The organism is Kribbella sp. C-35 (assembly GCF_046549195.1).
Classification (GTDB): domain Bacteria; phylum Actinomycetota; class Actinomycetes; order Propionibacteriales; family Kribbellaceae; genus Kribbella.
The window spans coordinates 170,770-397,434 of record NZ_JAJPWG010000005.1 but is presented as its reverse complement, the minus strand read 5'-3'; the positions used below and the strand labels follow the sequence as shown (position 1 = coordinate 397,434).

Annotated in this window: 215 protein-coding genes (2 of these 215 cut by a window edge); 121 read left to right on the top strand and 94 right to left on the bottom strand. The window is 68.0% G+C overall.

Features of this window, described 5'->3' with window-relative positions; all coding sequences use genetic code 11:
• Window positions 1-578: the 3' portion of an MFS transporter gene (locus ACLJOO_RS32280; RefSeq protein ID WP_410791380.1), read on the top strand. The gene continues 547 nt to the left of window position 1, outside the view; the window shows 578 of its 1,125 coding nt (coding positions 548-1,125); its start codon lies off the left edge, out of view; its stop codon occupies window positions 576-578.
• On the opposite strand, the gene ACLJOO_RS32275 is transcribed toward ACLJOO_RS32280, so the two are convergent.
• Window positions 544-1,131, bottom strand: coding sequence for a TetR/AcrR family transcriptional regulator (locus ACLJOO_RS32275; RefSeq protein ID WP_410791378.1), 588 nt, complete (start codon window positions 1,129-1,131; stop codon window positions 544-546). The genes ACLJOO_RS32280 and ACLJOO_RS32275 overlap by 35 nt on opposite strands.
• A 71-nt stretch (window positions 1,132-1,202) precedes the next feature.
• On the opposite strand from ACLJOO_RS32275, the gene ACLJOO_RS32270 reads away from it, so the two are divergent.
• A complete protein-coding gene (locus ACLJOO_RS32270; protein WP_410791376.1) occupies window positions 1,203-2,309 on the top strand; it encodes a serine hydrolase domain-containing protein in 1,107 nt (368 codons plus the stop codon).
• Here the strand turns inward: ACLJOO_RS32270 and ACLJOO_RS32265 are convergent.
• Window positions 2,278-3,717: an alkaline phosphatase PhoX gene (locus tag ACLJOO_RS32265; RefSeq protein WP_410791374.1), complete on the bottom strand. Its 1,440-nt coding sequence runs from the start codon at window positions 3,715-3,717 to the stop codon at window positions 2,278-2,280. The two genes, ACLJOO_RS32270 and ACLJOO_RS32265, sit on opposite strands and share 32 nt — an antisense overlap.
• A 299-nt stretch (window positions 3,718-4,016) precedes the next feature.
• Here ACLJOO_RS32265 and ACLJOO_RS32260 point away from each other — a divergent pair, with 299 nt between their 5' ends.
• Window positions 4,017-4,271 (top strand): hypothetical protein, encoded by a 255-nt coding sequence (locus ACLJOO_RS32260; RefSeq protein ID WP_410791372.1) that lies wholly within the window; start codon window positions 4,017-4,019, stop codon window positions 4,269-4,271.
• 180 nt (window positions 4,272-4,451) lie between these two features.
• On the opposite strand, the gene ACLJOO_RS32255 is transcribed toward ACLJOO_RS32260, so the two are convergent.
• Window positions 4,452-5,726, bottom strand: a complete 1,275-nt coding sequence (locus ACLJOO_RS32255; RefSeq protein WP_410791370.1) for a S8 family peptidase — start codon at window positions 5,724-5,726, stop codon at window positions 4,452-4,454.
• Between the two features lie 102 nt (window positions 5,727-5,828).
• Here ACLJOO_RS32255 and ACLJOO_RS32250 point away from each other — a divergent pair, with 102 nt between their 5' ends.
• From ACLJOO_RS32250 to ACLJOO_RS32240, 3 genes are all read left to right on the top strand, one after another.
• On the top strand, window positions 5,829-8,363 hold the full coding sequence (locus ACLJOO_RS32250; RefSeq protein WP_410791368.1) for a CHAT domain-containing protein: 2,535 nt from the start codon (window positions 5,829-5,831) through the stop codon (window positions 8,361-8,363).
• A 78-nt stretch (window positions 8,364-8,441) separates the two neighbouring features.
• A complete protein-coding gene (locus ACLJOO_RS32245; RefSeq protein ID WP_410791366.1) occupies window positions 8,442-9,026 on the top strand; it encodes an RNA polymerase sigma factor in 585 nt (194 codons plus the stop codon).
• 7 nt (window positions 9,027-9,033) lie between these two features.
• Window positions 9,034-9,489, top strand: coding sequence for a hypothetical protein (locus ACLJOO_RS32240; RefSeq protein ID WP_410791364.1), 456 nt, complete (start codon window positions 9,034-9,036; stop codon window positions 9,487-9,489).
• A 9-nt stretch (window positions 9,490-9,498) separates the two neighbouring features.
• On the opposite strand, the gene ACLJOO_RS32235 is transcribed toward ACLJOO_RS32240, so the two are convergent.
• Genes ACLJOO_RS32235 through ACLJOO_RS32225 form a run of 3 tightly spaced genes read right to left on the bottom strand, consistent with a single transcriptional unit; the run spans window position 9,499 to window position 12,231 of the window.
• On the bottom strand, window positions 9,499-9,930 hold the full coding sequence (locus tag ACLJOO_RS32235) for a VOC family protein (protein ID WP_410791362.1): 432 nt from the start codon (window positions 9,928-9,930) through the stop codon (window positions 9,499-9,501).
• 8 nt (window positions 9,931-9,938) lie between these two features.
• A complete protein-coding gene (locus ACLJOO_RS32230) occupies window positions 9,939-10,760 on the bottom strand; it encodes an IclR family transcriptional regulator C-terminal domain-containing protein (protein WP_410791361.1) in 822 nt (273 codons plus the stop codon).
• Window positions 10,761-10,782: 22 nt separating this feature from the next.
• On the bottom strand, window positions 10,783-12,231 hold the full coding sequence (locus ACLJOO_RS32225) for an amidohydrolase family protein (protein ID WP_410791359.1): 1,449 nt from the start codon (window positions 12,229-12,231) through the stop codon (window positions 10,783-10,785).
• A 191-nt stretch (window positions 12,232-12,422) separates the two neighbouring features.
• On the opposite strand from ACLJOO_RS32225, the gene ACLJOO_RS32220 reads away from it, so the two are divergent.
• From ACLJOO_RS32220 to ACLJOO_RS32200, 5 genes are read left to right on the top strand one after another with little or no spacing between them, the layout of a single operon-like run.
• The gene (locus tag ACLJOO_RS32220; RefSeq protein ID WP_410791357.1) at window positions 12,423-13,550 is read left to right on the top strand and encodes a CaiB/BaiF CoA transferase family protein; all 1,128 of its coding nucleotides are present in this window, start codon (window positions 12,423-12,425) and stop codon (window positions 13,548-13,550) included.
• Window positions 13,547-14,329, top strand: coding sequence for a citryl-CoA lyase (locus ACLJOO_RS32215; RefSeq protein ID WP_410791355.1), 783 nt, complete (start codon window positions 13,547-13,549; stop codon window positions 14,327-14,329). The genes ACLJOO_RS32220 and ACLJOO_RS32215 overlap by 4 nt, the downstream gene beginning before the upstream one ends.
• Before the next feature lie 11 nt (window positions 14,330-14,340).
• Window positions 14,341-15,204 carry a hypothetical protein gene (locus tag ACLJOO_RS32210; protein WP_410791353.1) on the top strand — a complete coding sequence of 288 codons (864 nt, stop codon included), beginning with the start codon at window positions 14,341-14,343 and terminating at the stop codon, window positions 15,202-15,204.
• Complete coding sequence (locus tag ACLJOO_RS32205; protein ID WP_410791352.1) at window positions 15,201-15,560, top strand: hypothetical protein; 360 nt, start codon at window positions 15,201-15,203, stop codon at window positions 15,558-15,560. The genes ACLJOO_RS32210 and ACLJOO_RS32205 overlap by 4 nt, the downstream gene beginning before the upstream one ends.
• A 9-nt stretch (window positions 15,561-15,569) precedes the next feature.
• On the top strand, window positions 15,570-16,535 hold the full coding sequence (locus tag ACLJOO_RS32200; protein WP_410791351.1) for a quinone oxidoreductase family protein: 966 nt from the start codon (window positions 15,570-15,572) through the stop codon (window positions 16,533-16,535).
• Between the two features lie 30 nt (window positions 16,536-16,565).
• Here ACLJOO_RS32200 and ACLJOO_RS32195 read toward each other — a convergent pair whose 3' ends face one another.
• Both ACLJOO_RS32195 and ACLJOO_RS32190 read right to left on the bottom strand, forming a co-directional pair.
• A complete protein-coding gene (locus ACLJOO_RS32195; RefSeq protein WP_410791350.1) occupies window positions 16,566-17,147 on the bottom strand; it encodes a ClpP family protease in 582 nt (193 codons plus the stop codon).
• Window positions 17,148-17,317: 170 nt separating this feature from the next.
• Complete coding sequence (locus ACLJOO_RS32190) at window positions 17,318-18,253, bottom strand: nucleoside hydrolase (protein WP_410791349.1); 936 nt, start codon at window positions 18,251-18,253, stop codon at window positions 17,318-17,320.
• 207 nt (window positions 18,254-18,460) lie between these two features.
• Here ACLJOO_RS32190 and ftsH point away from each other — a divergent pair, with 207 nt between their 5' ends.
• The 4 genes from ftsH (at window position 18,461) to ACLJOO_RS32170 (ending at window position 26,982) form a co-directional block, all read left to right on the top strand.
• Window positions 18,461-20,506 carry an ATP-dependent zinc metalloprotease FtsH gene (gene ftsH, locus ACLJOO_RS32185; protein WP_410791347.1) on the top strand — a complete coding sequence of 682 codons (2,046 nt, stop codon included), beginning with the start codon at window positions 18,461-18,463 and terminating at the stop codon, window positions 20,504-20,506.
• Window positions 20,507-20,769: 263 nt separating this feature from the next.
• Entirely contained in the window at window positions 20,770-21,423 is a 654-nt protein-coding gene (locus ACLJOO_RS32180) for a hypothetical protein (RefSeq protein ID WP_410791346.1), read from the top strand.
• Window positions 21,420-22,169 (top strand): cobalt transporter, encoded by a 750-nt coding sequence (locus tag ACLJOO_RS32175; protein ID WP_410791345.1) that lies wholly within the window; start codon window positions 21,420-21,422, stop codon window positions 22,167-22,169. The genes ACLJOO_RS32180 and ACLJOO_RS32175 overlap by 4 nt, the downstream gene beginning before the upstream one ends.
• 28 nt (window positions 22,170-22,197) lie before the next feature.
• Entirely contained in the window at window positions 22,198-26,982 is a 4,785-nt protein-coding gene (locus tag ACLJOO_RS32170) for an Ig-like domain repeat protein (protein WP_410791343.1), read from the top strand.
• On the opposite strand, the gene ACLJOO_RS32165 is transcribed toward ACLJOO_RS32170, so the two are convergent.
• The 3 genes from ACLJOO_RS32165 to ACLJOO_RS32155 form a co-directional block, all read right to left on the bottom strand.
• On the bottom strand, window positions 26,972-28,375 hold the full coding sequence (locus tag ACLJOO_RS32165; RefSeq protein WP_410791342.1) for a DUF4832 domain-containing protein: 1,404 nt from the start codon (window positions 28,373-28,375) through the stop codon (window positions 26,972-26,974). The genes ACLJOO_RS32170 and ACLJOO_RS32165 overlap by 11 nt on opposite strands.
• A gap of 9 nt (window positions 28,376-28,384) precedes the next feature.
• Window positions 28,385-30,112: a DUF4832 domain-containing protein gene (locus ACLJOO_RS32160; RefSeq protein WP_410791341.1), complete on the bottom strand. Its 1,728-nt coding sequence runs from the start codon at window positions 30,110-30,112 to the stop codon at window positions 28,385-28,387.
• 62 nt (window positions 30,113-30,174) lie between these two features.
• Entirely contained in the window at window positions 30,175-31,320 is a 1,146-nt protein-coding gene (locus ACLJOO_RS32155; protein WP_410791339.1) for an ROK family protein, read from the bottom strand.
• Between the two features lie 180 nt (window positions 31,321-31,500).
• Between ACLJOO_RS32155 and ACLJOO_RS32150 the strand changes: the two genes are divergently transcribed.
• Together ACLJOO_RS32150 and ACLJOO_RS32145 are read left to right on the top strand one after the other, a co-directional pair.
• Window positions 31,501-32,481, top strand: coding sequence for a Gfo/Idh/MocA family protein (locus ACLJOO_RS32150; RefSeq protein ID WP_410791338.1), 981 nt, complete (start codon window positions 31,501-31,503; stop codon window positions 32,479-32,481).
• A gap of 12 nt (window positions 32,482-32,493) precedes the next feature.
• Window positions 32,494-33,486: a Gfo/Idh/MocA family protein gene (locus ACLJOO_RS32145; RefSeq protein WP_410791337.1), complete on the top strand. Its 993-nt coding sequence runs from the start codon at window positions 32,494-32,496 to the stop codon at window positions 33,484-33,486.
• Here ACLJOO_RS32145 and ACLJOO_RS32140 read toward each other — a convergent pair.
• Window positions 33,483-34,385: an SDR family oxidoreductase gene (locus ACLJOO_RS32140; RefSeq protein WP_410791336.1), complete on the bottom strand. Its 903-nt coding sequence runs from the start codon at window positions 34,383-34,385 to the stop codon at window positions 33,483-33,485. The two genes, ACLJOO_RS32145 and ACLJOO_RS32140, sit on opposite strands and share 4 nt — an antisense overlap.
• A gap of 87 nt (window positions 34,386-34,472) precedes the next feature.
• Between ACLJOO_RS32140 and ACLJOO_RS32135 the strand changes: the two genes are divergently transcribed.
• The 7 genes from ACLJOO_RS32135 (at window position 34,473) to ACLJOO_RS32105 (ending at window position 39,089) form a co-directional block, all read left to right on the top strand.
• A complete protein-coding gene (locus tag ACLJOO_RS32135) occupies window positions 34,473-35,036 on the top strand; it encodes a TetR/AcrR family transcriptional regulator (RefSeq protein ID WP_410791335.1) in 564 nt (187 codons plus the stop codon).
• 68 nt (window positions 35,037-35,104) lie between these two features.
• Entirely contained in the window at window positions 35,105-35,860 is a 756-nt protein-coding gene (locus tag ACLJOO_RS32130) for an SDR family oxidoreductase (RefSeq protein ID WP_410791334.1), read from the top strand.
• Window positions 35,857-36,081, top strand: a complete 225-nt coding sequence (locus ACLJOO_RS32125; RefSeq protein WP_410791332.1) for a hypothetical protein — start codon at window positions 35,857-35,859, stop codon at window positions 36,079-36,081. Before ACLJOO_RS32130 ends, ACLJOO_RS32125 begins: the two co-directional genes overlap by 4 nt.
• Entirely contained in the window at window positions 36,074-36,943 is an 870-nt protein-coding gene (locus ACLJOO_RS32120) for an RNA polymerase sigma-70 factor (RefSeq protein WP_410791331.1), read from the top strand. The genes ACLJOO_RS32125 and ACLJOO_RS32120 overlap by 8 nt, the downstream gene beginning before the upstream one ends.
• Window positions 36,940-37,323, top strand: coding sequence for a hypothetical protein (locus ACLJOO_RS32115; protein ID WP_410791330.1), 384 nt, complete (start codon window positions 36,940-36,942; stop codon window positions 37,321-37,323). Before ACLJOO_RS32120 ends, ACLJOO_RS32115 begins: the two co-directional genes overlap by 4 nt.
• Window positions 37,324-37,368: 45 nt before the next feature.
• Window positions 37,369-38,430, top strand: coding sequence for an LLM class flavin-dependent oxidoreductase (locus tag ACLJOO_RS32110; protein ID WP_410791328.1), 1,062 nt, complete (start codon window positions 37,369-37,371; stop codon window positions 38,428-38,430).
• On the top strand, window positions 38,427-39,089 hold the full coding sequence (locus ACLJOO_RS32105) for an NADPH-dependent F420 reductase (protein ID WP_410791327.1): 663 nt from the start codon (window positions 38,427-38,429) through the stop codon (window positions 39,087-39,089). The genes ACLJOO_RS32110 and ACLJOO_RS32105 overlap by 4 nt, the downstream gene beginning before the upstream one ends.
• Here ACLJOO_RS32105 and ACLJOO_RS32100 read toward each other — a convergent pair.
• Window positions 39,018-39,923 carry an EamA family transporter gene (locus ACLJOO_RS32100; protein ID WP_410791325.1) on the bottom strand — a complete coding sequence of 302 codons (906 nt, stop codon included), beginning with the start codon at window positions 39,921-39,923 and terminating at the stop codon, window positions 39,018-39,020. The genes ACLJOO_RS32105 and ACLJOO_RS32100 overlap by 72 nt on opposite strands.
• 72 nt (window positions 39,924-39,995) lie before the next feature.
• Between ACLJOO_RS32100 and ACLJOO_RS32095 the strand changes: the two genes are divergently transcribed.
• From ACLJOO_RS32095 to ACLJOO_RS32070, 6 genes are all read left to right on the top strand, one after another.
• Entirely contained in the window at window positions 39,996-40,904 is a 909-nt protein-coding gene (locus tag ACLJOO_RS32095; protein ID WP_410791324.1) for a LysR family transcriptional regulator, read from the top strand.
• Between the two features lie 108 nt (window positions 40,905-41,012).
• Window positions 41,013-41,360, top strand: coding sequence for a hypothetical protein (locus tag ACLJOO_RS32090; protein ID WP_410791323.1), 348 nt, complete (start codon window positions 41,013-41,015; stop codon window positions 41,358-41,360).
• 14 nt (window positions 41,361-41,374) lie between these two features.
• Entirely contained in the window at window positions 41,375-41,761 is a 387-nt protein-coding gene (locus ACLJOO_RS32085; protein ID WP_410791322.1) for a hypothetical protein, read from the top strand.
• A gap of 62 nt (window positions 41,762-41,823) precedes the next feature.
• On the top strand, window positions 41,824-43,551 hold the full coding sequence (locus ACLJOO_RS32080) for a hypothetical protein (RefSeq protein WP_410791321.1): 1,728 nt from the start codon (window positions 41,824-41,826) through the stop codon (window positions 43,549-43,551).
• A 9-nt stretch (window positions 43,552-43,560) separates the two neighbouring features.
• Window positions 43,561-44,658, top strand: coding sequence for a hypothetical protein (locus ACLJOO_RS32075; RefSeq protein ID WP_410791320.1), 1,098 nt, complete (start codon window positions 43,561-43,563; stop codon window positions 44,656-44,658).
• A gap of 36 nt (window positions 44,659-44,694) precedes the next feature.
• A complete protein-coding gene (locus tag ACLJOO_RS32070) occupies window positions 44,695-45,438 on the top strand; it encodes a hypothetical protein (protein ID WP_410791319.1) in 744 nt (247 codons plus the stop codon).
• 32 nt (window positions 45,439-45,470) lie between these two features.
• Here ACLJOO_RS32070 and ACLJOO_RS32065 read toward each other — a convergent pair whose 3' ends face one another.
• On the bottom strand, window positions 45,471-47,201 hold the full coding sequence (locus ACLJOO_RS32065) for an L-aspartate oxidase (protein ID WP_410791317.1): 1,731 nt from the start codon (window positions 47,199-47,201) through the stop codon (window positions 45,471-45,473).
• A gap of 178 nt (window positions 47,202-47,379) precedes the next feature.
• Here ACLJOO_RS32065 and ACLJOO_RS32060 point away from each other — a divergent pair, with 178 nt between their 5' ends.
• Entirely contained in the window at window positions 47,380-48,729 is a 1,350-nt protein-coding gene (locus ACLJOO_RS32060; protein ID WP_410791316.1) for an NAD(P)/FAD-dependent oxidoreductase, read from the top strand.
• Here ACLJOO_RS32060 and ACLJOO_RS32055 read toward each other — a convergent pair.
• Window positions 48,722-50,710 carry a heparinase II/III family protein gene (locus ACLJOO_RS32055; protein ID WP_410791315.1) on the bottom strand — a complete coding sequence of 663 codons (1,989 nt, stop codon included), beginning with the start codon at window positions 50,708-50,710 and terminating at the stop codon, window positions 48,722-48,724. The two genes, ACLJOO_RS32060 and ACLJOO_RS32055, sit on opposite strands and share 8 nt — an antisense overlap.
• Window positions 50,711-50,838: 128 nt before the next feature.
• Between ACLJOO_RS32055 and ACLJOO_RS32050 the strand changes: the two genes are divergently transcribed.
• Window positions 50,839-51,498: a class I SAM-dependent methyltransferase gene (locus ACLJOO_RS32050; RefSeq protein ID WP_410791314.1), complete on the top strand. Its 660-nt coding sequence runs from the start codon at window positions 50,839-50,841 to the stop codon at window positions 51,496-51,498.
• On the opposite strand, the gene ACLJOO_RS32045 is transcribed toward ACLJOO_RS32050, so the two are convergent.
• Both ACLJOO_RS32045 and ACLJOO_RS32040 read right to left on the bottom strand, forming a co-directional pair.
• Window positions 51,452-52,129: a helix-turn-helix domain-containing protein gene (locus tag ACLJOO_RS32045; protein ID WP_410791313.1), complete on the bottom strand. Its 678-nt coding sequence runs from the start codon at window positions 52,127-52,129 to the stop codon at window positions 51,452-51,454. The two genes, ACLJOO_RS32050 and ACLJOO_RS32045, sit on opposite strands and share 47 nt — an antisense overlap.
• On the bottom strand, window positions 52,117-53,490 hold the full coding sequence (locus ACLJOO_RS32040) for an MFS transporter (RefSeq protein ID WP_410791312.1): 1,374 nt from the start codon (window positions 53,488-53,490) through the stop codon (window positions 52,117-52,119). Before ACLJOO_RS32040 ends, ACLJOO_RS32045 begins: the two co-directional genes overlap by 13 nt.
• Before the next feature lie 134 nt (window positions 53,491-53,624).
• Between ACLJOO_RS32040 and ACLJOO_RS32035 the strand changes: the two genes are divergently transcribed.
• Entirely contained in the window at window positions 53,625-57,254 is a 3,630-nt protein-coding gene (locus ACLJOO_RS32035; RefSeq protein ID WP_410791311.1) for a GH116 family glycosyl hydrolase, read from the top strand.
• Between the two features lie 354 nt (window positions 57,255-57,608).
• On the opposite strand, the gene ACLJOO_RS32030 is transcribed toward ACLJOO_RS32035, so the two are convergent.
• The 12 genes from ACLJOO_RS32030 to ACLJOO_RS31975 form a co-directional block, all read right to left on the bottom strand.
• Complete coding sequence (locus ACLJOO_RS32030) at window positions 57,609-59,372, bottom strand: DUF222 domain-containing protein (protein WP_410791309.1); 1,764 nt, start codon at window positions 59,370-59,372, stop codon at window positions 57,609-57,611.
• A 111-nt stretch (window positions 59,373-59,483) separates the two neighbouring features.
• Window positions 59,484-62,069, bottom strand: a complete 2,586-nt coding sequence (locus ACLJOO_RS32025; RefSeq protein ID WP_410791307.1) for a CHAT domain-containing protein — start codon at window positions 62,067-62,069, stop codon at window positions 59,484-59,486.
• A complete protein-coding gene (locus ACLJOO_RS32020; protein WP_410791306.1) occupies window positions 62,066-62,536 on the bottom strand; it encodes a hypothetical protein in 471 nt (156 codons plus the stop codon). Before ACLJOO_RS32020 ends, ACLJOO_RS32025 begins: the two co-directional genes overlap by 4 nt.
• The gene (locus ACLJOO_RS32015; protein WP_410791305.1) at window positions 62,533-63,120 is read right to left on the bottom strand and encodes an RNA polymerase sigma factor; all 588 of its coding nucleotides are present in this window, start codon (window positions 63,118-63,120) and stop codon (window positions 62,533-62,535) included. The genes ACLJOO_RS32020 and ACLJOO_RS32015 overlap by 4 nt, the downstream gene beginning before the upstream one ends.
• 48 nt (window positions 63,121-63,168) lie before the next feature.
• The gene (locus ACLJOO_RS32010) at window positions 63,169-64,293 is read right to left on the bottom strand and encodes a S8 family peptidase (protein ID WP_410791304.1); all 1,125 of its coding nucleotides are present in this window, start codon (window positions 64,291-64,293) and stop codon (window positions 63,169-63,171) included.
• Window positions 64,294-64,393: 100 nt separating this feature from the next.
• Window positions 64,394-64,963: a hypothetical protein gene (locus ACLJOO_RS32005; RefSeq protein ID WP_410791303.1), complete on the bottom strand. Its 570-nt coding sequence runs from the start codon at window positions 64,961-64,963 to the stop codon at window positions 64,394-64,396.
• Between the two features lie 116 nt (window positions 64,964-65,079).
• Window positions 65,080-66,105, bottom strand: a complete 1,026-nt coding sequence (locus ACLJOO_RS32000; protein WP_410791302.1) for an ABC transporter ATP-binding protein — start codon at window positions 66,103-66,105, stop codon at window positions 65,080-65,082.
• Entirely contained in the window at window positions 66,102-67,088 is a 987-nt protein-coding gene (locus tag ACLJOO_RS31995; RefSeq protein ID WP_410791301.1) for an ABC transporter ATP-binding protein, read from the bottom strand. The genes ACLJOO_RS32000 and ACLJOO_RS31995 overlap by 4 nt, the downstream gene beginning before the upstream one ends.
• Window positions 67,075-68,001, bottom strand: a complete 927-nt coding sequence (locus ACLJOO_RS31990) for an ABC transporter permease (RefSeq protein WP_410791300.1) — start codon at window positions 67,999-68,001, stop codon at window positions 67,075-67,077. Before ACLJOO_RS31990 ends, ACLJOO_RS31995 begins: the two co-directional genes overlap by 14 nt.
• Before the next feature lie 3 nt (window positions 68,002-68,004).
• The gene (locus tag ACLJOO_RS31985; RefSeq protein ID WP_410791299.1) at window positions 68,005-69,009 is read right to left on the bottom strand and encodes an ABC transporter permease; all 1,005 of its coding nucleotides are present in this window, start codon (window positions 69,007-69,009) and stop codon (window positions 68,005-68,007) included.
• A gap of 30 nt (window positions 69,010-69,039) precedes the next feature.
• Window positions 69,040-70,752, bottom strand: coding sequence for an ABC transporter substrate-binding protein (locus ACLJOO_RS31980; protein ID WP_410791298.1), 1,713 nt, complete (start codon window positions 70,750-70,752; stop codon window positions 69,040-69,042).
• 31 nt (window positions 70,753-70,783) lie between these two features.
• On the bottom strand, window positions 70,784-71,716 hold the full coding sequence (locus ACLJOO_RS31975; protein WP_410791296.1) for an ROK family protein: 933 nt from the start codon (window positions 71,714-71,716) through the stop codon (window positions 70,784-70,786).
• Between the two features lie 132 nt (window positions 71,717-71,848).
• On the opposite strand from ACLJOO_RS31975, the gene ACLJOO_RS31970 reads away from it, so the two are divergent.
• Genes ACLJOO_RS31970 through ACLJOO_RS31960 form a run of 3 tightly spaced genes read left to right on the top strand, consistent with a single transcriptional unit; the run spans window position 71,849 to window position 73,871 of the window.
• Window positions 71,849-73,039, top strand: a complete 1,191-nt coding sequence (locus ACLJOO_RS31970) for an ROK family transcriptional regulator (protein ID WP_410791294.1) — start codon at window positions 71,849-71,851, stop codon at window positions 73,037-73,039.
• Between the two features lie 41 nt (window positions 73,040-73,080).
• Window positions 73,081-73,440 (top strand): VOC family protein, encoded by a 360-nt coding sequence (locus tag ACLJOO_RS31965; protein WP_410791293.1) that lies wholly within the window; start codon window positions 73,081-73,083, stop codon window positions 73,438-73,440.
• A 26-nt stretch (window positions 73,441-73,466) separates the two neighbouring features.
• Entirely contained in the window at window positions 73,467-73,871 is a 405-nt protein-coding gene (locus ACLJOO_RS31960) for a hypothetical protein (protein WP_410791291.1), read from the top strand.
• Here ACLJOO_RS31960 and ACLJOO_RS31955 read toward each other — a convergent pair.
• Complete coding sequence (locus ACLJOO_RS31955) at window positions 73,848-74,354, bottom strand: winged helix-turn-helix transcriptional regulator (protein WP_410791290.1); 507 nt, start codon at window positions 74,352-74,354, stop codon at window positions 73,848-73,850. The genes ACLJOO_RS31960 and ACLJOO_RS31955 overlap by 24 nt on opposite strands.
• Before the next feature lie 54 nt (window positions 74,355-74,408).
• On the opposite strand from ACLJOO_RS31955, the gene ACLJOO_RS31950 reads away from it, so the two are divergent.
• The 16 genes from ACLJOO_RS31950 (at window position 74,409) to ACLJOO_RS31875 (ending at window position 96,635) form a co-directional block, all read left to right on the top strand.
• Entirely contained in the window at window positions 74,409-74,867 is a 459-nt protein-coding gene (locus ACLJOO_RS31950) for a nuclear transport factor 2 family protein (protein WP_410791289.1), read from the top strand.
• A 139-nt stretch (window positions 74,868-75,006) separates the two neighbouring features.
• Entirely contained in the window at window positions 75,007-76,758 is a 1,752-nt protein-coding gene (locus ACLJOO_RS31945) for an ABC transporter ATP-binding protein (protein WP_410791288.1), read from the top strand.
• Entirely contained in the window at window positions 76,751-78,532 is a 1,782-nt protein-coding gene (locus tag ACLJOO_RS31940; protein ID WP_410791287.1) for an ABC transporter ATP-binding protein, read from the top strand. The genes ACLJOO_RS31945 and ACLJOO_RS31940 overlap by 8 nt, the downstream gene beginning before the upstream one ends.
• A 37-nt stretch (window positions 78,533-78,569) precedes the next feature.
• Window positions 78,570-79,586 carry a ferritin-like domain-containing protein gene (locus ACLJOO_RS31935; RefSeq protein WP_410791286.1) on the top strand — a complete coding sequence of 339 codons (1,017 nt, stop codon included), beginning with the start codon at window positions 78,570-78,572 and terminating at the stop codon, window positions 79,584-79,586.
• Between the two features lie 100 nt (window positions 79,587-79,686).
• The gene (locus tag ACLJOO_RS31930; protein WP_410791285.1) at window positions 79,687-80,619 is read left to right on the top strand and encodes an ABC transporter ATP-binding protein; all 933 of its coding nucleotides are present in this window, start codon (window positions 79,687-79,689) and stop codon (window positions 80,617-80,619) included.
• Window positions 80,619-81,968: an ABC transporter permease gene (locus ACLJOO_RS31925; protein WP_410791284.1), complete on the top strand. Its 1,350-nt coding sequence runs from the start codon at window positions 80,619-80,621 to the stop codon at window positions 81,966-81,968. The genes ACLJOO_RS31930 and ACLJOO_RS31925 overlap by 1 nt, the downstream gene beginning before the upstream one ends.
• Window positions 81,969-82,063: 95 nt before the next feature.
• Window positions 82,064-84,733 carry an alkaline phosphatase family protein gene (locus ACLJOO_RS31920; protein ID WP_410791282.1) on the top strand — a complete coding sequence of 890 codons (2,670 nt, stop codon included), beginning with the start codon at window positions 82,064-82,066 and terminating at the stop codon, window positions 84,731-84,733.
• A gap of 47 nt (window positions 84,734-84,780) precedes the next feature.
• Entirely contained in the window at window positions 84,781-85,434 is a 654-nt protein-coding gene (locus ACLJOO_RS31915; RefSeq protein WP_410791281.1) for a DNA/RNA non-specific endonuclease, read from the top strand.
• Window positions 85,431-85,823, top strand: a complete 393-nt coding sequence (locus ACLJOO_RS31910) for a hypothetical protein (protein ID WP_410791279.1) — start codon at window positions 85,431-85,433, stop codon at window positions 85,821-85,823. The genes ACLJOO_RS31915 and ACLJOO_RS31910 overlap by 4 nt, the downstream gene beginning before the upstream one ends.
• Before the next feature lie 119 nt (window positions 85,824-85,942).
• A complete protein-coding gene (locus ACLJOO_RS31905; protein ID WP_410791278.1) occupies window positions 85,943-87,964 on the top strand; it encodes a HelD family protein in 2,022 nt (673 codons plus the stop codon).
• 54 nt (window positions 87,965-88,018) lie between these two features.
• Window positions 88,019-89,287, top strand: coding sequence for a hypothetical protein (locus tag ACLJOO_RS31900; protein ID WP_410791277.1), 1,269 nt, complete (start codon window positions 88,019-88,021; stop codon window positions 89,285-89,287).
• A gap of 37 nt (window positions 89,288-89,324) precedes the next feature.
• Window positions 89,325-90,710 (top strand): glucose-6-phosphate dehydrogenase, encoded by a 1,386-nt coding sequence (locus tag ACLJOO_RS31895; protein WP_410791275.1) that lies wholly within the window; start codon window positions 89,325-89,327, stop codon window positions 90,708-90,710.
• Between the two features lie 54 nt (window positions 90,711-90,764).
• Window positions 90,765-92,423, top strand: coding sequence for a carboxylesterase/lipase family protein (locus ACLJOO_RS31890; RefSeq protein ID WP_410791274.1), 1,659 nt, complete (start codon window positions 90,765-90,767; stop codon window positions 92,421-92,423).
• A gap of 61 nt (window positions 92,424-92,484) precedes the next feature.
• Window positions 92,485-94,947, top strand: a complete 2,463-nt coding sequence (locus ACLJOO_RS31885; RefSeq protein ID WP_410791273.1) for a X2-like carbohydrate binding domain-containing protein — start codon at window positions 92,485-92,487, stop codon at window positions 94,945-94,947.
• A gap of 159 nt (window positions 94,948-95,106) precedes the next feature.
• Window positions 95,107-96,039 carry a GTP-binding protein LepA gene (locus tag ACLJOO_RS31880; protein WP_410791271.1) on the top strand — a complete coding sequence of 311 codons (933 nt, stop codon included), beginning with the start codon at window positions 95,107-95,109 and terminating at the stop codon, window positions 96,037-96,039.
• On the top strand, window positions 96,036-96,635 hold the full coding sequence (locus ACLJOO_RS31875) for a TetR/AcrR family transcriptional regulator (RefSeq protein ID WP_410791270.1): 600 nt from the start codon (window positions 96,036-96,038) through the stop codon (window positions 96,633-96,635). The genes ACLJOO_RS31880 and ACLJOO_RS31875 overlap by 4 nt, the downstream gene beginning before the upstream one ends.
• Before the next feature lie 22 nt (window positions 96,636-96,657).
• Here the strand turns inward: ACLJOO_RS31875 and ACLJOO_RS31870 are convergent, their stop codons facing one another.
• Complete coding sequence (locus tag ACLJOO_RS31870; protein WP_410791269.1) at window positions 96,658-97,458, bottom strand: NPP1 family protein; 801 nt, start codon at window positions 97,456-97,458, stop codon at window positions 96,658-96,660.
• 226 nt (window positions 97,459-97,684) lie between these two features.
• Between ACLJOO_RS31870 and ACLJOO_RS31865 the strand changes: the two genes are divergently transcribed.
• Complete coding sequence (locus ACLJOO_RS31865) at window positions 97,685-97,966, top strand: hypothetical protein (RefSeq protein WP_410791267.1); 282 nt, start codon at window positions 97,685-97,687, stop codon at window positions 97,964-97,966.
• 4 nt (window positions 97,967-97,970) lie between these two features.
• Here ACLJOO_RS31865 and ACLJOO_RS31860 read toward each other — a convergent pair whose 3' ends face one another.
• Window positions 97,971-99,185, bottom strand: coding sequence for an MFS transporter (locus ACLJOO_RS31860; protein ID WP_410791266.1), 1,215 nt, complete (start codon window positions 99,183-99,185; stop codon window positions 97,971-97,973).
• Window positions 99,186-99,294: 109 nt separating this feature from the next.
• On the opposite strand from ACLJOO_RS31860, the gene ACLJOO_RS31855 reads away from it, so the two are divergent.
• Entirely contained in the window at window positions 99,295-99,864 is a 570-nt protein-coding gene (locus tag ACLJOO_RS31855; RefSeq protein WP_410791264.1) for a putative glycolipid-binding domain-containing protein, read from the top strand.
• A gap of 6 nt (window positions 99,865-99,870) precedes the next feature.
• On the opposite strand, the gene crcB is transcribed toward ACLJOO_RS31855, so the two are convergent.
• The 4 genes from crcB to ACLJOO_RS31835 form a co-directional block, all read right to left on the bottom strand.
• Window positions 99,871-100,242 (bottom strand): fluoride efflux transporter CrcB, encoded by a 372-nt coding sequence (gene crcB / locus ACLJOO_RS31850; RefSeq protein WP_410791262.1) that lies wholly within the window; start codon window positions 100,240-100,242, stop codon window positions 99,871-99,873.
• Entirely contained in the window at window positions 100,239-100,757 is a 519-nt protein-coding gene (locus ACLJOO_RS31845; RefSeq protein ID WP_410791261.1) for a fluoride efflux transporter FluC, read from the bottom strand. The genes crcB and ACLJOO_RS31845 overlap by 4 nt, the downstream gene beginning before the upstream one ends.
• Window positions 100,758-100,911: 154 nt before the next feature.
• Window positions 100,912-103,299 carry a GH92 family glycosyl hydrolase gene (locus ACLJOO_RS31840; protein WP_410791260.1) on the bottom strand — a complete coding sequence of 796 codons (2,388 nt, stop codon included), beginning with the start codon at window positions 103,297-103,299 and terminating at the stop codon, window positions 100,912-100,914.
• Window positions 103,300-103,433: 134 nt separating this feature from the next.
• Entirely contained in the window at window positions 103,434-104,363 is a 930-nt protein-coding gene (locus ACLJOO_RS31835; protein WP_410791259.1) for a hypothetical protein, read from the bottom strand.
• Window positions 104,364-104,517: 154 nt separating this feature from the next.
• On the opposite strand from ACLJOO_RS31835, the gene ACLJOO_RS31830 reads away from it, so the two are divergent.
• The 3 genes from ACLJOO_RS31830 (at window position 104,518) to ACLJOO_RS31820 (ending at window position 106,038) form a co-directional block, all read left to right on the top strand.
• Entirely contained in the window at window positions 104,518-104,946 is a 429-nt protein-coding gene (locus tag ACLJOO_RS31830) for a MarR family winged helix-turn-helix transcriptional regulator (protein ID WP_410791257.1), read from the top strand.
• 103 nt (window positions 104,947-105,049) lie between these two features.
• A complete protein-coding gene (locus ACLJOO_RS31825; protein WP_410791256.1) occupies window positions 105,050-105,475 on the top strand; it encodes a DUF6069 family protein in 426 nt (141 codons plus the stop codon).
• Between the two features lie 146 nt (window positions 105,476-105,621).
• The gene (locus ACLJOO_RS31820) at window positions 105,622-106,038 is read left to right on the top strand and encodes a hypothetical protein (protein WP_410791255.1); all 417 of its coding nucleotides are present in this window, start codon (window positions 105,622-105,624) and stop codon (window positions 106,036-106,038) included.
• Here ACLJOO_RS31820 and ACLJOO_RS31815 read toward each other — a convergent pair.
• Window positions 106,035-107,000 (bottom strand): zinc-binding dehydrogenase, encoded by a 966-nt coding sequence (locus ACLJOO_RS31815; RefSeq protein ID WP_410791254.1) that lies wholly within the window; start codon window positions 106,998-107,000, stop codon window positions 106,035-106,037. The two genes, ACLJOO_RS31820 and ACLJOO_RS31815, sit on opposite strands and share 4 nt — an antisense overlap.
• 68 nt (window positions 107,001-107,068) lie before the next feature.
• Between ACLJOO_RS31815 and ACLJOO_RS31810 the strand changes: the two genes are divergently transcribed.
• Window positions 107,069-107,638, top strand: a complete 570-nt coding sequence (locus tag ACLJOO_RS31810) for a TetR/AcrR family transcriptional regulator (protein ID WP_410791253.1) — start codon at window positions 107,069-107,071, stop codon at window positions 107,636-107,638.
• A gap of 56 nt (window positions 107,639-107,694) precedes the next feature.
• Here ACLJOO_RS31810 and ACLJOO_RS31805 read toward each other — a convergent pair whose 3' ends face one another.
• Entirely contained in the window at window positions 107,695-107,931 is a 237-nt protein-coding gene (locus tag ACLJOO_RS31805) for an antitoxin (RefSeq protein WP_131338883.1), read from the bottom strand.
• 206 nt (window positions 107,932-108,137) lie between these two features.
• Window positions 108,138-108,713, bottom strand: a complete 576-nt coding sequence (locus tag ACLJOO_RS31800; RefSeq protein ID WP_410791252.1) for a sigma-70 family RNA polymerase sigma factor — start codon at window positions 108,711-108,713, stop codon at window positions 108,138-108,140.
• Window positions 108,714-108,895: 182 nt separating this feature from the next.
• Between ACLJOO_RS31800 and ACLJOO_RS31795 the strand changes: the two genes are divergently transcribed.
• The gene (locus tag ACLJOO_RS31795; protein ID WP_410791251.1) at window positions 108,896-109,342 is read left to right on the top strand and encodes a GNAT family N-acetyltransferase; all 447 of its coding nucleotides are present in this window, start codon (window positions 108,896-108,898) and stop codon (window positions 109,340-109,342) included.
• Between the two features lie 56 nt (window positions 109,343-109,398).
• Window positions 109,399-109,896 carry a DUF2505 domain-containing protein gene (locus ACLJOO_RS31790; protein ID WP_410791249.1) on the top strand — a complete coding sequence of 166 codons (498 nt, stop codon included), beginning with the start codon at window positions 109,399-109,401 and terminating at the stop codon, window positions 109,894-109,896.
• Here ACLJOO_RS31790 and ACLJOO_RS31785 read toward each other — a convergent pair whose 3' ends face one another.
• Window positions 109,897-110,775, bottom strand: a complete 879-nt coding sequence (locus ACLJOO_RS31785) for a LysR family transcriptional regulator (RefSeq protein WP_410791248.1) — start codon at window positions 110,773-110,775, stop codon at window positions 109,897-109,899.
• A gap of 72 nt (window positions 110,776-110,847) precedes the next feature.
• On the opposite strand from ACLJOO_RS31785, the gene ACLJOO_RS31780 reads away from it, so the two are divergent.
• Together ACLJOO_RS31780 and ACLJOO_RS31775 are read left to right on the top strand one after the other, a co-directional pair.
• The gene (locus tag ACLJOO_RS31780; RefSeq protein ID WP_410791246.1) at window positions 110,848-111,228 is read left to right on the top strand and encodes a hypothetical protein; all 381 of its coding nucleotides are present in this window, start codon (window positions 110,848-110,850) and stop codon (window positions 111,226-111,228) included.
• On the top strand, window positions 111,221-112,777 hold the full coding sequence (locus tag ACLJOO_RS31775) for a multicopper oxidase family protein (protein ID WP_410791245.1): 1,557 nt from the start codon (window positions 111,221-111,223) through the stop codon (window positions 112,775-112,777). The genes ACLJOO_RS31780 and ACLJOO_RS31775 overlap by 8 nt, the downstream gene beginning before the upstream one ends.
• Before the next feature lie 10 nt (window positions 112,778-112,787).
• Here ACLJOO_RS31775 and ACLJOO_RS31770 read toward each other — a convergent pair whose 3' ends face one another.
• Window positions 112,788-114,341, bottom strand: coding sequence for a DUF4139 domain-containing protein (locus tag ACLJOO_RS31770; RefSeq protein WP_410791243.1), 1,554 nt, complete (start codon window positions 114,339-114,341; stop codon window positions 112,788-112,790).
• A 311-nt stretch (window positions 114,342-114,652) separates the two neighbouring features.
• On the opposite strand from ACLJOO_RS31770, the gene ACLJOO_RS31765 reads away from it, so the two are divergent.
• The 3 genes from ACLJOO_RS31765 to ACLJOO_RS31755 all read left to right on the top strand — a co-directional run bounded on the left by ACLJOO_RS31765 (window position 114,653) and on the right by ACLJOO_RS31755 (window position 121,454).
• Complete coding sequence (locus tag ACLJOO_RS31765) at window positions 114,653-116,629, top strand: DUF222 domain-containing protein (protein WP_410791242.1); 1,977 nt, start codon at window positions 114,653-114,655, stop codon at window positions 116,627-116,629.
• 359 nt (window positions 116,630-116,988) lie between these two features.
• The gene (locus ACLJOO_RS31760) at window positions 116,989-118,059 is read left to right on the top strand and encodes a LacI family DNA-binding transcriptional regulator (protein WP_410791241.1); all 1,071 of its coding nucleotides are present in this window, start codon (window positions 116,989-116,991) and stop codon (window positions 118,057-118,059) included.
• Window positions 118,060-118,070: 11 nt separating this feature from the next.
• A complete protein-coding gene (locus ACLJOO_RS31755) occupies window positions 118,071-121,454 on the top strand; it encodes a sugar-binding protein (protein WP_410791240.1) in 3,384 nt (1,127 codons plus the stop codon).
• 46 nt (window positions 121,455-121,500) lie between these two features.
• Here the strand turns inward: ACLJOO_RS31755 and ACLJOO_RS31750 are convergent, their stop codons facing one another.
• From ACLJOO_RS31750 to ligA, 4 genes are all read right to left on the bottom strand, one after another.
• The gene (locus ACLJOO_RS31750; protein ID WP_410791238.1) at window positions 121,501-123,594 is read right to left on the bottom strand and encodes a hypothetical protein; all 2,094 of its coding nucleotides are present in this window, start codon (window positions 123,592-123,594) and stop codon (window positions 121,501-121,503) included.
• Window positions 123,595-123,638: 44 nt separating this feature from the next.
• The gene (locus tag ACLJOO_RS31745; RefSeq protein ID WP_410791237.1) at window positions 123,639-124,757 is read right to left on the bottom strand and encodes an epoxide hydrolase family protein; all 1,119 of its coding nucleotides are present in this window, start codon (window positions 124,755-124,757) and stop codon (window positions 123,639-123,641) included.
• Window positions 124,754-125,584, bottom strand: coding sequence for an alpha/beta fold hydrolase (locus tag ACLJOO_RS31740; RefSeq protein WP_410791236.1), 831 nt, complete (start codon window positions 125,582-125,584; stop codon window positions 124,754-124,756). Before ACLJOO_RS31740 ends, ACLJOO_RS31745 begins: the two co-directional genes overlap by 4 nt.
• Window positions 125,585-125,658: 74 nt before the next feature.
• The gene (ligA, locus tag ACLJOO_RS31735) at window positions 125,659-127,647 is read right to left on the bottom strand and encodes an NAD-dependent DNA ligase LigA (RefSeq protein ID WP_410791235.1); all 1,989 of its coding nucleotides are present in this window, start codon (window positions 127,645-127,647) and stop codon (window positions 125,659-125,661) included.
• Window positions 127,648-127,706: 59 nt separating this feature from the next.
• Between ligA and ACLJOO_RS31730 the strand changes: the two genes are divergently transcribed.
• On the top strand, window positions 127,707-128,282 hold the full coding sequence (locus ACLJOO_RS31730) for a GNAT family N-acetyltransferase (protein WP_410791234.1): 576 nt from the start codon (window positions 127,707-127,709) through the stop codon (window positions 128,280-128,282).
• Between the two features lie 4 nt (window positions 128,283-128,286).
• On the opposite strand, the gene ACLJOO_RS31725 is transcribed toward ACLJOO_RS31730, so the two are convergent.
• Window positions 128,287-129,870, bottom strand: a complete 1,584-nt coding sequence (locus ACLJOO_RS31725; protein ID WP_410791233.1) for a DHA2 family efflux MFS transporter permease subunit — start codon at window positions 129,868-129,870, stop codon at window positions 128,287-128,289.
• 319 nt (window positions 129,871-130,189) lie between these two features.
• On the opposite strand from ACLJOO_RS31725, the gene ACLJOO_RS31720 reads away from it, so the two are divergent.
• Together ACLJOO_RS31720 and ACLJOO_RS31715 are read left to right on the top strand one after the other, a co-directional pair.
• Complete coding sequence (locus ACLJOO_RS31720; protein ID WP_410791232.1) at window positions 130,190-131,008, top strand: nitroreductase family protein; 819 nt, start codon at window positions 130,190-130,192, stop codon at window positions 131,006-131,008.
• Window positions 131,009-131,035: 27 nt separating this feature from the next.
• Window positions 131,036-134,293, top strand: coding sequence for a BTAD domain-containing putative transcriptional regulator (locus tag ACLJOO_RS31715; protein WP_410791230.1), 3,258 nt, complete (start codon window positions 131,036-131,038; stop codon window positions 134,291-134,293).
• Here the strand turns inward: ACLJOO_RS31715 and ACLJOO_RS31710 are convergent.
• The gene (locus tag ACLJOO_RS31710; RefSeq protein WP_410791229.1) at window positions 134,252-134,716 is read right to left on the bottom strand and encodes a DUF6328 family protein; all 465 of its coding nucleotides are present in this window, start codon (window positions 134,714-134,716) and stop codon (window positions 134,252-134,254) included. The genes ACLJOO_RS31715 and ACLJOO_RS31710 overlap by 42 nt on opposite strands.
• 185 nt (window positions 134,717-134,901) lie before the next feature.
• Here ACLJOO_RS31710 and ACLJOO_RS31705 point away from each other — a divergent pair, with 185 nt between their 5' ends.
• Window positions 134,902-136,008 (top strand): MFS transporter, encoded by a 1,107-nt coding sequence (locus ACLJOO_RS31705; RefSeq protein ID WP_410791228.1) that lies wholly within the window; start codon window positions 134,902-134,904, stop codon window positions 136,006-136,008.
• Here ACLJOO_RS31705 and ACLJOO_RS31700 read toward each other — a convergent pair.
• Window positions 135,918-136,787: a helix-turn-helix domain-containing protein gene (locus ACLJOO_RS31700; RefSeq protein ID WP_410791227.1), complete on the bottom strand. Its 870-nt coding sequence runs from the start codon at window positions 136,785-136,787 to the stop codon at window positions 135,918-135,920. The two genes, ACLJOO_RS31705 and ACLJOO_RS31700, sit on opposite strands and share 91 nt — an antisense overlap.
• Before the next feature lie 135 nt (window positions 136,788-136,922).
• Here ACLJOO_RS31700 and ACLJOO_RS31695 point away from each other — a divergent pair, with 135 nt between their 5' ends.
• Window positions 136,923-137,933: a hypothetical protein gene (locus ACLJOO_RS31695; RefSeq protein ID WP_410791226.1), complete on the top strand. Its 1,011-nt coding sequence runs from the start codon at window positions 136,923-136,925 to the stop codon at window positions 137,931-137,933.
• Here ACLJOO_RS31695 and ACLJOO_RS31690 read toward each other — a convergent pair.
• From ACLJOO_RS31690 to ACLJOO_RS31680, 3 genes are all read right to left on the bottom strand, one after another.
• Window positions 137,927-139,726 carry a pseudouridine-5'-phosphate glycosidase gene (locus ACLJOO_RS31690; protein ID WP_410791224.1) on the bottom strand — a complete coding sequence of 600 codons (1,800 nt, stop codon included), beginning with the start codon at window positions 139,724-139,726 and terminating at the stop codon, window positions 137,927-137,929. The two genes, ACLJOO_RS31695 and ACLJOO_RS31690, sit on opposite strands and share 7 nt — an antisense overlap.
• The gene (locus ACLJOO_RS31685; RefSeq protein ID WP_410791223.1) at window positions 139,719-139,946 is read right to left on the bottom strand and encodes a hypothetical protein; all 228 of its coding nucleotides are present in this window, start codon (window positions 139,944-139,946) and stop codon (window positions 139,719-139,721) included. The genes ACLJOO_RS31690 and ACLJOO_RS31685 overlap by 8 nt, the downstream gene beginning before the upstream one ends.
• A gap of 637 nt (window positions 139,947-140,583) precedes the next feature.
• The gene (locus ACLJOO_RS31680; protein ID WP_410791222.1) at window positions 140,584-141,144 is read right to left on the bottom strand and encodes an RBBP9/YdeN family alpha/beta hydrolase; all 561 of its coding nucleotides are present in this window, start codon (window positions 141,142-141,144) and stop codon (window positions 140,584-140,586) included.
• Window positions 141,145-141,268: 124 nt separating this feature from the next.
• Here ACLJOO_RS31680 and ACLJOO_RS31675 point away from each other — a divergent pair, with 124 nt between their 5' ends.
• Both ACLJOO_RS31675 and ACLJOO_RS31670 read left to right on the top strand, forming a co-directional pair.
• Window positions 141,269-141,715 carry an Lrp/AsnC family transcriptional regulator gene (locus ACLJOO_RS31675; RefSeq protein WP_410791221.1) on the top strand — a complete coding sequence of 149 codons (447 nt, stop codon included), beginning with the start codon at window positions 141,269-141,271 and terminating at the stop codon, window positions 141,713-141,715.
• A 108-nt stretch (window positions 141,716-141,823) separates the two neighbouring features.
• Window positions 141,824-143,476, top strand: a complete 1,653-nt coding sequence (locus tag ACLJOO_RS31670) for a DUF4091 domain-containing protein (protein WP_410791220.1) — start codon at window positions 141,824-141,826, stop codon at window positions 143,474-143,476.
• On the opposite strand, the gene ACLJOO_RS31665 is transcribed toward ACLJOO_RS31670, so the two are convergent.
• The 3 genes from ACLJOO_RS31665 to ACLJOO_RS31655 form a co-directional block, all read right to left on the bottom strand.
• The gene (locus ACLJOO_RS31665) at window positions 143,473-144,054 is read right to left on the bottom strand and encodes a carboxymuconolactone decarboxylase family protein (protein WP_410791218.1); all 582 of its coding nucleotides are present in this window, start codon (window positions 144,052-144,054) and stop codon (window positions 143,473-143,475) included. The two genes, ACLJOO_RS31670 and ACLJOO_RS31665, sit on opposite strands and share 4 nt — an antisense overlap.
• Window positions 144,044-144,370, bottom strand: coding sequence for a hypothetical protein (locus tag ACLJOO_RS31660; protein WP_410791217.1), 327 nt, complete (start codon window positions 144,368-144,370; stop codon window positions 144,044-144,046). The genes ACLJOO_RS31665 and ACLJOO_RS31660 overlap by 11 nt, the downstream gene beginning before the upstream one ends.
• A gap of 82 nt (window positions 144,371-144,452) precedes the next feature.
• Window positions 144,453-145,379, bottom strand: a complete 927-nt coding sequence (locus tag ACLJOO_RS31655; RefSeq protein WP_410791216.1) for a proline dehydrogenase family protein — start codon at window positions 145,377-145,379, stop codon at window positions 144,453-144,455.
• 118 nt (window positions 145,380-145,497) lie between these two features.
• Here ACLJOO_RS31655 and ACLJOO_RS31650 point away from each other — a divergent pair, with 118 nt between their 5' ends.
• From ACLJOO_RS31650 to ACLJOO_RS31640, 3 genes are read left to right on the top strand one after another with little or no spacing between them, the layout of a single operon-like run.
• A complete protein-coding gene (locus ACLJOO_RS31650; RefSeq protein WP_410791215.1) occupies window positions 145,498-146,676 on the top strand; it encodes a PucR family transcriptional regulator in 1,179 nt (392 codons plus the stop codon).
• On the top strand, window positions 146,663-147,886 hold the full coding sequence (locus ACLJOO_RS31645) for an amidohydrolase family protein (RefSeq protein ID WP_410791214.1): 1,224 nt from the start codon (window positions 146,663-146,665) through the stop codon (window positions 147,884-147,886). The genes ACLJOO_RS31650 and ACLJOO_RS31645 overlap by 14 nt, the downstream gene beginning before the upstream one ends.
• Before the next feature lie 7 nt (window positions 147,887-147,893).
• Window positions 147,894-148,832: an ornithine cyclodeaminase family protein gene (locus tag ACLJOO_RS31640; RefSeq protein WP_410791213.1), complete on the top strand. Its 939-nt coding sequence runs from the start codon at window positions 147,894-147,896 to the stop codon at window positions 148,830-148,832.
• Here the strand turns inward: ACLJOO_RS31640 and ACLJOO_RS31635 are convergent.
• Window positions 148,815-149,813, bottom strand: coding sequence for a hypothetical protein (locus ACLJOO_RS31635; protein ID WP_410791212.1), 999 nt, complete (start codon window positions 149,811-149,813; stop codon window positions 148,815-148,817). The two genes, ACLJOO_RS31640 and ACLJOO_RS31635, sit on opposite strands and share 18 nt — an antisense overlap.
• A gap of 196 nt (window positions 149,814-150,009) precedes the next feature.
• Here ACLJOO_RS31635 and aqpZ point away from each other — a divergent pair, with 196 nt between their 5' ends.
• The 3 genes from aqpZ (at window position 150,010) to ACLJOO_RS31620 (ending at window position 151,602) form a co-directional block, all read left to right on the top strand.
• Window positions 150,010-150,804 carry an aquaporin Z gene (aqpZ, locus tag ACLJOO_RS31630; protein WP_410791211.1) on the top strand — a complete coding sequence of 265 codons (795 nt, stop codon included), beginning with the start codon at window positions 150,010-150,012 and terminating at the stop codon, window positions 150,802-150,804.
• 96 nt (window positions 150,805-150,900) lie between these two features.
• Window positions 150,901-151,044 (top strand): GPGG-motif small membrane protein, encoded by a 144-nt coding sequence (locus ACLJOO_RS31625; RefSeq protein WP_410791210.1) that lies wholly within the window; start codon window positions 150,901-150,903, stop codon window positions 151,042-151,044.
• An 87-nt stretch (window positions 151,045-151,131) separates the two neighbouring features.
• Entirely contained in the window at window positions 151,132-151,602 is a 471-nt protein-coding gene (locus tag ACLJOO_RS31620; RefSeq protein WP_410791209.1) for a ribonuclease H, read from the top strand.
• Here the strand turns inward: ACLJOO_RS31620 and ACLJOO_RS31615 are convergent.
• The 3 genes from ACLJOO_RS31615 to ACLJOO_RS31605 are packed head-to-tail and all read right to left on the bottom strand — an operon-like array spanning window position 151,576 to window position 153,514.
• The gene (locus ACLJOO_RS31615; protein ID WP_410791207.1) at window positions 151,576-152,043 is read right to left on the bottom strand and encodes a hypothetical protein; all 468 of its coding nucleotides are present in this window, start codon (window positions 152,041-152,043) and stop codon (window positions 151,576-151,578) included. The genes ACLJOO_RS31620 and ACLJOO_RS31615 overlap by 27 nt on opposite strands.
• Window positions 152,040-152,795 (bottom strand): ABC transporter permease, encoded by a 756-nt coding sequence (locus ACLJOO_RS31610; protein ID WP_410791206.1) that lies wholly within the window; start codon window positions 152,793-152,795, stop codon window positions 152,040-152,042. Before ACLJOO_RS31610 ends, ACLJOO_RS31615 begins: the two co-directional genes overlap by 4 nt.
• A complete protein-coding gene (locus ACLJOO_RS31605) occupies window positions 152,792-153,514 on the bottom strand; it encodes an ABC transporter ATP-binding protein (protein WP_410791205.1) in 723 nt (240 codons plus the stop codon). Before ACLJOO_RS31605 ends, ACLJOO_RS31610 begins: the two co-directional genes overlap by 4 nt.
• Window positions 153,515-153,609: 95 nt before the next feature.
• Here ACLJOO_RS31605 and ACLJOO_RS31600 point away from each other — a divergent pair, with 95 nt between their 5' ends.
• Window positions 153,610-154,284 (top strand): response regulator transcription factor, encoded by a 675-nt coding sequence (locus ACLJOO_RS31600; RefSeq protein WP_410791204.1) that lies wholly within the window; start codon window positions 153,610-153,612, stop codon window positions 154,282-154,284.
• A 13-nt stretch (window positions 154,285-154,297) separates the two neighbouring features.
• The gene (locus ACLJOO_RS31595) at window positions 154,298-155,569 is read left to right on the top strand and encodes a sensor histidine kinase (RefSeq protein WP_410791203.1); all 1,272 of its coding nucleotides are present in this window, start codon (window positions 154,298-154,300) and stop codon (window positions 155,567-155,569) included.
• Here ACLJOO_RS31595 and ACLJOO_RS31590 read toward each other — a convergent pair.
• Complete coding sequence (locus tag ACLJOO_RS31590) at window positions 155,566-156,042, bottom strand: LuxR C-terminal-related transcriptional regulator (RefSeq protein WP_410791202.1); 477 nt, start codon at window positions 156,040-156,042, stop codon at window positions 155,566-155,568. The two genes, ACLJOO_RS31595 and ACLJOO_RS31590, sit on opposite strands and share 4 nt — an antisense overlap.
• Window positions 156,043-156,044: 2 nt before the next feature.
• On the opposite strand from ACLJOO_RS31590, the gene ACLJOO_RS31585 reads away from it, so the two are divergent.
• Together ACLJOO_RS31585 and ACLJOO_RS31580 are read left to right on the top strand one after the other, a co-directional pair.
• Window positions 156,045-156,605, top strand: coding sequence for an AAA family ATPase (locus ACLJOO_RS31585; protein WP_410791201.1), 561 nt, complete (start codon window positions 156,045-156,047; stop codon window positions 156,603-156,605).
• Entirely contained in the window at window positions 156,602-157,393 is a 792-nt protein-coding gene (locus tag ACLJOO_RS31580; protein ID WP_410791200.1) for an ABC transporter permease, read from the top strand. Before ACLJOO_RS31585 ends, ACLJOO_RS31580 begins: the two co-directional genes overlap by 4 nt.
• An 85-nt stretch (window positions 157,394-157,478) precedes the next feature.
• Here ACLJOO_RS31580 and ACLJOO_RS31575 read toward each other — a convergent pair whose 3' ends face one another.
• From ACLJOO_RS31575 to ACLJOO_RS31565, 3 genes are read right to left on the bottom strand one after another with little or no spacing between them, the layout of a single operon-like run.
• Window positions 157,479-157,667 carry a hypothetical protein gene (locus ACLJOO_RS31575; RefSeq protein ID WP_410791199.1) on the bottom strand — a complete coding sequence of 63 codons (189 nt, stop codon included), beginning with the start codon at window positions 157,665-157,667 and terminating at the stop codon, window positions 157,479-157,481.
• A 39-nt stretch (window positions 157,668-157,706) separates the two neighbouring features.
• Window positions 157,707-158,279 carry a hypothetical protein gene (locus ACLJOO_RS31570; protein ID WP_410791198.1) on the bottom strand — a complete coding sequence of 191 codons (573 nt, stop codon included), beginning with the start codon at window positions 158,277-158,279 and terminating at the stop codon, window positions 157,707-157,709.
• A gap of 7 nt (window positions 158,280-158,286) precedes the next feature.
• Window positions 158,287-158,886 carry a hypothetical protein gene (locus ACLJOO_RS31565; RefSeq protein ID WP_410791196.1) on the bottom strand — a complete coding sequence of 200 codons (600 nt, stop codon included), beginning with the start codon at window positions 158,884-158,886 and terminating at the stop codon, window positions 158,287-158,289.
• Window positions 158,887-159,003: 117 nt separating this feature from the next.
• On the opposite strand from ACLJOO_RS31565, the gene ACLJOO_RS31560 reads away from it, so the two are divergent.
• Together ACLJOO_RS31560 and ACLJOO_RS31555 are read left to right on the top strand one after the other, a co-directional pair.
• The gene (locus ACLJOO_RS31560) at window positions 159,004-161,943 is read left to right on the top strand and encodes a helix-turn-helix transcriptional regulator (RefSeq protein WP_410791195.1); all 2,940 of its coding nucleotides are present in this window, start codon (window positions 159,004-159,006) and stop codon (window positions 161,941-161,943) included.
• Entirely contained in the window at window positions 161,940-162,389 is a 450-nt protein-coding gene (locus ACLJOO_RS31555) for a hypothetical protein (RefSeq protein ID WP_410791194.1), read from the top strand. The genes ACLJOO_RS31560 and ACLJOO_RS31555 overlap by 4 nt, the downstream gene beginning before the upstream one ends.
• Before the next feature lie 36 nt (window positions 162,390-162,425).
• On the opposite strand, the gene ACLJOO_RS31550 is transcribed toward ACLJOO_RS31555, so the two are convergent.
• The 5 genes from ACLJOO_RS31550 to ACLJOO_RS31530 form a co-directional block, all read right to left on the bottom strand.
• Window positions 162,426-163,028 carry a TetR/AcrR family transcriptional regulator gene (locus ACLJOO_RS31550; RefSeq protein ID WP_410791193.1) on the bottom strand — a complete coding sequence of 201 codons (603 nt, stop codon included), beginning with the start codon at window positions 163,026-163,028 and terminating at the stop codon, window positions 162,426-162,428.
• A gap of 45 nt (window positions 163,029-163,073) precedes the next feature.
• Window positions 163,074-163,769 carry a hypothetical protein gene (locus ACLJOO_RS31545; RefSeq protein ID WP_410791192.1) on the bottom strand — a complete coding sequence of 232 codons (696 nt, stop codon included), beginning with the start codon at window positions 163,767-163,769 and terminating at the stop codon, window positions 163,074-163,076.
• Between the two features lie 92 nt (window positions 163,770-163,861).
• Window positions 163,862-164,707 (bottom strand): alpha/beta fold hydrolase, encoded by an 846-nt coding sequence (locus ACLJOO_RS31540; RefSeq protein WP_410791191.1) that lies wholly within the window; start codon window positions 164,705-164,707, stop codon window positions 163,862-163,864.
• A 26-nt stretch (window positions 164,708-164,733) separates the two neighbouring features.
• Window positions 164,734-165,729: an NADP-dependent oxidoreductase gene (locus ACLJOO_RS31535; RefSeq protein ID WP_410791190.1), complete on the bottom strand. Its 996-nt coding sequence runs from the start codon at window positions 165,727-165,729 to the stop codon at window positions 164,734-164,736.
• A gap of 149 nt (window positions 165,730-165,878) precedes the next feature.
• Window positions 165,879-166,871 (bottom strand): calcium-binding protein, encoded by a 993-nt coding sequence (locus tag ACLJOO_RS31530; protein ID WP_410791188.1) that lies wholly within the window; start codon window positions 166,869-166,871, stop codon window positions 165,879-165,881.
• Between the two features lie 213 nt (window positions 166,872-167,084).
• On the opposite strand from ACLJOO_RS31530, the gene ACLJOO_RS31525 reads away from it, so the two are divergent.
• From ACLJOO_RS31525 to ACLJOO_RS31510, 4 genes are all read left to right on the top strand, one after another.
• Complete coding sequence (locus tag ACLJOO_RS31525; protein WP_410791187.1) at window positions 167,085-167,897, top strand: aldo/keto reductase; 813 nt, start codon at window positions 167,085-167,087, stop codon at window positions 167,895-167,897.
• On the top strand, window positions 167,894-168,022 hold the full coding sequence (locus tag ACLJOO_RS31520) for an Lrp/AsnC ligand binding domain-containing protein (RefSeq protein WP_410791186.1): 129 nt from the start codon (window positions 167,894-167,896) through the stop codon (window positions 168,020-168,022). Before ACLJOO_RS31525 ends, ACLJOO_RS31520 begins: the two co-directional genes overlap by 4 nt.
• A 100-nt stretch (window positions 168,023-168,122) precedes the next feature.
• Entirely contained in the window at window positions 168,123-168,884 is a 762-nt protein-coding gene (locus tag ACLJOO_RS31515; RefSeq protein WP_410791184.1) for a polysaccharide deacetylase family protein, read from the top strand.
• Between the two features lie 39 nt (window positions 168,885-168,923).
• Window positions 168,924-169,562, top strand: a complete 639-nt coding sequence (locus tag ACLJOO_RS31510) for a hypothetical protein (protein ID WP_410791182.1) — start codon at window positions 168,924-168,926, stop codon at window positions 169,560-169,562.
• Between the two features lie 201 nt (window positions 169,563-169,763).
• Here the strand turns inward: ACLJOO_RS31510 and ACLJOO_RS31505 are convergent, their stop codons facing one another.
• Window positions 169,764-169,949, bottom strand: coding sequence for a hypothetical protein (locus tag ACLJOO_RS31505; protein WP_410791181.1), 186 nt, complete (start codon window positions 169,947-169,949; stop codon window positions 169,764-169,766).
• A 90-nt stretch (window positions 169,950-170,039) separates the two neighbouring features.
• Between ACLJOO_RS31505 and ACLJOO_RS31500 the strand changes: the two genes are divergently transcribed.
• Together ACLJOO_RS31500 and ACLJOO_RS31495 are read left to right on the top strand one after the other, a co-directional pair.
• Window positions 170,040-170,402: an ArsR/SmtB family transcription factor gene (locus tag ACLJOO_RS31500; RefSeq protein WP_410791179.1), complete on the top strand. Its 363-nt coding sequence runs from the start codon at window positions 170,040-170,042 to the stop codon at window positions 170,400-170,402.
• A gap of 32 nt (window positions 170,403-170,434) precedes the next feature.
• Complete coding sequence (locus tag ACLJOO_RS31495) at window positions 170,435-170,698, top strand: hypothetical protein (RefSeq protein ID WP_410791178.1); 264 nt, start codon at window positions 170,435-170,437, stop codon at window positions 170,696-170,698.
• 83 nt (window positions 170,699-170,781) lie between these two features.
• Here ACLJOO_RS31495 and ACLJOO_RS31490 read toward each other — a convergent pair whose 3' ends face one another.
• From ACLJOO_RS31490 to ACLJOO_RS31465, 6 genes are all read right to left on the bottom strand, one after another.
• Window positions 170,782-171,228 carry a SidA/IucD/PvdA family monooxygenase gene (locus ACLJOO_RS31490; RefSeq protein WP_410791177.1) on the bottom strand — a complete coding sequence of 149 codons (447 nt, stop codon included), beginning with the start codon at window positions 171,226-171,228 and terminating at the stop codon, window positions 170,782-170,784.
• 86 nt (window positions 171,229-171,314) lie between these two features.
• Window positions 171,315-171,929 carry an SIMPL domain-containing protein gene (locus ACLJOO_RS31485; protein ID WP_410791176.1) on the bottom strand — a complete coding sequence of 205 codons (615 nt, stop codon included), beginning with the start codon at window positions 171,927-171,929 and terminating at the stop codon, window positions 171,315-171,317.
• A 48-nt stretch (window positions 171,930-171,977) separates the two neighbouring features.
• Complete coding sequence (locus ACLJOO_RS31480) at window positions 171,978-172,253, bottom strand: DUF167 domain-containing protein (protein ID WP_410791175.1); 276 nt, start codon at window positions 172,251-172,253, stop codon at window positions 171,978-171,980.
• A gap of 32 nt (window positions 172,254-172,285) precedes the next feature.
• A complete protein-coding gene (locus ACLJOO_RS31475) occupies window positions 172,286-172,444 on the bottom strand; it encodes a hypothetical protein (protein ID WP_410791174.1) in 159 nt (52 codons plus the stop codon).
• Between the two features lie 363 nt (window positions 172,445-172,807).
• Complete coding sequence (locus tag ACLJOO_RS31470) at window positions 172,808-175,444, bottom strand: hypothetical protein (protein WP_410791172.1); 2,637 nt, start codon at window positions 175,442-175,444, stop codon at window positions 172,808-172,810.
• Window positions 175,445-175,541: 97 nt separating this feature from the next.
• Window positions 175,542-176,555, bottom strand: coding sequence for an aldo/keto reductase (locus ACLJOO_RS31465; protein WP_410791171.1), 1,014 nt, complete (start codon window positions 176,553-176,555; stop codon window positions 175,542-175,544).
• A gap of 119 nt (window positions 176,556-176,674) precedes the next feature.
• Between ACLJOO_RS31465 and ACLJOO_RS31460 the strand changes: the two genes are divergently transcribed.
• The 8 genes from ACLJOO_RS31460 to ACLJOO_RS31425 all read left to right on the top strand — a co-directional run bounded on the left by ACLJOO_RS31460 (window position 176,675) and on the right by ACLJOO_RS31425 (window position 184,170).
• A complete protein-coding gene (locus ACLJOO_RS31460) occupies window positions 176,675-177,694 on the top strand; it encodes a zinc-dependent alcohol dehydrogenase (RefSeq protein ID WP_410791170.1) in 1,020 nt (339 codons plus the stop codon).
• Window positions 177,691-178,452 carry an SDR family oxidoreductase gene (locus tag ACLJOO_RS31455; protein ID WP_410791169.1) on the top strand — a complete coding sequence of 254 codons (762 nt, stop codon included), beginning with the start codon at window positions 177,691-177,693 and terminating at the stop codon, window positions 178,450-178,452. Before ACLJOO_RS31460 ends, ACLJOO_RS31455 begins: the two co-directional genes overlap by 4 nt.
• Window positions 178,453-178,570: 118 nt before the next feature.
• A complete protein-coding gene (locus tag ACLJOO_RS31450) occupies window positions 178,571-179,944 on the top strand; it encodes an ABC transporter substrate-binding protein (RefSeq protein WP_410791168.1) in 1,374 nt (457 codons plus the stop codon).
• A 1-nt stretch (window position 179,945) separates the two neighbouring features.
• Window positions 179,946-180,887 (top strand): carbohydrate ABC transporter permease, encoded by a 942-nt coding sequence (locus ACLJOO_RS31445; RefSeq protein ID WP_410791167.1) that lies wholly within the window; start codon window positions 179,946-179,948, stop codon window positions 180,885-180,887.
• A 2-nt stretch (window positions 180,888-180,889) separates the two neighbouring features.
• Window positions 180,890-181,792 carry a carbohydrate ABC transporter permease gene (locus tag ACLJOO_RS31440; protein WP_410791166.1) on the top strand — a complete coding sequence of 301 codons (903 nt, stop codon included), beginning with the start codon at window positions 180,890-180,892 and terminating at the stop codon, window positions 181,790-181,792.
• 28 nt (window positions 181,793-181,820) lie between these two features.
• Window positions 181,821-183,002, top strand: coding sequence for a mandelate racemase/muconate lactonizing enzyme family protein (locus ACLJOO_RS31435; RefSeq protein WP_410791165.1), 1,182 nt, complete (start codon window positions 181,821-181,823; stop codon window positions 183,000-183,002).
• Window positions 182,999-183,337 (top strand): L-rhamnose mutarotase, encoded by a 339-nt coding sequence (locus ACLJOO_RS31430; RefSeq protein WP_410791164.1) that lies wholly within the window; start codon window positions 182,999-183,001, stop codon window positions 183,335-183,337. The genes ACLJOO_RS31435 and ACLJOO_RS31430 overlap by 4 nt, the downstream gene beginning before the upstream one ends.
• Window positions 183,334-184,170: an amidohydrolase family protein gene (locus ACLJOO_RS31425; protein WP_410791162.1), complete on the top strand. Its 837-nt coding sequence runs from the start codon at window positions 183,334-183,336 to the stop codon at window positions 184,168-184,170. The genes ACLJOO_RS31430 and ACLJOO_RS31425 overlap by 4 nt, the downstream gene beginning before the upstream one ends.
• Here ACLJOO_RS31425 and ACLJOO_RS31420 read toward each other — a convergent pair.
• Window positions 184,155-184,937 (bottom strand): FadR/GntR family transcriptional regulator, encoded by a 783-nt coding sequence (locus ACLJOO_RS31420; RefSeq protein ID WP_410791161.1) that lies wholly within the window; start codon window positions 184,935-184,937, stop codon window positions 184,155-184,157. The genes ACLJOO_RS31425 and ACLJOO_RS31420 overlap by 16 nt on opposite strands.
• 10 nt (window positions 184,938-184,947) lie before the next feature.
• Window positions 184,948-185,328: a winged helix-turn-helix transcriptional regulator gene (locus tag ACLJOO_RS31415; RefSeq protein ID WP_410791160.1), complete on the bottom strand. Its 381-nt coding sequence runs from the start codon at window positions 185,326-185,328 to the stop codon at window positions 184,948-184,950.
• A gap of 80 nt (window positions 185,329-185,408) precedes the next feature.
• On the opposite strand from ACLJOO_RS31415, the gene ACLJOO_RS31410 reads away from it, so the two are divergent.
• Window positions 185,409-186,113: an SDR family oxidoreductase gene (locus ACLJOO_RS31410; RefSeq protein WP_410791159.1), complete on the top strand. Its 705-nt coding sequence runs from the start codon at window positions 185,409-185,411 to the stop codon at window positions 186,111-186,113.
• Here ACLJOO_RS31410 and ACLJOO_RS31405 read toward each other — a convergent pair whose 3' ends face one another.
• Both ACLJOO_RS31405 and ACLJOO_RS31400 read right to left on the bottom strand, forming a co-directional pair.
• Window positions 186,114-186,884, bottom strand: coding sequence for a hypothetical protein (locus tag ACLJOO_RS31405; RefSeq protein WP_410791158.1), 771 nt, complete (start codon window positions 186,882-186,884; stop codon window positions 186,114-186,116).
• Window positions 186,881-187,417: an RNA polymerase sigma factor gene (locus ACLJOO_RS31400; protein ID WP_410791156.1), complete on the bottom strand. Its 537-nt coding sequence runs from the start codon at window positions 187,415-187,417 to the stop codon at window positions 186,881-186,883. Before ACLJOO_RS31400 ends, ACLJOO_RS31405 begins: the two co-directional genes overlap by 4 nt.
• Before the next feature lie 157 nt (window positions 187,418-187,574).
• Between ACLJOO_RS31400 and ACLJOO_RS31395 the strand changes: the two genes are divergently transcribed.
• Window positions 187,575-187,952, top strand: a complete 378-nt coding sequence (locus tag ACLJOO_RS31395; protein ID WP_410791155.1) for a hypothetical protein — start codon at window positions 187,575-187,577, stop codon at window positions 187,950-187,952.
• A 1-nt stretch (window position 187,953) separates the two neighbouring features.
• On the opposite strand, the gene ACLJOO_RS31390 is transcribed toward ACLJOO_RS31395, so the two are convergent.
• A complete protein-coding gene (locus ACLJOO_RS31390; protein WP_410791154.1) occupies window positions 187,954-188,730 on the bottom strand; it encodes a hypothetical protein in 777 nt (258 codons plus the stop codon).
• Between the two features lie 188 nt (window positions 188,731-188,918).
• Between ACLJOO_RS31390 and ACLJOO_RS31385 the strand changes: the two genes are divergently transcribed.
• The gene (locus ACLJOO_RS31385; RefSeq protein ID WP_410791883.1) at window positions 188,919-190,859 is read left to right on the top strand and encodes a glycoside hydrolase family 15 protein; all 1,941 of its coding nucleotides are present in this window, start codon (window positions 188,919-188,921) and stop codon (window positions 190,857-190,859) included.
• Here ACLJOO_RS31385 and ACLJOO_RS31380 read toward each other — a convergent pair whose 3' ends face one another.
• Window positions 190,860-191,600 carry an orotate phosphoribosyltransferase gene (locus tag ACLJOO_RS31380; RefSeq protein ID WP_410791153.1) on the bottom strand — a complete coding sequence of 247 codons (741 nt, stop codon included), beginning with the start codon at window positions 191,598-191,600 and terminating at the stop codon, window positions 190,860-190,862.
• Window positions 191,601-191,751: 151 nt separating this feature from the next.
• Here ACLJOO_RS31380 and ACLJOO_RS31375 point away from each other — a divergent pair, with 151 nt between their 5' ends.
• Entirely contained in the window at window positions 191,752-191,949 is a 198-nt protein-coding gene (locus ACLJOO_RS31375) for a three-helix bundle dimerization domain-containing protein (protein WP_410791152.1), read from the top strand.
• 58 nt (window positions 191,950-192,007) lie between these two features.
• Window positions 192,008-193,303, top strand: coding sequence for a helix-turn-helix transcriptional regulator (locus tag ACLJOO_RS31370; RefSeq protein ID WP_410791151.1), 1,296 nt, complete (start codon window positions 192,008-192,010; stop codon window positions 193,301-193,303).
• On the opposite strand, the gene ACLJOO_RS31365 is transcribed toward ACLJOO_RS31370, so the two are convergent.
• Window positions 193,300-194,085, bottom strand: coding sequence for an isocitrate lyase/phosphoenolpyruvate mutase family protein (locus ACLJOO_RS31365; protein ID WP_410791150.1), 786 nt, complete (start codon window positions 194,083-194,085; stop codon window positions 193,300-193,302). The two genes, ACLJOO_RS31370 and ACLJOO_RS31365, sit on opposite strands and share 4 nt — an antisense overlap.
• A gap of 145 nt (window positions 194,086-194,230) precedes the next feature.
• Here ACLJOO_RS31365 and ACLJOO_RS31360 point away from each other — a divergent pair, with 145 nt between their 5' ends.
• Both ACLJOO_RS31360 and ACLJOO_RS31355 read left to right on the top strand, forming a co-directional pair.
• Window positions 194,231-195,058, top strand: a complete 828-nt coding sequence (locus tag ACLJOO_RS31360; protein ID WP_410791149.1) for an alpha/beta fold hydrolase — start codon at window positions 194,231-194,233, stop codon at window positions 195,056-195,058.
• Window positions 195,059-195,068: 10 nt separating this feature from the next.
• Window positions 195,069-195,932: an alpha/beta hydrolase gene (locus ACLJOO_RS31355; protein WP_410791148.1), complete on the top strand. Its 864-nt coding sequence runs from the start codon at window positions 195,069-195,071 to the stop codon at window positions 195,930-195,932.
• 1 nt (window position 195,933) lies between these two features.
• Here the strand turns inward: ACLJOO_RS31355 and ACLJOO_RS31350 are convergent, their stop codons facing one another.
• The 5 genes from ACLJOO_RS31350 to ACLJOO_RS31330 all read right to left on the bottom strand — a co-directional run bounded on the left by ACLJOO_RS31350 (window position 195,934) and on the right by ACLJOO_RS31330 (window position 200,382).
• A complete protein-coding gene (locus tag ACLJOO_RS31350) occupies window positions 195,934-196,560 on the bottom strand; it encodes a sigma-70 family RNA polymerase sigma factor (protein WP_410791147.1) in 627 nt (208 codons plus the stop codon).
• Between the two features lie 168 nt (window positions 196,561-196,728).
• Entirely contained in the window at window positions 196,729-197,679 is a 951-nt protein-coding gene (locus ACLJOO_RS31345; protein ID WP_410791146.1) for an alpha/beta hydrolase, read from the bottom strand.
• A gap of 127 nt (window positions 197,680-197,806) precedes the next feature.
• Complete coding sequence (locus tag ACLJOO_RS31340; protein ID WP_410791145.1) at window positions 197,807-198,679, bottom strand: SDR family NAD(P)-dependent oxidoreductase; 873 nt, start codon at window positions 198,677-198,679, stop codon at window positions 197,807-197,809.
• 53 nt (window positions 198,680-198,732) lie between these two features.
• Complete coding sequence (locus ACLJOO_RS31335) at window positions 198,733-199,872, bottom strand: hypothetical protein (RefSeq protein ID WP_410791144.1); 1,140 nt, start codon at window positions 199,870-199,872, stop codon at window positions 198,733-198,735.
• Window positions 199,873-199,986: 114 nt separating this feature from the next.
• Window positions 199,987-200,382, bottom strand: coding sequence for a nuclear transport factor 2 family protein (locus ACLJOO_RS31330; RefSeq protein WP_410791143.1), 396 nt, complete (start codon window positions 200,380-200,382; stop codon window positions 199,987-199,989).
• 355 nt (window positions 200,383-200,737) lie between these two features.
• Between ACLJOO_RS31330 and ACLJOO_RS31325 the strand changes: the two genes are divergently transcribed.
• From ACLJOO_RS31325 to ACLJOO_RS31300, 6 genes are read left to right on the top strand one after another with little or no spacing between them, the layout of a single operon-like run.
• Complete coding sequence (locus tag ACLJOO_RS31325) at window positions 200,738-202,132, top strand: ABC transporter substrate-binding protein (RefSeq protein WP_410791142.1); 1,395 nt, start codon at window positions 200,738-200,740, stop codon at window positions 202,130-202,132.
• Window positions 202,129-203,064: a carbohydrate ABC transporter permease gene (locus ACLJOO_RS31320; protein WP_410791140.1), complete on the top strand. Its 936-nt coding sequence runs from the start codon at window positions 202,129-202,131 to the stop codon at window positions 203,062-203,064. The genes ACLJOO_RS31325 and ACLJOO_RS31320 overlap by 4 nt, the downstream gene beginning before the upstream one ends.
• 9 nt (window positions 203,065-203,073) lie before the next feature.
• Window positions 203,074-203,988 carry a carbohydrate ABC transporter permease gene (locus tag ACLJOO_RS31315; protein WP_410791139.1) on the top strand — a complete coding sequence of 305 codons (915 nt, stop codon included), beginning with the start codon at window positions 203,074-203,076 and terminating at the stop codon, window positions 203,986-203,988.
• A 23-nt stretch (window positions 203,989-204,011) separates the two neighbouring features.
• On the top strand, window positions 204,012-204,758 hold the full coding sequence (locus ACLJOO_RS31310) for a ThuA domain-containing protein (RefSeq protein ID WP_410791138.1): 747 nt from the start codon (window positions 204,012-204,014) through the stop codon (window positions 204,756-204,758).
• Window positions 204,755-205,768 (top strand): Gfo/Idh/MocA family protein, encoded by a 1,014-nt coding sequence (locus tag ACLJOO_RS31305; protein WP_410791136.1) that lies wholly within the window; start codon window positions 204,755-204,757, stop codon window positions 205,766-205,768. Before ACLJOO_RS31310 ends, ACLJOO_RS31305 begins: the two co-directional genes overlap by 4 nt.
• Window position 205,769: 1 nt before the next feature.
• Window positions 205,770-207,539, top strand: coding sequence for a glycoside hydrolase family 97 catalytic domain-containing protein (locus ACLJOO_RS31300; RefSeq protein ID WP_410791135.1), 1,770 nt, complete (start codon window positions 205,770-205,772; stop codon window positions 207,537-207,539).
• Here ACLJOO_RS31300 and ACLJOO_RS31295 read toward each other — a convergent pair.
• Together ACLJOO_RS31295 and ACLJOO_RS31290 are read right to left on the bottom strand one after the other, a co-directional pair.
• Window positions 207,529-208,638: an ROK family protein gene (locus tag ACLJOO_RS31295; RefSeq protein WP_410791134.1), complete on the bottom strand. Its 1,110-nt coding sequence runs from the start codon at window positions 208,636-208,638 to the stop codon at window positions 207,529-207,531. The two genes, ACLJOO_RS31300 and ACLJOO_RS31295, sit on opposite strands and share 11 nt — an antisense overlap.
• Window positions 208,639-208,783: 145 nt before the next feature.
• Window positions 208,784-209,293, bottom strand: coding sequence for an AAA family ATPase (locus ACLJOO_RS31290; RefSeq protein WP_410791133.1), 510 nt, complete (start codon window positions 209,291-209,293; stop codon window positions 208,784-208,786).
• A gap of 85 nt (window positions 209,294-209,378) precedes the next feature.
• Here ACLJOO_RS31290 and ACLJOO_RS31285 point away from each other — a divergent pair, with 85 nt between their 5' ends.
• Together ACLJOO_RS31285 and hrpB are read left to right on the top strand one after the other, a co-directional pair.
• A complete protein-coding gene (locus ACLJOO_RS31285; protein WP_410791132.1) occupies window positions 209,379-209,972 on the top strand; it encodes a TetR/AcrR family transcriptional regulator in 594 nt (197 codons plus the stop codon).
• Window positions 209,973-210,023: 51 nt separating this feature from the next.
• Window positions 210,024-212,576 carry an ATP-dependent helicase HrpB gene (gene hrpB, locus ACLJOO_RS31280; protein WP_410791131.1) on the top strand — a complete coding sequence of 851 codons (2,553 nt, stop codon included), beginning with the start codon at window positions 210,024-210,026 and terminating at the stop codon, window positions 212,574-212,576.
• 21 nt (window positions 212,577-212,597) lie between these two features.
• Here hrpB and ACLJOO_RS31275 read toward each other — a convergent pair whose 3' ends face one another.
• Complete coding sequence (locus tag ACLJOO_RS31275; RefSeq protein ID WP_410791129.1) at window positions 212,598-213,329, bottom strand: dienelactone hydrolase family protein; 732 nt, start codon at window positions 213,327-213,329, stop codon at window positions 212,598-212,600.
• Window positions 213,330-213,513: 184 nt separating this feature from the next.
• On the opposite strand from ACLJOO_RS31275, the gene ACLJOO_RS31270 reads away from it, so the two are divergent.
• The 3 genes from ACLJOO_RS31270 to ACLJOO_RS31260 all read left to right on the top strand — a co-directional run bounded on the left by ACLJOO_RS31270 (window position 213,514) and on the right by ACLJOO_RS31260 (window position 215,680).
• On the top strand, window positions 213,514-213,702 hold the full coding sequence (locus ACLJOO_RS31270; protein WP_410791128.1) for a hypothetical protein: 189 nt from the start codon (window positions 213,514-213,516) through the stop codon (window positions 213,700-213,702).
• Between the two features lie 187 nt (window positions 213,703-213,889).
• The gene (locus ACLJOO_RS31265) at window positions 213,890-214,090 is read left to right on the top strand and encodes a hypothetical protein (RefSeq protein ID WP_410791127.1); all 201 of its coding nucleotides are present in this window, start codon (window positions 213,890-213,892) and stop codon (window positions 214,088-214,090) included.
• Window positions 214,091-214,261: 171 nt separating this feature from the next.
• Window positions 214,262-215,680 carry a hypothetical protein gene (locus ACLJOO_RS31260; protein ID WP_410791126.1) on the top strand — a complete coding sequence of 473 codons (1,419 nt, stop codon included), beginning with the start codon at window positions 214,262-214,264 and terminating at the stop codon, window positions 215,678-215,680.
• 69 nt (window positions 215,681-215,749) lie between these two features.
• Here ACLJOO_RS31260 and ACLJOO_RS31255 read toward each other — a convergent pair whose 3' ends face one another.
• The 3 genes from ACLJOO_RS31255 to ACLJOO_RS31245 are packed head-to-tail and all read right to left on the bottom strand — an operon-like array spanning window position 215,750 to window position 219,019.
• On the bottom strand, window positions 215,750-217,621 hold the full coding sequence (locus tag ACLJOO_RS31255) for a ricin-type beta-trefoil lectin domain protein (protein ID WP_410791124.1): 1,872 nt from the start codon (window positions 217,619-217,621) through the stop codon (window positions 215,750-215,752).
• The gene (locus ACLJOO_RS31250; RefSeq protein ID WP_410791123.1) at window positions 217,618-218,829 is read right to left on the bottom strand and encodes a NosD domain-containing protein; all 1,212 of its coding nucleotides are present in this window, start codon (window positions 218,827-218,829) and stop codon (window positions 217,618-217,620) included. Before ACLJOO_RS31250 ends, ACLJOO_RS31255 begins: the two co-directional genes overlap by 4 nt.
• Window positions 218,830-218,854: 25 nt before the next feature.
• Window positions 218,855-219,019 (bottom strand): hypothetical protein, encoded by a 165-nt coding sequence (locus ACLJOO_RS31245; protein ID WP_410791122.1) that lies wholly within the window; start codon window positions 219,017-219,019, stop codon window positions 218,855-218,857.
• A 220-nt stretch (window positions 219,020-219,239) separates the two neighbouring features.
• Between ACLJOO_RS31245 and ACLJOO_RS31240 the strand changes: the two genes are divergently transcribed.
• From ACLJOO_RS31240 to ACLJOO_RS31220, 5 genes are read left to right on the top strand one after another with little or no spacing between them, the layout of a single operon-like run.
• Window positions 219,240-220,550, top strand: coding sequence for an ABC transporter substrate-binding protein (locus ACLJOO_RS31240; protein ID WP_410791121.1), 1,311 nt, complete (start codon window positions 219,240-219,242; stop codon window positions 220,548-220,550).
• Between the two features lie 10 nt (window positions 220,551-220,560).
• On the top strand, window positions 220,561-221,451 hold the full coding sequence (locus ACLJOO_RS31235) for a carbohydrate ABC transporter permease (RefSeq protein WP_410791120.1): 891 nt from the start codon (window positions 220,561-220,563) through the stop codon (window positions 221,449-221,451).
• On the top strand, window positions 221,448-222,287 hold the full coding sequence (locus ACLJOO_RS31230; RefSeq protein WP_410791118.1) for a carbohydrate ABC transporter permease: 840 nt from the start codon (window positions 221,448-221,450) through the stop codon (window positions 222,285-222,287). The genes ACLJOO_RS31235 and ACLJOO_RS31230 overlap by 4 nt, the downstream gene beginning before the upstream one ends.
• A gap of 26 nt (window positions 222,288-222,313) precedes the next feature.
• Window positions 222,314-223,435, top strand: a complete 1,122-nt coding sequence (locus tag ACLJOO_RS31225; protein WP_410791116.1) for a glycoside hydrolase family 172 protein — start codon at window positions 222,314-222,316, stop codon at window positions 223,433-223,435.
• A complete protein-coding gene (locus tag ACLJOO_RS31220; RefSeq protein ID WP_410791115.1) occupies window positions 223,435-224,493 on the top strand; it encodes a LacI family DNA-binding transcriptional regulator in 1,059 nt (352 codons plus the stop codon). Before ACLJOO_RS31225 ends, ACLJOO_RS31220 begins: the two co-directional genes overlap by 1 nt.
• Before the next feature lie 34 nt (window positions 224,494-224,527).
• On the opposite strand, the gene ACLJOO_RS31215 is transcribed toward ACLJOO_RS31220, so the two are convergent.
• Together ACLJOO_RS31215 and ACLJOO_RS31210 are read right to left on the bottom strand one after the other, a co-directional pair.
• On the bottom strand, window positions 224,528-226,453 hold the full coding sequence (locus ACLJOO_RS31215; protein ID WP_410791114.1) for a S41 family peptidase: 1,926 nt from the start codon (window positions 226,451-226,453) through the stop codon (window positions 224,528-224,530).
• Window positions 226,454-226,555: 102 nt separating this feature from the next.
• Window positions 226,556-226,665, bottom strand: the 3' end of a protein-coding gene (locus tag ACLJOO_RS31210; protein ID WP_410791113.1) for a uracil-DNA glycosylase family protein. The gene runs 697 nt beyond the window's last position; the window shows 110 of its 807 coding nt (coding positions 698-807); its start codon lies beyond the right edge, outside the window — the gene reads right to left on this strand; its stop codon occupies window positions 226,556-226,558.

Below are 226,665 nucleotides of genomic sequence, written 5' to 3'. Positions count from 1 at the left end.
CGCGGATCCGGGGGATCCGGGATCTGGTGCCGCAGGGAGTCCCGTTGCCGGGGGCAATTATCGGGCTGGCGGCGTACTGCTACGGGACGGTGGCGGCGCTGCTTGTGCTGCGGCTCCGGGCCGGTGGGATCGGTGTCGACGACGTCGCGTTGGCAGTCTTCGCGGCGACCTTCTTGGTGGTGCGGTTTGCCGGTAGTCCATTGGTCGATCGGTACGGCGGTCGCGTGGTCGCGGCCTCGACCGTCGCCGTGGAGATCGTCGCGCTGGTCGGGATCGCCCAAGCGAACGGGCCGGTCGGCGCAACGATCTCCATCGCGCTGGCCGGGCTCGGGCTCGCGTTGGTCTACCCGGCCTGTGTCTCGATGACCTTGGACCGGGTGCGGGGTTTGCGTCCCGGGGTGTCGATGGGCGTGATGACGTCGTTCTGGGATCTCGGCGTGATGGCGGCCGGTCCGCTCGGTGGCTTCGTCGCCGAGCAGGCCGGGTTCCGCGCGGCGTTCCTGGTGGCCGCCGGCGCGGGACTCGCGTGCGTCGTCGTACTGCTCAGAATGCCGCGTCGAGCAGTGTCTCCACGATGACCCGCGCCTCCGCGCCCAGACCGGGGTCCTGATCCACCGCGCTGATCAGCGTCGCACCCTCCAGTACGACGACCAACTGCCGCGCGGATGCTTTCGGATCGCGTGCCCCGGCCTCGCTCAACAGTCGCTCGAAAAGCGAGCGGTAGAAGGCGAGATGGTCCTGCGCGAGCCGCCGAGGTGCGCCCTCGTGCCCGCGGTCCTCGGTGGCCGCGTTCATCATCGCGCAGCCGCGGAACCCGGCTTCGGCGTACCAGCTCGCGACCAGGTCGAAGACGACGAGAATGCGCTCTTTCGCGTTCCCGCCGGCTTGCTCGACGGCCTCGTTGTGCCACGCCCGGACCCGCTGCGTGCGGTCGGTGAGCACCGCCTCGACCAGCCCCTCTTTGGAGCCGAAGTTCTTGTAGATGGTGAGTTTCGACGCACCGGCCGCCTCGACGACCTCGTTGATCCCGGCCGCATGGATCCCGCGCCGGCCGAACACGTCCGCCGCCGCCTTCAGGATCCGGGCCTTCGTCGCCTCGGGATCCAGCCGTTCCCCCGCCTTGACCGGCATCGGGTCACCACCTCCACGCCCCACCATACCGAGCTGGACCTAGTTAAGAACGATCGGTACTATCATCTCTTATGTGGACAGCAGCGGGATACGAGGACGTCGCCGAGGCGTTCCAGCGGAACTTCACCGAGCGCGGCGAGCTGGGCGCGGCGTTCGCGGCGTACCACCGGGGCGAGCTGGTGGTCGACCTGTGGGGCGGTACGGCGGACCCGGACACCGGCCGGGCGTGGGATCGCGACACCGTGCACCTGATGTTCTCCGGGACGAAGGGCCTCACGAGCGCGTGCATCCTGCTGCTGGTGCAGCGCGGCCAACTCCAGCTGGACGATCCGGTCAGCCGCTACTGGCCCGAGTTCGGTGCCGAGGGCAAGGAACGTATGACGATCGCGCAGGTGCTGTCCCACCAGGCCCGGCTCGCGTGGGTCGAGGCCGGGTACGCCGATATGTTCGAGCACGACGCGATGGCGGCGCATCTGGCTGCGCAGGCGCCGGCGTCCGACCCGCGCGCCGGGTTCATGTACCACGCGGTGACCTGGGGCTGGCTGCTGGACGAGCTGGTACGACGAGTGGACGGGCGCACCGTGGGGCAGTTCTTTGGGGACGAGTTCGCCAAACCGCTGAGGCTCGAGGTGTGGATCGGCCTGCCGGAGGAACTGCACTGGCGGGCGGCCACGATGGTCGCGCCGGACGGCGTACTCGTCGACGGGCCGTGGAGCGAGCTCAACCGGCCGAATCCGCTGTGGATCCCGGGCTCGGAGAAGATCTGGAACAGCGGCGAGTACCGCACCGCCGGGCTGGCCGCGGTCGGCGGGTACGCGACGGCTCGCGGGATGGCGCGGTTCTACGCGTCGATGCTCGGCGAGGTGGACGGCGTCCGCGTTCTGGCGCCGGAGACTGTCGCGCTGGGCCGCCGCGAGATTCGACGGGGAACCGAACCGACGTGGGGGAGTGAGCTGAGGTACGGAGCCGGCTACGAGCTGCAGACCGGCGACGGGCGGATGGGCGACCAGCCCGACGCCTTCGGTCACGCTGGAGCGGGCGGCTCGCGACACGGCGCCTGGCCGGGTCGCGAGACCGCCTTCTCCTATCTGATGAACGAGGTGCGCATGGGTCCTGACGACCGATCGCTCACGCTCTTGGGAGCACTCAGCCGAGGTAGTCGCGCCACGGTCCGGTGATGGCCAGCGTGATACCCGGCGTCTGGATGTTGACGAAGAGCACCTTGCCGTCCGCGGAGAACGTCGGGCCGGTGAACTCCGAGTCGTTCAGCATGTTCCGGGCGATGGCGTACGTCGGTCCGCCCGGCGTCGCGCTCAGCACGTGGCTTGCGGCCTGACCGTCCTCGGCGAGGATCAGCGAGCCCCACGGCGTCACGGTGACGTTGTCCGGGCCGTCGAAGTTGAGGTCCTGGAACTTCGACTCGAGGGAGTCGGCGGCGGTGTTCTCCGGGAAGTACGTGACCAGCTGGATGGTCTTGGCGTCGTAGTTGTAGAACCAGACCATGCCGTCGTGCGGGACCGCGTCGGCGGGCAGGTCGGCGGTGCCGGACTCGGCGTACGAGTTCACGACGTACACGCCCTGCTTGGTGCCGTAGACGCCCTCGAACTTCTTGCCGCGGGTGATCTGGCCGTCGGTGAACTGCTTGCGCACCGACGTCGTGGCGCCGTCGCGGTCCGGCACCGGAACCCACGCAACCCGGAACGGGCGGAGCAGCTGGGCCGACGTCAGGTACGCGACGTCCGGGATCGGCTTGCCGTCGTCACCGAGGATGGCCAGCGCCTCGAGGGTGCCGAAGTCCTTGTTCTGCAGGTCCTGCCAGCTGCGCGAGCTGAGCCGGTAGCCGCGCGGCGCCGACCAGCGGTAGAAGGTGCCGTTCGGGCCGGAGGCGTCCTCGGACAGGTAGATGTGCGTGCGGTCCTCGTCGATCGCGAGCGCCTCGTGGGCGTACCGGCCGAGCGCCTTCAGCGGCACCGGGTGCGCGGTCTTCCCGTCGCCCCAGACCTCGAAGACGTACCCGTGGTCCTTCAGCCGGGTGGTGCCGTTGGCCTTGTTCTCGGTCTCCTCGCAGGTCATCCAGGTGCCCCACGGCGTCGGGCCGCCGGCGCAGTTCGTCAGGGTGCCGGAGATGCCGACCCATTCGCCGAGGTTGGTGCCGTCCCGGTCGACGTCGATGACCGTGCAGCCGCCGGCCGCGCCGACACCGGTGTCGTACACGGTGCCCTCGATCTGCGGCACGCCGAGCGGGCCGGTGGCGCTGATCTCGTGGTTCTGGATCAGGCGGTAGTGGCCACCGTTGCTGAAGACGGCGGTCCCGTCGTGCGCGTTCGGGGTCACCTGGCCGCTCTTCAGCTTGGTTTCGCCGGCCTTGGTGACGACCTTGTACTTGAAACCGGCCGGCAGCGCGAGGAGGCCCTTCGGGTCGTCCAGCAGCGGCGGGAAGGGCTTGTGCTGCGGGAACGGCGAACGGTCGCCGTGCGAGGCCGGCGCGGCCTCGGCGAGCGTCGGCACGGCGCCGACGGTGGTGAAGCCGACTCCGGCGGCGCCGACGGCGGCACCTCGGAGGACGGAACGACGATCGACAGACATGGCTTGACTCCTGCTGACTACGTGGACGGGACGTTGCCGTGATCCTTCACTCCGGCGGCTGACGGACGGCAAACAGAACTTGAACAAAAGGTCTGCAACGAACCGGCGGGGAACGGCGTCTACTGTGGGAGGTGATCATGATGCGCAGTGTGACGACCGTGCTGGCGGCAGCCGTACTTTTGGTTGCGTGTGGCAATGAATCCGTGACTGGAGGACAACCGTCGATGACGCCTAGCAGTAGCAGCAATAGCCCCAGTAGCAGCCCCAGTAGTTCCGGGCCGGCGAGCCCGGGCGGCAGTGTGGTCGACCAAGCCAAGGCTGACCTCATCAAGCGGCTGGGGGTGGACGCGGCACAGGTGTCCGTCGTCAGTTCCGAGGAAGTCACCTGGCCCGACGGAAGCCTCGGCTGCCCGGAGCCGGGGATGCGCTACACCCAGGCGCTCGTGCCGGGGAACCGGACGGTCCTCGAGGCCGGCGGGAAGCAGTACAGCTACCACTCCGGCGGTCACCGGGCGCCGTTCCTCTGTGAGCAGCCGCAGCCGCCGACTCGTTGAAAACTTTCCTGATAACCGGGTGTATCAATCCGCACCGAGGGTGACTCCGCAGAAGTGGGGGGGAAGCCCTCGGGCCGTTGCAGGGGGGAGGGCGGCGCAGGGGCACGCAAGAGGGGGAGCTGACGCGGTGCGTGAGTCCGGGCGGTCAGGCCGGAAATCCGCACCGCGTCGGCGCGTTGTTCAGTTCTCGCCGAGTGAGGCCAGTGCGTCGCCGGCTCGCAGGACGGGACCGGTGCCCGGCTCGGGCTGTGTGAGTGCGAACGCCAGCAGCGCGTCCGCCGCCTGCTTGGCGCTCTCACCGGTGACCGACATCCGGCCGGCGATCAAGCCGGCAACGAGCGGCGTCGCGAACGACGTACCGCTCCATCGGGCCATCCCGGCGAACGAGCGCAGGTCGCCGGTGTTCGGCGGTTCGGTGCACACGTAGTCGCCGGTCAGGAACGCGTTCACCAGGTGCTCGCCCGGTGCGTAGACGTCGACCCAGCCGCCGAAGTTGCTGAACGACGCCCGGTCCCGCCCGTTGTCCGCCAGCGCCCCGACACCGACGGCCTCCGGGAACGCGGCCGGCCAGAAGTAGTCCCTGGACGACTCGTTGCCCGCCGCGGCGACCAGCGTGAGGCCGTTGACGCGGTTCAGCCGGGTCTGGACGAAGACGTCCAGAGCGAGCGGCGCCAGGTCGAACCGCGTCCTGGTGCCCGCCGACAGGCTGATGATGTCCGGCGCCAGATCGAGGATTTCGTCCAGTGCCTGCGCGAGATCGAACTCCCACATCGCTCCGGCGGTGGTGAAGTAGCTCTTCACCACGATCTCCACGTTACGCGCGATCGCCCGCATCACACCGGCAATGAAGGTCCCGTGGCCGGCGTACGGCTTGATGTGTCCGGCCCCGTCGAACGCGTTCTCAAGATCGCCGGTCACCCCGGTCAGCCAGTACGCCGCCGGCGCGTCGGACCAACCCACATCGAGTACGACGACCTTCACCCCGCGACCGTCCGCGGCGCCCGCGGACAGGAACGGTGTGGGCAGCACCGGGTCCGGCGGAGTACCGGGCATGACCTCCTCGGGCTCGGTCGCCGGGCACGGGCTGACGCTCGGCGTCACGTAGAACAGGTGCTCCGGGGTGACGACACCGCGTCCGAGCCGCAGGTCGGCGTACTTGAGGAATCGTTGGGTGAGCGAACGATCTTCCGGTGCTTCGGGCGGCACGCGGTCCGGCAGCAGCAGCCGGGTGACACCGCCGATCCCGCCCTCGTCCGGGCGGCCGCCCTGGAAGAGCTCGATCACGCGCGGGACGTCCTTGTCGCGGACCAGGACCACTCCGGTGCGATACAGGTAGTCGGCCCCCTCCGGCCGCTTCTCCCAGTCTTCCGGGAACACCTCGACCTGGCGCTCGAATGCGGCCAGAATCAGCTCGATTTGGGCAATGTACTTTCGGTCGGTCGTTTGATTTTCCATTTCCTTACATCCCCCCTGGACAGTCGAAATGACCGATATCATCCCAGCATGCCGACGGCAGGGGGGAGTGCCGGGGCGGTAGAAAATTTACTGCCTCTTGCGTTGTCACGCCCGCACGACGCGATCGCGTCGGCGCGGACGCTGCTGGCCGGTGCGCCCGCGACGGTCGAGGCATCCATCGCGCACCAGGCCTGGGGCATCGGTCTGCGGCAGCTCGGCGACGTGACCACGGCGGTCCGCGAGTTGCGCACCGCATTGCGGTTGGCTGAGCAGTCCGGTCGGTCGGAGCGGCAGGCGGATGTCCTTGCCACGTTGGGCGCAACGCTCGGCCGGGCGGGCCGGAGCCGGGAGGGTCTGGCGCGGCTCGATCGCGCGGTCGACCTCAGCCGCGGTGCCTTGACCGGGCGGGTGCTGCTGCGGCGCGCCGACGTACTGCTGGTGCTCGGGCGGCATCGCGAGGCGCTCGACGATCTGCGGTCGGCGATCACGCGGTTGCGGCGTTCGGGCGATCAGGTCTGGGAGGCGCGGTCGCGGAACTATCGCGGATTCATCCAACTCGCTTTGGGCGCTACGTTGCGGGCGGATGCGGATTTCGCGGTCGCGGAGAAGTTGTACGCCGCGACGGGACAGGAGTTCGAGTACGCCGAGGCTCGGCAGAATCGGGGATTGGCCGCGTACTCGCGGGGCGATCTGCCGGCGGCGCTGCGATACCTGGACGAAGCGGGCCGGCGGTTCGCGGCAGTCGGTGTGGTCTGGCCGGACCTCGCGATCGACCGGTGCGGCGTACTGCTCGCGGCCGGTCTCAGTAAGGAGGCGCTGGCCGAGATGGATCAGGCCATCGCGGCCGAGGGCGGTACGGCGACCAAACGGGGGGAGCTGTGGTTCGCGGCGGCGACTGCTGCGTTGGCGGCGGGGGATCCGGCGGCGGCGCGGGAGCGGGCCGATCGGGCGCGGCGGTTGTTCTCGGCGCAACGGCGGGAGTGGTGGTCGGTGCGGTCGTCGATGGTGCTGTTGGAGGCGCGGTATCAGTCGGGAGAACGCGGAGAGCGGTTACTTCGCCGTGTGAGTGCGGTGGCCGGTCGGCTGGATACGTTGGGTGCTTCGGAGGCGTCGGCTGCGCATTTGCTGGCGGGGCGGTTGGCGTTGGATGTCGGGCGGGTTCGGGCTGCGGATCGTCAGCTGGAGTTGGCTGGGCGGCACAGCAAGGATGCGCCGCCGATTGCGCGGAGTGCGGCGTGGTTGGGGAAGGCGTTGCGGGCCGAGGCGCGGAGTGACGTGCGGGGCATGTTGTCTGCGTGCGGTCGCGGGCTGGATGCGTTGGACGAGCATCGGCTGGCGATGGGTGCGACCGAGCTGCGGGCGTTGGCGACCGGTCATGGGGCTGAGCTGGCTGAGTTGGCGTTGCGGGATGCCTTGCGGCGTGATGATCCGCGGCGGTTGCTGACGTGGGGCGAGCGGTGGCGGGCGACGGCGCTCGGGGTGCCGCCGGTGCGACCACCGGACGACGAGCAACTCGTCGCCGAGCTCGCGGCGCTGCGGGACGTCGTACGGCGGTTGGACGGGTCACCCGATCCGTCACTGGACAAGGAACGCCGACGCCTGGAGAAAGCAGTCCGCGACCGCACACTACGAGCCCAAGGCGGCGCGCACCGGATCGCACATCGGTTCGACGTAGACGAGTTGGTGGGGGCGCTCGGCGAGACTGTGCTTGTTGAGCTGGTTGAGGTCGGTGGTGTGCTGCAGGCGGTGGTGGTGCGGGACGGGCGGATCACGAAGCATGAGGTCGGTCCGTTGGCTGCGGCGGCGCTGGAGGTCGAGCGGTCGCGCTTCCGCCTGCGGCGGCTGGCCCACGCACGACCCAACCCTCGGCCAGGGCCCTCGCTCGAGGTGTTGGGGGCGCGGTTGGGGGATGCGATTCTGGGGGCCGCGCAGGAGTTGCTGGGGGATCGGCCGGTGGTGATGGTCCCGCCGGGCAGGTTGCATGCGTTGCCTTGGGGGCTGGTGCCGGCGTTGGCTGATCGGGCGGTGAACGTCGTACCGTCGGCGGCGACCTGGTTGCGCGCGCGGCAGGTGCGCCCGCCGTCGGATCGTCGCGTCGTGCTGGTGCTCGGCCCGGGTTTGTCGGCCGGCCGCGCCGAGGTCATGCAGCTGGCGAAGCAGTACCCGGACGCCACCGTGCTGGCGGACGGCGACGCGACCGCGGAGAAGGTACTGCGGGAACTCGACGGCGCCTGGATCGCGCATATCGCGGCGCACGGCACGTTCCGCGCGGACAGTCCGCTGTTCTCGTCGTTGCGGCTCGACGACGGGCCGCTGACCGTGTACGACTTCGAGCGGCTGCGCAGAGCGCCGTACCGGATGGTGTTGTCGAGTTGCGACTCCGGGCTGGCGAAACCGGTCGGTGCGGACGAGCTGCTCGGGTTGAGCAGCAGCCTGATCCCGTTGGGCGCGGCGGGCATCCTGGCGAGCGTCGTACCGGTGAACGATCCGGCAACCGCTCCCTTGATGCTCGCAGTGCACGAGAACCTGCAGGCCGGTCAGTCTTTGGCGGCCGCGTTCGCGGCGGCTCGCCTGGAGACGCGAGGTGATCCGGTGGCCGATGCCGCCGGCCGTTCGTTCGTTGCACTCGGGGCTTGATGTATCAGCAGTCGTCCGGATCGCTCTGTACCAGTAAGAGGGGTATAGCCGAGCGGTCCGGTGAGGAAGGGGGACGGCATGCGGGATGATCCGACAGTCGTCGACCTGGTCACCAGGGCCAGGGACGGCGAGAAGAATGCATGGGACGAGCTGGTGGAGCGGTACGCGCCGCTCGTTTATTCGGTGTGCCGACGATGTCGTCTGGCCCAGCCGGATATCGACGACGTCGGACAGAGCGTGTGGCTGCGGCTGGTCGAGCACCTGCCCGGTCTGCGCGAGCCCGCTGCGTTGCCGGGCTGGATCGCGACCACGACCCAGCGCGAGTGCTTTCGGCTGATCCGCGCGAGCAGCCGGACCGAACCGGTCGACTTCGTGCAGGCGCCCGACGTCCCCGAACAGGCGATCGCCGAGGAAGAAGTACTGCGGCACGAACGCAAGACGATCCTGCGGACCGCGTTCAGTGAGTTGTCGCGCAAGTGCCAGCAACTGCTGGCGTTGCTGATGCAGGACCCGCCGGCGCCGTACGACGAGATCAGCCGGCGACTGAGCCTGCCGGTCGGCAGCATCGGCCCGAACCGGGCCCGTTGCCTGACCCGGCTACGACAGACTCCCGCGCTGGTACGGCTGGCGGCGGACGGACCCGATGACAGGACGAGGGGGTGAGAGAACCGTGATGGATCCGGACTGGCACGACGACGAGAAGCTGATCGAAGCCCTACGGGACGCGCTGGCGTCCGCGGACGAAGTTCCGTCCGCCTTCGTCGACGCCGGCAAGGCGGCGTTCGCATGGCGGACCATCGACGCCGAACTGGCGGCGCTCACCTACGACTCCGCGCAGGAGGACGCGCTCGCGATCCGCTCGGAGAGCGCGATCCTGCGTTCCCTCACCTTCGCCTCCGACGGTTGGACGGTCGAACTCGAGCTGACGCCGAACGCCGTCCTGGGCCAGCTCGACCCGCCCGAGGTCGGCATAGTCACGGCTCGCGGCGACGGCGGCAAGCTGGCCGAGGCGAAGATCGACGAACTCGGCTTCTTCGTGCTCGGCCCGCCGCCGAACATTCCCTACCGTCTGGTCTGCACGACGCAGTCCGGTACGACGATCCTCACCGGCTGGGTCACGCCCTAGGTTCGCTGCTCAGGCGGCGAACACCTGGGAGTCGTCCGCGAACGCCTTGAACTCCAGGGCGTTCCCGGCCGGGTCGAGGAAGAACATCGTCCACTGCTCACCGGTCTGGCCCTGGAACCGCACGTACGGATCGATGACGAACTCGGTGCCGGCCCCCTTCAGCCGCTCGGCGAAGATCTGGAACTCGTCGACGGTCAGGATCAGGCCGAAGTGCGGCACCGGTACGTCGTGGCCGTCGACCGGGTTGTGGATCCGCTGCGCGCGCTCGGGCGCGACGTGGGTGACGAACTGGTGGCCGCGCAGATTCCAGTCGATCCAGGTGTCGGAGCTGCGGCCCTGTTCGAGGCCGAGCACCTCGCCGTAGAAGTGCCGCGCGGCGTCCAGGTCGTCGACCGGCATCGCGAGATGGAACCGGGGGATGGGCGAGTCGAGAACAGTCATAACTCCATTCAAGCAGTCGTTTCGTCCCGCTGCTCGACCTCCACATGCGGTCGAGACTGCCAGAGTGCCCACTCCGCACTCACATCTCCGGCTGTACGCAGCAGCAGCGGGAGGTGGTCGTGCAGCAACGTGTCGACCGACGTCTCGGCGGCGTGCACGGTGACGTTCATCGCGGCCCGCACCGTGCCGGTGCCGTCGCGCACCGGTGCCGCGACCGAGCGGACACCCGGTGCGAGTTCCTCGTCGGCCAGCGCCCAGCCGCGCGCCCGGATCTCGGTCAGCTCGTCACGCAATTGTTCCGCGGTCCGGCCGATGTACGGCGGAAGTCCGGCGCGGCTCGGTTGCGAGAGTACGTCGGCGAGCTCGTCGGGGGAGAGCGCCGAGAGCAGGACCTTGCCCTGGGAGGTTTGCGCGGCCGGAAACCTGGTGCCGATGTCGACCCGCAACGCGATCAGCTTCGGCACCGACACGCGGGCGACGTACACGATGTCCGAGCCGTCGAGCTGTGCCATCGACGAGGACTCGCCGGTGCGTGCGACGAGGGTCTCGAGGTGCGGCTTCGCGATGTCCCACAGGCCGAGCGAACCGACGTACGCCATGCCGAGCGTCAGCACCTTGGGCGTGAGCTGGAACGAGCCGCCGGTGGTGCGGACGAAGCCGAGCTCCTCCAGCGTCAGCAGCAGCCGGCGCGCTGTCGGCCGAGCCAGCCCCGCCGCGGCCGCGACCTCGGTGAGCGACATCGTGCGGTGGTCCACGTCGAAGCAGGCGAGCACGTCCAGCCCACGAGCCAGTGACTCGACGAAGTCCGGACCTGCGCCACGGCCTGCCATCTGTCGTCCTCCTGGTGATCGATTACGGCTCACCGAAGATGGTGCCACGCGCCTCACGCGTCGAGTCGGACTTGTACGCCGTGTACTGGTACGGGTTGTCGAGCACCTCGCCCTCCGGCAGCTCCGGGTTCATCCCGCTCCGCCACGCCTCCTCGCCGAGCGCCGACCGCAAGTGGTCGACGGTCGCCTCGACCTCCCGTCGTACGGCGGTCAGGTCGCAATCCACCAACTGGTGGTTGTGCTTGACGACGCGGCCGTCGACGACGACTGTGTGCACGTCGCCGCGCTGGGCCTGGAACGCCACCTGGCCGTACGGGTTGATCAGCGGGAACGACACCGGTGACGCGTCGTTCTTGATCAGGATCACGTCGGCCTTCTTGCCGGGTTCGAGGCTGCCGAGGTCGTCGCGGCCGAGCGCGCGGGCGCCGCCGCGGGTCGCCCAGTCGACGACGTGTTCGGCCCGCAGGTGGCTGTGCGTCACGGTGGCGCCCTTCATGTGCGCCTCCAGGTGTTCCCGGGCCCGGTCCGCGCCGAGCGTGGTCCGCATCGCGCTGAACAGGTCGCCGCTCCACCACACGCTGGTGTCCATCGACAGCGACACCGGAATGTCGTGGCGGCGGACCTGCCAGGTCGGCGGGTAGCCCTGGCCGGCGCTCTGCTCGGACTCGGTGGAGACCGAGATCGAGCCGCCGCTCGCGGCGATCCGCTGGTACGAGTCCGTGGTCAGGGTGGCCGCGTGGACGTAGACGTTCTGCGGCGTCATGAAGCCGTTCTCGTGCATCAGCTTGATGCCGTTGTCGTTGGTCGCACCCCAGACGCCGGCGTGCGTGGTGACGCCGAGCCCGAGCTCGCGCGCGACCTCGAACGCGGCCCGCTCCGGGAACGCCGGATCACCGGTCACGTCGAACGCCAGCTGCAGACCGAGCTGCCCGTCGTCCCGCAGCCGCTCCAGGAACGCGCGGACCGACGGATCCGCGGTCCACTCCCACGGCCCGGCCTGGATGTTGCCGTAGGCAAGGACGAACCGGCCTGGCACGGCTTTGAGCGCGTCGACGGCGGCCTCGGCGTGGTCGACGCTCTGCAACCCGTGCGACCAGTCGACCGTGGTCGTGACGCCGGCCTCGAGCGACTCCCACGCGGACGTGAGGTTGCCTGCGTGGATGTCCTCCGGCCGGAAGATCTTGCCGTGCTCGAGGTAGTACCAGACGAAGTACTGCGTGAGCGTCCAGTCGGCGCCGTACGCCCGCATCGCGGTCTGCCACATGTGCCGGTGCGTGTCGATCATGCCCGGCATCACGATGCCGCCGGACGCGTCGACGACCTGCGTTCCTTCGGGGACGTCGAGCCGCTGGCCTGGTTGCCCGACGGCGGCGATCCGGTCGCCGTCGATCAGTACGTCGCCGTCCTGGACGACCGTGTGCTGGTCGTCCATCGTCAGCACGGTCCCGCCCTGCAACAGCACAGTGGTCATCGGTGCCTCCAAGAAGTTGCCCGGACATACGTCCGTATGACGGTCAACGGGGCGGTCAGGCTCACTATCTGAGCGTCGGCGAGCGGTGTCAAGGGTTCGCGGCGGGCGGTTGACAGGCTGCTCGTGAGCGATCGACACTGAGGCGGTCGGAGAGTGCGGACAGTTGTCCGCAGATACTGCCGGGAGGTCGTGTGAAGGGTCCGCTGTCCGGGCTGCTGGTGGCCGACTTCTCGCGGATCCTGGCCGGTCCGTACGCGACCATGCTGCTTGCCGACCTCGGGGCCGACGTGGTCAAGGTCGAGTCGCCCGCCGGTGACGACACCCGGTCCTGGCAGCCGCCGGTCCGCGACGGCATCTCGACGTACTACCTCGCGGTGAACCGGAACAAGCGGTCGATCGCCCTCGATCTGAAGGACCCGTCGGACCTGGCGGCGGCGCAGGAGCTGGCGCGCCGCGCGGACGTGCTGGTGGAGAACTTCCGGCCGGGCGGGCTGGCGCGCTTCGGGCTCGACTACGAGACCGTTGCCGAGGGCAACCCGAGACTGATCTACGCGTCGATCAGCGGCTTCGGGTCGGGCCCGGGCGGTGCCGAGCTACCCGGGTACGACTTGATCGTGCAGGCGATCTCCGGACTCATGAGTCTGACCGGCGCTCCGGACGGCGAGCCGTTCCGGGCCGGGATCTCGGTGTTCGACGTGATGGCTGGGCTGCACGCGACGATCGGCGTGCTGTCCGCGCTCAACCTGCGGCACGAGACCGGGCGTGGTCAGCACGTCGAGGTGAACCTGCTGTCGTCGGCGCTCTCCGGTCTGGTGAACCAGTCGAGCGCGTACGTCGCGGGTGGCGTCGTACCGCTGCGGATGGGGAACAGCCATCCGAGCCTGTTCCCGTACGAGCCGCTGCCGTGCGCGGATGGGGAGCTGATCATCACGGCCGGGAACAACGGGCAGTTCCGCAAGCTGGTGGAGGTCCTCGGCGTACCGGAGCTGGCCGACGATCCGCGGTTCGACCGGAACGAGAAGCGGACCGCGCATCGTGACGAGTTGCGGCCCTTGCTCGTGGCGCGGTTGATGACGCGGACGAAGCTGGAGTGGTTCCGGGACATCATCGCGGCCGGGGTGCCGTGCGGGCCGATCAATACCGTGGATGGCGGAGTGGCGTTCGCCGAGGACATCGGGCTGGATCCGGTGGTGACGGTCGGCGATATCCCGACGGTCCGCAATCCGATCACGTTCTCGGACAGCGCAGCGTCGTACCGGCTGCCCCCGCCGTCGCTGGACGAGCACGGCGCCGAGCTGAGGAAGTGGTTGTCCGAATGAGCGACGAACCGAGGTTCCCGACGTCGCTGGGTACGTCGACAGCCGACGAGATCCGCCTGCTCGGCCAGGACCTGACCGCGGACCTGATGGGGAAGGTCGGTTTCGGCGAACTCGCCTTCTGGCTGGTCGCGCTACGCCGCCCCACCCCATCCGAGACCCGCGTCTTCGAGGCGGTCCTGGTCGCCCTGGCCGACCACGGCTTCACACCAACCGCGATCGCCGCGCGCCTCACCTACTTGTCCGCACCAGACTCGCTCCAGGGCGCCCTCGCAGCCGGCCTGCTAGGCGGAGGCTCCCGCTTCCTCGGCGTAACCGAGGACTGCGGAATGTTCCTGCATGAGGCTCTCGAAGGACACGACCTGCCGGCTGATGAGGCCGGGTGGGACGAGTTCGCGCTCGAGGTTGTTCGTGGGGTTCAGGGGAAGTACATCCCGGGGCTCGGTCATCCGGTGCACAAGGTGGAGGATCCTCGGACGCCGGTCCTGGTCGGCATCGCTCGTGAAGAAGGGCTGGAAGGGCCGCATCTGAAGCTGTTTCAGGCGATTGGGCGGGTGCATGAGCAGGTGCTGGGCCGCAAGCTCCCGTTGAATGGCGCCGGTGTCTGTGGCGCGGCGCTGGCCGATCTTGGGTTGCCGGTCGAACTGCTGCGTGGGTTCGCGTTGCTGGCAAGGGCTGCCGGGCTGCTCGGTCAGCTCGCGGAGGAGCGGCGCCGGCCGATCGGTATGGACGCCTACCTGACCGTCGACCGCAATGCTGTGTACGTCGATCCGGAAACCTGAAGGAGCACCACATGGCCACAGTCGCCGCGGTGATCGCCTCCACGCATCATCCGTTCTACTACCGGGCCAGTACTGCGACCGGCGCCGATCGCCCGCCGTTCGCCGACGCGTGGGTGGCGAAGATCGAGGCTTTCCGGGAGACCCTGACGAAGGCGCGGCCGGACATCCTGGTGATGGTCGGCAGCGATCACTTCCACCAGTTGTGGCTGGACAACATGCCGCAGTTCCTGGTCGGCAAAGCGCCGTACTTCGACGCGAACTGGTACAACGAGGAACGTGAGTTCGGGCTGCCGCGGATGCGGCTGGCCGGCGACGAGCAACTCGCCGGGCACATTTTGCGGAACGGGCTGGACGGCGGGTTCGATCTTGCCTTCAGCAACGAACTGCGGATCGACCACAGCATCACCTGCCCGATCATCACGCTCCGCCCGGACGCGGACCTGCCGATCGTGCCGATCTACACCAACATCTTCGCGCCGCCGTTGCCGCGGCCGGGACGGTTCGTCGAGCTCGGCCGGACGATCCGGCAGCTGGTGGAGTCGTGGCCGATCGACAAGCGGGTCGCGATCATCGGCACCGGGCATCTGTCGCTGGAGCTCGGCGGGCCGCGGCAGTTCGGGGCGCACGGGCCCGATCCCGAGTTCGATCGCAAGGCGGTGGACTGGATCGCGAGCGGCGACCTCGACGGGTGTCTGGCGGAGGTGACGCTGGACAGCCTGCATCTGCCCGGCAACGCCACCCACGGCTTCATGGACTTCATGTTGATGATGGGCGTCGCGGGCGCCGGAGCGAAGGCGGATCATGTGGACTCGCTCGACCTGTTCCACACGATGGAGGCGTACTTCACCTGGTACCCGAACGGAGTGCCGGCATGAGCAAGTACTTGCTGAACAAGTTCCTCTACACCGTCGACCGGGATCCTCAGCTGGTCGAGCGCTACCGCGAGGATGCTGCGGGGACGGTCGACTGGTGGGAGCGCGAGCTGGCCAACCAGGTGTTGAACTGTGTGGTCGCGGAGAAGTCCACGTGGCTCGCCTTCACCGACGAGGAGCGGACGGCGCTGAGGGAACATGACCACGTCAAACTGTTCGAGCTCGGAGCGCATCCGTTCCTCACGCTGACGTTGTTCATCGCGATGTTCGAGCGGGACCACGGGCCGCTCGAGTACCAGAAGGCGTACGGGCGAGCGCTCCAGCACCACGCGCTACCGTATCCGGACATCGCTACCTGAGGAGACCGCGTGCGAGCCGCTGTCCTGCACACTCACGGCGAGCCGCCGTCCCACGCCGAACATCCGGATCCCGTGGCCCGCGAAGGAGTCTCGATCGTCCGCGTCACTGCGGCGCCGATCGTGCCGCTCGACCTGCTGTGCGCATCCGGTACGTCGTACTTCGGTCCGCCGGCGCTCCCGTACGTACCGGGTGTGCAAGGCGTCGGCGTGGTGGAGGAGTCCGCGACAGTTGCCCCCGGCACCCGAGTGTTCTTCGCAACCTCGGCCGGGATGGCCGCGGGGGACGGGAGTTTCGCGGAGCGGGCCGCCGTACCGGATGACGACCTGATCGTCTTGGACGCACCGGTGCGGGATGCGGCGGTGGCGGCGATCGGGCTGTCCGGAGTTGCCGCGTGGATGATGTTGACCGGGCGCGCACGGATGCAAGTGGGCGAGCGAGTGCTGGTGCTGGGCGGTGGGGGCGCTGTTGGGCAGGTGGCGATCGGGGCGGCGCGAGTGCTCGGGGCGTCGCAGGTTGTGGCCGTCGTACGGTCTGAGACGTCGGGGGAGCGGGCGCTCTCGGCGGGTGCTGACGAGGTGGTTGCTCTGAGCACCGATGGCGACGAGTTGACGGCCCGGCTGGGCGAACCGACGTACGACGTGGTGATCGACTCGGTCTTCGGCGTCGCGGCGACGGCCGCCTCGCGGGTGCTCGCTCCGGGTGGGCGGCTGGTGAACCTCGGTGGTTCGTCGAACGACGAGGCGGTGTTCTCGTCGGCCGTACTGCGGAGCAAATCGGCGAGCATCCTCGGCTACACGAACAACGCGCTCACCACAGACCAACGCCGCGACGCGCTCACCGCCGTACTCCAGCACGCAGCCAGCGGCGAGATCACCGTCGCCTACGAAACCGCCACGCTCGCCGACGTGGCGAACGCGTGGAAGCGCCAGACGACCGGCAACACCCCCGGTCGGCTCGTCCTCACTTTCCCCTGATGTGAGAACAGGCCGGCGGGGGTGCCGTGGTCAGCGGAGGTTGGTGATCAGACCGTAGGCCTGCGCGTCTTCGGCGGTGAGGACTCGGCCGTTTTCTAGGTCTGTGGCGACCTCGGCGGCGGGGCGGTTGGTTGCTTGGGCGATGAGGTCTCGGAGGCGGGCGGCCTGGTGGTCGTGTTCTTCGGAGAGGGTGGCCAGTTCGTTGGCGTAGCCCTCGGCGGTGAAGCGGGGTGCGGACAGGACGAACGTCGTGTGGCGGTGGGCCTCGCGTTGTTCGGCGGCGGCGAGTACGGCGATCGCGGGGCCGCGGACGGTGCCGCGGGCGAGGACGCGGACGGGGGCCGTGATCAGGTCGATCGCGGCGGCGACGGAGAGCGCTGCCTCCAGGTCGGACTCCGTCGACGACAGGTGGAGCGTGACCGGGTCGTTGCCCTGGGCATTCAGGAGGAGCAGCTGCGACGCGATGTGGTTCGCCAGCGTGTCGTCGAGCCGGCCGCCGATCAGGATCACCCGCTCCGCCAGCAGCCGATCAGCCAGCTCCCGCTCGAGCGTGATCGACGTCGGCTCGTACCACGACGGCAGAATCGGCTGCGGCGCCGGCCGCTCCGGCATCCCCGGAACCCCTGGCCGCGGCACCCCAGGAATCTCGGGCCAAGGCCGCCCCGGAATCCCAAGCTGGCCCGAGGCGGTCGTGTTCGAGTGTTGTTCGACGTACATGTGTGTCCTCCTTCGACACCTCCACCCTGAGGCAGTAGGCGACTGGGGAGAAGGCTGTTCCGCTGTCAGCAGACGGATAGCCCGGCGATCGCAGCGATCACTCTGTCCCAGAAGGCGTCCCGATCGAGGTCGACGGCGATCCGTGCGTTCGCTGGACGGCCGGTGTAGCCGTCCAGGTCCACCACCGTTGCCCCGGCGGTCCACTCGCCAGCTGTTTCGATCACCAGATTCGCCTCGACGCACCGCACGATCGCAGGATCGATCACCCGCGCCACCGCGACTGGATCGTGCAACGGCGGCGCCTCGAACCCGAACAGCTCCCGGTACGTCGACGCGAAGAACGTCATCCACTCGCCGCAGATCCGCGCCAGCGGCGTCCCGATCCGCTCGAGCCGCGCGAGTACGTCGTCCGTCACCAGCGCCTGATGCGTCACGTTCAACCCGCACATCGTGAACGGAACGCCCGACCGAACCACCACGTCCGCCGCCTCCGGATCGACGTACGCGTTGGCCTCGGCGAGCGGCGCGATGTTCCCGCGCTCGGTGGACCCGCCCATCCAGACGATCTCGGTGAGGTTGCCGGCCAGATCAGGTTCGTCGACGAGCAGGCGCGCGACGTTCGTCAACGCCCCGGTCGCGACGATCGTCGCCGGTTTCGAGCGCAGTACGTCGACCAGCAGCTCGTGAGCCGAGTACGGCGACTCCGGGACCGACGGCTCGTCCATGAACTGCGGGCCGTCGAGCCCGGTTCGGCCGTGGACGTCGTCGGCGATGCGCAACCGGCGTACCAACGGCCGGTCCGCGCCCCGCGCAACCGGGATGTCGGACGCACCGGCGAGCGAGAGGACGCGCCGCGCGTTCACGGTGCACTTGTCGACGGTCTGGTTCCCCGCCACGGTCGTCACGGCGAGAAGTTCGACGGCCGGATCGGCGACCGCGAGCAGGATCGCCAGCGCGTCGTCGTGGCCGGGGTCGCAGTCGAGGATCACGGGCCCGGTCATGGGGCCTCCCGGCCTGGACTGAGGAGCGGAGGGAGCGAAGCGACTGGAGCGACGAGGGAAGGCCGGGAGTTCCAGCCCCATGACCCGCCGCGCCGGAGGCGTGGCATCAGGACAGCCATGCGCCAGGGTACGACGGCCGCGCAAGCAGGGAATTGTTGCTGGGAGTTGTTGCTGGGTCCGTGGGGATTCAGGTCCTATGTTGGCTTCATGAGCGAGAAGGAGCCGCCGGCGAAGGACGAGTCCAGCGCCGACCGGGGACAGGGTGCCGAGCAGGGCGACCGGAAGAACGACGGACCGCAGCGGCCGCACAAGCCGTGGCGGACCGAGGGACTGCCGGCCGGGCACGGTGACGACGACAAGCCTCGCCGGCCGCGGTGGTGGAAGTGGACCGCGTGGATCGTCGGCGGGTACCTGGTGCTCTTCCTGCTCACCACGATGCAGGACCAGATGTCCGGCGGCGAGCAGACCATCGCCTACACCGACTTCACCGCGCAGGTGCAGAAGCAGAACGTCGCCGAGATCTTCGCCCGTGGCGACACGATCGAGGGTCGGCTGAAAGAGGCCGCGCCGGTGCCGGGCAAGACCGACCAGAGCTACACGAAGTTCACCACCGAGCGGCCGACGTTCGCCAACGACAACCTGTACGGCGACCTGCAGAAGGGCGGCGCCACGGTCCGGGCGACCCCGGTGGTCGCGCAGCGCGGCGTCCTGTGGAACCTGCTGATCTCGCTCGGCCCGTTCATCCTGATCGCAGCGTTCTACTTCTGGCTGTTCCGGCGGAGCCGGGCGGCGGGCGGCGGTCTGGGCGGCGGTCTGGGCGGGCTGCTCGGCGGCGGTGGCCAGCAGAAGAAGCCGGTCGACCCGAGCACCGTGCGGGTGACGTTCGCGGATGTCGCGGGGATCGACGAGGTCGAGTCCGAGATCGAGGAGGTCGTCGACTACCTGAAGGATCCGGAGAAGTACCGGCGGCTCGGAGCGCGGGCGCCGAAGGGCGTGCTGCTGGCCGGCGCGCCCGGTACCGGGAAGACGCTGCTCGCGCGGGCGACCGCGGGTGAGGCGGGGGTGCCGTTCTTCTCGGCGAGCGCCTCGGAGTTCATCGAGATGATCGTGGGCGTCGGCGCGAGCCGGGTGCGGGAGCTGTTCGGCGAGGCGCGGAAGGTGGCGCCGGCGATCATCTTCATCGACGAGATCGACACCATCGGGCGCGCCCGCGGCGGCGCCCGGTCGGTCGGCGGGCACGACGAGGGCGAGCAGACGCTGAACCAGATCCTCACCGAGATGGACGGGTTCTCCGGTACCGAGGGCGTCGTGGTGCTCGCCGCCACGAACCGTGCCGACGTACTTGATCCGGCCCTGCTCCGGCCCGGCCGGTTCGACCGGACGATCACGGTGCACGCGCCGGATCAGCCGGGTCGCGAGGCGATCCTCAAGGTGCATGCGCGGGGGAAGCCACTCGCGCCGGACGCCGACCTGGCGGCGCTGTCCCGGTCCACGCCCGGTATGACGGGTGCCGACCTCGCCAACCTGCTGAACGAGGCGGCGCTCGCGGCGGCGCGGCAGGGCCAGTCGCAGATCACCCATCGCGACCTCACTGACGCGCTGGAGAAGGTTCAGCTCGGGACCGCGCGGAACGTGGTGATGCCGGAGGAGGAGCGCCGGCGGACGGCGTACCACGAAGGCGGGCATGCGCTGCTCGGCATGATCCAGAAGGGCGCGGACCCGGTCCGGAAGGTGTCGATCATTCCGCGCGGGCGGGCGCTCGGGGTGACGCTGTCGACGCCGGAGTCGGATCGGTACGGGTACGACGTGGACTATCTGCGCGGGCGGATCATCGGCGCGCTCGGCGGGATGGCGGCTGAGCAGGAGGTCCTCGGTGTCGTGACCACGGGCGCCGAGAGCGACCTGGAGACGGCGACGCGGATCGCTCGGTCGATGGTCGGTCGGTGGGGTATGTCGGACAAGATCGGCCCGGTGTCGATTCTCCCGTCCGAGGGCGACGCCCGTACGGCGGGAGTCTCGGACGAGCTGCTCAACACCGTCGATGAGGAGGTACGCCGCCTGATCGAGCAGTGCTACGCAGACGCCCGTCGGCTGCTGCGCGAGAACCGGCCGAAGCTCGACTCGATCGCCGCCCAGCTCCTCGAACACGAAACCCTCGACGAAGCCGACGCCTACGCCGCCGCCGGCATCACCCACGCCGCCCGCCCGGGTGCCACCCCGCAACCGCAGCCGGCTCGCCGCGACGACGCCTAGCCCCGGACCTGAGACAAGAACTGGTGGGTGGAGACACGTAATAGCAGGTCTCCACTCACCGTTTCTTGTCTCAGCCCACCGGAGCAGCGCGATCTGGTAGGTGGAATGTCACGTGGGTGGCTGACTGTGCAGTCAATCGTTCACCTGGGGGTTGCCTGGTGACTACCGGGTGAGGGGTGTGCGTTACCGGGGTGTTGGCAGAGTCCGGCGCGGTTGCGTGTGCGCGTGTCTTGGGGGACCGTGAGCATTCGGAGCGTTGACGCTTGGGCAGGTTCAGGCGGCTGGGTCTGGCGTTGACCGCGGCGGCTGTGCCGCTGGTCGCGGGTGTGTCGCCCGCAGCGGCGCATCCGTTCGGGGATCCGCAGACGGTGGCGATCGCCGCTGATGGCGCGGTCGTGCATGTGCGCTGGAAGGTCGGCGGACTCGACGACCTGACGGTGCTCGGGGTCGCGCTCGGCGTACTGCCGCAGGACCGGGTGATGCTGGACGGCGCGGTGATCTACCAGCCCGCCGACGCGGTCGCGATGAGTCCGTCGCCGAAGCTCGCCGACTACCTGCTGCGCCAGATCACCGTCGCCAGTCGCGGGAAGGACTGCTCGGGGGCGGTGCAGCCCACCGCAGACCTGGCGAAGGTTGGTGTATCCATCGACTACACCTGTCCCGCGGCGGTCGGCGAGGTCTCGGTCACCGTGAAGACGCTCACCGATCTCAACCCGGCGTACAAGACGTTGGCGACCGGTCCCAACGGGGCGCGGGCCGTGTACGGCGACGGGAACTCTCGCCATGAGTGGACGCTGGGTGCCGTCGAGGAGCAGCACCTCGGTCGGAGCGCCGCGCTCCAGGTCGGGGCGATCTGCGGGGCTGTGGTGCTGGTGGTCGCCGGGGTGTTCGGCGTACGGCGGTGGCGGCGGTCATGAGTCTTGCGGGGCAGCTCGAAGGGTTCGTGCATTCACCGGGCGTGCCGCCGGTTGCGTTCGTGCTCGCGTTCGCGGCGGGTGCGGGGCATGCGGTGATGCCGGGGCACGGGAAGAGTCTTGCGGCGGCGTACTTGGTGGGGGAGCGCGGTCGGGTTCGCGACGCCGCTTGGCTGGGTGGCTCGGTCGCTGTCATGCATACGTTGTCGGTGCTGGTGATCGGTGTGGCGTGGACGTTCCTGTCGCTGTCGGATGTGTTGCGGCTGGAACAGTTGACCACCGGTCTGCAGTTGGTTGGCGGGCTGCTGGTGATCGCCACCGGCCTCTGGCTCCTCAAGCGCCACCGAAACCACCGCAGCCACGGTCACGGTCACGGGCATGGACACGGGCATGGCCACGGTCACGAGGGTGGTGAGACGTCCCGGCCTGGTTTGGTGTTGTTGGGGATTTCCGGTGGGCTGACGCCTTCGCCGTCGGCGTTTCTCGTGCTGGTCGCCGGGCTGTTCCTTGGCCGCGCCGGCTTCGCGCTGTTGCTCGTGATCACGTTCGGCCTCGGCATGGCCGTCGTACTGTTCGGCGTCGGCCTGGTGGCTGTTGCCGGAAGCAACGTCGTCATCCGCGGCGGCCGGTCCCACCACCTCCTGCACACCGCCGCGCGCGCAGCACCTCTGGTCGCCGCAACCGGCATCACCCTGGCCGGCGTCGCCATGACCGCCTACGCCGCCACCCACCTAGCAACTCGCCTGTAATTCCGCCAATCAAGGAGTTCCCCCTGCCATGGAACACAGACTCAGACGGCTAAGAGCCGCCTCGGTGATGCTCGCGGCCGCGCTCGCCGCGGGCTCCGGCGCCGCGATCGTCAGCACGACCTCAGGCGCGGAGGCTGCCGCCCCGGCCGAGTCGACCGGTGCCCCGACGCTCAACCTCCGCGACGGCCAAACCCTCGAAGGTACGACGACCGTCACCGCGGAGCCCTCCGCCGAGAACGACTCGGTCGTCGCGCTCAAGGTCGACGGCCAGCAGGTCGACGCCGCCGACACGGCAGGTACGGCGCACTTCGCGTTCGACATGGGCGGCAACGGTACCGAGGCTCGTTACCACAACTACCTCACCGTCAACGGCCGTACCGAGAAGGTCTTCTTCCCGGACATCCCCGGCGGCCAGGCCGGTCGGTTGGATCTCCCCGGCGAGTGGCTGCACACCGGCGCCAACACTGTCACCGTGCACGCCGGTGCGGCCTGGGTCGACACGACCAACACCGCCGCGGTCGGCTACGAGGTCCTTCCGTACGGCGAGGGCGGCCGCTGCCCGAACTACGACGACTTCCCGCTCAGCAGCATCAGCCTCAGCCTGCTCGGCAGCGCGATCGACGGCGAGCAGAACGAGTTCAGCTACAGCTTCGGCGACGGCACCTGCGGCACCTCGAAGCACCTGCTGACCCAGGACCTGACCTTCATCGTCACCGGCGAGCCCGGCAGTACGGCGGGACTCCGCAAGGAGCTCGACACCACGCAGCTGAGCAACGGCGAGCACACGATCGCCGCGACGACCGCGTCCGGTGCGACGGCGACCGCGACGATCCAGGTCAACAACGCTCCGGCCGGCGCTCCGAAGATCACGCCCGCCGACGGCACCGTGATCAAGGGCGAGCAGCCGGTGATCGCCGCCGTACCGTCAGGCTCCGGGGTGACCTCGCTCGCGATCGATGGCAGCCCGGCGCAGAACGCGGAGACGCTCGCCGCGGGCACGGCGACGTTCGGCGTCACCGTCGAGGCGGGGAACTCCGCGGAGGCGAAGTACCACAACTATTTGCTTGTCAACGGCAACCGTGTCGATCTCGGTGGCGACTACGGCGTGAACGGTGCGGAGGCCGCTACGGTCAAGCTCCCGCAGCGGTTCCTCAAGGCTGGTGACAACACGATCCAGGTCAAGACCGGTGACTACAACGGTACGCTGAACGGCGCGACCTGCGCGAACCACGACGACTTCAAGATCAGTACGCCGACTCTCACCGCCGCCGGAACGGTGACGCGAGGTACGACGTACCTGCTCACGACGACCGGTTCGACCACGACGAAGGCGGAGACGAGCGACGCGATTCTCGCGCTGGGCGACGGGACCTGCGGGCCGAACAAGGAGGCCGAGTTCCACTTCACGATCGCGGACGCGCCGACCACGCGGACTGTCGACACGTTGGGCACCGGCGATGAGGCGCACTTGAAGGTGTTCGTCGGCGGCAACGGCGCTGACAACGGGTTCGACAACAAGGTGCTGATCAACGGCATCCCGCTGGACCTCGGGGTCTGGGAGAAGGAGACCGCGGACCTGACGTTCCCGAACGAGTGGCTGGTCCCGGGGACGAACGTGCTCGAGTTCGTGGCCGGCAGCGACCACGGCAGCGCGAAGCCGGGCGGTTGCGACAACTACGACGACTTCACCTTGCGCGACTTCGAGCTCGTCCCGCATGCGGCGAAGGCGACGCTGCTGTCGCGTGAGGTTGCCGAGAGCAACGTGACGATCGGCGGCGCGACGTACCCGGCCGGCACGCCGGTCACCGTCTACATCGGCGACGGCAGCTGCCGCAGCAGCCACAACGCCGAGCTGCGCAAGACGATCCTGTTCGACGTCACCGCCGCGGACGGTTCGGCCTTGCAGGCGCTCGGTCGACGGGCCGATGTCGACACCAGGACGATCGCGGACGGCGCACACTCGATCGAGGCGGTCGCCGGAGACAAGACCGCGACCCGCCGCTTCACCGTCGACAACTCGGCGCCGACCGTGGGCAGCAGTGTCCCGGCCGAGGGGCAGCGGATCACGTCGACGGTGGCGTTGATGGTCGACGTCGAGGACGCGACCGGTCTTGCCGGTACGCCGCTGATCACCATCGACGGTACGTCGGTGAAGCAGGGCGACCAGATCGGGCACGGTCTCCCGGCCGGTGCGCACACGATCGCGGTGACCGCGTCCGACACGCTCGGCAACACGGCGACCCGCGAGATCCACTTCACCAGCGCCAGCATCCCCGACGTACCGACAGATCTCAGTGCGACGGTGACCGGCGTCAACGAGCAGACGGCGAAGCTGTCGGCGAAGATCCCCGGCGAGACCGGCGTGCCCCTCACCGCGACTTTCACGAAAGCATCTGTCGTCACCCCGGTCCAGGGCTATCAGGGCGAGGCTTCCGACGTTCCGGATTCGCTGGATGTCGCGCACGACAAGACTGTCGACGTGAACTCGCTGAAACCGTTGGACGGGAAGACGGTTGACACGTCCTCCAGCCGGGACGTGGTGTTCCAGCGGTACGACCTGACCGCCGCCGCGGGCAGCACGCTCCGCTGGGAGGGGACGATTGATCCGAAGCGGGTTGTTGCGCTGAGGGCCTGGGACCCAACTGCCAAGAAGTGGGTTGTCTTGACCAGTGGCCGGGGTGTGGCTGGAGAGAACGCTGTGCTGACCGCGGCGGTTGATGCCCGGTACGTCGACGCCGGTGTCGTCCACGTGTTGGTGACGGGGGAGGACCCGTTCGCGGATGATCTGTCGCCGCGCGACGCGTCGGCGCAGGACGACAAGGATCACTTCGAGGACCCGGCGACGTACGACTTCTCGATTGCGCACTTCACCGACACGCAGTACCTCACCGAGGGCGCGGCCGGCGGGACGTACGACGACTGGGACGGCGTCAAGGAGCCCAGCGACGTGATGACCGCGGAGGAGCAGGCGATCTGGGCCGCGGCGTACCGCAACGAGGTGCAGTGGATCGCCGACAACAGCGCCGGCCGCAAGATCCAGTACGCCGCGCACACCGGCGACATCATCGAGAACGACTACTACGACCCGCTGGCCAAGAACCCGGACGGCTCGCTGCAGAAGCCCGGTCTGAACGAGGAGGTCGAGAAGGAGCTCGCGCTCGCGTCCAGCTACCAGGCGATCCTGGACAAGAAGGGCGTCGTCAACCAGGTCATCGCGGGCAACCACGACAACCAGCTGGGTGCGGAGACCGGCCCGGAGTCGCGGTTCAGCAAGACCTTCAGCGCCGAGCGGTACCAGGAAGTGGCGAAGGGCTGGCCGACCGGCTCGGAGTACCACGCCTGGGACGAGAAGGTGAACGCGGACGGCTCGATCACACCGGGCAAGGACAACCAGAACAACTACGTGCTGTTCTCGGCCGGCGGTCTGGACTTCGTCGCGGTCGGCTTGTCGTACGGCGTGACGCCTGCTGAGGCCAACTGGGCCGACGGGATCTTCAAGCGGTACAAGGACCGCAACGGAATCCTGCTGTCCCACGACTACCTGCGCCCGTCGACCAACCCGGACGGTCGCGGCGCCGCGTTGTCGTCACCGGACGGTTCGCCGCTGTACAAGCAGGTCGTCGAGGCGAACCCGAATGTGTTCCTGGTGCTGGCCGGTCACGAGCACGGCGTCGGCACCAACCTGAAGTCGAAGATCGGCGTCACGGTCGCGCACGACGTGGTCGAGCTGCTCGCGGACTACCAGTTCTACACGGTCCCCGCGGGTGAACTGTGGCCTGGGCTGGTCGATGCCGCGGGCAACATCGACGTCAACGGGGACGGCACGCCCGACCACAAGGCGACCGACCGCTTGCAGTTTGGTGCCAGCTTCCTGCGGCTGCTGCAGTTCGACGTCGACCGGGCCGAGCTGCACATCGACACCTACTCGCCGTTCCTGAACAACTTCGGTGCGACCGAGTACGACATCCGCCAGGACGGCAGCCAGACGAAGCCGCGGTACAACGGCGCCGAGGACAACCTCACGCTGCCGGTCGACCTGACCACGCGGAAGACGTCGTTCACCACGGATTCGCTGGCGGCCTACGTTCCGAACGGTGCGGTCGGTACGGACACCGTGACCGCCAACGGTACGGCGACCGCGACGTGGAACGGGCTGACCCCGGCAACGTCGTACGGCTGGATCGTCACCGCTCGCAGCGCCGATGATGGTACGGCGGTTGCACAGCCGGCGGTGTTCCGGACCCGTAAGGGGCAGCCGACGGTGACGGCTGCGGCCGTGTCGACTCCGTGGGGTACGGCGGCCAAGGTGACCGTCAACGTTGCGGCGGGCAGCCTTCCGGTGATGGGGACGGTCGAGCTCCGCGAAGGCACGAAGGTCCGCGGCACCGCGCCGGTGACGAACGGCAAGGCGACGTTCACCTTGCCGGTCGGACTCGCGGCGGGTGCACACTCGCTCACCGCGTCGTACGTGGGGAATGACACCTTCGAGGCGGCGCAGGGCTCGGTTGCGGTGACGGTCGTGCTGCCGCCGGCGTGGAACTCGAAGACGCTGTACAAGGGCGGTGCCAAGGTCTCGTACCAGGGCAAGCCCTACCTGGCCGCGTGGGCGAGCATCCGCCAGGCGCCGGGTGATCCGTACGGCGCCTGGCAGGAGCTCGCGATGACCGAGGACGGTACGACGGTGTGGACCGCGTCCCGCATCTTCGAGAAGGGTGACGTGGTGCTCTACCAGGACAAGCAGTACCAGGCCAAGTGGTGGACCCGGAACCAGGCTCCGGGCGCACCGTTCGGTCCTTGGACGCTTATCCGATAGTCACGATCTGCCCCAGATCGTTGTAACCGGTACTCGGCTGCCAGGTACCGGTGTTGGCCAGGCGGATCGAGTACTCGGGACGAGTGGACAGGAGCGGGTCCGGCAGGTTCAGCAACACGCGGTACTTGCCGGGCACACCCGGTGCGGCGACCTTCCAGTTCAGGGTGGTCGCCGTACCGGCTCCCCAACGGCGCGGGTCGGCCGGGACGTTCACCTTGAACGTGTGCTTCTCGTTCTGGAAGATCAGTTGAACCTGGCGCGGGTTGTACGGCGCGGCCCAGCCGTCGTTGCGCAGTTGCAGGTTGACCTCGACCTTCCCGCGCCGGGTCGTGACCGTGCTCTGGGTGAGCGCGAACCGGTAGCCGAGTTTCTGCTTCGCCACCGTGAGGTTGTCGCCCCAGGTGTTCAGCACGTCCTTGTTGTAGTCGGTGTTGAGGAACGAGAAGTGCAGCCGCGCCATTTCGGCGGAGGCCGACTCCCAGTCCGACCGCGGTGAGTTCACCGCACAGGTCTCGCCGCCCTCGGGGACGTAATTGGTGTCCTGGGCAACGAAGTCCTTGTTCAGCTCGATCGGGTCGCTGAGGTACGTCCCGAAGTCGTCCGGGCTGGCCAGGAAGCAGTCGTTGTGATGCCCCACCCGCGCCACCGGCGAACCGTCGTACGCCTGATCCTCGGAGAGCGCTCCCTCCGTTCCCGTCGGTACGCCGAGCATCCGCTGCTTCATGTACGGCGTACGGACCTGGATCATGCGGTCCTTGGGGAGCGCTCTCAGCAGGGCCATCACGACCGCCTTGCGGTCGGCCCAGTTCTGGTCCGAGACCTGACTCGGGTCCTGCGGGTTGCTGAAGTGGTCGGTGTAGTACCCCTCGCCCCACAGGCCGACGAAGCCGGACTGGACGAGCTCGATCACGTCGGCGTTCTGGCGCAGTACCGGCGTGAGCTGCTGGATGTGCTTGAGCACGCGGGCGACCGGCGCGTCGCCGTACGGCGTCGGCGGCGGCCAGCCCGCGCCGGGGAGCGCATACGCGAACCGGACGATCACCTTGACGCCGGCCGCGCGCGCGGTACGGAAGTCGGCGCGGACCAGGTCGAGGTACTGCTTGTCGATCACATCCCGGCTCGCGAACTTCTCCAGGTAGAACACGCGGAGGATCTGCGTGATGTTCTCCTGGGTGCGGAAGTTCCGCAGGGTGGTGACGTCGAGCGGGACGTAGCCGGTGTTGTCGGCTTTGTAGTGCGTCTCGGTGTGGTGGTAGAACCCGCGCTCGGGGTTCGCGAACACCTCGTCGCTGGTCGTGTACGTGCGGGTCGTGGTCGGGGCGTCGTCTGCCATAGCTGCCTGGGCTGGCAGCAGCAGACCGATCGCCGCGAGGGCTGTGACAAGCCGTCTCATGAGGACCTCCTAGCTGACAGTGAGTGTGTGCAGGAGCGAGTTCATCCCGGTCGCCGCGTCCCACGTTCCTTGGTTCGCGAGGCGGATCGAGTACTCGGGGCGAGTGGACAGGAGCGGATCCGGCAGGTTGAGCAGCAGGGCGTACGAGCCGGCCGGAAGACTGCTGGGCACGGTGAGGTTCTGCGACACCGTGGTCGATGTACCCGCGGTCCAGCGGCGTGCGTCGGAGGAGATCGGGAGCTTGTAGGTGGCGCCGGTCGAGGTGTTCCGCAGGACCAGCTCGAGGTTGCGCGGGTTGAACGGCGTCGCGTAGCCGTCGTTGTGGGCGGTGAAGCTGATCGGCAGGCTGCCGCCGGGGGAGGCGGTGGCCGGGTAGGTGCCGGACTCCAGGCGGAAGCGGTAGCCGAGGTTCTTGGTGACGTCGGCCAAGCAGGCGCTCCACGAGTTGAGGACGTCCTGGTTGTAGTCCCTGTTGAGGAACGACCAGTGGAACTGCGCGAGTTCGGCGGTCGCGGTCGGGCACTCGGAGCGCGGCGCGTTCACAGCGCAGGTCTCGCCGCCCATCGCGACGTACGTCGTCTCGGCCTGCAGGTACGGGTACTCGACGGACGGGTTCTCGTACGTGCCGAAGTCGTCAGCGCTGGCGAGGAAGCAGTCGTTGTGGTGACCGATCCTGGACAGGCTCGATCCGTTGTAGGCATCGCCGGGCTGGACCGGGGTGGTGGAGTACATGGTCCGCTTGAACTTCGGCGTACGGAGCTGAATCATCCGGGTCGAGGGCACGACACTCAGCAGCTTGTCGGTGACCGCCTTGCGGTTCGCCCAGTCGGTGGCGGAGACGACGCCGGCGTTGCCGAAGTTCTGCGTGTAGTACCACTCACCCCAGGCGCCGATCAGACCGGTCTGAACGACGGCGATCACGTCCTGGCCAGCAGCGAGGTACGGCGCCAACTGGTCGAGATGCGCCAGTACGCGGTCCTTGGTGGCGTCGTCGCCTGTTGTGGACGTGGTGTAGGCGAGGCGGAGCATCATCTTGAGGCCCGCCGCGCGGACCGTGGCGAGCTGCTGCTGCAGCTGGTCGAGAGCGGCCTGGGCGATCGGGCCGTTCTTGTACTCGGCCAGGTAGAAGACGCACATCACCAGCGAGATGCCCTGGCTGGTGCGGTAACTCTGCAGGGTGGACTGGGAGAAGTCGGCTTTGTCGCAGTCACCGGTGTGGTGGTAGAAGCCGCGCTCGGGGTTGGCGAAGTTCTCGGTCGACGGGGAGTAGGTCACGTCGCCGCTGCTGCCGCCGGTGTAGGTCTGCGTGTACTTCGTGGACGTCTCGAGCGGGGCCTCCGCTTGGAAGATCAGGTCGGCGTCGTTCGGGGTGGCTGTCTCGCCGAGGTCGGCTCGGTCGACCGTCCATTGCGCGACGCCGCCGGTGTTGGTGAACGTGACGGAGCGGACGAGCGTCCAGCTCCAGCCGGTGCCGGTGTGCTGGTAGAGGCTGCCGTTCTCAAGCAGGTAGTCGGCGCCGGTGCCGGCTTGGGCGAACCCGGTGGAGGGGTTGCGGTCGGTGTCGACGTACACGCGGAGGAACTGCGGGGCGCCGGTGTAGGCGAAGCGGTAGGTGACGGTCGTGGCGGTGTTGGTCGCGGTGGCGCCGCTGATCGTCGCGCTGGCGGGGGAGACCAGCAGCGTGGCGAGCAGGGCGACGGCAGTGGCAAATGTGGTCAACAGTCGGTACGGACCCATCACGAAGCTTCCTCTCGCTGGGCGGGGCGATGGGGATAATCATGGAGTCCAGGAAAATTATGTCAAGGTCTGAGCCCGGTCGTGATGGTCGATTCCACCTCGTCGAGCGCCAGCCGGACGGCACCGAGCGCGACACCTTCGTCGGCGAACGCGGACACCCGGATCTCCGGAGTCCGCAAACACCACCGATCCAACTCCCGCCGCAACGGCTCCACCATCACGTCGGCCGACCGCGAAAACCCACCCCCAATCACCACCAGTTGCGGATCCAACGTCAGCACCAAAGCAGAAGCCCCCACCGCAAGATCCTGCACGTAGGCCCGAACCGCCGCCAGCGCCTCCCGATCACCCGCCCGAGCCGCCACAAACACCCGCTCGAACCCGTCCGCTCCGCTTGCGTCGAGCCAGTCGTGGAGGTGTGCGGGGGCTTGTTGCCAGCCGGCGGCGGGTAAGGCGCCTATTTCGCCGGACCAGTTGGCGAAGCCGCGGTGGAGTTTGCCGTCGATGATCAGGCCGGCGCCGGTGCGCAGGCCGGCGAGGAGGAACACGACGTCCTTCGCGTAGCGCGCGACTCCTCGCCAGGTTTCCGCCAGCGCTGCTAGCTTGCAGTCGTTCTCGACGCGGACCGGTCCCGGCACAAGCCGCCGTACATGAGCACCCAGGTCGACCCCGGTCCACTCCGGCAGCGAGTCGGACAACATCACCTTCCCGGTCCCGTCGACGAGCCCGGTCGTCGCGACACCCGTCGCCCAGATCTGCCCATCCGAACCTCCACCCGCCGCCCGCGACGAGGTCCCGGCCAGTGCCCTCGCCACGCAGCGGTCGAGCGCCGCGAGCCGCTGTCGGCGGCCGGCTTCCGGGTCGATCTCGAGCCGCGCCTGGCTGATCACCTCGCCGTCCAGGTCGGTCACGAGTGCGAGTGCCTTGTGCCCGCCGATGTCGATCCCGAGCAGCCGCCCGGCCCCGGCGTTGAACCGGTACCGCCTGGCCGGCCGTCCGACCGACCCGGACGCCGGCGCCACCTCGGTCAGCCAACCGCGCCCGAGCAGGTCCCGCGCCACGTCCTCCGTCGAAGCGCGCGACAGCCGTGTCCGCTTCGACAGCTCGGTGAGCGTCAGCGGCTGATCGCCGCGCAACTCCCGCAGTACGGCGGCCGCGTTGAGCTGGCGCAACCGCGAGAGATCCCCGCCGGCCGGCTGCTCACTCATCGCGACCCTCCACCTATTTCCTGGACTCCTGGATAACTATAAGCATCCCGATTGCGCGTGGGTCTCACCGTGTGAACGGGCGCGCCGGAAGTCTGTTGCGCTCTCCTGACAACGTTGTACCGTGATCTGCCGACGGTCGATCAGAAACGTTTCCGAAGGTTTCCACTGAGGAGGACCAGCGTGTCCAACCCGCTGAAGATCGCGACGCTCAGCTTCTGGCATGTCCATGCCGGCGACTACTCCAGACAGGCCCAGGAACACCCCGGGACGGACCTGGTGGCCGTCTGGGACGACGATGCGGAGCGCGGCCGGGCCGGCGCCGACCAGTTCGGCGTGGAGTTCACCGGCGACCTTGACGCACTGCTCGCCCGGGACGACCTGGACGGCGTGGTGATCACGACGCCGACCGACGTCCACCGGGACATCATGGTCAAGGCCGCGCAGGCCGGAAAGCACATCTACACAGAGAAAGTGCTCGCTCCGACGGTCGCGGAGGCCGAGGAGATCGTGGCCGCCACCGACGCGGCCGGCGTGAAGCTGACGGTCTCGCTGCCGCGGCTCGCGCACGGCTACACGACCGCGATCCAGGAGGTGCTCGAGAAGGGTTCGCTCGGCCAGTTGACGTACGGCCGGGTCCGGCTCTCGCACGACGGCGCGATCCCGCGCGACGGCAACGAAGGCTGGCTCCCGCAGCGATTCTTCGAGCCGAAGGCCGCGATCGGCGGGGCGCTCACCGATCTCGGCTGCCACCCGGTGTACCTGATCCAGCTCTTCCTCGGCGCGACGCCGGAGACCGTGAGTGCGACGTACCGCTCGGTCGCCGGCCGCGGACTGGAAGACAACGCTGTCGTGGTGGCCGGGTACGGCGATCAGAAGATCGGGGTGATCGAGGCGGGGTTCGCGAGCAGCAACCCGTTCACGATCGAACTGTTCGGGACCGAGGGCACGCTCACGTACACCGACGCCGGCAACCTGCTGACCGTGAACGGCGAGCAGTTGCCGGTTCCCGAGCACTCGCCGGATCCGTTCGCGCAGTGGGTGGATCACATCACCAACGGCACGCGTGCGGACGAGAACATCGAGCGCGCGGTCGAGCTGACCCGCCTCGTGGTCGCGGCGAACGCGGCGGCCGAGTCCAACCGAGTGATCTCCTACAGCTGAGAGGACGTCCCGATGATCAAGGTCGGTCTGATCGGCGCCGGGGGAATCGCTTCGGCGCACATCAAGGGTTATACGCAGCACGCTGACCGGATCGGCGTCACCGCGGTCGCGGACGCTGTGGAGGACACGGCCAAGAAGCGCGGCGAGGAGCTGAGCGCCACGGCGTACACGGATTTCCGCGAGATGCTCGCCGACGAGGAGCTGGACGCGGTCGACATCTGTCTGCCGCACCACCTGCACCGGGACGCGATCGTCGCGGCCGCCGAGGCAGGTAAGCACATCCTGTGCGAGAAGCCGCTGTGCCTGTCCGCCGAGGAGGCAGCGGATGTTCGCAAGGCGGTGATCGAGAACGGCGTGACGCTGATGTGCGCGCACAACCAGTTGTTCATGCCGGCGGTCGCGAAGGCCCGGGAGCTGCTGCAGGCCGGGACGATCGGCACGGTGTACGAGGTGCGGACGACGGACAGCTTCTACAACGACTTCGACCCGAGCTCGATGGGCTGGCGGGCGAGCAGCAAGACAAGTGGGGGTGGCGAGCTCATCGACACCGGGTACCACCCCACCTATCTGATGCTGCACCTCGCCGGCGGGCTGCCGGTCGAGGCGACCGCGATGCTCTCCACTCACCGGTTGAAGTTCATGGAGGGCGAGGACTCCGCGCAGGTTCTGATCAGGTTCGACAACGGAGTCGTCGGCCAGTTGGTGACCAGCTGGGCGTACGAGCCGGCCGCCGGCACCGAGCGGTTCTCGGCCGTCGGCGAGCTCGGCTCACTGACCAGCGACGGTACGACGCTGTCCTACCGTCTCCGGTCGGGTGAGACCGAGACCTTCGAGTTCGAGCCGGTCGACACATTCGTCGCCGAGATCGGCCACTTCGCGGACTCGCTCTCCGGCAAGACACGCCCGCTGCACACCGAGGAGGAAGGTATCGCGGTCCTCGGCATCCTGCTGGCGGCGTACGAAGGCTCGAAGTCCAAGGTCGTCGCGCCGGTCCTGAAGGTCTAGAAGTAGAAGCCCGCCTCCAGGTCGGCCAGCAGGTTCGGGTGAGTGGGCTGCCAGTTGAGCAGCTCACTCGTCCGGGTCGCGGACGTCGGGATGTCGAGCACAGCGAAGCGCGCCAGGAAGCCGAGGTACTGCGGCGCCTCGTCGAGCGTGACGGAGCGCGTCGGGAGGTCGAGCCCACGCCCGATGGCCTCGGCGATCGTGCGGAACTCGAGGCCCTCGTCCTGGATCGCGTGCAGCCGGCTGCCCGCGGGAGCAGACTCGAGCGCCAGGCGGTAGAGCCGGGCGGCGTCGAGGGTGTGCACCGCGGACCAGCGGTTCGTCCCGTCGCCGACGTACGCCGCGAAGCCGTTCTGCCGGGCGAACGCGATCTGTGCCGGTGCGAAGCCGTGGTGGTCGAGGCGGCTGTGGGTGATCGGCGGGAGGCGGAGGATCGAGGAGCGGACGCCCTTCGCGGCCAGGTCGACGACGTAGTTCTCGGCATCGATGCGGTAGCCGCCGTTCGGGTCGTAGTCGTCCTCGGTCGCCACCCGGCCCTGGATCACGCCGGCGAGCATGCCGGTGCCCGACGTACTCACGAGGGGCTTGTCGGTGCCGGCGAGAGCGTCGCCGATGGTTTGCAGGGCGGCGATATCGGACTCCGCCGCACCGGCCAGATCGCCGGCCTGCATGGCGTCGTGCCGGAAGGCGAGGTGTACGACGCCGTCCGCGGCGGCTGCTGCCGCGCGGAGCCGGTCGAGGTCGTGCAGGTCGCCGCGGACGGCCTCGGCGCCCCAGTCCGTGAGCCGCTTCGCCGACTCGTCGGAGCGGGCCAGGCCGAGGACCTGGTGACCGTTGTGCAGGAGCTCCGGGACCAACGCCGAGCCGACGTGTCCGGATGCTCCGGTGATGAAGACGCGCATGAATGAGCCCTTCCAGTGATGTCATTGACTGACATCACCGATGCTACACCCTGATGTCACTCGATGACATCGGCTAGGATCGACGGCATGGGACGGTGGGAGCCGGACGCGGCCGGGCGGCTGCGGGAGGCCGCGATGGCGCTGTACGCCGAGCGCGGGTACGACGGCACGACCGTCGCCGAGATCGCCGACCGGGCCGGGGTCACCGCGCGGACCTTCTTCCGGCACTTCGCGGACAAGCGCGAGGTGCTGTTCGCCGGGTCCGAGCAACTCGAGCGGCACATGGTCGAGGCCCTCGCCGCGGCGCCGGCCGACGCGTCCCCGATGGAGGCGGTGACCGCGGCGGTCCTCGCCACGGCCGAGTTCTTCGACGACATCCGCCGGGACTACTCCCGCCGGCGCGCCGCCGTGATCACGTCGACGCCGGAGCTGCGCGAGCGCGAGCTGATCAAGATGGCCACGTTGACGACGGCGCTCACCGACGGCCTGCTCGAACGCGGCGTCGCCCCGGATGTCGCAGCCTTGGCGGCCGAGACCGGTGTCGCGGTGTTCCGGGTGTCCTTCGAACGCTGGATCGCTGCACCGGACGACGTACCGATCGCGGACGTCATCCAGGCAACTCTGAAAAACCTCTCCGCACTCACCGCCTGACTGTCACAGGCCGGGTGGGTGCCTTGTCTTATCTGGTGACAGGTCAAGACAAGCGAAGGGGTTCTGCGATGAAGATCGTCGTGATCGGCGGCACCGGACTGATCGGTACGAAGCTGGCGGCGTTGCTCACCGGGCACGGGCACGAGGTGGTGCCGGCCGCGCCGAGCACCGGCGTCAACACGATCACCGGCGAAGGGCTGGCGGACGTGCTGAAGGGCGCCGACGTCGTCGTCGACGTGGCCAACTCGCCGTCGTTCGAGGCCGGGCCGGTGATGGAGTTCTTCAAGACCTCGACCGGGAACCTGCTGCAGGCCGAGGACGAGGCCGGGGTCCGGCACCACGTCGGTATCTCGATCGTCGGCACCGAGCGGATGCCGGACAACCACTACTTCGCGGCGAAGATCGCCCAGGAGGAACTGATCAAGGCGTCCGGACTCCCGTACTCGCTGGTGCATGCGACCCAGTTCTTCGAGTTCGTGGCCGCGATCGCCGACGAGGGCACCTGGGACGACGGCAAGGTGCACATCGCGCCGGTCGCCTGGCAGCCGATCGCTGCCGAGGACGTCGCCAAGAACCTCGCCCGGACCGCGGTCGGCGAGCCGCTGAACGCGCGGTTCGACATCGCCGGGCCGGACGAGTTCCGGATGGACGAGTTCTTCCGCAAGGCGCTCGCCGGACGCGGTGACAACCGTGAGGTGGTCGCCGACGAGCACGCGCGGTACTACGGCTCCGAGCTCACCGAGCGCAGCCTGGTCCCGGTCGGCGAAGCCACCCTCGGCGAGCTGCACTACGACGAGTGGTACGCCGCGCAGGCGGGTCGATGACCATGGGCAAGGACGATCCGTTCCTGCGCGAACTCGACGCCGAGGTCGAGGCGGACATCGAGCTGAACGCGGCGGGTACGCCGCCGGCGGACGCGCCGCCCAGCGAGTGGCTGCTCGATCCGTTCGAGGTTCAGGCGGAGACGGCCGACCTGAACAGCTTGCACAGCGCGATCGAGGCGCTGGAGACGGATTCGGGGACGTATCCTCCCGTTGATGACTGACGAGCTTGATGACGCGGTCGCGGTCTTCGACGAGGTGCGGCCTCGGCTGATGGGGATCGCGTACCGGATGCTGGGCAGCCACACCGAGGCCGAGGACCTCGTCCAGGAGGTGTGGCTGCGCTGGCAGGCCGCGGACCGCAGCGCGGTTCAGAGCCCGGTGGCGTATCTGTCGACGGCGGTGACCAGGCTCGCGATCAACGCGAGCCAGTCCGCGCGTGCCCGCCGGGAGACGTACATCGGGCCGTGGCTGCCCGAGCCGGTCGACACCAGCGCCGACCCGTACCTCGGCGCCGAGCGCGGGGAGGCGCTGAGCTTCGCGGTCCTCCTCGTGCTCGAACGGCTGTCGCCCACCGAGCGGGCGGCGTACATCCTGCGGGAGGCCTTCGACTACCCGTACGACGAGTTGGCCGCGATGCTGCAGTCGACCGAGCCGGCGGTGCGCCAGCTCGTCAGCCGTGCGCGCAAGCGGATCCAGGCGGAACGCCGTACCGAGGTCAGCGGGAGCCAGCAGAAGACGTTGCTCTCGGCATTCATCACGGCCGCGCGGTCGGGTGACCTCGGTGCGTTGGAGCAGCTGCTGGCGAAGGACGCGATCAGCTACTCCGACGGCAACGGTGCGCGGCAGGTGTCGAAGTTCCCGGTGGTCGGGCAGCAGCGGGTGGCGAAGTTCTACCGGGCGTTCCACGAGCGCTTCTGGATCGGCGTCGAGGTGGAGTTCGGTACGGCGAACGGCCGCGCGGTCGCGATGCTGCGGCGCGACGGCGGCGATGTGTTCGCGGTCTGCACCGTGACCGCGTCGGACGACGGGATCGACGAGGTGCTGTGGCAGATGAACCCGGCCAAGCTCACCGCGATCGCTTGAAGCGGGAGGTTGAGGTGTTCGAGCGGGGCGATCATGCCGTCGTCCACCGCTTCGCGACGGCCTGCCGGGCGGGCAGCACGGGCGGGATCCGGAGCCTGCTCGCGGCGGAGGTGGTCGCCGTCAGCGACGGCGGCGGCCAGGTGGCGGCGGAGCTCCAGCCGGTCCACGGGCCCACGCAGGTCGCCCGGTGCCTGACTGACCTGCTGCGCCCGGAGCTGGCGTTGACGGTCGAGGCGGTGAACGGCCAGCCGGGCGTCGTACTGCGGGACGCCGGACGCGTCGTCGCGGTCGTCAGCCTGCGGGTGACCAGTGCGAAGGTGGCCGCCGTCTGGATCGTGTTGAACCCGGACAAGCTCCGGCACTGGCGCTCCCGGGAATGAACCCCGCTCGGTCTGGTGTTGACGTGTCAACCTAGACTTGTTGTAGTGAGCGGACAGGAGAGTGCGGACATGGCCGAGTTGGCCTTCGGGTTGGACACGTTCGGGGACATCCCGGTGGACGACACCGGCGCGCCCGTGACGGCAGCGGCGGCGATCCGGCAGGTGGTGGACGAGGCCGTCCTGGCCGACCAGATCGGCGTGGACGCGATCGCGCTCGGCGAGCATCACCGGCCGGAGTTCTCGATCTCGTCCCCGGAGACGGTGCTGGCCGGGATCGCGACCAAGACCTCGAACATCAAGCTCGGGTCGGGCGTGACGGTGCTGAGCTCGGACGACCCGGTGCGGGTGTTCCAGCGGTTCTCGACCGTGGACGCGCTGTCGAACGGGCGCGCCGAGGTGATCCTCGGGCGCGGATCGTTCACCGAGTCGTTCCCGCTGTTCGGGTACGACCTGGCCGACTACGACGTACTGTTCGAGGAGAAGCTGCAGCTGTTCGTGCAGTTGCTCGACGAGAAGCCGGTCACCTGGGAAGGCACCGTGCGCGCGGCGCTGGACAACATCGAGGTCTACCCGAAGACCGAGTCCGGCCGGCTGCAGACGTGGGTCGGGGTCGGCGGGTCGCCGCAGTCCGTGGTGCGTACGGCGTACTACGGGTTGCCGCTGATGCTCGCGATCATCGGCGGGTCGCCGGAGCGGTTCGCGCCGTACATCGATCTGTACAAGCGGGCGGCGCAGCAGTTCGGGACCGTCGCGCATCCGGTCGGGATGCACTCGCCGGGGTTCGTCGCGGAGACCGACGAGCAGGCGAAGGAGATCTACTACGCGCCGTACAAGGTGATGCGCGACCGGATCGGGGCGTTGCGCGGCTGGCCGCCGCTGAAGCGCGAGGAGTTCGAGTCCGAGGTGCTGCACGGGTCCATGTACGTCGGTTCGCCGGAGACGGTGGCCCGCCGGATCGCGGCTGCGGTGCAGGCGCTCGGGGTGGAGCGGTTCGACCTGATCTACTCGGGTGGTCCGCTGCCTGTGAGTGCGCGGCTGAAGGCGGTCGAGCTGTACGGCACGAAGGTGATTCCCTTGGTGCGCGAGATCCTGGCGGAGTCCAAGTGACGACGATCGCGATCCTGGGGGCCGGGAAGGTCGGGACGGTGCTGGCGCGGCTGGCGGTCGCGGCCGGGTACCGCGTGCTGATCGCGGGTTCTGGTGACGTCTCGAAGATCGCGCTGATCGTCGAGGTCGTCACGCCCGGCGCGGTGGCCACGACCGCGGCCGAAGCAGTCGCTGAGGCCGATGTGGTGATCCTGGCGCTGCCGCTGGGCAAGCACCGCACTGTCCCGGTCGAGGCCCTGCGCGGCAAGTTGGTCGTCGACGCGATGAACTACTGGTGGGAGGTCGACGGTATCCGCGACGATCTCACCGATCCGCGGACGTCGTCCTCGGAGATCGTCCAGCGGTTCCTCCCGGAGTCGCGCTTGGTCAAGGCCTTCAACCACATGGGCTACCACGACCTCGACGAAGGCGCCCACCTGTCTCCTCGCAAGGCCATTGCCGTCGCCGGTGAGCCGGCCGACGTGGAGGAAGTTGCGAAGATCGTCGACGCGTTCGGCTTCGAGCCGGTCATCGCCGGACCGCTTGCCGAGGGCAAGCGTCTCGAACCGGGCACCGAGCCGTTCGGCGCGAACGTGGACGCTGAGGAGCTACGCGCGATGCTCGCACGCTTCCCGGACACCGTCCGCGGGCAGGAGATCGAGCGGTCCCGCGCCTCCTAGATGGGCGCGGCGGCTTGCGGCCTTCTCTGCGCCGATGCCGGCGGCGATCACGCCCGCGATGCCGAACGCCTGGAGCAGCGTGGGGGACTGGCCGAGCAGTAGCCACCCGATCAGCAGGGCCAGCGCCGGTTCGAGGCTCATCAACGTGCCGAAGACACCGGCATCCAGGCGGCGCAGCGCCAGGTACTCGAGGCTGAACGGGATCACCGGCAACAAAAGCGCCAGACCGAAGCCGATGACAACCAACTCCCAGGTCATCACCGGGATCGTGGCAGGGCCGGCGACAGCGGTCGCCACGACCGCGGCGACCGGGAGCGAGACGCCCATCCCCTGCAGGCCGGTGACGTTGCTACCCACGTGCTGCGTGAGGACGATGTACGCCGCCCAGCACGCGGCGGCACCGAGCGCGAAGAGTACGCCGGGACCGTCGACCGACCCGTGCCACGGCTGCGTCAGGAGCAGTACGCCGGCGAACGCCAACGCCGGCCAGATGAGTCGCCCGCGGCTCCGCAGTACGGCGACCGACAGCGGACCGAGGAACTCGAGCGCGCTCGCCGTACCGAGTGGCAGGCGCGCCGCGGCGGCCATGAACAGCAACGTCACACCCGCGGTCGCGACGCCGAGACCGACCGCGGCCAGGAACGCGTTGCGATCGAACGAGCTCGGCCGCGGGCGAAACAGCACGAGCACGATCAGACCCGCGCACACCAGCCGCAGCCAGGCGGCGCCCTCCGGCCCGACCCGGTCGAACAGCCCGACCGAAGCGGCCAGTCCCAGCTGGACCATCGTCATCGACAGGACCGCGAAGGCGATCCCGTTCTCCCGTGTGCGCATGGTGTCCAGTGAAGCTGGCGAATCCGTTCGCGTCCACGTGAGAATCCTGGACGAATCGTTCATGATCAATGAATGGATGTACGCCGTCTCGAACTCCTGCTCGCCCTGTCCCGGCTCGGCTCGATGCATGCCGTCTCGGAGGTCCTCGGCGTCACCACCTCCACCGTCTCGCAGCAGATCGCCGCGCTCGCCAAAGAGGTGGGCACACCGCTGCTGGAACCTGACGGCCGCCGCGTCCGGCTCACCCCCGCGGGCCGTCGGCTCGCCGGTCACGCCGTACAGATCCTGGCAGCCCACGAGGCGGCCCGCGCCGACCTCGACCCGTCGGCCGAACCCGCCGGGACCGTCCGCGTCGCCGGCTTCCACACCGCGATCCGCGACACGCTGCTACCCGTCGTCCACCAGCTTCGGCAGGAGTGTCCCGCCGTCCGGCTGGAGATCCAGGAACAGGAACCACCCGAAGCGTTGGCCCTGCTCGAGCGCGACCAGGTAGATCTCGCACTCACGTACGACTACAACCTAGCTCCCGCGGCCCTCGACCCGTCCCTCGAAGCGACCCCGCTGTGGGAATCGAGCTGGAGTCTGGCCGTCCCGTCCCGCTCCCGCCGCGTTCGCGGTACGGCGGTGGACGTCATCGCAGCGTTCGCCGCCAGCGACTGGATCGTCAACTCCCGCCACCTCGCCGACGAACACGTCGTCCGCACCATCGCCGCCCTGGCCGGCTTCGAACCCCGCATCACCCAACGCGCCGACAGCCTCCAACTCGTCCAGGAAATGATCACCGCCGGCCTCGGCGTCGGCCTGATGCCCGCCACCTACCCGAAGACCACCGGCATCTCACTACGCCGCCTACGCGCCCCCGAACCCCGCATGCGCGCCTACGCCCTCATCCGCCGCGGACGCACCAGCTGGCCGGCGCCGGCGCTGGTCCTCGACCTGCTGACGAAGCGACGCGAACGACTAACGAAAACAGCGCGGTAATTCGGCAGAAACAACCGCTGCGCGCGGAGGCTTTCCGTGATCGTCACTGTGCGCTACGCTCCACCAATTGGAACACCGGGGAGGGGTGTTCCAAGGGGGAGTTTTGTGATGTCTGATGTTGTGAACGATGCTGCGCAGGTTCTGGTGCCACTGCTGGCAGCCGGAGCGAATGCCGCAGTGGAAGAAGCCTCGAAAGCAGCAGGAAAGCAATTCGCCGGCGCGGCCGGAAAGATCCTCGGACGCATACAGAAGTACCTGCACCGGCCGGATCCGGGCCACCCGGACGTGGTGGCTGCTTTGGAAGCAGGCGTTGACGACGGGGTGATCCGACTCGATGAGCTCCGGGAACTCGTGCAGCTGTCCAGGGGGCGAGTCGGGCCCACGAACGTCACCGTGTACGGCAAGGCCAACGTCGTCAACGACGCCAACTTCAACGCGCCGGTCATCTTCGAGTAGCAGGCTCGGCACGGATGACGGAGGAACCGGGGGCCTCCGCGGGTGACGAACGCCTGGATGGCGGTCAGCAGCCCGCAGAGGCAGTAAAACAAGGGGATACGGCCACACCCGAACCGGAGAAGCCGGCGGGTGAACAGGCCGGGAAGACGGCTCAGGGAGAGTCGTCAAAGGTGCCTGAGGAGAAGAAAGCGCCGGCGAAGGTGCAGTCGGACGAGTCCGAGGACACGGCCACACCGACGCAGCCTGTCGACGCCGGGGTCCGGGCCAAGAACGCCCTGATCAACCCGCAGTTCTACGGCTCGGTGTCGTTCCAAGACGGTTCCGGAAAGCTGCAGTTGTCGGCAACCGAACCGGGATTGCCGTCGAGCTCGCCGCAAGGCATGTCGAGTCGGGAACGCTGACCGCGCTGCGCGACGCATTGTCCGCGGGCGCTGCGGTCGTTGCCGTCTGCGGCAGTTCCGGGATGGGAAAGCGATCCGCCTGCCTGGTTGCGCTGGAACGCGCCGGAATGACGCCGATCCTGCAATTGCCGAGCGGCCTCGGGTTCGAGGATCTGGTCGCTTCAATCGAGCAATTGAAAAGCAAGCACGAAAACGCCTGCTTCCTGCTCGCGAATGCTCCGGTGTCGTTCGTGGAGGCGCTGAACGAGTTCCAGCTCGAGATGCTGCAGGAGAAGCTGGGCGGCTCCGGGCGGCTGCTGATCACGACCCAGGGGACGCCGTCGAAGACCAACCGGGCCTTGCCCGTCGTCCAGGCGTCGGAGGTACCGAAGTTCGCGCTCGTCGCCGCCTACTTCGAACTGCACCCGGCCGACGAGGAGACCGTACGCCGGATCAGGCAGGTCGCCGGTGCGCAGACCGGGACAGTCTCGTTCGCCGTCATGGACACGATGGTCGCCAAGCTGCAGGCGGACCCGGAGGTGTCCGACGAGGATCTTCAACGGGTCCTGCCCGGGGTGGTCACGACGGCGGCGCTCGACACCTGGTTCGAGACGGAGCGGTCGGCGCGCGAGGTTGCCGCACTCGCGTGTGTGGCGACCTGCGACGGTGCACCGCGGACCGATCTGGACGAACAGATCGACATCCTCGAAGCCAAGCTGCTCGGGGACGATGCGACGCCGGGCTTTCGCCGGACCACCGCCGCCGCGCTGGCTGCGGGCCTGGTGACGACGACAACCCAGCCGGTGGAGTCCCGGTACGGCGGGATCCACGACGAGACCGTCTATGTGCTCGAGGCGCGTCTCGAACACGTGCAGGTGCTGGAGTATTTGTGGAACAACGAAGGCTCCGGCTTCCGGAAGGGTTTCCTGGACTGGCTCACGACGCTGGCCGGCCGGCCGTCCGAGTTGTGGGCCGGCGCCGTCAAGGCCGCCGGCGTGCTGCTGACGATCGACCCGCGGTACGTGGAGTCGACGCTCATCGGTCCGTGGGCGATGGGGGACGGCTACTGGCCGTCGGTGGCGGCTGCGCAGGCTCTTGGGGTGCCGACGATCTTGGACCTCCCCAGCGATATCGGCCTGCGACTCGCCGATGCCTGGATCGACAGCGGGCAATTCGATCTCAGATTCTGCGCGATCATCGCGTACGGCGATCTGCTCGGAGCCTGGGACGTCGAGTCCGAGGCGCCGATCCGGCTCTGGCTGGAGACGTTCGCGGGCGACCATCTCGCGACTGTCGCGGCCCGGCGGCTCGGAATGCTCTGTGCGGCCGGCGACGACGCTCGGCTGGTCCGGCTGGCAGTGCTGAACCTGCTGGCCGAGGTCGCCTCCGGTCGATGGCCGGGCTCCAGGCGCGAGATGCGCCAGTCGATGTGGGTCTTCGGGTACGCCGTTCACGCGCTGACGACCAAGGACGAGAACGCAGCCGACTCGCTCCGGTCGCTCCTGGGCGGCCAGGAAGCGGAGGCGATGGGCGCCTTCGTCGAGTTGCTCGCGCGCACCTGGTCGGCGCCGTACGCCCGCTGGGCCACCGAGAAGACCGTTCGGGATCTGGTCCGTGCGGTGGAGGAGCAGCGGATCGACCGGCGCGTGCTGACCGAGTTGATTCGGGCCGCGAAGGACGCGGCCAGGAAGTTCGGCACTCTCGCCGAACTGGGCGCAGGCCTGCGTCGCGCGCTGGCCCTGGAACGCCGTGACAACCCCGACGGCGTGATCGCACGCCGGCTGCTGGACCAGTTCTTTCCGACTTCGTGAGGTGACCGCATGACGCAGACCCAGATCAACCGGCCGCTGGTCGTACGCAGCGGCACGTTCGAACCCGACCGGCGGCGGTTCAAGTTCCGCCGGCTCCGGCTGGAGTTGCCCGACTTGGAGCACGGTCAGCAGTTGATCCTGCTCGATGCCGGCGGACAGGCCACGATCGCTTCCGGAGCGACGGCCGGCGAGCGCGCGTTCGCCGGCTACGTCTCGTGGGTGATCGTCGACGCCGGGGGACGGGACCTCCAACTCGACTACGCCGATGTGTTCAGTACGTCGTACGCGCGCTACATCGTGACGGTCAACGTGCATGTCGACGTCGACGTGGACGCCACGTTCGGCCGCCGGCTCGCGCTGAACGGGATCACCTCGCTCGAGGACCAGTTCCGGCCGACCTTGTCGGCGCTGCTGAAGCGCACTCTGCGGAATCAGGAGTTCCCGACCGAGAACCTGGCCGATCCGGTCCTCTACCTGCGCAAGCTGGCGGAGGATCTGCTGAACGACGAGTTGGTCGGGAGGGATCTGACCGACCTCCCGCCGTGGCTCACCGTGACCGTTCGCGACGTCGTCGTTCGCGACGACGACGCGGCGGCTACCCACCTGGTCGAGCTGCGGCAGGCCCGGACTGCCAAGCAGTTGACGGTGGCCAGGGGTGTCGACAAGCTCGCCGGTCTCGAGCTGACGCTCAAGCAGCGGGAGCTGCTGCAGCAGGCGATCGGCGACAACCTGAAGTCGGCCGGCGGGGCGGCGATGGAAGCGGTGCTGATGGATCCTTCCGCGCAGAACATCCAGATGGCCATAGCGACACTCCAGAACTCCGAGGCGGGCGAGCAGAACATGTTCCTCGAGTTCATCAAGCGACTCGAGAGCGGCGATCTCGCGGCCGATCCGAACAGTGCGGCCAAGGGCGTCGGGACCTTCATGGATGCCCAGCGGCACCGCGACGTGATCCCCGCGGTCAGTGCGATCGAGTCGGCCGGCGAGAAGACGCCGGACCCGCAGGTGGAGAGCGCTGCAACGGATCGTCCGCGGCCGGCGCACCGCGCGGAGACGGCGGAGGACGATGAGCGGCCTGGTGACTCCGACTTCGGCCAAGGCGGGTGATCGGTGATGGTTGTCCTCGGATCACCGTTGGGATGGTTGCTGGACAGTCTGTCGTTCCTGCCGCTCTGGGTTCGGCCGTGGGCGTTGAGCTTGCTGGTTCTGGTGCTGGTCTGGCTGCTCTTCTTCCGCTCCGGCCCGAAGCGGCTCGCGGTGCTGGGCCTGCGGCTGGTGCTGCTGCTGGGAGTCGTCGTACTGACGATCCCGCTCGCGGTCGAGTACACGAACACCCGGCGGCGGCGAGCGGCAGGTAAAGCGCCAGGGCAGGCCGGGGCGGCGGTGAGTGAGGTCGCGGAGGCGGTCTCGCTCAACCTGGCCGGCGCGGACCGGCGGCTGGCGAAGACGGAGTACCCGAACAAGAGCTGGCCGCGGAAGACGATGGCCTTGCTGGCCGGTGCCGGCGTCCTGTCCTGGATCATCTTCGCGGCCTCACCTGCGTTGGCGGCTCCGACTGCGGTCGGCGGGAAGGCGTACGGGTGGTACCGGAACTTCGAGCACTGGGCCGGCGCCGGCAGCACGCGCATCGCCGTACCGGACAAGGAAGCGGTGCCGACGCTGGTCGGGCGGAAGTCGGACGTGATCCTGAGCACCTCGCCCGCGCATCACGGCGAGATCGCGAGGGTGAGCCCGGTCGGCCAGGAGAAGCGGGCCGTTCAGCTCCTGCTCGACCGGAGCGGCAACGCGGTCATTCACGTCACCAGAGCGAACGCCGCGACGTACGTGCGCGGAGGCGTCTACCTGGTCCAGGCGAAAAACCTCCGCGTGCTCGTCAGGCTTCAGTAACTCCCGGATGATCTGCGCGTGAGCGGTGAACCTCACTCGACCAATTTGCCGTCGGTTGCGACGTCGCGCATCAGGTGTCGCAGGTTGTCGGGGATTGGCGGGATCGGTTCCTTGTCGATCGCGTCCGGTCCCGACCAGACGAGGTTGACCTGCAGCGATTCGTCGAGCTCCGGGTAGTCCGAGCGGTTGTGGCAGCCCCGCGTCTCCCGCCGTACCAAGGCCGCATCGAGGGTCGCCCGCGCGGCCAGCGCCGACGCCTTCAGGTCGAAGGCGTGGGCCAGGTCCTGGAAGCCGGCGATGTCCGGATGTACGCCGACCTGCGTGATCCGCTCCTCCACCTGGGACAGCTCCGCGATCCCGGCCCGCAGTCCGTCCTCGTCGCGGACGACGCCGGCCCGCGCCGTCATCGTGTCGCGCAGCGCGCGCTGCAGGGCGCGGACGTTCTCCGGGCCGTCGTTCGTCAGCAGTTGGTCGATCTCCGCGCGCGCCTCGGCGACGGCGTCGGCCGAACGCACCTGGGCCTGCCGGCCGATCGAGTACTTCGCGGCTTCCTCGGCGACGATCCGGCCGAACACCAGCAGCTCGATCAGCGAGTTGCCGCCGAGCCGGTTCGCGCCGTGCAGCCCGCTCGCGGCCTCGCCGATCGCCCACAGCCCGTCGACGCCGGTGGAGTGGTCCTCGGGACGGACCCAGACGCCGCCCATCGAGTAGTGCGCGGTCGGCGCGATCTCGATCGGCTGCTTGGTGATGTCGAGCATCTGCAGTTCGAGCAGCGTCTGGTACACCCGCGGCAGCCGCCGCATGATCGTCTCGCGGGGGAGATGCGACACGTCGAGCCAGACGCCGCCGTTCTGGGTCCCGCGGCCTTCCTTGATCTCCGTGTACTCCGCGAGCGCGACCCGGTCCCGCGTGGACAGCTCCATCCGCTCGGCGTCGTACCGGGCCATGAACCGCTCGCCGAGGGCGTTGCGCAGCTGGCCGCCCTCGCCGCGGGCCGCCTCGGAGACGAGCGTGCCGGCCGCGTTCTCGGGCTCGATCAGCCCGGACGGGTGGAACTGGACGAGCTCGGGGTCGCGGAGCTTCCCGCCCGCGAGGACCGCGAGCCGGAACGCGTCACCGGTGTTCTCGTCGCGGCGGGACGACGTACGGCGCCAGATCCGGGTGTGACCGCCCGCGGCGAGGATCACCGCGTCGGCGTGGATCACGTACCGCCGGCCGGTCGTCAGGTCGAAACCGTAGGCGCCGAAGACCGCGTTGTCCTTCACCAGGATCCGGGTCACGTAGACGGTGTCCAGGATCGGTACGCCGAGCTGGACCGCCCGGTTGATCAACGTGCGCTGGATCTCCAGGCCGGTGTAGTCGCCGGCGAACGCGGTCCGGCGGTAGGTGTGCGCGCCGAAGAACCGCTGCGAGATCCGCCCGTCGGCCTCGCGCGCGAACGGCATCCCCCAGCGTTCGAGGTCCTCGATCCCGCGCGCGGCCCCCTGGGCGACGATCTGCACGGTGACCGGGTTCGCGAGCAGGTAGCTCTCCTGGAGCGTGTCGGCCGCGTGCTGCTGCCAGGTGTCCTGGGCGTCCATGGTGCCGAGCGCCGCGTTGATGCCGCCGGCCGCCAGCGAGGTGTGCGCGTCGGACCGCGGTCGCTTGCCGAGGGCAAGAACTTCGACCCCTTGCTCGGCCAGCTCGATCGCGGCCCGAAGCCCGGCACCACCGGTCCCGATCACCAGAACCGAGGTGGCGATCTGCTGCTCGGCGATGCTCATCTGTTCTCCTTCGCGAGTGTTGGGGTGGACTCATCAATCAGGACACCGCAGAGTGGCCTGGTGTGACTGTCTTCCCGGTCACACCCTGGCTGTCTGTTAGGTCTCTTGCCTCTGCCGATGTCACAATCCGGCCGGGTCGAGTGTCTTACCTGTGAGTAGTCGACGGACGGAGAGAGCGGTGCGCAGGATCTTGGTGGTGGGCGGCGGGTACGCCGGGTTCTACACGGCGTGGAGGCTGGAGAAGAAGCTGCGGCGCGGTGAGGCCGAGGTGATCGTCGTCGACCCGCGGCCGTACATGACGTACCAGCCGTTCCTGCCCGAGGTGGTCGCCGGTTCCGTGGAGGCCCGGCACGCGGCGGTGTCGCTGCGCCGGAACCTGAAGCACACGCGGGTTGTGGCCGGCATGGTGACCGGAATCTCGCACGCGGACAAGACGGTGACGATCCACCCGGCGGACGGGCCGGACTACCAGCTGACGTACGACGTGATCGCGGTGACCGCCGGTGCGGTGACGCGGACGTTCGACGTACCGGGGGTGGCCGAGCGGGCGATCGGGATGAAGCACGTCGAGGAGGCCGTGGCGATCCGGGACCGGCTGTTCACGGCGTTCGACGAGGCGGCCGGGCTGGAACCGGGGCCGCAGCGGCGCAAGCTGCTGACGGTCACGTTCGTGGGCGGCGGATTCTCCGGTGTCGAAGGGTTCGCCGAGCTGCTGTCGCTGGCGCGGGCGTTGCTGAAGAAGTACCCGGAGCTGTCCGAGAACGATCTCGGATTCCACCTGGTCGAGGCGACCGGGCGGATCCTGCCCGAGGTGAGCGACCGGCCCGGCGAGTGGGTGGTGAAGATGCTCGAGAAGCGCGGTGCGGTCGTGCACCTGAACACCTCGATGCAGTCGGCCGACGACGGGCACGTGGTGCTGTCGGACGGGACGGAGTTCGACTCGGAGTTGATCGTGTGGACCGCGGGCAACGCCGCCACCCGGCTGCTGCGCAACCACACCGACCTGCCGCACAACGAGCGCGGCCTGGTTCAGGTGCGGGCGGACCTGCGGATCGGTACCGAGACCGAGGTGATCCCGGACGCGTGGGCGGCCGGCGACGACGCGGCGGTGCCCGACCTGGCGGCGCCCACGAAGGGCGCGTACACGGTGCCGAACGCGCAGAACGCCGTACGGCAAGGGAAGTTGCTGGCGAAGAACCTGCTGCGGTCGCTCCGGGGGCGGGAGCCGAAGAACTACCGGCACAGCAGTCTGGGCGTGATCGCGACGCTCGGCCTCGGCAGCGGGATCTTCCAGTACAAGCGGATCGTCATCAAGGGCCTGCTGGCCTGGCTGATGCACCGCGGGTACCACGTGCTCGCGGTCCCGACGTGGGACCGGAAGATGCGGGTGCTGGCGATCTGGCTGGTGGCGTTGTTCTACGGCCGCGACATCGTGTCGCTCGCCTCCGTCCAGAGCCCCCGCGAGGCGTTCGCCAGCGAGGCCAGGAAGACAGCGGCCCAGAAGGCAGAGGCGGCGCGGGTCAGTTGATGCGGGTGAGGCGGCCGTCCTGCTGGACCCGGACGGTCGTCTTGCGGGTGCCGACGGTCAGGTCGACGAAGAACATGCCGCTGACGGTTCGGGTCTTGTAGGTGACGGTTTCGGTGGAGCCGGCCGGGACGATCGCGGACAGGATGGTCGCGGTCGTCCCGTTGCGGTTGAACTTGACCACAGGCGCCGGCGCACGGTGGAAGATGTCGGGGTAGTACCAGCCTTGGACCGGGTCCTGCTGGCCCTGAACGACGGTGATCCCGTCGGCGGCCGGCTGCTGCTGGTACGGGATCTGCAGCAGGTAGGTCTTGGACTTGTCGCCGGGTTTCGCGGCAACCGCTGCCGTTGGGGATTGGACCGTCACCTTCTGGTCCGGCGCGAGGTGCCACAGCGTCTCGTACCGCTGGGTGTCGGTCGCCTGGCCGCGGTCGAGCGTGATGATTAGATCGGGATCCTTGAGCACGAGTACGTCGCGCTTCCGGGTCACTCCCGGCGCCGGTGAGTCGGCGAGCGAGTACGACTCCCAGGTCGGTGTGATCGACGCGCGGACCAACTGCGTCACTACGCTCGCGGTGGCCGCCGACGGGATGGTCATCACGTTGTGCGCGGCCTGACTCTTCGACCACGCTTGCCACTTGTCGAGCTGGTACCCGGAGTGCCCCGGGTCGATCAGCACGTCCCGGCCGTGCGACGAGTAGGTGATCGACATGTGGTCGTCATGACCGTGCAGTGTCCGCGCGGCGCCGTACCGGATGCTGTACGTCGACTCCTGCGCGAACGGCCGCGTCTCGCCCCACCCGGTCCGGCCGAAGACGTAGCCGGCGTCGTAGACCGCGACCCGCTTGGACGGTCTCGTCCCCTTCTTCCCGAGCGAGGCCACGTAGTCGAGCGCGGTCCCGGCCGCACCGGTCGGCTTCTGCCGTACGGCGTCACCGACCTGCTGGAGCTCACCCGTGGACTTGGTCGCGAGCGCCAGCCACTCCGACAGAGCAGCACGTCGCTGCGCGATCACCGGTCCGGGGTTCGATCCGCACCGCTGCAGAGCGGTGGTCGCGCGACCCCACAGCAGGTAGTTGAACATCGCGTACCCGACCGACTGCTCGTTCGTCGAGCCCTGTGGATCGATCGCGACGGTGATGCCCTGGGCCAGCCGATCCACGGCCAGCTTCTTGAGCTCCGGCCGCTTGAGCGTGCAGCCGACCCCGAACAGCGCGATGCTCTCGTCGGTCCCGTGGTTCGAGTTGCCGCTCCAGTTCACGATCATGAACTGCGCATGGTCGACGAGCGCCTTGTCGAGCCAGGCGTACTGCGTGGGCAGCGAGCTGACCTTCAACCCGGTGAGGACCGCTTGGCGGGCGCACAGCAGCACGTTGGTGCGGTGCATGGTGGCCTCCCACGCGCCGACATCGCCCTTCCACGAGTACGGGTTGTCCTGCACCCAGTCGTGGATGATCGCCATCACGTGCGTCAGCGCCTTGCGATCACCACGCTGCCCGGCCGTGATGCCGTTGCCCAGCCAGCGCAGCGAGTGCAGCCACATGTACCAGCTCGGCTTGTGATACGGGTCGGAGCGCCAGTTGATGTCGCCGTTCCCGTTGCCGACCTTGTACGGCGGATCGTCGCCCCAGGAGAACGTGTCGTTCATCAGCATCGGCAGCGGAACGTTCGAGTCGATGCCGCTGAAGCCGGGGCATTCGTACGTGCCGGTGTTGGCGACCGGGGTCGACGGCGGGGGAGTGGCCGGGGTGTCGACGCCCGGCAGCGGCTCCTCGCTCGAGGTCGTGTCGGGGACGCTGGGTTTCGGGGTGGGTCGCTGGCTGGGCGTCGACGGCGTCGGGGATCCGATGGGCGCCGTACTGCGGTCGCGGGCGCCTGGCATCAGGACGAAGACGGCACCGGCGAACGCGACGCCGCAGACCAGGACGCAGGCAAGCGTCAGCGCGACCGTCGTCCCCAGCCGTCTCTTCGACTGTGCAGCCACCCGCCCCCCTCTCCACCACAAGAACGCTCCGAACCACCCGATTCGTTGCGTCCGGCCCCGGTTCGATTGCAACCCGGACAAGCGATTTCTTCAAGCCACGCCACCCCTGCCCCAGGAAAGCTACCTGCATGAGTGAAACCTCGTTCACCCCGGCCCTGGGCCGGTTGCTACCGAGCCGCTTCTTCGACGTAGTCGCGGCCCTGGTCCGCGAGAAGGTATGGCGGCCGATGGTGGTGCGCTCAGCCGCCGTACGCCCTGGCGATCTGGTCGTGGACGTCGGCTGCGGGACGGGCACGCTCGTGCTCATGCTGCATGAGGCGGAGCCCGCCGCGTGGGTGGTTGGCGTCGATCCGGATCCGGAGATCCTCGCTCGCGCGCAGCGCAAAGCCGGCGGCGGGCTCGCCGGCGTCGAGTGGCGGCAGGGGATGGGGGACGAGTTGGCGGAGGTGGTCGGGGCGGAGGTTGCGGATGTTGTCGTGTCGAGTCTGGTCCTGCACCAGTGCCCGGTCCCGGTGAAGCGGGCGATCCTGGCCGCGATGTACGCCGTACTGCGGCCTGGCGGACGGCTCGTGATCGCGGACTACGGGCTGCAGCGGACGTGGGTGATGCGGCTCGCGTTCCGGATCGTGCAACTGGCCGACGGGAAGGCCGACACGCAGCCGAACGCCGACGGGATCCTGCCGTCGCTGATCGCCGGGGCGGGCTTCGAGGAGGTCTGCGAGGTCGAGGTGGTGCCGACCGTCACCGGGTCGATCTCGGTGCTGACGGCGTACCGTCCGATGCTCTGAGGGCAGGCAGGACCTCGGTCGGCGTGAGGCCTATCATCTCGCGCATCCATCGGCTCAGATGCGCCTGATCGGCGAACCCGGCGGTGACTGCCGCGTCGGCCAACGGCTGACCGGCTGCCAGCGCCTCCGCAGCTCGGCGCAGTCGTGCCCAGACCCGCCACCGGGCCAGCGGCATCCCGAGCGTCTCGCGCGCGACGGCGCGCAGGCGTTGCGGCGACAGCCCGACCCGGTGGGCCAGTTCCGGCATCGAGAGGTGCCATTCGGTCAGCGTCAGCTCCATCGCGTCGACCAGCCGCGGATCGACGTCCGCCGACGCGCGGGCTGCCGCCGCATCGAGATCCTGCAAGCCGTCGATCGCCTCCAGCACCGCGATCCCGTCGTACGCACGCAGCCGATCCGCGAACGCACACTGCGGTTCGACGAAGTAGGTCAGCAACTCGTCCGCGGCGAGCAGCCGGTGCCAGGTCATCGGCGGTACGACGAGGGCCGGGCCGCGGTGGCACACGCCGGCGTCGTCGATCATCGCGACCTCCGGGCCGATCGCGAGCTGGTACGCGGCGTGCCGGTGCCGCGTGCCGGCGGCGACGGGTCCTTGATAGCGCGCGTACCCGTCGCGGATCACGAATCGCATGCCGCCGAGGATACGAGGACCGGGGTACGGCGGCCGAAGGCGGTGACTGCGAGACCTGCGATGCTCGCCCCGGCGGCGACGATTGCACAGGTGACGAAGCCGCTGGCGAGGTTGTGCGCGGTGCCGAGGAGCGGGCCGAACGTCGCGACGCCGATCGCTCCGCCGATCTGGCGGGATGTGTTGAACGCGGCCGAGGCGGCGCCGTGCAGGTCGGGTTCGACCGCGGCGATGGACTGGGCTGTCATGGTCGGGACGAGCAGACCGGAGCTGAACCCGATCGGGACCAGTGCGAGCACCATCGGCCAGACCGCGGACGACGTACTGGCCCAGGCGAGTGCGAGCAGCGCTAGCGTCAGGACCGCTTGGCCGATCGCGAGCACGGCCGGTCGGCCGAGGCGGCGGGTGAGTGGCGCAGAGGCGAGGTTGGCGATCGAGATCAGGCCGGTCAACGGCAGGAACAGCAACCCGGTGACCAGTGCGCTGAGGTGGCGCCCTTGCTGGAGCAGCAGGCTCATCGAGAACAGCACGCCGTAGAAGGCGAAGTTGAGCAGCGTGCCTTGAAGCGCGGCGGTCGCGAAGCCGCGTTCGGCGTACAGCTTGAGTGGGAGCAGCGGTGCCCGGACGGAACGCTCGATCACGATGAAGCCGACGAGTCCGGCGACGGTCAGCGCGGCTGCTGCGAGGACCGCGGGATCGCCCCAGCCGCGTGTCGGTGCCTCGATCAACGCGAACACCAGCCCGCCGATGAACGCGGTCGCGGTTCCCATCCCGGCCAGATCAAGTCGTCGAGTACGTCGTACGACGGCCGGCATCGAGCGCAGCGCCCAGATCGCGGCGGGGATGCCGATCACCACGTTGACCGCGAAGACGGCTCGCCAGTTCGCGAGCGCGACGAGACCGCCGCCGAGCAGGGGACCGGCCGCCATCCCGGCGCCGCCGGCCGCGGCCCACCAGCTGACCAGGCGGTGGCGTGCGTGTTCGTCGGTCGCGGACCCGGTCGCGAGGACGAGCGCGCTGGGTAGCAGGAGAGCGGAACCCGCGCCTTGGACGAGCCGGGCGAGGTTCAGCATCAGCATCGAGCCGGCCGCCGCGCAGACCGCCGATGAGAGGGTGAAGACGAGTAATCCGGTGAGGAACGCGCGCTTGGCGCCGAGGGTGTCGGCGATCGCGCCGGCGCCGAGCATCAGCGCGGCGAACGACAAGGTGTAGGCGTTCAGCGACCACTCGAGCTCGGCACGGGACGCGTGCAGGTGGGTCGCGAGCTGGGCGAGGGTGACGTTCACGATCGTGCTGTCGACGAAGACCATGAACGAGGCGATCAGCGCGAGCGCGACGACCGACCGGCGGTGCTCAAGAGGCATGCTCCCCACCCTACGACCTTGTTCGATACGCGTCGAACAGTATCCCACCGGGCGGGACCCGTTGACCTCGTGTGCAGGGCTGGCTACGGTGTCGGAAATCGATTTCTCCCGCCCGTCCCGCCTAGGAGAACCGAATGACGACGCATGACCTGCCGCCCGGTTGCGCGAACCGATCCTGTGCCGGCGAATGCCCCCGGGCACATCTGAGCCGCCGTACCTTCATCTCCCTCAGCGCCGCTGCGGTGGGCGCCATGGCCGTCCCGGGCCAGGCGCTAGCAGCGCTAGCGGCGCCGCCGCGACACGATCCGGCCGTGTTGTTCGATCGCGGTACGCCGACGACGTACACCGGTGCCGCGCTGCCCAAGATCGGGATGCCGGTCGGCGGCGGTACGACGGGACAGGTGTACCTGGCCGGCGACGGGCGGCTGTGGGCCTGGGACATCTTCAACCCGACTTCGTTCCCGCTCGGCGGCGCGGACTTCTCCGGGCACAACTACGCCTTTCCGCTGTCCGCTGATCAGCCCGGCGCATCGCAGTTCCGCCAGGGTTTCGCGCTCCGCACGACCACCCGAGGCCGGACGACGACCCGGTCGGTCGACGCGGCCGGGTTCAAGGACGTCCGGTTCATGGGTTCGTACCCGATTGGCCGGGTCGCGTACGCCGACCCTGACAACTCAGGCAGCCCGGTGTCGGTGCAACTGGAGGCCTTCTCGCCGTTCGTCCCGTTGGCCACGCTGGACTCGACGCTGCCCACGACGATCATGGCGTTCACGCTGCGGAACACGTCGTCGGCGTCGGTCCGCGCGACGCTGCTCGGGTACGCCGAGAACCCGGTCTGCATCGACAGTCGCCTCCGGCAGCCCACCACGTTGCAGGCGCGAGGCTTCAAGGGCGGTCTCGAATTCGGCGCGATCGATGACACGGGTGCTGAGCAGGGCGACATCCTCTTCGAGGACTGGGTGAAGGACACGTACGACGGGTGGACCGTCACCGGTGACGCGTTCGGTGCGGGCCCGGTGCGGCCCCTCGACGTACCGAATCTGATGAAACGGTTCGGCGATCTGAACGTGTCGGGCACGCGGTTCGTCACGTCGTACGACTTCCGCGGCGGCGCGAATGACGGGTCGACCGGGAAGCTGACGAGCCGCGAGTTCATCGTCGAGCGCCGGTACGTCGCCGTCGGCGTGAGCGGCGGACGTCATCCTGGCGAGACGTGCGTGAACGTCCTCGTCGACGGGCAGGTTGTCGCATCGGCGACGGGTGACGAGAGCGAGCCGTTGGTCGCGCAATTCCTGGACTTGTCCGCCTATGTCGGCCGCACGGCGCGGATCGAGCTCGTCGACGCTCACGCGGGTGCGTGGGGGCACATCAGTTGCGATGCGATCGTGTTCACGGATCGGCCGGACATCGTGTTCGAGACGTGGGACAAGCCGACGTACGACGGGTGGACCGTGACGGGTGACGCCTTCGGCGCAGGCCCGGTGACCGCGGCCGAGACGCCCGACGGGTTCCGGCGGCCCTTCGGGCTGCGGACCGAGCTGAACGTGAGCGGGCGGTTCGTCACGTCGTACAACTTCCGCGGCACCGGCGACCCGGACCGGTTCACGGGCTCGCTGACCAGCCGCGACTTCGTCATCGAGCGCCGGTTCGTCACGGCGTGGGTCGGCGGCGGGCACCACAAGGGCGAGACCTGTCTGAACGTCGTGGTCGACGGGAAGGTCGTGGCTTCGGCGACGGGGACCGACATCGAGCCGCTCACCGCGGTGTCGATGGACGTGGGTGCGTTCGCTGGCCGCACGGCGCGGATCCAGATCGTCGACGACAACACCGGCGGCTGGGGTCACGTCAACGTCGACCGGATCCTGTTCAGCGACCGGCCGATCCGCCGGCAGCCCGTGGCGGACCGTCCCGACGGCGGCACGTTCGCGCTGGCCGCGTTGACGCCCGGCGGCGTCGCGCGGCCGTCGATCGCGGACTGGTCCTCGACCGACGCACTCTTCGACTCGGCCGCCGGTCCGGGCGATTCGAGCGGCCCGCAGGCAGGCACAGTTGCCGTCACGGTGACGTTGCGGCCGGGGGAGTCACGGACGATCCGGTTCGCGTACGGCTGGTTCTTCCCGAACCCCGAACGCGAGCTGTTCGCCGAACTCGTCGGCGCCTCGACGTTCCGCCGCCACTACGCGACCCGCTTCGGCTCCGCTCGCGATGTTGTCTCGTATCTGGCGGCCAACATCGAGCGCCTCGAGCGCGACACGAAGCTGTGGGTGAAGACCTGGTACGACGACTCGTCGCTGCCGCACTGGTTCCTCGAACGGACCCTCGCGACGGCATCCACGATCGCGACGAGTACCTGCTATCGCTGGGACGACGGGCGTTTCTACGCCTGGGAGGGGACGTACTGCTGCGCCGGCACCTGCGAGCACGTCTGGAACTACGCGCAGGCGATCGGCCGGCTGTTCCCCGACCTGGAACGCGACACCCGGGAACGGGTCGACCTCGGCATCGCGTTCCGGCCGACCGGCGAGATCGGCAACCGCGGCGAGGCCGGCGACGCGTCGACCTCGTTCGCCGACGGGCAGACCGGGACGATCCTGCGCATCTACCGCGAACACCAGATGAGCAAGGACTCGACGTTCTTGCGCCGGGTCTGGCCGCGGGTGCGGACGGCCGTCGAGTTCCTGGTCGCGCACCGGGACGGCGCGGACGAGGACGGGATCTTCCGCGGCAGTCAGTGGAACACGCTCGACACCGAGTGGTTCGGCGAGGTGCCATGGATCAGCGGCCTGTACGTCGCCGCACTCCGGGCCGCCGCCGCGATGGCGGGTGAGGTCGGCGACGGTGCGAGCGCTGCTAGGTACGCGGCGATCGCCGATCGCGGGTCGGCGTACCTCGCTCGGACGTTGTGGAACGAGGAGTACGGGTACTACGTGCAGAAGGTCGATCCGGCGCATCCGACGGCCGAGAACAGCAACCGCGGGTTGTTCATCGACCAGATGTACGGGCAGACGTACGCGGCCCAGCTCGGCCTGCCGCGGGTGTTCCCGGCCGATCAGGCGCGTACGGCGTTGGCACGGTTGTACGAGTCGAACTTCCGGGCCGACCCGGGAACGTACCGGCCGCCGGGGATCGGGGTCGGACGGGTGTACACGACCGAGGGGGAGAGCGGCGTGATCATGGCGACCTGGCCGCACGGCGGGTCGTCCGAGACACGTGGGCTGATGTACTTCAACGAGGTGTGGACGGGGCAGGAGTACCAGTTCGCCGCGCACCTGTTCTCGGAGGGTATGACCGCGGAGGCGCTGGCCGTCACGCGCGCCATGTACGACCGCTACTCGGCCGAGAAACGCAACCCCTACAACGAAATCGAGGCCAGCGACCACTACGCCCGCGCAATGATGGGCTACGGCGTCTACCTCGCCGCCGGCGGCTACGAATACCACGGCCCCCACGGCCACCTCGGCTTCGCCCCACGCATCCACCCGGAGAACTTCCGCTGCGCCTTCACCGCGGCCGAGGGCTGGGGCCTGTACACGCAACGCCGTACGCCGAAGTCCTTGTCAGCCTCAGTAAACGTCCGCTACGGCCGCATGACCCTGAACACCCTCTCCTTCGAAACTGCCACGCCGCCACGCCAAGTCGAGGTCCACCTCGGCCGCGACCACATCCCCACCCGAGTAGTTGCTACCGGCAACCGCGCCATGGTCACCCTCACCCACCCGACAACAATCACCACCAACCAGACCCTCGAGATAACGCTCAGCTAGCTCCAGCGGCCCCGTCCTTGTGCACCAGATCCGCACGACAACACCCTCAACCCACAGACCTGGCACACAAAGACACCCGCCCGCCCGACCCACCCGACCTGCCCGCCCGGCCTCGATCTGCCCGAGCCGCCCGACCGACCTGCCGGCCTCGGCCTGCCGGCCCGGCCTCGATCTGCCCGAGCCGCCCGACCGACCTGCCGGCCTCGGCCTGCCGGCCCGGCCTCGACGTGCCCGAGCCGCCGACCCGGCGTCGGCTGGTCAGGGCGCGGCGGCCGCGCTCCTTGGTCCCGGCACGGACAGTCCGCCACAGGAGATCTGCGGGCCCGGCCCGCAGCTCGCCGAGACCCCGTGGGATCAGACTGTCGCGAAGGACGGCGGGCCGGTGTCGGCCTCGTTCGTGGCGCGGTTCTGGACCGACGAGTACTCCGACACGTCGTCGCCCCATACCGCGAACCGGGCCGCCTCCGCCCGCGTCAGTTCGTCCGCATGCCACCGACTCGGCCGTACACCCGGCGCGCTGGCCGCGGGTACGTCGGTCTCACCCCGCGGATCGTCCGCGGGCAGGTCGGTCTTACCCCACGGGTCGTCCGCTGGGGTTGAGGTCTGGGGCCTTGGGTTGCCCGTGGACGCGAGTCCGCCGTCGCCTGGCTCAGGGGGTGTGGGACGTTCTCCCGGCGGCTCGTGTGCGCGGGACGCGTCGTCCGATGGATCAGGGCGCGTCGATCGTTCACCCTGTGGCTCGTGTGACCGGGGTGTTTCGTCCGATGGTCTGCGTGGACGGGGTGGTGGGTCGGCCCAGGTGGGTCTGGCTACGTGGACTTCGCCGCCGGTGATGGTGATGTTCCAGTGGCCGTTGTGCAGGTCGGAGTGGTGACGACGGCACAGCAGCACCAGGTTGGAGATCTTGGTTTCTCCGCCGTCGATCCAGGAGATCAGGTGGTGTGCGTCGCACATGATCGGTCGGGCTCCGCAGACGACGCAGCCGCGGTCGCGGGTGTTGAGGGCGCGGCGGATGGCGCGGGTGACGAGGCGTTGGCTGCGGCCGACGTCGAGGGGTTCGGAGTTGGAGCCGAGCACGATCGGGATGACTTTGGCGTCGCAGGCGAGGCGGCGGATGGTCGCCGCGGACAGTCCGTTGCTGTAGACGGTGTGTCCGATCGCGTCGGCGGTGGCTGCTTTCAGGTCTTGCAGGTCGATGGTCACGGTGATGTTCGCCTTCGCCTCAAACCCAGGCACCACATCACCACCCGCACCACCACCCGAGCCGCTCACAAGGTCTGCCCTTGCCCCCTCCTCAGAACCAGCCGGCGTGGAACCAGCCGGCGTGGAGCCAGGCTCCGTGGAGCTGGCTTGTGGGTTGGTGGGGCGGGGGATGGTGGGAGACGGGGTGCCTGCGTCGAGGGCGGTGGCGGCGAGGGTCAGCGTGGTGGTGAGGGCGTCCGCCTGGCGCTTCTCTCGCGAGCGGGGGTCGGGGTCGCCGTCGATGGTTTTGTGGGGGCGGGCTCCGGCGGTGATCAGGGTGCGGAGGAGTTCGGCGTTTTCGTTGGCGAGGTAGCCGGTGAACTTGACGCCTCGGTCGGCGGTTTTGAGGGTGAGGGTTTCGCGGGCGGCCGCCTTTTGTTCTTCGGGTTCGGGGCCGTCGGTGTCGAGGATGTCGCGGGATTGTTCGGCGGCCTTGCGCAGGTCGGTGGGTGCCAGGTGGCGGGCCAGGCGGACGAGTTCTCGTTCGGCGAACTCGAGGTCGGCGACCGGTACGGTCGTCGGGACCTTTTCCAGCGCGGTCACGATCGCTTCGGCCTGGGCCGGGCGCAGGAACACCTGAGGAATCTCGTCGTCGTCGGCCGGTTCGGGGTTGGGGAGGGCGGCGGCGACCGCCGGGTACTTGGGCAGAGCGCGGGACAGGCGGACATCGCGGAAGGCGCGAGAGTGGTCGAGGCGGTAGCGGTACTCCAGGTACTGGACCATGTCACGGGCGCCAACCCGTTCGGCGTACCCGGACTTGTCCATCGCCGCGACGATCCGCAGCCGACACGTCTCGACCCGGGCCAGGTCCGCGTCGCACTGGTCGAGAGCGTCCGCCAGCTCGGCATCGCTCATCAACTCAGGCGGCCTGTCCATGCAGCAAAGCCTAGACACCGCCACCGACAGTTTTCAAAGCCAGAAACCCCTTATTTTCAAGGGAATCCGTTATCCACAACCTCGGCGTCCTGTGGATCTTGCGATCGGCAACTATCCTGCCCCGAGACACGTGAACGGGCTGTGGCCACCCGCGGGGCTTGCAGCGGCGAGGGCCGCTGCGGGCGGTTTGCCGTCGAGGAGTTGCCGGTGGCATCTGACCATGATGTCCATTGCAGTCCGGTCGGCCACCCGGGCGACGCTCGCGATGACGGTGGACGCGCCGGCGGCCAGGAACGCGGTCGACATACCGAGGGGCTCGTCGCCGGGCCGGACGTCAGCCAGACCCAGGTCGCAGGCGGACAGTACGACGGTCGCGGCCGGGTTGAGGTCATGGATGTCGTAGCCGAACAGCGGTCCGCCGGTCAGATCCAGGGAGGAGAACAACGGATTCTCGAGCTGGTGGTGACCGTGGGCCGCAAGATGGATGAGCGACGCCTTCTCGCACGCGGCCAGCGTGGCGGCCGGTGTCGCTGACGAACCGGTGAGCACGACGGCCTCGCGATACAGTCCGGCGATCGCCTGGACTTCGGCCGCGCCACGATCGTTCCCGGGCCCGGCGACCAGTACCACCTTGGATTCGAGGGCCGAGCGCTGCCGCGCGCGGATCCAACTGGTCGCCGACGGCGCGACGGTGATCGGCCGGCCCGCCCCGGAAGGCAGGGCCGACCAGGCGACGGTCGCGAGTACGCCGGTCGGTACGACGATGAGCGGCCGGTCGCCGACATGGGGCAGCAGCGGATCCAGTAGCAAGGCTCCGAGCCGGCTTCCGTCGAGCCGGGTCGCGGTATCGACAGCGGTCGCGAGCCGGGCCGGCAAGACCCGCCCGGCCTGCGCGTCGAGGTCGGCCCGCAGACGCCGGGTGAGTTCCGCGACCTCGGAGTACGGGCCGAGGGTGACCAGCCTGGCGAAGTCTGCGACGACCACCAGGGCCCGGAGCAGATCTCCGTCCTGCAGATAGCTGACAAGCGCGGCGCCGCCGAGCTCGGCCCGCACCTGCCCGAGGGGAGCGATGACCGGACTGGTTGCCGGAGACAACGCCGGGGCCGACCAGTGGTGCTCTCGGATCAGTTGGCGGAGGGCGTGTACGCGGGACCGGAGATTCCCGGTCTCTCGCCCCGCGAGTTCGTGAGACCGCAAGGTGTACTGCGTCTGCCGTAGCTCCTCCAGCGCCGTCGCCAGCGCCTGATCGTCGGGTGGCCGCACCGGTGACAGCAGAAGTGCCTGTGCCCGGGAGCGTTCCGACCATCGGTAGACGCTGGCCGGCGTACCGTTACGGGTGGCGTGGGCGAGACCGGTGCGGGCGAGCTCGCGGCCGTGCGCAGAGGTGCTGGTCTGTAGATCGAACGATCCGAACTGTGCGCGGTACCGATGGACGCTCTCCAAACCGGACTGCAGTTGCCGGAAAGCGTCTCCTGGACGGTCCTCGGCGAACGCCAGTTCGGCCAGTACGTGCTTGCGGATCAACCGAGTGTCGAACCGATCTGAACGCCCGGACGTGCCGTGGCGAACGAGCAACTGTCTGGCTGCCGCCGTCCGGCCCGCGGCGATCAGCGCCCGCGCTGCGATCAGCCCCGCGACCCGCTGGTCCTCGGGCAGTCCGAGCAGACCCAGCCGGGGAGCGAGCCGGCGCGCCCGATCGGCGACGGATCGCAGTACCGATGCGGCATCGTCACCGCCGGCACCGTCACCGCCGGCGGTGCGCGCCGCCTCCGCCTCGGCACGGAGCTGCAGCAGCGAGAGTACGGCGGCTCGTCGTTCGTTGGCCCGGCCAACGAAGCGCGACCGGGCCTGCCGGGCCCAGGCGACGGCATCGTCGAAACGACCGGCCAGGAGGGCTGCTTCCGCTCGGGCGTGCAGAGCATCGGCATGAGTATGGCTGAGGTTCTGCCGCGCCGCCAGGGCGACAGCGGTGGCCAGTTCGCGGTCGGCGTCGGTGAACAGCCCGGCAGCCATCAGGCCGCGAGCGTGCTCGACAGCGAGGATCGGCAGTCGGCCCGGCGCGATCCGCTCGTAGTCGGCGCGCGACTGAGCGAACCGCCGGAGCGCGGACGTCAGATCACCGGCGACCACGTCGATACAGCCGAGATTCACCCGACTCATCGCCACGTGCAGCTCGAAGCCTTGCCGTCGTGCGACCTCCGCGCAGCGCTGCAGGTCGGCCCGCGCCGCTCGGACTCGCCCCGCCTCCAGGAGAGCGATGCTGCGGTTGTTGAGGACCTTGACGAGATCGAGCGGATGCTCGTCCTCGCGGAGCAGCGTGACGGCCGAGTCGTACCAGCCCAGGGCGATGTCGTTGCGGCCCTGGCGCTTCAGCAGCAGAGCGCGCTGCGCGTGGAGGACGGCGCGCTGATGCTCGGCAACGACAGCCTCTGCCTGGTCGAGCAGGTGCAGGCCGAGCTCAACCCGGCCTCGTTCGGACTCCGCCCAGGCCAGGCTCATCAACAGCCTCGCGCGAACCTCCTCCGCGGCCTGAGCATCGGCCACCGGTCCGGTGGCGGGCTCTGCTTTCGACAGTAGCGCCAGACCCGACCTCAGCCGGCGGACAGCGACCGCCGGCCGGCCGTGGTCGCTGTCCAGCACCGCGGCGGCATGCAACTCCCGCGCCCGGTCGGTCGCACCGGCCGCCGTCGGTTTCACAGGGTGACTGCTGGGGTGACGACGCTCGAGGTGGTGTCGTCCGGCGGATGGATCACGAACTGCGCGAGCCCGCGTGGTGTCTCGTCGAAGACGAACCGTCCGGCTTCGTCCGCGGATTCGACGCGTGGTTCCAGCGGTTCGGCGAATCGCAGCTCGACGCGCAGCGGAGCCGCGGGAGCGAGCCAGCCGTCGATCCGGAGGAGCCCGTCGGGCCGTTCGGCGAGCGTGATCATGACGGTCCGTCCAGTGGCCTCGAACGTGATCGTCCGGGTCTGCTCGACGGCCCGTGCGCCGGACCCGGCCAGTACGTCGCCGGTACGGCGGGCCAGCTCGAACTCGGCCTGCTCGAGGTCGAGCGCGAACCGCACCAGCAGGTCGAGATCCGGAGGCGGCGGATCGACGGCCGCGTGGACGGCCGCGAGCCGGTCGAGGATGTCCTGATCCACGCTGTCCAACGGCTCGGTCATCGTTCCTCCCAGAGCGGATCCGCCAGGAGCAGATCGCGCAGCTTCGCCAGGCACCGGCCGCGCGTCGGCCCGATGCTGCCTCGCGGCCGGCTCAATGCCTCGGCGACGACGTCGTAGTCGGGACGGTCGACGTGGGCAACGATCCGCAGCAGTTCGCGGCATTGGCCGGTGAGCTTCTGGAAGTGCTCCCACAAGGCCCTGTCGCGCTCGCTGGTGAGGAGGAGGTCGTCGACGGCTGGTCCCGGATCGGTCTGGGCCGAGATGATCGGGACCGGATCGCCGCCGCCGGAGCGCCGGCGTTGATCGCGAACCCGCCATGCCTGCCTTCGAGCGCTCGTGACGAGCCATCCTGTCAGCGCTTCGGGCGTCCGGATCTCGTTGATCCGGCGCAGGAACTCCAGCCACGTCGTCTGAATCACGTCCGCGCTGTCGTCGGTCGCCAGTCCCTGGGCCCGGACGACGTGCCACAGCAAGGGATTGAGCTCGGTCACGATCGTGTCGAGCGCTTTCCGGTCACCGGCGCGAGCCTGTGCGAGGCATTCGGCGATGCGGGTCGCGCGCTCGGCACGGCTCACCGTGGACATGCCCGCCATGCTACGGCGTACGGCCGGGACCGGCCTAGCCTTGTTCGGTCAGCTTGCGGACGAGTTCGCAGCGAGCTCGCCGGCGAAGATGGCAGCCGAGAAGGACGTTCCCGTCCACTGCGCGTATCCCGCACCGGCCAGCTTCTTGCCTTCCGGTGTCAGCGGCATCAAACTCACCACCTCTCCGCCCAGCCGCCAGTCCGTCACCCAGGGACCGCGGCTGCTGTACTCCTCCGGGAAGTCCTTGGACAGGCCGCCGCCGACGCTCGTCACACCCGGCCCGGCCAAGGGTGCGTAACAGGCCGGGAACACGGGATCCGTCGTCGCGTCGTTGCCGGCGGACATGACGACCCGAACACCGCGTCCGGCCAACGCGTCGACGGCCTTCTTGACCCGGTCGGCACTGCTCGACGAATCATCGCCGTTCTCGACCTTGCGGCCGAAGGCCATCAGGACCACGTCGACCCGCCCGCCGTACCCGGCCAACCACTCGAGGGCGGCGATGACGTTCTCCTCGTTGACCTGACCCAGCGCGTCCATCACCTTGACCGACAGGACCTGTGCGTCCGGCGCCACCCGGCGAATGATGCCGGCGATGAAGGTGCCGTGCCCGAGATGGCTGCCGAGGTTTCGCTCCTTGCCGATCGGCGGCAACGCAGGGACGTCGAGCGCCCGGACCTGTGCCCAGCCGTCTGCGTCGTGGACGAACGGTTGCCCGTCCACCGGCTGCGGCAGCCACGGATGGTTCGCCAGGACGCCGCTGTCCAGGAGGGCGATCACCGGCCGGTCATCGAGCGCACGCCAGTTCGGCTGCGGTCCCATCGCCGTGGCCTCGACCGGCGTCCACGCGGCATCGGCGACGCCGTGCCCGGTCTTCTCGCCCAGAAGTTCGAATCGGCCGGGCTTCCCGGCTCCGGTCGTGGTCGCACCGAAACGAACATCGCGCAGGACGTCGCCCGGTTCGTCGGCAGTCTGCCGGAGAACGTCGAGCACGGCGTCGAGATCGGACCCCGCGACCGGTACGGCGACGTACCTGGCGGTGCCGGTCTCCGGGATCGTGAGGTCCGGGAGCGGGCGGCCGAGGCCCGCCTTGGAAAGGTTCGCGTTCAAGCCTTCGACGCCGTGGTTCTTCAGCAACTCGGCGCGAACGAGCAGTCGGTCGGACAAGATCATGGTCAGCTCCGGGAGTCATCTGGCCTGCACGGTGTCGGGGTCCAGAGTGGCGGAAAGGGCCGGTCTCCGCACGCCTTGCGGAGGCCGGCCCGCCCGTGGGCTACAGAACGATGTCGAAGTAGAACTTGTACGTCGAGCCTTCGCCGTTGTGGAAGGTGAAGAAGTGGTGCTGGATGCCTTGCTCCACCTTCAGGCCGCCGTTCGCCAGCGCGGTGAGCTCGCCGGCCCGAAACACCTTGGTGTCGGTCCCCAGGTTGTCGTCGCCACCGCCGACGAGCGCGGTGCCGATCTCGGCCAGGACACCGGGAGCCCAGTCCGGGACGTCGTACCCGCCCGCGTGCCCGGCCACCGCGGCGATCTCGGCCGCCGCCTTCACCTTGGCCGTCAGTTCATCGGCGTCGCCCTGGTCCTGCTCCATGCAGGTGACTGCGAGGACGAGTTCCCGGTCCTCTCCGATGTAGAGGATCTGACCCGAGCTGTACGAGCCGCCCGCATCGACGTCCTCGTAGACCTCGGAGTGCACCGTTCGGACGGTGGGAGCGGGAGGCTGTCCCGCGTACGGCGGTTCGAACGTGGTGACGGTGGAGATGCAGTAGATCTCGTCGGACGCGGTCCCGTGGTCCCAGTCCGTCTCACCGAAGCAGATCATCCCTTTGTTGCGAAGGATCATTGCCCTTCCCCTTTCGATAGCGGGCCAGGCCCGCTGCTGTGGCAGATACAGGGAAGGGGATCGAGGCGTGTCCCAGATACATCGATGCTGCGGATTCGTGAGAATCAGCCGATGCGTCAGTCTGCGTCGGCCTCCGCGACGTGGCAGGCGGCTTCGTGGTTCTTGCCGAGGACTCGGAGCATCGGTGTCTCCGAGTGGCAACGGTCGACAGCAAGTGGGCAGCGCCAGCGGAAGCGGCAGCCCGGTGCCGGGTCGATGACCTTGGGCGGTTCGCCGGTGTCGCCTTCGATGCCGGTGGCCAGGGGTGCCCGTGGGTCGGGGACGGCGCCGAGGAGCAGGTCCGTGTACGGGTGCTTCGGGTTCTGCAGGACCGACTCGGTCGGGCCTTTCTCGACGACGTGCCCGGCGTACATGATCATCAAGCGGTCGGCGACGTACCGGGCCGAGGCGATGTCGTGCGTGATGTAGAGGAACGACACGCCCTGCGTCTCCCGGAGTTCCGCCATCAGGTTCAGCAGGCCGATCCGGATCGACACGTCCAGCATCGACACCGGCTCGTCGGCGAGGATCAGTTTCGGTTTGTGCGCGAGCGCCTGCGCGAACCCGATCCGTTGCCGTTGGCCACCACTCAGCTCGTACGGGTACCGGTGCATGACGTCACCGGCCGGCGACAGGCCGACGGCCTCGATGACCCGCTCCGCCTCCTCGAAGCGTTGCGCCTTCGTCGTCAGGTCCCGCCGGTGCAGTTTCAGGCTCCGCAGGACTCCGTGCTTCACCCGGAACGCCGGGTTCAGCGACGAGAACGGATCCTGGAACACCATCGGTGCGTCGCCCCGATAGGCGAGCTGATCCTTGCGGGACCGGAAGGTCGACATCGCCCGGCCCTGGTAGAAGATCTCGCCGCTGGTCGGCTTGTACACGCCGGCGAGCAACCGCGCGATCGTGCTCTTGCCGCTCCCGCTCTCACCGGCCAGCGCGACGATCTCCTGCCGCCCGATCGAGAAGTTCACCTCGTCGACCGCGTGCAGCATCTGCCGCGAGAACCCGCGGCCGACCCGGAAGTGCCGGGTCAGTTCCCTTGCCTCGAGCAACGGCGCGGCGGCCGACTCGGTCTCACCGGGTACGACTTCCACCGAGGTCATCGAGCCTCCTCCCGCACGAGATCAGGGGCGTGCAACAGGCAGCGCGCCTGGACGGCGCCCACCTGGTAGAGCTCCGGCTCGATCTTCGGGCAGTCCTCGAACGCCTTCGGGCAGCGCGGCTGGAACCGGCAGCCCGGCGGCGGATCGGCCAGGTTCGGCGGACTGCCCGGGATCCCCGTCAACGGCACCTTGGGGCCGCGAATCGACGGGAACGCGTCCAGCAGCCCGGCGCTGTACGGATGCTCCGGATGATCGAACACCGCGCGCGTGTCGCCGAACTCGACGACCTGCCCGGCGTACATCACCACCAGTTTGTCCGAGAAGTGACTGACCAGCGACATGTCGTGGGTGACGAAGATGACCGCGAACCCGAGCTGCCTCTGGAGTTCCTTGATCTGCACCATCAGCGACCGCTGCGCGACCACGTCGAGCGCGGACGTCGGCTCGTCCATGATGATCAGGTCCGGCGTGAACAGCAGCGCCATCGCGATCATCGCGCGCTGCCGCATGCCGCCGCTCAACTGGTGCGGGTAACTGCGAAGGTGGATCGGGTCGATCCCGACCAGCCGCAGTACCTCGGCCGGCCGCTCGTCGGCGACCGGTTCGTCATGCGCCATGATCGTGTCCCGGAACTGCGCGCCGATGCTCTTCACCGGGTTGAGCGCGTTCATCGCGCTCTGCATCACGACCGAGAAGTCGCGCCACCGCAACGCGGACAGCTTCTTCTCGCTCATCGTCACCAGGTTCTGGCCCTGGAACGTGACGCTGCCGCCGGTGATCGCGGCCGGCGAGCTGAGCAGTTGCGCGATCGCGAACAGCAGCGTCGACTTGCCGCACCCGGACTCGCCGACCACGCCGACGAACTCACCGGCGTGTACGTCGAGATCCACGTGATCGACCGCGACGACCGGGCGGTCCCCGGTGTCGTACTCGACCGTCAGATTCCGGACCTCGAGAAGTGGCCCGCCTTCAAGACTTGGCACGTCGCCTCCGAACCGGCCGCAGCGCGGGGTTGCTGATCTCGTCGAACGCGTAGTTGAGCAGGGCGAAGGACACACCGAGCAGCGCGACCGCGAGACCCGGTGAGAGCGCCCACGCGGGCAGGCCGTTCACCAGGGCGCCTTGGTTCTGCGCCCAGTAGAGCATCGTGCCCCAGCTGAGTGAGCTGGGATCGCCGAGCCCGAGGAACTGCAGTCCGGCGGCGGTGAGCACGGAGTACAGCGCCGCGCCGAGGAAGTTCGCGACGATCAGCGAGATCATCGTCGGCAGCACCTCGACGACGATGATGTACGACGAACGCTCGCCGCGGACCCGCGCCGACTCCAGGAAGTCCCGGTTGCGCAGCGACAACGCCTGCGCCCGCATCTGTCTGGCCCCGTACGACCACCCGGTCAGGATCAGCACGATGATGATCACGGTCAGGTTGCCCTTACCGGCGTACGTCGCCAGCACGATGATCAGCGGGAACGTCGGGAGCACCAGGAAGATGTCCGTCAGCATCGACAACCCGTCGTCCGCGAACCCGCCGAGATACGCCGCCGAGACGCCGATGATCACCGACAGGATCGTCGCCCCGAGACCGGCGACCACCGCGATCACCAGCGACTCGCGGGTGCTGTAGATGAGCTGGGCGTACACGTCCTGCCCGAGCCCTGTGGTACCGAGCCAATGCGCGCCGGACGGTTTCTGCAGTGGCAGGTCGCCGATCGCCTGTGGATCGTGGTGCGCACCCGGGACGAACAGCCCAGGGAACGCGGCGAGCAGGATGAACAGGAAAAGCAGTACGGCCCCGACCATCGCCTTCCGGTTGCGCAGGATGGCCCGGAACAGTCCACCACGGGGCCGGCGGGTAACACTCGCGACCGGCGCCGACGCACCGGCAACAACAGCACTCATCGGTTACCCCTTCGTCCGGGCGCGTGGGTCGAGCAGGAACACCGCGAAGTCGCAGAGCAGGACACAGATCAGCACCGCCAGCGTCACCAGCAGGAACAAGGCCTGCAGCAACGGGTAGTCGGTGCTCACCGTGGCGTTGTAGAACATGTAGCCGAGACCCGGGTAGTTGAAGACGTACTCGACCAGGATCGTTCCGGAGATCACGAAACCGAGGGACATCGCGAACCCGGACAGGTTGGGCAGGAACGCGTTCCGGCCGGCGTACCCGAACATGATCTTGGGGCCCGGGATGCCCTTCGCGCGGGCCATCCGGACGTAGTCCTCGGCCAGCGTGGTCACCATGTTGTTCCGCATCGTCAGGATCCAGCCGCCGACCGCGGTGACCAGGATCGTGCTCGCCGGGAGGATGCCGTGCTTGATCACGCTCCAGATGAACTCACCGGTGAACCCGGGCGTCAGGCCCTGGTCGTAGTTGAAGTCGTTCGGCAGCACCGGATTGTTGCCGATCGCAAACAGCGAGATCAGCAGCAGCGCCACCCAGAAGTACGGCAGCGCCGAGGTGACGATGAACACCGGCGGCACGATCCCGTCGATCAGGCCGCCGCGCCGCCAGCCCGCCACCGTACCGATCAGGGTGCCGAGGACGAACGCGAGCACGGTCGAGATGCCGACCAGCCCGAGCGTCCACGGCAACGCGTCGCTGATCAGCGACGTCACCGGCGACCCGAGACTGCTGCCGATCGAGACACCCCAGTGCCCGGTGACCATCGACCTCAGGTACTCGACGTACTGCAGCATCAGGTTCTTGCCCGGGTCGAAGCCGAACTCGGCCAGCACCGTCCGCAACTGCTCCGGCGTCACCACCGCGCCGCCCTTGCTCAGTCGTTGCCGCAGTGCTTCCTCGGGGCTGCCCGGCATCATCCGCGGGATGAAGAAGTTCAGCGTCATCGCCGCCCACAGCGTGAGCACGAAGAACCCGAGGCGTCGTATCAGGTATCGCACTCCCACCAGCTCCTCGTGCTCACGCTTTGCAGTCCCTTACTTTTGGGCGGACTTCGAGTACAGGTTCGTCAGCACCTGACCGACATCCGGGATGTTGTACGGCGCCGGCTGCGCGTACGGGTTGTCCTGCGTCGGCCAGCCCTCCAGGTCCTTGGTGTTGTACTGGTACCAGTCGACCGACTCGGTGGTCGGGATGATCGGCACATCCTTGATCATGTACGACGAGATCTGCTTGATCAGCTTGACCTGCGTGGCCTCGTCGGCGGCGGCGTACTGGTCGAACAGCTTGTCCACCTCGGGGTTCGTGTACCGCGAGTAGTTGCTGTTCGCCTGCTTGCCGATCGGCGCCGAGTTCTTCGAGTACAGCAGCTGCCGCAGCTCGTAGTACGGCGTCGGTCCACCGGACAGGCTGGAGTACGCGAGGTCGTAGTCACCGGTGTACAGCTTCTGGTTGTACGACTGCTGCTGCAGGTCCTGGACCGTCAGCTCGATCCCGACCTTCGCGAGCTGCTGCTTCACGACCGCCAGCGAGGCGTCCCAGTCGGTGTAGCCGGTGACCGTGATGACGTTCAGCTTCAACGGGTTCGACTCGGAGTACCCGGCGGTCTGCAGGAGCTGCTTCGCCTTGTCCAGGTTCGGCTTGTCGTACCCCGCCGCGGTCAGCGCGTCCTTGTCGAAGTACTTGTCGAACGTCGGCGTGACGACACCGGTCTGGTTCGCGGCCGGCTGATATCCGCTCTCACCGATCTTGGAGATCTGCTCCCGGTCGAGGGCGTAGGCGATCGCCTGCCGGACCTCGAGCTTGCTGGTCGCCGGACGCGACGGGTCGTTGTTCGGGACCAGGGCGACGTTCGCGGTCGGCGGGAACCAGTAGTTGTTCTCCGGCGACTTGGACTTGTAGAAGTTGTCGATGTTCGGGATGTACTGACCGCCCCACTGCGCCTTGCCGCTGGCCAGGTCGAGGTTGGCCGGGTTGTTGTCCAGGTACGCCGGGTACTGGACCTTCGCGACGTACGGCTTGCCCGGCTGCCAGTAGTTGCCGTTGGCGACGTACGAGATGTTGTTGCTGGTGCACGACTCGACCGTGAACGGTCCGGTGCCGACCGGCTTCGGGTTCGTCCAGGTGGCCGGCTTGGACGCGGCCTCGCCGGTCGACCAGATGTGCTTCGGCACGATGCCGACCTGGTTGGCGAAGTTGAAGAAGTACGGCTCGGCTGCGGCCTTGAACTTCAGCGTGACCTTGTTGCCGGCGGCGGTGACGCCGGTCAGCCCGGCGCCGGTCCACAGCGAGTAGAGGTCGAGGGCCGGCTGCTCCTTCATCCGGGTGAAGGTGTAGACGACGTCGTCCGCACTGAACGGCTGCCCGTCGCTCCACTTCACGCCGTCGCGGATGGTGAAGGTGATCGAGTCCTTCTTCGGCGACCAGGCGAACCCGGTGGCCAGCATCGGCGTGGTGGCGCCGGCCTTCAGCACGTTCACGAACGTCAGCGGCTCGTAGACGAAACCGAGCGCGACCTGGTTGACCGCCGGGTTGAACGGGTTGAACTGGCACGGCCAGGTCTGCCCGCCGACGTTGGCGATCGTGACGGTGCCGCCCTTCTTGTACTGCCCGGTGCTGCCGCCGCTGCTCGCCGACGACGACGGGTTGGACGATGCCGCGTCCCCGATCGGCTTGTCCCCACCGCCACACCCGGCGGTCAGTGCGCCGACCGCCACAGCGGCGACGGCGATGCGTTTGATGCCCCTCATCGTCTTCTGCCTTTCGCTACTGGAATCCTGCTCATGCGAATGCTTCGGCGCCGAGGTCGACTCCTGCGGCCTCGACGCCGAGGGCGAGCGCCCCGATCAGCGGTGCGTCCGTGGGAAACCGTGCCACCGAGAGCTCCGGTGGAAACGGGACAGCCGCGTCGAGGGCGCGACGCAGGCCGGGTTCGAGCTGGTCCCAGGACCGGACCAGCCCGCCGCCGACGACGATCCGGGACGGATCGACGGCGATGGCGAGGTTGGCTAGATGGGTGGCCAGTTCGCGGACGAACTCGTCGGTGAGGACGGCGGCGTCCGGGTGGGTCCGCGCCATCGTGAAGACGTCGGCGGCCGTGACCGGTCGCCCGAGCCGGGCGGTCCCGGTGGTCTCGAGCGCCTGGCCGCTGACGACGTGTTCCAGGATCGTGCGCTCGTCACCGGCGACGTACGCGTCGGCGGGGGAGCGCAGGTTGTAGCCGATCTCGCCGGACGCTCCGTGCGCGCCGGTGATCACGGTGCCGCCGGCAACGATCGCGACCGCGAGACCGGTGCCGAGATTGACGTAGAGCCCCGGGTCGCAACCGGTCAGCGCACCCCAGCGCAGCTCGGCCGCCGCGGCCGCCTTGACGTCGGTCGCCAGCCGCACCGGTACGCCGGGAAACGCGTCCCGGATCAAGCGCCCGAAGGGCAGTTCGCCCCAGCCGGGAAAGGTCGGAGCCAGTTCCACGCGGTCGTCGTACGGGATGCCGAGCGTCGCCGCGCCGACACCGGCCAGCTCGTGATCGGGCGCGACCTCCGCGAGGAGTTCGCGCGCCGCTGCCAGGCAGCGGGTCATCGCCTCCGCGGCACCGGCGCCGTCCCGGCTCTCGATGGTCGTCGCGCCGAGGCGGCGACCGGACAGGTCTCCGACGGCGGCGGCGATCTTCGTCCCGCCGAAGTCCAGCCCGAGGACGGCCGGTGTCGAAACCACGGGGGTGGCACCTCCTCGCCAGGACCAATAGAATCGATAGGAAACTAACTTAACTATCAGCGGCACCACAAGGGATCGCCAGAACTTGTTGGCCGAGTTGTCCGAGTTGTTAGCTGAGCGAGGGGGTTCGGCGTGACCGTTGTTGCCGGAGGCGCCGCGGCTGCGCGCCCGCAGCTGATCCGCGAGATCAACGAGCAGGTGCTGCTCGACCACATCCGGCGGTCCGGGCCGATCTCCCGCACCGAGCTCGCCGGGCTCACCGGTCTGTCGAAGCCGACCGTGTCCGCGGCGCTGAGCTCGCTGGAGCGGACCGGGTTGGTGCACGTGACCGGACAGCGCACCGGCGTACCCGGGCCGGCGGCCAGTTTGTACGAGGTGCGGCCCGAGGCGGGGTTCGTGCTCGGGCTCGACGTCGGGCGCGAGTACCTGCGCGGTGGGATCGCGGATCTCGCGGGGACGGTGCGCTCGCGGTTGAGTGTGCGGACCAAGGCGGGTGACGCGATGGCCCGGATCCAGGAGCTGGTGGATCTGACCGCGACACTCGCGGCCGAGGCCGGCATCGAGGTCACGCAACTCACCCAGACCGTGCTCGGTAGCCCCGGTGTCTACGATCCCCGGCTGGATGCGCTGACACTGACCGGCCGGCTGTCCGGCTGGGATTCGCCGGCGACCCTGGCGGCGCTGCGGGAGCGTTTCGGGCCGACCCTGATGATCGAGAACGACGTGGACGCGGCGGCCATCGCGGAGCGGGCGCACGGTCATGGCCGGAACGTCGACAGCTTCGCGTTCGTCTCTGTCGGTACTGGTATCGGGATGGGCCTGGTGCTCGACGGCAAGCTGCGGCACGGGTCGCATGGTGTGGCCGGTGAGATCGGGTACCTGCCGTTCACCGAGGGCAGCGGCAGTGATCCGCGGGACGCGCGGAAGCGGGGCGGATTCGACGCCTCGGCCTCGGCGGCTGCCGTCGTACGGGCGGCGCGTCGGGCAGGTGTGCGTGGGGCGTCGACGGCGGAGAAGGTGTTCGCGGCTGCGGTCCGTGGTGATCCGCTCGCGGCCGCGGTCGTCGCCGAGGAGGCGTTGTTGGTCGCCAAGGCGGTCTGCACGGTGATCACCGTCGTGGATCCCGATCTGGTCGTGCTGGGCGGCGGCATCGGGCAGGCGCCAGGCTTCCTCGAGGCCGTGACCAAACAACTGCGCCAGCTCGCTCCGGTGATGCCAGAGGTGAAGGCGAGTGTGCTTGGTACCGAGACAGTGGTGGCGGGCTGCCTCGCGGCAGGACTCGATCGGGCCTGGCAGACACTCGTCGGAAACTCGGCCGGCTAACCGGACGCAAACCGTCCGCAATGGCTACTAGGGTGCGAGCCATGGCTATCGCAATGTACCCAGGCTTCGTCCTGGACTGCCCGGACCCCGCCCGGCTCGCCCAGTTCTACGGTGAAGTGCTCGGCTGGAAGGTCGAGTCCCGGGAAGGCTGGGCGGAGATCCGCCCGGAGGACGGGAGCAACTGCATCTCGTTCCAGCAGGTGGACGACTTCAAGGCGCCGTCCTGGCCGACGCAGGACGTCCCGCAACAGATGCACCTCGACGTGATGGTCCGCGATCTCGACGAGGCCGAGCCGGAGGTGCTCGCGATCGGCGCGACCAAACCCGACCACCAGCCCGGTACGTCGTTCCGCGTCTTCCTCGACCCTGCTGGACACCCGTTCTGCCTCTGTGTTGATTGAGGGTTGACTGACCGTAGGCTGAGGGGGTGACGAGCTGGCGGGAGGAGCGACGGCAGGCGGCGGTCGAGCATGCGGCCGCGCTGGAGCGCAAGAAGGCATCTGAGAGCGCTCAGGCGCGGGAGTTGCTGGCCGGCTTCATCGCGACCCTGAAGGAGCGCGGCGTCGAGCCCGAGCCGTTGCGTGCTCAGGTGATCGGCTCGAACGCCAGCTACCGCACCGATCTCACCGGGTGGTACCTGCGCCGCAACCGCTCACTCGCCGTGGACGTCGACGGCAACTTCTACATCCTCGGCGTACCCGCCAGCCTCAAGTCGCGCGTCGCCGGCGTCCGTGTGCTCCCGTCCGACCCGCCGCTCGTCGTCGGTCAGGGCGCCCGCGACGGCGAGTCGATGCCCCTCGCCGACCTGCTACGGCTTCGGCTCGAGGCCTAGAACACTCGCGATCAACGCCGTACCGGGTGCTGTTCGGCCGCCCGGACCGGGGGACGGCGCGACGTCGTCCATCTGCAACACGTCTCCGCACTCCGAGCAGCAGACCGTCGGGGTCGTGACCTTGCCGCAGGTCGTGTGGGTGAACCGGATGGGTTGGCCCGCCGGGGGAGTCGCCCAGCGGTCGCCCCAGGCGGTCAGCGCCATCAGGATCGGCACGAGCTCCTGCCCCGCGTCGGTCAGCTCGTAGCTGTAGCGCACCGGGTTCTGCTGGTACGGCGTACGTCGTACCAAGCCGCCGTCGACGAGTGTCGTGAGGCGGTCGGTGAGGAGGTTGCGGGAGATGCCGAGGTCCGTGACGAACTGGTCGAAGCGGTTCAGGCCCAGGTAGAGATCGCGCAGCACCAAGGGCGTCCACCAGTCGCCGATCAGCTCCAGCGACTGGGCGAGCGAGCAGTGCATCGAGGCGAAGCTGGTGTTCCGCATGCCCCGAGTGTAGTCAGTTGCGTCATTGAACTCACTATGGCTACGGTGGGGGACATGGGGATCTATCACCGGATCGTGGCGCGGCAGGTGCGGAACGCGTTCACACAGATCAGCGCGGGCAACTGGGAGGCGATGGTGGCCGGGATGGCGCCGTCGTTCACTTACCGGTTCTACGGAGATCACGCGCTCGGCGGCGAGCGGCGTACGCATGAGGCGTTACGGCACTGGTGGGAGCGCTGCTTCCGGCTGCTCCCGGGGACCCAGTTCGAGGTGCAGGACGTGCTGGTTGCCGGCTGGCCGTGGAACACGCAGGTCGCGACTGCGGTCACCGTGCACGTGAACGTCGTGGACGGGTCGACGTACGAGAACGTCGTGCACCAGTTCCTGACGATCAAGTGGGGGAAGATCACCGAGGTCCGCACGCTCGAGGACACTGCGGTCCTGCAGCGCACTCTCGACCGCCTGGCCGCCGCCGGGTACGCCGAGGCGCACGCGGAGCCCATCGTCGGCTGAGTCGGGCTGATTCGGGTGGGTTTGCGGTCTCGGCCGGAAACTCGGGTGCGTTTTGTCGGTGGGCGCGACTACGGTCGGTCGAGTGCTGACGCTGCTGCGGTACGGAGTGCGGGTTGCACCTGGAGGCACCCTTCTGACGATGGGTCTGGCTGTCCTCGGTTCGCTGCTGGGGATGGCGGTCACTTTGCTGACCGGCCGGGTCGTCGGGGCGGTTCCGGGTGTGATCGACGGCGGCCCGGACGCGATGCCGATCGGCGAGTTCAGCTGGCTGCTGGGCGGTCTGCTGGCGGTCTTCGTCATCGACAGCCTGACGCCGGCGCTGCACCAGGTCGCGTCGCTGGTGATGGACGCCGGCCTGGTCCGCGCGATCGGCACCGGCATCACCGAGCCGCTGCTCAAACCGCGCCGGATCGAGCACCTCGAGGACTCCGAAGTACTGGATGTGCAGGAGCGCGCGAAAGGTAAAGGCGGCTTCCACCTCGCGCAGGGACTTGGGCAGTTGCCGTGGCTGATCGCGAGCCGGGTGACGCTGGTCGGCTCGGCGGTGATCGTCGGCGTGATGTTCGCGTGGTGGGTGGCGGCGATGCTGGTCGCGGTCACGATCCTGCTGGAGTGGTACGGCGGTCGCCTGATCGAGCGTGAGGTCGACGTCTGGTGGGGTAACACCGAGGAGCAGCGTCGCGCGAACTACCTCTTCAACCTGGGCATGCGCGACGCACCGAAGGAGCTCCGCGTCTTCGGCCTGCACAACTGGCTCGTGGAGCGGTATGTCCGCGAATGGACGGCCGGCTACCGCCCGGTCTGGGCCCGCCGCCGCAGCAACGCGAAGTGGTCGTTGCTGATCGGCGGCGTCCATCTGATCGCCAACGGCGTCGCGATCCTCGCCGTCGGTCGCGCCGCCTACAACGGCACGCTCCCGCTCACGCAGGTCGCGACCACGCTGCCCGCGATCCTCGCGATCGGCCAGGCGAACAACGGGTACGGCGTGGCGCAGGTCCGCCGGGGACTGTCGGCGTACCGCGCGATGCGGGATCTCAGCGCGACGATCGAGGAGCGGCACCCGGAGCCGGTCGCGGCGGCGAAGCACCGGATCGAGACGATGCCGGCGCGCGAGATCCGGTTCGAGAAGGTGAGCTTCCACTACCCGGGCTCGGACGTCGCCGTACTGCGTGACCTCGACCTCACCATCCGCGCGCGGGAAGCGCTCGCGCTCGTCGGCGTCAACGGCGCCGGCAAGTCCACGCTGGTGAAGCTGCTCGGCGGCGCGTACAAACCGACGAGCGGCCGGATCCTCGTCGACGGTGTCGATCTCGCGGACCTGGACCTGGCCGTGTGGCAGCGACGGGTCGCGGCGATCGTGCAGGACTTCCTGCGGTTCCCGTTGTCGGTGACGGACAACGTCGTGTTCGGCGCGGTCGAGCGCGCAGGTGACGAGCTCACGCTGGCCAGGGTCGCGCGCGAGTCCGGGATCGACGAGGTCGTACGACGCCTGCCCAAAGGCTGGGACACCGTGCTGGACAAGACGTTCGACGGCGGCGTCGACCTGTCGGGCGGCGAGTGGCAGCGGGTCGCGCTGGCCAGGGCGTTGTTCGCGGTACATGCGGGCGCGGGTGTGCTGGTGCTGGACGAGCCGGCCGCGGCCCTCGACGTACGGGCCGAGGCCGAGCTGGTCGAGCGGTACCTGGAGCTGACGTCCGGGGTGGCGTCGCTGATCATCTCGCACCGGTTCTCGGTGGTGCGCAACGCGGACCGGATCTGTGTGCTGTCCGACGGCCGGATCGTCGAGGACGGCACGCACGAGGAGCTGCTGGCGCAGGACGGCGAGTACGCCCGGATGTTCCGGCTCCAGGCCGAGCGCTACGTGACGGGACCGGAGGCAGTCGATGCGTAGTCTGCGGATCCTCTGGCTCTGGTTGTCCACGTCGTTCCGGGCAGCGCCCGGGCTGATGGCGATCTCCACCGTGCTGGTCGCGGCCCGCGCGATCACCGCACCGACCCAGACGTACGGCGTGAGCCGGCTGGTCGACGGGATTGCGTCGGACACGTCGAGCACGATCGCGCTGGGCATCGGCATCATCGTCGGCGGCCTCGCGGTGTCGTTCGTCGCGGACGGCCTCGGGTGGCCGTTGCAGGACACCGCACAGGAGCGGATGGCGGGCCGGGTGCATGCCGACCTCCTCGATGTGACGACCGGGATCCCCGGGCTGTCGCATCACGAGCGGCCCGATGTCGCGGACCGGCTGGAGCTGGTGCGCGAGAAGGCGTGGCGGATGGGCGTCGGCGCCGAGGTGCTGTTGTGGGCGTTCGCCACGGTGACCAACACCGCGACCGTCCTCACGTTGCTCGGGTCGGTGCATCCGCTGTTGCTCGTGCTTCCGTTGCTGGGCGGTGCGCGGATCTGGTCGGCGTACCTGAGCAGTACGCGGCAGAGCAAGGCGTGGGAGGAGTCGATGCCGCAGGAGCGGCTCGTCGACCGGTTGATCGAGGTGGCGAAGGATCCGCGGACCGGCCTGGAGCTGCGGGTGTTCGGGCTCGGAAAGGTCTTACTGGACAGGATCTTCGCGTTGCAGACGCAGCGGTTCGACCGCCGGGTCGAGGCCGCGCGCTGGGGCGGGAAGGTGGACGGCTCGGTGCGGCTCGTCTTCGGTCTCGCGTACGCCGCCGCGATCGTCTGGGTCGTCGCGCGGGCGCGGAACGGGCAGGCGTCCGCGGGTGACGTCGTACTCGTCCTGTTGCTGGCGCCGCAGGTGGATCAGATGACCGGCGGTATCGCGCAGAACGTGTACTGGGTCGGTGAGGTCGTGCGCAGCTTCGGGCGCTACGACTGGCTGCGCGAGTACGCGAAGCAGAACTCGTGGCGGTCGAGCGTCACGTCGGCGCCTGAACGCATCACCACCGGGATCGAGCTGCGGAACGTCGGATTCTCCTACCCTGGTTCGGATTCCGCGGTCCTGAGCGGCCTGAACCTCAGCGTGCCGGCCGGGTCGGCGGTCGCGCTGGTGGGGGAGAACGGCGCCGGCAAGACGACGCTGGTCAAGCTGCTCGCCCGGATGTACGACCCGACGACCGGCCAGATCCTCGTCGACGGCGTGGACCTCGCGACGGTCCGGCCGGATGCGTGGCGGTCGCAGCTGTCGGCGGGGTTCCAGGACTTCGTGAAGTTCGAGTTCACCGCGCGCGAGGTCGTCGGCATCGGCGACATCGAGCGGGCGGACGACGAGGACGCCGTACGGACGGCGGTCGTGCGGGGCGACGCCGAGTCGGTGATCGCCGGGCTGCCGCGGGGGCTGGATTCCCAACTGGGCAAGAAGTTCACGGACGGTGTCGAGCTGTCCGGCGGGCAATGGCAGCGGCTGGCGCTGGCCCGTGCGTTCATGCGCGAGCGTCCGTTGCTGTTGTTGCTCGACGAGCCGACCGCGGCCCTTGATCCGGAGGCCGAGCACCGGCTCTACGAGCAGTACGCGTCCGCCGCGAAGATCGCCGCGACCGAGACCGGCGGGATCACCGTCCTGGTGTCGCACCGGTTCTCGACCGTGCGGATGGCGGACCTGATCGTCGTCATGCACCGCGGGCGCGTCGAAGAGGTCGGCACCCACGAAGACCTGCTCGCGGCCGGCGGTCGGTACGCCGAACTCTTCGAGCTCCAGGCCCGCGCCTACCGCTGACGGTCACAGGGAGGGTGCTTGCGCTGTCTCTAGAGGTATGAAGCAGCGCATCGAGACAATTGACAGTCTTCACGAGCATCTGCAGTGGGCGATCGAGCTGGAGCACGCCACGCTGCCGCCGTACCTGTGTGCCCTGTACTCGCTGGACCCGGCGCGGAATCCGGACGCGGTCGAGGTCGTGAGCAGCGTGTTCGTCGAGGAGATGATCCATCTCTCGCTGGCGTCCAACCTGCTGAACGCCGTCGGGGGCGAGCCGCGGCTCGACACACCGGAACTGCTACCCGGGTATCCGCGGCAGCTGCCGCACGGCTCGATCGAGCTGTCGCTGCTCCCGTTCGGACCGGACGCGCTGGAGATGTTCCTTCGACTCGAGAAGCCCGAGGCGCCGGGTGCATCGGCCGAGGGCGACCACTACGAGACCATCGGGCAGTTCTACGACGCGATCGAAGAGGGACTCCGGTACCTGTGCGACACGCTTGGCGAGGAGAAGGTCTTCTCCGGTGACCCGGCTCGTCAGGTGACCGCGGGACCGTTCCACCACACCGCCGGGACCCTCCAGCCGGTCACCGATCTCGCGTCGGCGCTGGCTGCGCTGGACGAGATCGTCGAGCAGGGCGAGGGCACAGCGCGCGGCGAGGTCTGGGACGGCGACCACGACATCTTCCACCCGGACCGCGACGAGGTCGCGCACTACTACCGGTTCCAGGAGCTGAAGCTCGGCCGTCGCTACCAGCGCGGGGACACGCCGCAATCCGGTCCGACCGGTGAGCCGGTGACGATCGACCCCACCGGAGTGTCGCCGATGCAGCCGAACCCGCGCCGGTCGGACAACGAGCAGATCCGCGCCGCGCAGGAGGAGTTCGACAACACCTACTGCACGCTGCTGTTCCTTCTGGAGCAGGCGTTCACCGGCGAGCCCGCCCTGATCCGGGACGCGACCCGCGCGATGTTCGGGCTGAAGGCCGAAGCCCTGAAGCTGATGCAGTTGAGCGAGGACGACCACACCACCGCCGGACCGACCTTCCGCTACATCGATCCGGAGCAACGCACCTGAGAGGTCGCTGAGCGCTCAGTTGAAAGGAGACCCTCCCAGTTCGCCAATAGTTAACCTTCGGTCTTCACTTCGCAGTACATTGCTTCCTAATGTATTAACCATGGACGCACCGCCCTCTGTCCGTGCCCGCGGCATCACCAAGTACTTCGGGGAGGTCATCGCACTCGACGGCGTCGACCTCGACGTCGCACCCGGCCAGATCCACGGCCTGGTGGGACCGAACGGAGCCGGCAAGACCACGCTCCTCGGTCTACTGCTCGGCCTCGCCGTTCCCGACCGCGGCGACCTGGAGATCCTCGGTACGCCGGTCGGCCGCGCCCTCGCCGTACCCGAGGGCGTCGCCGGCTTCGTCGACGGCCCCGGCCTGTACCCGTCGATGACCGCCAAGCAGAACCTGACCGCTCTGGCCCAGTTGCGCGGCGACCGCACGATGAACATCGACGACGCGATCGACCAGGTCGGCCTGACCGACGTGGCCGACGACCGGGTCCGCGGCTTCTCGCTCGGCATGCGCCAGCGCCTCGGCCTCGCCGCCGCGCTGCTCACGAAGCCGCGGCTGCTGATCCTCGACGAGCCGTCCAACGGCCTCGACCCGGCCGGCAAGAAGCACGTGTACGGCGTCCTCACCCGCCTGGCCGCGGACGGTACGGCGGTGATGCTGTCGAGCCACCGGATGGACGACGTGGAAGCGCTCTGCTCCGAAGTGACGATCCTGTCGACCGGACGGGTCGCGTTCTCGGGCCCGATCAGCAAGCTGGCCTCGGAGGACAGCGAACTCGACTACCGCGTCCTCACCTCCGACCCGGCAGCGGCTCGTCGACTGGCCCGCGAGACGAGGGGCATCCGGCTCCGTGAAGACGACGCCGTACAAGAAGGCGTCGAGCTGCTGGTGATCTCGGCGGCGGTGCCGGCGCTGGACGAGTTCGTGAAGCGGCTGGTCCGCGACGACATCGCCGTCCGCGAACTCGCGCCGGTGGTGTCGCCACTCGAAGCCGCCTTCATCTCCCTCACCGAACAGCAGGAGACCAACTGATGACGGCCACCGTGGCTGCCCCCGAGACCCGTGAGGTCGCCCGTCGGGTGCCGATCGTCCGCGGGTACCGCTTCGAGCTCGTCAAGCTGCTCACCCAGTGGCGCGTTCGCGTGTTGATCATCGCGTGCTGGCTGGCGCCCGGCGTCTTCGTCGCCGTCATCAGCCAGCAGGCTTCGCTCCCGGTCGACACGCTGTTCGGTCGCTGGATGCACGCCACCGGATGGGCCGGTCCGCTTGTCCTCCTGGGCTTCTCAGGTTCCTGGGCGCTGCCGCTGGTGACCTCGCTGATCGCCGGTGACGTGTTCGCGTCCGAGGACCGCCTCGGCACCTGGCGGCATCTGCTGGTGGCGGTCCGGTCGCCGCGCCGGATCTTCATCTCGAAGGCACTGTCCAGCCTGACCGTGATCCTCGTTCTGGTGATCGGCCTGGTCGTGTCGAGCACGATCAGCGGCCTGCTGGTCGTCGGCAACCGGCAAATGATCGGCCTCGACGGCCACCTGCTCTCACCGGGCAGCGCGGCCGGCACGGTCTTCCTCGCCTGGCTCTGCGCCCTCGCACCGACCCTCGCGCTGGCCGCGATCGGGCTCCTCGGCTCGGTAGCGCTCGGCCGATCGCCGATGGGCCTGCTGCTCCCGGCAGTCGTCGCCCTGGCGATGCAGATCGTCCAGCAGCTACCGGTCCCGGTCGCCTTCCGCCTCGCGCTTCCCGGCTACGCCTTCATCAGCTGGAACGGCCTCTTCACCCATCCGGCGCAGCTCGGCCCGTTGCTGATCGGCGTGATCGTCAGCCTGGTCTGGGCCCTCGTAGCGACGGGCCTCGCGTACTTCATCTTCGTACGCCGTGACTTCACCAACCCGACCCACGACGGGTCCGGACGCCTCGCGTTGACGGCCGGCCTGCTGCCCCTCGTCGTACTGCTCGGGGTCACCACCGCGGCCGTCGCTCCGGTGACCGGCTTCGGGTCGGGGATCGACCAGGACAAGGTGCAGCGGGCGGTCGCGGTCGAGTTCGCCCACCTGTACCGGCTGCAGACCAAGCAGCTGAACCGAGCCGACGTCACCGAGGAACAGCTGCAGAGCGCCGCCGAGTGCACCAAGGGCGGCGACCAGGTCGCCGCACGCGGCCCCGGCAACGACTGGCGCTGCGTCGTCAGCTGGCACATCCCCGGGGTGGCGGCGGCCGGCTCGGCGATCTACCAACTCGACATCAACCCACTCGGTCGGTACGTCAGCGACGGGGACGGACCAAAAGAAGTGAATGGCTTCTTCCTGGTCCGCACCCCGTCTGGAGACGAACCGAACCCACTGTGGCAGTTCGACGGCAATATCGAACTGCTACCTGCCAACTGAGGCCCAACCCCGAAGGGACAACACCCATGCAGGTAACACGCCGCAGGCGTGACGAAGAGGGCTCGCCAAGTCCCCGCCGGCGCAGATTACCACTGGTGACCGCTGGGGCCACCGCGTTCGCGGTGACTCTGGCCGGCACCGCGGTCGCCTCGACGACCGGCTTCGGTCACGACCAGGTCGGGCAGGTGACCGACAAGGGTCAGGTCATCTCGTCCGACCAGTACATCAAGCCGATCGGCGACCGTCTCGTCCTCCAGAAGGGCAAGATCATGTCGTCGGCGGTCAGCCCGGACGGCAGCCATATGGCGGCCTCCGTGACCGACGGCGGGATGGCGCTGGCGATCATCGACCTGAAGAGCTGGAAGGTCCAGCAGTACATCGGCAACAACGCTGCCGCGGATCTGAAGATCCCCGGCAACGACATCGGCCAGGAGGGTCCGACGTACTCGCCGGACGGCTCGCAGGTCTGGCTGGGGCAGACCGACGGCTACCGGAAGTTCACCGTGAATTCGGACGGCTCGCTGGCGAACCCGACGTTCGTCTCGATCCCGGCCGACGGCGCGAAGCACTCGCTGGCCGCGGAGGCCGTGTTCTCCGCCGACGGTTCCACCGTGTACTCCGCGGTGAACGGCCAGAACCGGGTCGTCGCGATCGACACCGCGACCGGCGCGATCACGCAGAGCTGGGCGACCGGCAACGCGCCCCGCGACATGGTTGTCGTTGGCAACAAGCTGTACGTGAGCAACGAGGGCGGCCGGACCGCGAAGCCGGGTGACCCGACGATCAACTCGTACGGCACCCAGGTCGTCGCCAACCAGAACGCGATCACCACGACCGGTACGGTCAGCGTGATCGACCTGTCGAACCCGGCCGCCGCCGTCGGCAGCATCGATGTCGGTCTGCACCCGACCGCGGTGTACGCCAAGAACGGCGTCGTGTTCGTCACCAACACCGCCACCAACAGCGTGTCCGTCATCGACACCCAGCGCGGCAAGGTCGTCCAGACGATCGCCACGCAGCCGTGGCCGGAGGCCTCGGTCGGCTACGAGCCGGACGGTGTGACGCTGACCGACGACGGTCACCTGCTGGTGTCGCTCGGCCGTGCGAACGCGGTCGCGGTCTACAAGTACCGCAACCCGCTCGAGCCGGTCAGCTACGTGGGTCTGCTGCCGACGGACTACTTCCCGGCGGAGCTCGCACAGGTGGGCAAGGACATCGTCGTGTCCAACACGCGGGGCATCGACGCCCGCCGCGACACGACGGCCGCGGGACGCGGCACGCACGACACCACGTCGAGCCTGACCAAGTTCCAGTTGCCGGACGACCAGGCGATCAAGAAGTACACCAAGACCGTCTTCGACCAGAACGGCTGGACGAACGGCTCGGCGCAGGTCGCCACGGACCAGGGCCACCGTCAGCCGGTACCCGTTCCGGCCAAGCTCGGCGACCCGTCGACGATCAAGCACGTCTTCCTGATCGTCAAGGAGAACCGGACCTACGACCAGGTGTACGGCGACATCCCGGAGGGCAACGGCGACCCGGCGCTGGCGCAGTACGGCGAGAACGTCACGCCGAACCAGCACGCGCTGGCCAAGCAGTTCGGGCTGTACGACAACACGTACGACGTCGGCACGAACTCCGCCGAGGGTCACAACTGGCTGATGCAGGCCGACAACCCGGAGTACACCGAGTCCTCGGCCGGTGAGTACCTGCGCAGCTACGACACCGAGGACGATGCCCTCGGCCACCAGAAGAGCGGCTTCCTCTGGACCGGTGTCCAGGCGGCCGGCAAGTCGGTGAAGAACTTCGGCGAGTTCCTGTCGATCGAGCAGAAGCCGGCCGACGGGACCTGGCAGAACTACTACTGCGACACGAAGAACATCATCGCGACCGGGGCGGACACCAAGTACCCGATCGCGATCGGGTCGGCGATCCCGTCGCTGAACAAGGTGTCGGTGCAGGGCTTCCCGCAGTTCGACACCAGCGTCCCGGACATCTACAAGACCGAGATCTGGCGCAAGGACTTCCTGAAGAACGGTCCGGCGAACCTGAACATGTTCTGGCTCTCCAACGACCACACCGGCGGTCCGGCCAACGGTCCGGCGCAGGTCGCGGACAACGACCTGGCCACCGGCCGGATCGTCGACCAGATCACGCACAGCAAGTACTGGAAGGACTCGGCGATCTTCGTCGTCGAGGACGACTCGCAGGCGGGTCTCGACCACGTCGACGGGCACCGGGCGCCGATCCAGATCATCAGCCCGTACGCGCAGCACGGTGCGGTGGACAGCCACTACTACACGCAGATCACGATGATCCGGACGATCGAGCAGATCCTCGGGATGAAGCCGATGAACCAGAAGGACACCGCGGCCACGCCGATGTTCGGCGCGTTCACCAGCAAGCCGAACTACACGCCGTTCACGGCGCTGCCCAACCGGGTCGCGCTGACCGACGGCCTGAAGACGCCGCCGTCCTGTGGTCTGGACGTGCCGGCGGCGCAGAACCCGACCGTCGCCGCGGCGCCGAAGGTGACCGTGCCGGCGAGCATGGAGACCATGGCCGCGCAGTGGTCGGCGTGGAAGGACCAGCAGCGGACCACCGGCCCGAACGCCCGGGCCGACTTCGCGAACCCGGCCCAGATGAACCACTACAACTGGTACGAGGCGCACAACTGGTCCCTGCCGTACCCCGGTGAGGCCCAGATCTTCGCCCCGCAGAACGTTCCGGGTGCGGTGATCCCGGCCGCCGAGAACGACGGCTGACACGCGTAAGTAACCACAAGTTCAGAACGAGCGTGTAGAACTACGACATGCCAGAAAGACCGCGGGCGTCGGCCCGGATCGAGCAACCTGCCGATCCGGCCGACGTCCGCGCGGTCGGTTACGGCCCGGACGACGTACCCGTGGTGCCGGAGAAGTACGCCGGCCTGCCGGTGCACAAGGAACAGTCCGGGCGCGTCGGCCACTGGAACGCCGACCTGATGAAACCCGAGCCGTCGGCCGTGTACGTCGTCGACGACCGGTACCTGTACGCGACCGACAAGGCCGGGCGGGTGACCCACGCCGAGGGCTGGCTGGGCTGGCTGCCGACCGAGGAGAACGACGACCGCCGCAACGCCAGCGCCCAACGGGAGGCCGGCGAGCCCGATCGGCAGCCGAACGACGACGGCGGTCACCTGTTCGCGACGGTGTTCGACGGCCCGGGCGAGTCGATCAACCTCACCGCGCAGTCGCAGGAGCAGAACCGGGCGCACACCGGAAGCAAGAACTGGCGCGCGATGGAGCAGACCTGGCAGGCGATGCGCGTCTCCGGTATCCAGGTGCACGCCGCGATCGACGTCCGGCACGCGAACCGTACGACGGACCGGCCGTCGTCCCGCACCGTCGTGGACCGGCACGACGGCAAGCACTCACCCCGGCGTATCTTCAGAGAGACAAAACCAACAGGACGTGTGGTTGAATGAGCGAGATCGGTGTCATCGACACGATCGCCCGCGCCCTGGTCGCGGATCTGCCCGCCGGGTGGCGTGAGGTCAGCGCGGTCTACCGGGCGACCACGTCGTACGCCGAACTGGACGCGGACGTGGTGCTGCCGTCGGGGGAGACCCAGTTGGAGACGCTGCCCGAAGGCCTCGAGGATCACTTCGAGGAGTTGCGGCGGGAGATGTACCAGCCGGGCAAGGGGACCTGGCTGACGGCCAAGGTGACGGTCACGTCGACCGGGCACTTCGCGACCGACTTCGACTACGACCACGAACCGGCGTGGTCGATCCCTGTCGACGCAACGATCTACCCGGCCGATCTGGCCGCCTTTCCCCGGGATGCCGAGAACACGCCCGACTGGCTGCAGTAAATCGGTGGCTGCCCACTGAGCTGGGTGGTAATGTCGCCGGTCTGTCTTTTCGGGATCGAATCGAACCGGATGGATCTGCTCCGGGGCGGGACCCAGCTCACGATTCGAGGCTCTCTCCCATGGCCGAACTCGAGGCCGAACGCGCCTTCCTAACCACTGCCAAGACCGCACTCAGCAGGATGTACGCCGAGGTCGTCGACCGTGACGTCCAGATCATCGGCGGCGAGGACAACGACGAACGCTTCACCAACGAGGCCAACCAGCGGGCCAAGGAGATGCGGACCCACGCGCTCCTCGACCTGCCGGACGTACCGCTGTTCTTCGGCCGGCTCGACTACGAGCACGGCACGATCGAGGACCTGGACCAGATCTACATCGGCCGCCGGCATGTCCATGACGGGTCCGGCGTACCGCTGGTGATCGACTGGCGCGCGCCGGTGTCGGTGCCGTTCTACCGCGCGACGCCGAGCGATCGGCGACGGGTGCTGATGCGCCGGCGGTACGGCTTCTCGGACCATGCGGACCTGACCGGGTTCGAGGACGAGCCGCTGACCGGCGGCGTCGAGTCGGACCAGGCGGACAAGTTCCTGCGGTCCGAGATCGAACGGCCGCGCACCGGCCCGATGCGCGACATCGTGGCGACGATCCAGCCCGAGCAGGACGACCTGGTCCGCGCACCGTTGCACCCGAGCGTCTGCGTGCAAGGTGCGCCCGGCACCGGCAAGACCGCGGTCGGTCTGCACCGCGTCGCGTACCTGCTCTACACCGAACGCGAACGGCTCGGTCGCGGCGGTGTCGTGATCGTGGGACCGAACCGGTCGTTCCTGTCGTACATCCGCAAGGTCCTGCCCGCGCTGGGCGAGGTCGACGTACGGCAGATCACGATCGACGAGCTGCTCACCCGCCCTACCGCGGCCACCGACGCAACGGAGGCCGAGCGGCTGAAGGGCGACGCGCGGATGTCCGACGTACTGCGCCGCGCGTTGTGGTCGTACGTCGGTACGCCGACCGAGGGAGTCCTGTACAGCAAGGGATCCCGGCGCTACCGAGTCCACGAGTACGAGGTCGTGAACATCGTGTCGGACCTGCGTGAGTCGACCCGGTACGCACCCGGGCGGAACGCACTGGCGCAACGGATCGCGCACGTCGTGCTGGTCCGGATGGAGGAGCGCGCCGAGTCGCCGGACGACCGTGTGCAGAACGCGGTCGCGCGCTCGAAGCCGGTGAAGGACGTCCTCGACTCGGTCTGGCCGCGCGTCACCCCCGAGCAGGTCCTGCATCGGCTCCTCTCGGACCCGGACTTCCTGGCCACCGCGGCCCCGGACCTGACGGACGAGGAGCGTACGGCGGTGTTGTGGACGAAGCCGGCGCGCTCGTGGAAGTCGGCGAAGTGGTCGTTCGCGGACACCGTCCTGCTCGACGAGCTCGAGGACCTGATCGAGCGGCGTACCGGTTCGCTCGGGCATCTTGTCCTGGACGAGGCGCAGGACCTGTCGGCGATGCAGTTGCGGGCGCTCGGTCGGCGCTGCCGCTCGGGATCGGCCACGGTGCTCGGCGATCTCGCGCAGGCGACGACGCCGTGGGCTGCCGGATCCTGGGACCGCGTGCTCGGTCATCTCGACAAGGGCGACGGCGTCGTGGCCGAGCTCGACCGCGGGTTCCGAGTGCCGGCGCAGATCATCAACTTCGCGGCGAAGCTGCTCCCCGAGATCGCGCCGACACTCGGCACGCCGAGCGGGGTCCGGACGGTCGCCGACGCGCTGAGCATCGTCTCGGCCAGCGAGTCGACACTCGCGGACGAGGTGGTCGCCGGGTGCCGGGCCGCGCTGGCCGGCGAAGGGTCGGTCGCACTGATCGCGGCTGACGACCAGGTCGTCCGGCTCCGGGACGCGATCGCAGCGGCGGGTCTGGAAGTCGCGCTCATCGGCGAGACCGAGGACGAGATCGACACCGTGCGCCTGGTGTGTGTGCCTGCGACGCTGGCCAAGGGCCTGGAGTTCGACGCGGTCGTGGTCGCCGAGCCGGCCCACATCGTCGCCGCCGAGCCCCGCGGCTTGCACCGTCTGTACGTCGTCCTCACCCGGGCGGTCAGCCGCCTCCAGATCATCCACGCCGAACCGCTGCCAAGTGCCCTGGCCTGATCCTCTTCCGGCGTTATCGTCCGGTGTGCAGGCAGCCGGATCGGGGAGGCGTAAGTGAGCGGTTTGATCGTCTTGATGGTGATCGCGCTGCTGCTCGTCGTGGCTGCGATCGTGTGGGGGATCGTCGCGCTCGTCCGCCGGCAGCAGTACATCGGGTCGATCCGGCAGCGTGGCTGGAGTTTCGTCAACAGCCCGACGTTCGACGCGGTGGCGCGGCTGAGCAATCCGCCGTTCGGGGTCGGGTTCGTGCGCAAACCCGACGACCAGATCACCGGGCGGACTGCGACCGGCCGGCCGTTCCAGGTGATCGAGTACAAGTCGGCGTACTGGTCGGGCTGGGTCGGCATGGTGACGTTGTCGCGGCGGCTGCCGGAGTTGTGGATCACGGGTGGCGAGACCGCTCCGAGGTACGGCGTACTCGCGCACGGCGTCGTCGCTCCGGCGCAGCTCGGGCCGGGATGGCAGGTCGGCGCGATGGATCCTGCGTTCGCGCACGAGGTGATGACCCCGGCGCTGTGCACGCAGCTGAACGCGCTGGCCGGCGGGCAACCCGGTGTGAACCTAGGCGTCGACGGTGACCAAATCGTCGTACTGAATCCGCCCCGCAAGGAGCTCGACGAGCTCGCTCCTTGGCTCGAGCAGCTCGGCGCGATCGCGGCGGCGATCGACGCGACGCCGCTCGACCACTGGATCCAGCCAGAGCCGGAGCCGCGGCTGCGGTTCTACCACCATCCGGACTGGTACTGGATCGGCGTCGACGACAACCTGTTGCAGTACACGCCGGTGCACCGCGGCGGTTACGGTCACCGCACCGACGAGGTGATCCGCGGGCGGGACGGTGACGGGCCGCCGTTCGTCGCGTTCAAGCACCACTGGAAGACCTCGCACACCGAGTCGTACACGGACAGCAACGGCAACTCGCAGACCCGGACCGTGGTCGAGAACCACTCCGAGCCGATCCTCGGCTTCCAGTTGCCGGCCCGGATGCCGCAGCTCAGCGTCGGGCCGAAGGGTTTCCGCAGCGGCATCAGCTTCGAGAGCTCGGCGTTCAACGATCGGTTCGCGGTCAGCTCGGCGGACACCAAGTTCGCGTACGACGTGATTCATCCGCGCCAGATGGAGTACCTGATGGCGACGCCGGGCGCGCCGTTCCGGATCGTGGAGGACTGGGTCTGGTTCACGCCGGGGGAGCACAGTCAGCCCGCGATCGCGTTCTGCTCGGCGTACCTGCGCGGTTTCCTGGGCTGGGTGCCGCGGTTCGTGTGGCGAAACCTCGGCCTGCCGGACACGCCGTACCCAACCCTCGAGACAACCGTCGGGTAGGGGAATGCGGTTGCCGCTCACGTGGTTGAGTTTGACCGTGTTGATTCAACGTACGGTCGTCATCTTCGGCGCCAGCGGCGACCTGAGCTCTCGGTTGCTGCTGCCCGGCCTGGGCAGTCTGCTCGCCGGCACGCGCGCCACCGCAGTGCGGATCATCGGCACCGGCCGGTCCCCGCTCGTGGCGGAGGAGTGGACGGACCGTGTCCGCACCGCGTTCGAATCCCAAGGGGTCATCGGACCGGTTGCGGCGGAGACCCTGGCAACCACGCAGTACGTCGCCGGTAACCCGACGGACGCGGCGCACCTGCGCGCGCTCCTCGAGCTCGCCGGTCCGGCGCCAGTGCTGTACTTCTCGCTGCCACCGGCCGTGACGACCGCGATCGTCGAGACGCTGCAGCGGGTCGAGCTCCCGGAGGGCACCGAGCTGGCGTTCGAGAAGCCGTTCGGCACCGACACCGCGTCGGCGGCCGCGCTGAACAAACTCGTCGGCTCGCTCGTGCCCGAGGAGAACGTGCACCGCGTCGACCACTTCCTCGGCCGCACCGCGGTCCTGAACCTGATCGGCCTGCGGTTCGCCAACCGGCTGTTCGAGCCGGTCTGGAACGCCGAGCACATCGAGAGCGTCGAGATCGTGTACGACGAGACGCTCGGCCTGGAGGGTCGCGCGCAGTACTACGACAACGCGGGCGCGCTGGTGGACATGATCCAGAGTCACTTGCTGCTCGTGCTCGCGCTGCTCGCGATGGACGCCCCGGCGACGATGGACGCGGTCGAGGTGCGGAGCGAGATGGCTCGCGCGCTGCGCAGTACGCGCCTCTTCCGCGGCTCCGGGGTCGAGGCGAGTCGGCGGGCGCGGTACACCGCTGGTATCGCGAACGGGCGCGTGGTTCCGTCGTACGCCGGTGAAACGGGTGTGGACCCGGACCGGGAGACCGAGACGCTGGCTGAGGTCACTGTCGAGGTCGGGACGAACCGTTGGGCCGGTGTGCCGTTCACGCTGCGGTCGGGCAAGGCGCTCGGTGTCGCGCGCAAGGAGATCGTGATCAGGTTCAAGCCGCTGCGGCACCTGCCGTCCGGCCTGCACGGCGGGCGCGACGGCGAGACCCTGCGGATCGGTCTGAACCCGGGGGAGCTGTCACTGTCCGTCCCGGCGCTCGGCGTCGACGGACCGTACACGATGGGTCAGGTCTTCCTGGACGCGACGCTGCCGTCGTCGTCGGTGCTCCCGTACGGCGAGGTGCTGAACGGCATCCTGCGCGGCGACCCGCTGCTGTCGGTACGCGGTGACGTGGCCGAGCGCTGCTGGGAGATCGTCGAGCCGGTGCTCGCCGCGTGGCACGCCGATGAGGTCCCGCTGGAGGAGTACGAGGCCGGGTCCGACGGGCCGTCCGACTGGCAGGCCGACCGGGAGTCCGCCGCCTAGGACCAGGGACTTTCCCTGGGGCGATGCGTGGTCCTCGCGCCGGAGGGTGAGGGCATGAGAATCATCCATTCCCGGCGACCACGCATCGTGGTCGCCGCCCTGGCCGCGGCCCTCGCCATCGGCGCCGGCGCACTGATCGCCGCGGGCGCAGCCGACGCCAGCTCCACCGCCTTCACCGCAGCCTCCGCGACCTCCTCCGCGACCTCCGATTTAGCCGGTCCGGTTGTTCTTACGGGCAATGGTGCCGTGCGGGGCGTGAGCGGCGACGGCACCTACTCGTTTCGGGGGCTGCCGTTTGCTGCGGCTCCGGTCGGCAGCCTCCGGTGGCGGGCGCCGCAGCCCGCGGCGAGTTGGCGGGGTGTGCGCGACGCATCGTCGTACGGACCGGGCTGTCCGCAGGCACCCAGCGTGGTGACGACTGGCCAACTGTCCGAGGACTGCCTCTACCTCAACGTCTCGACCCCGGCCCTGCACTCCGCCACCAAGCGACCGGTGCTCGTCTGGATCCACGGCGGCGGCCTGATCGCAGACACCGGCTCCAACTACGACGGCACGAAGCTCGCGAAGGCCGGTGCGGTTGTCGTGACGATCAACTACCGCCTCGGCGCACTGGGCTTCCTTGCCCACCCGGCGCTGGAATCGCGAGGGGCAGCCGGCAACTACGGGCTGATGGACCAGCAGGCCGCCCTCCGCTGGGTGCAGCGCAACATCGCCCAGTTCGGCGGCGACCCGCACAACGTCACGATCGCCGGTGAATCCGCAGGCGGCCTGTCCGTCCTCGCGCACGTCACCTCACGCAGCTCGAACGGCCTCTTCCAGCGCGCGATCGTAGAGAGCGGCGCCTTCGCCCTGGAGCAGGAATCGCTCGCCAAGGCCGAGACGTTCGGCAAGGAGTTCGCCACCAAGGTCGGCTGCCCGGACCAGTCAGCGGACTGCCTGCGCAAGGTCCCGGTGCAGACCCTGGTCGACAACATCTCGACGGCAACCGCCCTCATCCCGGGCGTGGTCGATGGCTCGGTGCTGAAGGAGTCGATCGGTACGGCGCTCGCCGCCGGCCGGTTCAACCACGTGACGATCCTCAACGGCAGCAACCACGACGAAGAGGCGCTCTTCACGCTCGGCGGCCGCGTCGTGAGTCGCGGGTACAACGTCCCCTATACCAGCCCCGTCACCGCGGCGAACTACGAGACCAACATCGCCACCGCACTACGGGTCTCGCCGGCACAAGCCGCAGCGATCGCCAACGAGTACCCGCTGTCGGCGTACGCCACCCCGGACAGAGCCTTCGGCACACTGGTCGGCGACGCGACGTTCGCGTGCGGTGCGGCCCAGGTGAACAAGTGGACCGCACGGCGAGTTCCGACGTACGGCTATGAGTTCAACGACGACACCGCGCCGTTCCTCTTCGCCCCTGCCGGCCTGCTCTCGGTGGCCACGCACGGCTCGGAGATGTGGTACCTGTTCGACCTCCCGAACGCTCCCTTCCCGGTCCCGCTGAACGCCGAACAGACCGCACTGGCCGACTCGATGCGCGCCGCGTGGGTCAACTTCGCGAAGACCGGCAACCCGTCGACGCCCTCGACCTACTGGCCCACGTCAGGGCACACCGGCCGGGTGCTGTCCCTGGTGCCACCGGCGCCGCAGCTGTCGACGGACTTCGCGGCGCGTCATCACTGTGCCACTTTCGCACAGAATCTTGACAAGGTTAAGTAATAGACCCAATATCCTATCCGATTCGGTTTTCTCCTGAGTTCTCTGGGAAGAGGTCACCGCCATGACCAGATCCGTTCGGAGCAGGGTGTTGCGGGCCGCGCTTGCGGGGCTCGTAGTCGCCGGGCTGCTGCCGGCAGGTTTGAGTACGTCGACAGCAGCACCAGCGCCACCTACCACCAGCGTGACCACCGCGACCTCCGCAGCCGAGCTGCCCGGGCCCGCGGGGGACAAAGCTGCGCGGCCGTACATGGGCTGGAGCAGCTACAGCATGCAGGTCTACAACCCGAACGGCGGCAGCTGGATCACGGCGGATCAGCTGATCGCCCAGTCCGACGCGATGCACGCGAAGCTGCAGCCGTACGGGTACGAGTACATCAACATCGACGCCGGCTGGAACGACGGTATCGACGCGTACGGCCGGCCGACGCCGAGCAAGAAGCTCTACCCGAACGGCCTGCAGGCGGTCATCGACCACATCCACGCCAACGGCCAGAAGGTCGGGCTCTACACGATCCCGGGCATCAGCAAGGCCGTCATCGACGCCAAGCTCCCGATCTACGGCGCCCCGGAATGTACTACTGGTGATCTTCCGGTGCTGCCGCTGCAGAAGGGTGACTACTGGGGGATCGGCTACCGCATCGACTTCTCGAAGCCGTGCGCGCAGAAGTACATCGACTCGATCGCGGACCTGTTCGGTTCGTGGGGCCTGGACTTCCTCAAGTTCGACAGCGTCACCCCGGGTTCCGGGATCAGCGACCTGTCGCTGGACGCCCGTGACGACGTGAAGGCCTGGTCGCAGGCCCTGAAGCGGCACAACATCTGGTTCGAGCTGTCCTGGGCGCTGGACATCAACTACGCCGACTACTGGAAGCAGTACGCGAACGGCTGGCGGATCGACTGGGACGTCGAGTGCTACTGCACGGGTACGGCGCTGACCGCCTGGCCGAACATCAACCGGCTGTTCCCGAAGCTCGCCGAATGGTGGCGGCACGCGGGACCGGGCGGCTGGAACGACCTCGACTCGCTCGACGTCGGCAACGGCCAGATGGACGGTATGACCAAGGACGAACGTCGTACGGCGGCAACGCTCTGGGCGGTGTCCGCGGCGCCGATGTACGTCGGTAACGACATGACCAGGCTGGACTCGTACGGCCTCGAACTGCTGACGAACCGCGAGGTGATCGCGGTCAACCAGGCCGGCCGCCCGGCGCACCCGCTGTCCATGAAGACCAACCGGCAGACGTGGTTCGCGCTGAACCCGGACAGCTCGTACACCGTTGCCTTGTTCAACCTCGGCCAGACCGACGCCGACATGACGGTGAACTTCGCCGACCTCGGCCTGAAGGGCGCCGGCAAGGTGCGTGACCTGTGGGCCCGCAAGGACCTCGGCACGTTCGCCTCCAGCTTCACCGCCAACAATGTCCCGATCCACGGCGTACGGCTGCTGAAGGTCACGCCGCAGAAGGGCGCCGCGATCAGCGTGAACGACGACGACCTCCGGGTCTCGTACGACGGCGCGTGGCAGCGCAACACCAACTACGAAGTACCTGCGGTCTCGCAGGCGCTGACCGTCGGCGTGACGGACTCGTCTGCCAAGTCTTTCGCGGCGGCCGATCTCCCGACGCGGACCGTCGAGGTCAACAACAACAGCCCGGAGATCGTCTACTCCGGCAACTGGAACTACAGCTCCGGTCGTGGTCTCGGTGACTACCAGGACGACGTGCAATGGACGGAGGGGAACGGCGACTCGTTCTCGTACAGCTTCGTCGGCACCGGGGTCGACTACGTGACCGAGACCGACCCGGGTCAAGGCGACGTCGACATCTACGTCGACGGCGAGTTCAAGCAGACCGTGAGTACGTACATGGATCCGGCGCAGGGACACAACAAACCGCAGCAGATCGTCTACAGCGTCTCGGATCTGCCGAACGGCAGCCACACGATCCGCGGCGTGAAGAAATCCGGCCAGTTCATGCTGCTCGACAAGTTGAACATCCGGCAGGAGAGCCTGCTGAACCCGGACACCGCGGCGTTCGACAAGAATGCGCCGGCCGATGTCAGCGTGCAGCTCGGACGTGACCCGGGCGAGCTGGACGGGATCGCGAAGGCCGGGCAGGACCTGGTGAAGGGCACGGACTACACGGTCGCCGGAAACGTGGTGACGATCAGCAAGTCCTACCTGGCGAATCTGCCGGTCGGGAACACGGCCCTCGACGTCCGGTTCCGCGGCGACTACCGCGACGACATCCACGCCACCAAGGCCGACGGCGCTTCGGTCAGCCTGACCTTCACCGGGACCGGCGTCGATTGGAGTACGGCGCTCGCACCGGATCAGGGCGACGCGGACGTGTATGTCGACGGCAATCTGGTACGTCGGGTGAACCTGCACAACGACACCCGGGTGACGAACCGGACGGTGTTCACCGCGACCGGGCTGAAGAACGCGCAACACGTCGTACGCATCGTCAAGGTGAACGGCGACGTACTCCGCAACGACACGATCAGATACTCCATCGCCAAGTAATACAAACCTTTCGGCGGGTGGTGGTCCTCAGAGGGCCGCCATCCGCCGTTCTGTTGTGGGGGTCACAAGCTATGACTGACTGATCAGTCAGTTACTTTGTTAGGCTTACTTCTGGGGGGATCGAGCGCGCATCCCTGTCGGATGAATGAGGTGCCGCCTATGTGGTTGAGCGATGTGACCGTTTCGCGCCGGCGCGGCCGCCGGCGGGAAGACTCCCGGCTTGCCGACCATGTCGATCGGCTGGGCGAGGAGCACCCGCCGATCCCGCTCGGCAGCGTCGACTACTCGATGAAGAAGCCCAGCCTGCTGGCCGAGCGGTTCGGTCCGGTGCTGGCCTACATGACCCGGGTCGAGCTCGAGGTCGAGCGCAACGTGCTCGAACTGAACATCCTGCTGCCGGACCCGCCCGAGGTCGACCGGCACTTCTACGCCGACGTGTGGATGCCGCAGGAGACACGCCACGGGCAGATTCTCGACAAGCTGCAGAACCTGATCGGCGTCGACCCGCACGAACCGAACCTCGCGGACGTCTCGTTCAGCCTCAAGTTCCTCGGGGCGCTCGGCCGGATGCCCGGCGTGCAGGACGTCAGCCGGATGCTCTACTACCTGACCGGGCTGGCCACCGAGCGATCCGCAGTGATTGCCTACAACAAGTTTCATGCCGGGCTGGTCGGGCTGGGCGAGCGGGCCATCGCCGCCACGGTGATCGCACCGATCCGCCGCCAGGAGCCTGGGCACTTCGCGTACTACCAAATGGCCGCGCAGCAGCTCTGGGATCAGTTGTCGGGATGGCAGAAGTGGCTGACGCGCGGGCTGCGAAAGCGTACGTTCGAAGTGGTCGGTGCCTACAACAAGCGTCAGGTGGCCGAGTTCGGGGACGTGATGGAGGCGCTGAAGATGAGCGACGGCGGCGAGGCGGAACTGCGCGAGTACGCGCGGCAGGTCGGACGGGCCGAGCACGAACTGATGTGGGCGCACCGGCAGGGTATGCGGGTGCCGGACTATGTCTTCAAGTCCCTGAAGCGAGCCGCCGTGCTCGCAGCCGAACGGAAAGGTGAAATCTGGCCTGCCGCCCAACCGGCAGGCTCATGACTGCTCCGGCGCACACGCGCCACGCCACGCGACCGTCCAAACGGCAGCTCATCATCGAGACCGCCGAGCGGCTGTTCGCCGAGCACGGGTACGACGCCACCTCGACGGCCCGGATCGCGACCGAGGCCGGCGTACCGTCGGGGCTGGTGTTCTACCACTTCGCGACCAAGCTGGACCTGCTGCTCGCAGTGGTGCAGGAGCGCCCGGCGCCCAGTGAGGTACTGCGGTCTGCGGCGCGCGGCCGGACGGTACGGCGACGGTTGCGCGCGATCGTCGCGACGATGGTCGAGGAACTGGAGCATGACCGCGCGGCCCGGATCATCGTGTTCCGCGAGGCGCAGGGCCGGCCGGAGATCGCCTCCCGGGCGGCTGAGTTGTTCGCGGAGGCGACCGAGACCGTGGCCTGCGTACTGGCCGGTGCCGACGACGTGGTGGCGGATCAAGCCCGGGTGCAGGCGGCCGCGGAACTCGTGGTCAGCCGGGTGTTCCTCGACACGGTCGCGCTCGGGCAGGCTGAGACGGCGACCAACCGGCATGCCGCGATGATCGACCTGATCGCGGAGTCACTGACGGACGGCGTGCGCGCCGCGGACTGAACGCGCACGCCTCCTCGTCGGTCTAGGCCCAGGGGTCGAAGGGGATGCCGGACGGCTTGGACGCGTTCAGCAGGTTGCGGAACCGGTCGTCCTTGTCGGTGATCTTGATCGTCGCGGACCCGAAGTCCGCGTTCATGAGGGTGTCGCGCAGCGACGTACTGGGGTAGCCGTTCCAGCCGACCAGCGGCGGGTACCGCCAGTTGTGGTAGTGGTTCTCCGGCGGTTCGTCGTTGCTGTTGGCGAGCCGGAAGAAGTGCGTGCTCGCGCCGTCCTTGTGGTAGACGACCTTCGGGTGCGAGCCGTCGAACCGCACCTGCGAGCGGGTGTACGTGACCTGACTGGAGTGCTGCGTCGTGGTCACGTAGTCGATCTGGTTGGTCGACTGGTTCACCCAGGAGATCACGTGCTCCCAGTCGTGCCGGTGGCCGCCGAGGCTGCTGCCGGGGAGCGCCTGGTCCTTCTCGAAGTAGCTGGCGTACACGATCGCGCACCAGCCGTTGTTGCACTTCTCGCGGGAGTAGGTCTGGGAGTTGTCGAGGTCGGACTGGTCACGGCAGTTGCCGTTCACGGCGCCGGTCGGGTTGAGGCCGGGGTTGAGTGTGCCGTCCGCTCCGATGGCGGGAGTGGCGTAGCAGCCGTCGGTGTCGTAGTCGTACGCCGGCGAGAAGGACTGCTCGTACCCGTCGGCGTTCTGCGGCAGGCTCGGCGGCGGAGCGGCGTACGCCATCGCGGCCGAGGTCACCATCAGGGCGGCGGTTCCGAGGACGACACCGAGCGTCCGGCGGAAGGATCGTGGTCGAGGAGGCGGGGCGGAGTCCTGCATCGATCGCTCCTTACTACAGGTCTTACTTCAGGGCGGAAAGGAACGATCCGAGGATGCCAGGGCGGGACCACTTCCGCCTATACCTCACGTGACTACTGGTTGACGGTCCGTCAACGAAGGAAATCGATACGTGCCAGGCTCGATTCCGGTGGTGCAGAGTGTTACCTGGCACCTGCCGCGGTGGGGGAGACCGTGAGGAACGGCCGGTGTCGTGGGGAGGAAGCACATGCCTGCTGAGGAACAGGCGGAGCTCCGGTATCCGCCGCCTGCGCTGCCGGACGGATCGATGCCGACGTACGGCGATCACCCGCTGCCAGGTACCGCCGACGACGAGTCACCGCTGTCGGGCCCGTTCGGGTGGGGACCCGACCTCGACCGACTCGACCAGTTCGCTCGCACCGAGCACCACCCGTCATCCGCCGAGAGCCCGTTGCTGATCGTTGCCTTGATCATCGTTTGCGGTGTCGTCGTGTCGGTCCTGATCGCAGCCCTCGCCGCGAACGTGTGAACCGCTAGCTGCCGGCGGTACCTGGTTGGTGTGGGGTGTCGCGGGTGCTGAGGATTGTGAAGCCGACGATCGCGACGGCGGTGAGGCAGGCGGGGATGAAGAAGACGTGCGGCAGGCCGATCGCGGCCACGCCGATACCGCCGATGGTGCCGCCGATCGCCGAGCCGAGCGGGATCGCGCCCAGGAAGATGCCGGACGCGATCCCGACACCTTCGGGGTAGAGCCGTTGGGCGATCGAGACGCCGAGCGCGCCGACGCACGCCCACAACCCGGCCGTCAGCGCCTGGCCGACGAACAGTCCGACGACCGACGTACTGAGTGCGTAGGCGAGGTTGCCGGCCATGCCGAGTACGGCGCCGGCGGTCATCGCGCGGATCGCGCCGAACCGGTCGGCCAGTCGTGCCACCACCGGGAGCAGGAGCAACTCGAGAAGCGGCTGGATGCCGATGACGACGCCGCGCAGCGAGTCCGAGACGTGCAGCTGCTCGGCCATGTAGATCGGCAGGTACCCGAACTTGATCGTGTCGCCGGTCATCGCCAGCACGCACACCGCGGTGAAGATGAGCAACGGCATCATGTGGTCGATCCGGCGGCGCTCGGACGGTACGCCGCGCGGATCGTCGTACCGCTCGACGCGTTGCAGGCCGAGCGGAATGATCGCGGCGACCACGCAGACGGCTGTTGCCACCAGCAACGCACGGAGCCCGAAGGCGCCGCCGAACCAGCTGCCGAGCACCGGGCCGAGGATCCAGCCCGTGGTGAAGGCCATCCGGACGGTCGCGACGACGCGGTTCTCGGCCCGGGTCGGATGCCGGCTCAGCTCGTCACGGCAGGCCGCGAACAGCTGCGCCATCGATCCGCCGGCCACGCTCAACGCCAGCGCGCTGATCACGAACGGCATCCAGACCTCGGTCGCCGCCGCCATCGCGAGCCAGCCGGCCGCGCCGACGACCGAGCAGATCCGGAACCACAGGAGCCGGTCCTGGGTCCGGTCCGACCAACGCCCGACCAGGAACCCGGCGATCGGTGCGGCCAGGTTCGTCACGTAGTACAGGCCGGCGACGGGCAGCGGGGTGTGGAGGTCCCGCACCAGGAACAGCGTCAGCTGCGGGGTCGCCGCCGAGAGACCGACACCGGCGATCAGCAACGAGAGGAAGGCCGAACGGTAGAACTTGGACCGGAGCACAATGCCCAGCGCGGACTCCGACCGGTCCAGCATCCACCCCTCCACGGAAACGCCTACCGACCAACGATAGGCGCACTCGCCGAGATCGACCGCCTCGTGTCACCCCTCGAACAGTTCTTGCCGGGCTGGATAGGGTCGGGACATGGAACTGCGCGCGCTGCCAGCCGCCGCGTCGTGGACGCACAGCGGGGCCCGGGTGGGATTCGAGGTGCTGTTCTCCGGCGACGGCCGGTTGCGCGGCCGTACGTCGGCCCGCGAGGGAGAAGCGATCTGGTACGTCGGGTACGAGATCGCCGTCGGCGCGGACTGGTCGACCGAGTCCGTGAACGCGGTGAACTCGACGATCTCCGGTGATCACGAGGTGGCGTTGACACGTTCCCCGGACGATCGCTGGACCGTGAACGGTGTAGCTCGGCCGGATCTCGACGGGTGCCGGGACGTGGACTTCGAGTCCTCGGCGGTCACCAACACTCTGCCGGTGCACCGGCTCCCGTTCGTTCCCGGTACGGCGGTCGACGTGCCGGCCGCCTTCGTACAGGCTGACGATCTGACCGTGGTGCGTCTCGAGCAGCGCTACACGCTCACGAGCTCCGACGAGCGGGGGCACGTGTTCCATTACGAGTCCGCGACGTTCGACTTCGAGTGTGAGCTGACGTTCGACGCTTCGGGACTGGTGCTGGATTACCCGGGGATCGCGGTCCGCGATCGTTGATGTCTGTCAGCTCCAGATCGCCTGGCTGACGGCTGCGCCGAGGAACACGCTGCCCAGACCTGCCACAATGCTCGCGGTGACGTTGGCGACGGCGAGGAAACGCGCTCGGTCCTCGTAGAGCCGGATCGTCTCGTACGAGAACGTCGAGTACGTCGTGAGCGCGCCGCAGAACCCGGTGCCGACGAGGAGCTGGATGTCGTGCGGGAGAGCGGAGGACGCGCCGACCAGGAAACCCAGGATCAGCGAGCCCACGACGTTCACGCTGAACGTGCCCCACGGGAACAGCGAGTCGTGCCGGGCCTGGACGGCGCGATCGGCGATGTACCGTAGCGGCGCCCCGATCAGGCCGCCGGCGATCACGAGCAACAGCCGGGTCATCGCGTTCTCCAGGTGATCAGCGCGCGCGTCGCGCTCACGGTGGCCCGGACCGCTAGCAACGCGCCGACGATGGTGGTGGCGAGGTAGAGCAACGCGATCCCGGCGTTCCGCCCGGTGACGAGCTGCTGGATGTCGACGGCGTACGTCGAGAACGTGGTGAACCCGCCGAGCACTCCGGTGCCGAGAAACGGGCGGAGCAGCCGTTGCCGGGTGAGAACGTCCGTGACCAGCACCATCAAGATCCCGATCAGGCCGCAACCGACCACGTTGATGACCAGCGTGCTCACCGGGAAACCGCCCGGCGGGGTGGGCCAGCCGAGCCCGACCAGGTACCTCGCGGTGGCGCCGATCGCACCGCCGACGGCGATCGCGCCGAGGACCACCGGGTCATGCGCACGCTGGGCTCGGCCGTCGATCCGCAGGTCGACGTCCGAGTCGACTGGACCCTTGGGCAAAGGGTTCACGGGCTTCGCGGTGCCGGTGGGCTCGATCGGCTCGACGGGGTGGTGCTCCACGGACAGGCCTCCTACCTGGTAACGGCCTCGCGGCGTGGCGCCGCGAGGTTCCTCAGGTAGGGACTGTTGGCCGCCGAAGGCGACAGTTGGATCCGGCGAGCCCCACCGCCGGTCAAACTCCGATCAGCATAACGGGTCGCCGTCGGCGGCCGACTCAGTGGTCCACGGGCGGCGTACCCCAAGCCGAGGGTGCCGCACCCATCTCAACGGTGACCCGCCCGCCGCGCGTCACGAACGACTCCGGCAACCAGGACTCGCCCCGCGCCCGCCCGTTCAGCGACAACCCTTGGACGTACTGATTCGCGTCCGACGTTTCCGGCGCTTCGACAGTCAGCCGAACTCCGTTGCTCCGGCGTAGCTCGACCTTGGGAAACAGCGGGCTACCGACCAGCAACTCGGCCCGTCCCTGCGTCTGCGGGAAGAGCCCGATCGCCGCGAAGACATACCAAGCCGAGAGCGTCCCGAGATCATCGTTTCCCGGCAGCCCGGACGGTCCGGTCCCGTAGACGGTGTCGACGATCTCCCGCGTGGTCGCCTGCGTCTTCCACGGCGCACCGAGACCGTTGTAGAGCCATGGCGTGTGCAGACCCGGCTCATTCGTCGGGTCGTACCGCACCGGGCTGCCGCCCTTCACCGCCCAGTTCCCGTTCGTGTCGTGGAAGAACGCATCGAGCCGCTGCACCGCGGTCGTCGGCCCGCCCATCAAGGTAGCGAGACCAGACACATCCTGCGGCACCATCCAGGTGTACGTCGACGTCGTACCCTGCGCGAACCCGACATCCGTCGACGGGCTGAACCCGTCCTGCCATGTGCCGTCGGCCTTCCGCGCTCGCTGGTACCCGACCGCCGGGTCGAAGGTGTTCTTCCACCAGTTGCCCCGGTCCTTCAGATCCGCCACGTCCGCGCCGAGCCGGGCGCCCCACTGAGCGAGCGAGAAATCCGCGAGAGCGTTCTCCAGCGTTTCCGCGGCGCCGCCCCAGCAGTGGCACGCGTCCTGCGGCGCGTAGTGCTTGGCGAGGTACGTGTTCAGCGCCGGCCGCTGTCCGGTGCACTGCCCTGGGCAGCCACCGTCGTTCTCCGCGTCCGCGTTCTGCACCCGGGCCTGGTGCACCAGCGAGTCGAAGGCGCCGCGGACGTCGAAGTTCGCGGCGCCCATCGCGACGAACGTCGCGAGCGTCGGCGCGGCCGGGTCGCCGGTCATCACGTGCGTAGCACCGTTGTTGTGCAGCCAGCGGTCCCAGATCCCCTTGTTCTGCTGAGCGAACTGGTACATCGACTGCGCGTAGTCACCCGCGACATCGGGCTTGAGCAGCGCGAGCAACTGGATGTGAGCCCGGTACTGGTCCCACCCGGAGAACGTCCCGTACTGCGCTCGCTGCCCGCGCGCGAGCCGGTGGATCTTCAGGTCCGAACCGAGGTAGCGGCCGTCGACGTCGTTGAAGATGTTCGGCTGCAGGAGCGTGTGGTAGAGCGCGGTGTAGAACGTGGTCCGCTGCGCGTCGGTGCCGCCGGTGATGCGGATCGCGTTCAGTTCGCGTCGCCAGTCGGCGTACCCGTCGGCGGCGACCTTGTCGGTGGTGGCGTTCGGCCTGAGCTCGGCGCGCAGGTTCTGCTCGGCGCCGGCCAGACTGACGTAGGAGATCCCGAGCCGCATCCGTACTTCGGAGCCCGGTGCGAACGTGACGTACCCGCCGGAGCCGCGTCCGGCCCGGTCCGCTCCGGTCGCGTAGCCCTCGCCACCGGTCGTGTGCGTGCTGCCCGCGGCCAGCGTGCTGTCCTTCCAGGTGCCGTTGGCAACGATCGGCTGGTCGAAGGACGCGGTGAAGTACAGCCGGTAGTAGGTCTTGCGGTTGTTCACGCCGCCGTTCGCGCGGCGTCCGCAGAACGCTCCGGTCAGTACCGACCCGGTGACCTTGCGGTGGTTCGGGTCGATGGTGATGTCGGCGTCCTCGCTGCCGTTCAGCGAGTTCGACGTACGGAACAGCAGGTTCGCGGCCTGATCGGCCGGGAAGGTGAACTCGCCGACGCCCGCGCGGGTGGTCACGGCGAGGTCGGTCTTCACACCGGAGTCGAGCGTCACGGTGTAACGGCCGGGGAGCGCTCGCTCGTTCTCGTGCCGGAAGTTCGTCGCGTACTTCGCGTCGGTCGTGTCGGCGGTCGGCGAGGAGTCGACCGTACCGACGTACGGCATGATCGGGATGTCGCCCGCGGCGCCCGGGTTGCAGCCCGCGCCGCTGAGGTGGGTCAGGCTGAAGCCGCGGACGCGCGTGACGTCGTACTGGTAACCGTTCGCGGCGCCCGTGCTGGTCTGGTCGCCGCGGGTACTGGTCGGGCTCCACGAGATCATCCCGAACGGCCGCACCGCCCCCGGCCAGGTCGTCCCGTCCCGCGCCGACCCGACCAACGGATCGACGTACACCGCGGGATCGAACGCTGCCTGATCGAACGCTGCCTGATCGAACGCGGCCGGATCGGACGCGGCCTGTGCAGGAACTGCGGGGACGAGCAGAGCAATCGCAACACCAACAGCCACCAAGCGCATGCGACAACCTTCCGTGGGCGGAGGTGCCCCACGGTAGGCGAGGTCGGTGGCCGTCGGCTGAACAACCGCCAACTGAAAAGGTACGCCGTCCTCCAACTGCTGTCGGAGGACGGCGTACCGGTATTGCGTAGGCCCTAGCCGCCGTTGAGGACGTCGTTCTTCGGGGCGATGCGGAAGTACTGCGGGTCGGAGAAGGTCAGCGGGACCTTGCCCAGACTCTTGATGGCGGTGCTGGTTCCGTTGGCGTGACCAACGGCGTACAGGTAACCGGACTTGGTTTCCTTGTCGATGCCGAGCAGCAGCGTGCCGCTCGCGCCGCACTTGGTCGCGATCAGCTGCTCGAAGCCCTGCCAGGTCGAGCCGCGGACGACTCGGCTGGTCGGACCGGAGTTCGCCTTGGTCGGCCAGGTGACCGTGACCAGCGAGCCGCCCCGGGTGTTCGCGAGGAAGGTCTCCGAGGTCGCGGTGCGGCCGATCAGCGCGATGCCCTTGACCGTGCTGAGCCCGCCGGCGCCGGCAGTGATGCGCCAGCCCTTGCCGTCGGAGATCCAGCGCTGCGTGGTGCCGTCGGCGCGCTGACCGTAGAGCAGGGTGCGAGCCGGGCTCCCGGCGTACACCGACTGCTCGATCCAGCGGTAGTCGGACCAGCCCGCGCCGATCCGGAGGTTGTTGTGCGGGTAGTGCGGGTCGAGCTGGCTCTGGCCGTCGACGACGAACGAGCTCGAGTAGAGCGCGCCGCCCATCACGGTGAGCCCGGACCGCGACTCGCCGCTGGTGCCGACCGGCGTGCCGGTGAACGTGCTGATCTTCTGGACCTGGTTCGCCGGGAACACCCCGGCCGTCCCACGGACCCCGCCGATGGTGATCGGCGCGGTGGCGTTGACCATCCGGCTGGTGAACGCGCCGGTCGACGTCACCGACCCGAGCCGCAGCGCGCACGCCGCGGTCGTTGCCGTCGTGCTGCCCGACGTGGACTGTGCAGCCTGGGCCGACGGCGCCATGGCCGCCCCGAGGCCCAGCGCGAGCACGCCGGCCGAGGCCAGACCTACGGTCTTACGAAACATCTTGATCGTCCTCCCCTTCACGCGGAGGCACCCCAGCCTCCGTCGTACCGCATTGGAGTCCGGCCGCCGCCGAAAAGTTGCCGGTCGTGTTGGAGCAAATTTCCGGCCGCTCGCGGAGCTAAGGTTGGCGCTGACCGGGGACGGGAAGGGGCGTATGTCGAAGCCGAAGGTGCTCGCGGCCGGACCGGCGCTGATCCGGGCCGCCACCGCCGTGACGGAGGTGTACGAGCGGATCAGCTCGGACCTTGGGCTGACCATGCAGCAGGCGCGGTTGCTGTTCATCCTGCACCGGCAGCCGACGAACATGCTCGGCCTCGGGTCGGCGCTGCGGCTGACGAAGTCGACGATGACCGGAGTGGTCGCCCGGATGGAGTCGGCGGGGCTGGTCGTGCGGGTGCCCGACGCCGCTGACCGGCGGAACTTCGTGGTCACGCCGACGGAGCACGGCGCCGAGGTCGCGGAGGAGTTCGAGCGCCGGCTGCGGACCGAGGTACGGCGCATGCTGCAGGTGCTCGACCCGGCCGAGCGGGAGACGCTGGGCGTGCTCCTGACGGCCGTCATCGCGGGCCACGAGGACGCCTGACAGTACGAGTTTCGGACTGATTTCGCCGAAGGGCTGGTCTTCGGCGGGGGTGTCGGCTATCTTTCAATTAGTACGAGATGCGTACCGATAACGGAGGTGCCCGATGGCGTCGGTCAACGTGCAGCATCCTGTGGCGATCGGTCGCCGCCGGCTCACCGTCCTGGCAGCGGCCGCAGTGGTCGCTGTCGCGCTCAACTATCTGGTCGCGCTCGGAGCCGTCGCGCTCGGCGCGGACGAGTCGTTCCGGCCGCTGACCGCGCCGGTCTTCATCCCGTTCACACTAATCGGTCTCGCCGCCGGGTTCGCCGGGTGGAGGACCGTCGTACGCCGCTCTGCGCGACCAGCAGCTGCTCTGCGCGTCCTGGTTCCCGTTGTCCTCGTGCTGTCGATGATTCCGGACCTGTTGCTCCTGGCCACCAAGTTCATCCCGGACACCTCGGGGACCGCGGTCGCGGGCCTGATGTTCATGCATGTGGTCGTGACCGCGGTCGCTGTACCTGCCTATCGGGTGGCCGGCCCGAAAATGTAAGGGCTATGTGACTTCCGCGACAGCGCCTGGAGGGCTCGGTCGCCCGTGCTTGCTGGTAGACACGGGCGTGAGGACGTGTCGCCGACAGGGAAGCGGATGCGATGGTCATGGCGTGGCGGTTCGGTGCCGTTGACGTCGATGCCGTCATGTCGGTACTCCGTGACGCGGAAACCTTCGCGGACTGGATGGTCGCCGTACCTCCGGAGCTTCGCGCGGGTCTGAACTGGCCGCAGATAGGAAGCGTCATCCTGCGCGACGACGGCCGCGAGCCACGCGCCCGGCACGCCCACAACCGGCAGTTGCTGGTCGCGGTCGTCGAGCGCTGGCGGCCCGACAGCGAACTCGTCGTACGACTGCGCAGCGGACTGGGCGGTTGGGTCGAAGTGGCGGTCAAGGTGCAACCGCGCCCCGGCGGTTCGCTGATCGAGGTCCGCTCCGAACCGCTCACCGCCACCGCCCGCCTGCGCTACACCGGCACGTCCCGCGGCCGCGCCGAAGAACGCTGCGCCCAGGTCGCCGAGAACCTGATCGCCTTGGCCACCGTCGACGAACCCGACGACTAGACCGGCTTCAGGACGATCCGTCCGAAGACCTCGCCGTCCTGCATCTTCTGATGCGCGAGTGCGGCGTCGTCCAGCGGCAGTTCCGCATGGATCACCAGCGGCAGTTGACCGTCTGCCGCGGCGGCGAACTGCTCGGCTCTGACGGTACGACGTTCCGCCAGCTGGACCGTGTCCGCACTGAAGGTCGCGAACGTCAGCGACTTGCGGAAGTTGGCCATCAACGCCGTCCCCAGGTCAGCCGGTGGTGGGCCGGCGATCGCGCCGACAGCGACGAGCCGGCCGTTCGGGCGTAGCTTCTCGAGGAACGTCGGCAGTTCCGGACCGGCGACGACGTCGATGATCACGTCGTACGCCGGGGGAGCGGTGGAGTCACCCGCGCCGGATCGGTCCAGGACGTGCGTCGCGCCGACCTCGCGCAACAGTTCGCCGCGTGCCGCCGACGAGGTGGTGACCGCGACCGCCGATGCACCGCCCTGCGCGGCGAGGTGGACCGCAAGGATGCCGATGCTTCCGGCAGCGCCACGCACCAGAACTGACTCGCCTGGGCTGAAGCGGGCGTGCTGCAAACCGAAGTGCGCCACCACGCCGGAGCTCCCGAGGGTTACCGAGCCCGCTGCGGATAGGCCGGCCGGCAACGGTACGACGTCCTCGACCGCAGCGATCGCCTGCTCGGCGTACCCGCCACCGAGACCCGTGAACGCCCAGACGCGCTGGCCGATCCAGGAACTGTCCGTGTCGTGGCCGACGGCAATCACCGTTCCGGCGACCTCCGATCCCGGCACGAGACCTTCGCGGAATCCCCACGCGGCAAGGGAACCGCTGCGGATCAGTACGTCGACACCTCCGACGCCGATCGCCTCGACCTCGATCAGCACCTCACCTGCACTTGGCTCGGGCGTCGGAACGTCGACGACGCTCAGCCCGTCGGGTCCGCCGAACGCCTTGATCACTACTGCCTTCACTTGCTGTCTCCTCTCGACTGCTCCGAGCCTAAGTGGACGCACCCGTCCGGTTGGCTAGAGTGAGAGGAGTGACGGATCAATTGCCTCAGAAACTGCGCGCCGACGCGGAGGACAACCGCGAGCGGATCCTGGCCTCGGCCCGGGCGCTGTTCGCGAGTGAGGGTCTGGCCGTGCCGATGCGCGAGATCGCCCGGCATGCGGGCGTCGGTCCGGCGACGTTGTATCGCCGCTATCCGACCAAGCAGGCGTTGGCCACCGCTGCCTTCGCCGAGCAGGTCCGTGCTTGCGAGGCGATTGTCGAAGAGGGGCTTGCGGCAACGGATCCGTGGCAGGGGTTCTGTTTGGTGATCGAGCGGATCTGTGAGCTGCACGTCCGCAATCGAGGGTTCACGGATGCGTTCCTGGCGACGTACCCCGATGCGGTCGACAGTTCGGCGAGCCGCGAGCTCACGTTGAAGTCCGTGGCTACTTTGGCTCGGCGGGCGAAGGCGCGGGGGCAGCTGCGGCGGGACTTCGAGTTGAGTGATCTCGTGATCATGCTCACCGCGCACCGGGGTCTGCAGGCGTCGACGCCGGCCCGGCGGGTCGCTGCGTCACGGCGGTTCGCGGCGCTCACTGTGCAGGCCTTCAGTGCTTGAAATGCCTGAAGCGGCCGTGGGAGATCCCACGACCGCCTCAGTGTGAAGGCGTCCGATCAGCCCTGGTTGTCAGGGATGTCGTCGTTCTGCCCGTCCAGGCCGTCGAGCTGGTCCTTCGCGACGCCGACACCCTGGTCGATCTTGTCGCCGTACTGGCCGCCGGTCTTCTCGTCGACGAAGTCGCCGGCCTTGTCCAGACCGTCGGCGACCTTGTCACCGTGACCGTCGACCAGGTCGGCCGCCTTGTCCTTCAGGCCCTCGGCAGCGTCCTTGATGTTGTCGAATACGCCCATGTGCGTGCTCCCCGATCAGTTTCCATAGTTGCTGTTGTCGTTGCTGTCGCCGTCGTTCGAGGAGCCGTAGCCACCCTCCGACGAACGCTCATCGCCGTCACCGGACCCGTAGCTGCTGCCCGACTCCTCGCGCCGCCCTTTCCTACCGGAACGTAGGATGCGGCGCAAGGACTCCGTCGCGTGTTTCGTGTGCCTTCACGAACCGGTCACTCGATGATCCGGCGCAGCCGATTCGTCGCGCGGAACTGGAGTTGTTTGACGGCTCCGTCGGTGCGGTCCATCGCGGCAGCGGTCTCGCTGATCGACAGTCCCGCGAAGAACCGCAGGAGCAAGCACTCGCGCTGGTCGTCCGGCAGCAATGAGAGCGCGCCGCGCAGCGCCGCCTCGCTCACCGATGCCAGTGCGGCCTGCTCGGGTCCCATGGAATCGTCGACCTGCGGGTCGACTTCGTCGGTGACGATCGCCAGCCGGCTCCAGCCGGAGCGGTGATGGTCGATCACCACGTTCCGGGCGATGGTGACCAGCCAGGCCGCGAAGTTCAGGTGCGCCCGCGGCCGGCGGGCGATCGCGCGGAACGCCCGCAGGAACGTCTCGCTGGTCAGATCCTCGGCCGCGCTGCGGGACGAGGTCTTGCTGTAGGTGTACCGGTAGATCGACGGCAGGTACCGATCGTAGAGCCGGCCGAAGGCGGCTCCGTCACCTGCTTGCGCGAGCCGGATCAGTTCGTCCTCGTCGTCGAGATCGCCGGAAACTGCGACAGATGCGGCGGTGTGTGTGGACATGTGTCGGTTACGCACCGCCCGGTGCGAAGTTGTTGATGGCCATGCGCTTCCTAAGCCCCGTTCTCAGTCAGCTACGCGGTGAACATCACGAAAAGGTTACCGAAAGTCGCCCACCGTGTCACCACCTATCCGCAGAGTGCCTGAAAACTCAGTAGCTGCACTAAGCAATGATTGTGGGAGTCATGGAAGAAGTTCACCTGCGGCCGGCCACCGCCGCCGACGACGAGTTCTTGTACGACCTGCACCGCCGCACCCTGGGCGACGTCATCGAGGCGACCTGGGGTCCGTGGGACGACGCCGTACAACGGGAGTTCCACCGGAAGTGGTTCGTGCCGGAGACCGTCGAGATCGTCCTGGTCGGAGATCGGCCGGCCGGAATGGTGCAGGCGGCAATGATCGATGCCACGACGTACTACATCTCCCGGATCGAGATCGCACCCGAGGTGCAGGGCGGCGGGGTCGGTACGACGTTGTTGCGCGGTCTCCTCGATCGTGCTCGCGCGTCGGGTGCGAACGCCGTCGAGTTGCATGTGCTGCAACTGAATCGTGCACGCCAACTGTACGAACGTCTTGGATTTCAGGTCGTCGACGTGGATCCGCCCAAGCTCCGGATGCGCCTGGCGCTGTAAGGCCGGAAGCTGCAGGGTCCGTGGTCGGGTGTTGGCGGGCGGTGCAAGATGGGCGCATGGATCTGTCTCTCGCCACGTCGTACGACGCCTCCCCGGAGGAAGTGTTTGCGATGATCACCGACGTCACGTTCCAGGAGCAGGTGTTCGAGCGGCTGCAGGCGCAGTCGTACGACGTGATGGTGGGCGATGACGGTGACGACCTCGCGGTCCAGCTGCACTGGCAGACGCAGGTTTCGGATGTACCGGTCGTGGCGCGCAGGTTCGTCGGGAACACGCTGGAACTGGAGCAGTCCAAGGTCTGGCATCGCCCCGACGTCGACGGTGCGCGGCACGCCGATGTCGGCGGAGCACTGACCGGTGTGCCGGTGAAGCTGATGGGTACGACACGGATCGTTCCGGACGGACGCGGGACCACACAGGCCTTCGATCTGCACGTGATCGCGTCCGTCCCGGTCGTCGGCACCCGCCTGGAACTCCTGGTCGCCGAGGCGGTGCGGGTCCGGCTCGAGAAGAAGTTCGAGGTCGCCTGGTCCTGGCTGTCCGGCTCACTCTGACTAGCCGGGCCAGTTCCAGGTGGTGATTGCTGTGCGCATCAACTGGGCGGCGGTGGTCAGGTTGGCGTCGGCGCTCCAGAGCAGGGAGAGAGTACGGCGGCACTCGGGGTGGTCGACCGGGATGGCGGCGACGGGGTAGCTGGGGATCGAGCGGCGGGCGAAGTCGGGGTTGAAGCCGATGCCGAGACCCGCGCGGATGAGCTCCTGGATGGCCGCGGCCTCGTCGCTCTCGCAGACGATCCGCGGTGTCACGCCGGTGTCGGCGAACAGCCGGTCGAGAAGCCGGCGTTGCCAGTGGCCTTTGCTCGCGATGACGAACGGTTCGTCGACGAGGTCCTCGACCGTCACCGACGTACGGCTCGCCAGCGGATGGTCGAGGTGCGTCACGACGCGGACGGCTTCGTCGAGCAGAACGGCTGATTCGAGGCCGGCGCTCGGGATCGGCTGGGACGCGACGCAGAGGTCGATGTCCTGGGCGCGTAGCCGTCGCGGCATCTCGTCGGCCGACATCTGCTGGAGCTCGATCTCGATGGCCGGGTGGTCGCGTTTGAAGCCGGCGACCGATTCGGTGAGGGCGAGGAACGTCTCGGCCGCGAGTCGCACGCTGCCGGAACCCTGCTCGGTCGCCTCGGTGACGGCGCGTCGACCGGCATCGAGCTCGCCGAGCGCGCGTTCGACGTACCCGCGGAACAGGACGCCGGCCGGGTTCAGGCGGAGGCGGGAGGCGCGGTCGAACAGCGGCGTACCGAGTTCGCTCTCCAGACGGGCGATCGTGCGGCTCAGCGAGGGCTGGGCGACGTGGAGTTCGTCGGCGGCGCGGCTCAGGTGTTCGAGGCGGGCGACGACGACGAACTGGCGGAGCATGGTCAGGTCCATCATGACCTTTCCGTCATAACGAGATAGCGATATTGGTCTTGGACTCTCATAACTGCTGAATCATAGTGTCGCCGCATGGTCAGTGGTTGGGTGTTGCGGGGCGTCGTCAGTGCGCACCTGGTAGCGGTGTTCGGTCAGCCGGTGTTCGCCGGGGTTTATCTCAGTGGCGACTTCGACGGGTTGCGCATGCATGCGGTGGGGGCGGACATCGTCACCTCGCTTGGGTATCTGCAGGTGATCGCAGCGGTGGTGGTGTGGGTGCGGCTCCGGCAGGTCTGGCCGTTCGTCGCGTCGCTGGGCGTGGTGGCGGCCGAGACGGTGCAGTACTTCGCGGGGCAGGACGGGGCGCTGTGGTTGCACCTGCCGTTGGGGGTGATGACGGTTGCGGCTGTGGTCGTGCTGTTCATCGCGGTGTGGCGGCAGCCCGTCGTACGGCGGGAGGTCGAGCATGCGTGACCGGATGAGCCGGCGTCAGGTGCTGGGCCTCGGCGGAGCACTCGGCCTGGTCGCGGCTGGTGGCTTGTCGACCGCAGCCGCCTTGTCGCGGCGCCCGGCATCGACGGGCGCCGAGCTGCGCAGCGCCGTACCGTTGCCGCCGGCGTTCCAGGTGCCGCTGCCGATGCCTCCTGTCCTGTCCGGTGCGGATCGCTACGAGATCGTGCAGAAGGAAGTCACGGCCGAGATCCTGCCTGGCGTGCCGACCCGGTTGTGGACGTACGGCGGGACGTTCCCCGGACCGACGATCGAGTCACGCCGGGGGCACGCGATCACGGTTGCCCACCGCAACGAGTTGCCGGTGCCCACCGTCGTACACCTGCACGGCGGGCGAACCCCGGCGACGTCGGACGGGTACCCGACCGATCTCGTGCTGCCCGCCGGGTGGGGCCACATGAGTCAGATGGGTCACGGAATGCACGATCCGTTGGCGGTGACGAGCGAAGTCACGCGGGAGTACGCGTTCCCGTTGGATCAGCGGCCGACGTTGCTCTGGTATCACGATCACCGGATGGACTTCACCGCGCCGGCGATCTGGCGGGGCCTGGCCGGGATGCACCTCGTCCGCGACGACGCCGAGGAATCGCTCGGCCTGCCGTCGGGGCCGCGCGAGCTGCCGCTCATGATCGCGGACCGGGCGTTCGCTGCCGACGGGTCGTTGGCCTATCCATCGATCGATCCGGAGTTGATGACGCAGCCCGGTGTCGAGGAGCCTTATCTTGCGGGGGTTCTGGGTGATGTGATCCTGGTGAACGGTGCGCCTTGGCCGGTGCAGGACGTCGACGCTGCGCGGTACCGGCTGCGGATCCTGAACGCGTCGAACGCTCGGCACTACGACCTCGAAGCGGTCCTCGACGACGGCCGCCGCCTCGACCTGGTGCAGATCGGCGCCGACCAAGGGCTGCTCCGTGCACCTGTGATGCATCGCAATCTGCCGATCGCACCAGCTGAACGGTACGACGTGATTGTGGACTTCGGCCAGGTGCCTCTGGGGAGCCGGGTGCGGATCGTCAACCGGATGGGGACCGGGCGCACGCGGGACGTGATGGCGTTCAGCGTCGTACGGAAGGCGGCCGACAGGAGCCGGATCCCTGAGGTGCTGTCCGACGATCTGCCGGAGTGGCAGCGGTCGGAGGCGGTACGGGTGCGGGACTTCTCGTTCCGTGCCGGGCAGATGGGGGACGGGCACGGCTGGCTGATCGGCGGGCAGCCGTTCGCGCCGGACCGCACCGATGTCACCACACGGCTCGGCGATGTGGAGATCTGGCGGTTGGTTGCCGACGTCCACCATCCCGTCCACCTGCACCTCGTCGGGTTCCGGGTGCTGTCACGCGGCGGGCGTGCTCCCTTGCCGCACGACGCGGGTCTGAAGGACACCGTGTCGCTGCGGCCGGGGGAGTCCGCCGAGATCATCACCCGCTTCGACGGCTACCGCGGGCGCTACCTCTTCCACTGCCACAACGCCGAACACGAAGACATGGGCATGATGGCGAACCTCGAGATCACCTGACCACCGCGGTTCATTCGTGCCAGCCGGTGAGCTCTACGGATTTGGCGGTGTCCACGCGGAACGCGAGCTTGACGGTGGTTTCGGCGTCGGGGGCGAGGTCGAGTTTCCAGGTGACGACGCCCAGGTCGGTGGTTTCGGTGGGTTCGGGGTCGGCGGTCAGTCGCTTCACGGTGATCTCGTGGTCGCGGGAGACCGGGAACTGGTCGAGCACCGTGATCCGGGCGGTCCGCGGCGTGTGGTTCTCGATCTTCGTCTCGTACTCGACCTGCCTGCGGCGCGTCGACCCGAGCGTCGCCTTCGTCGCGTCCCGCCGTACCAGCTTCCGCTCGATCCGGATGCGATCGTCCAGGCCGAGCGCCAACTCGACGTCCTCCCCGGGCGCCCACAGCGGCAGCGCGGCCGAGCCGACGAAGTCCGCCTCGTGGAAGACCGCGGCCTTCCCGGCCGGGAGTGTGTGGACGGATGAGTTCACGACGGTCGCCCGCAGATGTACGTCGGTGGACCGCACCGGGGCCGTGATGTAGTCCAGGTCGGCGTCGAGTTCGATCGCGGCGATCGTCGCGCGATGGGTCGCGCCGTCGGCCGGTACGGCGACCGGTCGCGGCGGGGTGTATGTCGCCGCGGTCACGCCTTGTTCGACGATCGCACTTTGGTCAACCCAGTCTTGTGCTTGGAGCCCCTCGGCAAACGCGGCCGGACGAGCCGCGCCACGAGACAGTGGCGCGGCGGACACTGCCTGCGGCATCGGCGGGCGCGCGCGGTCGAAGTACCAGGCGTCGAGCTCCGGCACCTTCGCGGTCACGGTCGGCCGGGCCGTCGACAACGTGAGGTCGCACTCCGGCCAATCCTCACCGGTGCGCTGCGTGATCAGCCCGTACCAGCTCAACGTCAGCCGATCACCCTTGAGCCGTACGTCGTACGAGCTGGTCCACCCGGCCGCGGGCACGACGTACGAGACCTCGATCTCGACTTCCGCCTCGGATTCCAGCGCCAACGCGACAGCCGCAGTACGCCTGTCCGGCTCCCGCTTCTCCTTGAGCGCCGCGAGCCGACGACCCACGGCAGCAAGACGTTCCTCCACCTCGCGTCGCTGCACAGTCAGCTCCCGGCGCGTCGCCCGTACGGCGGACAACCGCCCCGCCAGCGACTCCGTGAACCCACCGAGCTCCGCCCCCGGATCACCCGACGCCAACGTGCGCGCGAAACTGCCACCGGCCCGCTTCGCCAACTGCGCCAGAAAGACCTCGAGCTGCACCTGTACGTCGTCCGCGTCCTTGAGTGCCGCGACCTCGTCCTGCGTCGCACGCTGCACCCGCACGAGCTCGGCGACCGTCTCGTCCGGAGCCTGCGGGTGATGCCGCGTCGCCACGTCCACCCCGAGCACGGTCGCCGGCCCCCGCCCCGACACCCGCACCGAGTCCTCCTCCAGCAACAGCGGGAGCGGCTCGACGTACACCACCTGATCGCCACCCGGCACCACGATCCGCCCGCGCCGGGTAACCCGCGCCCGATCCGGATAGACAGTCACACCAACAACCGGCGCCTCCACCACAAGCTCACTCATGCCCCGACACTAAGCCAGCAAAGGAGTAACACCCCCACGCCACCGCAGCGCCATACACGGCACCGTCCTGCACGGCACCGTCCTGCACGGCACCGTCCTGCACCGGTCAGCGCAGCGTAGACGTGGCGCGGTCGGCCCGCCCCTGCGCTCCCGGTCACTCGCGTCAGCTTCCGGATCATCCACCACCGACTCGCAACTCCCGCATACACGTTTCCCGGCACGCCCGACATGTGACGTTTCCCCTTGTGGATAAGGAAATCGCGGCCGGAGTCGGCTTGAGCTCCAACTCTTGACCACATAGAATCGAATACATGTTCGAGGCAGATCTGGAGTCGCTCCCGACGCGCGACCTGCTGGAGCAGGCCGCAGCGTCCCGCACGGTGGCCAGCCTGGCCGACGCGCGGCTACTGGAATGTGCCCAGATCTACGCCGACCGCTTCCACCCCTCGACCTGCGCGCCTCGCCCCACTCGCCGCGCTTATGAAGGCCGCGAACGCGCCGTCGTCCTCGGCGGCGACGGCTGCCCCGAGATCGCCGAGTTCGCGATCGCCGAATTCGCGATCGTGATCGGAGTCTCGCCCGGCGCGGGCCGTGACCTGCTCGCCGACGCCCTCGCCCTACGGCACCGGTTCCCCCGCACCTGGGCCCGCATCCAGGCCGGCGAGGCCACCCCGTGGAAAGCCCGCCAGATCGTCCGGGCGTGCACGAACCTCGACCACCCGGCGGCGGAATACGTCGACCACAAAGTCGCGGACGTGATCGACACGATCTCGCCGTACCGGCTGGAGAAGATCGTCAGCGCTGCCCGCAAACACGCCGACCCCGCCCGCGCCACCCAAGAGAGCGCCGAGGCCGCCGACGAACGCGGTGTCCACATCGGCCGCGGCGATGGCCACGGCAACAAAACCGTCTACATCAAAGCGCCTGCCGCAGCCGTCAACCGGTTCAACGCGACCATCACCGACATCGCCGAAGCCCTCAAGAAACTCGGCGACACCCGCACCGTCCAACACCGCCGCGCCGAAGCCATCGACATCCTCCCGGACCCCCGCTTCACCCAAGAACTCCTCACCCAAGCCCGCAACCACCCCCAGTCAACCGAGCCCACCCAGTCAACCCCGCCAGGCCCGGCAACCAGCCCCACCAAACCCCAGCCAGCCACCAACCACGAACCCCACGACCCAGCAACGCCCGACGACACGGTGGTGCCGGACGACACGGTGGTGCCGGACGACGTGGTGCTGCAAGACGACGTGGTGGTGCCGGAGGACGTGGTTGTGCCTGGCGACGAGGTGGTGCAGGAAGGCTCGGAGGCTCGCGGACTGACGGACTCGCTTGAACTTCCAGGGTCGGTTGAATTTCCTGGGTCGCTTGATCTGGAGCCATTCGGGCCGCCGGACGATCCGTGGCTGGAAGTCGCCGCGCCCGATGACCCCGATCCGCTGACCGACCCGTTCGACCGGCGAACACCAACCGCGGGCGCGAGCAACGAACCTGAAGAGGGTTCGGCGATGGATGCTGCCGCGTTGCGGTCACTCCGCGCCCGGCTCGCGCAGATAAGGCAGGACGCTTACGCCAACCCGAGCTACCCGGCCCACCCTGCCAACCCCAGCCACCATGCCAACCACGCCGGCCCGCACGACCCATGCCGCCCCGCTGACCCGAGCGGAACACCTGGCCCGGGCGGCTCAGAAAGGCCGCGCGATCCAGCCGAACCCGGCGGTCCGGCCGAGCTGGCGTGCCCTGGTGCACCGGCGCGACCGGCAGGCCGGACCGACGGAACCAAGGGACAGGTGCGCCCGGGGCAAACCGAGGTGGTCGTGCATCTCACCGACCACACCCTGGCCACCGGGACCGGTGTAGTGCGTGCCGAATCCATCGGGCCGCTGCTCGCGGCTCAACTCACCGAACTCATCGGCTATGGCCCCTACACCGTCAAGCCCGTGATCGATCTCAACGACGCCGTGAGTGTCGACGCCTACGAGATCCCCACCCGCATCCGCGACCGGGTCAGATTCACCCACCCCGTCGAACTGTTTCCGTATGGCAACCGTGAAACCACCAACACGATCGACCTCGACCACATCGAGCCCTACGACCCGCACGGACCCGCCGGCCAGACGAGTACGACGAATCTTGCTCCTCTCGGTCGCTTCGGGCACCGGGTGAAGACTCACGCGTCTGGCTGGAGCGTGCGCCGGGTCGACTACAGGACGCTCGAGTGGACGACGCCGCACGGGTTCACGTTCCATGTCGATCCCAACGGCACCCACCGGATCGACCCATGAGCCCCCGCTGAGTCCCCGCCGTACTCGGAGGGCTTCAGGCCGAATGCCCGGGCGGCGAGACCAGCGGCACCAGTAGGTGAGCGCACCGAGGCTCAACGCCAGCGACGTCGCACGAGGGGAACACCTAGTCGAACCACGCGCTGCCGCCGGGTGCCGTTGGGTGCCGTTGGGTGGAGTGCCGGAGATTGGTCCGATCGTCGGCGTCGGTTCGACCAGTAGCGGGCCTCAGGTGGAGCCGTGCCTGAGGTTGTGGCATTAGCGTTAAAAGTTCTAGCCGTGGCTCAGCTATTGACGGCGTACCTGGTGACTCAGTAGCTTGCAGGCGTTGTTTTTAACGTTAATATCAGGCAGGAGGCGGGATGGTGCCGCAGCACACCAGTCGGGGGCCGGCTCCGCATGGGCATGTGACGCTTGCGCAGGTCGCGCAGCACGCAGGGGTGTCGGCGCAGTCGGTGTCGAACGCGCTCAACAACCCCGATCGGCTCGCGCCGGAGACCCGGAAGCGGATCCTGGCCGCGGTCGAGGAACTCGGCTACGAGCCGAACCTCTCGGCGCGCGCGCTGCGCAACCGGAGCTCGTCGCTGATCGCGTTCAAGATGCGGCCGTCCCGCCCGGACAAGGCGTCGCTCCTGATGGACGACTTCCTGTACGTGCTGAACGCGGCCGCCGTCGCGGCCGGCTACCACCTCATCCTGTGTCACGCGGAGGACGGCCCGGCCGGCGAGATCAAGGCGTACCGGGACCTGCTGAAGAAGACCTCGATCGACGCGTTCGTCCTGGCCGAGACGCATCACAACGACGACCGGGTGGCCGCGCTGCGTTCCTGGGGTGTGCCGTTCGCGTCGTTCGGCCGGTCCTGGGACGGCGACGACAGCCTGGCGTGGGTCGACGTCGACGGCCGCGCCGGTACGCGCGCCGCAACCGACCACGTCGCGGCGCAAGGACACACCAGGATCGGCCACATCGGCTGGCTCGCGGAGTCCGAGCTCGGCCAGGACCGCCGCGAAGGCTGGCTCGACGCGTGCCGTCAAAGGAAACTCGAGACCGACCTGCAGGCCGCGGTCGTGGACTCTCTCGAAGCCGGCTGCCAGGCCGCACACCGCATGCTCGACGCCTCGCGTCCCGCGACCGCCCTGGTCTGTGCCTCCGACACGCTCGCGCTCGGCGTGATGCGGGCGCTCCACGAAAGAGGCCTGCGTCCCGGAGTCGATGTCGCGATCACCGGGTACGACGACTCGCCGACCGCGGCTCTGGTGAGTCCGGGACTGACCACCCTGCGCCAGCCGATCGACGAGGTCGGACGGCAGCTGATCCAGGCCATCGACAACCTGATGGCCGGCGATCCCCGTACGCCGCAACACGTCCTGCTCGAACCGGAACTCGTGGTCCGCGGATCCAGCCTGCCCGGACCACGTCCGCGTACCTCCTGAAGGGACCCAAGATGAGGCACGGAACCAGACTGCTAGCGGTGCTAGGCGCCGCAGCGCTCGTGGTGACCGCAGTGATCCCCGCCCCGGCCGCCGACCCGTTCGTGGTGAACGTCGAGAACCTCCCGAACGGTCGCGGAGTCGGCGGCGCCATGGATCTGACGTCGTACGGCGACCTGGACTGGGTCCATGTCACCGGTACGGGGATCGACCGCAAGGCCGGCGTACCGCAGGCGATCACAGTCGACGACCTGAACCCTGACGGCGGCCGGACCACGCTCGACGACAGCCCGATCTCGTTCGGCTGGTCGGACGGACCGTCCGCGGCGTCGGGGGTCACCACGGGAGGTGTGTTCAACTACGACACGACGACCGTGGGCGACGCGACTGCCCACGATGCCGGGTACCGGATCACCGTTCCGGCCGCAGACTCGCCACGACGCCTGGTGTTCGTGGGTGGGATCTGGCAGGCCACCGGAGCCGTCACCGTCGCGGCGGTTGACGGCAGCGGTACGGCGTACACGACGCAGATCAACGCGAGTGGTACGGCGGCTGCCAAGCGCTACACCGTGACGATCCGCCCGGGTGCGGGCGTCGTCGTGACGGGCAGGTTCGCGAGCAAACTCCAGGCGGCGGGCAACCTGTCCCTCTCGGCTGCGGCGCTCTCAACGGTCGGGACCGGTCTGCAGACGACCGCGGCGCCGGTCGCGATGAACCTGACCGCCGAGGGCGTCGACGACTGGTTGCACCTGGACGGATCGACGGTCAACCGTCGCGCCGGCGTACCGGATTCGACGCCACGGCTCGCGGTCGCGGACCGGCAGCCGGGCGCCGCGATCGGTGCGCAGAGCGACAACCCGGTGAGCTATTCGTGGACGAACGGTACGCCGACCGCGTCCCAGCCGGGCACGCGTCACGGCGGGATCTTCTTCGCCGACGGCGCGGGCACCGACGTCGACCTCACCGATCCTTACGGGTACGACCTCACGGTCCCGGCGGCAGCGGAGCGGCGTACGCTGCGCTTCGTCTCCGGGGTATGGCGTGCGTCGGCGAAGATCTCGGTCGCCGTCAACGGAGCGCCGGCCTACGTGAACACCGATTTGGTCAGCACCGATCCGTCGGTCACCAGGCTGTTCGAACTCAACCTCGCGCCGGGTGAGTCGGCGCAGATCAGCGCGCAGGTGACTCGCAAGACGCATGCCTCCGGCAACGTCACGCTGGCCGGTGTAACGCTCGCGAGCAACTACCGCCAGGTGGTCCAGAACGCCCTTGCCGAAGCGGCGTCGGCCGATGTGTACGCCGCGAGTGCGTCCGCGCAACGTCAACTGGACAGCGAGGTCGCGTCGGCGACGGCGACTCTCGGGGATGGCGGTGCGCAGCAAGACGAGCTGCGGCTGGCGTACACCTTCCTCAAGGCTGCTTTCGACGAGGCGCTGTCGTCGGCGGCGAACGCGCAGTACACCTCCGTCACGAACCCGGGGCTGACGTCGTCGTTCGGTTGGGAGGGTGATCTGAACGCGCCGATCGCCTTCATCGACGGCAGCTACCGGCTGCGCAGCCGGGGCGACGCGATGATCACGTTCGGGGTGCCGAACATCCCGGGGAAGATCAAGTGGTCGAACGCCGAGGGATACCTGCCGGCGTTCGTCAGCGAGTACTCGAAGGACGGACTCGCGATCAAGGTCGAGAACTTCGCCGACCTGGTCGTTGTCGGCGGCAACCGGTTCGAGGTCGCGTACTCACGGATGACGGTCACCAACACCACAACCACACCAGCGCGGCTGCCACGGGTGTCGAACCTGCTGACGCCCCTGAACCCACAAGACACCACCGTCGGCGCCGGGCAGACCGTCGTACGCGACTATGCAGTGGCTGCCGATCGGTTCGGTGGCACGTACGACTGGCCGACCCCGGTGCAGCTCCAGCAGCTCGGTGGGTTCGACAAGCACTACGGCCACATGCGCCAGTACTGGAACAACCGGCTGTCGGCGATCGCGAACATCACCGACCTGCCGGACAAGCGGCTGATCAACGCCTACAAGGCCGGGTACATCTACACGCTGATCATCCGTGACGACATCAACGGCGCGAAGGAACTGCACGTCGGCGAGAACGGGTACGACGAGATGTTCGACCACGACACGATCGGCATCGTGTCGACGCTGCTGACGATCGGCGACTTCACCTACGCGCGCGACTACCTGTCGACGCTGCCGGCCCAGCTGCAGTACGACGACGCGAAGTGGAAGTACAGCTGGCCGTACGCCCTGTACCTGCAACGCACCGGCGACAAGGACTTCATCCGCAGCCGGTTCGAGACGATCAAGAAGAACACCCACACGATCGAGACCGACCGGATCGACGGCGGCACCGGGATCATCAAGCAGACCGACGCGATCGACTCCCACGGGTACTGGACGATCGACAACTGGTCCGCGCTGACCGGGCTCACGACGTACCGCTATCTCGCCACGGCACTCGGGGAGACCGCCGAGGCTGCGTGGGCGAAGGCGGAGTACGACGACCTGCTGAAGGTGGCGACCGCCCGCATCGATCAGACGATGAAGCAGTACGGCCTGGACTACATCCCGATCTCGATGGTCGAACCGAACGAGACCGGTCCGCGCAAGGATCCGCGGGACGCGAACTGGGCCTCGATGTTCCTGTTCGGGCGATGGGCCTGGGACGGGTACCTGTTCGGCGCGGCGCAGAGCGGGACGATGTTCGACAAGATCGACGCCACGTACACGCACGGGTTCGAGCGGCGTAAGGACATCTCGGACACGATCTACAACTTCGGTGGGTATCCGCACGGGTACTTCTCGAGTGCGTACAACGCCGGGTACGGGAGTGCCGCGTTGCGGGGTGAGGAGTATCGCGATCTGGGGATCAAGTCGTACCAGTACATGATCGACAAGACGATGAGCGGGCCGTTCGGCTGGTGGGAAGGCGTCGACTACCCGAGCGCCGACTCCCCGTGGAACACCGACCACGCACGCGGAGGTGGCGGGTCGAACCAGCACATGTGGGGCCAGTCGACCGCGACGAAGGTCCTGTTCGACTCACTGATCGCCGAGAAGTCCGACGGCACGGTCATCATCGGGCGCGGCGTCCCGAACGAGTGGATCCGCAACCGGCAGAAGATCGGACTCAATGACTACCCGGTCACGAACGGCGGCCGCCTCGGCTACCAACTGACCACGGCCGGCAAGACCGTAACCCTCCAACTCACCGGCAACACGTCCCGCCCCACCGGCTACAGCCTCGAACTCCCGGCCCTACGCAACAACATCGCGTACGTCGCAGCAAAGGGCGCAACCATCAACCAAACTGCCGGGACCATCCACCTACCCGCCGGCACCACCCACGTGACAGTGGTCCTACGCCACACCATGTAAGGCTGCCCGCTGGCGGGTTATGTGATGTAACCCGCCAGCAAGCGAATCAGAAGCTGAGCTCGATGTGGGATCCGGTGGGGACACCTGGGTGGTGGAGCCAGAGGATGCCGTTGTCGTAGCGGGTGGCTGTGATGTCGCCGCGGATGTTCGTGGGCTCGGAGGGGACGCGTAGGGCTGTTGTGACCTGTACGCCGCGGGGTGCTTCGCAGGTGAAGCGGATCGTGGACTGGTCCTGCTGCCAGTTCACGACGCGGCCGGCGGACGCGAGCAGGGCGTCCTCGTCGTAGGTGAGGTCGCGGAGCCACGTCAGCTCGCCTGGGCCCAGCGAGCGATGGCGGACGATACCGAGCTGCGGATCGAGCAGGTCGAGATAGGTGCCCTCGACAACATGTGAGCCGCCGCTCTCCTCCAGTACGGCGCCGATGAGGTACGGACCGCGTTGCACCGACAGCCAGTTGGTTGATTCCCAGGAGTCACCGGTCAGCTCACGGATCGCCGCAACCAGCTCCGCGGCGCGCTCCGGAGATTCGGTGAAGTCGGCCGGACGGGACGGAAGGAACCGCACCCGACCCTGACCGACCGCCTGTACGCCGTCGTGCTTGCGATCGGCTCCGAGCGCTTCAGCCAAATGGTCCGCGCAGGTGTCGTACCGCCCGGTCCACCAGGAGCGGATCTCGTGATACGGGTCCGCGCCGTCGCCGACGTACAGCAAGCTCCCGCCGCGACTGACCCAACCGGCCAGCGCGTAATGGATGCCCGGGGCAAGAGGTTTCTGGAACTCGTAGCTCAGGACGAGTACGTCGACGTCGTCCAACGCATCGGGGGTGTCGATCACGTTCTCCAACTGCACCGGACAGACCCGCTGCCCGTCGTACAGCGGTGGCAGCGCCAAACCGTAGAAGTCGGAGAAGTGCAGCTGCTCGCGACCCTCCAGCGCCAGCGCGTCTTGCAGACCGTCGTAGTGACCACTCTCCCCACCAGGTGCCCACCGCTGGAACATAGCGGTGTCAGAGAGCGCGATCCCGATCCGCGGGCCTTCCTGAGCCCACCGGACGTCGGGCTGGTCGAGGTCGCGCAGGCTGTTCATCGCGATCAGGTAGCTGGTGGCGGTGTCCGGTGGAATGAGCTCTCGTTCGGTGGATCCTTCGCGCAGGTACGGGCGGTTGAAGATCCGGTTCGGCCACGGCGCCACCTCGTACCGCGAGACGCCCGGGTGCAGCAGCGACGCGATGAGGGTGCGCTGCCAGTTGGCCAGGTAGTCCTCCCAGGTACGGTCCGGGTGGTCCTCGATCGGATCGTGCAGGAACCACATTCGCCGGTCCGTACCGCGGGTGAGGTCCTGCGCGATGCCGTACTCCAGGTACGCCGTCTCGAACGTGCGCTCGGCGACCTTCCCGGCGTACACGTTCGGCGTCCGGGACGTTCCGGTCCACACCTGCGCGATCGCGCCGTCGATCGAGGGCAGTGTCCGCAGGCGCGATTCGGGACTGATGATCTGCCACTGCGCGTAGTTCAGGAGGCTGTGCGTCGGCACGTAGAAGCGCACCTGCCGACCCTGCTGGAGGGCCTCGTCGCGGAGCACCGAGGTGACGCGGTCGAGGCTGCGCGAGAGCAGGTGCTGCTTGAGCTGCCCGGAGCGGTAGTGGGCTTCGGGAGTACTGTGCGGAGCTTGCCACGGCTCGCCGAAGAACGCTTGCCACTCGCGCTTGAACGACTCCGAGTAGCCGGCCCGCGCCCAGAACTCCGGCTCCTCGAGATGGATGCCCTCGACACCGAGCTCGATGATCGGGCGGAGCTTCTGTACGAGGTACTCGGTGAAGGTGAACGTCGGGACCATGTACGGGATGTCGGTGCTCTCACCGTGCAGGATCGGCGACCCGTCGCCCGCGGTCTGCGCGTCGTCCCAATGGCCGGAGCCGTCCCACCGCCCGTCGAGGTAGTCCTGATAGGTACCCCAGGAGATCCCGGTCATCAGGTGCACCCGATACCCGGCCTCACGCCAGCGCGCGATCCGCTGCGGTGTCGTGTCGTTGAGCCCGTAGACCATCACGAAGTCGGTGCGGAGGTCGATCGATTCGTCGTACGGCGCCTGCTCCTGAAAGCCCGTCAGCTCGCCGTCCTTGCCGGTGCTGTTCGCCATACGTCCACCCTCTACGGTCCGGCACACCGGGCGCCAGCGTGGCGTCAGGAATCGGACAGCCGAAACTCGTAGAACGTGCGGATGTCCTGCACCAGGAGGTCGGTGGCCTGGTGGGCGGCGTAGTGACCGCCTCGGTCGTGCACGGTCCAGGAGACGATGTTCGCGTGATCGCGTTCGGCGTACGCGCGGATCGAGCGAAGGTCATCCGGGAACTGGGCCAGAGCGAGCGGTGCAGTGGTCGGTTTGTCCGGCGTGATCTGCCGCTGGTGCTCGGCGTAGATGCGGATGGCTGAGGATGCCGTCCGGGTCAGCCAGTACGCCGTGACATGAGTCAGCAGCGTGTCGCGGTCGAGATCCCGCAGTAACTGACCGTTCCAGGCGAGCAGGCCGACGGGGGAGTCGGTCAGACCGACCCCGAGGGTGTGTGGCCTCTGAGCGTGGACATGTGCGTAGGACCCGGACTCGCGTTGGAGGCCGCGCAGTTCGTCGAGGGCAGCCTTGTCCTCGGCCGGCAACACGTGGCGATCCGGCTCGGTGCCCGGCGGATAGGAGAGCCACTCGCCGTCCGGGAAGGAGAACAGCTGTGTCACGTGGACGCCTACGACCGCGTCGGGGGCGATGCGGCCGAGCTCCGGAGAGACGTGCGAACCCCAATCGTTGCCTACCGCACCGTAACGGTCGTAGCCCAGCCGCTCCATCAGAACCGCCCAGGCCCGGGCGATGCGCCGCGGTCCCCAGCCGAGGTCCGGCGTCGGCCCTGACCAGGTGAATCCGGGCAGCGACGGGATCACCAGATCGAAGGCGAGACCTTCGACCGGGTCGGTCAGCGGTTCGATCACGTCGAGGAACTCGACGACCGACCCGGGCCACCCGTGGGTGAGGATCAACGGCAGCGCACCCGGCCGGGGCGAGCGGACGTGCAGGAAGTGGACGTTGGTGCCGTCGATCGTGGTCGTGTACTGCTGGTAGCGGTTCAGCCGCTCCTCCCACGCGCGCCAGTCGTAGCCGTCCCGCCAGTAGCCGACGAGCTCCTCGATCCACCCGCGAGGTACGCCGTACCCGGTCAAGTCACCGCCCGGTTCCGGAGCCCACCGGGTGGTGTCCAATCGGTGACGCAGGTCGGCGAGCTCTGCCTCCGGCACGGCGATCGTGAACGGCCTCATCCGAGGACCTCGGCGAGCCAGTCGAGTCCAGGCTCGGCGTGCTCGACGATCGTGAAGTGACTCGCGCCCTCGCACACCCGCAGCGTCGCGGTCGGGCAGTGCGCGGCCAGCCAGCGGCCGTGGCCCACCGGGATGATGCGGTCCGCCGTACCGTGCAACAGCAGGACCGGCGCTGTGATCGCTTCGACCGCGCATCCCCACGGACGGGTGTACGACGCGTCGTCGTCGATCTGCCCGTACGGGCCGGCGTCGAGCCCCGGACCGGCGACCTTCCCCAGCCATCCCCACGGACCGTCGAACATCGCCAGATCGTCGGCCGTGAATCCCGCGTCGTAGTCGAATCCCGAGTTGTGCAGCGCCTCGCGCACGTCGGCCCCGGCGGCCGCGCTGCTCAGCGCCGCGATCGAGGACGGCAGCATCCCGTCGAACCAGCCCAGACCCTCGACGCCGTACGGCGCGATCGCCGCCAGCGTGATCACCGCGCGGACGCGGGCGCCCAACGCAGCCGCCGTACCGAGTGCGAAGGTCCCGCCACCTGAGTACCCCGCGACCGCGAACTGGTCGATCTCCAGCGAGTCTGCGACCGCGGCCGCATCGCCGGCGACGGAGGCGACGGTTCGCCCCCGGTGGACCGTGGAACCGCCGTACCCCGGCCGGTCGAACGACACCCAGCGCAGCCCCAACCGGTCGGCCGCGGCGAACAGCGGCTCCGGCGGCGCGCCGACGTTCGGCGTGCCGTGGTTCCACATCACTGGGAAGCCGTCGCCGCCGGTGTCGTAGCTGTGCAGAATACGGCCGTCGGCCAGGTGCAGGTCACGTTCGATCATCTCAGTCCGCCTCCTTGGCTACCTCTTGTCGCACGAGACATCGGAGCCGACGGGCGGACCTCGACAAACCGGGGTCAGCTGAGAAGATCGGCGGCTTGGAGTTGCTGCCAGATCTCGGACTGGTCGACGACCTCGACGCCGAGCTTTTCGGCCTTGGTGAGTTTGGAGGCGCCCACGTCGGCACCGGTGATGAGCAGATCGGTGCTGGCCGAGACCGACGAGGCGATGGTCGCGCCGGCCTTCTCGCAGAGTCGCTGGAACGCGGGCCGCGCCACCTTCTCGCCGGAGCGGGGATCGCTGATGGATCCGGTGACGACGACGGTCTTGCCGGCGAGTGGTGCGCCGGCAGCCACCACCGGCGGCAGGTCTTCCTCGCGTACGTCGAGTGACACGCCGGCGGCCCGGAGTCGTTCGAGCTCGGACCTGAGGCGGGTGAGGTGCTCGATCAGTGAGGCGGCGACCTTCGGGCCGATGTCCTCCACGGCGACCAGGCCGTCCTCGCCCGCGTCGACGACCGCTTCGAGGGATGTGAAACCGGCCCGGCACAACCTGGCCGCAGTGCCTTCGGACGCCATCGGGATCGCGAGTCCGATCAGGGCGCGGCGCAGCCCGACCTGCCGGCTCGTGTCGATCGAGTCGATCATCCTCGCGGCCGAGACCTCGCCGATGCGGTCGAACTCCAGCAGTCCCTCGGCCGTCAGCTTGTAGAAGTCCGACGGGTTCTCCAGGATCCCCGCCTCGGCCAGGCGCTCGATCCAGACTCCGCCGATCGCGTCGATGTCGGCTGCCGCGCGGGACGCCCAGTGGATCAGCCGCCGTACCGTCTGGGCCGGACACGAGACGTTGGTGCAGAACAGTTCGCGGCTGTTGCCCTGCTCGGTCAGCGGCTGCTCGCAGGACGGGCAGGTGCTCGGCGGCACGATGTCGCGCTCTTCGCCGGTGCGCTTCGACGCGTCGAGTACGCCGGCCACGAACGGGATCACGTCACCGGCCCGGCGTACCAGGACCGTATCGCCGATCTTGATGCCGCGGGCCTTGATCACCTCCTGGTTCGCCAGGGTGGCGCGAGTGACCGTCGTACCGCCCACGAACACGGGCTCGAGCCAGGCGACCGGGGCGATCTTGCCGGTTTTGCCGACGTCCCAGACCACGTCGGCGAGCACCGTGGTCTTCTCCTCGGCCGCGAACTTGAACGCCAGCGCACCACGCGGCGAACTCGACCGCGTGCCGGCCGCGGCGAACGCGTCCCGATCGGCGAGCCGCAGTACGGCGCCGTCGAGGTCGTAGTCCAGGTCGTTGCGTTGCTGCTCGATCGTGGAGATCACCGCCTGCGCCGCGGCGGCGTCGTTGCAGTGCCGCATGTCGGCGACCGTGAACCCCATCGTCTGCAGCGCGCGCTCGAGATCGGCGTCGGCCTGGTCGCTGAGCAGATCGAACGCCAGGAACTGCAGGCGCCGCTCAGCCACGGTGGCCGCGTCCTTGGCACGGAGCGTCCCGGCCGCGGCGTTGCGTGGGTTGATCAAAGGTTTGTCCGGATGCGCGGCGTTGTAGGCGGCGAACGTGGACCGCAACATGACCGCCTCACCGCGGACCTCGACCCGATCCGGTACGTCGAGCCGGTCGGGGACACCGTCCGCTAGCGCCCGCACGAGCGGGGTCACGTCGTCGCCGGTGGTCCCGTCACCACGGGTGATTGCCCGGGCGAGGCGACCGTTCTCGTAGACGAGAGCCAGCGACAGGCCGTCGAGCTTCGGCATGACGACCACCGACTGACCGGGGAAGCGGCTGAAGAAGGCCTCGACCTGCTCCGGACGTGTCGCCTTCTCGAGCGACAGCATCGGCCGCGAGTGCCGGATCGGCGCGTGCAGCACCGTCGGCGCGCCGACCTGCTCCAGCGGGTTCGGGTCGGGCGCGAGCTCCGGGTTGGCCTCGACGAGCGCCCGCAGCTCGTCCTCGATCGCGTCGTACTCCGCGTCGGCGACCGTCGGCGTGCCGCGGTAGTAGGCGTCCCGCAGTACGACGATGCGCTCGGCAAGTTCCTGGATCCGCTCCCCAATGTCCACGCGAGGACACTACCCAAGCACTCCGACAAACGGCGCGATTCTCCTTTACGGTGAGCCGTATGAGTAGCAGCTTGGCGGTCCGGCCGTTGACGCCCGAGACCTGGCCGGCGTTCGCGGAGCTGGTCGAGGCGAACAACGGGGTCTGGGGCGGCTGCTGGTGCATGGGCTTCCACGTCAAGCTCGGCAAGGGCCGGACGGCAGCGCAGAACCGGGCGGAGAAGGAGGAGCTGGTGCGCGAACGGCGTACCCATGCTGCTTTGGTGTTCGACGACGAGCGGTGCCTCGGCTGGTGTCAGTTCGGGTCGCCGGAGGAGTTGCCGGAGATCAAGAGCAAACGTCTGTACGAGAAGAGCCTCGACGTACTGCCGGACTGGCGGATCACGTGCTTCTTCACCGGTAAGGGGCTGCGCGGACGTGGGGTCGCCCATGCGGCGCTCGGTGGGGCGCTCACTGAGATCGCCACGCTTGGTGGTGGCGTTGTCGAGGGGTATCCCGAGGAGACCGACGATCGGAAGGTGGCGGGATCGTTCCTGCACACCGGGCCGATGGCCGCGTTCGAGAGTCACGGGTTCACGCGGACGCGCGCGATCTCACCGCATCGGTGGGTCGTGACTCTCGCCGTCGGGCCGGCCTGACGGCTCAGTCGATCACAGCGTCCTTGTCGGCGAGGTGCGTCACCTCGCGTTTGCGGGGGAGCATCAAGGCCGGCACCAACGTGAGGAGCACCAGCGCCCACGCCACCCAGTATGTGTGCGCGAACGACGAGGCGGCGTCGACCAGCCCACGCGCGATCGCGGCCGGGTCGAGGTGCAGCGCGGCAACGTTCTCCGGACGGGTGTTGGACAGGATCGCCGCCTGCGTCTCGCGAATCCCGTCGCCCAGCCCGGGCATGTTCTGGGTGCCGGGGATGATCGGCGAGTCGTTGAGCTGGTTGGTGAGGATGACCGACATCGTCGCGACGCCGACCGACGACGCGATCTGCTGGCTGATGTTGAGCAGTGTCGAACCGCGCGCGACCTGAGGCCCGGACAGCGTCCGCAGCGCCGTGGTGAACAGCGGCATCATCGTGCCGCCCATCCCGAAGCCCATCACGACCAGCATGGCGATGATCGCGATGTACGGCGTGGTCGCGGTGACCTGGGTCAGCCCGAACATGCCGATCACGATCCCCGCGAGCCCGAACGGCACGATCCGGCCCACCGGTATCTTGTCGACCAGTCGTCCCGCGATCGGCATCGTCACCATTGCGCCGAGGCCCTGCGGCGCGACCAGGAGCCCGGCGTGCAGCGTGGACTCGCCGCGGATCTGCTGGAAGTACGTCGGCACCAGCAGCAGCCCGCCGAAGAACGCGGCCGCGAACAGGAACATCGTGATGATCGAGACCGTGAGGTTGCGGTCTCGGAACAGCCGCAGGTCGAGCAGCGGGTGCTGCGGCCGGAACGAGTGCCAGACGAACGCCAGCATCAGTGCCACGCCGATCAGGATCGAGACCCAGACCCGCGGCGCTGTGAAGTCACCGCCCTCGGCGGGCAGCGACGAGACGCCGAACAGGAACAACGCGAGACCCGGCGACATCAGCACGACGCCGAGGAGATCGAGCGACTCGGTGCGCTCCGCCGTGTCCGGGGCCAGCGCGCGCCAGGCGTAGACGAGCGCGATCACGCCGAGCGGCACGTTGATCAGGAAGATCCAGTGCCAGCTCGCCACCTGGATCAGCCAGCCGCCCAGGATCGGGCCGAGGATCGGGCCGAGCAGCATCGGTACGCCGAGGATGGCCATCAGCCGGCCCATCCGGTGCGGGCCCGCCGCTCGGGTCATGATCGTCATACCGAGCGGCATCAGCATGCCGCCGCCGAGCCCCTGCAGGACCCGGAAGCCGATCAGCATGTTGATGCTGGTCGCGGTGGCGCACAGAGCGGAGCCGGCGGTGAACAGGAAGATCGCCATCATGTACAGCCGCTTGGTGCCGAACCGGTCGGCGGCCCAGCCGGTCAACGGGATCACGGTCGCGAGGGCGAGCGTGTACGCCGTGACCGTCCAGGCGACCGTCGAGTAGGCGACCGGACTCTCTGGTGAGCCGAACTCGTCCTGGAACGTCGGCAGCGCGACGTTCACCACGGTGATGTCGAGAATCGACATGATCGCGCCCAGCACCACGACACCGGCGATCTTCAGCACCGCGGCGTCGATGTGGTCGGGATACTCGGTAGCGCGCTCGCTCACAGTCTGTCCCCCCTCGGCACGAAACATCCTGTGCAGACCCTACGCCCGAAACCCCACCCAAAAGCTAGCCCTTTCCCCACCCACTACACCGCGTGACGCGACCCGACAACACACCGTGCCCAACTGGTTGCCCCCAAGCCCGATCGAGTCGCGGTTCACGTGCGTCTCGTTCGGTGAGATGGGGTGGGGTTTGTGTAGTGGATCGGTAGGGTTTGGGGTGGATCGTGTCCCGGGGGATTTGTTGCCATCGGCCCCGTTCACCAGGCGGGACCGCGGGTGCCGGGGCGCGGTCCGTGCTACCAGGAGATTGAGAGATGTGATGACTGCGGATGAGGCGTACCGGCGGCGGTACGGATCGGGTACGGCGTTCGCGCCGCCGGCGGAGTGGAACGACGTACTCGCGCAGCAACTCGGGCACCGGTCGGTGCGGGCGTACCGGTCGGATCCCGTGCCCGACGCGACGTTGACGGCGTTGATTGCGGCGGCGCAGTCGGCTCCGACGTCGGGCAACCTCCAGCTGTGGAGTGTGGTGGCGGTGCGCGACGAGCAGCGCCGTACCCGATTGGCGAAGCTGGCCGGCGAGCAGGACTTCATCGCGCAGGCACCGCTGTTCCTGGTCTGGCTCGCCGACCTCGCGCGAGCGCGGCAGATCACCACCGAGCTCGGGTCGGCCACCGCCGAGGCCGCGGACTTCGTCGAAGCCGCGGTTCTGGCGTTCGTCGACGTCGCCCTGGCCGCCCAGAACGCAGCGTTGGCCGCGGAGTCGCTAGGCCTGGGAACGGTCTTCGTCGGCGCGATCCGCAACCGCCCCCTCGATGTCGCGGACGAGCTCGGCTTGCCACCGAACGTGTTCCCGGTCTTCGGCCTGACCGTCGGCCGGCCCGCCGCGTTCGAGGAGACCGCGGTCAAGCCACGTCTTCCGCAGCAGGCCGTGCTGCACCACGAGCAGTACGCGCTCGAGCCGCAGGCGGCGTACGTCGAGACCTACGAAGAGGTACTGAACGCGTTCTACGCCGACGCCGGACTCCCGGCCGGCTGGATCGACCGCGTCGCCACCCGCTTCGGCACGGTCGCGGGTTTGAAGGGCCGCGAACACCTCCGCGAGGCCCTCCGCACCCGCGGCTTCGAACTACGCTGACCTGCCCGCTTCCGTAGGATCGTGCTCGTGCCCCGGCGACAGGAGGAGCCGACGATCGGGTTCGGTGCGCTGTTACGGCGATTGCGCCAGGATGCGGGAGTCACCCAGCGGGACCTCGCCGAGCGGGCCGGCGTCAGCATCGCGGCGATCCGCGACCTCGAACAGGGCAGGACCCGGAGCCCGAAAGACAGCTCGATCGAAGCCCTCGCCAACGCGCTGGAGCTGCCCGGACCGGAAACCGAAAGCCTTCAGGCAGCCGCCAAGACGCACCGCCCGGTCGCCCTCACCAACGCAGCCGGACCGGTGTACGTCGGCGTACTCGGCCCCCTCGAAGTCCGCACCGGAGACGTCGCAGTCCCGGTCAACTCGGCTCCGCAACGGACTCTGCTGGCGCGCCTGGCCCTCGCGGCCGGTACGACGGTCACCCAAGACGAACTCGTCGATCTCCTCTGGCCAAGCCGCGCACCCGCCAACGCCGTCAACCTGCTCCAGACCCGCGTCGCCAGGCTCCGACGACTGCTCGAAACCGGCCGGCCGACGGACTCCGTCATCGTCGGAGGCTGCGCCGGCTATCGCCTGGCGCTCGATGATCTCGACCTCCTCGAGTTCCGCGAACTCACAACGGAGGCGGCACGCGCCGAGCCGGAGATCGCACTGGCCAAGCTCGCGAACGCCGTGGAGCTGTGGCGCGGCGACACCGACGTCGAGGCGATCGCTCAGAGCCCTGCTTATACGGCCGTCGTCAACGAGTACACGGCCGCCGTTCGAGGCTTCGCTGCGCTCGCACGCGACCTCGGCGAACCGGAGCAGGCACTCGAGCCGTTACGCGGTCTGTCCGTGCGGCACGAGTTCGACGAGCCGTTGCACGTCGAACTCATCCAAACGCTGGCCGCGGCGGGGCGGCAGGTCGAGGCGCTGGCGGCGTACGACCGGATCCGGACCGCGCTCGTGGAGCACCTCGGCATCGACCCGGGGGAGCGGCTCCGCGCTGTTCACCTGGAGGTACTGCGGCAGCAGACCGGTTCTCCAGCTGAGCCGTCGACGCGCGTGGTCGTCCAGCAGGCACCGTCCGCGCCACCGGACTTCGTCGGTCGCGCAGAGGAGCTGGAGACGATCCGTACGGCGCTCAGCGGCTCCAGCGGAGTGTCGTCGCGAGCCGTGCTGATCAACGGCATCGCGGGCGTCGGCAAGACCGCACTGGCCCTGACCGCCGCGCACCAGCTCCGCGAGCAGTACCCGGACGGGCAGCTGTACGCCGACCTGCGCGGCAGCGACACGACTACGCCCGCGCCGGTCCAGGTACTCGGCCGGTTTCTGCGCGCCCTCGGCGTACCAGGTCGGCGTATCGGCACGGACGAAGCCGAAGCGGCCGCCCTGCTGCGCAGCGAGCTCGCCGACCGCCGGATGCTGGTACTGCTCGACAACGCGCAGGACGCAGCGCACGTGCGGCCGCTGCTGCCAGGAGCGGGCCGAAGCGACGTGATCGTCACCAGTCGGCGGCGGATGCCGGAGTTGGCGGCCGCGGGCGTTGTGAGTCTGGAGCCGCTGCCGCACGATGACGCCGTACGGCTGATCGCCTCTACCGCGCGGACGCCTCGGCTTGATGCGGACCCAAGCGGAGTTCGTGCGCTTGTCGAAGCCTGCGCCCGGCTGCCACTTGCGCTGCGCATCGCGGGCGCACGGCTCGCCACCCGGAAGGAGTGGACCGTCGCCGATCTGGCCGACCGCCTCGACGACGGCAACCGCCGGCTCACCGAACTCAGCCTGGGCGAGTCCAGCGTGCTCAACAGTTTCCAGCTCAGCTACGCGGATCTGAGTGCGGATGCCCAGCGGGCGTTCCGGATGTGCAGCCTGCATCCCGGTGACGACTTCAGCGCCGACAGCACCGCGATCCTTCTGCGTACGTCGACGGCCGAGGCCGACCGCGTACTGGAGTCGCTGCTCGAAGCGAACATGCTCCTCCAGCACTCGAAGGACCGCTACCGGTTCCACGACCTGCTCGGCCTGTACTCACGGCGCCTCGTCGCCGAGGACCCTGAACGCGAGACCGCGCGGACCCGGCTGCACACCTGGTACGCAGAGGCCGTGACGGCCGCGATCGACTGGGCGTATCCGCAACTCCTGCGCCTCGAAGTCCACGGCGATGCGGCCGCGTACTTCAGCTCCGAGGCGGATGCGCTCGCCTGGCTGGACCACGAGCTGCCTGCCCTGGTGGCCGTCGTACAAGCCGCGGCCGGCGGGAGTACGGCGCAGTCCGGCGAGGGCGCGTTGTCGTGGCGGATCGTGGATCAGCTCCGCGGGTACTTCCTGATCCGCCGCGAAGCGGACGGCTGGCTCCCAGCGGCACAGGCCGGGCTCGACGCCGCGACCGCAGCGGGCGACGACTTCGCGCGGGTTGCCATGCTGATCAGTCGCGGACAGGCGTTGTGGGCGGTCGGACGCGACGCGGAGGCGCTGTCCGACAGCCTGGCCGCGCAGGCTCTTGCCGTCGGCGTGGGATGGAACGCGGCCGCGGCCTATCTGGCCCATGACATCGGCTGGCTGCAACTCGAACGCGGCATGCTCGTCGACGCCGAGCTCTGGATGCACCGCGCGACGGAGCTGACCGCGGACGATCAGCGCGGCCACACCCGCGCCATCGTGGTCAACGGACTCGGGATGATCCGGCTCCACCAAGGCGAACTCGCCGAAGCGGCGGACCTCTTCGCGGCCGCGCTGAAGATCAACGAGACCGGTCGAGAGACGTCGGCGCTCGCGAACCGGGGCAATCTGGCCAGCGCGTTGCGGCAGCTGGGCGAGGTCGATCGTGCGGCCGGGCTCCTCGACGAGGTCCTCACGTCGTACCGACGCCGCTCGCACGTCCGCGGTGAGTTGTCGACGCTGGACGAGCTGGCGCGGCTGTACAGCCAGCGCGGTGAGGGCACGAAGGCTTTGCGTACGGCGCTGCGTGCGCATCAACTCGCCATCGTCGTACGCGATCGCAAGGCCCAGGCGCAGACCGCATCGGCCGTCGCCGAGGCGCACCTCGCACTGGGCGACGCGGTGGCAGCCATCGACTGGATCGAAGACTGCCTGACGATCGCCCGCGCAACGTATCCCTTCCTCGAGACCTACGCCCTACTCACGCTCTCAACCGCCCAAACCCAAGCCGGCAACCCAACAGCAGCCGCCGACACCGCCACCCAGGCAGCTTCGATCGCCCACACCCACGGCTTCCACCTCCTCGAAGCCCAAGCAGCCGCCTCAGCGCTTATGTCTGATGTACGCCGGAAGGGCGAGCCATAACGTCACGAACCAGACCAGCACGCCGGCGACTGTCGCGACGGCGGCGGGGCGGGGGAGGACGACGTCGAGGGCGATCAGTACGCCGCCGCACATCGAGGCGATGAGGAGCGCCATACCGCCCCGCGCCATGCGGTCCGTGGTGGTGACGAGGCGGTCACGCAACTGGTGGCCGTACAGCACCCGATGCAGCGCGACCGGCGCCAGGAACAGCGCGACCGCCAGCGCCGCCGCGATCAGCGTGCACGCGTACACGGCATGCGTGAAGCCGTCCGCAGCATGGAACTGGTTCTGGAACGCGATTCCCAGCAAGAACGCGAACAGGATCTGTGTCCCGGTCTGCACGAGCCGCAGCTCTTGGAGCAGCTCGCTCCAGTGCCGATCGAGGCGCTCACCGGAGCTCTCGTCATCACGCTCGTACGCCACCGTTATCGGCCAGCCTTCCGTCGTACGTCGTCCTCTGGGTACCCATCGGGTGTTCTGATCAAGCGTTCGCGACGGGTGATCAACCGCGGGACGGCGGCGGGCGTGAGGCTTGGGATGTGACTTCTACGTGTGAATCGTCCGATACACGCCCTGCGCCGTCCAGGGCGCGGTCCGGGCTTGTTTCGTTGCTCGCTCTCGATCTGGGGATCTGCCTGCTGGTAGCGAGTGAGTTCCTGCCGGCCAGCGTGCTGCCGCGCATGGCCGCCGACCTGGGCGTCTCTGAAGGGACCGCCGGGTTGGCTGTTGCCGCCACTGCGATCGCCGGTGCAGTGACTGCCCCGTCGATCGCGATGGTGCTGCCGCGCGCGGATCGGCGGCTGGTGCTGATCGGGTTGCTCGCGGTGGCTGCGGTGTCCGATCTGGCGGTTGCGCTGTCGCCCGGGTTCGCGGTGGTGCTGCTGAGCCGCCTGATCCTCGGCATCGCGATCGCGGGCTACTGGTCGTTCGCGTTCGGCGCTGGTGTTCACGCCCTTCCGGGCCGCGAGCGGTTGGTGTCGACCAGCTTGTCGGTCGGGGTGAGTGTCGCGACGATCGTCGCCGTACCGCTGGCGTCCATCGGCGCGGACACCGCCGGATGGCGCGTCGTCTTCGGGGTGGCGGCCGCGTTGACCGTGCTGAGCCTGCTGTTCCTGGTACTGGTGTTCCCGACGGTTCCTGCGCACCCGGCAGCAGGCCTGGCCATGATGCGGAGCGCGTTGCGCAATCCGCTGCTGATCGCGGGCCTGGTCATGATCGTGTTCGCCGCGCTCGGCAACTTCGTCGCCTACCCGTACATCCGGCTGGCCATCATGCGCGTGGCACCGGATGGTTCCGCCTGGCTGCTGCTCGTCTGGGGCCTGGGCGGACTGGTCGGCAATCTCGCAGCTGGCGCGTTGTCGTCACGGTTGCGGCTCGCTTCCGCCGCAGCGCCGCTGTTGCTGTCCGCGGGCCTTGCCGTGACGGGCTATGCCGTCGGCGTCCCGATGCTCGCGGCGGGCGTGATCGTCTGGGGGCTCGCGTTCAGCATGATGCCGGTCGTGACGCAGCTGTGGGTTGCGGGTGCCGAACGCGAACACACCGAGTCGGCCATGGGCCTGCAGGTGACAGCCTTCCAGACGGCGATCACCATCGGCTCAGCCGTCGGCGGCGCGTTTGTCGACGGTCACGGCGTCGCGGCGACGCTCGTGCTCGGGGCGGTCTGCGCAGCCGTCAGCGGGATCGGGTTCGCGGTGCTGCGCAATCCCGGTGCCTGAAGGGTGTTGGCTCTCCATGACTGCGGCGACAGTCCGTGCTCGGCGGCGAACGCCCGGCTGAAGGCCGCGATCGACCCGTAGCCACAGCGGGACGCGACGGCCTCGACCGGGAGGTGGGGATCGGACAGCAGGTTCCGGGCCGCGCCCATGCGGACCTCCCGCAGCATCCGGACCGGGCTACGACCGAGTGCCTTCTGGAAACGCGCGCTGAGCGCGGACCGGGACAGGTGCACGAGACTCGCGAGCGATTCGACGCTCCACTTGCTCGCCGGGTCTGCGATGACCGCTTCGAGAACGCGAGTCACCAGCGGGTCGGTCTGCGTGTCGGAACCCTGGTCCGCCAGCCAGGAGTCCGTCATCGCAGCACCGACGAGGTTGCCGTAACCGTCCGCAAACACGGAGGCACGGCAGGCACCCTCGAGCGGGCAGCCCCGGACGAGTTCGGCGACGCCCGCATGCCGTTCCGCGAACCCGCGAATCACCATCGGACTCGGGACGGGGTACGTCGCGACTGCCACCCGCAGGTCCGCGACCGCAAGCTCGGCGCGAGCATCTGTGGTCACGACGAAGCCGGTCCGCGAGTCGAGCCAGGCCGCGTCACCACGCGCGAGCTGGGTAGTGCCGGCCGCTGTCCCGAGGTTCGCCGTACCGCTGAGCACCAGGAACCAGAGCGGTCCTGGCGAGGTCAGCGACGCCGTACCGACCAGGAGCCGATGCGTCAGTTCGCTCAGGTCGAATCGGGCGGTCGTGGGTCGTCCGCGAAGATCAGATTCAGGCACAAACACAGAACAGCCCGGCCCGCCCTGCGTATTCCCCGGGTAACGCGACTCAGGGAGAAGTCGTGAGCCGGGCCCTAGCGGCGTAACGTTTTCAGGTGAGGGATCCGCAGCAATCCATCACTAAGGACGCCGCCCATGCTGAGAGTTCTTCGTGTCCTGCTGGTCGTGACCTGCCTCGCCGGACTGGTGACGCCGGCCGAGGCGACGACAACCGCCGCATCGGATCCGGCACGCGCGGAACTGCGCGGCATCGTCGAGAACGTCGCCGGCGCCACCGGGAAGCGGTACGGCGTGAAGGACGACGCCGGTCATGTGATGGACACCGTGAAGATCATCCAGGACTCGACCGGTGGTTACCTCGCGGTCTCGCACCACCTGGCCGGTGACGGACACTTCCGGGTGAACCTGGCGACGTCGTCGGATCTGCTCAACTGGCACTGGGTCCGCGAACTCGCCGGCAGCAACACCGGGCCGGCATCGCAGCCGACGATCGTCCAGGCTTCGAACGGCGGCTTCGTCCTCGCGTGGGAACAGGAACAGCCCGGCGGCGGCAACAACCACCTCGCCTTCCGGTACTTCGCGAATCGCACCGATCTCCTCGCGGGACAGGTCAGCCGCGCGTACGACGCACCTCGCCGGCTCTCGTCGTGCGCGGAAGGTACGCCGAACATCTACAGCGTCACGTTGTCGCCCGACATCGACCACTCGACGATCGATGTCGGCGGCCACTACTGGTGGAACTGCGACCGCGACCGCCAGCAACGCGGAACGCTGACCAACTTCACGTCCTGGTCCACCGCCGCGCAGCCGAACTTCGACAACGCCCTCCTCTACTGGGGCGTCAACGGCAACATCGGCGACCGTGACAACACGACGTTCCGCGGCTACAGCTTCGGGCTGATCGAAGGCCAGTACACCAAGGGCGACTTCGGTTCCTGGCGAACCTTCGTGTACGACTACCAGACCGGCAATGCCGACCGTACGACGATCTCCACCGACGGCGGCAGTACGGCGTTCGCGAACCCCACCATCACCAACCTGAAAGCCCCGAACGGACAGCCGGCGTTCGTGATCACTCTCTTCATCCCGAGCGAAGGCGCCGCATCCGGCGAATCGGGCGAGCTGATCTACTACAAGACCTACTGAGTCAGCGCGACGGCGATCCGGGCTGCGACGGCGGCGTTGTTCCGGGCGAGTGCGAGGTTGGCCGGGATGCTCTGCCCGTCCGTCTCCTTCTCGATCCTCGCGAGCACGTACGGCGTGACGGCGGGACCGACGACCCCCGCCTCTGCGCTCGCCTCCAACGCAGCCGTCAGTACGGCGTCGATGCGCGCGGCTGGGATCTCGTCGTCGACGGGAATTGGAACTGTCAGCAGTACGCCGGTCTCCGGCCTTGCGCGGAAACGGAGTACGTCGCACACCACTCGCTCGGCGTCGACGCGGTGCGGGATCGGCAAGCCGCTCGAGCGCGTGTAGAAGGCGGGGAACCAGTCGTGTTGCCAGCCGAGGACAGGTACGCCGGCGGTCTCGAGATATTCGAGTGTTCGCGGCAGGTCGAGGAATGCCTTGGCGCCGGCGCAGACGGTGATGACCGGGTGGTTGGCGATCGCGTCGAGGTCGGCTGAAACGTCTCCGCTGAGTTCTGATCCGCGGTGGACTCCGCCGATGCCACCGGTGGCGAACACCGAGATGCCGGCGGCGTGGGCCAGGGCGACTGTGGCCGAGACTGTGGTGACGCCTACGTCCCAGCCTTGTGCTTGCGCTACGGCGAGATCGCGTTCGGCGACCTTGCGGGTGCCTTGCAGTACTCGTTTCTCTTCGTCGCTTGAGAGGCCGAGGTGGGCCTGTCCGTCGAGGATCGCGGCGACGGCCGGCACCGCGCCGTGGTCTCGCACTGCTTGTTTGCAGAGTTCGAGCGCGTCGGCGTTGGCCGGGGCGGGCAGCCCGAGGTTGGAGAAGATCGTCGACTCGAGGGCGACGACTGCGCGGTGCTCGGCCAGGGCTTGGGCCACGTCGTCGGACAGGATGGGCTCAATCACGCGCGATTCCGTTCTCGTCGAGGTCGTGGACAGCGTGGGCGGCGTGGACAGCGTGGCGCCGGGCTCGCGGAGAACCCGCCTGGCCAGGGTATGGCCCGCCTTGACCGCTTCGACGGCGTCGGCGTCATCGAGTACGGCGTACAGAAAGCCTGCCGCGAACGCATCGCCCGCGCCGGTCGTGTCACGTACCTCGTCGACCGGGGGGACCGGGACAGTTGTCGAGGTATTGGCATGGATCTCTGTGGGTTCGACGCCGTTCTTGACGACAACCGTCGTACCGGAGCCGGCGAGGTCGCGCAGGGAGCCGACGTCAGCTTCGATGCCGTTGGCAAAGATGTACGTCGGTTGCAGCATGCTGATCAGGTCGCGGAATTGCGCGGGCCCTATGGAGTCGATGAGTGCGATCGAAGACGCGTCGATGGTGAGGATCGCACCTTCTGCATGTGCGATGTGCGCCGCGCGGCGGAGGACGGACAGGGATGGGCCGACGAGGGAGTACGCCGACAGGTGGACGACTCTCGCGCCGGACAGCCAGTGGTCAGGTACGTCGGCCAACTCGGCTGCGGCGGCCCGATCCGGGTACATCGTGCGTTCGCCGGACGGGTCCACGATGATGACGATGGTCCCGGTCCGCCCCTGCCGCTGGACCCTCACGTCAACCCCGGCCTCGACCAGATCCCGCACCAGAGCCGCGCCGACCACGTCATCCCCAACCCGCCCAACAAACCGCACCGCCACCCCAAGCCCGCCGGCAAAGGCAGCAACGTTGGCCGCCGCGCCCCCACGCGTCCGACAAACCCGCGCCGGATTGTCAGTCCCCGCCCGCGCCACACCCGCCCCCCAAACCACCACATCCTCAACAAGATCCCCAACACACAAAACCCCACGCCGATCACCCACACCCACCACCTCCCACACCACCTCCGGCACCACGTCCCGCACTACCTCCGGCGCCAAGGTCCGGCGCCACCTCCAGCACCATCGCTCGCGCGGCCTTCCGCACCACCTCCCGCGGGACCTTCCGCGCCGCCATCTCCGGCGCGACCGCCCGAGCCGCCACCTCCGGCGCGACCTCCCGCGTCGGCACCTCCCGATCTACCTGCGGCGCGACTGTCCCCACCGTCTGAGCCGACGCTACGAGACCCCACCGCCCCAGGCGACCCCGCGGCATGTCGACCCCGCCGGCTGCTGGCCCGCTCGACCGACGATGACGGGACTCCAGGTGCGGGCTACGACGTGGGAGCGCGACTCCAGCCGCCGGATACGTCGGCACCTTCGCCTCACTCGGCTCCTGTGGCGCATGTGTGGGTGGCTGAACCGGGAGTAACCGGATGGCTGGCCCACGGCACACAGGAAGGACCCGGGCACGGGACTGGTTATCCCCTCGTGTTGGGGGTTCTCCCCTCGCACACCAGCAGAGAACCCCCAACCCAAGGGGATAACCCGCCGCTTGACGGGGGTTGCCCGTTCGGCTGGACGGCTGCCGACTGAGTATGCGAGGGGGCGACCCTTCAGTGGACTGGGCAACCCCTGCCCGGCGATCGGCGATGCCCGGACGGTGGGGTCGCCGACGGGAGCAGCGCGACGGTGGGGACCGGAGACAGTAGCTGGTGTGGGGACGGGAGTTGGCGGGGTGGTGGGGACCGGACGTGGCGGTGGGGACGGGACGTGGTGGGTGGGGACGGGACGTGGTGGGGGGCAGGACGTGGTGGGTGGGGATAGGACGTGGTGGGTCGAGTCGCGGGATGCGGGCAGCGTCACGCAGGTGTCGGACCGGAGAGGCCCAGGAGGCCGTTGAGGAGTTTGCGGCCGAGGGGCCAGTCGGCGAGGTTGGTGGTGGAGTTGAGGTGGCCGGCGTGGTCTACCAGGTGGCAGTCTGCGTTCCAGGCGCTGGCGAAGGTGGTTGCGCGTTCTGGGGTGCAGTACGGGTCGTCTGTGCTGGCTACCAGGAGTGCGGGGCAGGGGAGTGGTTGCGTCAGGACGGACTGGAAGGTTCCGGCGCGGTCGGAGGGGAACGTCGGGTGCTCAGGGTCCGGCGGTGCCACCAGTAGCGCAGCTGCGGCCGACCCTCCCGCAGCGAACCAAGCGGCAGCGGCCCAGCAGCCGAGGCTGTGCGCCACCAGCACCACGTCATCGTCCCGAGCGCGAGCATCGTCGTACGCACGCTGAACCGCGGCGACCCAGTCGTCCAGCTCGGGCTCGGTCCACGACGCCGGAACGATCCGGACGGCGCGGTCGCCCCAGGACTCTTCCCACCGGCTTTGCCAGTGCACACCGTCGGAGCCGTCGATGCCCGGGAGGATGACGAACGCTGTCACTGCAGACCTCGCTTTCACTTGTGCAACCCACGACCGTGGGGAGGCTTGAGGCTCTGAGTGTGTTCGAATCAACAGGCTCACGACAGCGTGGCAAGTGATCACAAAGACATTGGCGGCGACAACCATGGAATCACTCGACGAGATCGACCGGCGGATCCTCGCCCTGCTCCAGGCCGAGGGCCGGCTGACCGGCGCCGAGCTCGGCCGCCGGGTCGGTCTGTCGCAGCCGGCCGCGAGCGCGCGCGTCCAGCGGCTCGAGAAGACCGGCGTCATCACCGGGTACCGAGCGATCGTCGACCCGGCCAAGCTCGGGCTCGGCATCACCGCCCACATCAGGCTGCGCACCTCGCACGCCCAACTCGAACAGGCCCTCGCGCTGGCCGCCCGGACCCCCGACATCACCGCGATCAGGAGGGTCACCGGCGAGGACTGCCTGCTCTGCGACGTTCATTGCTCCGACGCGCGACGCCTCGAGACCATCATCGACAGCCTCGCCCGCTTCGGCCCGGTGACCACGGCCCTCGTCCTGCACGACTACTCGGCACGCCCCTTGACCCCGGCCCCGGAGTGAGCGGCGCCGCGAGACAACGGTTGTGCGTTGATGCGCGAATCTGCATCATAGATTCCACTATTACGCATGAGTGTCGGACGACGTGCTGGTCGGAAGGAGTGGTCCGAAGTGACCGCCAAGTGGGAGTTCGTGCTCTGCGACGCGCTCGCGAAGGTGCACCCGGTGCGGGACCCGCGCCCGGTGTCCGCCGAAACTCGGTTCCAGGCCTTCCTCGGTGAGCCTGCGTCGTTCCAGCTCGCGTACCGCCCTCCGCTCGAGCCGAAGTTCCGCGACCCGCGCCCGCTGCAGGTGCGAGTCGAGGGTGCGGCGGCCGACCTGGTCGCCGTCTCGAGCGTGGACCTCGTGCCTTGTGCTTTCGTCGCCCTCCCGGGCCACGACGACGGCTACGAGTTCGACGAGCCCGGCCTGTACCCGGATGTACTGCGCCCGGTGCCGAACGGCGAAGCTCCGGTGCGGTTCGGCAGCTGGGCAGCGCTGTGGTTCGACGTCACCACGACCGATCCGGCGCGAGCCGGCGTACATGAACTCACGATCGTGGTGACCGCGCGCGACGGCTCCGAGCTGCACCGTACGCCGGTCTCCGTCGAGATCACCGGGATCGACCTGCCGCCGCTCGACATCGTGTCGGGCCACTGGATGCACCTCGACTCGCTTGCGGACCACTACGGCGTCGAGGTGTTCAGCGAAGAGCACTGGACCATCGTGGAGCGCTTCATGGCGTCCGCGGCCGAGATGGGTGCGACGTCGTTGCTGGCGCCGGTGTGGACGCCGCCGCTCGACACTGCGATCGGCACGTACCGCACCGTTGTGCAGTTGATCGACATCATGGCGACCGGCGACGGGTACGAGTTCGGGTTCGATCGGCTGCGGCGGTGGCTCGAACTGTGTCGGCGTACCGGGATCACTGGGGTCGAGGTCGCGCATCTGTTCACCCAGTGGGGCGCTAAGGCCACGCCCGGCATCGTGGTCGGCGAGGAGCGCGTCTTCGGGTGGGACGTGCCCGCGACCGACGTACGGTATCGGGACTTGATGGAAGCGCTGCTGCCGGCGCTGCAGGCAGTGCTCGACGAGGAGTGGGATCGCGACCACGTCGTGTTCCACATCTCCGACGAGCCGTCGGGGGAGGACGGTCTTGCGAGCTACCTTGCGGCGAAGGCCGTCGTCGCCGACCTCCTGAAGAGCTGGACGGTCGTCGACGCCCTGAGCGAGTACTCCTTCTACACGTCGGGTGCCGTGAAGGTGCCTGTCGTCGCCACCGACCATGTCGAGCCGTTCCTGGCCGAGCGGCCGGAACGGATGTGGGTGTACTACTGCGTCAGCCAGGACCGCGACGTCGCCAACCGGTTCATCGGGATGCCTTCGGCGCGGAACCGTGCGATCGGGCACCAGTTGTTCGCGTCCGGCGTGGACGGGTTCCTGCACTGGGGCTTCAACTTCTGGTACACGTGGCACTCGACCCGGCGGGTGGATCCGTTCGCGGACACCTCGGCCGGCGGCGCCTTCCCGTCCGGCGACCCGTTCGTCGTCTACCCAGGACCGGACGGTACGCCGTGGCCGTCACTCCGTCACCGCGTCTTCGCACAGGCGATGTGGGACCACCGCGCCCTCCAGGCAGTCCGCGCGGCCCACGGCAACGCAGCAGCCCTCGACCTCATCGACCCCGACCGAACCCTCCGCTTCAACCGTCCGGTCCTCGACCCGGACCACTACTACAAAGCCCGCCAACGCATCACCAACGCCCTGACAACCCAAGGCGACTAGCGGTAGCCGCGTTTGAGGAGGTACTTGGCTCCGGCTTCGTAGCCTTTCGGGGTGAGGAGCTCGAAGCCGAAAGCGTCGGCGAGGCGGCTGGTGGTGTTGAACGCGGTGCAGACCGCGAGCGCGTCCTTGACCTGCTCGGGCGAGACGCCAACAGCCAGGACCTCACGTACGTCGTCGCTGTCGACGCGTCCGTCGCGGATCAGCTTTCCGAGCATGCGCAGCGTTGCTCGTAGCGGCTCATCGATCGACGCCGATTCCAGGTTGTCCAGGATCGCCGCCACCCGCGGACCGTCTTGATACGCAAGGCTTGCGGTCGCAGTGTGGGCGCCCACGCAGAACGCCGACTGGTTGAGTTTGGACACGTACGCCGCCATCAGCTCGCGGTCTCCGACGGACCAGTCGGACGGCCCGCGCAGTGCTTCGTGGGTGAACTCCTTGGCCGGGTTGCCGTAGAAGTCGGACCGGTAGAAGGTCAGCTTGGCGGCGTCCGGAAGCGGCTGCCCGGAGAAGAGCCGGATGAGCGCGAACATCAACTTCGTTCCGGGTCGGTAGCCGTGGTTGAGGATGTCAAGATGCATGGCCCGGCGCCTCCTCGGAGATCGCTTCGGCGAGGGCCGCCAGTCCGGCGTCGTACAGGCGGGTCGAGTGACCGACCGCGGCGCAGATCACCAGCTCGAACACTTCGTCCTCGGTGCAGCCTGCTACGGCCAGGTCCGTCGCGTTGACGCGTACCGGCGTACTAGTGATCTTGCTGATCAGTGCGCTCAAGGGCGGGGCGAGTCCCTCGTCGTTGAACGCACGCGAGCGCTGCTCCGTAGACGCTTTGCCGTCGCCGGTCAGGATTCGATCCACCAGCGCGCGGTGCGCTGCCCGTTTCGTGTCGTCTTCCAGCACCGTGCCGTCACCTCCTCGGCGGACTCGGCTGTCCGCCCTCAGGGGTATGACGATCAGCGCACCACGAAATGCGACATCCGCGCTACTTGGTGACGAGGGAGCGGAGCAGGAAGCCGACGTTGGCGGGGCGCTCGGCCAGGCGGCGCATGAAGTACCCGTACCAGTCGTCGCCGTACGGGACGTAGATGCGCACCCGGGAACCCTGCGAGCGGAGCTGCTCCTGCACGCTCGGCCGGATGCCGTAGAGCATCTGGAACTCGAAGTCGTCCTGACCCTTGCCGTGCTGCGTCGCCAGCGCCTGGGCGATGGAGATCATCCGCGGGTCGTGACTGGCGATCATCGGGTAGCCGAGTCCGGCCATCAGGATGCCGAGACAGCGGGCGTACGCGCGGTCGACGTCGCTCTTCGCGGGATGGGCGACCGACTTCGGCTCGGCGTACGCGCCCTTGACGAGGCGGACCCGCGACCCGATGGTGGCGAGGTCGCGGCAGTCGGCCTCGGTGCGGTACAGCATCGCCTGCAGCGCGACGCCGACCGACGGGTGGTCCTTGCGCAGCTCGGCCAGGATGCTGAGCGTGGAATCGACCGTGGTGTGGTCCTCCATGTCGAGGGTGACGGTCATGCCGGCGTCGGAGGCCGCGGCGCAGATCGCGTGCGCGTTCTCGGCGGCCAGCGCCTCGCCGTCGCCGGGCAGCGCCTGACCCATCGCGGAGAGCTTGAGCGAGGCCTCGGACCTGGTCGCGAGTCCCTGATCGGCCAGCTGCTTGATCAGGGTGAGGTACGCGTCCCGGGTGGCTTCCGCTTGGGCGCGGTCGAGTGTGTCCTCGCCGAGGTGGTCGAGGGTGACGGCGAAGCCGCCGGAGGTCAGCCGGCGGGTGGTGTCGACGGCGGCGTACACGTCGTCGCCGGCGATGAAGCGCGTGACGACCTTGCGCGTCACCGGGGACTTGGTGACGGCGGCCCGGACGCGACGGCTGCGGGATGCGGCGAGCAGAGCGGTACCAAGCACGGCGGACTCCTCCTGGTCAGGATGTGAGTGCACTGTAAGGACCGTCACGCCTCGCCGGCCTTATCCAGCTGACAGATCCGGTGGCGCAAATCGTCATACATATGTCTAAGCTGCTCCTGTGGACCTCGATGACCTGGTCGGCGCGATCTCGGACGCGTTCGGTACGCCGGCTGTGCTCGAGGACCGCGACTTCAACCTGATCGCGTTCAACACCCAGCCGGACGAGATCGACGCGGTCCGGGCCGGGTCGATCCTGCGGCGGCGTTCGACGGCCGACGTCCGGAGCTGGTTCGAGCAGTTCGGCATCGCGACCGCGGCCGGCCCTGTCCGCACGCCGGCCGAGCCGAGCCTCGGCATCCTGCCGCGGCTGTGCCTGCCCGTCCGGTGGAACGGCGTGACCTACGGATACTTCTGGCTGCTCGACCCCGAAGGCGGATTGGGTACGCCGTCGCAACTCGAAGCGACCGCTGCGATCGCACGCGACGCGGGTGCTCTACTCGCTCAACGGGCCCGCGGTAGTCGCGATGCGTCCCTCCTGCTCACGAATCTGCTGGCACCTGACGACGCGGTCTCGGCGCGAGCGGTCGAGGAGCTCGACAGTCGCGGGCTCGTCCAGCGGACGGCGTACGTCGTGGTCGTCCATGCGGAACAGCCGTCGCGCGAGGTCGTGCCGCTCAATCTCTGGTCACTGCCGCGCCATGTGCTCGCGACCTCGGGCGAGGGCTTCACGACGTTGCTCGTCGACCTCGCGAACGAGCGGATGTCCCTGATCGACCAGGCGATCGACCGGCTCCGGCAGCTGCACGCCCAGCGCCTCGGAGACCAGGCCGCGGCGCGCCTACTCGTCGGGGTCGGTGAGCCGCAGCGCGGTCTCACCCACGCGCGGACCAGTCACGAACAGGCTCGTCGCGCCACCAAGATCCTGGCCGCCGTGCCGCGTCTCGGTGCGGTTGCTCATTGGTCGCAGCTCGGCGTACACCGACTGATCTCGTGCGGTCCGCGGTCGGCCCTGGTGCACGCCGTACTCGATCCGCGGGCGCAGCGGCTGCTCGACGCGGGCGGTGAGCTGGTACGGACGGCGCAGGTCTTCCTGGACCGGGCCGGCAACATCCAGGAGTTGGCGACGGAGCTCGCCATCCACCGGCAGACGGCGTACTACCGGCTCCGCCGCATCGAGACCATCACCGGCTTCGACCTCCACCGCGGCGAGGACCGCCTGACCCTGCACCTCGCCCTGACAATGGCACCACTGCTCCAGCCCACCGGATCTGAAGGAGAACGACGTGCTGGTCAATAACGGCAGCTCTGTTCGAGGCACGCTCATCGTGACCAATGCGACGGTCTTCGACGGCGAGAATGCCGAGCTCGTCGACGGGCCGGTTGCGGTCCGGGACGGACGGATCGTCGCGGTCGGGGACACAGGGGACCTTGGGGACGGCGCCATTGTGGTCGACGCCGAGGGCGGCACCGTGCTGCCTGGGTTGATCGACGCGCATTGTCATCCGTACGGCATCAGCTTGGACATGGTCGACATCGAGGCGAGCCCGCTGAGCTACATCGCGATCGTCGCGGCCGGGCGGTTGCGCAACGCGTTGCGGCGCGGCTTCACGACGATCCGCGATGTCGCCGGTGGCGAGGCGGGGCTGGCGAAGGCGATCGCCGAAGGTCGGCTGGAGGCGCCGCGGTACCTGTTCACCGGGCCGGCGCTGAGCCAGACCGGCGGGCACGGCGACGCGCGGCCGGCGCACTGGGACACCTGTCCTTGCCACAGTCACACGACCGAGGTCGTCGACGGGGTGGACCCGCTGCGTCGCGCCGTTCGCGAGCGTTTCCGGCAGGGCGCGCACGCGATCAAGATCATGACGTCGGGCGGCGTCATCTCGCTGACGGACCCGATCCGGATCCCGCAGTACTCCGAGGACGAGATCCGCGCCGTCACGGCCGAGGCTGCGCGGCGGGGGAGTTACGTCGCGGCGCATTCGTACTCGCCGGAAGCGATCGTGCACTCGGTGCGCAACGGCGTACGGTCGATCGAGCACGGCAACCTGCTCGACAGCGCATCGGCCGCAGCGATGGCTGAGTACGGCGCGTTCCTGATTCCGACGTTGGCGGCGTACGACGCGATCGACCGGCGCGGCGTCGAACTCGGGATGGCTGCGGTGTCGCGGGCCAAGAACCGTGAGGTGCTCGACGCAGGTCGGCAGGCGATCGAGCTCGCCGTTGCCGCGGGGGTCCCGGTTGGGTTCGGCACCGACCTGATGGGGGAGCTGGAGGAGGAGCAGCTCAACGGGCTGCGGCTGCAGAGCGACGTGCTCGGCATCCTCGACACCCTGCGCTGCGCGACGTCGGTGAACGCTCGCCTGCTCGGGCTGGACGACCTCGGCGTGGTCCGGCCCGGGGCGATCGCGGACCTTCTCGTAGTCTCGGGCAACCCGTTGGAGCAGCCTGAATGCCTGTGGGATCCAGCCGCGCAACGGATCGTCATCCAAGGCGGACGCGTCGTTTAGGAGATCCATGCCGGACAGCATCAGGTTCATCGACAGGGCAGCTCTCGAGCGCACGCTCGGCTGGACGCAGGCGATCGACGCGCTCGAGGACGCCCTGGTCGCAGGGACTGGGAACACGCCGCCGCGGACGTTCGTGGAGGTGTCCGGCGGGCAGCTCATCCTGATGCCGGGCGAGGTCGGGTCGCAGGTCGGCGTGAAGGTCGTGTCGGTCAGTCCCGGCAACGCGGCCCGCGGCCTGCCCCGGATCCAGGGCGTCCACATCGCCTTCGATGGGCCGACGCTGCGGCCGGTCGCCGTCATCGACGCCGAGTCGCTGACGTTGCGACGTACGGCGAGTCTCTCGGCGCTCGCCGTACGTCGGCTGGCGACGACCGACTCGAACTCGTTGCTGGTGTTCGGGACCGGACCGCAGGCGTTGAGCCATGCGCTGGCGATCAACGCGGTCCGTCCGCTGGACCAGGTCATCGTCGTGGGTCGCCGGGTGGATGCGGTCGCCGCGCTCGTCGGATCGCTTGCAGCGCAGGGCCTCCCGGCTCGGCCCGGAACTCCCGACGACGTCGCGGACGTCGACCTTGTGGCCTGCTGCACGACCGCGACGGCGCCGTTGTTCGACTCCGAGCTGCTCCGGCCGGAAGCGACGGTGGTCGCCGTCGGGTCGCACGAACCAGCGGTCCGGGAGGTCGACACGAACCTCGTCCGCCGCGCCACCGTCGTCGTCGAATCACGCGCCTCCGCACTGAGCCAGGCGGGCGACATCATCCTCGCCATCGCAGACGGCGTACCCGAAAGCGACGCGATCACAGCCGACCTCCACGAACTCGCCACCGGTCAGATCGAGATCACCCCGGGAGCACCTCGCCTCTTCAAAAGCGTCGGCGAAGCCTGGTGCGACGTCGTCACCGCCACCGCCGCCCTCCACACCACCCCGTCAGATGACATGCGGTAGACCGCTTGGCTGGCCGTCGAGGCGGCGTAGGGCATCTGAGAAGCGGCCGCGGGCCTGGAGTTCCGCTCTTCCGGTGCTGTAGTCGGTCACTTGTTGCCACTCGTTGCCTGTGACGTAGTAGACGTGCGGGCTCACCGGTCCTGGAGAATCGGCGAAGAAGCAGTTGGCCAGTTCGATGAGCATTCCGAATGCACCGACGACTGTCTGATCCCGTATCACGTGTACGAGCAGCATGTCTCGGGACGGCATGGCCACGAGGCAACCGAACGGGGGATTCTCGACTCGCAGGGATTCGCGCAGCACGGTGTCGAGGACCAGCGCCCGCGAGGCGGTGAACATGCCACCGGTCAGCATCGCGATCTCGGCGCCGTTCTCACCGGGCTGTTGCACGAGCTCGACTTCGTCCTTGAGACGGCGCAGGTTCGCCAGGCCCATCCGGGTGATTTCGTCCCACGGCACGCCGAGGCTGTCGATGTCGAAATGCATCGCGACGGCTCGCCCGGTGTAGGTCGCGGGCGCGGTGACCACACCTGGCACGAACTCCGGCACCCGGTCGGTCCAGCTGCGCTCGATCGTGGCTGCGCAGACCAACCGAAGGTAGAGCTCGTTCTCCAAGTCCTCGGGGACCATCGGCCGCTCGCCCGAAGGGAGCATCTGGTCGAAATGCGCAGCCACTGCTGATCGCCATTGCTGTCGTGGCAACCCGCCGAGGGTGCGTGCGAGGTTCGCGAGTCCGGCGGACGGAGCATCGCCCACCGGATCGTCGTCGTGTCCGATCGGTACCAGTGCGCCGGCGCCGTCGGACCGCATCGAAAACCCGCGTTCCGCGACTGCAGCCTCGGCGAGACGGACCAATCGGTCGGCCTGCGGCATGGTCAGCGGCGTCAGCACCGGGTGCGGCCGATCCGCGTCGCGGTCCTTGTGCCGCCTGCTGTCTCCACGGCCGCTCCGGCGGCCGTCTCTGTCCTTGCGAGCACTCATCGAGCACCTCCTTTGCCCAAGAACATATGAGACTTTCGGGCACCGGAACGGCCGGACTTCGCAATCTGTGGATAACCCCCACCGGCGTGTTGAAGAAAGTTCACTTTGACTGGGTGTAACGAATCGCCCCACAGACCCTGCATCCCAGGGCCCTGAGGATCTGACCTCACCGATTGTCACGAGTTGATGGCTTACTGTGACAGTAGGGTTTCAACTCAACAAGGAGGCAGTCGTGGAATCACCAAGTCCTGCGGCTCGGATCGGTGCGGAATTCCTGGGAACTTTTTGGCTCGTGTTCGGCGGCTGCGGTGCGGCCGTCCTGGCCGGCGTCGTGCTCAACCCGGACAAGGTCTCTGTCGGCATCGGCTACCTCGGTGTGGCGCTGGCCTTCGGCCTGACCGTGCTGACCATGGCGTACGCCGTTGGCCACGTCTCCGGTGGTCACTTCAACCCGGCCGTGACGATCGGCCTCGCCGTTGCCAAGCGCATCGAGTGGAAATGGGTGCCGACGTACATCGTCACCCAGATCGTCGCCGGCACGGCCGCCGGCGCCATCTTACTGGCCGTTGCCAGCGGCAAGGACGGGTTCAGCGCCGTCGACAGCGGTTTCGCCAGCAACGGGTACGGCGACCGGTCGCCGGGCGGCTACTCACTGCTGGCCTGCGCGATCGTCGAGATCGTGCTGACAGCCTTCTTCCTCTACGTGATCCTCGGCGCCACCGACGACCGGGCACCCAAGGGATTCGCCCCGATCGCGATCGGTCTCGCCCTGACACTGATCCATCTCGTCGGCATTCCGGTCACCAACACGTCGGTCAACCCGGCGCGATCACTCGGCGTCGCCTGGTTCGCCGGCGGTTCGGCGCTCGGCCAGGTCTGGCTCTTCATCGTCGCCCCGATCGTCGGCGCGGCAATCGCCGGCATCACGTACGCCGCTATCACCGGCGCGCGCGGCCCGAAGGTCGACGAGGGCGTAGCCAACAATCCCTGACACAGAGTTTGCCAGGCAAATTGCGCGGGCACCGAGAGGTCAGCACGGGGAATCAATCCGCCGGGTCAAAGCCCGGCTTCGGAAAGGGGAAGGACCATGGAATTCATTCTGTGGATCATCGCCGTGATCCTCGTCGTGTCCGGGATCGTGTCGCTGTTCCGTGGCCAGATGATGTGGGGCGCTGCGCTGATCGTGCTCGGCCTCCTGGTCGGACCTGGCGGCGTCAGCCTCTTCACCTGATCCAGCAGTCGCCCCCACGCTGTTCTCCGCGTGGGGGCGACGTACGGCGGCCGATCGAAGTGGTCGACGGGGTAGGGTTTCGGTCTGATGTCTCCTCCTCGTGCGCGTCGTCCTCGTCCTGCTGATATGACCGTCCCGGTGGGGGCGCGCACCGTGTTCACCGACGGTGCCTGTTCGCGTAATCCCGGGCCTGGAGGTTGGGCCTGGGCGTTGTCGAAGTCCGTGTACGCCGCCGGTCACGAGGCTGATTCCACGAACCAGCGGATGGAGATCCGCGCCGCGCTCGAGGCCGTACGGGCGATCGACGGTCCGTTGCTGGTGGTGTCGGATTCGACGTACGTCGTCAACTGCTTCCGCGACGGTTGGCACACAGGTTGGCTCGAGCGCGGCTGGCTCACGTCCGCGAAGAAGCCGGTCGCCAACCGCGACCTGTGGGAGCCCTTGGTCGAGCTGGTCACCCAGCGCGGCGACGTAGCCTTCCAATGGGTAAAGGGCCACTCCGGCCACGAAATGAACGACTTCGTAGACGGCCTAGCCGTCGCTGCTTGCTTCCCGTAACAGGCGTCGTCGGCCGAGAAGCGCGGCGGCGCCGAGGAGGGCCGGTACGGCGATTGCGACCGCCAGTGCACCGTTGGTGTCGAGATCTTGTCGTGGTGAGACGGTGACGCGTACGGGCGGCCCGGCCACGAGCGGGCCGGTTCGCGGGATCAGCACGACGTACACCGCGAAGTGGCCGGGGTTGACGGCCTGGAACTCCCAGTCCAGTTGGGTTTCACCGCCCGCGGGCACAGGTTGGGTCACGTCCTGGGTCCAGTCCTCGAGGTCGACGTACACGCCGTCGAGGCTGACGACGTTGAGATGCGCGATGGCGGGACCCGAACTGGTGACGACTGACTCGACGGTGAGCGTTTGGCCGAGCTGAGCGGTGAGCTGGTCGTGGTTCATGGTCACCGTGGGATTGGCGAGCAGGATTGTCGCGAGCAGGTTGAGGATGTTCATCGTGAGCCCGCTGTCAGTCGGACGAGTCGTGGAGCGAAGACGATCAGCCCGGCGAGCACGACAAGGTCGATGACGGTCGGCGCGGCGAGATAGCTGAGTTCGTGCGTCCAGCTGCGGCGGTTGACGATGATCGGAGACATGTAGTGCAGTGCCGATCCGATCGGGTTGATCCGGGTGAGTGCCTGGCCGAACCCGGTCTTCGGCAGCGCGGGGAGCTGCGTCGGGGCGAACAGGACGAGGAGCAGCAAGAGGCCGCCGGCGAGGCTGGTCTTGTTCGAGTTCGACCAGGCGCTGAAGAGCAGGCCGAGGCCGCCGAGCCCGATCGCGACCAGCGTGCCGACCGTCAGCGCGAGAACGATCGCGCGGCCGGCGCCGCCGAGGACCCACAGGTAGGGGAGTGTGACGACGAGGCAGGCGAGCCACATCGTCGACGCGGCGGCGAGTTTGCCGATCACGATCGCGCGCCGGGAGACCGGGGTGAGCAGCAGGCTCTCCAGGGTTCCGCGTTCCCGGTCGCCGCTGATCGCGTCCGCGTTGACCACGACGGTGAGCAGGACCCCGACGGCCAGGCCGACCTGGACGGTGAGGTTCACCGCCTCCCGTCGTTCGAGGAAGTTCATCGCCCGGTTGGTCGCGGCCAGGTACGTCATCGCGCTGAGCAGGACGCTGAACCCGAACACGAGGACCGGTCCGCGACCCCCGATCCAGAGATCCCGGCTCTCGCGTTCGGCGACCACGTGCCACGCCGTCATGACCGGTCCTCGGTCAGCGCGCGGAATGTCGCGCTCAGGCTGCCGGTGCCGGCGACGACCTCGTCGATCGGGCCGGCGGCCTGGAGGCGGCCGTGGTCGAGGATGATCACGGTGCCGCAGACCTGTTCGACCTCGGACAAGGTGTGGGTCGACAGCACCACGGTCGCTCCGCGGTGACCGGCGATGTCGCCGATCGTCGCCAGGATCTCGTGCTGGCCGGCCGGATCGAGGCCGAGGGTCGGTTCGTCCAGGAACACGACCGCCGGCTCGTTGACCAGCGCTCTGGCGATTCCCAGACGTTGCCTCATTCCGCGGCTGTACGCCGAGATCCGTGCGCTGCTGCGGTCGGCGAGACCGACGTCGGCGAGCAACCGTTCGGCCACAGCGCGTGCGTCGGCGCGGCTCCGGCCGAACAGGCGCGCGGCGTACCGGAGGTACTCCGTTCCGGTCTGGCGACCGGGATAGCCGGCGCTTTCCGGCAGTACGCCGATCTGCCGGCGGACCCGATCCGGCTCGGTGCCCGGCACACCACCGACCGTGAACGTCCCGGCGGTCGGTTCGAGGATCGTCGTCAGCAGACGAATCGTGGTCGTCTTCCCGGCGCCGTTCGGCCCGAGCAGGCCGACGACCTCACCCGGCTGGGCGGCGAAGGTGAGTCCGTCGAGCGCCGTGCGCGCGCCGTACCGCTTGGTCAGGTCGATCGCTTCGATGGCCGCCATGCGGCGACAGTAGGTCCGGCCGGCTGAACCCTTGCTGAACGGTGCATTCAGCGGGGATTCAGCCACAATGGAGGAGGATCGCCTGGAGGTGGGTGATGCGCGCACTGGTGGTGGAGGACGAGCCGCGACTTGCGGCCGGCCTGCGCAGTGGCTTGGAGGCCGAGGGGTACGCGGTCGATGTCGCGCTGACCGGGACCGACGGGCTGTGGCTGGCCCGTGAACACGCGTACGGCGTCGTACTCCTGGATCTCATGCTGCCCGAGGTCGACGGGCTGACGATCTGCCGAACGCTCCGCGGCGAGCACGTGTGGACGCCCATTCTGATGCTCACGGCAAGGAATGCGGACACCGACCAGGTCCGCGCCCTCGACTACGGCGCCGACGACTACCTCACGAAGCCGTTCTCGTACGCCGTCCTGATTGCACGGCTGCGTGCTCTGGTACGCCGAGGCGCCGCCGAACGACCGTGTGTCCTCGAAGCGGGAGAGCTGCGACTCGATCCCGCGGCGAGGAAGGCCTGGCACGGTCCCGACGTACTGACCCTGACCGCTCGTGAGCTGTCGTTGCTGGAGTTCCTGCTCCGGCGGCGTGGTGAAGTGGTGTCGAAGCGGACCATCCTGGACCAGCTGTGGGACGACGACTTCGACGGCGACCCGAACATCGTGGAGGTGTACGTCCGGCGGCTGCGACGGAAGCTCGGCGACGGCCTCATCACCACGCTGCGAGGATCGGGTTACCGCCTCGAGGAGCCGACAGGTCACCTTCCATGAAGGGCGGTGCGTCGTGCGTGTGCGGGTGACCCTGGCCGCGGTCCTCGTCGTCGGTTCGGCACTTGTCGGTGGGGCATTGGTGCTCGTCGCGCTGCTCGGCTCGGTCCTGACCGATGGTGTTTGCCAGGACGCCCGCGCCCGCGCCAGTCAACTCGCCGCCGGTCCGGCGGCTCGGGCTGCGTCGGCTGTGGTGAGCACGTCGTCGCCGATCGAGATCGTTCAGCTGACAGATCGCTCCGGCCACCTCGTGGGTGACGGTACTCTGTTGGCTTCTCCAGGTGCCGGCTGTGTTTCGGTCGAGCCGCCCGGCCACGGGGAGGACTTCGCGTTCGCGGCAGCGCAGACCGCGACCGGCGACCACGTGGTGGTGGGCCGTCCGCTGGTGGATGTGCTCGATTCGACCCGGTTCCTACGCCGCGTGCTGGTGGTCGGCGTACCGCTGATGATGCTGGTGGTCGGCGGCGTGACCTGGGTCGTCACCGGCCGCATGCTCGCGCCCGTGACCGCGATCCGGCGGGAGGTCGACGAGATCACCTCGACCGAGCTGCATCGCCGCGTCCCCGCCACGCGCCAGGACGAGCTCGGGCGCCTGGCCCGGACGATGAACCGGATGCTCGACCGGCTGCAGCGCTCGCACGAAGCCCAGCAACGCTTCGTCTCCGACGCCGCGCACGAGCTGAGATCGCCGATCGCCACGATCCGTCAGTACGCCGAGGTTGCGGTGGCGCACCCGCATCGAACGACACCCGGCGAACTGGCGGCGACCGTGCTCGCCGAGGACGTGCGCATGCAGCATCTCGTCGACGACCTCCTGCTGCTGGCCCGCTCCGACGAACAGCCCGTCGAGCTTGCCCGTACGCCGGTCGATCTCGACGACCTGCTCATCGCCGAAGCCCATCGCTTGCGCTCGGCAACGAAGCTGACGATCGTGACGGCAGCCGTCTCGGCCGGTCAGGTCTTCGGTGACGAGCCGGCGCTGGCCCGGATGATCCAGAACCTCACCGGCAACGCGATCCGTCACGCGCGGTCCGAGATCAGGCTCGGCCTCGCCGAGTCCGGCGGCACCGTCGTACTCACTGTCGCCGATGACGGCCCGGGTATCGCGCCGGCCGACCGCGAGCGGGTGTTCGACCGCTTCGTCCGCCTCGACACCGCCCGCTCCCGCGACACCGGCGGAGCCGGCCTCGGTCTGGCCATCGTCGCCGAGATCGTCCGACGCCACCGCGGCACCGTCGCCCTCACCGGCCCTTCCACCTTCGAAATCCGCCTACCCGGCACTTCCTAGGTGAGGCCCGCGTCGTGGATGCGGTTGGCGATTTGGACGCGGTTGGTGGCTTGGAGCTTGATCATGATGCGCGAGACGTGCGCTTTGACGGTGGCCATGCTCAGGTAGAGCTCTTCGGCGATCTGTGCGTTGACCTTGCCTTGGCCGACCGCGATGGCTACCTCGCGTTCGCGGGAGGCGAGAGTGCCGGCCAGTGATCGCGCCTCGAGGACGCGTTGGGGTTCTGGCTCGTCAGCACCGAGGCGGGCGATGAGCTGGGCGGTCACGGTGGGGGAGAGCATGTGATTGCCGGCGGCCACCTTGTGGACCGCCTCGACGATCTCCGCCGGAGGGGTGTGTTTGAGCAGGAAGCCGCTGGCTCCGCCCCGAAGCGCCCGCAGTACGTAGTCGTCGGCGTCGAAGGTGGTCAGCACGATCACCTTGGGCGGTGTGTGGCGACTCATGAGCTGGGCGAGAGCCTCGAGCCCGTCCATTCGTGGCATGCCTGTCCAGCGACGAGGGCAACCGCCGGGTCGGCGACTACTCCCTCGGCATGCGGCAACGCCTCGGCATCGCGCATGCCTTGCTCGGCGACCCGCAGGTGCTGATCCTGGACGAGCCTGCCAATGGACTCGACCCGGCCGGCATCCACTGGATGCGCGGGCTGCTCAAGGGTTTCGCCGATCGCGGCGGAACCGTGCTGCTGTCCTCACATCTTCTGCACGAGATCGAGGTCGTCGCCGACCACCTGGTCGTCATCGGTCGCGGCATGATCGTCGCCGACGGCAGCAAGGCCGACCTGTTGAACGCCGCGGGCACCCTCGTCCGTGGCCTGGACCCGGATGCGCTGGCGAGCTGCCTCGACGCCGCGGGCTACGTGTACCAGCTCGAGCCTGACGGCGCGTACGTCGTGGAGGCCACCCGTGAGCAGATCGCCACGGCCACCGCGCGGCATGGCGTGGTCGTCACCGAGTTGCGCGGCGCCGACGGCTCCGGACTCGAGGAAATGTTCCTGCAGCTCACCGCCGCCGACGCACGAGAGAAGGTCACCGCATGAGTACCGCGACCCACACTGAACTGTCACCGGATCCGCGGGTGACGGCCGTACCCTTCAGCCGCCTGCTGCGGGCCGAACTGCGCAAGCTCGTCGACACCCGGGCCGGCTTCTGGCTGCTGACCGCTATCGGTCTCATCACGGTCGCCGTCATCGTCGTGTTCCTGTTCGTCGCCGATCCGGACCAGCTGACCTTCCTGAACCTCGTGGGAGCGACAGCGACGCCGCAGAGCATCCTGCTCCCGGTGCTCGGCATCCTCGCCGTCACCGCCGAATGGAGCCAGCGCACCGGCCTGGTCACCTACACGCTCGAACCCAGCCGGATCCGCATCGCCGTCGCCAAGCTCGTTGCCGTGGTCCTGGTCGGCCTGCTCGCGGTGGTCGTGGCTCTCGGCGTCGCGGCCCTGAACAACCTGGCCGGGATGGCGTTCCTGGACGGCGCCGGCAGCTGGAACGTTGGTTCCGCCAACATCCGCGACTTCTTCGCCGTACAGCTGATCGGCATCGTTCAAGGCTTCGCCTTCGGCATGCTGCTGATGAACACCGCCGCCGCCATCGTGCTCTACTACGTGGTCCCGATCGCGTGGACCGTACTCTTCTCAATGGTCGGCTCACTCGAGAAGGCCGCACCCTGGCTCGACGTCAACTCCGCCATGGCACCCGCCTTCGACCAGCGAACGTTCCAGTCCGCCGACTGGGCCTACCTCGCAGTCTCCGGCACCATCTGGGTACTCTTACCCCTAACCCTCGGCCTCCTCCGCCTCCTCCACCGCGAGGTCAAGTCCGCCTGACGCACAGACCGCAGATCGGCCGCGCCGCCCTTCAGGTCCACTCATCAGGACCCGAAGTGCGGCGCCGAGGTCGGGGCGGTCCGGCTCAGGTGCTGGTGGCTGTGCGATCGAGCGCTTCGTTCGGGGCAGGCGCGCTGCTCTCGCCGGAGGCGGCCGAGGGCTCAGCAGTCGGTGGCTGTTCGCGGAGCGACTGCAGCCCCGCGGAAATGGTCTCCCGGTTTCGGTAGATCGCGGATGCGATCTTGATCCCGAGGATGATCGGCACGTGAATCATGGCTTTGCCTTTCTGTCGCGAAGGTTTGATCTGGATCTGCTAGAGGATGTGCGGGCCGAGGTGGCCCTCCTGGTCGCGATAGGGGTGCAGTACGGCGTCGCCGAATCCGTACTTGTCCATCAGGAACGTGGCGTACCCCACGACATCGTCGAAATCGGGATCGACCTCGGCTTCGTCGAACATGTCGAAGAACAACTTCCACTCGGCGTTCCAGCCCTCGGTGTGAAGAATCTGATGCTGGAACTCGTACATCGTGGTCGTGTAGAGATCGATATCGATCTCAAGTCCTTCGGCCTCGAATCTGTCCCGGAATTGCTGCGGGAAGATGTGATGATCGGGCGGCGCCTGGTAGTCCGCCGTGATCTCGTCGGCGACTTCGTCGTCGTTGGTGGCCTCTGGCTTGTCATCGACGGACGTGAAGCTGTCCTGCAGCCAGAAGTTGGTAGCCGTGCGTTCGGCCGCTGTGAGCGCCGCAACGCACCCCGGACAGTTGCCACCCGCCGGCGACGGACCGCTGCAGCTCGGGCAGACGCGCTCGTGCCCGAGTGCATCGTGGTGGGCTTGGCGAGCTGCCTCCTGGCGCTCGAACTCGGCACGCTGATTCTCGTCCATCGCTGCCTCACCCCAATGTGCTGCGATGAAGCATGTCGGTGGCCTGCAACTCAGGTGCCGTGCTCGGTCCGTCCCCGACCTGCACCTCGACGTCGATCCCCTTCTTGCGAATCCAGACGGGGAGACGTCGGTCGCCGCGATCCTTGAGCCGGTGCCAGGCGCCGACCGGAAGGTCCGCGATCCAGAACTGGCCGCCGACGTTTCCGGAGGCGCGCAGCTGATTCACTTGCAGCTGGCTGGAGTTGTAGAGGTTGAACGCGAAGGCGCCGACGTTCACGCAGTCGTACTGACCAGAGAGGATTCCGCGCGTTGCCGTTCGCGCCGATTCCTTCGGCCGGGCATCGTCCAGCAGTTGCCGGGCCTTCTGCCAGCTGTCGTTGCCCGGCGTCCGACCGGAGTTGCCTGGAGGTCCTGCCGTGCCCTGGTTCTGCTGCTCAGCGGTTGCCGCGAGGCCTTGTGACACGAGCTTTGCGACCATGCGCAGGCCGCGATGCCCGTCGCGGCGGGCGACGGCCGCCGCCAAAGTCGCGGCGATCTGGGCGGCCGACTGCTTGTCGATGCTGGACGCGGCGAGAGCAGCGGCATCCTTGAGGATCTTGTGCTTCATGACGTTCTCCTTCGGATTCTGGATGCGACACCTGCCACGGTGCCTTTCCGGGACCGTGCTGCCATCTGAAGGAATACGTACGTCGGCGCTCCGGAAACCTTAGGGAGCCACGGGGATGTGCTCGGTGGTACAGGCCCCTATGGTGGAGAGGACGGCGGAGGGGAGCGCGGGCCGTTGACGCTTGGCCGATCGGATGAGTGCGCCATGCTGGGGGCGATGGCCGAGGCCGCGCGCGAAAGATCCGGACGGTTGGCGCTCATCTCGGGCGCCGCGGGTATCGGGAAGTCCGACCTGATCGAGTCCGTCGTCGCCGGGTGGCTGGCAGCAGATGGAGCCGCGGTCGTCGGACGGGGTGTGCCCGTCGTCGGTCCACGGCTGGCGTACCTTCCGTGGAGTCACGCATTGGCGCACCCCCTGGGGTCTGGGGCAGCAGCGATCGATGCTCGGCTGCGCGGCGCATTGAGGCTTCTGGAGCGGCCGGTCGATCGTCAGCAGGCGCTGGCGGCTGTCGCTGTCTGGCGCGAGTTGGTCGCTGTGGCAGATCGGCAACCGCTCTGCATCGTTCTGGACGACGCTCAGTGGGCCGACCAGTCTTCCCTGGCGCTCATCGGAGCGGGTCTGCCCGAGGTCGTTCACGCCGCGATACTCCTCGTCGTCGCCGCGCGGAGCTCCGCGCTGTCCTCCGACTCGTCCCTCGGCGAGATGTTCGCTGAATGGGAGCGCTCTGAATACTGCCGTCATGTCCGGCTGGGCGGCCTCGATACTGCGTCGATGACCGAGCTGATCCGGCGCGCGGTACCTGAGGCGAACGGGATCGACGAGGCAGTGGCGCGCGCCGGGGGTAACCCGTTCTTCGCCCTGACCCTCGTTCGGTCGGCCCGCGCCGCGGATGCCTCACTGCCGGCGCAGCTGCTGGATTTCCTGGCTTCACAACTACGGGCTGCCGACCCGAACATCGTGCGTGCGGTGCAGGTTATGGCCTTGGCCGGCGAACCGGTCGATCTGCGAATCCTCTCCGCGACGCTCGGAGCTCCCGAGCTCGCGGTCGAGGCTGAGGTGCTCGAAGGGACGCGGCGGGGACTGCTCCGATTCGATGGCGATCTGGTGTGCGTCGCCCACGACCTCATCGCCGAGGCGGCGGTGCAGTCGATGGGGCCCGCGACGCGGCGAGCTCTCCACGCCGGTCTCGCGACTGCCTATGAGCAATCCGACGGGCACGGTCACAAGTGGGCTGCCCAACGTGCGACTCACTGGCAGAAGGCAGGGGAGCACGAGGCTGCGGTCGTTGCTGCACTGGAGGGTGCGCAGGCCGCGCATACCGCAGCGGCGTACCCAGAACAGTGGCACCATCTTCGGCTGGCCATCGTCGAGTACGGCGAGCTGTCTGCGACGCAACCTGAACGGCTCCCACCGTACGACCTGCTGACGGAAGCGGCCGAGGCGGCGTACCGCGCGGGTCATCCCACCGACGCCGTGGAACTGGCTGAGCGCGCACTCGCGCAACCCGGCGAATCTGACGACGCCACCACCGCCCTGCTTGTCCGGCTCGTCGGCTATCGGCGCGCCACCGGCGACGGCCGGGGAGCGATCGCCACCGCGCGTCATGCCTTCGAAACCCTCAGCGAGGACGCCGAACCGCTGCCTCGCGCAGAAGTGACCTCGGCTTATGCCGCGGTGCTCATGGCTTCGGGGGAGTACACGGCGGCATCGAGTCTGGCGCGTTCGGCGCTCGACCTCGTCACGGCGCAGGCGGCATCAGACCGGCGGAGCGCGGTGACCGTTGGTGCCCTGACCACCTTGGGGGTGGCGACGGCGCTGAAAGGGGACACAGACGCAGGTCTCGCGGCTCTCGACGATGCGCTTTCCACAGCCCGTACGGATGGTCACAAAGAGGCAGAGCTACGAGCTTTGAACAATCGTTCGTTCGTGCTTCAGGCCGCAGGGCGGCACAAGGCTGCTGCAGCGGATGCGCTGGAGGGTTTGGTGCTCTCCCGTGAGCAGCACCTCGATCTCGGCGCCAGTGCACTACTCATCGCCAATCTGGTCGAGTGTCTGGACTGGCTCGGTCGCTGGGACGAGGCTCTGGCCCACGTGTTCGAGGGCTTGGCCCAGAGCATTTCGCCGGAGATCAAAGCGGGTCTCCGCGGCACAGCTGCCCACATCACGGCGTTCCGTGGGAATGTCTCGCAGGCCAGGGCGATGATTCAGCTGGCGTTGGACGAGGCAGCCGGATCCGGCATGGCCGGCCTGCACGCACAGCTCGCAGCCATCGCGGCGGATATCGCGTTGGCCGACGGTGCGCCCACGGAGGCACTCGAGGTGGTGACGACGGCGCTCGCAGCCCTGGACTCTTCCGACGAGGAGTCAGAAACATTGCCGCTCGCGGTCCTGGGGATGCTCGCATTGCATTCACTTCGGCACGTCGAGCCGCCTGCGTCATTCCGCGCCAGCCGCGAGTACATCGCGAACCAAGTACGCCGGACAGTCGGCCTCGAAGGCTTCTTGTCAACGGACGATCCCGCGGTCAAGGCGTGGCACGCGACGTACGAAGCGGCGGATCTGACGGCTGCCGGGACCGGCACCGCAGTGGTCTGGGCGTCCGCCTCGACGCGCTGGGCGGACTTGCAGCAGTCCCTTTGGTACGCACGGTGCTTGATATGGACAGCAGAGTTCGAGGCCGCGACCTCCCGGCGTCGTGCGGCCTCGACACTGTCGAGAGCGCTGCTCGTCGTTGATCAGCTGGGAGCAGGCACACTCGCCCGCGATGTCGAGGCGCTGGTCCGTCGCGCCCACCTCACAGGGCTGAGTACGGCGCCACCGGCAACGACCGTGGATCGAACCCAGCCGGCCGGCCTCACGGGTCGTGAGCAGCAGGTGCTCGCCCTGCTCACGAAGGGGGAGACCAATCGCCGGATCGCCCGCACGCTTTTCATCAGCGAGCGCACTGCGAGCGTTCATGTGTCGAACATCCTGCGCAAGCTCAGCTGCCGCAACCGCGGCGAGGCGGCCGCTGCGGCGCACCGCCTGAGGCTCGTCTCAAGCACGGAGGAAGCATGAAAGAAGAACTGGAGACCTGGGTCAGGCACGTCATCGACGACGCAGACGGTGACGCCTTCCGGGCGTGGGCGAAAGGGCTGACAAGCGGGCTTGACTTGCAGTCGGCCGAAAACACCTACTACGACGGCGACGATGACCACGACGCCACTCCGGCGCCAGAGCGGTTGGCCGCGACGGCCATCACGGACGACGCGGGTCGGTGCACCGTTCAGTGTCTGGCCTTTTTCAGAATGGAAAGCAGTGAACGCATCGTCAGCGCGCTCACCCGGCTGTGGGAAGCCAGCGGAGCCGGACGCGCGGCGCATGTAGAAGGCGACGTCTTCCTTCTCGACGCGGAGGTCGTCGTACGCGATCGGCCCGGACAAGGTCACCCTCAGCCGAAGATGGCGTGGAAGGTCAAGGACGTATGGCCGGCGGACGACCGCAACCCGTTCCCAGCCAGGTAGCGACTGCCCGGCGTGGTCTGGTGACCGCCGTGGGCATCACCTCGGTAGCAGGACCCGGACCTGGTTTCTGATTTCCTGTACGACGTCGTCGACCGGGTTGGCGATGTTGATTGTTGCCGCCATGCTGACGAACATGATCGCGGAGACGATGTGTGCGAGCGTCGCGGTGTCGGCGGCGTTGCTGCGCTCGTCCCGCTGGAGTACGTCGGCGATCGCCTTCTCGGTCTGCACGGTCAGGAAGAGGGCGTCGCGGTGGTGGGGCTCCTCGGGGTCGCCGAAGACGATCTCCCTGAGGTAGGTCCGCCCGTTGTCGACCTGTTTGCGATTGCACTCCACGACCGGGCGGACGATCGCCATCACCGCGTCGAGTACGTCGGGGATGCTCTCGGCAGCCGACGTACCTTCGGCGAGGGCGTCGGCGTACGACGAGTTCTGCACGAGCAGCAGGAGTTCGCCCTTGGTCTTGGCGTACAGGAACAGCGTGCCCGCGCCGATGTCGGCCTTGTCCGCGATCTCCTGGGTGGTGACCTCGTCGACCCCGCGCTCGGCGAAGAGTTCCCGGGCCGCGGCGGTGATGCGGTCGAGCTTCTGCTGCTTGTTCCGCTCACGCCGTCCGACCGGTTGGGAGGCGAGTGGCATGGCTGCCGTCCTTGTCTACTGTCCGAGCACCTACTGCGCGAAAGTTTACGGTCTTTGCTCTACGCCGTCCTTCACGAAGGTCAGCGCCTCGGAGACCTCGTAGGCGTGGACGGCTGACGCGAACGGGGCCAGCGCGTCGGACAGGCTCTCAAGCTCACGGCTCCTGAAGAAGGCCGCCCGCGCTGCAGAATCCGCGAAGCCCAGGATCAACGACGCGTGGAACCGCTGGTCTTCCGGGTTGTCGTGCGCGACGTTCGGGGTGTCCCAGAGCTTCTCGATCCACGGCAGGAAGGTCTGGGTCCGGAGTTCCTTCAGCATGCGCGTCGCGGCGAGAGCGCTGGCGAGTTCGGTGAAGTGCTTCCGGAAATCCGAGGCAGGTACGCCGTCCCTCCGCCTGAGGTAGATCAGGGCTCGGGCGCCGACCGGTTCACCGGGCCCGGCCACGTCGTACCAGCGCGACGAGTACGGCGGCCCGAGATAGAGCAGCGTCCGCCGGAAGACGTTCACTTCGTCCTTGAACGCGAGCCGGGTCTGCTTTCGGCCCCGCAGCGGCGACAACGCCGACTGGAACGTGATCTCCGCGACCCCGTCGATCTTGCGTTCGACGGGTATTTCTGTCTCGACGCCGCGGGTGGGCGGCCACAGCCCCGGGTTGACGTCGGCGAGATGGATCTGTCGGTACTCCTGGAAACCTTTGGTCGCCGAGATGATCTTCGAGTGCGGCCACTTCCAGTAGCCCATTCCGGTTTCCCGCGGCTGATCGGTTCGTACCCACAGCGGGATGGACGACGCGAACTGCTTCCTTGGCTTGTTGTGCACTGTTGGCGTGGTCATTAGCGGGTGAGGAAGTCGGCGGCGAGTGGGGCGAACTTGGCGTGGAACTGGAAGATGGCGCCGTGGCCGGAGTCGGGGTAGATGACCAGTTCCGAGTTCTTGATGCGCCGGTGCAGGTCCTCGGAGAGTACCGAGGGGACCATTCGGTCGTTGTCGCCGTTGGCGATCAGGGTGGGCTGGGTGATCTTCGACAGGTCGGCGGGGGCGGAGCGTCCCCACTTCTTGATCGCCTTGAGCTGTGTCTGGAACGCCTTCACCGCGATCGGCGCGTCGCGGTCCACGGTGCGTTCCGCGAGGCGCTGCACGAACGCGCGGGCGGCGGGCTTGCCCGTGGCGTTGCGGTTGAAGAACAGGAACTCCTTCGGGTCCGACCGGGTCAGGGTCGCCCGGAGGATGTCGAAGTACGTCGTGCCGGCGACCTTGTCGATGTCCTTCCCGCCTGCGGGGCCGGTGCCGGTGAGGACGAGTTTGCGGACCAGGCCGGGGTGCTTCACCACGAGCGCCTGGGCGATCATGCCGCCGAGGGAGAAGGAGAAGATGTCGATCTTGTCGAAGCCGAGCGCCTTGACGAAGGTCGCCGCGTCGTCGGCCATCGCCTCGATGCTGTCCGGGACGCGGCCGGAGGAGGCTCCGACGCCGCGGTTGTCGAAGGTGATGACGTGGTGCTCCGCGGCGATGGGATCGATGATCCGCGGGTCCCAGTTGTCGAGGTTCGCGGCGAGGTGGACGAAGAACACGACGGGGATTCCGCCCTTCGGTCCCAACTCGCGGTAGGCGTAGGTGACGCCGCCGGCGTCGACAGTGCGGGCGGGGGCGTCCTTGTAGGCGGTGATGACGGTACTCATGGTGGTTCTCCTGGTTGTCCGGGTGGTCAGGGCTTGCTGATGACGGCTTTGCCGCGGATGCCGCCTTTGTCCAGCGACTGCACGGCCTGCACGGTCTGGTCGAAGTCGAAGACCCGTCCGACAACGGGACGCAGTACGCCGCTGTCGACGAGGGCAGTGATCCGGCGCAGCTGGTCACCGCTGGCGCGCATGAAGAGGAACTCGTACGTCACGCCAAGGCGTCGGGCCTGGCGACGTACGCCGCTGCTGAGGGCGGTCATCACCAGCCGGAGCAGCGCGTTCGCGCCGAGTTCGCGGCCGAACGCCGCGTCGGGCGGCCCGGCGATCCCGATCGCCTTGCCGCCGGGGCGCAGGACGCGGAGCGACTTCTCGAGGTTCTTCCCGCCGAGGCTGTCCAGCACCAGGTCGTAGGAGTCGAGAAGCTGCTCGAAGTCCTGGCTGCGGTAGTCGATGACGATGTCTGCCCCGAGTTCGCGCACGAAGTCAGCGTTGCCGGAGCTGACCGTGGTGGCGACCGTGGCGCCTAGGTACTTCGCGAGCTGGATCGCGATGGTACCGACGCCCCCGGCACCGGCGTGGATCAGAACCCGTTGCCCTGGCTGCAGGTTGCCCCGCTCGACGAGTGCCTGCCACGCGGTCAAGGCCACCAGCGGTAGCGAGGCGGCTTCCTCGAGGCTGACGGACACCGGCTTGAGCGCCAGGTCGGCCTCGGCGACCGCGATGCGCTCCGCGAACGTGCCGATGCGGTCCTTGCCGGGCCGGGCGTACACCTCGTCGCCGGGCGTGAATCCCCGCACCTTCGCGCCGACGTCGAGCACCGTTCCGGCGACGTCGTTGCCGAGGATCTGCGGCAGCTTGTACGGGAGGATCTGCTGGAACTCGCCCGCCCGGATCTTCTCGTCGAGCATGTTGAGCCCGGCCGCCCGGACCTGGACGAGTACGTCGTGCTCTCCGACCACGGGCTCGGGGACGTCCGCTTCCTGCACCGGCCCCTTGTACTGCTTGACGACGAACGCGCGCACGGCGACTTCCTTCTCGTTCCGATGACTTGCCCAGATCAATCAATCTGAGTTACCTCAATAATGAGTGGACTCAGTTAATCTGTCAAGCGAGCCCTCACGAGAGGGGCCGAACCCCGGCGTCCGCGGTGGGGCGGACGCCGGGGAGTGGGTCACAGGATGCTGAGGCCGGTGACGTTCGGTGCGAGTCGGCCGGTGCTGACTCGGTCCTTGCCGGTCAGGGTGTCGATGGTGAGTTGGTCGGTCGGTTCTGCGTCGGACAGCCGGACGTCAGCGCTCAGGCCCGAGATCCGCACGTTGCCGCCGGAGCCGGAGACTCGGATGTTGTCCTTGCCGGGGGTGCCGGTGACGGTGATCGCGTCGGCTGCCGAGTCGCCGCCGCTCGCGTTCAGTTGCGCGCCGAGGTCGACGTCGACCTTGCGGACGTCGGTACGGCGCAGGTCGCGGACGGTGACCGTGTCGGCGCCGCCGAGGGTGTTGAGCTTGATCCGCTCGACGTTGTCGGTGTCCATCACGATGTTGCCCACGTCCCGGGTGAACCGCAGGCGCCGGCCGTTGGCGGAGGCAACGAACTTCTCCGCGGCGGCCGCACCGTTGAACACCATCGTGTCCTGGCTGCGACCGCCCTCGATCACGTCGCTGCCGTCGCCCGGGTCCCAGGTGAACGTGTCGTTGCCGTTGCCGAGCAGCGCCGTGTCGCTGCCTCGGTTCCCGTCGACGGAGTCGTTGCCGGTGCCCATGCGGAACAGCTCGTTGCCGCTGCCGCCGAACGCGCTGTCGTTGCCGTCGCCGGTGTCGACGATCGTGAACGGCTGCGCCTCGGCGCCGTAGTCGATCCGTACGACGTCGTTGCCGCCACGGCTGCGGACCTTGATCTGACCGAAGTCGCTGCGCTTCACGGTGCGCTCCGCCGTACCGCTGCCGAAGTCGACCTCGAGCACCGACGTGTCCGCGGCCGGCACGCTGAGGGTGATGTTGTCCGCGCGGTTCGTGCCGGTGACGATCAGTTGGCCGGTGTCGACGACGACACTGCCTGCGGGCGCCGCGGACGCCGTACCGGTCAGGCTGAGGGCGATGCCTGTCGTGACGGTTGCGACGGCTGCCGCGCTGATACCTCGCCGGAGACGTCGTGTTGCACTGGTCATGATGTGGTCCCTCCCTGGTCGTCACGGCTGCCTTGATCGCCGTGCTCGGTGTGTGTTTGGGGCCTACACGGTCGCCACAGCCAACCGGTTCACGGCGATTTCCCGTCAGTTCACAAGTAGTTGCCTAGGGCATCAGAAGTGGAGGTTGAACCGGATTGTCCAGGCATCCGTGTACCGTGCATGGACGGGTAGCGTCACCGGCAGGAGGCATGAATGAAGGAACTCGTCGGGCGGGTCGCACTCGGGGTCGCGGGCTTCTCGTTCGCGCCCAGGGACCGCTCCGCCGATCTCGCGACGATCCGGGCCGGCATCGAGGCGGGTACGGCGATCCTCGACACCGCGCGTGCGTACGCGCACGTCGATGTGCCGTCGTACGGCGAGGAACTGGCCGCCGAGGCCGCTCGGGGTACGGGCGTGATTGTCGGAACCAAAGGCGGTCATTCGCGAACCGGCCAATCCACCTGGGATGCCGACATCAGCGCGGACCGGATCCGGTCCGACGTCGAGACGAGCCTTCGGACGTTCGGTGGTGAACGCCTCGAGCTGTACTACCTCCATCGAGTCGATCTCGCCGAACAGCCCGTGGAGGAGGGCGTCTCAGCGCTCGCGGAGCTGCGCGACGAAGGCAAGCTGGCCCGGGTCGGCCTGTCGAACGTCACCGTCGCCGACCTCGAGCGGGCGGCCGCGGTCGCGCGCGTTGACGCCGTACAGAATCACCACAGCGCCATCGGACGCGAGTCGCGCGACGTGCTTGCGTGGTGCGAAGCCAACGAGGTCCCGTTCTTCGCCTACTCGCCGCTCCGGCCCTCGACCGCGGCGCCGTCACTACATCTCGCCGCCCTGGCCGATGAACGCGGCGTCTCCCTGCAACGCCTGCAACTACGTGCCTTGCTGGCGTCATCGCCCGTACTGTCCGTCGTCTCCGGCGCAACGCGACCGGAAACAGTCCTCGACTCCTTAGCCGCAGAATCCGAGCCCTGGGACGAACCCCTGGCAACTGCCTACGCCGCTGACCAGGTCAGTTGATCACGCCGACGCGAGACCTGGGCGCCTACGAGGACTTCCACGCGAACAAGCTCGCCAGTCTCCCCGGCGTGGCCGCGGTGACCAGTTACGTCACCATGAAGACACTCTCCGCCGACAACCGGTAGACCTCGGCCACTCTTCCGATGCCGGTGTGAACTTTCTGCTGGGCGGCGGCGTCGATGGTGGTGACCAAGACGGTGTGAGTGCGGTGAATCGGGGGACGTGATGGGGAGCAGGTTCGGGTTGCCGATCGGGCTCGCGGTTGGTGCGGCGGTGGCGATTGCTTGCCTGCACACCGCATTCGCGAGTGAGGGTCAGCCGGCGAGCGCGACCGAGGCTGCACCGCGCGCCGCGGCGACCCCGACTCCGGTTCAAGCCGGCAAGCCGACGTCCGCGAAGCCGTCTCCCACAGCGTCCGCAGAGCCGTCCGCGGGACCGGTGAAGCAGGCGGCCGGGAAGGTCGTCTACCTGACGTTCGATGACGGACCGGACCCGCACTGGACGCCGCAGGTGCTCGCCGTACTTCAGGCGCACAACGCGCACGGCACGTTCTTCATGCTCGCCGAACACGCGAACGAGCATCCCGACCTGGTCGACCAGGTCCGTGCCGCCGGCAACAGCATCGGGAATCACTCGGTGTCGCACCCGCAGTTGCCCAAGCTTTCGCCCGCCCAGTTGCATCACCAGGTCGCGGACGGAGTGCGGTCGAAGTGCTTCAGGCCGCCGTACGGCGCGACGAACGCCGCGGTCCGTGCCGAGATCCGGCGCGACGGAATGCAGCAGGTCTTGTGGGATGTGGATCCGCAGGACTGGGCGCGTCCCGGTACGGCGACGATTGTGCAGCGTGCGCTGGCCGGCGCGCACCCCGGCGCGATCATCCTGATGCACGACGGCGGCGGCAACCGCGTCCAGACCGTCGCCGCATTGGACCAGGTACTGACGACCCTGTCGGCCCGCGGTTACACCTTCGCCACACTGTCCTGCTGAGGTCCGCGTCCTGACCGGCTGGTGTGGTTGGGTCGGGGTGTGGGCTCGAGCGATGTCATGCGGCGGAGTCGGCGGGCGCAGCTTGCGGTCTGGGTTGTGTACGTCGGGATCCCGGTGATCTTCCTGGCGCTGACGCTGCTGATCAGCGCGCTGGCCGACGCCGACGTCTTCAACTGGCAGGCGGGGGTGATCCCGCTCGCGGTGATCCTGGGCGGCTGGTTCTTCCGGGGGGCTGTTCTTGCCGGGGCAATTATCGGTGGGCTGATCGGCTACGGGATCGGTTGGTACGGCGCGCGTACCTTGCTGCATCCCGCCGTCGCGGAGCTCGCAGAGACGCCGTACGTCCTGACCTTCACGATGCGCGGGCAGGTCAAGCTGAGCCTGGTGCTCGACGGCCGGAAGGTCAGCCTGCAGACGAGCATCAGGATCAGGACTGCGGACGGCGACAGTACGAGCGTGCGGGCCAACTGGTATCCGCTCGATGCCGTCCGGGGAGTGCGCGACGTGATGCTGTCGGGGACGGAACGGCTCGAGTACCCGATCGCGATGGACAAGCCGCCGGTCAGCAGCCCAGGGCCGGCGCTGATCCTGACGGTCGGCGGGGCCGACTGGATCCTGCCCCACGACGAGGCGCCCGTCCTCGCCCAGATCGTCAACCGTCGGATCGGCGCCCCATAGCTCAGGTTGCTCGAGGTTGCTCGTCCTCGGGCAGCGGGCGCACGTGCACCCGGGATCCAGAGGCTGCGGCTTGGCGGACGAGTTCGGTGACACCGGCGGCGTCCGTCACGGCCCGGGTGGGTGCGGTTCGGTCGTGCTTTGTATAGGTCACTTCGTAGAGAGCGGCGGTCTCCAAGATGTCCCCCCAGACGGTGTGGTCGTTCAGGCGTGCTCGCCGGCGCCCTCCGACGGAACGGTGATGCCGTTCTCCAGAGCTTGGCGAAGGAGGCTGTCGAGTTCGCCGGCGTAGATGCGCTCGGCGTCGAGGTCCCCGGTCTGCTGGGCAGCGCGGAGTTGGTCCCGGGCGGAGGTGATCCGCCGGTGCAGTTCCGCGGTGAACGTGTCCATGGTGGAGCTACCTTATGCACGAGTTGCAGAATTCTTCAATTCGTGATCGCATGAATTTCGCAAGGTAAGGGAGCGAGTGGAGGGCGGAGGATGACGACACCGCTGCACCAGTTGAAGGCGGAGTTCTTCAAGACACTGGGGCATCCGGCGCGTATCCGCGTCCTGGAGCTGTTGAGCGAACGCGACATGGCGGTCAGCGAACTCCTGCCGGAGGTCCGCCTCGAGGCCTCGAACCTGTCCCAGCAGTTGGCGGTCCTGCGCCGGGCAGGTCTCGTGACGGCCCGCCGCGAGGGTTCACAGGTGTACTACGCGTTGACCAGTCCGCAGGTGGCCGAGCTGCTCGCGGTGGCCCGAGGCATTTTGACCTCGGTGTTGTCGGACCAGGTGGAGCTGCTGGACGGCCTGCGGGCGGACTCCGTTCCTTCCGGTCCAGTACGGCGGGCAGCCCGGTGAGCGCACCTCTGAAGCGGCGACAGCCTCGCCCGATGAAGATCGAGACCGTCCAGAAGTGGGTCGCCTCGGTGATCCTCTTTCATGTCGGCAGCGTTCCGACGGTGTCGCTCGCCGTGTACAGCATCGGATTCACCGACACCGAGCGCGGTCGCGGGATCGGTCTGTGGCTCATGTCGGGCGTGATCGGTCTGCTGACGGTCGCCGGTATGCGCCTCATTCACCAGCGCACACCCTTCTCGCCGTGGCTCGTCCTGGGCATCCTCCCGACCGCTGTCACCGGCTTCTACATCTTCTGACCTCGTTGCCTTGGGCGACTTTCGGTGGTTGCGAGGCCCGGTCAGGGATCTGGGGGAGGGAGATCGCCTGACCGGGCTTCGGTTCAGTGGGTGGTCAGTTCGGGGGAGTGGCGGAGCATGCGGAGGGCTCGCGGCCGCACCGCGATGCACTCACACCCCAGTTGGATCCGGACCCGGGTGAGTGAGTCGGCAACCCAGCGCAGGGACTCCGCAAACTCGACCTGGTACGGCGTGAACGTACTCATGTTCACGAACTCGTCGAGCCGGCCGGTCTCGAACAGATGATTCAGGAACGAGAACCGGCTGCATGGATCCCGCTGCGTGACCAGATCCTTGAGAAACGACACCTGACTAGTCGCCCACGTCATCAGCATCCCCGGCTGCCACTCGATGCTCGTGTTCCGGTCGATCAGCAGGGCATTCGCCGCAACCTCAGGCGCCAACTCCTCCAACGCAACCGCAAGCCCCAAATTAGAAGGCCCGGCCCCGACCGCCAGCAGTTCGACATCGACAGACCTGTGTTCCGACATGTTCGCCTCCGGTCGCCGTCACCTGTCCTTCGAGGAGCCCCGCTGCGGCCACCGTTGATACACGCCGGGTGTCACGTCTGCCCAACTCAGGACCAGGTGAAGTGGACCTCGAGGGAGACCTCGAGCTTTGTGTCTCCGGGAGTGATGTGGATTTCGGACTCCCATCCCGCCTGGGCTCCTAGCGCCTGTTCGTGGAAGCCGTGGTGGCCGTAGGTCTCCGAGATCGCGGTGACCTCGCCGAGGGTTCGGTCGGCCAGTTCGGCCAACTCCTCGGCCTTCGCACGTGCCTGGCGGAAGGCCAGCGCGCGAGCTCGGGTCAGGAGTGCGGACTTGTCGCCGACGTCGAAGCGGATCGCGTGCAGATCGAGACTGTTCCCGGCCGCATCCTCGGCCGCGTTGAGCAGCCGCCCGAACCCGAGCAGGTCCCTGCTCGTGACGGTCATCGAATGCGCCGCGCCATACATCCGCGGGTGCCCCGGCTCCCGGTAGTTCTGGGAGACCTCGACCTCGGTGGTCCTGATCGCCGACGTGTCCACACCGGCCGCGCGCAATGCTGCCATCACGGCATCGGTACGCTCGGCCACCTCGGAGACAGCATCCGACACATCGCCGGCGTGATGAACCACCGCCAACGACATCCGCAACACGTCCGGCGGCGCACTCGCCTGCCCGGAGCCAACAACTGTTATCCCTGCATCCATCCCAACAATCTAGAGCGGTGGCTGCGCACGGTCTGCCTGCTGGACGTTTTAGCTGAGGAGCCTGTCGAGGCTCGACTGGATGTTGCTCTCGTCGCCCTCGACGTCGACGAGTTTGTCGCGGCTGGTGGAGCCTCGGACCAGCGTTACCGCGGAGCGTCGTACGCCGAACGCGGTGGCGACCGCTTGTAGTACAGCCTTTGTCGCCTGGCCCTCCACAGCGCGGGCTGGCACTGCGACCACGAGGGCCGGTCCGGCCGGACCGTCGTACCGGCCGCCGACGCTGGTCCGGGAGGCGCCCGGTTTGACCCGGAGCAGGATTCGCATGAGTGAATTCTCGCCTGCGCGCCCCAGACCCCTCAGCGGTTGGCTGCCTTGCGGCGGACGAAGCCGACGGCGCTGGTGCCCAGGAACAGCACGATCGCGATGATTGCCAGCCACAGCAGGCCTTTGATGGCGAACCCGACGATCGCCAGGACGAGCCAAAGGGCGAGGAGAACGATCAGCAAGACGAGCATGACCCACCTCCTTTCGGTACATGGCCAGAGTCCACCGTCTGCTGCACGATGTCCACCACTGCGCCCCGGGACCCACCAGTGCGCGACCTACTGACCTGATCCGGATCTGCCTCGACAGTCCCCGTGAATCGGGTCGTAGTCGCTGAATGCGATCGGTCAGGTACGTGGTGCTGCTGCTGACTCTTCTCGGCTCGACGGGCGTCGGCGCGGCCCTCTGGAAGCCGAGTGGGCGCTGGGCCTACTCCTCCCACTGCTCGGCGTGATCGCCCTCGGAACCCTGGCCGACTAGGGGGTCGGATCCGCAAGTCGGGCGGGCCGCAGGCCCTCCACGCGAGGGTGGAAGGCCTGCGGTCATCAGTGGACCTAGCCGGGGAACTTGACGGAGTCGAACTGGTTGATGGCGGATTGGTTCACGTCGTGTGAGGTGGAGAAGATGCCGGCGTCCTGCTGTGCTGCGGCCGACGTCAGGGTTGCCGGTGCGCCGACTGGGACGTAGTTCTTGCCGTCGTACGAGTACGAGGCGCTGAACGACGTACCGGATCGAGTGAGCTTGACCCAGACGGGACGGTAGCTGTCGACGGTCGCGCGGGCGTCGGTGTCGAGGTAGCCGTCGCCGTTGGCGTCCCACTCGAACACGACACCGTTGCGGGCTGTCGCCGCGACCACGGCGTACCCGGCCGAGGATCCCGCCTTCGTCATGTCGTTGCGGACCATGACTCCGGACTTGGCCCAGGCGTTGGCGTCGTTGACCGAGACGACCCGGGCGGAAATGCTGGCCTGCGGTGCGAACGAGCCGGCCTTGTAGATCGAGCCGAACTGGTCGTCGTGCTGTCCGCCGGCGCCCCAGATGTCGGCGCCGGCGGCCGCGATCCCGAAGGCTCCGCCGTTCTGGCCGAAGTACGAGCTGACAGCCGATGCCCCTGTGGTGGCGAGCCCGGGTTCGACGGCCGCGTTGACCGGGCAGCCGCTGAAGCCGAACTGGTTCGCGTTGAGCGACGTCCGGTACTGCGGTGCGACACCCGATGCGCAGATCACGTCGCGTGCGCCCTGCGGCCAGTTGGCGCCGCTGATCTTGAGGTTGTTGATCAGCTTGTTGTTGTGTGCGGCGGCGTTCGGCGCGGAGACGCCACCGGAGTTGTACCAGTTGTTCTGGATGACGTTGTCGCTGGTGTTGTTCCGGAGGCTGTACGCGTTGGTGAACACGAACGAACCGCCCTGGACTACGTTGTTCTCGTAGGTCATCGAGCGCGAACCCTCGTCGAGGTACAGGCCGACTCCCGAGATGTTGAACAGGTAGTTCTTGCTGACCACGGTGCCGGGGCTCGCGGACAGGTTGTAGACCGATCCGCCGTCGGCGAAGCGTGCCTTCGTGTTGTGTACGAGGTTGCCCTCGACGCGGTTGTCCTTGAGCGTGGTCGGTGTCGAGTAGAGCGTGTTCCACTTGTAGTAACCGCGGTCGACGTAGTCGTTCGACCCCCCGGCGTCGTTGATGCCCCAGCCGTAGCCGGTGTCGATGCCGTCGTACGGGACGTTGGAGACCTCGTTGTGGAGGATGCGGGCGTTGGTGACGTAGGTGCTGAGGATGCCGCTGTTGTCCTTGTAGTCGACCGCGACCCGGTTGATCGTGTTGTTCTCGATGAGGATGTCCTGGTTGGTCATCCGCGGGTCGCTCGGGTGGTGTGCGTCGGGCAGTACGCCGCCGACCGCGACGCCATGGCCGCTGTTCTCCACGAACCGGTTGCCGACTACGTCGATGTCACTCGCACCGAGCCCGACTCCGGTCACGGTGGCGTTCGCGTCGTTGCCGATCCCGAGCGCCGACTGTCCGAGGTTGGTGAACGTGTTGCCCGTGAACGAGATCCGGCTCGCCGCCGACACCTGCACCGCGGCGGGTTCTTGGTACCAGCTGGTGCGCGCCCGTTCGAACATCTCACAGCCGCGCGAGCAGCTCGTGAATGCGTCGGCGGGGCGGTAGTCGTAGGCGCCCTTGATGAACAGCCCGTTCTGCTGGTCGGCGTACCCGTCGACCGAGGGGCCGAGCCACGACGTACCGGAGAACTGGATGCCCTCGAAGGCGAGCCCGGTGACCGGCTGATCGTAGGTGCCGCCAATGCTGATCAGCGACTGCAGCCGGGGGAGCTCGACGTCGAGCTGGTTCGGGTCCACACCGTCGGCAGGCTTGTAGTAGAGCTTGCCGCCCGTTGGATCGATATACCACTGACCGACCTGGGTGAGGAAGCTCAGCGAGTTGTCCAGGTACCAGCTCGGCCCCGCCAGGAAGGAGTTCTGGACCGTGTCCCAGCCCCAGGTGTTGTTGTCCCAGGCCGGCTGCGCCATCGTGATCTGGGTGGCGCTGATGCTCTGCACCGGCGAGTACCGGTTGGTGAAGTCGCCCAGCGACTCGAACTCGATCCGGCTCTGGTCGGGAAGGTTCGCGAGATAGCTCAGGGCAGGGTTCTTGATGGTGAGGCCCGTCGCCGTGGGGGTGACGTCCGCGTTGGCGAGGCGGATGGACGCGCGCGGAGCGATCACGCCGTTCACGAACAGCTGGCGGGTGTCGAGGCCGGTCGGGGTGTCCGCCACCCAGATCCCGGGGCCGGCGTCGGACTTGGACCAGCCGCTGACCTTCGACGCGCCCGTGATGACCGGGTGCGCGCCGGGCGCGGCGGTCCAGTGGATGGTGTGGTCGCCGCCGCCGTCCTCGGCGTCGAACCGGAGCGGCGCCGAGAGGCGGTAGTTGCCGTCGGCAAGTTGAATGGTGACGTCGCCGTGCTTCACGGCCGGGCGGATGACGTGCTGTGCCCGCTCGAGTGAGCAGGGCTTGGCCTGGCTGCAGTGCCCGGAGTCCTTGCCGTCCGGTGCCGTGTAGTAGACCGTCGCGGGCCCGGCCTGGGCGCTCAGCGGGCTGAGCGCCGCGGCGATGACGGCGCCGGCGCCCACCAGCGCCAGCACGGCCGATCCGCGTCTCCTGGGCATGGTCGAGCGTCGCGATTCAGACATCAATGTCATGTTCGATCGCTTCCTGTTCTAGGGGGCGTCGATACCCCGGAACAGAGTTAGCATACGTATGATGTTTGCGACAAGACCTCGTATGGGTCTAGCTCGTCCGCGCGGGATCTGGGGCGAGACCACTCGAGTGCAGCTCCTCCCAGAGCGACTCCGGAATGTCCGTCCGGTAGCGGTCCGCCGTACTCCGCACGTGCTGCTCGGTGCGCATCCCGGTCACCACCGACACGACCGCCGGATGACGTAACGGGTACTGGATGGCGGCCGCGGGAAGACTCACGCCGTGCCGCTCGCAGACCTCGGCGACACGGACGGCCCGCTCGACTACGGCTCTAGGTGCCTGCCCGTAGTCGTAGTGCGCGGAGCTGTCGACCGTCGTCGTACTGAGCAGGCCGGAGTTGTAGACCGCCGCGGCGACCACGCCGACGCCGCGCTCAGAGGCAAGGGGTAGTAGATCGTCGAGGGCTGACTGGTCGAGAAGTGTGAACCGCCCGGCGACCATGACGACATCGACGTCCGTCCGCCGGACGAACTCGGTCAGCATCGCCGACTGGTTCATGCCGGCACCGATCGCACCGACCACTCCCTGATCCCGAAGCTCAACCAGGGCAGCGATTCCGGTGGACGAGGCCGGCTCCCAGTGGTCGTCCGGATCGTGCAGATAGGCGAGGTCGAGCCGGTCCGTACCGAGCCGCGCGAGCGACTGCTCCACGGAACGCAGGATCCCGTCACGACTGAAGTCCCAGACCCGCCGCTTCGTCGCTGGTACGACGAAGCCGTCGTCGTCGAGCCGATCGGCCGTCTCCGGGCTCTCGACCAGCAGCCGTCCAACCTTCGAGGAGACGAGCGCATCGGTGTCGTGCAGCGCTTGTCCGAGCCGCTGTTCGGAAAGACCGAGGCCGTAGTGCGGTGCCGTGTCGAAGTAGCGGATCCCCGCTTCGAGTGCGGCCGCGACGGCGTGCTGCGAGGCCTCGGCGGTCGTTTCCGTGAACAGGTTGCCGAACTGGGCGGCGCCCAGGCCCAGCTCTGTGAGGTGGTGGCCGGTCCGCAGGCGCCGGGTCGGCAGCGGGGGAGGGGGTGCGTCGGGAACGTGGTCACAGTGCATGGCTGCGGAGGATATCGTAGTTTGGTATACGTATTACGTTTGTGTTGATCCTGGGTTACGCTCCCCACGCCGCCGGCCGTTTCGGTCGCGGTGCCGAGCGAGAAGGAAGTGAGACAGCGATGTTGGCGGTGAACTACGTGGGCGACCGGACGATGACGGTCGAGGAGCGTGAACCGGCCGATCTTCGTCCGGGTGAGGTCCGCATCGCCGTGGCGTATGTCGGCATCTGCGGCACCGACCTGCACGTGTTCCACGGTGACATGGACGGCCGCGTCAGCAAGCCGGCGACCATCGGGCACGAGATGTCGGGCACGATCGCCGACCTGGGTCCAGGTGTCGAGGGCTGGTCGATCGGTGACCCGGTGACCGTCATGCCGCTCGTCTGGGACGGCACGTGTCCCGCATGCCGTGCCGGAAACGAGCACATCTGCCAGCACCTGGACTTCATCGGCATCGACAGCCCTGGAGCTCTCCAGCAGTACTGGAACGTCCCGGCGTCGACTCTGGTGCGGCTGCCCTCCACGGTGTCGCTGCGAGACGCCGCGCTCGTGGAGCCGGTGGCCGTCGCGGTCCACGACGTACGTCGGTCAGAGCTCGGCGCCGGCGACAAGGCCGTCGTCATCGGGGCGGGGCCGATCGGCGTGTTGATCGCGACCGTCGCTGTCGCGTTCGGTGCCGAGATCGTGATCGCGGAGATCGACCCTGCCCGCCGGGCCACCGCCGCTGAGCTGGGACTCGCGACGCTGGATCCCTCGGCCGTCGATCAGGCCGCCTGGGTGGAGGAGTGGACCGGTGGCGCCGGCGCGGACGTCGTGTTCGAGGTCTCGGGCGCTGCCGCCGCCGTTCTGGGTGCCACCGATCTGGTCAAGGTCCGCGGGACGCTCGTCGTGGTGGCGATCCACCCGCAGCCGCGCCCGCTGAATCTGCATCGCGTGTTCTGGAGAGAACTGCGGATCCTCGGTGCGCGGGTCTACGAGCGACGGGACTTCGAGCGCGCCGCGGAACTCGTTGCCGATGGCACCATCCCGGCGACGAAACTCGTGACCGATGTCGTGCCGCTGACCGAGGTCCAGTCGGCTTTCGGTGTCCTCGAAGCAGGGCAGGCGATGAAGCTGCTCGTGGAGCTGAACGCCTCATGAATCCGTTCGATCTGACCGGCCGGCGTGCTGTGGTGACGGGTGCGAAGCGGGGGATCGGTTTCGCTGTCGCCGAGGCGCTGGCGACCGCGGGGGCCGACATCGTCGGGGTGTCGGCCACTCTCGACCCCGCCTCCTCGGCGATCGGGGATCGCGTGCGTGAGCTCGGCCGCGACTTCTCCGGGTACCGCGTGGACTTCGCTGACCGCGCCGCGGTGATCGGGTTCGCCGAAGCGCTCGCCGCGGACGACCGTCCGGTGGACATCCTGGTCAACAACGCCGGTACGATCCGCCGTGCCCCCGCTGCCGAGCACCCCCTCGACTGGTTCGACGAGGTGCTGGAGGTCGACCTCACCAGCACCTTCGTGCTCAGCCAGATTCTCGGGCGGCGGATGCTGCAGGTCGAGTACGGCAGCATCGTCTTCACGGCCTCTCTGCTGTCGTTCCAGGGCGGTATCAACGTGCCGGGCTATGCGGCCGCCAAGTCCGGCGTGGCCGGGCTGATCCGCGCGCTGTCCAACGAATGGGCGGGCCGCGGCGTGACGGTGAACGGCATCGCCCCCGGCTACATCGCAACCGACAACACCCAAGCGCTGCAGGACGACCCAGACCGCTCCCGGGCCATCCTCGAGCGGATACCGGCAGGGCGCTGGGGTTCGGCGGCGGACATCGCGGGCGCTGCCGTTTTCCTGGCATCGGATGCCGCCCGCTACGTCTCCGGGACGATCCTTCCGGTCGACGGCGGGTGGCTCGGCCGCTGACGTACTTCACCTCTGTTCTCCCGTCGACGGCAATGGTAAAACGTCATACGTATGCTCTACAGTCGGGCCAAGCTCCACTCCGAATCGTCTAGCGGAGTCGACAAGACAAGGACATCTCATGGTCGGAATCCACACGGCGGTTCGGGCGCGCCGTAGGTCGGCGTTGACCGTCGCCGGGCTCATCGCCGGAACCGCACTCCTGGCGCTCGCCGGATGCGGCGGCAATACCAGTTCGGCGAACGGGTCGTACGGCTTCCCGGAAGCCAAGCAGGACAGCTCGTCGACCATCACGGTCTGGGTGGACGCGGACCGGCAGGCCGCCGCGAAGGCGTTCCAGAAGGCCAACCCGGACACCAAGATCGAGGTCGTCTCCTATGACGGCTCGGCGAACGGATCCAACTCGTTCCGAACGAAGATGCAGCTCTTCGACCGGGCCGGTAGCGGCTGGCCCGACGTCGTCTTCTCCAGCCAGAACAACGACGCGGCGTGGGCCAGTCAGAAGAGTGGCGGGAAGGAGGCATTCGCGGCCGTGCTGAACAAAGGTCTGGTTCCTGGTGACACGCTCGCGAAGTTCACCGAGGGATCGCTCAACCCGTGCACTGTGGACGGTCAGGTGTACTGCCTCCGGAACGACCTCGCGCAGGCCGTGCTCTGGTACAACAAGAAGCTGATGGACCAGTTCGGCTACGCCGTTCCGACCACCTGGGAGGAGTACCAGGCCCTCGGGGAGAAGGTGGCGAAGCAGCACCCCGGGTACATCATCGGCACCGCCGGCGACGCGTGGACACCTGAGGTCTTCCTGTGGGCCAGCAAGTGCCAGGCCAATGGCATCACCGGCCCGAAGTCGGTCAAGGTGAACACCGACACGACCGAGTGCAAGCGGGCGGCGGCGATGCTCGACACGCTGCGCGGCAACGGAACCGTCCCCGTCGTGAGCGTCTTCACCCCGGAGTTCGTGAAGAAGTACACCGGCAAGGTGCTGATGATGCCCGGTCCGGCCTGGTACGCCGGGGCGATCTTCAACAACCCGCAGTCGCTGAACGTGCCCGCCGGCCAGCTCGGCATCGCCGACCCGCTGCCGTGGAAGGGCGACGACAAGGCCGTCACCGGCAACGTCGGCGGCGGGACGTGGTTCGTCTCCAGCCACTCGAAGAACCTCGCGGCCGCCGAGAAGTTCGTCCAGTTCGTCACCACTGCCGACGACTACCAGGTGAACGTCGCGCCGGGTTACCCCGCTTACGCGCCGGCCGCGGAGAAGTGGGTCGCGAAGCAGGAGTCCAGCAAGTACTTCGCGACCTCGCTGCAGCCGGTGGTCACCGCCGCCTCGGATGTGTGGGACGGCTGGGGCTACGGCGTCTTCAGCCAGGAAGCGATCTGGGCGAAGACGATGACCACGGGAGTCACCGGTGGCAAGTCGCTCGTCGACCTGTTGCCGACGTGGCAGCAGGCGATCGAGAACCAGGCCAAGGTCAACGGATATTCGGTGAACTGACATGACCATCGCTCCACCGAGCGACCAGCTGACCGCCGGCGCCTCCGAGCGCCGGCGGCCGGCCCGGCCCAACGGCCGAGCACCTGGTCGCACACCGATCGGCTACGCCTTCGTCTCGCTGTACGCGCTGCTTGCGCTGGCCTTCGGAGTAGTACCCTCGCTGTACGCGGTCCTGCTGGCGTTCACGAACGCTGACGGCGGATTCGCCGGCGTCAGCAACTTCACGAAGGTCGTCGGCGACTTCCGGTTCTGGCCCGCCGTGCTCCACGTGACCATCTACCTGGTCATCTGGCTCGTCGGGCTGGTCGTCTTCGTCGTGGGTCTGGCGTTGCTCGTCCACGCCGTACGGCTCCGCTGGGCGAGCACGACCCTGCGCTTCGTCTACTACCTCCCCGGCGCCCTGGCAGGCGCATCCAGTGTCCTGCTCTGGCTGTTCGTCCTCGACCCCACTGCCAGCCCGGTCAGCGGCCTGCTCCGGTTGTTCGGCTTCGACAGTTTCGTAGCGGTCATCCAGCCCGGGAACCTGCCGGCGATCTTCGCGATCATCGCGTTCTGGACCGGAGCCGGCGGGTGGATCGTGATCATGTACGGCGCTTTGAACAACATCAGCACCGAGATCCTCGAGGCAGCCCAGGTCGACGGCGCGGGCGCCGTACAGATCGCGCTCCGGATCCAGCTTCCGCTGCTCCGCAAGTGGATCGCTTACATGGGAGTCATGTCCCTGGCGGCCGGCACCCAACTGTTCGTCGAACCGCAACTGCTCAGCCAGGCCAGCAACGCGGTGGTTCCGAACGACTATTCGCTGAACCAGCTCGCCTACCAGTACGCGTTCCAGCAGAACGACTTCAACGGCGCAGCCGCCATCTCCCTCATCCTGCTGGTCGTCGCGCTTCTGCTGTCCTGGGTATTCGTGACCCGCGGCGGTCTTTTCGAGAAGGAATGAGTATGCCGGCCCTTGCCATCGAACGCCGCCGCGCGAATCTCCGGGGATGGAGCGGACGAACCATCGCGGGCGTCGTGATGACCCTCTTCGTCTTGTTCTTCGCCATTCCGATCGTGTGGTTGCTGCTCTCGGTCACCAAGTCCGCCAAGGCGCTCACCGTCTCGAACCCGTTCTCCGTGGGGTCATGGCACGACTTCGTCGCCAACTGGAATCAGCTGTTCGACTTCCAGGACGGCGCGGTCACGACCTGGATCGCAAACTCCGCTGTGTACGCCGTCGGTGCCCTGGTGATCACGCTCCTCGTGAGCATTCCCGCCGGGTACGCGCTCGCGCTCACCGAGTTCAAGCTGCGCCGGGCGCTCCTGGTGCTGACCCTGGTCGTGATGCTCATCCCCAGCACCGCGCTGGTGCTGCCGATCTTCCTGGAGCTGAACAGCATCGGCTTGATCGGGAGTCCGCTGTCGGTGATCCTGCCGATGTCGTTCTTCCCCTTCGGCGTGTACCTCACCTACATCTACTTCTCGACGAGCATTCCGCGTGACCTGCTGGCGGCAGCCCGGATCGACGGCTGCACCGAGTTCCAGGTGTTCGCCCGGATCGCGCTTCCGCTGGGCGCTCCGATCGTCGCCCTGGTCGCGTTCTTCAGCTTCGTGCAGAACTGGAACAACTTCTTCCTCCCGTTCGTGATGCTGCCCTCCAGCGACGGCTATCCCGTCCAGGTCGGCCTCACCTCGCTCTTGGCCGCGACCCCCGCGTTCAACCCCAGCTCGGCAGGATCCGACTCCATCCAGCTGCCCACCCTGGCACTGGCGACGATCGTGTCGATCCTGCCGGTCCTGATCGTCTTCCTGTTCTCCCAACGGTTCCTCGTCGAGGGGATGACGGCTGGAGGAACCAAGGAATGACCGCCCCGGCCCCCAAGGAGAACCACAGATGAAGATCACCGGCTACCGCAGTTTGAGCACCGTTCACGACTGGGGGAGAGTCACCGGCGACGTCAACGGCGTACAGAGCGACGAGACCACACCGGTCCCCGTCCTCATCATCGAGACCGACGCCGGCATCGAAGGCGTTGGCGTCGGCGCGCATGCGGACATCGCGCGCGTCTTCCCCGCGGTCGAGGGCGAGGACCCGCGATCGGTCGTGGCCCTGTACGACCGGATGCTCGACTGGGTGTTCAAGACCGGTCACTCCGGATCCATGTTCGGCACGATCGGGGCCATCGACATCGCCCTCTGGGACCTCAAGGCCAAGGCGGCCGACGAGCCGCTCTGGCGGACTCTCGGGGCTCGTGAACGGTTCGTCCCCGGCTACGCGTCCGGCCTCGAGTACGGCCTGACCGAGGAGGAGCTCGCCGAACTGTACGGCCGGTTCGCGGACCGCGGGTTCAAGGCGGGCAAGCTCAAGGGCGGTCGCGACCTGGACCGTGACCTGCCCCGGCTGGAGATCGTCCGGGAGATCCTGCGCCGCAACTCCCGCCGGCCCGCGCTGATGTTCGACGCCAACGAGTCGTGGAACCAGGCCCAGGCTGCCCGGTACGTCGGAGCTATCGAGGAGCAATTCGACCTCACCTGGGTGGAGGAGCCGCTGCGCCGGTGGGATGCGGCCGGACTGGCCGCCCTGCGCGGAAAGGTTCGGGCCGCGATCGCCAGCGGCGAGAACCTGACCGGGCTCGAGCAGTATCGCCCGCTGCTCGACGCCAAGGCCCTCGACATCGTCCAGGTGGGCAACGTGTGGGGGATCACCCACTTCCTCCGGGTGGCGACGCTGGCGCACGGTCACGACCTGCCGGTGAGCCCCGTCGCGTACAACACGAACCCGATCGCGCACGCGGCCGCCGCCGTACCGAACCTGCTGACCTACGAGGTCCAGGATCTGCATTTCCCCGTCGGTCTGGACGTCGATCAGGAGTTCGATGACGGCGGGATCATCCTGGGCGACCGCCCGGGTATCGGCATCGTCGTGGACGAGTCCCAGCTGTCACCGGGCAACTCCGCGGCGGTCGTTCCCGCAGCGACCGGACCGCACATCCGGCCTGAGCGCGCAGCTCTGCGGCTGGTGGCCGAGCCGGACGTGATCGACGTTCCCGCGGTACCGCTGAGGCCGGTCTCGTGACGCGCGCACCGGAGCGCCGGGCGTTCGTCGTCGGCGTACGTCCTGAGAAGCGCGACGAGTACCTGAAGCTGCACAGCGCCGTCTGGCCGGGCGTCGAGCAGAAGCTTGTCGAGTGCAACATTCGCAACTACAGCATCTTCGTGTTCGGCGACATCTTGTTCGCGTACTACGAGTACGTCGGCGACGACCACGACGCGGATATGCAGCGGATCGCGGACGACCCGGTGTCGCAGGAGTGGTGGACGCACACCGATCCGTGCCAGATCCGGATCGCCGAGGAACGGACTCCCGGCGCGTTGTGGCAGCCGATCGACGAAATCTGGCACCTCGGATGACCGTCGGCATCGACGCTCATGTGCACCTGTGGGATCGAGCTCTGGATCCGCAGGACTGGATCGATCCGCAGACCATGGCGCCGATCGCCCGCGACTTCGGCACGGTCGACCTGAAAGCGATGCTCGCGTCGACGGGACTCGAGCGTGCGGTCGTCGTCCAGTCGAGCAACAGCTTGGACGAGAGCGTCCGGCTTGCTCAACTGGATCACTCGGTGGTCGCCGGCCTGGTCGGTTGGGTCGACCTCACCGCGGAGGCCGGTCCCCAGCTTGATCGGATCCGCGCGAACGCGACCGTTCCCGTCGTCGGTGTGAGGCATTTGGTACACATCGATCCGGATCCCGAGTGGTTGTTGCGGGAGGACGTTGCCCTCGGCCTCGCGGCACTCGAGCGTGAGGGTCTTTGCTTCGACCTCGTCGTACGCGACTGGCAACTCCCGCAGGCGGCGCTCGTGAGCGGTCGCCACGAAGGGCTGCGGTTCGTGCTCGACCACCTGGGCGGCCCGCCGGCCCCCGGGGAGGACATCCGGGCCTGGGCGGCCGGCTTGCGAGAACTGGCTCGCCGTCCGAACGTGGCCGCGAAGGTCTCGGGTCTTGTTTCCGGATTGGCTCCGGGGTCGTGGCGTGGCGAAGATCTCGCCGACCGCGTGTCCATCGCCCTCGAGGCGTTCGGGCCCGATCGCCTCCTGTACGGCTCCGACTGGCCGCTGGCCGAACTCGGAGGTGGCGCGACGGCCTGGAAGTCTGCGGTGGACCAGCTGTTGGCCGGGCTGTCCGAGACCGAACGCCGGCGCGTACGCGGTGACAGCGCCGCCGAGATCTACGGCCTCTTCTGACTCCGCTTCCGGCCGCGCGCCCGAGGCGCGTGGTCGGACAGCCGACGGCGCTCCCACGATCCGTGAATGTGGGCGTGCATCGTCTTCTCGGCGGCGGCCACGTCGTTGCGCGCGATGGCCCTGACGATCGCCTCGTGTTCCTTGAGGGTCAGCTCCACCGCGTCGGGCGGGTTGATGCCCTGGTAGCGGCTGGACTCCACGGCGCGTTTGTAGATGTGCTTGGCGATGTTCTCTGCCAACCGGTTGCCGGAGATCTCCATCACTGCGTAATGGAAGATCACATCGGCTTGCCGGAACGAGTCCGTCTCCGACTCGCTCTCCCGCATGGCCGTCAACGCGTTCTCCAGCCGCCTGAGCTCCTCCGTGCTGTGCGAGCCGGCCACCGCGCCCGCCATCGCCGCCTCGAGGCTCGCGCGCACGACCGTCAACTCGTCGAGGACGCCCAGACTCTCGTCGTTGTCGATCAGGGCCGAGAGCACCACCGGGTCGAGCATGTTCCAGTACCCCGGCGCCCGCACCTGCGTACCCCGACCTTGCGAGACGGTCACCAGGCCCTTCTCCTCGAGGCGCTTCACCGACTCACGCAACACCGTCCGGCTGACGCCGAAATGCTCGCTCAGCGGCGCCTCCGGAGGCAGCAGATCGCCCTCTTTCAACCGGCCCGTGACGATGAGATCCACGAGCTCGGCAACGACCGAAACCCCGAGCCGACCCACGGGCAGACGTCGCGGGATCAACTGCACCGCGGGTATCGAGTCCTTCGCCATACGTATGATCTTACTGATCTTGAGCCCACCGCCCCGACGCCTCGCGGTGAGCGCGGGCGGCCTCGATGTCAGGGACGTGTTCCTCGGCCCAGAGCCGGACGGCGCGCAGCGGGACGAGGAGCGAGCGTCCAAGTGGTGTCAGGGCGTATTCGACGTGGGGCGGGTTCTCGGCGTACTCGTGCCGGCTGATGAGGCCGTCGATCTCCAGGGAGCGGAGGGTCTCGGTCAGCACCTTCGGGGTGATGCCTTGGATGTGTGCCTTCAGTTCGGTGAAGCGGCGCGGACCGTCGTCGAGGGCGTTGACGACGAACACCGTCCAGCGCGCGCCGATGCGGTGGAGCACGGTGCGGCTCGGGCAGGTCGCGGCCATCACGTTGTACGCCTTGCCCATCGGTGCTCCCAGTTTCGTTGAAGATACCGGTATCAAATCCATACTGTCGTGTCTCGATCCTACGAGAGGGAGTGAGACGCATGGAGCGGATCCTGGTCATCGGCGGTGCGCGGGCGCTGGGGGCGGCGGTTGCGCGGCGGGCGGCGAAGGACGGGTACGACGTGGTGGTCGGAGCACGTGATCTGGCCGCCGCGGAGGCGCTGGCGGGGGAGATCGGCGCGAGCGCCGTACGGATCGATCTGCAGGACGAGACGACGATCTCGGCCGCCGCCGAGCAGTTGGGGGATGGGGTCGATCACATCGTGACGACTGGTTCGGCGCCGCACGACGTTCGTGCTGTCGAACTGGATCGCGACAAGCTGACGGAAGCGTTCACAGCGAAGGTGATCGGACCGATGCTGGTCGCCAAGCATTTCGCGCCGGTGCTGCGTCCGACGGGTTCAATCGTGTTGTTCTCCGGCGTCGTCGGCTGGCGTCCCGGGCCGGGCTCGCTGGTCAAGGGCGTGACCAACGGTGCGGTCGAGTACGTCGCGCGCCATCTCGCGGCGGATCTCGCTCCGGTGCGGGTCAACGCCATCTCGCCCGGTGTCATCGACTCCGGCGCCTGGGACCGCCTCGGCGACAAGAAGACAGCCTTGCTGGACAAGAGCGCGACCGGCACGTTGGTCGGCCGCCACGGCGAGACGTCAGACGTCGTCGATACGGTGATGTGGCTCCTCCAGGCGGGTTTCATCTCCGGCGAGACCATCCACCTCGAGGGCGGCGCACGCCACAAGACCGGCTGATCAGAGGCGCAAGGTGACTGTCGCGGTGGTGCCGTCGCGGTAGGTGACCTGGACCGGGACGCCTGCTTGGTTGGCGTTGGTCAGGTCGTCGCCCGGCAGCCAGAGGGCGAACTGGGAGGCGTTGACGGTTGCGGTGATCTTGCCGCGGGTGGGGCTGGTGTAGGTGACGGTCGCGACGTCCGCTCCGGCGAGGCCGGCGGCTACCGACAGGTTGTTGTCGTCGATGGAGCCGGTGCCGAGGCTGATCGGGGTCAGGCCGCGTGGATTCGGGCGGTCGCCTGCTGGCGTTGTTCCGATGGACCCGAAGTAGCTGCGGAAGAGGTGCCGCGAGTCGTCGGTGATGCACAGTGCGCCGAACCCGTTCTGGTCAGCGAGTACGACGAGCGTCCAGACGCCGCGGCGTTCCGCGATCGCGGTGGTTGCCTTGGACAGCTGATCGCGATACTCCGGGCTGCCTGACTTCTGGTGCTTGCGGCAGGAGTTGGCGGCGTCGGCGCGCTCGTCTGCCGACAGTCCGGTCGGTGTCGCGGTCCAGGTGGCGAAGGCGCGGTCGCCACCGAGAGCTGAGGTCAGAACGAGTACGGCGGTCACCGTGGCAGCGATCGCGCCGGTTGCCGCGGCGATCCGGCTGGCAGGCCGCTTGCGTCGACGTACCGGTGTGGTTTCGGTCGCGAGGATCCGTCGTAGATCGGCCTGTGCGCGCGGGCTGTTCGGGTCGGCGTCGGTGACCGCCGGGTCCAGGGCCTTGAGGAGGTCGTCGATACGGGTCATGAGAGTTGCCTTTCGGGAGTGTGGGCCGGGGCGTGCCCGACGAAGGCGCGCAGCGCGCGGCGGGCGCGGCTGAGCCGCAACCGGAACGCGACGGGGGAGATGCCGAGGACGGTCGCGGCCTGGGGCGCGGTGAGGTCGTCGAGGACCGAGAGCGCCAGCGCCTCTTGATGGACGGCGGTGAGCTTGTCCCACGCTCGTCTGAGATCGACCTGCCGGGCCACGAGTTCGGTGTCGTCGGGGGCAACGGTTCTGATCTCGGCGAGACGTACAGCCAGTGCCGCCTGCCGTCGCGCCCCACGATGAACGTTGAGGATGACGTTCCGCGCGATGCCGAACAACCAGGCGCGGGCGTCCGGCAGAGTTGTCGGTACGTCGTCGGATCGGCGCCACGCGACCAGCAACGCCTCGGCCACGATGTCCTCGGCCTGTGCCTCCGGCACCCGTCGCTGCGCGAACCGGACGAGGTCGACGTACGTCGCCTCGAACAGCCCGACGAACCGCGCCTCCCGCTCCGGCGGTGAATGCTCACTCATAACCCGAACCTGTCCAGCACAGCCTTAGGTGTGTCGAGGCTACCCATAATCAAGTGTGGTGCGCCGGGCAACGGCCTCGGACTCCCGCGGGTCGTGCGCTCTCGCTCGTGGAGTACTGGGCGAACGATTTCGACTGGGCCGCGCGCACAGCTCCTTCGTGGAGATGTTGCCGTTGCTGGATCGGCTGGATGTCGACGTCGTGCCGTCGCTTCCGGGATTCCTGTACTCCGAACTCCCGGGCGGACCGATCGCAGCCGCCCTCGCCGACTCGCCGGTTGGTCTGGCGGCGTGGATCATCGACAAGTATCGCGCCTGGAGCGACTGCCACGGCGATCTCGAGTCCGTCTTCGACCGCGACACCCTCTGCACCGTCCTCACGCTCTACTGGACGACCGGATCCATCGGTACGTCGTTCCGCTCGTACTCCGACTATCGCCACAACGCGAAGCGCCCGAGGATCGACGTACCGGTCGCGGTCACCCTGAGCCACGAGCCCGGGATGGACGACTTCCCGCGCTGGACGCGGTGTGCGTGAGCTACCGTCGGCGGGCCGACGGGTTGAGGACGGCGATCAACCCGCCTAGGTGTTGCTCGAGGAGCCGGAGCCGTTCTTGCCGGAAGTCCTTGGTCTGCTCGAGGTCCAGCAGGAAGCTGGTTGCTGTATGCAACCACCAGGGATGGTCATCCGGCTCGTCGAAGAACGTGCGGAACTCCTCGTAGCCCATCACCATCCGTCGCGAGCCGATGTCTCGGATCATCGCCGCTCCGATCGCCCGCTGCTCCTCGCGGAAGATCAGCCGATCCGTCCAGTCCTGCCAGTCGGCCGCCTGATTCAGGTGCCCGTCAGCGAGTGCGGCGCGCAGTTTGCTGAGGAGCGCGTCAAGGGCCGCGTTGCCACGTCGGCGGCCGGTGTCCAGGAAGGTGACGTCCTGGCGATACAACTCCAGCCATCCGAGAAACGCGCAGAGACGGTAGGCGCTGCTGACGAGTTTGTAGCGCCGGAAGTACGGATCATCGCTCCCGACGGTCGCCAGGCGGCCAGGGTGCTGGTTCAGAACGTCGGAGCGCAGGAAGTCCGGTGGATAGACCCGAGCGATCTCCTGCGTTCGAGACAACAACTCAAGCCCCGACAGCGCGATCGGATCGCGGTATTGCTGATAGACGGCCCGCAGGGACCGGCGCTCCTTCCACCGATCGTAGGAGCGTGCGAGGACGAGCTCGCGCAGCACCAAGGCAAGAAGATTGCCTGCGACAGCGATCACCGCTGCGAACGCCGAGAGCCCGAGCAGCTCGGCATTCGTGAGTCCGAACATGAAACCCCCTTGCCGCCGGCGCTGAGCGGCGCTGAACAAGGCACCGTACTTTGTGTGGCGGGCCGCGTACAAGCAGCCACCGGATGGCAGTTCCGTCCGGCGCACCTTCGGTTCGGGGTGCGTCAGCGCGAGTGTTGTCGGTCATGATGGTTGGGGTGGCGGACGAGGTTCGTGCAATGGCGGAGGGGGTGGCCGTGACTGAGTCCCTGAGAGGTGTCGGCGATGGGTCGCATCCAGGGCCACGACGGAGTGCCTATCCGCCGATCGCCGACTACGCCTTCCTGTCGGATTGTGAGTCCAACTGCCTGATTGCACCGAGTGGTGCGGTGGAGTGGATGTGTTTGCCGCGGCACGACTCGCCCAGCGTGTTCGGAGCGGTTCTCGATCGTGCCGCGGGCAGCTTTCGGCTCGGGCCCTACGGCGTACAAGTGCCGGCGGCGCGGAGGTATCTGCCAGGCAGCCTGATGCTCGAAACGACCTGGAAGTCGCCGACGGGTTGGCTGATCGTCCGTGATGCGCTGCTCATGGGCCCGTGGCACAACGTTTCGGAGCGCTCGGTGAATCATCGGCGGACGCCGACCGATTACGACGCCGAGCACTGCATGCTGCGGACCGTCAAGTGCGTCAGTGGCGCAGTGGATCTCTCGATGGTGTGCGAGCCGATGTTCGGCTACGGCCGCCGGGAAGCGACTTGGCGGTACGACGGTCCCGGGTACGGCGACGCGGTGGCTGACTGCCCGGGCCTGGATCACGATGTCACTCTCAAGCTGACGACCGACCTACGGCTGGGTCTCGAGGGCCGTACGGCGCAGGCGCGGACTCGGATGTCGCAGGGCGATACGGCGTTCGTGGCACTCTCGTGGTCGGTCCTGTCGCCGCCGCGGATCTGGGCGGAGGCCGTCGAGCGGATGGGCCGAACGGCCGAGTACTGGCGGCAATGGATCAATGTCGGTGTGTTTCCGGATCACCCGTGGAGCAGACATCTGGTGCGCAGCGCGCTCACTTTGAAAGGACTCACCTTCGCACCCACCGGGGCGTTGCTCGCGGCCGCGACGACGTCCCTGCCGGAGACGCCGTACGGGGAGCGGAACTGGGACTACCGCTACTCGTGGGTCCGGGACTCCACGTTCGCGCTCTGGGGGCTGTACACGATCGGGCTCGATCGCGAGGCGAACGACTTCTTCTGCTTCCTCACCGAGATGTGTGACTGTGCTCAGGACATCCAGATCATGTACGGCATCGGCGGTGAACGCGAGCTGCCCGAGCAGATCCTCGACCACCTGACCGGCTACGAAGGCGCGAGACCGGTCCGGGTCGGCAATGCCGCGTTTCTCCAGTGTCAGCACGATGTGTGGGGAGCCATCCTCGACTCGGTGTACCTGCACGCCAGAACCCGCGATCAGGTGACGGAAAGCCTGTGGCCGTTCCTCAAGCAGCAGGCCGAGGCCGCGGCGAAGCACTGGCGCGAGCCCGACCACGGGATCTGGGAATCACGCGGGGAACCGCAGCACTTCACCTCGTCCAAACTGATGTGCTGGGTAGCGATGGATCGGGGTGCGAAGCTGGCCCGGCTGCACGACGAGCCCGGATTCGCGGACGACTGGGAGGCAGTCGCCGACGAGATCCGCGCTGACATCTGTGCCAACGGTGTCGACGACAGGGGAGTCTTCGTCCAGCGGTACGGCGCTAGCACGCTGGACGCCTCGCTGTTGCTGCTCCCGTTGCTGCGGTTCCTGCCGGCTGATGATCCGCGGGTTCGGGCCACCGTACGGGCGATTGCGGATGAGCTGACCGAAGACGGCATGGTCCTGCGGTACCGCGTCTCGGAGACCGATGACGGGATGCACGGTACCGAGGGGACGTTCACGATCTGCTCGTTCTGGCTGGTCTCGGCGCTGGTGGAGATCGGCGAACTGGCCGAAGCCACCGCGCTGTGCGAGAAGCTCCTGTCGTACGCCAGCCCGCTAGGTCTCTACGCCGAGGAGATCGACCCGCTCAGCGGCCGCCAGCTCGGCAACTTCCCGCAGGCCTTCACCCACCTGGCCATGATCAACGCCATCATGCACATCATCCGCGCCGAGGAAGCAGCCACCGGAACCGCCTTCGTACCCGCACACCAGCGACCCTGATCAGGCGGCGTGGTCGAGGAGCGACCAGCGGGGGTCGTTGTCGGGCCAGTGGTTGACGAGGGCGTCGACGGCGAGGTCGTGGGTCGCGGGATCGAGTACGCCGTGGTCGGTGGCTGCCGCGAGTACCTCGAGGTAGGTCGCGATGGACTCGATCGGGAGAGTCGTGGCGATCGGCGCGACCGACGTGGCGACGTCGCGCATGTCGACGAGGGTGAAGACACCGACGAGGTCCGCGCCTTCACTCTGGAGTTCGTCGGCGAAGGCCTCCAGCGCCGTACCCGACGAGACCGCGTCGTCGACGAGCAGTACTCGCCGGCCGGCGACGGACGCGCCACGGACGCGTGGTTCGCGGTCCTCGTGCCCGACGTACCCGGGCTTGCGGACGAACGCGAAAAGAAGGTCGCCGGCCAGCGCGACGGCGGTGGCGAGGGGGATGCCGCCGGTCTCCGCGCCGACGATGACGTCCACGCCGAGCCGACGGGCGAAGGCAGCGCCTGGCACGGCGAGGTCGTGCAGCAACCGTGGGTCGCCGTACGCGTTCTCGTTCGACAGCGGATGCAGGGGGAGACGGGTCTTCAGGTCCCAGTGCGCGATTCCGGGGCGGACGAGCCCCGGGACGGTGGCAAGCCGGGCGACGAGGTCCGTGCGCGGCTCAGGTACGGCGGTGAGGCGGGCAACGTCGGCCTGGTCGACGACCCTCACCCGGTGCGCGTTCGCCAGGCTGACTCGGTTGGTACTCATACCGTCGACGGTCCTACCGCCGCCGGCCCGTCGCGCCCGTGGCCGTCCCTGGTGAAGCCCCTGGCCGGCGCCCGGATGTCAGAGTCGCGCAAAGTTGGTCAAATGTTGTACGAGGCTTGTTCGGGTCGGGCTCGGAGCGCATCGTGGTCTGATGGACAGGTCAGATGAGGAGCGTGCGATCAGTGAGGTGGTCGACCGCCTGGCGAAGCAGTTTCCGCAGGTTCCCGCGGAACAGGTCGCCCAGGTCGTGAGCCAGTCCCGCCCCGAGTTCGACGAGGTCCCGATCCGGGACTTCGTGCCACTGTTCGTCGAGAGGGGAGCCAAGGCGCGGCTACGCGCGTTTGCCTAGTCACGATTTGTGTACGACGGGTTGGAGTACTTGCCAATCGCGTCGAGGCTCTGGTGGCTTGGAGGCGCTCGGCGCCACGATCTACGCCGGCCGCCTGCATGGTGCCGTCGGCTCGTACGAAGTCGCGGTCGCCTCCCGCAATGCCCTCTCGGTGCGACCGGCGTTGCGACCCACAGACCTTCTCCTCGATGGTCTGGCAACCCGGTTCACGGATGGCTACGTGACCGCGGTCGCGCCGCTGCGTGATGCGCTGGATGCGTTCGCCGGCACCGGCGACAAGGACATCTTGAACTGGTTCTGGCTGCCCTGGCTGGTCGCGGGTGACCTTTGGGACGACCTGAAGTGGCACGAGCTTGCCTCCCAGGCGGTCCGGCTGTGTCGTGAGTCCGGCGCGCTTGCTCGGCTGCCCCTCGCGCTGGGCTACCGCGCAGTCGTGCACCTGTACGCCGGGGAGTTCGCGGCCGCGTCGGCGTTGATGGAAGAGGGCGAGGTGATCTCGACGGCGACCGGCGGCGCGGCCGTGAACTATCCGCGGATGTTGCTCGCCGCCTGGCGTGGCATCGATCCGACGGAACTGCTGGACGCGTTCCGTGCCGATCTCGAGGACGTGACCGCACGCGGCGAGGCGCGGTCGATCGGTGGCGTCGGATACATGAACGCCGTACTGCACAACGCCCTCGGGCGGTACGACGTCGCGCTGGACGCCGCCCGGGAGGCGTGCAAGTACGACGACCTGGGCATCTACAGCTTCGCCCTGCCCGAGCTGGTCGAGGCCGCCAGTCGGAGCGGCGAACAGGACGAGGCCGCAGCCGCCCTGCACCGCGTACGAGAACGAACGGACGCAGCCGGAACGGACTGGGCACTCGGCGTACAGGCCTGGTCGCGCGCACTGTTGAGCGACGGTCGGGCCGCCGAATCCCTGTACCGCGAGGCAATCGAGCGACTCGAACAGACGCGCATCACCGTCCACCTCGGCCGTGCGCACCTCCTGTACGGGGAGTGGCTGCGCCGCGCAGCCCGGCGCAACGACGCACGCCACCAGCTTCGCACCGCGCACGACCTGTTCAGTCAGGTCGGCGCCGCGGCGTACGCCGAACGCGCCCGGAGAGAACTGCTCGCCGCCGGCGGATCGGCCCACAGCCGCAGCGACCGGACTCGCGGTCTGCTCACCAACCAGGAGTCTCAGATCGCACGACTCGCGCGGGACGGCCTGTCCAACCCCGAGATCGGAGCCGAGCTGTACATCAGCCGTCACACCGTGGACTGGCACCTGAGGAAGGTGTTCGCGAAGCTCGAGATCACCTCGCGGAAGGAACTCGGCCACGTACCACTGAGCCGCCTCGAATCGGCTTAGCCTGTGAGCGAGGCCAGCTCGTCCGCGAACCGCGCGATCGCCGCGTGCTGCAGGAACGGGCCCCAGCTCACCCGCGCCACGCCGAGCTCGGCCAGTTCGGCCACCGATGGCCCCTGCGGCAGCCGGATCACGTTGACCGGCCCTCCGACCTGCTGTTTGAAGCCGCGCAGCGCATCGGTCTCCCACAAGCCGATCGGGTAGACACAGTCAGCACCCGCCTCCAGGTACGCCGTACCGCGCTCGACACCCTCCGGCACGAGCTCCGCCAACTCGTCCGGGCCGGCACCGGCGAGGAAGGGGCCGAGGAACACGTCGACCCGCGCGTTGATGACCAGCGGATAGTCCGTCTCCGCCGCGGCCCGGCGTACTGCGGCCAGCCACTTCGCGTGCTCACTCGAAGCGCGGAGGCCGCCGGACCGGTGGTCGGTATCCTCGAGGTTGCAGCCGGCGGCGCCGATGGTCCGCAGCGCATCGACGAGGTCACCCGGCTCCATGCCGTACCCGGCCTCCGCATCCACCGTCACTGGAACGCCGACAGCGCGGGCGATCCGGCCGGCCGCGGCCAGCATCTCGTCGGCCGGCGCACCCTCGTGATCCTCGTACCCGAGGGCGGCCGCCACCCCGCCGCTGGTGGTCGCGACGACGGGGAAGCCGGCCGCGACCACAGCACTCGCGGTCGCCGCGTCCCAGACATTCGGAAGCAGCAGGGGAGTACCAGGACGATGCAGTGCCCGCAGCAGCTCGCAGCGGCGCTGCAGTTCGGTGCTCTGGGAATCGATCATCCCCCAGCCTTACTCCCCGCAAGCCGCACCTGGAAGTACCTGCGGTGTCACACGGCGGACGGCGGTTCGGACTTAGGAACGAGCCGACACGTTCGGCTCCGGCACCGCCTTCGGGGCCGTCCTTCGCACGGAACAGGACAGTTCGATGACCATTCCCTTCGACCAAGCAGCCGGCCGTGTCCGGCGACGGCTTCCCACGATCGCGATCCTCGTTGCCGCGCTGGCCTTCGCGGGCCTGACCCCGGCCGTGAGCGCCGGCGCCCATACGGCGAAGCCCACCATCGTGCTGGTGCACGGCGCCTGGGCCGACGCGTCGAGCTGGCAGCGTGTCATCACGCGCCTCCGCGACGACGGATACACAGTGCGTGCGATCCCGAACCCGCTGCGCTCGCTTCCTGGCGACGCCGCGACCGTACGGGCGTTCCTCCAGACGCTGCCCGGCCCGGTCGTCCTCGTCGGACACTCGTACGGCGGTGCGGTCGTGACCAACGCCGCCACCGGGCTCCCGAATGTGAAGGCGCTGGTCTACGTGAACGCGTTCGCGCCCGACGAGGGCGAGACGGCGCTCGAGCTCGCCGGGCCGGACTCGGCGCTGTCGGCCGATCCGACGACGGTGTTCGACTTCGTGCCGGCCGGACCGCCGACACCGACCACTGACCTGTACCTGAAGCGATCGACCGTCTTCGCATCGTTCGCGACCGGCCTGAGCAGTGAGGAGAAGGACATGGTCTACGCGACGCAGCGACCGGGAGCGTTCGGCGGCCTGGCCGACAAGTCCGGTACGCCGGCGTGGCGGACGATCCCGTCCTGGTACCTGGTCGGAGCCGAGGACAGGATCATCCCGCCGAACGTCCAGCGCGCCATGGCCAAGCGGGCCGGCTCGAAGGTCACGGAGTTCGACGAGGGGCATCTCGGGCTGATGACCGACTCCAGGACGACGACGCGAGTGATCGAGCTCGCAGCGCGGAGCTAGGGAGGCCGTGATGAGCACCAGAAGCATTTCTGAGCGTGAATACAAGGAAATAGAGGCAGCCAACGCGTCCGGGCGTACCCCGGTCGTGTTCATCCACGGCCTCTGGCTGCTGCCGAGCAGCTGGGCCAACTGGGTCGAGCTGTTCGAACAGGCCGGCTACGCGCCGCTCACGCCGGACTGGCCTGACGATCCCGAAACGGTTGCGGGAGCGCGGAGGAACCCGGACGTCTTCGCCAAGAAGACGCTCAAGCAGGTCGCCGACCACACCGCCGACGTGATCGGCAAGCTGGACAAGAAGCCGATCGTGATGGGGCACTCGACGGGTGGCCTGGTCGCCCAGATGCTCGCGGGCCGTGGCCTCGCGGCGGCCACGGTAGCCATCGACCCGGGTGTCTTCCGCGGCGTCCTGCCGCTACCCATTCCCGCGCTCAAGGCGAGTGGACCGTTCCTGGTGAATCCGTCGTACCGAGGCCGCGCGATCACCCTCACGTTCGACCAGTTCAAGTACTCGTGGGCGAACGCTCTCGACAACGACGAGGCGCGCCGGCTGTACGACACGTACCACGTGGCCGGTTCCGGAATCGCCCTCTCGCAGATGGGCAACGCCAACCTGAACCCCTGGACCGAGTCGAAGGTCGACACGAAGAATCCCGACCGGGGCCCGCTGCTGATCCTCGACGGCGAGAAGGACCACACCGTCCCGTGGGCGATCGCCAACGCCGCCTACAAGCGGCAACGACGCAACCCGGATGTGACCGAGATCAGGAAGATGCCGAACCGCGGCCACGCGCTGACCATCGACCACGGCTGGGAAGAGGTCGCCCGGACCGCACTCGATTTCGTGAAGAGGTTTGTTCCGTCCGAGGCGATCTAGTTCAGGCGACCAGGTCGGCGGCGAGGAGCTTCTCGAAACCGGTGAGCTCACCGCTCCGGGCAGCGTCGATGAATGCGTGCAGGAACTGCTCGTAGGAGGCCGGACTCAGGCTCGCTTGCGGGGCGGTGGCTACCCGCCTACGAGCACGGCAGACCAGTTGCCTGCTGTTGTCGGACTCGAGGTGGAGGAAGTCCGAAATCTGTTCATAGGAGTACTCGAAAGCCTCGCGGAGCACGAACGCCGCACGCTCCTTCGGGGCGAGGCTCTCGAGGACCACCAGAAGGGCGCGTTCGACCGCATCGCGGTCTTCGACCATCGTCTCGACATCCTTGCCGGCGTCGATCCGCTCGGCGGTCGAGGGGCTCATCGGCGTCTCGCGGCGACGCGAGGCTGACTGGCTCACATTGATCGCGAGCCGGATGGCGATCGTCGCCAGGAGCGCGTGCGGTTTGGTCACGACCGTACGGTCCATCCTCTGCCAGCGAAGCCAGGTCTCCTGCACGATGTCCTCGGCCTCGCTGGTGCTGGCGAGGATCCGGTAGCCGATCGCCATCAACCGCGGTCGTACTCGGAGAAAGGTCGCGACCGCCTCGTCGAGGTCTCCGCGGCCGTGCTCGGTGCTCGTCATTCTCCCGGCTCCCCTCCGCTCGTGGCCCCGTTTGGGATCACCATGCGAGCGGGGGCGGTTCCGGCGCGCCCTCGAACGACGTGGGGTGCTACGTGGTCTCAGCCGGCCACGTAGCCCTACGCGACGTTGCCGCGTCACAGGTGGTGACGCGGCAACGGCCTGAATGACTCACTCGGTGCCGAGAGCCTTGCGCAGCACGTGGATCGCCTGCTCGACGGCTCCGGTCGCGGCGGCTGTCTCACGCAGCGGGTTGAGCATCATGAAGTCGTGCAGGATGCCGTTGTAGCGGATGCACGTCGTACGCACGCCGGCCTCCGTGAGCTTGCGCGCGTACGCCTCGCCCTCGTCGCGGAGTACGTCGTTCTCGTCGACGATCACGAACGCCTCCGGCAGTCCCCTGAGCTGCTCGATGGTTGCGCGGAGCGGCGACGCGGTGATCTCGGAGCGCCTGTCCTGGTCCGGCAGGTAGCAGTCCCAGAACCACGCCATCCCTTTCGCCGTGAGGAACGGTCCCTCGGCGAACTCGCGGTAGCTGTCCGTGTCCTGGCCGGCGTCGGTCACGGGGTAGTACATCGACTGGTGGACGAACGTGACATCCCCCCGCTGCTTGGCGAGCAGGGCCAAGGCAGCCGTCATGTTGCCGCCGACCGAGTCACCTGCCACCGCCAGTCGCGTCGCGTCGAGGCCCTCGGTCGTCCCTTGCTCGGTGATCCACTGTGCGGTCGCGTATCCCTGCTCGATCGCCACGGGGTACTGCGCCTCGGGCGATCGGTCGTACTCCACGAAAGCGACCGCCGCTCGCGCCCCGACCGCCAGTTCGCGGACGAGCCGGTCATGCGTCCCAGCATTGCCCAGAACCCATCCGCCGCCGTGCATGTACAGGACGGTCGGGAGGGCAGCGGCCGCGTCGACGGACTTCACGATGCGAACTCGTACGTCCCCGACCTCGGCCGGGACGGTGATCCATTTCTCGGTCACGTCGGGTTTGGCGATGGGGGCCGCCTGTACGTCGTCCAAGACCTTGCGCGCGCCGTCGGGCCCGAGTTCGTACAGGAAGGGCGGCTTCGCCGTCGCGTCCGCGAACTCCTGCGCCGCTGTCTCGAGGAAGTGCTTACTCATGAGGTTGCCGTCCCTTCGGATCGTCGATCGGCCGAGCTGACCGACCTGCTGTCGCCTGACTCAAAGTCCGGACAGCCACCGCCTTCGTGACGTCACAGGGCGCCTGTCTCGCCGAGTTGTTCGTGGGTTAGAAGGCGCGTGCGGCCGGGGGTAGGCCTGGGAAGTCTGCTGATTGGCTGACGGTCGCCCATTTCTGGACGTCGTCGAGGTCGCGTTGGTAGACGCGGGTGAGGTTGCGGACGGCTTCGGCTCCGAGGGGGAGGCGCAGTGGTGCATCCGGGGCGTCGAGGATGTCGCGGATTGCGTGGGCGGCGCGGTCGGGGTCGCCTTCCTGGATGCCGTCGGCCTCGGCCATGTTCGAGCGGACCGCGCCGATGACCTCGTCGTACGTCGCGTTCTGCTCGGCGGTGTTGAGTACGTCGGATGCGTTGAACCCGGTGCGGAAGCGGCTCGGTTCGACGATGAGCACGCGGACGCCGAACGGTTCGACCTCGCCGGCGAGGGCTTCGGACCAGCCTTCGAGGGCGAACTTGCCGGCCGAGTAGCTGCCGACGGCGGGGAACGACATTCGTCCGCCCTGGCTGCTCATCTGCACGATCGCACCGGAGCGGTTGTCGCGCATGTGGGGGAGTACCGCGCGGACGTAGGCGGCGGGGCCGAAGAGGTGTTGTTCGAGCATGTCTCGCAGTTGTTCGTCGGTGACCTCTTCGGCTGCGCCGACCTGTCCGGCGCCGGCGTTGTTGACCAGTACGTCGACCCGCCCGAAGGTCTCCAGTGCGCGCTCGACCACCTGGGCGGCTGTGGACGTGTCCCGTACGTCGTGCTCGATCGCGAGGAACTGATCCCCGTACCGCGCCTTGAGCGCATCGAACCGGTCGGCGCGACGAGCCGTCCCGACAACCCGCTCCCCGGCGTTCAAAGCAGCCTCCGCCAACGCCAGTCCGAGGCCGGAGCTCGCGCCGGTGACGATCCAGGTCTTGTTGCCGTTTGTCATGTTCATGATCGTGACGCTAGGGGTTGGAGCGCGCTCGAAGGCAAACCGCGGCGAGGTGGTTAGTGGGTGGTGACAACGAGGGTCGGCGGGTCGTGGACAACGCCTGGAAGAGCGTTCGTCTCGTACGGCTGCTGCAGGCCGGGGCGCCAGGCGAGGAGCCGGGTGCGGGATCCCGTGTCGAGGGCGATCGCCAACCAGTCACCGCGGGCGGCGAAGGCCAGCCCGGGTTTTGACCTGGCGGGCAGTTCGATCCCCGGCACGATGCTCATCCGACCGGTGTCGACGTGCATGATTGCGATGTCCATGGGCGGGAGCGGATGGTCGTCGAACCGTGGGTCTGCCGATGCTCGGTCGATCAGGAACGCCATCCTGGTGCCGTCGGGGCTGACGACACCGCAGCAAGCGTGGCGTGGAAGCGGGGATCCAACGGTTTCCCCGCCGTCGATCGACCGACGGTGGAGCGTGCACGGTGACGCGTCGTCGTCACAGCCGCTGGTCCAGAAGACTTGGCCGGCGCCGGCCGCGAGCGGCGCCACATGTTGTTCGAGCTTGGCCTGCAACCGACCGGTCGTCGCATCGACCAGCGCAAGCCAGGTCGGTGAGATTCCCGGATCGGGCTGCATCAGCCCGACGATCGTGTCGCCCACGATCGCGGATGCGTAGAAGCCGAGCGGCAGCCGTACCCGCTGCCCGCCGGCGATCGGAGCGATCGTCCCGTAGGGGTTGTCGATGTCGCTGGCGAAGGAAGTGATCCAGACCCGATGGCCATCGGCCAGCGGCCATTCGGTCGGACCGAGTGGCCGGATCAGACTCACCTGGTGATCGGCGCCGATGCGCAACATTGCGTAGGGAGCCGTCTCGTTGCACGACCCGGTCGTCGCGTACGCCGTGACCGGATCACCTGCCAGCACAGCGGCGTACCCGCCCGGACGGATGACTGCGTCAGGCAGCGTCGTCGCGCGGCCGCTGTCGAAGTCGACGAGTCGCAGCCGTTCGCCGCCGAGCAGCACCTGGATCGCCGTATGCTCCGCGGGTGGTTCGCTCGACACGATAGGCAGTGGTGTGTCCGCCCCACAGGCGCCGGGCGCCGTCGGCCACGATCTCGCCGACGGTCCGTCAGGGATCGTGTTGATCGCCTCGGAGGGCCGCGACGGACGATCCGTGGAGGCACGCAGAACGATCAGGCTCAGCAACGCCACCAGGACCAGAATCCATCCGGCCCTTCGGTGCCCACGTCTCGAAGCCTTCCCGACATCGAGGATCTCTTCCTGATCGTGCTCCACACCACCATGAAATCACCGCTCGCGCCGAGTTCAGGGGCGGCGGAGGTAGTACTCCGTGAACTCGCGGCAGCGTCCTTCGTCGTCGAAGCGCATGATGAAGCAGTTCGCGTAGGTGCGGACGATGGGGCCGTCAGGCACTTCGCGGTAGCGCGAAGTGCCGGTGGCCACCACGGTGTCACCGTCGACCGCGACCGGCGAGTATTCGGCCTCGTAGGTGCCGGGTGCGTCGCGGGTGGAGGCGCCGTCCGACGTGCTCTGTCCTAGCCAGGATGCGACGACGGCGTCCCGTCCGGTGATCGGCTCGTCGTACGGGTGGTAGCGGTACGCGATGTTGTCGCTGAACAGGCCTGCGATGGATTCCGGATCGTAGGACATCCACGCCTCGACGTACTGGTCGAGCCAGTCCTGAGCGGTCTGCTTGTCCATGGGCCAACCTTAGTGCGCTGCTGTCGCTCTGGGAACAGTTGCCCGAGGCAACTTGATCGTCGGTCGCGAAGAGTCGTGCGGCGATACCAGAAGCGGACACCGAAATCAATCGTTGACTGAGTTAACTAACCCGTCTAGATTGCTGGGCACAATCACAGCGGCTTCATCCGGCGGTCTAGTGCGGCGTCCGTGGTAAGCGCTTTCCGTCCGGGTTGTTGCGGCGCCCGCCGAGTGACTGTGAGCTGGGTGCCGGACGTCCCGTGAGGCCTGGCGGTGGCCGATGTCCCACAGATGAGAGGTCCCACAGATGAGGCACCAGCTCAGTGAGAATCTGCGGCGGTTGGATACGACCGGAATGTCGCGACGTCAAGTTCTCGGCCTGGCCGCGATGGCGGCAGCAGCCGTCCCGCTGGCTTCGGGTTGCAGCGGAGATGCCGACTCCGTCGAGCCTTTGAAGGCGCCGCCTGAGAACGAGATGTATCCGCTGGCCGAGGCCAAGGAGCTCTTTCATTCCTTGGCCTGGCCGAAGACCGATGTGCCGGAGCCGACCAAGCCGGTCACGGTCACGATGGCCATCACTGCCGACAAGAACGCCGAAGTGCGGCATCAGCAGTTCGCCTACTTCTTTCGTGAGCAGCACCCCAACATCCAGATCAAGCGCGAAGTCACCTCGTTCGACGATTTCCTGACCAAATACCTGACCGCGGCGGCCGGCGGGTCGCTGTCCGACGTGATGTATTGCCAGTACGCGTGGGCTGCGAATCTGATCAAGAAGAACATCCTCGCCCCGCTCGATGACTTCATCGCCAAGACACCGGACTTCAAGGTCGACGACTTCGCTCCCGAAGCGATCAGCTATTGGATCAAGGACGGCAAACACTATGCGGTGCCGTCCGACTCGGCGCCGAAGCTGCTGTTCTACAACAAGGACATCTTCGACAAGGCCGGGGTGAAATATCCGGATGCGACCTGGACCTGGCAGAAGTTGCAGGAGACCGCTGTCGAACTGACTTCCGGTAGCGGCGTGAACAAGATCTTCGGGTACACCCCGATGCCGAAGATGAGCGCCGATCTCGCTGCGACCCACTTGCTGGCCTACGGCGGCCGATTCCTGAATCCGGACGAGTCGGCGGTGACGATCAACGAGCCGGGAGCGCACGACGCACTGGCGCCTTGGGTCGAGCTGGCGGTGAAGCACAAGGCGGTGCCGAGCAATGCCGAGATGCAGGCCCTCGCGGCTGCCGATCCGTTCCGCCGGAACCATGCCGCGATGTCGGTCAACGGGCTGTGGATCCTGTCGCAGATGCAGACGTTGCCGAAGGCGGATCGGTTCCGGTGGGGTCTGACGGATATTCCGAGTGGTCCGCAGGGTCGCTTCTCGCCGCTGGTCGGCAGCTCGTTCGGCATCACCAAGCGGGCGAAGCATCCCGAGGCCGCATGGATCGTCCTGAACGCCTTCATGTCCGCGGCCGGGCACCGCTACTTCCGGGTGACGCCGCCGTCGCGGTTGTCGACGTTCGAGCAGAACCTCGCCGACCTGAAGCTGCCGGCGCAGGTCGTCAAGGACGGCAAGGCGGCGGTCAAGACGTACGGAACCTCGGACGGCGTGCTGCGGGGACCGGCGACAACGAAGATCACGGACACGGCGACGGTGACCTGGGACAAGGTGCGGGCCGGCACGATGTCGCTGGCCGACGGCCTCGCGGAGATCCAGTCCACGGTCGGGCCGATCCTGAAGGAGAATGCGTGACCGCCGTCGCCGCCCCAGAGCGGTTACGGCGGCCGCGAATCGCTCGCCGGCGTTCACCGTTGGCCCGGCGTGAAGGCCGGCTGTTTCACCTGTTCGCGCTGCCCTGGCTGATCGGGTTCATCTTCTTCACCGGCGGCCCGATCGTCGCCTCGCTGGTGATCAGCTTCACCAAGTGGGAACTGCTGTCCGCACCGGAATGGGTCGGGCTCGGCAACTACCGGGAACTCCTGGCCGACGCGAACTTCCTCATCGCCGTCAAGAACACCGTGTACTTCGGCGCCGGATCCGCGATCTGCGGCGTGATCTTCAACTTCGTGCTGGCGCTGATGCTGAATCTCAAGGTGCGCGGACAGGGGATCTTCCGGACGATCATCTACCTGCCTTCGGTGCTGTCCGGCATCGCGACGGCGCTGTTGTGGGTCAACGTGCTGCATCCGGACTACGGCTTGGTCAATCACTTGCTGGGCCTGGTCGGGATCCAGGGGCCAGGCTGGTTGCTGGACAAGAACTGGGCGATCCCCGGCCTGATCATGATGTCGGTCTGGACCACCGGCAACGCCATGGTGATCTTCCTGGCCGGACTGCAGGGTGTACCGACGCAGTTGTACGAAGTCGCGGAACTCGACGGTGCGGGCTGGTGGGGGAGGTTCTGGCACGTCACGGTTCCGATGGTGTCGCCGATCATCTTCTTCAACCTGATCGTGGCCTTCATCGGGAGCCTGCAGGCGTACTCGCTGATCTTGTTCATGACCGACGGCGGTCCGGACAATGCCACCTTGGTGCTGGGTCTTTATGTGTACCGCTACGCGTTCCAGTACTTCCAGATGGGCTACGCCTCGACGATCGCGTGGGCGCTGTTCTTCATGATCATCGTCTTCACCGCGATTCAGTTCGCGGTCGCCCGGCGCTGGGTCCACTACGAGAACAAGTAGGCGAAGAATATGACCGGAGTAGACGTCCAGACGCGACCGGTGCAACGGAGGGATCCTGAACCCGGGTACCAGCGCGATACCCGCAAGCAGGCTGAACGGATCCAACGGATTCAGAAGACCGGCGCCTACGTCGTACTGATCCTCACCTCGGCGATCTTCGTCCTGCCGCTGCTGTGGATGCTGACCACCTCGCTGAAGTCGGAGGGGAGTGTCATCCAGTCACCGCCGCAGTTCCTGCCCGACGAGATTCACCTGGAGAACTATCCGAACGGCTGGAACGCGATGCCGTTCAACCGATTCCTGATGAACAGTGTGCTGGTGACCACACTGTCGATTCTCGGGAACCTGATCTCCTGCATTCTCCCGGCGTACGCCTTCGCCCGGCTGCGGTCGCGGCTGCGCGGTCCGATGTTCGTCGCCTTGCTGGCCACGATGATGATTCCCGGCCAGGTGACGCTGGTGCCGAAGTACCTGATGTTCTCCAAGCTGGGCCTGGTAGACACCTATGTTCCGCTGATCCTGCCGAACTTCTTCGGTACCGCGCTGCTGATCTTCCTGCTCCGTCAGTTCTTCACCAGCATTCCGGAGGCTTTGGTCGACTCGGCCCGGATTGACGGAGCGGGCGAGTTGCGGATCCTGTGGTCGATCATGATGCCGCTGTCCCGGCCGGCGATCGCCACGGTGACCTTGTTGTCGTTCATCGGAACCTGGCCCGAGTATCTGGATCCGCTGATCTATCTGCGGTCGCCGGAGAAGTTCACGATCCCGCTCGGGATAGCGATGTTCCGGGGCCAGTACGACGACCAGTACAACCTGATGATGGCCGTTTCCCTGATCGCGTTGGTTCCGCTGATCGTCGTCTTCCTGGCGGCGCAGAAGTACTTCATTCGGGGCATCACGATGTCGGGACTCGGCGGCCGCTGACTACTCGAGAGGTGATTTGATCCATGCGGATCACGGTATGGAACGAGTACTACCAAGAACCCAAGGACCCGCGGGTGGCGGCGGTGTATCCCGAGGGGATCCACCGCGTACTGGCCGAGGGTTTCGAGGCTCAGTTCGGTTCGGAGGCCGAGGTTCGCACCGCAGTACTGGCTGATCCCGAGCACGGCCTGACCGAGCGTGTGCTGGCCGAGACCGACGTACTGGTCTGGTGGGCCCACCTGAAACACGGAGAGGTGTCCGACGAGATCGTCGAACGGATCCGGCTTCGTGTCCTCGGCGGCATGGGCCTGTTGATCTTGCACTCGGCGATCGAGGCGAAGATCTCGCAGGCGCTACTCGGCACCACCTGCCGGATGAGCTGGTGGCGGCACGGCGGCAGGGAGTTGATGTGGACCGTCGAGCCTGGTCATCAGATCGCCCAGGGCGTACCGAACCCGTTGGTGATTCCCGAGGGCGAGATGTACGGCGAGCCGCTGCACGTACCGACTCCCGATGACCTCGTCTTCATCACAGCGTACGAAGGCGGTGAGGTCCTGCGCAGCGGTTGCGGCTGGAAGCGTGGCCGAGGCCGGATCTTCTTTCTCGCCGCCGGCCATGAGGAGTACCCGATCTACTACCGCGACGACGTACGGCTGGTGCTGGCCAACGCGGCCCGGTGGGCGAAGTCGCCGACGCCGGTCGAGGCGATCCCGGCCAAGGTGCCGCAACTACCCGAGCACTGGTGGGAATCCACGGAGGCGAACGCATGAGCCCGAAACTCAAGCTGATCCAGGTCGGCCTCGGCAACTGGGGCGCGGACTGGGCGACGAAAGTACTGCCGCAGCTCGAGGACCTCGAGGTGGTCGGTTGGGTCGACAGCTCGCGGGCGTCGCAGGCGGCGTTCATCGAGCGGGTGGGCGTGGCCAGGGAAGCTGTGTTCAGCTCCTTCGCCGAGGCACATGCCGCGCACGACGACGTGAAGATCGTCTTCGCTCCGGTGGCGTTCGGCGCACACGCGAAGGTGGCCCGCGAGGTTCTCGAGGCCGGCTGCCATCTGCTGCTGGAGAAGCCCTTGACCCTGGACACGGATTCGTCGCGCGAGCTGATCCGGCTGGCAGCCGCCAGGGATCTGGTGTTCGGAATCGACCAGAACTACCGGTGGGGAGCAGGAGTGCCGGTGGTCCGGCGCCTGCTGACCGAAGGGGCGGCCGGTGCCCTGCGCAACGTCGCGGTGCGATTCCATCGCGATCACGAAGGCGTTCGGAACGATGCCCTCACCGAGATGACCATTCATCACCTCGATCTGATGCGGTACTTCTTCGACGCCAACGGCAGCGCGGTGACCTGCGTCCCGCACACACCGATCAGCACCCGCGACCAAGGAACCGACGGCGCCGACCTGATCATCGAACTCGACTCCGGCTTGGTGGTGAACTACCACCTCTCGACGAATGGCGTCTCGGCCAGTACGCCGTGGTCGGGCTACTGGCAGATCAGCGGCGACGAGGGGATGCTCACCTGGGGCGAGGCGACGTACGACGCCCAACCCCAGGCTCCGGTCAGGATCATCCGGCTGGACGGTTCCGTGGAAGAGATCGAGGTGCCGCAGCCGACCGGTCTGCGGGATCGGGCCGGAGTCATGCGGATGTTCCTGGATGCCGTCGGGGGCCAGGGGAGTCCGAGCTCACCGGCCGCGGACAACTTCCACAGCGTCGCGCTGCTCGAGGCCGCGCTCGACTCGGCGGCCGGCGACTCCAAGGTCGCGGTCGTGGAGAAGTGAAGTGACATCTATCCCGGAAGGCCAGATCGTGACCCATTGGGACCTCACCTACGCCAACTTCACCACAACCATCACACTCGACAGCCGCGGCCGGCTGACGTTCGCCGTTGAGCTGGCCGGCCGGGCGGTCATCGCACCGTCGCGACTCGGCATCCAGACAGCTCACGCCGACCTCAGCGAAGGCCTGAGCTTCGATCGGATCACGTCGGAAGAGATCCACGACTCCTACGTCACCCTGATCGGCAAACGTCATGATCATGACTACGTCGCCACCGGCTGGAAACTGTTCTTCACCAAGGGCGCCGACCGGCTCGAGCTCGAGGTACAGATCAGTGCGCAAGGCGTCGCCTATAGGTATCACGTGCCGTGGACCGGACCGGTCACGGTCACTGCCGAAACCTCGGAGTACGTGCTGGCGGGCGACTCGCGGGCAGTGTTGCTCCCGTACGACAACGGCCGGTCGGACTATGAAGAAGTGCATGTCCACACCACTGTGGACGCCGCCGAGAAGATGCGCTACGGCTACCCTGCGCTGTTCAAGACCGGCGAGAACTGGCTGCTGATCACCGAATCGAACCTGGACGCGACCTATGCCGGCGCTCGCCTCGACTTCGACGGCGCTTCCTTCCAGGTCGACCTTCCCGACCCCTATGTGACCTCGGCCAGCCCGTTGGTCACCCCCTGGCGAACCGCGATCATCGGCGAGCTGGCGACCATCGTCGAGAGCGATCTGATCACCAGTCTCGCCGCTCCGTCGAAGGTCGACGACACTGCCTGGATCAAGCCCGGCGCAGCAGCGTGGTCCTGGTGGTCGGACGGCCCGTCGACCCGCGATCTCGAAGCACAGCAGAAGTGGGTCGACTATGCGGCCTCGCAGGGCTGGCCGTATCTCCTGGCTGATGCCGGCTGGAACAAGGAGTGGATGCCGGATCTGATCAAGTACGCGGCGGACAGGAACGTCGGCATCTTCTTGTGGTCGCACTGGCAGCACCTCGACTCCGAGATCGAGCATCGGGAGAAGCTGGCGCTCTGGAAGGAATGGGGTGCGGCCGGCGTCAAGATCGACTTCACCGAATCCGACGGCCAGGATCGGATGCGGTGGTTCGATGCGATCCTGGCGGCGACCGCCCGGCTGCAGCTGATGGTCGTGTTCCACGGCGGCACGATTCCCCGCGGTACCGAACGTACGTGGCCGCAGTTCCTGTCCGCCGAGGCCGTGAAGGGTGCGGAGTGGATCAAGCCCAAGCCGGGCAAGCAACCCTTTCCTGCGGAGCACTACGTCGCCCTGACCTTCACCCGCAACGTCCAGGGGCCGATGGACTTCACACCAGTGACCTTCAGTTCGGTCCGCTCGATCAGTGCCGGACACGAACTCGCGCTGGCCGTGCTCTTCGACTCCGGCATCCAGCATTTCGCCGACGACTATGCGGCGTACCAGCAACGTCCGGCAGCACAACGACTGTTGTCGATCGTGCCGACCGCGTGGGACGAGACCCGGTTGCTGTCGGGGGACCCGTCAGATCATGTGATCCTGGCCCGCCGGTCCGGGGATCAATGGTTCATCGGGGCCGGCGTCGCCGGAACGGCCCGTGAGGTCTCGGTTCCACTGGACTTCCTCCCAGGTGGGAGTTGGCAGGCCGAGTTGTTCACCGAGTCGCCGGACGATCCACATGAACACGTGGTCAGCTCGACGTACGCCGTGGAAGCCGGCGACAACCTGACCGTCGAGGTCGCCGACAACGGCGGGTTCGTGGTGGTGCTCACAAGGTGAAGAGAGTCTGGATCGCGACCGCTGCGGCACCACGGGCCCAGGCCTCGAACGGCCGATAGCCGAACGTCAGCTCACAGTCGGCCGCGGCGCCGAAGGCCTGGCTGGTGAACGCCGCGCTCGCCTCCTCGTGAAAGTGCTGGTAGGAGGCGAGTGCGGCCAGGTCGGCGGTGACGAGGATGCGCTCGGGGCCGACAAGATTCGCCATCGCCGCGACGCTCAGACCGATCGCCTGCCCGGCCCGCCCCACGGCGCGCCGGGCAGGCTCATGACCGGCAATGGCCATCCGCAGCACCTCGGGAAAGTCGATCGACTCATCACCGGTTGCGTCCCGAACCGCGCGGACGATCGGCCCGGAGGCAGCAATCGCCTCGACACATCCCCGGCCGCCGCAGTGACATGGCGGTGAGTCGCCGGCGACCGGGACATGGCCGATCTCGCCGGCGACGCCGTGGGATCCGCGATGGACGCGATTGTCGATCACCAAGGCACAGCCGATCCCGATGCCGACCGTGACCACCGCAAAGCACTCGGTGCCGACCCCGGCGCCGAACCAGTGCTCTGCAACTGCCAACGCCTTGACATCGTTCTCGATCGACACGGTCAGGCCGGTCGCGGCTGAGGTCAGCTCGGCCAACGGCACCTGTCGCCAGCCGAGAAAGGGCGAATAGCGAACCACGCCGGCGGCTCGGTCGATGTCGCCGGAGATCGCCAGCCCGAGGCAATGGGTGCGCTCCTTGAACGCCGGCTCGGTGTCCAGCAGGACCGCCACCAGCTCGGCGATCTGCGCAATCGTCTGCTCGGCATCGGCCGACTTCAGCGGCCAGGTTTGGGTAGCGAGTTCCCGGGCTGTCAGATCGGTGACAACGCCGACCAGATGGTCCTCGGTCACCTTGACCCCGACGAAGAACTCCCGATCCGCACGGATACTCAGTGGACTGGACGGCCGGCCGGACCCGGATACCTGACGTCCTTGGTCCAGGAGTTCATCCAGGTAGCCGCGAGTAAGGAGTGGCTGAGCGGCCTTCGTGACCGCTGCCTTCGACAGCCCGGTCTGCCGGGCGATGTCAGCTCGAGATATCGGGCCTCTGGTCAAGACCATCGCGAAGACTCGCTCAGACGCCCGATTGGTCACCGGCTTCGATCTCTGCGCGCCGGCCATGAGCCGCATTCTACTCGCCGTCCGGCCGCGGTACGGCGTGCCGCCGATCTCGATGCGGTTGCCAGTGGCAACTGGTCTGAGGGCATCAGTTTTCTGGCGTGAGATGGGTCGTCAGTTCCTGATAGGAGACGTCTACCGGACGGGTAGTGTCGAGGACTAGGTGATCACCGGTGCGCGGCTGGTACTCGGTTATCATCCGATGCACCTGGGCCCAGGAGGGATACACCCAGCCGGGCAGATCGCTGACCCTGGTCTCGACCCGGCGGCGGTGCTCGGTGCTGTCGGGACAGACCGTTTCGATCACCACATGGTCAGCGTCGACAGTCGCCGCAAGGTCGCGCCAGCCGTTGCGAGCCTCGGCTACCGGATTGACGGCGTCCGCGATCACCGTCAGGCCGCGCCGGAGATGATTCGCGGCTACGTCGTGGGCCACGCTGTAGGCGGCAAGGCCGGTCTGGTCCGGGGTCAGACCGTTGCGGCGCAGGGCGCCTTCGATCTCGTCGATGCGCAGCCACACCGCCTTGGTGTCAGCGGCGAGCAGGCGGGCGAGTGTCGATTTCCCGGTTCCGGGAAGGCCACCGAACTCGAGCAGCAATCCTCTGTCAGTCATCCTCAACTCCCAAGTCGCTTTACAAGGTGTATAGTCACTCGTTATACACCGTGTCAAGGGAGGTCGCGCAGTGAGCACCAACGGCCGGCGGGCCGCTGCGACAGCGGCAACGCGTCGCGCGATCGTCGACGCCGCCCGGGAACTACTGGCTACGCAACAGTGGCAGAGCTTCACGATCGAGGCTGTCGCCAACCTGGCCGGGGTGACCCGGGTGACTGTCTACAACCAGGTTCGATCCAAGCGTGGACTGCTCGATTCGGTGCTGGCCGACCTCACCGACCGGGCCGGCATGGACCAACTCCTGACGGATACACAGCACCTGAGCGCCGGCGATGCGTGCGCCGTGATCGTGCGGCGGACCTGCCTGTTCTGGCACTCCGAGCGCCGGCTTCTCCGGCCGCTGTTCGGCCTGGCCGGTGCCGACCACGAAGTCGCGTCCATCCTGGCGCAACGCGAGGAATGGCGTGGCAACCAGATGCAGCATCTAGTACGGCGCCTTACAGCGGCGGCGACGACCGAGTCAGCGGTCGACGAGGCGGACGTTCTGGCGGGTGTCATCGCCGTGACGTCATTTCCTACCTATGACGCGTTGGGCGCGGTCGCCGACGACCCAGATCGTGCCGCCGTACTGCTCAACCGCCTGGTACGAAGCCTCACCGGCTGACTACGGTCGCCCCCGCAAACCGTGTCCGTACTGGTCGGCTAGCGTCGGGGCGTGCTGCTGCCTGAGTCGTCGGTGCCGGGGGCTGATCTGCCTGTCCGGGCGGTTTTGCCTGCCACGGTCGATGCGGTGCGTTCGCGCGGTACGGCGGTGTTGGTTGCGCCGCCCGGATCGGGGAAGACCTCGTTGTTGCCGCTTGCGTTGGGCGATGCGCTCGGGGGCACGATCGTCGTCGCCGAGCCGCGAAGGATGGCAACCCGCGCGGCTGCGTCCCGGCTGGCGATGCTGGTCGGGGAACCGCTCGGGCAGCGGATCGGCTATGCGATGCGCGGTGAACGCAGTGGTGGCAAAGGGCTCCGCGTCGAGGTGGTGACGACAGGGCTTCTCGTACGGCGTCTGCAGCAGAACCCGGAGTTGCCGGGGGTCGCTGCGATTGTGATTGACGAGTGCCACGAGCGGCATCTGGATGCCGATCTGTTGCTCGCGTTCTGCGTCGACATCCGGGCGAACCTTCGGGACGACCTGGCGATCGTTGCGACCTCGGCCACGGCGGACACGATCAGGCTGAGTCGCGCGTTGGGCTCGGACGGTGCGGCACCCGTGATCAGCGCGACCGCGGCGCAGTTCGACGTCGCGGTCGAGTGGACGCCTCCACCTGTCCCCGTGCCGCTGCTTCCCGGTGGGCGGGTCGACCCGCGCTTGCTGGATCACGTCGCCGCCGTCGTCCAGCGCGCTCTGACCGAGAACGCAGGCGACATCCTCGTGTTCGTCCCGGGGGAGGCCGAGATCAACGGTGTGACTCGCCGGTTGGCCGGTCAGAATGTCCTGCCGTTGTTCGGTCGTCAGTCCAGGGCTGAACAGGACCGCGCGCTGGCACCGGCCGCCACTCGCCGGATCGTGGTCACGACGTCGGTCGCGGAGAGTTCGCTGACGGTGCCCGGGGTCAGGGTTGTGGTCGACTCGGGTCTTGCCCGGGAGCCGCGGACCGATCAGTCCCGTGGCCTCGGTGCGTTGGTCACCTGCCGGGTTTCGAGATCGTCGGCCGACCAGCGAGCGGGTCGCGCCGGGCGGGAGGCGCCCGGCCGGGTCTATCGGTGCTGGTCTGCGACCGACCACTCGCATCTCGACGATCATGCGGCGCCGGAGATCGCGATAGCCGATCTGGCCGCCTTCGCCCTCGACCTCGCGGCGTGGGGCGCGCCTGCTGGTGACGGTCTGACCTTGCTCGAGCAGCCGCCGGTGGTGGCGATGACCGCGGCCACCGAGTTGCTGCGTCGCCTCGATGCCCTGGACGACGACGGCCGGATCACCGAGCGGGGACGGCGGATGGCGGCGATTGGGGCGCATCCTCGGTTGGCTCGCGCGTTGCTGGACGGTACGCCGCGGGTCGGCGCCGACCGGGCACGCGAGGTCGTCGCGATGCTCTCGGACGACTCCGGCCGCGATTTCGGCGACGATCTACCAGCCCGCTGGCGAGCCCTCCGCCGCGGCGAGGACCGCGGGGCCACGGCCCGCTGGCGAGAGGAAACGAAGCGCCTCAACCGAGGCACGACAACCGGCGACCCAGCGGACGGAGCTGAAGCGCGGCCGGTGGGTGGTGCGCCGGGTGGTCGGGGGACGCAGGGTGTACCGGATGATCTTGCGGTGGGGGTTGTGGTGGGGTTGGCGTATCCGGATCGGATTGCGCGGGTGCGGGGGGCCGACTCCGCGACGTACCAGATGGCTGGTGGTACGGGTGCTGTGCTGGATCCGCAGTCGCCGTTGCGAACCACGGCCTGGCTGGCGATCGCGGCTGCCGACCGGGCACCCGGTCGCGCCGACGCCAGGATCCGTTCCGCGGCGCCGATCGACGAGCAGACCGCGCGAGACATCGCCGGCGACCTCGTCTCGACGACCGATCAGATCCGCTGGGACGACGGCCGGATCGTGACCCGACGCGTCGAGGCACTCGGCGCGATCGTGCTCAACGACGTACCGCTGGCGAAGCCCGACCCGCTGCGCGTCCAAGCGGCCGTCCGCGACGGTATCCGGCGCAGCGGTCTGTCCGTCTTGCGCTGGTCGGAGGCCGCACTTGCCCTGCGAGAGCGGCTCGCGTTCTGCCACGCCCACCTTGGCGCTCCGTGGCCTGCGGTCGACGACGAGGCGCTTCTGGCCGATCTCGACGAATGGCTGGGTCCCGAGCTTGCCTCCGTGCGAGGCTCGCGCGACCTTGCCCACATCGACGTGGCTTCGGCGCTCCGGCGGTTACTCCCGTGGCCCGCAGCAACCCGGTTCGGTGAACTCGCGCCGGAACGGCTGCAGGTCCCGTCGGGCTCCGAGGTGCGACTCGCGTACGACGGTCCCGAGCCGCCGGTGCTCGCAGTAAAGCTGCAGGAAGTATTCGGCTGGACCGCCACTCCATCCGTCGCGGACGGCCGTGTCCCGGTCGTTCTGCACCTGCTGTCTCCCGCGCGGCGCCCGGTCGCGATCACGAGCGACCTCGCCTCCTTCTGGAAGCAGGGCTATCCCCAGGTTCGAGCCGACCTGCGAGCCCGCTACCCCCGCCATCCCTGGCCGGAAGATCCACTCACCGCCATCCCGACCAAGCGACCGAAACCTCGCCGGTGAACCGAGCTTGCGTGCCCTGGGCTACGGGTTCAGTTGTTGCTCGAAGAACGCCAGTACGCGGTCGACGGCCTCCTGCTGGCGGTGCTCGGTCAGAGTGGCGTGTTTGCGGCCGGGGAACTCGACCGCGATGAACTTGTCACCGAGCTCGTCGCGGAGGGTGTCGAACCGCGTGCCGACCGCGGGATCGCCTTGGTAGCGAAGGCCGAGCACGGGGCAGCCGGCCGCCACCTTCGCCTTCACCGAGGCGAGATCGGCGGGGCTCAGCCCGAGGTCGGCCTTTCGCGCGCGGCCGACGGGCGCTGGTGAGGCCGGCTGGGCAAGGACCGGCGCGGCGACCGGCGCGCCGGCCAGCATCGCCAGCGCGAAGCCGCCGGTGAAACACATGCCGACGGCGCCGACGCCGGGACCACCGAGCTCCGTGTGCAGATCACTGGCCAGGGACCTCAGCCAGGCGGCCACCGGCGTGGTCTGCTGGAGCGCGAACATGCTGAACTCCCTGCTGACACAGATCCGGGCGACACTGCGGATCGTTTCGCCTACCGTCGCCGGCGCGCCTGGGCGTCCGAACAGCACCGGCATCACGACCGTGAAGCCGCGTCCGACCACCTCGTCGGCGAAAGCGACGACTGCGGGGGTTATGCCCGGTATCTCATGGATCACGATCACCCCGGGGCCGCTGCCCTTACGAAACGTCTGATGCGTCGCGCCCGCAGCGCTGTAGCTACCGGCCGTCCACGAGTCGAGTACGTCCATACCTCGAGAGGCTAGACCAGACTGTGCGGTCTGGCTGGACTGCACACCGACGGCGGGAGGGACCTGTGGTGTCACAGATGGGTGGTGGAGCCGGTCTACCTGATTGACGACGCCGTTCGACGCCAAGAGGAGCCATGGTCACCTTTGAGACAGACATCAAGCCCGAGAACGGAAAGCTGGAGTGATGGCGATTCATACGAAGGCTCAGGCATTGGCAGTCATTCGTCGTGCGTACGGGCCTGAATTCGCCGATTCGATCGCGGGACAGTTGCCCGATCGGATCGACCCCGACAACGACGCGGACGCCGAGTTGCTCCGCCGGCTCGGCCTGACCACAGAGGGCCTCGCGGAAGCACTCGGCGGCGAACTCTGACCGGCGGCTGCGGGCTGGCGCGGACGCGTTCTTTCTGCATGTCGAGCGTACGGGCGCCGCTCAGCACGTCGGTGGGATCGTCGTCCTCGAGCCGACCGATCGGCGGCCGACCATCGACGAGGTCAGATAGCTGGTGGCCCGTGGCTTTGCCCGGCTGCCACGGATGCACGAGCGGCTCGCTCGCGTTGTGGCGGTTGCCGTTGGCCTCACCCAGCTCGTGGCCGACGGCGCCACGCGACCGGTGCCGCCCGGCTCGTTGAGCCGCGAGTTCGCTGTGGCCGAGGTCGAGTTGGCCGTCGTACGGCGTACCGATCCACAACTCGTGAACGCAAGCGCGCTGGCCAACCACCTGCACGACATCCTCAGACGGTGGCGTCCGAGGTCGTGACAATGCCGTTGCTGCGATTGAGACTGGCGTCATCGATCGGGGTCTGCTCGGTGCTTTTCGTGACTGGCGGGTCTCCAAATCAGTAGTGCACTGCCAGGGGGCAAGGGCACGTCACGACCGCGCGGTCTTGCTGGTCTGTGGCAGCAGTAGGTGGGGACGGGGAGGTTGATCATGTCAGGTACGAACATGCCCGAACGCGGTTTCCAGATCAGTCGGCGTCAGGCTCTCGTGGCCCTTGGGTTGGCGGGTGTTGCCGGTGTGGACGCGGTCACGAGCACGTCGAGCGCCTACGCCGGGGATCGCAGCGACGTGCCGACGATCAGCGGCCGCGTCGTGGCGGTCGGCATTCCCGGCGCGTCGGCGATCGCTCCGATCGGCACCTTCCTGCCGGGGAGCCCGATCAATTCCAACCCGGTGCTTGCGGCATTCACGCAGCCTGGCCGGGTGTGCGATCCGACCCGCGTCCTGGTCGGGAGCAGGTCGAACTTCGGCGCCCCGAAGGCCAACGAGGACCAGGAGGCGGGGGCGTTCCTTTCGATCGATCCGGGCAGCGCCGATCTCGCCGTACCGGCCGGGTTCGCGGCCTCCGGTGGGCAGGCGTCCGCGCTGGGCGGAGCCGTCCAGATGTACAGCGCGCAGAGCCCTAACTGGCGCAACGGTGTCTACACGCCCGGTGCTGTGACCGCGGACCAGACAGCGGTCGCGAACCCGCTCGGCATGTCGATCAACAATGCCTTCGGCCGGTTCTGGCCGGCCAATGCGCCGTACGGGCTGAACGGCCCCGGCTCGTCGTCGATCGCCGATCCGGACGGGCGTCCGTTGAACAACGCCCTCAACCCGAGCACAGGTGGCGTCTATTTCGACGACATCACCGGCCGCGCCCCGGTCCAGGTCGTCGCGGGTGCGCTGTCGAAGGCGGCTGTCGGTACGGCGCTCATCGGCCGATCCCCGGACGGCAGCGGGCGTGCCGTGTTCGCTGTCGTCGTGGCTGACGGCAGCATCGTCCAGGAGCACACGGTGAAGGCGCTCGACGGCATCGCTCCACCGCGTACGGTCCAGCCGCTGGTCAATCGTTCCTGGGGTCATGACACTGGTCATGGCGGGCGGGCCGCGTTGCCGCGGCTCGGTGTCCTGATGAGCTATTCGCCTGAGGTCGTCCTGTACGTGAGTCAGCCTTTCGACGATTCCATCAAGGTGATCACGCTGACGATCGGTGGCCCGGCAGGCAACGAGGTCTTCGTGCCCAGCGGAATCCGCACCATCAGGTCATCCGGTTTGGATCAGCCGCTCGATCTGGCTCCGGTGCGGATCGAGATCGTGCATCCTGACCGGGCCAGCAACACGACGCTGCAGCCGGGCAGTGACTTCTACGTCTGCAACCGTGGCAACGACACGATCGTCCGGATGCACCAGGACGGCACGGTCGTCGGCGTCCGCAGAGTTCGCGTGGGGCGTCACTCGCTCGGTGCTGCACGGCTGAACGGCATCGCGACCTCGACCGACGGATCCAGGATCTGGGTGACCTACGTGGGCGCGCTGCCCGGCAGCGACGACGACCAAGGAGGCATCCTCGAGCTCCCCACCTTCTGACCAGAGCCGCCGGGTGTGATTGTGGTGGGTGGGCACTGCTGCGAGTGCCCACCCCGGGTGTCGGGTGAGTCAGGCCGGGCCGACCCAGCTCTGGTTGCGGGTTCCGACGCAGTCGTAGATCTGCAACTGGCGGCCGTTGGTGAAGTCCGCCTCGGGCAGGTCCAGGCACCGCCCGGAGGCCTGGTTGATCAGCGAGCCGAAGTTGCCTTGGCGCCACCTCTGGTTGCCGCCGCCGGAGCAGGCCGCGACGTGGACCAAGGTCAGGTTCGCCGTCTGGCCGGACGGTACCTCCAGGCAGACGCCTCCGGTTTTCAGCTGTCCGAAGCTGTCGAGACTCCACGTCTGGTTGGGGTTCGCCAGGCAGGACCACAGCTGCACGTTGCCGCTGGCAACATCGCGGTCGACGCACAGGTCCTGGCGCGTGGTCGACGCGATGGCGCCGGCGGGAGCCGAGCCCGCAGGACCGGGCGTCCAGGTCGAGCCGATGGGGGAGAAGCTGAGCGAAGTGAGTGTGACCGCGCCGCCGACGGCGTACAGGTGAAGCCCGAGGCTCGCGGGGGAGGAGTCGAAGGCGACGTTGTCGCTCACCACGGTCTTGCCGTCGTTGCCGAAGACCTCCAGTTGTCCGCGGTCCACGAGGAGCCTGATCGTGACCTGGTTCGAGGTCGGCGGCAGCGGCGCGCCGTACAGGGTCTGCGCCGCAACGCCGTACGCGACAGTGCGATCGCTCGATCCGTCCGAGCGCGCGTGCAGGCGGAATCCGAACTCCGACGCTGTCGCGCCCGTCAGGTCGAACTGCGCCCTGATCTCGTATGTGTCGGCGGAGACGCCGCTGAGCGGATCGGTCGCCGGATCCGTCGTGATCGTGCGCGTTCCCCAGGTCTGCGTCGACGTACGGATGGTGGAGATCTCGCTGACCGGATTGCGAGTGAGGCGGATGCCCTCCGGATAGGTCTTCAGGGCGAGCTCGACCGGGAAGGACGCGTTGCCGGTCCAGGTCACGCCGGCGTTGCTCGGCTGCCACCCCAGTTGGACGATGCGGCCGTTCGGCAGCTGGTTGAAGGTCTGGGGCGCGTACCAGGTGGACGGGGGGAAGGCCGCGCCGGAGACTCCCCATTCCATCCGCTGCGGGATCGCCGAGTCCGCGACGAACAGTCCGTTCGCGTCGAGTGAGCCGATGACGTACTCGCCGCTGGCATCCTGGAGGACCCACTTCCGGTCGTTGGAGTTCCCGTCGACCGGCAGTTGGTAGAGGTCGGGACATTCGACGAACCAGCCGGCCGCGTAGGCGCCGCGATAGGTCCAGTCGAGCAGGTTCGTCGAGGTGTAGAAGGCGGCGCCGGTCCCGGCCCGGAATGTGACGAGTTCCCAGCGGTTGTGCTGCGGGTCCCACTGCACCTTGGGATCGCGGCTCTCGACCGGATCGGTGATGACCTTCGCGCCGCCGTCGTACATCTGGAAGGTCTTCGCCCCGTCGGTCGAGTACGCGATGCTGACGCCGTCGGTGTTGGTGAACAGCAGGATCGGGTCGTCGGACCCGACCTTCAGGCCGGTCACGTTGTTCACGTCGACCCAGCCCGATCCCGACCAGAGAGTGCCGCTCTGCACACCCGGTTCGAGGGAGATCGGTTGCTGCGTCCAATGCACCAGGTCCGTGCTCGTCGCGTGTCCCCAGTGCACCGCGGCGTCCCAGCCGAGCCCGTGCGGATTGTGCTGGAAGAACAGGTGGTAGACGCCGCGGTAGTACAGCGGAGCGTTGATGTCGTTCATGAAGCCGTTCTGCGGGCTGAAGTGGAACTGACCGCGGAACGGTTCGGTGTAGTCGGTGGCGGCGTACGGGTACTCCGGATAGTCGGAGGGTGAGCCGGCCACGGCGGCCGGGACCGCCGGGATACCGGTGAGCGCCAGGACCCAGGCCAGGAACGACGCGACCCGGATCATGGCGTGGCCCGGAACCCGTACGTCGCTCCGCTCAGCGCCTGGAACTGCGCCGCGGTGCCGCAGTCGAGGACCTTCGTGTTGACCGTCGATCCGTCGAGTACGACGGTGCGTACGGCGACGTTCGCGGCCGTGTGATTGGTTGCGACGTAGTTGTTGCTCCCCGACTTCACCAGGACAATCGTCGGGGTCGCGCCGGACGGCGTGATGTTCGCAGGCGGTACGTCGTACGAGAAGTGATTTCCGACCACAGTGTTGCCGCTACCGTTGAGCTGCACCAGCCCGAAGAGATCGTCGAGCCCGTTGTTGTAGCCGGTCATCGCGGGGAACGATTCGGGGACCCGGAGGAAGTGGTTCGACCCGATCAGGTTGTTGTGGCAGGCGCCTTCGCACTGGATCATCCCCGGATAGAAGGCGTGCAGGCGGTTCGCGCTGATGTTGTTGTTCGTGGAGTTCTTCAGGTGCACCGAGCTCTTGCCCCGCGGGAAGATGTTGTTCCCGGAGACGATCAGGCCGAAGTGGTTCTCGGCGAAGATCGAGAAGCCCACATAGCCGGCGCCGATCATGTTGTCGTTGACCATGCTGGCCTGCCCGGACCCGACGAGCTCGATGCAGCTGCCGTTCTCGCAGACGAAGTTGCCTTGGATGTGCAGTGCGTCGGCGTCGGTGATCACGATGCCGCGTTCGAGGTAGACCAGGCCCATCCCGGTGATCCGCAGCGAGTCGGTGGCGGTGGTCGATCGGATGCCGATCTTGCCGTTGAGGTAGCTGTTCTGATTCGGAGTGAACGAGACGCCGTCGAGACAGAAGTCGAGCAGTTCGATCGAGCTGAGCCGGGGGTCGCCGCTGCGGCTGATCAGGATGGCCTCGGCGTTCCCGTCGGTGTTCTCGACCCGGATTCGGCTGCCGCCCGGCCAGATCTCGTGCCAGCCGGAGGTGTTGCCGGCGTTGTAGCGGATGCTCGACGACGTGAAGCCGTGTCCGGATCCCTTGATCTGCAGGTAGCTGATGTCGATGACGATCCGGGTCTTGAGCGAGTAGTCGCCCGGCGGGATGTAGATGACCGCTCCGGGCTTCGAGGCCTGGGCCGGCTGGTTCGTCTTGATGTCGGCGATGATGCTGTTCACGACGGCGCCGATGTCGGTGTAGGCGGTCGTCGATGGGCTGCCGGGAATGGTCCAGGTGGTGACGTCGTAGATCGTCGAGGGCATCGTCTTCTCTTTCCTGGTGTGGGGGTCAGAGCACGCCGAGGAGGGTGTTGTGCGGTCGCGGCGCCGGGTCAGCGGCTGCAACCGCCGGCGTGCTGGGCAGCTGGAGGTAGCCCGCGGCGCTCACGGCGGCCGCGGCTGCCAGGAAGACCCGGCGCGAGAGGCGTGCGTCAGGAGGGGTGGAGGAGTTCACGGCGGCTCCTTCTCGAGGTTTGCCAAAAGGTTTTGGCAGAGCGGAATTGATCCGAAGGTAGGACTGCGTCCAGACGGCGGCAAGATCGTCGCCGGTGCCAAAAGTTTTGGCAGCTGTTTGGCGGAATTTTGGCGTTGACCGACCGGCCCCGGCGGGCAAACACTGCTGCCAAGACGTTTTGCCAAAACGTTTAATCACCAGCCTGGAACGGAGTCGGAGTATGAAACTTCGCAGCACGAGCGGTCGTCTCCGGACCGCGATGGCCGGCATCGCCGTTGCGACGAGTGTGATCCTGGCGATCGCCGGATGCGGGGCCGGTGGAAGCTCGGAAGGCGCCGCCGGCAAGCTCACCGTCCTGGTGGAGGGCGGCGGAAAGGCGGAGCTCCAGCCGATCGCCGATCTCTACCAGAAGGACACCGGTACGACGGTCGAACTGGTCGAACTGCCGTACGACGGTCTCTACGACCGGATCCAGACCGAGCTCGGCTCGGGCAAGACGTCGTTCGATGTCGCGGCGCTCGACGCCATCTGGCTGAGCGCTTTCTCGGCCGGTGTCTCGCCACTCGACGATCTGTTCACCGACGACGTGAAGCGCGATCTGTTCCCGGGCCTGGTGACCGAGGCACAGGTCGGCGGGTCGTACGTCGGAATGCCGGTCTGGACGAACTCCGAGATCCTCTACTACCGGACCGACCTGTTCGGCGACCCGAAGGAGAAGGCGGCCTTCCAGGCCAAGTACGGGTACGCGCTCGTGCCGCCGACCACGTGGAAGCAGTACAAGGACGTGGCCGAGTTCTTCACCCGCGACACGAACCGCGACGGCCAGACCGATCTGTACGGCACCGATGTGAAGGGTGCGGTCGAGACGGAGTGGCTGGCCACGGTTTCGCAGACCGGCGAGAAGACGATGGTTCTCGATCCGAAGAGCGGCGACGTCACCATCGACGACGCCGATCACCTGGCAGCGTTGAACTTCTACACCAGCCTGCTGCCGTACGCGCCGCCTGGCGCCGCGCAGCTCGACTGGGCCGGCGCGCAGAACCTCTTCTACCAGGGCAAGCTCGCGATGATGCGCTTCTGGGGACATGCCTATACCCAGACCCCGGCCAACGCCGCGGTCAAAGGCAAGATCGGCGTCGCTCCGATGATCGCGGGACCCGGCGGCATCGCCGGCGTACCGGGCGCCTGGTACCTCTCGGTGCCCAAGGCAACCGACAAGCAGGCCGAGGCCAAGAAGTTCATCGCCTTCGCCTACGAGCACAACGACCTCTCGATCAAGACGTCGTTGGGCCTTGTCGCACGGATCTCGGCGTTCGAATCGCAGGCCGGCGTCGCCGGGCACGAGAACTACCCGGCCATCCTCACGACGTTGAAGTCTCCCGCGACGGTCGCGCGGCCGGCCACACCGAAGTGGCAGGAGATCGTGACCTCGGTGCTGACGCCGATGCTGCAGAAGGCGGTCGCCAAGGGCGCGGACAACGCGGCACTGCTGAAACAGGCGAAGGCTCAGATTCAAGCGATCGTCAAGTAGGGACACCTCTGTGCGCCTCACCGACCGCCGGTTCGCACTCGCACTGATCGCGCCGGCCGCCTTGTTCCTCGCCGCCTTCGTGGCGTGGCCACTGCTCAGATTCGTCGTCAACGCGTTCTACGAGATCTCGCCGATGGCCGGCGGCCCGCGGAAGTTCGTGGGTTTCGAGAACTTCGCGACGGCGTTCGCTTCGCCTGCATTCCAAGGAGCGGCGCTGCGGACGATCGTCTACACGGTCATCGTGGTCGCGCTCGAATTCACCTTCGGGCTTGCCGTGGCGTTGGTCTTCGCAGCGCTCGGCAGCCGGTCGGCGGTGTTCCGGACTGTCTTCATGTACCCGCTCATGGTCGCCCCGGTGGTTGCCGGCCTGCTGTGGCGATTCCTGCTCATCGACAACTTCGGCATCCTCAACGAGCTACTGCGCCGGATCGGACTGCTGCACAGCACGGACCAGATCGCCTGGCTGAGCAATCCGACGATCGCACTGTTCTCGGTGGCGCTGCCGGACATCTGGCTGACGACCTCGTTCATCACGCTCGTCCTCTTCGCGGGACTGCAGAACGTGCCGGGTGACGTCATCGAGGCCGCACGGATCGACGGCGTACGGTTCCCGACGCTGCTGTTCCGGATCATCCTGCCGCTGCTGCGACCCGTGATCGCCGTGGCGCTGATCGTTCGCGGCATCGATGCGGCCCGCGCGTTCGACATCATCCTGATCCAGACCAACGGCGGGCCACAGGACAGTACGACGACCCTGAGCCTGCTGATCTACCGCACGATGACGCGCAACGGCGACCCTGGCCTGGCCAGTGCGATGGGCACCGTCTACCTGATCGGGATGCTCGTGGTCGCAGCGGTCGCGATCTTCGCCATCTGGCGGCCCGGGGGTGATCAGGCATGAACGGCCTCGAGACCCGTCGCCGTCCGACGCGCGTCATCCTGTGGGGCGCGCTGGCTGCCGTACTGGTGCTGTACGGCTTCCCCTTCGTCTACCTTCTGCTGACGTCGTTCAAGACGCCGCTCGACGCGATCGCCGTACCGCCCCAGGTGTTGCCGTCGCAGTGGACGCTCGACAACTACGTCGCCGCGCTCAGCAAGGAAGGCGTCGTACCGGCGCTGATCAACAGCGTCGCAACCGCAGTGCTCAGTACGGCGTTCTCACTCGCCCTCGGAGTGCCGGCGGCGTACGCGATCACCCGCTACCGAACGCCGAGCGGGCGCATCTTCGTGGTCGCGGCGCTGGTCACCCGGATGGTGCCGACGATCGCGGTCGGCGCGCCGCTGGTCGAGACGATGCGGCGGCTCGGCATCTCGGACACCACGATCGGTTTGGCGATCGCCCACACCACGATCTCGTTGCCGCTGTCGATCTGGCTGATGTCGAGCTTCTTCGAGGCGGTCCCGGTCGAGCTGGAAGAAGCCGCCAAGGTCGACGGCAGCGATCGGCTGCAGGCGTTCCGACACGTCGTTCTGCCGGTCGTTTCCGGCGGCTTGGCGGTCACGGCCATCTTCGCCTTCCTCGCGTCCTGGAACGAGTTCCTGTTCGCACTGCTGCTCACGTCGGTGCGGGCTCAGACAACGCCGATCGTGATCGCCAATTTCCAGACCCAGTTCGGCCTGGACTGGGGCGGAATGACCGCGCTCTCGGCGGTGTACTCCGTCCCCGTCATCCTGCTCACTCTCGCGCTCCAGCGACACATCGTCGCCGGCCTGACCCTCGGCGCCGTCAAGGGCTGACACCACCAAGTCATCGGAGAAGACATATGGAATTCTGGCAACCCAACAGCCCGCTCGGCGGCCTGGCCCACGTGAAGTCCGGCCGGTCGCGCCGCGAGTCCAGCTGGGACCGCAGTGGCGGCAACCGGGACTTCGCGGTGGTGCCCGCGGGCGAGACCTTCGTGATCGCCGACATCAGCGGGGCCGGGCGCATCGAGCACATCTGGCTGACCACGCGGTGCTACTCGGAGAAGTACCTGCGCAAGCTCGTCATCGAGATGTTCTGGGACGGTGAGGAGAACCCGAGCGTACGGGCGCCGCTCGGCGACTTCTTCGGTGTCGGGCACGCGGTCGCGAAGCACTACATCTCTCTTCCGCTGAACGCCGTGTTCGGTCCGCGGCGGGGTCCGAAGGGGCCGTTCGCGGCCGCGATGAACAGCTACTTCCCGATGCCGTTCGGCAGTCACGCGAAGATCCAGATCCGCAACGAGAGCGATCAGCCGATCGAGAACCTCTTCTACTACGTCGACTACGAGCTCAGCGAGCAGCCGATCCCGGACGACGTCGCGCGGTTCCATGCGTACTACCGCCAGGAGAAGCCGACGACCGCCGTACGCCACACCACCGATCTCGAGAACCCGGCGCCGTGGGACCTGCCGGGGACGAACCTGACCGGGGACGACAACTACGTGATCCTCGATGCGACCGGCAAGGGGCACTACGTTGGCTGCGTGCTCAGTATCGACAACTTCGACGCCTCCAACCAGGTGTTCACCTGGCCGGGGGAGGGCGACGACATGTTCTTCATCGACGGGGAGGTCTGGCCGCCCTCCTTGCACGGGACCGGTACGGAGGACTACTTCGGCGCCGCCTGGGGATTCCCGAGTGGGGAGTACGCCGGTCCGTACCACGGCATCACGCTCGGTGCGAGCCCGCAGGAGCACTTCGGGCTGTGGAGCATGTTCCGCTGGCACATCGAGGACCCGGTCCGGTTCGAGAAGAGCCTGCGGGTGTCGATCGAGCACGGACACGCCAACGATCAGGGGAACGACTACTCGAGCGTCGCCTACTGGTACCAGTTGGGGGATCACGCGCCGCATGCCGAGCTGCCACCGGTCGAGGAGCGGCTACCGCGACGATGGCCGGAGCACGGCCTCTGGGACGAATAATGCCTGACGAGGATGTGGTTGTGCCGAAGGTGGGGATCCGGGACGTCGCGCGCGCTGCGGGGGTGTCCGTCACGACGGTTTCGCATGTGCTCAACGAGACTCCGCACACGCGAACGAGCGAGGCGACCCGGGACCGGGTGCGATCGGTCGCCCGGGACCTGGGGTACACCCCGAACCGGCTCGCCCGCGGCCTGCGGACCCGCGCGTCGGACATGATCGGGCTGCTCACCGAGGAGATCGCGACCACCCCGCACGCCGGCCGGATCATCCTCGGCGCACAGGAGGAAGCGAGTCGGCACAACCTCACGCTCGCGATCATCAACTCGCATCTCGACGCCGGCGCGGACGCCCGCCGCGCCGACGCCCGGGCGCTGATCGAGCGTCAGGTGGACGGCATCATCTACGCCACGGTCTTCCACCACGAGGTGTCGGTGCCGCGCGAGTTGCGCGCGGTACCGGCGGTGTTGATAGGAGCCCTGGACCGCCAAGGCGTCGTACCCGCCGTGCTCCCGGACGAGGCCAGTGGGGCGGCCGATCTCGTTGCTCTGCTGGCCGACGCGGGGCATCGGCGCATCGCGTTCGCGGACTCGAGCATCGAGGTTCCGGCCACCCAGGGCCGCCTGGTCGGGTACCTCCGCGGTCTCGAGCAGGCCGGTATCCCGCGTGACGACCGACTGATCACCTCAGGTGTCTCAGAGGCCGGCGGGGGATACACGACCACCCTCGAGCTGCTCGATCGGGACGATCGGCCGACGGCGATCTTCTGCTACAACGACCGGATGGCGATGGGCGCTTACCGCGCGGCCCAGGAGCTCGGCCTGCGAGTTCCCGATGACGTGTCGATCGTCGGCTTCGACGACCAGGCGCCCATCGCGGCCAGTGTCTACCCGGCGCTCACCACCGTCGCCCTGCCGCATTACGAGATGGGCGCCTGGGCGGTGGCCACCTTGACCCGGCTCATCCAGAGCAGCAGCACCTCGTGGTACCGCTCGACACACCCGACCTTGCTGCCCTGCCCGGTCGTCGTCCGCCAGTCCGTTGCCCAGAACAACCGTTGACAGCGGTCGACCGATGGTGACTTGGCGGGGATGGTCACAGTTTCTGCTGGCTGGCGGCGACCAGGGTGCCGGCGGCGTCGTAGCCTTCGATTCGGATGAGGTCGCGAGCGGCGGCGGGGACGGTGATCTGGGTGGAGCCGTCGTCGGTGGGCGTGGTCGCGACCGGGCGGCCGTTGACGTACACGTCGATGCTGGCAACCGATTCCGTTGTGACGGTGAGCTTGCGCTTCTTGGTGCCGGCTGAGGTGGAAGTGAAGCGCAGCAGCCGCGGTTGTCGTTGGGCGAGCAGGACGCCGGCGGCCGCCATCAGGTCGGCATTCTCCTCGAGGAGATCGCGCTTGGTGAGGTCGTGGATTGCGTCGGGCAGCACTCCCAGGTCCTCCACCGGCTGCCCCATCCGCGTGCCGACCCGCAGGCAGCGGCGCAGTGCGACGCGCATCTCCACTCCCTTGGGCAGTTGCTTGAGTTTGCCGTCAGTCCATTCAGTGCGCAGTTCTTCGTGCGTGACGACGTTCGCGCCACCGGCGCCGGTGTTGGCCTCGACGCCGAGCACCGGCCCGATCTGGTGGTCCTGGAAGCCGCCGGCGAAGATGTCGCAGGCGCTGTAGCACTGCGCGTCGGTCACCAGCACCACCGGGCCTTGGTAGAGCTGTCCTGCGTCGTTGACCGCATCAATCGGGTAGAGCGGGAAAGGCGTTGAGTACGCCGAGCCGGTGGTCACCGCTTCCTCCAGCGAGGCCTTCCATTCTTGATAGTCGGCGACCGTCCTGGCGAGTCCGGTGGTGCTAGGGGTGCTGACGAACTGGAACGGCTCCGGCGTGATTCGGCGAGGGCTGAGGAACTGCAACAGGTACTCCGCGGCGATCACGTAGCCGCCGCCGTTGCCGCGGACGTCGAGCACCAGGCCCTCGGCAGGAAGCACAGAGAGCAGGCGGGCGAACTCGTTGATGAAGGCGTCGATGTCTTGGTCCTGCATGTGGAAGGTGAAGACCCGAAGGTGCCCGAAGGTGCCGCTCGGCGTGTCGACGATCCGGGCCTTCAGTTCGTCGGGACGGCTGGTCGGGACCGGTCCGGCCGCGAGTGCTGCGGTAGCGCGGGGTCTGTGGGCGCGCGCCTTCGCGTTGCTGGGGACAGGAGCGTCCTTCAGGGAGGCCGGCGCGAACAGTTGGCGCTTCACCCGCCGGGTGAGTTCCGTGCGGAGGTCCATGCCGACCAGGTGGTGCGCAGCGACCACTACTCCGCTGGGCAGTGACGGCAGGGTCCCGGGGGTGGTCACCTCGGCGACGGACTCGAAGACCCGCCACGGCGTTCGGGTCTCGTGGGTCGCACCGTTGACCTTGTAGGTGACGTCGACCCAGTCCTCGTCCGGTGGCAGCGACATGTTGATCGACCGGAGGGTCATGTTCTGGAGACCCTGCGCGAGCTGGGCCGCCTTGTTGCTGCCGGCCTCGCGTGCGGCGTTGGCCTCGACGGCGAGCTGGATCGGGGTGCCGTTCCAATGCGTTACCTCGACTCCCGCCTTGAGTTGCGGGTCGCCGGTGATGTGGTCGAACGTCTTCGTCACAAGGTACGCAATGCGGCCGTTGTCGACGCAGCGTTCGAGGAAGATGCCGAGGAACGCGAACCCGGCGTACCGGGAGGGCAGGATGTAGTTGGTGTGGAGGTCGTGCAGGCCGAGGAAGATCCGCTGCAGCTGTACGTGGAACTCGGTCTCGGTGAGGTCGGCCAGTCGGTGCCGCAGGAGGCGGAGGGCTTGCAGTGGGTCTATGGCGTGCATTGCCCGCTTGAGGGGCAGGTGGGCGTAGACCTCTCCGATCAGGATCTCGGCCTGATCCAGGACGACGCGGCGCTGGGCATCGGTCAGCGGACCCTGCGCAATATGGCTGCGGAACTGCGGCATGGTGCGGACGGTGCCAAGGTTGTGGCCTGCGGTGAGGGCGACGGTGTCGGGTTGGGACATGAGTGACTCCTTGCGAAAGGCAGTTCCTCCCTCTGAGGATCCGCTGGATGCTCACCCCGGACATCGGTAGCGTCGCCGCGCCCGCGGTGGGATCGGGATGTCCTATGGCGCGGGGGCTTGCCAAGTCATGAGGTGGTCGAGGTCGGCGGCGGAGCGTTCGATGGTGTTGTTGTGGCGGGGTGAGTCGGTGCGCCCCCAGCGGTCGTCGCCGA

Coding starts and splice junctions, on each gene's coding strand:
- ACLJOO_RS31905 (WP_410791278.1), top strand. CDS start 85,943: ATGGCCGAACTCGAGGCCGAACGCGCCTTCCTAACCACTGCCAAGACC.
- ACLJOO_RS31485 (WP_410791176.1), bottom strand. CDS start 171,929: ATGGATGCAGGGATAACAGTTGTTGGCTCCGGGCAGGCGAGTGCGCCG.
- ACLJOO_RS32050 (WP_410791314.1), top strand. CDS start 50,839: ATGAGTGAAACCTCGTTCACCCCGGCCCTGGGCCGGTTGCTACCGAGC.
- ACLJOO_RS31215 (WP_410791114.1), bottom strand. CDS start 226,453: ATGTCCCAACCCGACACCGTCGCCCTCACCGCAGGCCACAACCTTGGC.
- ACLJOO_RS32195 (WP_410791350.1), bottom strand. CDS start 17,147: ATGCCGGAGCGGCCGGCGCCGCAGCCGATTCTGCCGTCGTGGTACGAG.
- ACLJOO_RS31410 (WP_410791159.1), top strand. CDS start 185,409: ATGGAGCGGATCCTGGTCATCGGCGGTGCGCGGGCGCTGGGGGCGGCG.
- ACLJOO_RS32000 (WP_410791302.1), bottom strand. CDS start 66,105: ATGACCTCGGTGGAAGTCGTACCCGGTGAGACCGAGTCGGCCGCCGCG.
- ACLJOO_RS31275 (WP_410791129.1), bottom strand. CDS start 213,329: ATGGACGTACTCGACTCGTGGACGGCCGGTAGCTACAGCGCTGCGGGC.
- ACLJOO_RS31945 (WP_410791288.1), top strand. CDS start 75,007: ATGGGTCTGGCTGTCCTCGGTTCGCTGCTGGGGATGGCGGTCACTTTG.
- ACLJOO_RS32120 (WP_410791331.1), top strand. CDS start 36,074: ATGACTGACGAGCTTGATGACGCGGTCGCGGTCTTCGACGAGGTGCGG.
- ACLJOO_RS31375 (WP_410791152.1), top strand. CDS start 191,752: ATGGACAGGTCAGATGAGGAGCGTGCGATCAGTGAGGTGGTCGACCGC.
- ACLJOO_RS31330 (WP_410791143.1), bottom strand. CDS start 200,382: ATGGACAAGCAGACCGCTCAGGACTGGCTCGACCAGTACGTCGAGGCG.
- ACLJOO_RS31965 (WP_410791293.1), top strand. CDS start 73,081: ATGGCTATCGCAATGTACCCAGGCTTCGTCCTGGACTGCCCGGACCCC.
- ACLJOO_RS32040 (WP_410791312.1), bottom strand. CDS start 53,490: ATGCCTCTTGAGCACCGCCGGTCGGTCGTCGCGCTCGCGCTGATCGCC.
- ACLJOO_RS31360 (WP_410791149.1), top strand. CDS start 194,231: ATGACCATTCCCTTCGACCAAGCAGCCGGCCGTGTCCGGCGACGGCTT.
- ACLJOO_RS31400 (WP_410791156.1), bottom strand. CDS start 187,417: ATGAGTGAGCATTCACCGCCGGAGCGGGAGGCGCGGTTCGTCGGGCTG.
- ACLJOO_RS32265 (WP_410791374.1), bottom strand. CDS start 3,717: ATGTCTGTCGATCGTCGTTCCGTCCTCCGAGGTGCCGCCGTCGGCGCC.
- ACLJOO_RS31230 (WP_410791118.1), top strand. CDS start 221,448: ATGAACGGCCTCGAGACCCGTCGCCGTCCGACGCGCGTCATCCTGTGG.
- ACLJOO_RS31915 (WP_410791281.1), top strand. CDS start 84,781: ATGCCAGAAAGACCGCGGGCGTCGGCCCGGATCGAGCAACCTGCCGAT.
- ACLJOO_RS31695 (WP_410791226.1), top strand. CDS start 136,923: ATGCTGAGAGTTCTTCGTGTCCTGCTGGTCGTGACCTGCCTCGCCGGA.
- ACLJOO_RS32020 (WP_410791306.1), bottom strand. CDS start 62,536: ATGACCGAGCCGTTGGACAGCGTGGATCAGGACATCCTCGACCGGCTC.
- ACLJOO_RS32155 (WP_410791339.1), bottom strand. CDS start 31,320: ATGAGTGAGCAGCCGGCCGGCGGGGATCTCTCGCGGTTGCGCCAGCTC.
- ACLJOO_RS32255 (WP_410791370.1), bottom strand. CDS start 5,726: ATGGAAAATCAAACGACCGACCGAAAGTACATTGCCCAAATCGAGCTG.
- ACLJOO_RS31780 (WP_410791246.1), top strand. CDS start 110,848: ATGGTCAGTGGTTGGGTGTTGCGGGGCGTCGTCAGTGCGCACCTGGTA.
- ACLJOO_RS31625 (WP_410791210.1), top strand. CDS start 150,901: ATGGAATTCATTCTGTGGATCATCGCCGTGATCCTCGTCGTGTCCGGG.
- ACLJOO_RS31390 (WP_410791154.1), bottom strand. CDS start 188,730: ATGTTCGGACTCACGAATGCCGAGCTGCTCGGGCTCTCGGCGTTCGCA.
- ACLJOO_RS31640 (WP_410791213.1), top strand. CDS start 147,894: ATGCCGGACAGCATCAGGTTCATCGACAGGGCAGCTCTCGAGCGCACG.
- ACLJOO_RS31675 (WP_410791221.1), top strand. CDS start 141,269: ATGGAATCACTCGACGAGATCGACCGGCGGATCCTCGCCCTGCTCCAG.
- ACLJOO_RS32030 (WP_410791309.1), bottom strand. CDS start 59,372: ATGGACAGGCCGCCTGAGTTGATGAGCGATGCCGAGCTGGCGGACGCT.
- ACLJOO_RS31760 (WP_410791241.1), top strand. CDS start 116,989: ATGGTGCCGCAGCACACCAGTCGGGGGCCGGCTCCGCATGGGCATGTG.
- ACLJOO_RS31830 (WP_410791257.1), top strand. CDS start 104,518: ATGTCGAAGCCGAAGGTGCTCGCGGCCGGACCGGCGCTGATCCGGGCC.
- ACLJOO_RS32125 (WP_410791332.1), top strand. CDS start 35,857: ATGACCATGGGCAAGGACGATCCGTTCCTGCGCGAACTCGACGCCGAG.
- ACLJOO_RS32215 (WP_410791355.1), top strand. CDS start 13,547: ATGAGCGACGAACCGAGGTTCCCGACGTCGCTGGGTACGTCGACAGCC.
- ACLJOO_RS31500 (WP_410791179.1), top strand. CDS start 170,040: ATGACGACACCGCTGCACCAGTTGAAGGCGGAGTTCTTCAAGACACTG.
- ACLJOO_RS31260 (WP_410791126.1), top strand. CDS start 214,262: ATGTCAGGTACGAACATGCCCGAACGCGGTTTCCAGATCAGTCGGCGT.
- ACLJOO_RS31635 (WP_410791212.1), bottom strand. CDS start 149,813: ATGAGTGCTCGCAAGGACAGAGACGGCCGCCGGAGCGGCCGTGGAGAC.
- ACLJOO_RS32130 (WP_410791334.1), top strand. CDS start 35,105: ATGAAGATCGTCGTGATCGGCGGCACCGGACTGATCGGTACGAAGCTG.
- ACLJOO_RS32235 (WP_410791362.1), bottom strand. CDS start 9,930: ATGACTGTTCTCGACTCGCCCATCCCCCGGTTCCATCTCGCGATGCCG.
- ACLJOO_RS31365 (WP_410791150.1), bottom strand. CDS start 194,085: ATGATCGATTCCCAGAGCACCGAACTGCAGCGCCGCTGCGAGCTGCTG.
- ACLJOO_RS31450 (WP_410791168.1), top strand. CDS start 178,571: ATGGTCGGAATCCACACGGCGGTTCGGGCGCGCCGTAGGTCGGCGTTG.
- ACLJOO_RS31480 (WP_410791175.1), bottom strand. CDS start 172,253: ATGCGAATCCTGCTCCGGGTCAAACCGGGCGCCTCCCGGACCAGCGTC.
- ACLJOO_RS31770 (WP_410791243.1), bottom strand. CDS start 114,341: ATGAGTGAGCTTGTGGTGGAGGCGCCGGTTGTTGGTGTGACTGTCTAT.
- ACLJOO_RS31460 (WP_410791170.1), top strand. CDS start 176,675: ATGTTGGCGGTGAACTACGTGGGCGACCGGACGATGACGGTCGAGGAG.
- ACLJOO_RS31545 (WP_410791192.1), bottom strand. CDS start 163,769: ATGGGCTACTGGAAGTGGCCGCACTCGAAGATCATCTCGGCGACCAAA.
- ACLJOO_RS31405 (WP_410791158.1), bottom strand. CDS start 186,884: ATGACCCGTATCGACGACCTCCTCAAGGCCCTGGACCCGGCGGTCACC.
- ACLJOO_RS31425 (WP_410791162.1), top strand. CDS start 183,334: ATGACCGTCGGCATCGACGCTCATGTGCACCTGTGGGATCGAGCTCTG.
- ACLJOO_RS31840 (WP_410791260.1), bottom strand. CDS start 103,299: ATGCGCTTGGTGGCTGTTGGTGTTGCGATTGCTCTGCTCGTCCCCGCA.
- ACLJOO_RS32245 (WP_410791366.1), top strand. CDS start 8,442: ATGCGGGATGATCCGACAGTCGTCGACCTGGTCACCAGGGCCAGGGAC.
- ACLJOO_RS31935 (WP_410791286.1), top strand. CDS start 78,570: ATGAAGCAGCGCATCGAGACAATTGACAGTCTTCACGAGCATCTGCAG.
- ACLJOO_RS31990 (WP_410791300.1), bottom strand. CDS start 68,001: ATGAGTGCTGTTGTTGCCGGTGCGTCGGCGCCGGTCGCGAGTGTTACC.
- ACLJOO_RS31600 (WP_410791204.1), top strand. CDS start 153,610: ATGCGCGCACTGGTGGTGGAGGACGAGCCGCGACTTGCGGCCGGCCTG.
- ACLJOO_RS31555 (WP_410791194.1), top strand. CDS start 161,940: ATGAAAGAAGAACTGGAGACCTGGGTCAGGCACGTCATCGACGACGCA.
- ACLJOO_RS31665 (WP_410791218.1), bottom strand. CDS start 144,054: ATGCATCTTGACATCCTCAACCACGGCTACCGACCCGGAACGAAGTTG.
- ACLJOO_RS31880 (WP_410791271.1), top strand. CDS start 95,107: ATGTGGTTGAGCGATGTGACCGTTTCGCGCCGGCGCGGCCGCCGGCGG.
- ACLJOO_RS31750 (WP_410791238.1), bottom strand. CDS start 123,594: ATGGCGAACAGCACCGGCAAGGACGGCGAGCTGACGGGCTTTCAGGAG.
- ACLJOO_RS32175 (WP_410791345.1), top strand. CDS start 21,420: ATGAGTCTTGCGGGGCAGCTCGAAGGGTTCGTGCATTCACCGGGCGTG.
- ACLJOO_RS31885 (WP_410791273.1), top strand. CDS start 92,485: ATGACCAGATCCGTTCGGAGCAGGGTGTTGCGGGCCGCGCTTGCGGGG.
- ACLJOO_RS31255 (WP_410791124.1), bottom strand. CDS start 217,621: ATGATCCGGGTCGCGTCGTTCCTGGCCTGGGTCCTGGCGCTCACCGGT.
- ACLJOO_RS31475 (WP_410791174.1), bottom strand. CDS start 172,444: ATGCTCGTCTTGCTGATCGTTCTCCTCGCCCTTTGGCTCGTCCTGGCG.
- ACLJOO_RS32095 (WP_410791324.1), top strand. CDS start 39,996: ATGGATGTACGCCGTCTCGAACTCCTGCTCGCCCTGTCCCGGCTCGGC.
- ACLJOO_RS31790 (WP_410791249.1), top strand. CDS start 109,399: ATGGATCTGTCTCTCGCCACGTCGTACGACGCCTCCCCGGAGGAAGTG.
- ACLJOO_RS31860 (WP_410791266.1), bottom strand. CDS start 99,185: ATGCTGGACCGGTCGGAGTCCGCGCTGGGCATTGTGCTCCGGTCCAAG.
- ACLJOO_RS32015 (WP_410791305.1), bottom strand. CDS start 63,120: ATGTCCACGGTGAGCCGTGCCGAGCGCGCGACCCGCATCGCCGAATGC.
- ACLJOO_RS31380 (WP_410791153.1), bottom strand. CDS start 191,600: ATGAGTACCAACCGAGTCAGCCTGGCGAACGCGCACCGGGTGAGGGTC.
- ACLJOO_RS31355 (WP_410791148.1), top strand. CDS start 195,069: ATGAGCACCAGAAGCATTTCTGAGCGTGAATACAAGGAAATAGAGGCA.
- ACLJOO_RS31610 (WP_410791206.1), bottom strand. CDS start 152,795: ATGACGGCGTGGCACGTGGTCGCCGAACGCGAGAGCCGGGATCTCTGG.
- ACLJOO_RS31525 (WP_410791187.1), top strand. CDS start 167,085: ATGAAGGAACTCGTCGGGCGGGTCGCACTCGGGGTCGCGGGCTTCTCG.
- ACLJOO_RS31890 (WP_410791274.1), top strand. CDS start 90,765: ATGAGAATCATCCATTCCCGGCGACCACGCATCGTGGTCGCCGCCCTG.
- ACLJOO_RS31575 (WP_410791199.1), bottom strand. CDS start 157,667: ATGATTCACGTGCCGATCATCCTCGGGATCAAGATCGCATCCGCGATC.
- ACLJOO_RS32035 (WP_410791311.1), top strand. CDS start 53,625: ATGACGACGCATGACCTGCCGCCCGGTTGCGCGAACCGATCCTGTGCC.
- ACLJOO_RS31240 (WP_410791121.1), top strand. CDS start 219,240: ATGAAACTTCGCAGCACGAGCGGTCGTCTCCGGACCGCGATGGCCGGC.
- ACLJOO_RS31785 (WP_410791248.1), bottom strand. CDS start 110,775: ATGATGGACCTGACCATGCTCCGCCAGTTCGTCGTCGTCGCCCGCCTC.
- ACLJOO_RS31590 (WP_410791202.1), bottom strand. CDS start 156,042: ATGGACGGGCTCGAGGCTCTCGCCCAGCTCATGAGTCGCCACACACCG.
- ACLJOO_RS32205 (WP_410791352.1), top strand. CDS start 15,201: ATGAGCAAGTACTTGCTGAACAAGTTCCTCTACACCGTCGACCGGGAT.
- ACLJOO_RS31820 (WP_410791255.1), top strand. CDS start 105,622: ATGTCGGTACTCCGTGACGCGGAAACCTTCGCGGACTGGATGGTCGCC.
- ACLJOO_RS32275 (WP_410791378.1), bottom strand. CDS start 1,131: ATGCCGGTCAAGGCGGGGGAACGGCTGGATCCCGAGGCGACGAAGGCC.
- ACLJOO_RS32065 (WP_410791317.1), bottom strand. CDS start 47,201: ATGAGCATCGCCGAGCAGCAGATCGCCACCTCGGTTCTGGTGATCGGG.
- ACLJOO_RS31800 (WP_410791252.1), bottom strand. CDS start 108,713: ATGTCCACACACACCGCCGCATCTGTCGCAGTTTCCGGCGATCTCGAC.
- ACLJOO_RS31470 (WP_410791172.1), bottom strand. CDS start 175,444: ATGTCTGAATCGCGACGCTCGACCATGCCCAGGAGACGCGGATCGGCC.
- ACLJOO_RS31580 (WP_410791200.1), top strand. CDS start 156,602: ATGAGTACCGCGACCCACACTGAACTGTCACCGGATCCGCGGGTGACG.
- ACLJOO_RS32075 (WP_410791320.1), top strand. CDS start 43,561: ATGACGCAGACCCAGATCAACCGGCCGCTGGTCGTACGCAGCGGCACG.
- ACLJOO_RS31755 (WP_410791240.1), top strand. CDS start 118,071: ATGAGGCACGGAACCAGACTGCTAGCGGTGCTAGGCGCCGCAGCGCTC.
- ACLJOO_RS31530 (WP_410791188.1), bottom strand. CDS start 166,871: ATGACCAGTGCAACACGACGTCTCCGGCGAGGTATCAGCGCGGCAGCC.
- ACLJOO_RS31940 (WP_410791287.1), top strand. CDS start 76,751: ATGCGTAGTCTGCGGATCCTCTGGCTCTGGTTGTCCACGTCGTTCCGG.
- ACLJOO_RS32135 (WP_410791335.1), top strand. CDS start 34,473: ATGGGACGGTGGGAGCCGGACGCGGCCGGGCGGCTGCGGGAGGCCGCG.
- ACLJOO_RS31315 (WP_410791139.1), top strand. CDS start 203,074: ATGACCGGAGTAGACGTCCAGACGCGACCGGTGCAACGGAGGGATCCT.
- ACLJOO_RS31955 (WP_410791290.1), bottom strand. CDS start 74,354: ATGCGGAACACCAGCTTCGCCTCGATGCACTGCTCGCTCGCCCAGTCG.
- ACLJOO_RS31295 (WP_410791134.1), bottom strand. CDS start 208,638: ATGGTCTTGACCAGAGGCCCGATATCTCGAGCTGACATCGCCCGGCAG.
- ACLJOO_RS32270 (WP_410791376.1), top strand. CDS start 1,203: ATGTGGACAGCAGCGGGATACGAGGACGTCGCCGAGGCGTTCCAGCGG.
- ACLJOO_RS31615 (WP_410791207.1), bottom strand. CDS start 152,043: ATGAACATCCTCAACCTGCTCGCGACAATCCTGCTCGCCAATCCCACG.
- ACLJOO_RS32190 (WP_410791349.1), bottom strand. CDS start 18,253: ATGACCGGGCCCGTGATCCTCGACTGCGACCCCGGCCACGACGACGCG.
- crcB (WP_410791262.1), bottom strand. CDS start 100,242: ATGACCCGGCTGTTGCTCGTGATCGCCGGCGGCCTGATCGGGGCGCCG.
- ACLJOO_RS31415 (WP_410791160.1), bottom strand. CDS start 185,328: ATGGGCAAGGCGTACAACGTGATGGCCGCGACCTGCCCGAGCCGCACC.
- ACLJOO_RS31345 (WP_410791146.1), bottom strand. CDS start 197,679: ATGAGTAAGCACTTCCTCGAGACAGCGGCGCAGGAGTTCGCGGACGCG.
- ACLJOO_RS31490 (WP_410791177.1), bottom strand. CDS start 171,228: ATGTCGGAACACAGGTCTGTCGATGTCGAACTGCTGGCGGTCGGGGCC.
- ACLJOO_RS31540 (WP_410791191.1), bottom strand. CDS start 164,707: ATGAGTACCGTCATCACCGCCTACAAGGACGCCCCCGCCCGCACTGTC.
- ACLJOO_RS31910 (WP_410791279.1), top strand. CDS start 85,431: ATGAGCGAGATCGGTGTCATCGACACGATCGCCCGCGCCCTGGTCGCG.
- ACLJOO_RS31340 (WP_410791145.1), bottom strand. CDS start 198,679: ATGAACATGACAAACGGCAACAAGACCTGGATCGTCACCGGCGCGAGC.
- ACLJOO_RS31495 (WP_410791178.1), top strand. CDS start 170,435: ATGAAGATCGAGACCGTCCAGAAGTGGGTCGCCTCGGTGATCCTCTTT.
- ACLJOO_RS31740 (WP_410791236.1), bottom strand. CDS start 125,584: ATGATCGAACGTGACCTGCACCTGGCCGACGGCCGTATTCTGCACAGC.
- ACLJOO_RS31865 (WP_410791267.1), top strand. CDS start 97,685: ATGCCTGCTGAGGAACAGGCGGAGCTCCGGTATCCGCCGCCTGCGCTG.
- ACLJOO_RS31305 (WP_410791136.1), top strand. CDS start 204,755: ATGAGCCCGAAACTCAAGCTGATCCAGGTCGGCCTCGGCAACTGGGGC.
- ACLJOO_RS32090 (WP_410791323.1), top strand. CDS start 41,013: ATGTCTGATGTTGTGAACGATGCTGCGCAGGTTCTGGTGCCACTGCTG.
- ACLJOO_RS31605 (WP_410791205.1), bottom strand. CDS start 153,514: ATGGCGGCCATCGAAGCGATCGACCTGACCAAGCGGTACGGCGCGCGC.
- ACLJOO_RS31350 (WP_410791147.1), bottom strand. CDS start 196,560: ATGACGAGCACCGAGCACGGCCGCGGAGACCTCGACGAGGCGGTCGCG.
- ACLJOO_RS31515 (WP_410791184.1), top strand. CDS start 168,123: ATGGGGAGCAGGTTCGGGTTGCCGATCGGGCTCGCGGTTGGTGCGGCG.
- ACLJOO_RS32005 (WP_410791303.1), bottom strand. CDS start 64,963: ATGATCCTTCGCAACAAAGGGATGATCTGCTTCGGTGAGACGGACTGG.
- ACLJOO_RS31745 (WP_410791237.1), bottom strand. CDS start 124,757: ATGAGGCCGTTCACGATCGCCGTGCCGGAGGCAGAGCTCGCCGACCTG.
- ACLJOO_RS32210 (WP_410791353.1), top strand. CDS start 14,341: ATGGCCACAGTCGCCGCGGTGATCGCCTCCACGCATCATCCGTTCTAC.
- ACLJOO_RS31435 (WP_410791165.1), top strand. CDS start 181,821: ATGAAGATCACCGGCTACCGCAGTTTGAGCACCGTTCACGACTGGGGG.
- ACLJOO_RS31250 (WP_410791123.1), bottom strand. CDS start 218,829: ATGCCCTCGACGATCTACGACGTCACCACCTGGACCATTCCCGGCAGC.
- ACLJOO_RS32140 (WP_410791336.1), bottom strand. CDS start 34,385: ATGCGCGTCTTCATCACCGGAGCATCCGGACACGTCGGCTCGGCGTTG.
- ACLJOO_RS31420 (WP_410791161.1), bottom strand. CDS start 184,937: ATGGCGAAGGACTCGATACCCGCGGTGCAGTTGATCCCGCGACGTCTG.
- ACLJOO_RS31325 (WP_410791142.1), top strand. CDS start 200,738: ATGTCGCGACGTCAAGTTCTCGGCCTGGCCGCGATGGCGGCAGCAGCC.
- ACLJOO_RS31720 (WP_410791232.1), top strand. CDS start 130,190: ATGACTGCGGATGAGGCGTACCGGCGGCGGTACGGATCGGGTACGGCG.
- ACLJOO_RS31835 (WP_410791259.1), bottom strand. CDS start 104,363: ATGTTTCGTAAGACCGTAGGTCTGGCCTCGGCCGGCGTGCTCGCGCTG.
- ACLJOO_RS31445 (WP_410791167.1), top strand. CDS start 179,946: ATGACCATCGCTCCACCGAGCGACCAGCTGACCGCCGGCGCCTCCGAG.
- ftsH (WP_410791347.1), top strand. CDS start 18,461: ATGAGCGAGAAGGAGCCGCCGGCGAAGGACGAGTCCAGCGCCGACCGG.
- ACLJOO_RS31805 (WP_131338883.1), bottom strand. CDS start 107,931: ATGGGCGTATTCGACAACATCAAGGACGCTGCCGAGGGCCTGAAGGAC.
- ACLJOO_RS31270 (WP_410791128.1), top strand. CDS start 213,514: ATGGCGATTCATACGAAGGCTCAGGCATTGGCAGTCATTCGTCGTGCG.
- ACLJOO_RS32045 (WP_410791313.1), bottom strand. CDS start 52,129: ATGCGATTCGTGATCCGCGACGGGTACGCGCGCTATCAAGGACCCGTC.
- ACLJOO_RS31465 (WP_410791171.1), bottom strand. CDS start 176,555: ATGCACTGTGACCACGTTCCCGACGCACCCCCTCCCCCGCTGCCGACC.
- ACLJOO_RS32085 (WP_410791322.1), top strand. CDS start 41,375: ATGACGGAGGAACCGGGGGCCTCCGCGGGTGACGAACGCCTGGATGGC.
- ACLJOO_RS31220 (WP_410791115.1), top strand. CDS start 223,435: ATGCCTGACGAGGATGTGGTTGTGCCGAAGGTGGGGATCCGGGACGTC.
- ACLJOO_RS31620 (WP_410791209.1), top strand. CDS start 151,132: ATGTCTCCTCCTCGTGCGCGTCGTCCTCGTCCTGCTGATATGACCGTC.
- ACLJOO_RS31440 (WP_410791166.1), top strand. CDS start 180,890: ATGCCGGCCCTTGCCATCGAACGCCGCCGCGCGAATCTCCGGGGATGG.
- ACLJOO_RS31950 (WP_410791289.1), top strand. CDS start 74,409: ATGGGGATCTATCACCGGATCGTGGCGCGGCAGGTGCGGAACGCGTTC.
- ACLJOO_RS31980 (WP_410791298.1), bottom strand. CDS start 70,752: ATGAGGGGCATCAAACGCATCGCCGTCGCCGCTGTGGCGGTCGGCGCA.
- ACLJOO_RS31825 (WP_410791256.1), top strand. CDS start 105,050: ATGGCGTCGGTCAACGTGCAGCATCCTGTGGCGATCGGTCGCCGCCGG.
- ACLJOO_RS32100 (WP_410791325.1), bottom strand. CDS start 39,923: ATGCGCACACGGGAGAACGGGATCGCCTTCGCGGTCCTGTCGATGACG.
- ACLJOO_RS32165 (WP_410791342.1), bottom strand. CDS start 28,375: ATGAGACGGCTTGTCACAGCCCTCGCGGCGATCGGTCTGCTGCTGCCA.
- ACLJOO_RS31925 (WP_410791284.1), top strand. CDS start 80,619: ATGACGGCCACCGTGGCTGCCCCCGAGACCCGTGAGGTCGCCCGTCGG.
- ACLJOO_RS32010 (WP_410791304.1), bottom strand. CDS start 64,293: ATGATCTTGTCCGACCGACTGCTCGTTCGCGCCGAGTTGCTGAAGAAC.
- ACLJOO_RS31875 (WP_410791270.1), top strand. CDS start 96,036: ATGACTGCTCCGGCGCACACGCGCCACGCCACGCGACCGTCCAAACGG.
- ACLJOO_RS32170 (WP_410791343.1), top strand. CDS start 22,198: ATGGAACACAGACTCAGACGGCTAAGAGCCGCCTCGGTGATGCTCGCG.
- ACLJOO_RS31505 (WP_410791181.1), bottom strand. CDS start 169,949: ATGGACACGTTCACCGCGGAACTGCACCGGCGGATCACCTCCGCCCGG.
- ACLJOO_RS32160 (WP_410791341.1), bottom strand. CDS start 30,112: ATGGGTCCGTACCGACTGTTGACCACATTTGCCACTGCCGTCGCCCTG.
- ACLJOO_RS31730 (WP_410791234.1), top strand. CDS start 127,707: ATGAGTAGCAGCTTGGCGGTCCGGCCGTTGACGCCCGAGACCTGGCCG.
- ACLJOO_RS31565 (WP_410791196.1), bottom strand. CDS start 158,886: ATGAAGCACAAGATCCTCAAGGATGCCGCTGCTCTCGCCGCGTCCAGC.
- ACLJOO_RS31795 (WP_410791251.1), top strand. CDS start 108,896: ATGGAAGAAGTTCACCTGCGGCCGGCCACCGCCGCCGACGACGAGTTC.
- ACLJOO_RS32225 (WP_410791359.1), bottom strand. CDS start 12,231: ATGACCACTGTGCTGTTGCAGGGCGGGACCGTGCTGACGATGGACGAC.
- ACLJOO_RS32080 (WP_410791321.1), top strand. CDS start 41,824: ATGGGAAAGCGATCCGCCTGCCTGGTTGCGCTGGAACGCGCCGGAATG.
- ACLJOO_RS31855 (WP_410791264.1), top strand. CDS start 99,295: ATGGAACTGCGCGCGCTGCCAGCCGCCGCGTCGTGGACGCACAGCGGG.
- ACLJOO_RS31570 (WP_410791198.1), bottom strand. CDS start 158,279: ATGGACGAGAATCAGCGTGCCGAGTTCGAGCGCCAGGAGGCAGCTCGC.
- ACLJOO_RS31765 (WP_410791242.1), top strand. CDS start 114,653: ATGTTCGAGGCAGATCTGGAGTCGCTCCCGACGCGCGACCTGCTGGAG.
- ACLJOO_RS31455 (WP_410791169.1), top strand. CDS start 177,691: ATGAATCCGTTCGATCTGACCGGCCGGCGTGCTGTGGTGACGGGTGCG.
- ACLJOO_RS31930 (WP_410791285.1), top strand. CDS start 79,687: ATGGACGCACCGCCCTCTGTCCGTGCCCGCGGCATCACCAAGTACTTC.
- ACLJOO_RS31225 (WP_410791116.1), top strand. CDS start 222,314: ATGGAATTCTGGCAACCCAACAGCCCGCTCGGCGGCCTGGCCCACGTG.
- ACLJOO_RS31310 (WP_410791138.1), top strand. CDS start 204,012: ATGCGGATCACGGTATGGAACGAGTACTACCAAGAACCCAAGGACCCG.
- ACLJOO_RS32145 (WP_410791337.1), top strand. CDS start 32,494: ATGATCAAGGTCGGTCTGATCGGCGCCGGGGGAATCGCTTCGGCGCAC.
- ACLJOO_RS31550 (WP_410791193.1), bottom strand. CDS start 163,028: ATGCCACTCGCCTCCCAACCGGTCGGACGGCGTGAGCGGAACAAGCAG.
- ACLJOO_RS31775 (WP_410791245.1), top strand. CDS start 111,221: ATGCGTGACCGGATGAGCCGGCGTCAGGTGCTGGGCCTCGGCGGAGCA.
- ACLJOO_RS32230 (WP_410791361.1), bottom strand. CDS start 10,760: ATGGCAGGCCGTGGCGCAGGTCCGGACTTCGTCGAGTCACTGGCTCGT.
- ACLJOO_RS31870 (WP_410791269.1), bottom strand. CDS start 97,458: ATGCAGGACTCCGCCCCGCCTCCTCGACCACGATCCTTCCGCCGGACG.